204 protein-coding genes, 1 tRNA gene and 1 riboswitch (1 of these 206 only partly in view) are annotated in these 230192 nt (G+C 61.1%); of the genes, 93 read left to right on the top strand and 112 right to left on the bottom strand.

The window, feature by feature from the left end; translation table 11 throughout:
- The first annotated feature begins 11 nt into the window (after positions 1–11).
- A complete protein-coding gene (locus AC193Q_RS18590) occupies positions 12–1067 on the top strand; it encodes an HAD family hydrolase (RefSeq protein ID WP_047297167.1) in 1056 nt (351 codons plus the stop codon).
- A gap of 193 nt (positions 1068–1260) precedes the next feature.
- On the opposite strand, the gene ilvD is transcribed toward AC193Q_RS18590, so the two are convergent.
- From ilvD to AC193Q_RS18560, 6 genes are all read right to left on the bottom strand, one after another.
- Positions 1261–3102, bottom strand: a complete 1842-nt coding sequence (ilvD, locus tag AC193Q_RS18585; protein ID WP_483878673.1) for a dihydroxy-acid dehydratase — start codon at positions 3100–3102, stop codon at positions 1261–1263.
- 257 nt (positions 3103–3359) lie between these two features.
- Positions 3360–4592: an MFS transporter gene (locus AC193Q_RS18580; protein ID WP_483878672.1), complete on the bottom strand. Its 1233-nt coding sequence runs from the start codon at positions 4590–4592 to the stop codon at positions 3360–3362.
- The gene (locus AC193Q_RS18575; protein ID WP_483878671.1) at positions 4585–5562 is read right to left on the bottom strand and encodes a diiron oxygenase; all 978 of its coding nucleotides are present in this window, start codon (positions 5560–5562) and stop codon (positions 4585–4587) included. Before AC193Q_RS18575 ends, AC193Q_RS18580 begins: the two co-directional genes overlap by 8 nt.
- The gene (locus AC193Q_RS18570) at positions 5559–6632 is read right to left on the bottom strand and encodes a SagB family peptide dehydrogenase (protein ID WP_047297162.1); all 1074 of its coding nucleotides are present in this window, start codon (positions 6630–6632) and stop codon (positions 5559–5561) included. The genes AC193Q_RS18575 and AC193Q_RS18570 overlap by 4 nt, the downstream gene beginning before the upstream one ends.
- Positions 6633–7069: 437 nt before the next feature.
- A complete protein-coding gene (locus AC193Q_RS18565; protein ID WP_041063621.1) occupies positions 7070–8266 on the bottom strand; it encodes a class I SAM-dependent rRNA methyltransferase in 1197 nt (398 codons plus the stop codon).
- A 268-nt stretch (positions 8267–8534) separates the two neighbouring features.
- Positions 8535–9074 carry a type 1 glutamine amidotransferase domain-containing protein gene (locus AC193Q_RS18560; protein WP_182402882.1) on the bottom strand — a complete coding sequence of 180 codons (540 nt, stop codon included), beginning with the start codon at positions 9072–9074 and terminating at the stop codon, positions 8535–8537.
- 228 nt (positions 9075–9302) lie between these two features.
- Here AC193Q_RS18560 and AC193Q_RS18555 point away from each other — a divergent pair, with 228 nt between their 5' ends.
- The 3 genes from AC193Q_RS18555 to AC193Q_RS18545 all read left to right on the top strand — a co-directional run bounded on the left by AC193Q_RS18555 (position 9303) and on the right by AC193Q_RS18545 (position 11346).
- The gene (locus AC193Q_RS18555; RefSeq protein ID WP_179295008.1) at positions 9303–10115 is read left to right on the top strand and encodes an HDOD domain-containing protein; all 813 of its coding nucleotides are present in this window, start codon (positions 9303–9305) and stop codon (positions 10113–10115) included.
- A 25-nt stretch (positions 10116–10140) separates the two neighbouring features.
- A complete protein-coding gene (gene mutM, locus AC193Q_RS18550) occupies positions 10141–10953 on the top strand; it encodes a bifunctional DNA-formamidopyrimidine glycosylase/DNA-(apurinic or apyrimidinic site) lyase (protein WP_047297159.1) in 813 nt (270 codons plus the stop codon).
- Between the two features lie 69 nt (positions 10954–11022).
- On the top strand, positions 11023–11346 hold the full coding sequence (locus AC193Q_RS18545; RefSeq protein WP_483878670.1) for a multidrug transporter: 324 nt from the start codon (positions 11023–11025) through the stop codon (positions 11344–11346).
- Between the two features lie 150 nt (positions 11347–11496).
- Here the strand turns inward: AC193Q_RS18545 and AC193Q_RS18540 are convergent, their stop codons facing one another.
- From AC193Q_RS18540 to AC193Q_RS18520, 5 genes are all read right to left on the bottom strand, one after another.
- Positions 11497–11748 carry a YfhL family 4Fe-4S dicluster ferredoxin gene (locus tag AC193Q_RS18540; RefSeq protein ID WP_003195146.1) on the bottom strand — a complete coding sequence of 84 codons (252 nt, stop codon included), beginning with the start codon at positions 11746–11748 and terminating at the stop codon, positions 11497–11499.
- Positions 11749–11894: 146 nt separating this feature from the next.
- Complete coding sequence (gene coaD, locus AC193Q_RS18535; protein ID WP_003229157.1) at positions 11895–12374, bottom strand: pantetheine-phosphate adenylyltransferase; 480 nt, start codon at positions 12372–12374, stop codon at positions 11895–11897.
- Between the two features lie 115 nt (positions 12375–12489).
- Positions 12490–14085: a GMC family oxidoreductase gene (locus tag AC193Q_RS18530; protein WP_483878669.1), complete on the bottom strand. Its 1596-nt coding sequence runs from the start codon at positions 14083–14085 to the stop codon at positions 12490–12492.
- 120 nt (positions 14086–14205) lie between these two features.
- On the bottom strand, positions 14206–14751 hold the full coding sequence (locus AC193Q_RS18525) for a twin-arginine translocation pathway signal protein (RefSeq protein ID WP_483878668.1): 546 nt from the start codon (positions 14749–14751) through the stop codon (positions 14206–14208).
- A 28-nt stretch (positions 14752–14779) separates the two neighbouring features.
- A complete protein-coding gene (locus AC193Q_RS18520; protein WP_483878667.1) occupies positions 14780–16210 on the bottom strand; it encodes a coniferyl aldehyde dehydrogenase in 1431 nt (476 codons plus the stop codon).
- A gap of 145 nt (positions 16211–16355) precedes the next feature.
- Here AC193Q_RS18520 and AC193Q_RS18515 point away from each other — a divergent pair, with 145 nt between their 5' ends.
- Positions 16356–17027 (top strand): TetR/AcrR family transcriptional regulator, encoded by a 672-nt coding sequence (locus AC193Q_RS18515; protein WP_007964152.1) that lies wholly within the window; start codon positions 16356–16358, stop codon positions 17025–17027.
- A gap of 31 nt (positions 17028–17058) precedes the next feature.
- Positions 17059–17913: a sulfurtransferase gene (locus AC193Q_RS18510; RefSeq protein ID WP_483878666.1), complete on the top strand. Its 855-nt coding sequence runs from the start codon at positions 17059–17061 to the stop codon at positions 17911–17913.
- Between the two features lie 63 nt (positions 17914–17976).
- On the opposite strand, the gene AC193Q_RS18505 is transcribed toward AC193Q_RS18510, so the two are convergent.
- The 5 genes from AC193Q_RS18505 to AC193Q_RS18485 form a co-directional block, all read right to left on the bottom strand.
- On the bottom strand, positions 17977–18828 hold the full coding sequence (locus AC193Q_RS18505; protein ID WP_183082814.1) for an AraC family ligand binding domain-containing protein: 852 nt from the start codon (positions 18826–18828) through the stop codon (positions 17977–17979).
- Positions 18804–19802: a hydrolase gene (locus tag AC193Q_RS18500; protein ID WP_483878665.1), complete on the bottom strand. Its 999-nt coding sequence runs from the start codon at positions 19800–19802 to the stop codon at positions 18804–18806. The genes AC193Q_RS18505 and AC193Q_RS18500 overlap by 25 nt, the downstream gene beginning before the upstream one ends.
- Before the next feature lie 113 nt (positions 19803–19915).
- Positions 19916–20521, bottom strand: coding sequence for a 16S rRNA (guanine(966)-N(2))-methyltransferase RsmD (gene rsmD, locus AC193Q_RS18495; RefSeq protein ID WP_041063575.1), 606 nt, complete (start codon positions 20519–20521; stop codon positions 19916–19918).
- Positions 20521–22008, bottom strand: a complete 1488-nt coding sequence (locus AC193Q_RS18490) for a M16 family metallopeptidase (protein WP_483878664.1) — start codon at positions 22006–22008, stop codon at positions 20521–20523. Before AC193Q_RS18490 ends, rsmD begins: the two co-directional genes overlap by 1 nt.
- On the bottom strand, positions 22001–23356 hold the full coding sequence (locus tag AC193Q_RS18485; protein ID WP_047297152.1) for a M16 family metallopeptidase: 1356 nt from the start codon (positions 23354–23356) through the stop codon (positions 22001–22003). The genes AC193Q_RS18490 and AC193Q_RS18485 overlap by 8 nt, the downstream gene beginning before the upstream one ends.
- A gap of 344 nt (positions 23357–23700) precedes the next feature.
- Here AC193Q_RS18485 and ftsY point away from each other — a divergent pair, with 344 nt between their 5' ends.
- The 4 genes from ftsY to rpoH all read left to right on the top strand — a co-directional run bounded on the left by ftsY (position 23701) and on the right by rpoH (position 27863).
- Positions 23701–25203 (top strand): signal recognition particle-docking protein FtsY, encoded by a 1503-nt coding sequence (gene ftsY, locus AC193Q_RS18480; RefSeq protein ID WP_095668097.1) that lies wholly within the window; start codon positions 23701–23703, stop codon positions 25201–25203.
- The gene (gene ftsE / locus AC193Q_RS18475) at positions 25200–25871 is read left to right on the top strand and encodes a cell division ATP-binding protein FtsE (protein ID WP_003229148.1); all 672 of its coding nucleotides are present in this window, start codon (positions 25200–25202) and stop codon (positions 25869–25871) included. Before ftsY ends, ftsE begins: the two co-directional genes overlap by 4 nt.
- A complete protein-coding gene (ftsX, locus tag AC193Q_RS18470; RefSeq protein ID WP_007964135.1) occupies positions 25868–26893 on the top strand; it encodes a permease-like cell division protein FtsX in 1026 nt (341 codons plus the stop codon). Before ftsE ends, ftsX begins: the two co-directional genes overlap by 4 nt.
- A 115-nt stretch (positions 26894–27008) precedes the next feature.
- Positions 27009–27863 carry an RNA polymerase sigma factor RpoH gene (rpoH, locus tag AC193Q_RS18465; protein WP_003229146.1) on the top strand — a complete coding sequence of 285 codons (855 nt, stop codon included), beginning with the start codon at positions 27009–27011 and terminating at the stop codon, positions 27861–27863.
- Between the two features lie 206 nt (positions 27864–28069).
- Here the strand turns inward: rpoH and mtgA are convergent, their stop codons facing one another.
- Positions 28070–28792: a monofunctional biosynthetic peptidoglycan transglycosylase gene (gene mtgA / locus AC193Q_RS18460; RefSeq protein ID WP_047297150.1), complete on the bottom strand. Its 723-nt coding sequence runs from the start codon at positions 28790–28792 to the stop codon at positions 28070–28072.
- Positions 28793–28866: 74 nt separating this feature from the next.
- Here mtgA and AC193Q_RS18455 point away from each other — a divergent pair, with 74 nt between their 5' ends.
- The 4 genes from AC193Q_RS18455 (at position 28867) to trmB (ending at position 31109) form a co-directional block, all read left to right on the top strand.
- Entirely contained in the window at positions 28867–29238 is a 372-nt protein-coding gene (locus tag AC193Q_RS18455) for a DUF423 domain-containing protein (RefSeq protein WP_047297149.1), read from the top strand.
- Between the two features lie 80 nt (positions 29239–29318).
- Positions 29319–29519: a sulfur carrier protein ThiS gene (gene thiS / locus AC193Q_RS18450; RefSeq protein WP_161794890.1), complete on the top strand. Its 201-nt coding sequence runs from the start codon at positions 29319–29321 to the stop codon at positions 29517–29519.
- Between the two features lie 60 nt (positions 29520–29579).
- Positions 29580–30374, top strand: coding sequence for a thiazole synthase (locus AC193Q_RS18445; RefSeq protein ID WP_047297148.1), 795 nt, complete (start codon positions 29580–29582; stop codon positions 30372–30374).
- A 9-nt stretch (positions 30375–30383) separates the two neighbouring features.
- A complete protein-coding gene (gene trmB / locus AC193Q_RS18440) occupies positions 30384–31109 on the top strand; it encodes a tRNA (guanosine(46)-N7)-methyltransferase TrmB (RefSeq protein ID WP_098966076.1) in 726 nt (241 codons plus the stop codon).
- Between the two features lie 236 nt (positions 31110–31345).
- Here the strand turns inward: trmB and AC193Q_RS18435 are convergent, their stop codons facing one another.
- The 10 genes from AC193Q_RS18435 to AC193Q_RS18390 form a co-directional block, all read right to left on the bottom strand.
- A complete protein-coding gene (locus AC193Q_RS18435; protein WP_003229134.1) occupies positions 31346–31669 on the bottom strand; it encodes a DUF3392 domain-containing protein in 324 nt (107 codons plus the stop codon).
- 22 nt (positions 31670–31691) lie between these two features.
- Positions 31692–32897: a radical SAM family heme chaperone HemW gene (hemW, locus tag AC193Q_RS18430; RefSeq protein ID WP_483878663.1), complete on the bottom strand. Its 1206-nt coding sequence runs from the start codon at positions 32895–32897 to the stop codon at positions 31692–31694.
- On the bottom strand, positions 32894–33490 hold the full coding sequence (gene rdgB / locus AC193Q_RS18425; protein ID WP_041063545.1) for an RdgB/HAM1 family non-canonical purine NTP pyrophosphatase: 597 nt from the start codon (positions 33488–33490) through the stop codon (positions 32894–32896). The genes hemW and rdgB overlap by 4 nt, the downstream gene beginning before the upstream one ends.
- A complete protein-coding gene (locus AC193Q_RS18420) occupies positions 33487–33921 on the bottom strand; it encodes a DUF4426 domain-containing protein (protein ID WP_483878662.1) in 435 nt (144 codons plus the stop codon). Before AC193Q_RS18420 ends, rdgB begins: the two co-directional genes overlap by 4 nt.
- Before the next feature lie 26 nt (positions 33922–33947).
- Positions 33948–34568, bottom strand: coding sequence for a methionine biosynthesis protein MetW (gene metW / locus AC193Q_RS18415; RefSeq protein ID WP_003229126.1), 621 nt, complete (start codon positions 34566–34568; stop codon positions 33948–33950).
- Between the two features lie 7 nt (positions 34569–34575).
- Positions 34576–35715 (bottom strand): homoserine O-succinyltransferase MetX, encoded by a 1140-nt coding sequence (gene metX, locus AC193Q_RS18410; protein WP_239778342.1) that lies wholly within the window; start codon positions 35713–35715, stop codon positions 34576–34578.
- A 229-nt stretch (positions 35716–35944) separates the two neighbouring features.
- Positions 35945–36238 (bottom strand): DUF167 domain-containing protein, encoded by a 294-nt coding sequence (locus tag AC193Q_RS18405; RefSeq protein ID WP_483878661.1) that lies wholly within the window; start codon positions 36236–36238, stop codon positions 35945–35947.
- Positions 36235–36825, bottom strand: a complete 591-nt coding sequence (locus AC193Q_RS18400; RefSeq protein ID WP_047297137.1) for a YggT family protein — start codon at positions 36823–36825, stop codon at positions 36235–36237. The genes AC193Q_RS18405 and AC193Q_RS18400 overlap by 4 nt, the downstream gene beginning before the upstream one ends.
- 10 nt (positions 36826–36835) lie before the next feature.
- Entirely contained in the window at positions 36836–37654 is an 819-nt protein-coding gene (proC, locus tag AC193Q_RS18395) for a pyrroline-5-carboxylate reductase (RefSeq protein WP_047297136.1), read from the bottom strand.
- 28 nt (positions 37655–37682) lie between these two features.
- On the bottom strand, positions 37683–38369 hold the full coding sequence (locus AC193Q_RS18390) for a YggS family pyridoxal phosphate-dependent enzyme (protein WP_095668099.1): 687 nt from the start codon (positions 38367–38369) through the stop codon (positions 37683–37685).
- Positions 38370–38425: 56 nt separating this feature from the next.
- Here AC193Q_RS18390 and AC193Q_RS18385 point away from each other — a divergent pair, with 56 nt between their 5' ends.
- Positions 38426–39460: a type IV pilus twitching motility protein PilT gene (locus AC193Q_RS18385; protein WP_121187656.1), complete on the top strand. Its 1035-nt coding sequence runs from the start codon at positions 38426–38428 to the stop codon at positions 39458–39460.
- A gap of 121 nt (positions 39461–39581) precedes the next feature.
- On the opposite strand, the gene AC193Q_RS18380 is transcribed toward AC193Q_RS18385, so the two are convergent.
- Positions 39582–40208: a C40 family peptidase gene (locus AC193Q_RS18380; protein ID WP_108184091.1), complete on the bottom strand. Its 627-nt coding sequence runs from the start codon at positions 40206–40208 to the stop codon at positions 39582–39584.
- Positions 40209–40456: 248 nt separating this feature from the next.
- Here AC193Q_RS18380 and AC193Q_RS18375 point away from each other — a divergent pair, with 248 nt between their 5' ends.
- Entirely contained in the window at positions 40457–40888 is a 432-nt protein-coding gene (locus AC193Q_RS18375; RefSeq protein WP_007964113.1) for an NINE protein, read from the top strand.
- 153 nt (positions 40889–41041) lie between these two features.
- Here AC193Q_RS18375 and AC193Q_RS18370 read toward each other — a convergent pair whose 3' ends face one another.
- The 7 genes from AC193Q_RS18370 to gshB all read right to left on the bottom strand — a co-directional run bounded on the left by AC193Q_RS18370 (position 41042) and on the right by gshB (position 47153).
- Positions 41042–42313, bottom strand: a complete 1272-nt coding sequence (locus AC193Q_RS18370) for a dihydroorotase (protein WP_047297133.1) — start codon at positions 42311–42313, stop codon at positions 41042–41044.
- Entirely contained in the window at positions 42310–43314 is a 1005-nt protein-coding gene (locus AC193Q_RS18365; protein ID WP_041063517.1) for an aspartate carbamoyltransferase catalytic subunit, read from the bottom strand. Before AC193Q_RS18365 ends, AC193Q_RS18370 begins: the two co-directional genes overlap by 4 nt.
- Positions 43315–43342: 28 nt before the next feature.
- On the bottom strand, positions 43343–43849 hold the full coding sequence (gene pyrR / locus AC193Q_RS18360) for a bifunctional pyr operon transcriptional regulator/uracil phosphoribosyltransferase PyrR (RefSeq protein ID WP_121187653.1): 507 nt from the start codon (positions 43847–43849) through the stop codon (positions 43343–43345).
- A gap of 80 nt (positions 43850–43929) precedes the next feature.
- Complete coding sequence (ruvX, locus tag AC193Q_RS18355; protein ID WP_003229101.1) at positions 43930–44367, bottom strand: Holliday junction resolvase RuvX; 438 nt, start codon at positions 44365–44367, stop codon at positions 43930–43932.
- A complete protein-coding gene (locus AC193Q_RS18350; protein WP_011336368.1) occupies positions 44367–44939 on the bottom strand; it encodes a YqgE/AlgH family protein in 573 nt (190 codons plus the stop codon). Before AC193Q_RS18350 ends, ruvX begins: the two co-directional genes overlap by 1 nt.
- Before the next feature lie 235 nt (positions 44940–45174).
- A complete protein-coding gene (locus tag AC193Q_RS18345) occupies positions 45175–46074 on the bottom strand; it encodes an energy transducer TonB (protein WP_007964106.1) in 900 nt (299 codons plus the stop codon).
- A 107-nt stretch (positions 46075–46181) separates the two neighbouring features.
- The gene (gshB, locus tag AC193Q_RS18340; protein WP_121187651.1) at positions 46182–47153 is read right to left on the bottom strand and encodes a glutathione synthase; all 972 of its coding nucleotides are present in this window, start codon (positions 47151–47153) and stop codon (positions 46182–46184) included.
- A gap of 225 nt (positions 47154–47378) precedes the next feature.
- Here gshB and pilG point away from each other — a divergent pair, with 225 nt between their 5' ends.
- From pilG to madM, 16 genes are all read left to right on the top strand, one after another.
- Positions 47379–47783 carry a twitching motility response regulator PilG gene (gene pilG / locus AC193Q_RS18335; protein ID WP_041063509.1) on the top strand — a complete coding sequence of 135 codons (405 nt, stop codon included), beginning with the start codon at positions 47379–47381 and terminating at the stop codon, positions 47781–47783.
- A 60-nt stretch (positions 47784–47843) separates the two neighbouring features.
- Positions 47844–48209, top strand: coding sequence for a twitching motility response regulator PilH (gene pilH / locus AC193Q_RS18330; protein WP_047297146.1), 366 nt, complete (start codon positions 47844–47846; stop codon positions 48207–48209).
- Positions 48210–48219: 10 nt separating this feature from the next.
- Positions 48220–48759, top strand: coding sequence for a chemotaxis protein CheW (locus AC193Q_RS18325; RefSeq protein WP_047297131.1), 540 nt, complete (start codon positions 48220–48222; stop codon positions 48757–48759).
- 200 nt (positions 48760–48959) lie between these two features.
- Positions 48960–51014 (top strand): methyl-accepting chemotaxis protein, encoded by a 2055-nt coding sequence (locus tag AC193Q_RS18320; RefSeq protein WP_047297130.1) that lies wholly within the window; start codon positions 48960–48962, stop codon positions 51012–51014.
- An 11-nt stretch (positions 51015–51025) separates the two neighbouring features.
- The gene (locus tag AC193Q_RS18315) at positions 51026–56938 is read left to right on the top strand and encodes an Hpt domain-containing protein (protein ID WP_121187649.1); all 5913 of its coding nucleotides are present in this window, start codon (positions 51026–51028) and stop codon (positions 56936–56938) included.
- Complete coding sequence (locus tag AC193Q_RS18310; protein ID WP_121187647.1) at positions 56931–57401, top strand: chemotaxis protein CheW; 471 nt, start codon at positions 56931–56933, stop codon at positions 57399–57401. Before AC193Q_RS18315 ends, AC193Q_RS18310 begins: the two co-directional genes overlap by 8 nt.
- Before the next feature lie 529 nt (positions 57402–57930).
- Entirely contained in the window at positions 57931–58296 is a 366-nt protein-coding gene (locus tag AC193Q_RS18305) for a DUF6124 family protein (RefSeq protein ID WP_121187645.1), read from the top strand.
- Between the two features lie 230 nt (positions 58297–58526).
- A complete protein-coding gene (gene mdcA / locus AC193Q_RS18300) occupies positions 58527–60197 on the top strand; it encodes a malonate decarboxylase subunit alpha (RefSeq protein ID WP_483878660.1) in 1671 nt (556 codons plus the stop codon).
- Positions 60197–61069, top strand: a complete 873-nt coding sequence (locus AC193Q_RS18295) for a triphosphoribosyl-dephospho-CoA synthase (RefSeq protein ID WP_095668107.1) — start codon at positions 60197–60199, stop codon at positions 61067–61069. The genes mdcA and AC193Q_RS18295 overlap by 1 nt, the downstream gene beginning before the upstream one ends.
- On the top strand, positions 61069–61368 hold the full coding sequence (locus AC193Q_RS18290; RefSeq protein ID WP_098966054.1) for a malonate decarboxylase subunit delta: 300 nt from the start codon (positions 61069–61071) through the stop codon (positions 61366–61368). The genes AC193Q_RS18295 and AC193Q_RS18290 overlap by 1 nt, the downstream gene beginning before the upstream one ends.
- Positions 61361–62212 (top strand): biotin-independent malonate decarboxylase subunit beta, encoded by an 852-nt coding sequence (locus tag AC193Q_RS18285; RefSeq protein ID WP_121187641.1) that lies wholly within the window; start codon positions 61361–61363, stop codon positions 62210–62212. Before AC193Q_RS18290 ends, AC193Q_RS18285 begins: the two co-directional genes overlap by 8 nt.
- Positions 62209–62994 carry a biotin-independent malonate decarboxylase subunit gamma gene (mdcE, locus tag AC193Q_RS18280; RefSeq protein ID WP_121187638.1) on the top strand — a complete coding sequence of 262 codons (786 nt, stop codon included), beginning with the start codon at positions 62209–62211 and terminating at the stop codon, positions 62992–62994. Before AC193Q_RS18285 ends, mdcE begins: the two co-directional genes overlap by 4 nt.
- Positions 62988–63608 carry a malonate decarboxylase holo-ACP synthase gene (locus AC193Q_RS18275; protein WP_121187636.1) on the top strand — a complete coding sequence of 207 codons (621 nt, stop codon included), beginning with the start codon at positions 62988–62990 and terminating at the stop codon, positions 63606–63608. The genes mdcE and AC193Q_RS18275 overlap by 7 nt, the downstream gene beginning before the upstream one ends.
- Positions 63605–64525: a malonate decarboxylase subunit epsilon gene (gene mdcH / locus AC193Q_RS18270; protein WP_121187634.1), complete on the top strand. Its 921-nt coding sequence runs from the start codon at positions 63605–63607 to the stop codon at positions 64523–64525. Before AC193Q_RS18275 ends, mdcH begins: the two co-directional genes overlap by 4 nt.
- Positions 64526–64591: 66 nt before the next feature.
- Complete coding sequence (madL, locus tag AC193Q_RS18265; protein WP_121187632.1) at positions 64592–64984, top strand: malonate transporter subunit MadL; 393 nt, start codon at positions 64592–64594, stop codon at positions 64982–64984.
- Between the two features lie 5 nt (positions 64985–64989).
- Entirely contained in the window at positions 64990–65754 is a 765-nt protein-coding gene (madM, locus tag AC193Q_RS18260; protein WP_121187630.1) for a malonate transporter subunit MadM, read from the top strand.
- Positions 65755–65858: 104 nt separating this feature from the next.
- Here the strand turns inward: madM and AC193Q_RS18255 are convergent, their stop codons facing one another.
- Positions 65859–66773, bottom strand: a complete 915-nt coding sequence (locus tag AC193Q_RS18255) for a LysR family transcriptional regulator (protein ID WP_047297119.1) — start codon at positions 66771–66773, stop codon at positions 65859–65861.
- A gap of 167 nt (positions 66774–66940) precedes the next feature.
- Here AC193Q_RS18255 and trhA point away from each other — a divergent pair, with 167 nt between their 5' ends.
- Positions 66941–67558, top strand: a complete 618-nt coding sequence (gene trhA, locus AC193Q_RS18250; protein ID WP_007964065.1) for a PAQR family membrane homeostasis protein TrhA — start codon at positions 66941–66943, stop codon at positions 67556–67558.
- A 51-nt stretch (positions 67559–67609) separates the two neighbouring features.
- On the opposite strand, the gene AC193Q_RS18245 is transcribed toward trhA, so the two are convergent.
- Positions 67610–68566 (bottom strand): LysR family transcriptional regulator, encoded by a 957-nt coding sequence (locus AC193Q_RS18245; RefSeq protein ID WP_121187628.1) that lies wholly within the window; start codon positions 68564–68566, stop codon positions 67610–67612.
- 108 nt (positions 68567–68674) lie between these two features.
- Here AC193Q_RS18245 and AC193Q_RS18240 point away from each other — a divergent pair, with 108 nt between their 5' ends.
- Positions 68675–69916 (top strand): D-amino acid dehydrogenase, encoded by a 1242-nt coding sequence (locus AC193Q_RS18240; RefSeq protein ID WP_483878659.1) that lies wholly within the window; start codon positions 68675–68677, stop codon positions 69914–69916.
- A 41-nt stretch (positions 69917–69957) separates the two neighbouring features.
- Entirely contained in the window at positions 69958–70860 is a 903-nt protein-coding gene (locus AC193Q_RS18235) for a transporter substrate-binding domain-containing protein (protein ID WP_047297116.1), read from the top strand.
- 4 nt (positions 70861–70864) lie between these two features.
- Here AC193Q_RS18235 and AC193Q_RS18230 read toward each other — a convergent pair whose 3' ends face one another.
- Together AC193Q_RS18230 and AC193Q_RS18225 are read right to left on the bottom strand one after the other, a co-directional pair.
- On the bottom strand, positions 70865–71584 hold the full coding sequence (locus AC193Q_RS18230; RefSeq protein ID WP_121187623.1) for a 16S rRNA (uracil(1498)-N(3))-methyltransferase: 720 nt from the start codon (positions 71582–71584) through the stop codon (positions 70865–70867).
- Positions 71585–71728: 144 nt separating this feature from the next.
- Positions 71729–73135, bottom strand: a complete 1407-nt coding sequence (locus tag AC193Q_RS18225) for an adenosylmethionine--8-amino-7-oxononanoate transaminase (protein ID WP_095668115.1) — start codon at positions 73133–73135, stop codon at positions 71729–71731.
- Between the two features lie 224 nt (positions 73136–73359).
- Between AC193Q_RS18225 and AC193Q_RS18220 the strand changes: the two genes are divergently transcribed.
- The 3 genes from AC193Q_RS18220 to AC193Q_RS18210 all read left to right on the top strand — a co-directional run bounded on the left by AC193Q_RS18220 (position 73360) and on the right by AC193Q_RS18210 (position 76676).
- Complete coding sequence (locus tag AC193Q_RS18220; protein WP_483878658.1) at positions 73360–75153, top strand: flavin monoamine oxidase family protein; 1794 nt, start codon at positions 73360–73362, stop codon at positions 75151–75153.
- A 346-nt stretch (positions 75154–75499) separates the two neighbouring features.
- A complete protein-coding gene (locus tag AC193Q_RS18215; protein WP_095668117.1) occupies positions 75500–76051 on the top strand; it encodes a cytochrome b in 552 nt (183 codons plus the stop codon).
- Between the two features lie 31 nt (positions 76052–76082).
- A complete protein-coding gene (locus AC193Q_RS18210) occupies positions 76083–76676 on the top strand; it encodes a YceI family protein (protein ID WP_041063462.1) in 594 nt (197 codons plus the stop codon).
- 334 nt (positions 76677–77010) lie between these two features.
- Here AC193Q_RS18210 and rhlE2 read toward each other — a convergent pair whose 3' ends face one another.
- The 4 genes from rhlE2 to ahcY all read right to left on the bottom strand — a co-directional run bounded on the left by rhlE2 (position 77011) and on the right by ahcY (position 82489).
- Positions 77011–78876, bottom strand: coding sequence for an RNA helicase RhlE2 (gene rhlE2 / locus AC193Q_RS18205; RefSeq protein WP_483878657.1), 1866 nt, complete (start codon positions 78874–78876; stop codon positions 77011–77013).
- Between the two features lie 222 nt (positions 78877–79098).
- Positions 79099–79911 (bottom strand): substrate-binding periplasmic protein, encoded by an 813-nt coding sequence (locus AC193Q_RS18200; RefSeq protein ID WP_131670608.1) that lies wholly within the window; start codon positions 79909–79911, stop codon positions 79099–79101.
- Between the two features lie 148 nt (positions 79912–80059).
- Complete coding sequence (metF, locus tag AC193Q_RS18195; RefSeq protein WP_047297145.1) at positions 80060–80905, bottom strand: methylenetetrahydrofolate reductase [NAD(P)H]; 846 nt, start codon at positions 80903–80905, stop codon at positions 80060–80062.
- A 174-nt stretch (positions 80906–81079) separates the two neighbouring features.
- Positions 81080–82489, bottom strand: coding sequence for an adenosylhomocysteinase (ahcY, locus tag AC193Q_RS18190; protein WP_047297109.1), 1410 nt, complete (start codon positions 82487–82489; stop codon positions 81080–81082).
- A gap of 23 nt (positions 82490–82512) precedes the next feature.
- Positions 82513–82611: riboswitch (S-adenosyl-L-homocysteine riboswitch) on the bottom strand.
- A 196-nt stretch (positions 82612–82807) separates the two neighbouring features.
- Here ahcY and AC193Q_RS18185 point away from each other — a divergent pair.
- Positions 82808–83215: an acyl-CoA thioesterase gene (locus tag AC193Q_RS18185; RefSeq protein ID WP_003229043.1), complete on the top strand. Its 408-nt coding sequence runs from the start codon at positions 82808–82810 to the stop codon at positions 83213–83215.
- 237 nt (positions 83216–83452) lie between these two features.
- On the top strand, positions 83453–84358 hold the full coding sequence (locus tag AC193Q_RS18180; RefSeq protein WP_121187613.1) for a formate/nitrite transporter family protein: 906 nt from the start codon (positions 83453–83455) through the stop codon (positions 84356–84358).
- Here the strand turns inward: AC193Q_RS18180 and AC193Q_RS18175 are convergent, their stop codons facing one another.
- Positions 84359–85624, bottom strand: coding sequence for a cation:proton antiporter (locus AC193Q_RS18175; protein WP_047297106.1), 1266 nt, complete (start codon positions 85622–85624; stop codon positions 84359–84361).
- Between the two features lie 152 nt (positions 85625–85776).
- On the opposite strand from AC193Q_RS18175, the gene AC193Q_RS18170 reads away from it, so the two are divergent.
- Together AC193Q_RS18170 and AC193Q_RS18165 are read left to right on the top strand one after the other, a co-directional pair.
- Complete coding sequence (locus tag AC193Q_RS18170; RefSeq protein ID WP_095668121.1) at positions 85777–86610, top strand: EamA family transporter; 834 nt, start codon at positions 85777–85779, stop codon at positions 86608–86610.
- Positions 86611–86649: 39 nt separating this feature from the next.
- The gene (locus AC193Q_RS18165; protein WP_027610617.1) at positions 86650–87033 is read left to right on the top strand and encodes an MAPEG family protein; all 384 of its coding nucleotides are present in this window, start codon (positions 86650–86652) and stop codon (positions 87031–87033) included.
- A gap of 96 nt (positions 87034–87129) precedes the next feature.
- Here the strand turns inward: AC193Q_RS18165 and mltA are convergent, their stop codons facing one another.
- Complete coding sequence (gene mltA, locus AC193Q_RS18160) at positions 87130–88302, bottom strand: murein transglycosylase A (protein ID WP_483878656.1); 1173 nt, start codon at positions 88300–88302, stop codon at positions 87130–87132.
- A 128-nt stretch (positions 88303–88430) separates the two neighbouring features.
- On the opposite strand from mltA, the gene AC193Q_RS18155 reads away from it, so the two are divergent.
- The gene (locus AC193Q_RS18155) at positions 88431–88880 is read left to right on the top strand and encodes a c-type cytochrome (protein WP_121187609.1); all 450 of its coding nucleotides are present in this window, start codon (positions 88431–88433) and stop codon (positions 88878–88880) included.
- Positions 88881–89058: 178 nt separating this feature from the next.
- On the opposite strand, the gene AC193Q_RS18150 is transcribed toward AC193Q_RS18155, so the two are convergent.
- From AC193Q_RS18150 to AC193Q_RS18135, 4 genes are all read right to left on the bottom strand, one after another.
- Positions 89059–89454, bottom strand: coding sequence for a DUF1090 domain-containing protein (locus tag AC193Q_RS18150; protein WP_121187605.1), 396 nt, complete (start codon positions 89452–89454; stop codon positions 89059–89061).
- 93 nt (positions 89455–89547) lie between these two features.
- On the bottom strand, positions 89548–91224 hold the full coding sequence (gene ligB / locus AC193Q_RS18145) for an NAD-dependent DNA ligase LigB (protein WP_121187603.1): 1677 nt from the start codon (positions 91222–91224) through the stop codon (positions 89548–89550).
- Between the two features lie 243 nt (positions 91225–91467).
- Positions 91468–92658: a methionine adenosyltransferase gene (gene metK, locus AC193Q_RS18140; protein ID WP_027610621.1), complete on the bottom strand. Its 1191-nt coding sequence runs from the start codon at positions 92656–92658 to the stop codon at positions 91468–91470.
- Between the two features lie 18 nt (positions 92659–92676).
- On the bottom strand, positions 92677–93672 hold the full coding sequence (locus AC193Q_RS18135) for an ArsR/SmtB family transcription factor (RefSeq protein WP_047297101.1): 996 nt from the start codon (positions 93670–93672) through the stop codon (positions 92677–92679).
- Between the two features lie 258 nt (positions 93673–93930).
- Between AC193Q_RS18135 and tkt the strand changes: the two genes are divergently transcribed.
- From tkt to fba, 6 genes are all read left to right on the top strand, one after another.
- Positions 93931–95928 (top strand): transketolase, encoded by a 1998-nt coding sequence (tkt, locus tag AC193Q_RS18130; protein WP_121187600.1) that lies wholly within the window; start codon positions 93931–93933, stop codon positions 95926–95928.
- A 156-nt stretch (positions 95929–96084) separates the two neighbouring features.
- Positions 96085–97143 (top strand): erythrose-4-phosphate dehydrogenase, encoded by a 1059-nt coding sequence (epd, locus tag AC193Q_RS18125; protein ID WP_121187598.1) that lies wholly within the window; start codon positions 96085–96087, stop codon positions 97141–97143.
- Between the two features lie 26 nt (positions 97144–97169).
- Positions 97170–98333 carry a phosphoglycerate kinase gene (locus AC193Q_RS18120; protein ID WP_095668127.1) on the top strand — a complete coding sequence of 388 codons (1164 nt, stop codon included), beginning with the start codon at positions 97170–97172 and terminating at the stop codon, positions 98331–98333.
- A 34-nt stretch (positions 98334–98367) separates the two neighbouring features.
- Positions 98368–98589: a hypothetical protein gene (locus AC193Q_RS18115; RefSeq protein ID WP_007961876.1), complete on the top strand. Its 222-nt coding sequence runs from the start codon at positions 98368–98370 to the stop codon at positions 98587–98589.
- 57 nt (positions 98590–98646) lie between these two features.
- Positions 98647–98979: an MliC family protein gene (locus tag AC193Q_RS18110; protein WP_121187596.1), complete on the top strand. Its 333-nt coding sequence runs from the start codon at positions 98647–98649 to the stop codon at positions 98977–98979.
- A gap of 252 nt (positions 98980–99231) precedes the next feature.
- Positions 99232–100296: a class II fructose-bisphosphate aldolase gene (gene fba / locus AC193Q_RS18105; RefSeq protein WP_041063423.1), complete on the top strand. Its 1065-nt coding sequence runs from the start codon at positions 99232–99234 to the stop codon at positions 100294–100296.
- 81 nt (positions 100297–100377) lie between these two features.
- Here fba and AC193Q_RS18100 read toward each other — a convergent pair whose 3' ends face one another.
- From AC193Q_RS18100 to AC193Q_RS18085, 4 genes are all read right to left on the bottom strand, one after another.
- A complete protein-coding gene (locus tag AC193Q_RS18100; RefSeq protein ID WP_121187594.1) occupies positions 100378–101577 on the bottom strand; it encodes a type II toxin-antitoxin system HipA family toxin in 1200 nt (399 codons plus the stop codon).
- Positions 101574–101825 (bottom strand): helix-turn-helix domain-containing protein, encoded by a 252-nt coding sequence (locus AC193Q_RS18095; protein ID WP_108588991.1) that lies wholly within the window; start codon positions 101823–101825, stop codon positions 101574–101576. The genes AC193Q_RS18100 and AC193Q_RS18095 overlap by 4 nt, the downstream gene beginning before the upstream one ends.
- 100 nt (positions 101826–101925) lie before the next feature.
- Entirely contained in the window at positions 101926–102288 is a 363-nt protein-coding gene (locus AC193Q_RS18090; protein WP_121187592.1) for a DUF6124 family protein, read from the bottom strand.
- Positions 102289–102775: 487 nt separating this feature from the next.
- Positions 102776–103444 (bottom strand): polysaccharide lyase family 7 protein, encoded by a 669-nt coding sequence (locus AC193Q_RS18085; RefSeq protein WP_047297095.1) that lies wholly within the window; start codon positions 103442–103444, stop codon positions 102776–102778.
- 334 nt (positions 103445–103778) lie between these two features.
- Here AC193Q_RS18085 and AC193Q_RS18080 point away from each other — a divergent pair, with 334 nt between their 5' ends.
- From AC193Q_RS18080 to AC193Q_RS18070, 3 genes are read left to right on the top strand one after another with little or no spacing between them, the layout of a single operon-like run.
- Positions 103779–105902 carry a putative bifunctional diguanylate cyclase/phosphodiesterase gene (locus tag AC193Q_RS18080; protein WP_095668130.1) on the top strand — a complete coding sequence of 708 codons (2124 nt, stop codon included), beginning with the start codon at positions 103779–103781 and terminating at the stop codon, positions 105900–105902.
- Positions 105903–105945: 43 nt separating this feature from the next.
- On the top strand, positions 105946–106437 hold the full coding sequence (locus AC193Q_RS18075) for a M48 metallopeptidase family protein (protein ID WP_003229006.1): 492 nt from the start codon (positions 105946–105948) through the stop codon (positions 106435–106437).
- 20 nt (positions 106438–106457) lie between these two features.
- Positions 106458–106754 carry a winged helix-turn-helix domain-containing protein gene (locus tag AC193Q_RS18070; RefSeq protein WP_003229005.1) on the top strand — a complete coding sequence of 99 codons (297 nt, stop codon included), beginning with the start codon at positions 106458–106460 and terminating at the stop codon, positions 106752–106754.
- Positions 106755–106877: 123 nt separating this feature from the next.
- Here the strand turns inward: AC193Q_RS18070 and AC193Q_RS18065 are convergent, their stop codons facing one another.
- Positions 106878–107330 (bottom strand): GNAT family N-acetyltransferase, encoded by a 453-nt coding sequence (locus AC193Q_RS18065; RefSeq protein WP_121187590.1) that lies wholly within the window; start codon positions 107328–107330, stop codon positions 106878–106880.
- 257 nt (positions 107331–107587) lie between these two features.
- Between AC193Q_RS18065 and AC193Q_RS18060 the strand changes: the two genes are divergently transcribed.
- Entirely contained in the window at positions 107588–108325 is a 738-nt protein-coding gene (locus AC193Q_RS18060; protein ID WP_047297090.1) for a substrate-binding periplasmic protein, read from the top strand.
- A 127-nt stretch (positions 108326–108452) separates the two neighbouring features.
- On the opposite strand, the gene yccS is transcribed toward AC193Q_RS18060, so the two are convergent.
- The 9 genes from yccS to betI all read right to left on the bottom strand — a co-directional run bounded on the left by yccS (position 108453) and on the right by betI (position 122524).
- A complete protein-coding gene (yccS, locus tag AC193Q_RS18055) occupies positions 108453–110636 on the bottom strand; it encodes a YccS family putative transporter (protein ID WP_121187588.1) in 2184 nt (727 codons plus the stop codon).
- Positions 110637–110845: 209 nt separating this feature from the next.
- Positions 110846–112024: a BaiN/RdsA family NAD(P)/FAD-dependent oxidoreductase gene (locus AC193Q_RS18050; protein ID WP_483878655.1), complete on the bottom strand. Its 1179-nt coding sequence runs from the start codon at positions 112022–112024 to the stop codon at positions 110846–110848.
- Between the two features lie 146 nt (positions 112025–112170).
- The gene (gene dbpA / locus AC193Q_RS18045) at positions 112171–113508 is read right to left on the bottom strand and encodes an ATP-dependent RNA helicase DbpA (protein WP_230679399.1); all 1338 of its coding nucleotides are present in this window, start codon (positions 113506–113508) and stop codon (positions 112171–112173) included.
- Between the two features lie 333 nt (positions 113509–113841).
- Positions 113842–115281 (bottom strand): multidrug transporter subunit MdtD, encoded by a 1440-nt coding sequence (gene mdtD, locus AC193Q_RS18040; protein ID WP_047297086.1) that lies wholly within the window; start codon positions 115279–115281, stop codon positions 113842–113844.
- Between the two features lie 140 nt (positions 115282–115421).
- A complete protein-coding gene (locus tag AC193Q_RS18035; protein WP_483878654.1) occupies positions 115422–116759 on the bottom strand; it encodes a TldD/PmbA family protein in 1338 nt (445 codons plus the stop codon).
- Positions 116759–118201 (bottom strand): TldD/PmbA family protein, encoded by a 1443-nt coding sequence (locus tag AC193Q_RS18030; RefSeq protein WP_483878653.1) that lies wholly within the window; start codon positions 118199–118201, stop codon positions 116759–116761. Before AC193Q_RS18030 ends, AC193Q_RS18035 begins: the two co-directional genes overlap by 1 nt.
- 283 nt (positions 118202–118484) lie before the next feature.
- Entirely contained in the window at positions 118485–120188 is a 1704-nt protein-coding gene (gene betA, locus AC193Q_RS18025; protein ID WP_483878652.1) for a choline dehydrogenase, read from the bottom strand.
- A gap of 180 nt (positions 120189–120368) precedes the next feature.
- Positions 120369–121841, bottom strand: coding sequence for a betaine-aldehyde dehydrogenase (betB, locus tag AC193Q_RS18020; RefSeq protein ID WP_123469433.1), 1473 nt, complete (start codon positions 121839–121841; stop codon positions 120369–120371).
- A 62-nt stretch (positions 121842–121903) separates the two neighbouring features.
- The gene (gene betI, locus AC193Q_RS18015) at positions 121904–122524 is read right to left on the bottom strand and encodes a transcriptional regulator BetI (protein ID WP_041063389.1); all 621 of its coding nucleotides are present in this window, start codon (positions 122522–122524) and stop codon (positions 121904–121906) included.
- Between the two features lie 485 nt (positions 122525–123009).
- On the opposite strand from betI, the gene AC193Q_RS18010 reads away from it, so the two are divergent.
- Entirely contained in the window at positions 123010–124950 is a 1941-nt protein-coding gene (locus AC193Q_RS18010; protein WP_239779129.1) for a BCCT family transporter, read from the top strand.
- Positions 124951–125147: 197 nt separating this feature from the next.
- Here the strand turns inward: AC193Q_RS18010 and choV are convergent, their stop codons facing one another.
- From choV to AC193Q_RS17995, 3 genes are all read right to left on the bottom strand, one after another.
- A complete protein-coding gene (gene choV, locus AC193Q_RS18005; protein ID WP_041063385.1) occupies positions 125148–126326 on the bottom strand; it encodes a choline ABC transporter ATP-binding protein in 1179 nt (392 codons plus the stop codon).
- Complete coding sequence (gene choW / locus AC193Q_RS18000; protein ID WP_041063383.1) at positions 126323–127168, bottom strand: choline ABC transporter permease subunit; 846 nt, start codon at positions 127166–127168, stop codon at positions 126323–126325. Before choW ends, choV begins: the two co-directional genes overlap by 4 nt.
- Positions 127169–127234: 66 nt before the next feature.
- A complete protein-coding gene (locus tag AC193Q_RS17995; RefSeq protein ID WP_041063381.1) occupies positions 127235–128182 on the bottom strand; it encodes a choline ABC transporter substrate-binding protein in 948 nt (315 codons plus the stop codon).
- Between the two features lie 436 nt (positions 128183–128618).
- On the opposite strand from AC193Q_RS17995, the gene AC193Q_RS17990 reads away from it, so the two are divergent.
- Both AC193Q_RS17990 and gbdR read left to right on the top strand, forming a co-directional pair.
- Positions 128619–129995, top strand: coding sequence for an L-serine ammonia-lyase (locus AC193Q_RS17990; protein ID WP_041063379.1), 1377 nt, complete (start codon positions 128619–128621; stop codon positions 129993–129995).
- 541 nt (positions 129996–130536) lie between these two features.
- Positions 130537–131640, top strand: coding sequence for a choline metabolism transcriptional regulator GbdR (gbdR, locus tag AC193Q_RS17985; protein WP_007949927.1), 1104 nt, complete (start codon positions 130537–130539; stop codon positions 131638–131640).
- Positions 131641–131754: 114 nt separating this feature from the next.
- On the opposite strand, the gene AC193Q_RS17980 is transcribed toward gbdR, so the two are convergent.
- The 6 genes from AC193Q_RS17980 to AC193Q_RS17955 form a co-directional block, all read right to left on the bottom strand.
- Positions 131755–132018, bottom strand: coding sequence for a hypothetical protein (locus tag AC193Q_RS17980; protein ID WP_007962640.1), 264 nt, complete (start codon positions 132016–132018; stop codon positions 131755–131757).
- A gap of 352 nt (positions 132019–132370) precedes the next feature.
- Positions 132371–133534 (bottom strand): gamma-butyrobetaine dioxygenase, encoded by a 1164-nt coding sequence (locus AC193Q_RS17975; protein WP_095668136.1) that lies wholly within the window; start codon positions 133532–133534, stop codon positions 132371–132373.
- A 23-nt stretch (positions 133535–133557) separates the two neighbouring features.
- Positions 133558–134034, bottom strand: a complete 477-nt coding sequence (locus AC193Q_RS17970; RefSeq protein WP_121187573.1) for a thioesterase family protein — start codon at positions 134032–134034, stop codon at positions 133558–133560.
- Positions 134035–134213: 179 nt separating this feature from the next.
- On the bottom strand, positions 134214–135179 hold the full coding sequence (locus tag AC193Q_RS17965) for an L-carnitine dehydrogenase (protein ID WP_483878651.1): 966 nt from the start codon (positions 135177–135179) through the stop codon (positions 134214–134216).
- 156 nt (positions 135180–135335) lie between these two features.
- Positions 135336–136223 (bottom strand): 3-dehydrocarnitine:acetyl-CoA trimethylamine transferase CdhC, encoded by an 888-nt coding sequence (cdhC, locus tag AC193Q_RS17960; RefSeq protein WP_007962632.1) that lies wholly within the window; start codon positions 136221–136223, stop codon positions 135336–135338.
- 74 nt (positions 136224–136297) lie between these two features.
- Complete coding sequence (locus AC193Q_RS17955) at positions 136298–137242, bottom strand: choline ABC transporter substrate-binding protein (RefSeq protein WP_483878650.1); 945 nt, start codon at positions 137240–137242, stop codon at positions 136298–136300.
- 192 nt (positions 137243–137434) lie between these two features.
- Between AC193Q_RS17955 and AC193Q_RS17950 the strand changes: the two genes are divergently transcribed.
- Positions 137435–138379 carry a GlxA family transcriptional regulator gene (locus AC193Q_RS17950; protein ID WP_095121415.1) on the top strand — a complete coding sequence of 315 codons (945 nt, stop codon included), beginning with the start codon at positions 137435–137437 and terminating at the stop codon, positions 138377–138379.
- Between the two features lie 143 nt (positions 138380–138522).
- On the opposite strand, the gene AC193Q_RS17945 is transcribed toward AC193Q_RS17950, so the two are convergent.
- The 4 genes from AC193Q_RS17945 to AC193Q_RS17930 form a co-directional block, all read right to left on the bottom strand.
- Positions 138523–138939, bottom strand: coding sequence for a DUF3010 family protein (locus tag AC193Q_RS17945; RefSeq protein WP_027610648.1), 417 nt, complete (start codon positions 138937–138939; stop codon positions 138523–138525).
- A 27-nt stretch (positions 138940–138966) separates the two neighbouring features.
- Positions 138967–139290, bottom strand: a complete 324-nt coding sequence (locus AC193Q_RS17940; protein WP_041063348.1) for a helix-turn-helix domain-containing protein — start codon at positions 139288–139290, stop codon at positions 138967–138969.
- Entirely contained in the window at positions 139274–139528 is a 255-nt protein-coding gene (locus AC193Q_RS17935) for a type II toxin-antitoxin system RelE family toxin (protein ID WP_121187567.1), read from the bottom strand. Before AC193Q_RS17935 ends, AC193Q_RS17940 begins: the two co-directional genes overlap by 17 nt.
- A gap of 213 nt (positions 139529–139741) precedes the next feature.
- Positions 139742–140143 carry a lysozyme inhibitor LprI family protein gene (locus AC193Q_RS17930; RefSeq protein ID WP_097089169.1) on the bottom strand — a complete coding sequence of 134 codons (402 nt, stop codon included), beginning with the start codon at positions 140141–140143 and terminating at the stop codon, positions 139742–139744.
- Positions 140144–140377: 234 nt separating this feature from the next.
- Between AC193Q_RS17930 and AC193Q_RS17925 the strand changes: the two genes are divergently transcribed.
- The 9 genes from AC193Q_RS17925 (at position 140378) to AC193Q_RS17885 (ending at position 156025) form a co-directional block, all read left to right on the top strand.
- The gene (locus AC193Q_RS17925; RefSeq protein ID WP_007962626.1) at positions 140378–141355 is read left to right on the top strand and encodes a dipeptidase; all 978 of its coding nucleotides are present in this window, start codon (positions 140378–140380) and stop codon (positions 141353–141355) included.
- Positions 141356–141433: 78 nt separating this feature from the next.
- On the top strand, positions 141434–141964 hold the full coding sequence (locus AC193Q_RS17920) for a DUF5943 domain-containing protein (RefSeq protein WP_007926354.1): 531 nt from the start codon (positions 141434–141436) through the stop codon (positions 141962–141964).
- Positions 141965–141979: 15 nt separating this feature from the next.
- Complete coding sequence (gene dgcA / locus AC193Q_RS17915) at positions 141980–144040, top strand: dimethylglycine demethylation protein DgcA (RefSeq protein WP_095668140.1); 2061 nt, start codon at positions 141980–141982, stop codon at positions 144038–144040.
- Between the two features lie 154 nt (positions 144041–144194).
- Positions 144195–146144: a dimethylglycine demethylation protein DgcB gene (dgcB, locus tag AC193Q_RS17910; protein ID WP_121187565.1), complete on the top strand. Its 1950-nt coding sequence runs from the start codon at positions 144195–144197 to the stop codon at positions 146142–146144.
- Positions 146144–147364 carry an electron transfer flavoprotein subunit alpha gene (gene etfA, locus AC193Q_RS17905; protein WP_121187563.1) on the top strand — a complete coding sequence of 407 codons (1221 nt, stop codon included), beginning with the start codon at positions 146144–146146 and terminating at the stop codon, positions 147362–147364. The genes dgcB and etfA overlap by 1 nt, the downstream gene beginning before the upstream one ends.
- Before the next feature lie 15 nt (positions 147365–147379).
- Positions 147380–148150 carry an electron transfer flavoprotein subunit beta gene (gene etfB / locus AC193Q_RS17900; RefSeq protein WP_483878649.1) on the top strand — a complete coding sequence of 257 codons (771 nt, stop codon included), beginning with the start codon at positions 147380–147382 and terminating at the stop codon, positions 148148–148150.
- 1075 nt (positions 148151–149225) lie between these two features.
- Positions 149226–152678: a GMC oxidoreductase gene (locus AC193Q_RS17895; protein ID WP_121187559.1), complete on the top strand. Its 3453-nt coding sequence runs from the start codon at positions 149226–149228 to the stop codon at positions 152676–152678.
- 208 nt (positions 152679–152886) lie between these two features.
- Entirely contained in the window at positions 152887–154755 is a 1869-nt protein-coding gene (locus AC193Q_RS17890; protein ID WP_095668144.1) for a c-type cytochrome, read from the top strand.
- Between the two features lie 25 nt (positions 154756–154780).
- The gene (locus AC193Q_RS17885) at positions 154781–156025 is read left to right on the top strand and encodes a metallophosphoesterase family protein (RefSeq protein ID WP_095668145.1); all 1245 of its coding nucleotides are present in this window, start codon (positions 154781–154783) and stop codon (positions 156023–156025) included.
- Positions 156026–156140: 115 nt separating this feature from the next.
- Here AC193Q_RS17885 and gbcA read toward each other — a convergent pair whose 3' ends face one another.
- Complete coding sequence (gene gbcA, locus AC193Q_RS17880) at positions 156141–157433, bottom strand: glycine-betaine demethylase subunit GbcA (protein WP_047297065.1); 1293 nt, start codon at positions 157431–157433, stop codon at positions 156141–156143.
- 282 nt (positions 157434–157715) lie between these two features.
- Between gbcA and gbcB the strand changes: the two genes are divergently transcribed.
- Positions 157716–158816: a glycine-betaine demethylase subunit GbcB gene (gbcB, locus tag AC193Q_RS17875; protein WP_041069889.1), complete on the top strand. Its 1101-nt coding sequence runs from the start codon at positions 157716–157718 to the stop codon at positions 158814–158816.
- Between the two features lie 101 nt (positions 158817–158917).
- Here gbcB and AC193Q_RS17870 read toward each other — a convergent pair whose 3' ends face one another.
- Together AC193Q_RS17870 and AC193Q_RS17865 are read right to left on the bottom strand one after the other, a co-directional pair.
- Positions 158918–159742 carry an SDR family oxidoreductase gene (locus AC193Q_RS17870; protein ID WP_047297064.1) on the bottom strand — a complete coding sequence of 275 codons (825 nt, stop codon included), beginning with the start codon at positions 159740–159742 and terminating at the stop codon, positions 158918–158920.
- 167 nt (positions 159743–159909) lie between these two features.
- Complete coding sequence (locus AC193Q_RS17865) at positions 159910–160950, bottom strand: threonine aldolase family protein (protein WP_047297063.1); 1041 nt, start codon at positions 160948–160950, stop codon at positions 159910–159912.
- 126 nt (positions 160951–161076) lie between these two features.
- Here AC193Q_RS17865 and AC193Q_RS17860 point away from each other — a divergent pair, with 126 nt between their 5' ends.
- The 8 genes from AC193Q_RS17860 to fdhA all read left to right on the top strand — a co-directional run bounded on the left by AC193Q_RS17860 (position 161077) and on the right by fdhA (position 171237).
- Positions 161077–161787: a TraX family protein gene (locus AC193Q_RS17860; protein WP_483878648.1), complete on the top strand. Its 711-nt coding sequence runs from the start codon at positions 161077–161079 to the stop codon at positions 161785–161787.
- 284 nt (positions 161788–162071) lie between these two features.
- The gene (gene glyA, locus AC193Q_RS17855; RefSeq protein ID WP_041069902.1) at positions 162072–163325 is read left to right on the top strand and encodes a serine hydroxymethyltransferase; all 1254 of its coding nucleotides are present in this window, start codon (positions 162072–162074) and stop codon (positions 163323–163325) included.
- Between the two features lie 20 nt (positions 163326–163345).
- Complete coding sequence (locus AC193Q_RS17850; RefSeq protein WP_003206307.1) at positions 163346–164596, top strand: sarcosine oxidase subunit beta; 1251 nt, start codon at positions 163346–163348, stop codon at positions 164594–164596.
- A 14-nt stretch (positions 164597–164610) separates the two neighbouring features.
- Positions 164611–164940 (top strand): sarcosine oxidase subunit delta, encoded by a 330-nt coding sequence (locus AC193Q_RS17845; protein ID WP_003228964.1) that lies wholly within the window; start codon positions 164611–164613, stop codon positions 164938–164940.
- Positions 164937–167954, top strand: coding sequence for a sarcosine oxidase subunit alpha (locus AC193Q_RS17840; RefSeq protein ID WP_047297060.1), 3018 nt, complete (start codon positions 164937–164939; stop codon positions 167952–167954). The genes AC193Q_RS17845 and AC193Q_RS17840 overlap by 4 nt, the downstream gene beginning before the upstream one ends.
- 180 nt (positions 167955–168134) lie before the next feature.
- Positions 168135–168767: a sarcosine oxidase subunit gamma gene (locus AC193Q_RS17835; protein WP_034155013.1), complete on the top strand. Its 633-nt coding sequence runs from the start codon at positions 168135–168137 to the stop codon at positions 168765–168767.
- A 212-nt stretch (positions 168768–168979) separates the two neighbouring features.
- Complete coding sequence (purU, locus tag AC193Q_RS17830; RefSeq protein ID WP_064589552.1) at positions 168980–169837, top strand: formyltetrahydrofolate deformylase; 858 nt, start codon at positions 168980–168982, stop codon at positions 169835–169837.
- Between the two features lie 200 nt (positions 169838–170037).
- The gene (fdhA, locus tag AC193Q_RS17825) at positions 170038–171237 is read left to right on the top strand and encodes a formaldehyde dehydrogenase, glutathione-independent (RefSeq protein ID WP_027610665.1); all 1200 of its coding nucleotides are present in this window, start codon (positions 170038–170040) and stop codon (positions 171235–171237) included.
- Positions 171238–171352: 115 nt separating this feature from the next.
- On the opposite strand, the gene AC193Q_RS17820 is transcribed toward fdhA, so the two are convergent.
- Together AC193Q_RS17820 and AC193Q_RS17815 are read right to left on the bottom strand one after the other, a co-directional pair.
- A complete protein-coding gene (locus tag AC193Q_RS17820) occupies positions 171353–172027 on the bottom strand; it encodes an anti-sigma factor domain-containing protein (RefSeq protein ID WP_121187551.1) in 675 nt (224 codons plus the stop codon).
- Positions 172024–172659, bottom strand: a complete 636-nt coding sequence (locus AC193Q_RS17815; protein ID WP_121187549.1) for a sigma-70 family RNA polymerase sigma factor — start codon at positions 172657–172659, stop codon at positions 172024–172026. Before AC193Q_RS17815 ends, AC193Q_RS17820 begins: the two co-directional genes overlap by 4 nt.
- Positions 172660–172807: 148 nt before the next feature.
- Between AC193Q_RS17815 and AC193Q_RS17810 the strand changes: the two genes are divergently transcribed.
- Complete coding sequence (locus AC193Q_RS17810) at positions 172808–173365, top strand: DUF2780 domain-containing protein (RefSeq protein ID WP_041069921.1); 558 nt, start codon at positions 172808–172810, stop codon at positions 173363–173365.
- Position 173366: 1 nt separating this feature from the next.
- Here the strand turns inward: AC193Q_RS17810 and AC193Q_RS17805 are convergent, their stop codons facing one another.
- A complete protein-coding gene (locus AC193Q_RS17805) occupies positions 173367–174254 on the bottom strand; it encodes an acyltransferase (RefSeq protein WP_047297055.1) in 888 nt (295 codons plus the stop codon).
- 305 nt (positions 174255–174559) lie between these two features.
- Here AC193Q_RS17805 and rloA2 point away from each other — a divergent pair, with 305 nt between their 5' ends.
- The 3 genes from rloA2 (at position 174560) to creC (ending at position 177230) form a co-directional block, all read left to right on the top strand.
- On the top strand, positions 174560–175063 hold the full coding sequence (gene rloA2, locus AC193Q_RS17800; RefSeq protein ID WP_041069928.1) for a retropepsin-like aspartic peptidase RloA2: 504 nt from the start codon (positions 174560–174562) through the stop codon (positions 175061–175063).
- A gap of 68 nt (positions 175064–175131) precedes the next feature.
- Positions 175132–175812 (top strand): two-component system response regulator CreB, encoded by a 681-nt coding sequence (gene creB / locus AC193Q_RS17795; RefSeq protein WP_041070160.1) that lies wholly within the window; start codon positions 175132–175134, stop codon positions 175810–175812.
- Positions 175812–177230: a two-component system sensor histidine kinase CreC gene (creC, locus tag AC193Q_RS17790; protein ID WP_095668150.1), complete on the top strand. Its 1419-nt coding sequence runs from the start codon at positions 175812–175814 to the stop codon at positions 177228–177230. The genes creB and creC overlap by 1 nt, the downstream gene beginning before the upstream one ends.
- A 22-nt stretch (positions 177231–177252) precedes the next feature.
- Here creC and AC193Q_RS17785 read toward each other — a convergent pair whose 3' ends face one another.
- Positions 177253–178263, bottom strand: a complete 1011-nt coding sequence (locus AC193Q_RS17785; RefSeq protein ID WP_095669275.1) for an acyltransferase family protein — start codon at positions 178261–178263, stop codon at positions 177253–177255.
- A 143-nt stretch (positions 178264–178406) separates the two neighbouring features.
- Between AC193Q_RS17785 and creD the strand changes: the two genes are divergently transcribed.
- A complete protein-coding gene (creD, locus tag AC193Q_RS17780; RefSeq protein WP_095668151.1) occupies positions 178407–179777 on the top strand; it encodes a cell envelope integrity protein CreD in 1371 nt (456 codons plus the stop codon).
- A 205-nt stretch (positions 179778–179982) separates the two neighbouring features.
- Here the strand turns inward: creD and AC193Q_RS17775 are convergent, their stop codons facing one another.
- From AC193Q_RS17775 to AC193Q_RS17740, 8 genes are all read right to left on the bottom strand, one after another.
- Positions 179983–180612: a glutathione S-transferase gene (locus AC193Q_RS17775; RefSeq protein WP_483878647.1), complete on the bottom strand. Its 630-nt coding sequence runs from the start codon at positions 180610–180612 to the stop codon at positions 179983–179985.
- A 207-nt stretch (positions 180613–180819) separates the two neighbouring features.
- Entirely contained in the window at positions 180820–180999 is a 180-nt protein-coding gene (locus AC193Q_RS17770) for a hypothetical protein (RefSeq protein WP_047297051.1), read from the bottom strand.
- Entirely contained in the window at positions 180996–182120 is a 1125-nt protein-coding gene (locus AC193Q_RS17765; protein WP_131670552.1) for a PepSY-associated TM helix domain-containing protein, read from the bottom strand. The genes AC193Q_RS17770 and AC193Q_RS17765 overlap by 4 nt, the downstream gene beginning before the upstream one ends.
- Before the next feature lie 74 nt (positions 182121–182194).
- Positions 182195–184621 (bottom strand): TonB-dependent siderophore receptor, encoded by a 2427-nt coding sequence (locus AC193Q_RS17760; protein ID WP_121187539.1) that lies wholly within the window; start codon positions 184619–184621, stop codon positions 182195–182197.
- 269 nt (positions 184622–184890) lie between these two features.
- Positions 184891–185862 carry a FecR family protein gene (locus AC193Q_RS17755; RefSeq protein ID WP_121187537.1) on the bottom strand — a complete coding sequence of 324 codons (972 nt, stop codon included), beginning with the start codon at positions 185860–185862 and terminating at the stop codon, positions 184891–184893.
- On the bottom strand, positions 185859–186377 hold the full coding sequence (locus AC193Q_RS17750; protein WP_121187844.1) for an RNA polymerase sigma factor: 519 nt from the start codon (positions 186375–186377) through the stop codon (positions 185859–185861). The genes AC193Q_RS17755 and AC193Q_RS17750 overlap by 4 nt, the downstream gene beginning before the upstream one ends.
- A 216-nt stretch (positions 186378–186593) precedes the next feature.
- Complete coding sequence (locus AC193Q_RS17745; RefSeq protein WP_047297043.1) at positions 186594–187301, bottom strand: 3'-5' exonuclease; 708 nt, start codon at positions 187299–187301, stop codon at positions 186594–186596.
- A complete protein-coding gene (locus AC193Q_RS17740; protein ID WP_302183183.1) occupies positions 187298–189232 on the bottom strand; it encodes a putative nucleotidyltransferase substrate binding domain-containing protein in 1935 nt (644 codons plus the stop codon). The genes AC193Q_RS17745 and AC193Q_RS17740 overlap by 4 nt, the downstream gene beginning before the upstream one ends.
- Before the next feature lie 259 nt (positions 189233–189491).
- On the opposite strand from AC193Q_RS17740, the gene AC193Q_RS17735 reads away from it, so the two are divergent.
- A complete protein-coding gene (locus AC193Q_RS17735) occupies positions 189492–189938 on the top strand; it encodes a response regulator (protein ID WP_047297039.1) in 447 nt (148 codons plus the stop codon).
- A 147-nt stretch (positions 189939–190085) separates the two neighbouring features.
- Here the strand turns inward: AC193Q_RS17735 and AC193Q_RS17730 are convergent, their stop codons facing one another.
- Complete coding sequence (locus AC193Q_RS17730; protein WP_483878646.1) at positions 190086–192263, bottom strand: malate synthase G; 2178 nt, start codon at positions 192261–192263, stop codon at positions 190086–190088.
- 638 nt (positions 192264–192901) lie between these two features.
- On the opposite strand from AC193Q_RS17730, the gene AC193Q_RS17725 reads away from it, so the two are divergent.
- Positions 192902–193420 carry a glycine cleavage system transcriptional repressor gene (locus AC193Q_RS17725; protein WP_007966538.1) on the top strand — a complete coding sequence of 173 codons (519 nt, stop codon included), beginning with the start codon at positions 192902–192904 and terminating at the stop codon, positions 193418–193420.
- Positions 193421–193643: 223 nt separating this feature from the next.
- Here AC193Q_RS17725 and rarD read toward each other — a convergent pair whose 3' ends face one another.
- From rarD to AC193Q_RS17700, 5 genes are all read right to left on the bottom strand, one after another.
- Positions 193644–194531 carry an EamA family transporter RarD gene (gene rarD / locus AC193Q_RS17720; RefSeq protein WP_483878645.1) on the bottom strand — a complete coding sequence of 296 codons (888 nt, stop codon included), beginning with the start codon at positions 194529–194531 and terminating at the stop codon, positions 193644–193646.
- Between the two features lie 160 nt (positions 194532–194691).
- Positions 194692–195666, bottom strand: a complete 975-nt coding sequence (locus AC193Q_RS17715; RefSeq protein ID WP_047297034.1) for a serine/threonine protein kinase — start codon at positions 195664–195666, stop codon at positions 194692–194694.
- Positions 195667–195849: 183 nt separating this feature from the next.
- A complete protein-coding gene (locus AC193Q_RS17710) occupies positions 195850–197751 on the bottom strand; it encodes a PhoX family protein (protein ID WP_483878644.1) in 1902 nt (633 codons plus the stop codon).
- A 70-nt stretch (positions 197752–197821) separates the two neighbouring features.
- Positions 197822–198586, bottom strand: coding sequence for a TOBE domain-containing protein (locus tag AC193Q_RS17705; RefSeq protein WP_483878643.1), 765 nt, complete (start codon positions 198584–198586; stop codon positions 197822–197824).
- 103 nt (positions 198587–198689) lie between these two features.
- Positions 198690–199424: a phosphoribosyltransferase family protein gene (locus AC193Q_RS17700; RefSeq protein WP_483878642.1), complete on the bottom strand. Its 735-nt coding sequence runs from the start codon at positions 199422–199424 to the stop codon at positions 198690–198692.
- A 91-nt stretch (positions 199425–199515) separates the two neighbouring features.
- On the opposite strand from AC193Q_RS17700, the gene bioB reads away from it, so the two are divergent.
- The 9 genes from bioB to AC193Q_RS17655 all read left to right on the top strand — a co-directional run bounded on the left by bioB (position 199516) and on the right by AC193Q_RS17655 (position 210028).
- Complete coding sequence (gene bioB / locus AC193Q_RS17695) at positions 199516–200571, top strand: biotin synthase BioB (RefSeq protein ID WP_027610689.1); 1056 nt, start codon at positions 199516–199518, stop codon at positions 200569–200571.
- A 136-nt stretch (positions 200572–200707) separates the two neighbouring features.
- Positions 200708–201886: an 8-amino-7-oxononanoate synthase gene (bioF, locus tag AC193Q_RS17690; protein WP_483878641.1), complete on the top strand. Its 1179-nt coding sequence runs from the start codon at positions 200708–200710 to the stop codon at positions 201884–201886.
- The gene (locus tag AC193Q_RS17685) at positions 201879–202610 is read left to right on the top strand and encodes an alpha/beta fold hydrolase (protein WP_483878640.1); all 732 of its coding nucleotides are present in this window, start codon (positions 201879–201881) and stop codon (positions 202608–202610) included. Before bioF ends, AC193Q_RS17685 begins: the two co-directional genes overlap by 8 nt.
- Positions 202603–203415, top strand: a complete 813-nt coding sequence (gene bioC / locus AC193Q_RS17680) for a malonyl-ACP O-methyltransferase BioC (protein ID WP_483878639.1) — start codon at positions 202603–202605, stop codon at positions 203413–203415. The genes AC193Q_RS17685 and bioC overlap by 8 nt, the downstream gene beginning before the upstream one ends.
- Entirely contained in the window at positions 203412–204092 is a 681-nt protein-coding gene (gene bioD, locus AC193Q_RS17675; protein ID WP_414904114.1) for a dethiobiotin synthase, read from the top strand. Before bioC ends, bioD begins: the two co-directional genes overlap by 4 nt.
- A 108-nt stretch (positions 204093–204200) precedes the next feature.
- Positions 204201–204497: a hypothetical protein gene (locus AC193Q_RS17670; protein WP_047297018.1), complete on the top strand. Its 297-nt coding sequence runs from the start codon at positions 204201–204203 to the stop codon at positions 204495–204497.
- Positions 204498–204773: 276 nt separating this feature from the next.
- Positions 204774–206579 carry a phenylacyl-CoA dehydrogenase gene (locus AC193Q_RS17665; RefSeq protein ID WP_041069986.1) on the top strand — a complete coding sequence of 602 codons (1806 nt, stop codon included), beginning with the start codon at positions 204774–204776 and terminating at the stop codon, positions 206577–206579.
- A 191-nt stretch (positions 206580–206770) separates the two neighbouring features.
- Positions 206771–208060, top strand: coding sequence for a GGDEF domain-containing protein (locus tag AC193Q_RS17660; RefSeq protein WP_041069989.1), 1290 nt, complete (start codon positions 206771–206773; stop codon positions 208058–208060).
- A gap of 189 nt (positions 208061–208249) precedes the next feature.
- Positions 208250–210028, top strand: coding sequence for an acyl-CoA dehydrogenase C-terminal domain-containing protein (locus AC193Q_RS17655; RefSeq protein ID WP_047297015.1), 1779 nt, complete (start codon positions 208250–208252; stop codon positions 210026–210028).
- Positions 210029–210255: 227 nt separating this feature from the next.
- Here AC193Q_RS17655 and AC193Q_RS17650 read toward each other — a convergent pair whose 3' ends face one another.
- Positions 210256–211185 (bottom strand): LysR family transcriptional regulator, encoded by a 930-nt coding sequence (locus tag AC193Q_RS17650; RefSeq protein ID WP_483878638.1) that lies wholly within the window; start codon positions 211183–211185, stop codon positions 210256–210258.
- A gap of 169 nt (positions 211186–211354) precedes the next feature.
- On the opposite strand from AC193Q_RS17650, the gene AC193Q_RS17645 reads away from it, so the two are divergent.
- Together AC193Q_RS17645 and AC193Q_RS17640 are read left to right on the top strand one after the other, a co-directional pair.
- The gene (locus tag AC193Q_RS17645; protein ID WP_483878637.1) at positions 211355–212638 is read left to right on the top strand and encodes an aspartate aminotransferase family protein; all 1284 of its coding nucleotides are present in this window, start codon (positions 211355–211357) and stop codon (positions 212636–212638) included.
- A gap of 196 nt (positions 212639–212834) precedes the next feature.
- Entirely contained in the window at positions 212835–212993 is a 159-nt protein-coding gene (locus AC193Q_RS17640) for a YqaE/Pmp3 family membrane protein (RefSeq protein ID WP_003228885.1), read from the top strand.
- 148 nt (positions 212994–213141) lie between these two features.
- Here AC193Q_RS17640 and AC193Q_RS17635 read toward each other — a convergent pair whose 3' ends face one another.
- The 14 genes from AC193Q_RS17635 to rpoD all read right to left on the bottom strand — a co-directional run.
- On the bottom strand, positions 213142–214953 hold the full coding sequence (locus AC193Q_RS17635; RefSeq protein ID WP_483878636.1) for a S9 family peptidase: 1812 nt from the start codon (positions 214951–214953) through the stop codon (positions 213142–213144).
- Entirely contained in the window at positions 214919–216079 is a 1161-nt protein-coding gene (gene pqqE / locus AC193Q_RS17630; RefSeq protein WP_095668162.1) for a pyrroloquinoline quinone biosynthesis protein PqqE, read from the bottom strand. The genes AC193Q_RS17635 and pqqE overlap by 35 nt, the downstream gene beginning before the upstream one ends.
- The gene (pqqD, locus tag AC193Q_RS17625) at positions 216051–216326 is read right to left on the bottom strand and encodes a pyrroloquinoline quinone biosynthesis peptide chaperone PqqD (RefSeq protein ID WP_095668163.1); all 276 of its coding nucleotides are present in this window, start codon (positions 216324–216326) and stop codon (positions 216051–216053) included. Before pqqD ends, pqqE begins: the two co-directional genes overlap by 29 nt.
- Complete coding sequence (pqqC, locus tag AC193Q_RS17620) at positions 216323–217075, bottom strand: pyrroloquinoline-quinone synthase PqqC (protein WP_003228879.1); 753 nt, start codon at positions 217073–217075, stop codon at positions 216323–216325. Before pqqC ends, pqqD begins: the two co-directional genes overlap by 4 nt.
- 135 nt (positions 217076–217210) lie before the next feature.
- Positions 217211–218122, bottom strand: a complete 912-nt coding sequence (gene pqqB / locus AC193Q_RS17615) for a pyrroloquinoline quinone biosynthesis protein PqqB (protein WP_041070011.1) — start codon at positions 218120–218122, stop codon at positions 217211–217213.
- Between the two features lie 81 nt (positions 218123–218203).
- Positions 218204–218278, bottom strand: coding sequence for a pyrroloquinoline quinone precursor peptide PqqA (gene pqqA, locus AC193Q_RS17610; RefSeq protein ID WP_003422658.1), 75 nt, complete (start codon positions 218276–218278; stop codon positions 218204–218206).
- Positions 218279–218434: 156 nt separating this feature from the next.
- Positions 218435–220852: a pyrroloquinoline quinone biosynthesis protein PqqF gene (pqqF, locus tag AC193Q_RS17605; RefSeq protein WP_483878635.1), complete on the bottom strand. Its 2418-nt coding sequence runs from the start codon at positions 220850–220852 to the stop codon at positions 218435–218437.
- A 48-nt stretch (positions 220853–220900) separates the two neighbouring features.
- Positions 220901–221695 carry a carbon-nitrogen hydrolase family protein gene (locus tag AC193Q_RS17600; protein WP_483878634.1) on the bottom strand — a complete coding sequence of 265 codons (795 nt, stop codon included), beginning with the start codon at positions 221693–221695 and terminating at the stop codon, positions 220901–220903.
- A gap of 12 nt (positions 221696–221707) precedes the next feature.
- Entirely contained in the window at positions 221708–223390 is a 1683-nt protein-coding gene (locus AC193Q_RS17595) for a flavin monoamine oxidase family protein (RefSeq protein ID WP_047297002.1), read from the bottom strand.
- 206 nt (positions 223391–223596) lie between these two features.
- Positions 223597–224058 (bottom strand): Lrp/AsnC family transcriptional regulator, encoded by a 462-nt coding sequence (locus AC193Q_RS17590; RefSeq protein WP_121187497.1) that lies wholly within the window; start codon positions 224056–224058, stop codon positions 223597–223599.
- A gap of 296 nt (positions 224059–224354) precedes the next feature.
- A complete protein-coding gene (locus AC193Q_RS17585) occupies positions 224355–224921 on the bottom strand; it encodes a PBECR2 nuclease fold domain-containing protein (protein WP_121187494.1) in 567 nt (188 codons plus the stop codon).
- Between the two features lie 204 nt (positions 224922–225125).
- A tRNA-Ile gene (locus AC193Q_RS17580) sits at positions 225126–225202 on the bottom strand.
- Between the two features lie 15 nt (positions 225203–225217).
- A complete protein-coding gene (locus AC193Q_RS17575) occupies positions 225218–228964 on the bottom strand; it encodes a bifunctional diguanylate cyclase/phosphodiesterase (protein ID WP_483878633.1) in 3747 nt (1248 codons plus the stop codon).
- Positions 228965–229090: 126 nt separating this feature from the next.
- Positions 229091–230192, bottom strand: partial view of an RNA polymerase sigma factor RpoD gene (gene rpoD, locus AC193Q_RS17570; RefSeq protein ID WP_041070030.1) — the 3' portion only. The gene runs 746 nt beyond the window's last position; 1102 of the gene's 1848 nt are visible here — the last part of the coding sequence; its start codon lies beyond the right edge, outside the window; its stop codon occupies positions 229091–229093.

Genomic DNA, 230192 nt, shown 5'->3' with positions numbered 1-230192 from the left:
AGAAAACGCCGATGAAGTTCGCACCGAAAATGCTCGCTGTGGTTCTTGGACTGGGTCTAGCCGCTCACGCATTCGCCACCGATCTCAAGCACTGGCCGGCGGATCAGGCCAAGGCACTGGACGCGATGATCGCGGCCAACGCCAACAAAGGTAACTACGCGGTGTTCGACATGGACAACACCAGTTACCGCTATGACCTCGAAGAGTCGTTGCTGCCGTTCATGGAAAACAAGGGCCTGATCACCCGCGACAAACTCGATCCCTCCCTGAAGCTGATGCCGTTCAAGGACACCGCCGACCATAAGGAAAGCCTGTTCAGTTACTACTATCGCCTGTGCGAAGTCGACGACATGGTCTGCTACCCGTGGGTGGCGCAGGTATTCTCCGGCTTCACCCTCAAGGAACTCAAGGGCTACGTCGATGAGCTGATGGCGTCGGGCAAACCGGTGCCGACCACTTATTACGACGGCGACGTGGTGAAGAACCTCGATGTGCAGCCGCCGAAAGTCTTCACCGGCCAGGCCGAGCTGTACAACAAGCTGATGGAGAATGGCATTGAGGTCTACGTGATGACCGCTGCCTCGGAAGAACTGGTACGCATGGTCGCGGCCGATCCGAAGTACGGCTACAACGTCAAACCGCAAAACGTGATCGGCGTGACCACGCTGCTGAAGAACCGCGAAACCGGCGAACTGACCACAGCGCGCAAACAGATCACCGCCGGCAAGTATGACGAGAAGGCCAACCTCGGCCTCGAACTGACGCCGTACCTGTGGACCCCGGCGACCTGGATGGCCGGCAAGCATGCGGCGATCCTGACCTACATCGATGAGTGGAAAAAACCGGTACTGGTGGGCGGCGACACCCCGAGCAGCGATGGCTACATGCTGTTCCACGATGTGGATGTGGCCAAGGGCGGCATTCACTTGTGGGTCAACCGCAAGGACAAATACATGACTCAATTGAACGGCATGATGGCCAAGCACGCAGCGGCGCAGGCCAAGGAAGGGTTGCCGGTGACGGCGGACAAGAACTGGGTGATCGTCAAGCCTGAAGAGATTCAGTAAGACCGGGTCGCTCCCATCGCTGGCAAGCCAGCTCCCACAGTGTCCAAGGTGAAACACAAATGGAGAGAACGCCATAAATCCCTGTGGGAGCTGGCTTGCCAGCGATGGGGACCTCGTGTTCATCCATTGATTCGATCAGGCGAAAAAATGCCCCGCACGTTGGCGGGGCATTTTCGTTACTGCGATTCGACGCTTACAGCCCGTCGAGCATCGCCTTGTTACGCACCGCACCCTTGTCGGCGCTGGTCGCCAGCAAAGCGTAGGCTTTCAGAGCGGTGGTCACTTTGCGTGGACGCTGTTCGACCGGCTTCCAGCCTTTCTTGTCCTGCTCGACCCGGCGTGCAGTCAGTTCTTCATCGCTGACCAACAGGTTGATCGAGCGATTCGGAATGTCGATCAGCACTTTGTCGCCGTCCTGCACCAGACCGATCGCGCCGCCGGCCGCAGCTTCTGGCGAAGCGTGGCCGATCGACAAGCCGGAAGTACCGCCGGAGAAGCGCCCGTCGGTGAGCAACGCACAGGCTTTGCCCAGGCCTTTGGACTTCAGGTATGACGTCGGGTAGAGCATTTCCTGCATGCCCGGGCCGCCTTTCGGACCTTCGTAGCGAATGATGACGATGTCGCCTTCCTTCACTTCGTCGGCAAGGATGCCGCGCACCGCGCTGTCCTGGCTTTCGAAGATTTTTGCGTTGCCTTCGAAGACGTGGATCGACTCGTCAACGCCGGCGGTCTTCACCACGCAGCCGTCCAGCGCGATATTGCCGTACAGCACGGCCAGGCCGCCTTCTTTCGAATAGGCGTGTTCGAAGCTGCGGATGCAGCCGTTTTCACGGTCGTCATCCAGGGTTTCCCAACGGGTCGACTGGCTGAACGCAGTCTGGGTCGGGATGCCCGCCGGGCCGGCCTTGAAGAAGTGATGCACGGCTTCGTCGGTGGTCTGGGTGATGTCCCACTTGGCGATGGCTTCTTCCATGCTGCGGCTATGTACGGTCGGCAGGTCGGTGTGCAGCAGGCCGCCACGGGCCAGCGAACCGAGAATGCTGAAGATGCCGCCAGCGCGGTGCACGTCTTCCATGTGGTACTTCTGGATGTTCGGCGCCACTTTGCACAGTTGCGGCACGCTGCGCGAGAGACGGTCGATGTCGCGCAGATCGAAATCGATCTCGGCTTCCTGGGCGGCCGCCAGCAGGTGCAGGATGGTGTTGGTCGAACCACCCATGGCGATGTCGAGCATCATCGCGTTCTCAAACGCCTTGAAGTTGGCGATGTTGCGCGGCAGCACGGATTCGTCGTTTTCGCCGTAGTAACGCTTGCACAGCTCGACGATGGTGCGGCCGGCCTGCAGGAACAGCTGTTCGCGGTCGCTGTGGGTGGCCAGGGTCGAACCGTTGCCCGGCAACGCCAGGCCAAGGGCTTCGGTCAGGCAGTTCATCGAGTTGGCGGTGAACATGCCGGAGCACGAACCGCAGGTCGGGCAGGCGCTGCGCTCGTACTCGGCAACCTTCTCGTCAGAAGCGTTGGAGTCGGCGGCGATCACCATGGCGTCGACGAGGTCGAGGCCGTGGGAAGCGAGTTTGGTCTTGCCGGCTTCCATCGGACCGCCGGACACGAAGATCACCGGAATGTTCAGGCGCAAGGCGGCCATCAGCATGCCCGGGGTGATCTTGTCGCAGTTGGAGATGCAGACGATGGCGTCGGCGCAGTGGGCGTTGACCATGTACTCGACGGAGTCGGCGATGATCTCGCGGCTCGGCAGCGAATACAGCATGCCGTCGTGACCCATGGCGATGCCATCATCCACGGCGATGGTATTGAATTCTTTCGCGACGCCACCGGCGCGTTCGATCTCACGAGCGACCAGTTGACCGAGGTCTTTGAGGTGCACGTGGCCAGGAACGAACTGGGTAAAGGAGTTGGCAATGGCGATGATCGGCTTCTTGAAGTCGTCATCTTTCATCCCGGTGGCGCGCCACAGTGCGCGGGCGCCGGCCATGTTGCGGCCGTGGGTGGATGTTTTCGAGCGGTAATCTGGCATGGAGCACTCCGGGCGGCTAATCAGGTATCAAAAGGGAGTGAGCTTCTATTGACGTCTGGAACACTCAGAAATGGCCGTGTGTCCTGGATGTTGCCGATGACTTTGCGGGATCGCCGCTTGCCTCAGCCTGAGCTCATAAACCCGCCGGGGGATGAATGGCGATGAATCAGTCGATTCTACACCGCTGGCGTCTGGAGGGAATGGCGCAAAGCGTTGTTCCAGTGCCGACGGTGCGTGTGGCAGGACGACCGGCAGGTTCAATCGCCGCCCGTGCTGGTGATGGGATTGGTGTCGAGCGCTCTGGCGTGGCGGCTGATCCGCCTATTCAACGCCAGTGCGATGCAACTGAGCAGGACAAAACTGTAGCCGAGGGTCGCTTGCAGATTGCTCGGGCTGAGGCTGATCAGTGCGCTGATCAACCCACCACAAATAAAAATGATTGTGCTGCCGGCCGAGGCTGACGTACCGGCGTTCTCCGGGAACAGGTCCATGGCTCGTGAGGTGGCGGCCGGGCGTGAGATGGTGGTGCCGGCGGTGCAGATCAGCATCGGGATCAATACCGTAGCGGGCGAGAGTGCAGAGTGCTGCGACAGGAATAGCATCACCAGCCCTGCCAGCAGGATCAGGCTCAACCCGGCCACGATCTGTTGCGCAGAACTGATGCGCCGGCTCAATAGCGCGGCGGCAATTCCGCCTGTTACATAAGCCGCGCCGTAGATCAGCAGGATCAGCGAGAAGTCGTAGGCTGACAGCTGCAACTGATCCATGAAGATCAACGGCGAAATGACGATGAACGAGAAGTGACAGGCGAATGCGAAAGCCGAAATCAGCCAGTAGCCGACGAACTCGAAATCCCCGAGCACCCGTCGATAGGCGCTGAGGAAATTGAGCGGTGTAGCGTTGACGTCTGGTCGACCACCGTCGAGAAACAGCCAGGCCTTGAGCAACACCGCAGCCGCCAGGGCGATGAACAGCCAGAAGCTGCCGCGCCAGCCCAAGGCCGCTTGCAAGAAGCTGCCAGCCAACGGTGACAGAGAGATGAAGATCCCGGTGGCGGTCACCATCAGGATCCGCAGGCGATCGCGTTCCTTGCCATCGAACAGGTCCTGTACCAGCGCCTGCGACAGGACAAAACAGCCGCAACCGATGGCCTGCACGATGCGAAAAGCCATGAACAGTATGTAGTCACTGGTCATCACGCAACCGATGGCGCCGAGGATCGAAACCGCCATGCCGGCAAGTAACAATCCCTTGCGCCCGATGACGTCGGACAACGGTCCGATCACCAGCTGGGCGAAGGCAATGCCCACGGCAAACAGGCTGATCGACAGGGCGATGTCGGCCGGAGTGCGGGCGAAGTGTTCAGCCAGCGCCGGGAACGACGGCAGCAGAACATCCAGCGGAAACACCCCCAGCAGCACCATGGCCAACAGCAGACTGACCGCCCCGCGGCGTTGTCGGGTTGTTACTGCCTTTCGTCCTTCACGCATCGATCAGTCCTGCCTTGGCGAAAAGTTTACGGTTGTTGGGTAGTGCGAAAAATCCGGCCCTTTCGAGTGCGGCAAGTGTGGCCACGGCTCCGGATCTGGCACGCTGGCGGCTGGCGTGCTCGTTGGTCAGGCTGTCGAGGATTTCCTTGATCGCAGCTTCGCCGATACCGGCGCGGTGCAGACTTTGGTGCAGCCATTGCTCGTCCACTTCGAAGAAGGTCGCCAGGGTCTCCAGCAAGGTTCTGGCAACGAAGGCGCGCTGGCGGCTGTTCAGGGTCAACCAGAGATAGTGGAAGACTTCGGAAAAAAACCGGCTGTGGCGCGCTTCGTCAGCGAGGTGATCGCGCAACATGTCATTCACGCTGCTGACCAGTGTTTCCCGACACACATCCAGCAGCTCCCGGGCAATGATGGTTTCCGAGACGAAACCCAGCAGAAACCATGCCAGCGGGCGTTTACTCTCCGGCGTTCGGGCAATCTGACCGGTCAGGCGGGTGATGCGCAGCGGCATCTGCGGACGACCGGTAAAACCATGCAGTTCGGCGATCTGTTCGGCCAGTTGATGGGAGAACAGCGCGTGATAACCCTCGTCGGTATACAGCTGCAGCGCGGCGGTTTTCATCCGTGGAGGAATGTACGCGGGCAACTCGCCGTGGACGATGGTTTCCACGGCGCGGTTGACGATGCGGTGTTCAAGCAGCGTGGTGTAGTCCAGGAAGTGCACCAGGTGGCTGGCTGCCAGCCGATGCATGACCTTGCTGCCTGCGGCTTCGATGGCCGGATGGGACAGATACGGCAGGAAGGCCGGCGGGAACCAGAAGCGGGTCTGCAGTTGCAATTGCAGGTCCTCCGGCAAACGGTAGTCGTGCCGGCTGGTGCGTACCGAAGCGTGGTTGTTCCAGTCGCCGAGGGTAAATCGAAGCGCCCAGGACGTTGGTGCTTCGGGAAGATCCGTGGATGGCACGTTCATGTCCGTGTCTCCAGCAACAGGTCGCGCATTTCCTGACACATCGCCTGACCGTCGCTGGCACCGCAGCCGACAAAGAACAACGGTTGTTCAGCGCTGCCTTCGAGCTTGAGCAGGGCTTCGACCTGCCGATCAGCGAATGCCCCGGTCAGCCACGTTCCCAGGCCCAGCGCCGTGGCCACCAGTTGAAAGGTCTGCGACAGATGACCCGCCTCGACGAACGCCATGCGATAGGCGCGCGAGTGTTCATACTTCCACCAGAGCTTGTCGAAACGAGCGGTGATGAACAGGCCCAGAGGCAGGTTATTGATGAAATGCTGGCCCGCCAGCAAATGACCGAGCGCAGGTTCGGGCAATGGGTTGACCCGGCTGAGCGCGTGTTCTGCCGGGTGATAGGCGTAGAGGCCCGGCTCAAGCCCCTCGATATTGCGTGCCAGAAGAAAGCCTTCACACGCGTTCAGTCCACCCCCGGAGGGACTGCTGCGACGGGCGCCGAGGCCTTCGGCGATGCTTTCGTCGCGGTCATGGTCGCGATGGTGAAGAAAACCCAGTGTGAGATACATGAGTGTGCCGACGTCGCCGAGCGTGATCGCTTCGCCAGTAAAGGAGCGGCAGGTTTTTCTCAAGCGCAGGACATTACCCAGGCTGGCGACGGTCAGGGCCGCAGAGGCGGGGAGGGCGATTCGAGGTGCGTCTTCAAGTATCGGGCGATCTTGAGCGGGTGCCGGTGTGGTCAGCACTGCGCTGCAATGGTTCAGGTATTGCCTGGACCACTCATGAATATTCCGGGGTGTCTGTTCGCAGGGAATGTTCTGGGTACCAATATGATAAATCTTCGACAGCTCGTCCCAGCCCCATGGCGGACTGTCTATTTTTGCAACGGTTAATATGCCTGCGTTTAGAAGTTGTGAGTCTATTATGTTGCGTCTGTCGAACTGTTCCGGATTGTTGATTAGTTGTGCAAGTCGACAAGAGTAAGTCAGGTCCAGTTCATGTTGAGTGTGGTTTTTGTAGTTCCAGACTATTTGTCCGGGTGTGCGCGGCAATATGAATAAATAAGGATTGATGTACATGTTGTATTCATCACTCTGGATATAGTCGAAAGAACGCTGGGGTGCCGGCACTCCCCAGCGTTCCGGTTTACTTAGCGGGTTTTAGGCGCAACCAGAAAAGCCAGGTTTGCGATTTTGTTGGTTTCCAGAGTAATTGCTTTCATAAGTATGAACTCCTTGTTCATTGAGAGTGAATGTCACCGTCGTGGTGACAACTTAATAATAGGTTGTAATGAATTATTGGCAAGCGATACTTGGGTAGGAAATTTCTATTAATTTTGTCGGAGTGGATGTGCTGCAAGGTCAAGTTTGTAAGTTTTAGTTCTTGAAATTCAACGCGCAGGGAAATGTCCTGCGTACATGTAGGAAGTTAGTTGTAGGAAAAGGAAAGAAATTCGACGATATTGCATCGCCGTAAAGCCAACGGGAAGCCCGCAGGCTCCCCGTTTCATGGGCAATCAGCTGTTCGGCAGCAGACGGCAGGTAATGCTCTTGATGTAGCGAGTCTCGGCGATAGCCGGGTGTACCGGATGATCCGGACCTTGACCGCCGCGTTCAAGCAACTGGATGTTGCGGTCCAGGTGGCGGGCGCTGGTCAGCAGGATGTTCTGCAGATCGTCCTCCGGCAGGTGCATCGAGCATGAAGCGCTGACCAGAATGCCGTCCTTGGTCAGCAGGCGCATGGCTTGCTCGTTCAGGCGACGGTAGGCGCCTTCGCCGTTCTTCATGTCTTTCTTGCGCTTGATGAACGCAGGCGGGTCGGCAACGATCACATCGAAACGTTCTTCGCTGGCCTTGAGTTCCTTCAGCGCTTCGAACACATCACCTTCGATGCAGGTCATCTTGTCGGCGAAGCCGTTCAGCGCGGCGTTACGCTCGACGCCGTCGAGGGCAAAGCCCGATGCGTCGACGCAGAACACTTCGCTGGCGCCGAACGCGGCAGCCTGCACGCCCCAGCCACCGATGTAGCTATAGAGGTCGAGAACGCGTTTGCCTTTGGCGTAAGGGGCCAGACGGGCGCGGTTCATGCGGTGGTCGTAGAACCAGCCGGTTTTCTGGCCGCCAATGACCGGCGCTTCGAATTTCACGCCGTTCTCTTCCAGGGCCACCCACTCCGGCACCAGGCCGAACACGGTTTCGACGTAGCGGTTGAGGCCTTCGGCATCACGGGCGGCGGAATCGTTCTTGAACAGGATGCCGCTCGGCTTGAGCACTTGGGTCAGTGCAGCGATCACGGCATCTTTATGCGCTTCCATGGTCGCCGAGGCGATCTGCACGACGAGGATGTCGCCGAAACGGTCGACTACCAGACCTGGCAGCAGGTCGGAGTCGCCATAGACCAGGCGGTAGAACGGCTTGTCGAACAGACGCTCGCGCAGTGACAGGGCCACGTTCAGGCGGTGCACCAGCAGCGACTTGTCCAGCGGCAACTTGATGTCGCGCGACAGCAGACGCGCGCAGATCAGGTTGTTCGGGCTCATGGCAACGATGCCCAGCGGCTTGCCGCCGGCAGCTTCGAGGATCGCCTGATCGCCGGCCTTGAAGCCGTGCAGTGGCGTGGCGGCCACATCGATTTCGTTGCTGTAGACCCACAAGTGGCCGTTGCGCAGGCGACGGTCGGCGTTGGCTTTGAGGCGCAGGCTAGGCAGGGACATGACGTCGCTCCGGAAAAAAGAGCGGGAGTATAGCGTGTTGCTCGGCCTGATTGGCTGGTGAGTGGATATGTGGCAAGGGCAATCAGTGAAGAAGGAGTTTACTGTGGCGAGGGGATTTATCCCCGATCGGCTGCGTAGCAGCCGCAAACCCCGAACGCAGTTGTCTGACTGACCGCGTGAATCGATTTGGGACAGCTGCGCTGTCCATCGGGGATAAATCCCCTCGCCACATAAATCCCCTCACCACATGAATTCACTAGCCCACAGATCAGGCTGACAGCGCGTCGATCAGCTCCTTGTTGAACGCCGGAATATCATCCGGCTGCCGGCTGCTGATCAGATGACCGTCCTTGACCACTTCTTTATCGACCCAGTTGGCCCCGGCATTCACCAGGTCATCCTTGAGGGTCTTGTAACTGGTCATGGTTTTGCCGTTGACCAGACCGGCGGAAATCAGCAACCAGCCGCCATGGCAGATCACCGCAATCGGTTTGCCGGCGGAGGCCCCGGTTTTCACCAGATGCTGGGCATCCTGGTCGATGCGGATGGTGTCGGAGTTCTGCACGCCGCCCGGCAGGACGAGCGCGTCGTACTGCTCGCTGCTGGCGCCTTGAAAGGTCTGGTCGACCTTGAAGTCATCCGCCGGTTTGTCGTGGTTCCAGCCTTTGACCTTGCCGGCCTCGGCGGAGAGGATGTCGACCTGGGCGCCGGCCTGCTCGAGAGCCTGCTTGGGGCCGGTCAACTCGACCTGTTCGAAACCGTCTGTTACCAAAATGGCGACGCGTTTGCCGGTGAGGGAGGTAGTCATCAATAAGCTCCTGAGTCTGCGGGAAATTACCGCCGAGCCGGTGCTTGTTTGTCCGGTCGGCCTTACACAGTCCGAAGCCTGAGCGTGAATGAAAGTTCCTGACAATTGCCCACTGGTGTGTCGTCGTGCGGTTTTTAGAGGTTAGAATCGCCGCCTGTCCCAGAGTGTGTACTTATGTCCCAAGAGCTGACCACCGAACAGATTCAACAATCCCTGCAAGGCATCAGTGTGCCGGCGCAGCCGCAGATCATGGTGGATCTGCAAATGGAGCAGTACATGCCCGACCCGGACCTGGAGGTGATCGCCAAGCTGATCTCCCAGGATCCCGGCCTGTCCGGTTCGCTGCTGAAAATCGTCAACTCGCCGTATTACGGCCTGAGCAACAAGATCACTTCGATCAAGCGCGCGGTGAACCTGCTGGGCAGCCGTTCGATCGTCAATCTGATCAACGCCATGTCGATCAAGGGCGAGATGAATGACGACACCATCGTCACCCTCAACCGTTTCTGGGATACCGCCCAGGATGTGGCCATGACCTGCCTGACCCTTGCCAAGCGCGTCGGCACCGAGGCCAGCGACGAGGCTTACGCCTTGGGGCTTTTCCACGACTGCGGCGTGCCGCTGATGCTTCAGCGTTTCCCGGATTACATGACGACACTCGAAAAGGCCTACGCCAACGCGAGTGCCGAGCGCCGGGTCGTGGACACCGAGAATGATGTCTACAACACCAATCACTCGGTGGTCGGTTATTACACCGCCAAGTCCTGGCGCCTGCCGGAACACGTCAGTGCAGCCATCGCCAACCACCACAATGCCCTGGCGATTTTCAGCGACGAAACCTCGCGCAACAGTCAGATGAAAAACCTGCTGGCGATCCTGAAGATGGCCGAGCACATCTGCGCGTCGTACCGGGTGCTGGGCAACCAGACCGAAGACTTCGAATGGCAGGCCGTCGGGCCGCTGGTGCTGGAGTACATCGGCCTCTCGGATTACGACTTCGAAACGTTGAAGCAGACGATCCGCGAACTTGGCGCACACTGATTTAGCAAACTGATTCGAGACCCCCATGCCTGAATTGCCGGAAGTCGAAACCACCCGCCGCGGGATCGCTCCGCACCTGGAAGGTCAGCGTGTCAGCCGGGTCATCGTGCGTGATCGCCGGTTGCGCTGGCCGATCCCCGAGGACCTCGATGTGCGCCTGTCCGGGCAGCGCATTGTGCTGGTCGAGCGGCGGGCCAAGTATTTGCTGATCAACGCCGAAGTCGGCACGCTGATCAGCCACTTGGGCATGTCCGGTAACTTGCGGCTGGTTGAGGTCGGGATGCCAGCGGCCAAGCATGAGCATGTCGATATCGAGCTGGAATCCGGGCTGGCCCTGCGCTACACCGATCCGCGCCGGTTCGGCGCGATGCTCTGGAGTAGCGACCCGCTCAATCACGAACTGCTGATTCGCCTCGGACCGGAGCCATTGACCGATCTGTTCGACGGCGAGCGGCTGTTCCAGTTGTCACGCGGGCGTTCGATGGCGGTCAAGCCGTTCATCATGGACAACGCGGTGGTGGTGGGCGTCGGCAATATTTACGCGACCGAAGCGCTGTTCGCCGCCGGGATTGATCCGCGGCGCGAAGCCAAGAGCATTTCCCGGGCGCGTTATCTGAAGCTGGCAATCGAGATCAAACGCATCCTCGCCGCAGCCATCGAGCGCGGCGGCACCACGTTGCGTGATTTCATTGGCGGCGACGGGCAACCGGGGTACTTCCAGCAGGAGCTCTTCGTTTATGGTCGTGGCGGTGAGCACTGCAAGGTTTGCGGCACCGGTCTGCGGGAAGTGAAGCTGGGGCAACGGGCCAGTGTGTTCTGTCCGCGCTGTCAGACCTGAGGTAAAAAACTGAAAAAGTCCTACGGTCTATAGTGAGTGGTCTCACTGTTCAGCCCGAAGGATCGTGCCATGAAGTCCTTGCAAGCCCTGTTTGTCACACTGCTGCTGTGTTCCAGCCTGGCCGTTCAGGCCACGGAAAGCGGCAGCGGTGATCCGCGCTACGCGATCCAGAACCCTCCCGCCTACGCCATGATTGGCGATCTGCTGATTGCCCGACCTTTGTTGGTGGCGGCAACGGTGCTGGGTGCGGGGGTGTTTGTGGTGTCATTGCCGTTTACCGCGCTGGGTGGCGGGATTGGCGATGCTGGGCAGGCGCTGGTGGTGGATCCGGCGAAAGCTGCTTTTGTGCGGTGTCTGGGGTGTACGGGGGAGGGGTTTGAGCAGCGTGAGTGAGCTGATCCGAGATCAGCGGTGTTATTGATGGCCTCATCGCGGGCAAGCCCGCTCCCACAAGGATTTCGGTGTTCACACGATTTGTGTATCACCACACAACCCTGTGGGAGCGGGCTTGCCCGCGATGGCGTTGGAACGGCGCTGAAGAACTCAGGCCTTGCCGGTGATCTTGCGGTACTTCTCCATCAACTGTTCTTCAGTCTCCGGATGCGCCTCGTCCAGCGGAATGCAATCCACCGGGCAGACCTGTTGGCACTGCGGTTCGTCGTAGTGGCCGACGCACTGGGTGCACAGGTTCGGGTCGATCACGTAGATCTCTTCGCCTTGGGAAATGGCAGCGTTCGGGCACTCGGGTTCGCAGACGTCGCAGTTGATGCAATCGTCGGTGATGATCAGGGACATGCTAACTCCAGCCGGGGCGGCAGGCCCGGGCGCAATAAATCAATGCGCGCAATTGTGCCGCATTGGCGAGCGCAGTGCACGCGGCTGCGATCAAGGGCACAAGACTGCAATCTTTAAAAGCAAAAGATCGCAGCCTTCGGCAGCTCCTACTTTTTGAAGCGCAGGGTCAGGGCATCGGCCACGGCCGGGTGCACGAACTTGCTGATATCGCCGCCCAGCGCGGCGATTTCCCGCACCAGCGTCGAGGAAATGAATGAATAACGCTCGGACGGGGTGAGAAACAGGCTCTCGACGTCCGGGGCCAACTGGCGGTTCATGTTGGCCAGCTGGAATTCGTATTCGAAGTCCGACACTGCGCGCAGACCGCGCAGGAACACATTGGCGTTCTGCTCTTTGGCGAAATGCGCCAGCAGCGTCGAGAAGCCGACCACTTCGACGTTGGGCAGGTGTTTGGTGACCTCGCGAGCCAGCTCAACCCGTTGTTCCAGCGGGAACAGCGGATTTTTCTTCGGGCTGGCGGCGACCGCAATGATCACGTGATCGAACAGGCGCGAGGCGCGTTCGACCAGATCGCCATGCCCTTTGGTAATAGGGTCGAAGGTACCTGGGTACAACACTCGGTTCATCGCGTCGTCCTGGCGGGAGTCCGTTGGGGAGTCGGATGGTATCGCAGCCGTCCCGGTCGGCCAAGTCGCCTGTTGGGTAAGAAAGCACTATAGACGACGCGATAAACCGTTTTTTTCACGGATTTCTCAGCCGATCGGCGAGGGATGTCGCCAGTTGTGCAGTCAGTCCATACACCGACAATTGCGGGTTGGCGCCAATGCTGGTGGGGAACAGCGAGCCGTCGTGAATCGAGAGATTGCTCAGTTGATGATGCCGGCCAAGGCTGTCGGTGACTGCGTTTTTCGGATCTTCACCCATTGCGCAACCGCCCATCACGTGGGCACTGCCCAGCCGCGTGCGATAGAGCTCAAGGCGCAGACCGTCGATCAATTTGCGCACCTCGGCCAGGGTGTTCACGTAGCGCGCATCGGCGTGCATCGGCATTACCGCTTTCGCGCCGCCGGCGAACTGGATCTCGGCCATGCTGTGAAACGCGCGACGCAAGCCTTCCCAGGCGTAAGGCGAGACTTGATAGTCGAGCACTGGTGAGCCGTCGCCGCGCAATTCGACACTGCCGCCGGGGCTGTCCGGATGGAAGCCGTCGCGCAGCAGCGCCAGCATCGCGTGCGTGCGTGGCAGATCAGCCATGTGTTCGGCGTTCTGCTGGCCGAAGCCGCCGAGCAGCGTTGCCGCCAGTGCCGGTTGCAGCGGTGGCACTTCGAGTTTGTAGCCCATTGGCCCGCTGGTGCCGTCCTGCCACTGGAAATGATCCGAGTAGATCGACTGCGGCGCGCCGTAGAACGGGTTGATCACCTCGTCGAAGCGCCCTGCAGACATGTTAACCAGATGCAAAAAGGTGCGTTTGCCGAGGCGCTGATGCGGGTCCGGCGCGTCTGAACGCAAGAGCAGGGCCGGGCTGTTGATGCCGCCGCCCGCCAGCACGTAATGCCGGGCCTTGACCGTGATTTTGCGTCCGGTCGGCGCGACGCAGCGCTCATCCATCGCCACACATTGCAGGCCGGTGATTTTGTCGCCGCTGATCAACAATTTTTCCGCGCGGGCCAGGTACAGCAGCTCGCCGCCCTTTTCCAGGGTCGCCGGAATGGTGGTGACCATCATCGATTGCTTGGCATTGGTCGGGCAGCCCATGCCGCAATAGCCAAGGTTCCAGCAGCCACGGACGTTGCGCGGGATCACGTGCCAGCTGTAGCCGAGTTGTTCACAGCCCTTGCGGATCACGTCGTTGTTGGCATTGGGCGGGACCCTCCATGGCGCGACGCCGAGGCGCTGTTCCATTTTCTCGAACCACGGCGCCATCTCGGCCGGGCTGTGGCCTTTGACGTTGTGCTCTTTCGCCCAGTGTTCGAGGGTTGGCTCGGGTGTGCGGAAGCTCGATGTCCAGTTGATCAGCGTGGTGCCGCCCACCGCACGGCCCTGGAGGATAGTGATCGCGCCGTCCTTGCTCATGCGGCCGATGCCTTCCTGATAGAGGCTGCTGTAGGCCTGGTCTTCAAGCATTTTGAAGTCGGAACTGGTCTTGAGCGGGCCTTCTTCGATCAGCAGCACTTTGTAACCGGCGGCGCTGAGGATCTCCGCCGTGGTGCCGCCTCCGGCGCCGCTGCCGATGATGGCCACGTCGGTTTGCAGCGTCAGGTCGTCGGTCAGTTGTGCGCCGTTGTAGGTTTTCCAGCCACGGGCAAGGCCTTCGCGGAACGGGTCGGGTACGGGCATTGATCAGGTTCTCTTGTTCTTGTTGTTCTGGCGGGCCCCTTCGCGAGCAAGCTCGCTCCCACAGGAGGAATGCGGTGCATGTGTGGGAGCGAGCCTGCTCGCGAAGGACGCGACTCGGTTTCAAACAGTCGGCGGGCCGGGGTAGCCGCAATGCGCCCATGACTCGGCGCGGGTGTACCAGGCCATCATCACCATTTGCTGCAATGAGCTATGGCCCATGCGCAGCAGGCTCAATGAACTGTTCTGCCAACGTTCGAGGAAGTGACGCATTGCCTCGGGGCTGGCGTTTTCCCAACTGCCCCAGATGCCGGTGAGCGGCCCGCGGGTAACGGCCATGCCGAGCACGTCGAACAGTTGTCGGGTGAGTTTGAGCATCTCCGGCGACAGGTGATCGAGGCTGAAGTCCAGCGACTTCAGAGTGCCATCCACCGCACCGGGCATTTTCTCGGTGGTCACGGCGCCTTCGAGCATCACCTGAATCAGTGCACGCAGGAACAGCAGGTCGCCATCACGCAAAGTGACGAAGCCATTGGCCGCGATACTCGATGAGCAACCACTGAGGCTGGCGCCAAGGCCGGCGGTGGCGAGGAACGCAGTGGCACCGAGGCTGAATTTCAGCAGGCCACGGCGCGACAGGGCAGGTGTTTCGGTCAGGCTTGGGTGCATTGTTGTTATTACCCGGCGGTGACGACGATTAGCGGATGAACAGCTTCTGGATCAGTTTCTGGATCGATTTGCCGTACGGCGGATAGATCAACTTCGCGGCGTTGAAGCGCTGTTTGATCAGTACGCCCTTGGCCTTGCTGAAAGTCAGGAAGCCTTCGTGGCCGTGATAGTGGCCCATGCCCGACGGGCCGATGCCGCCGAATGGCATGTCGTCCTGGGCCACGTGCAACAAGGTGTCGTTCAGGCATACGCCGCCGGAGTGGGTTTCGTGCAGCACGCGGTTCTGTTCGCGCTTGTCGTAGCCGAAGTAGTAAAGCGCCAGAGGACGCGGGCGCTGATTGATGTAGGCAAACGCCTGATCGAGATCCTGATACGGCACGATCGGCAGCAGCGGGCCGAAGATTTCATCCTGCATCACGGTCATTTCATCGGTGACGTTCAGCAGCAGGCTGTGCGGCATGCGCCGGCCCTGGCCTTGTTCGAACAGCGGAATCAGCAGCGCGCCCTTGCTCGTGGCGTCGCTGACATAACTGTTGAGCCGGGCCAGTTGGCGCTCGTTAATGATCGCGGTGTAGTCCGGGTTGTCGGCGAGGGTCGGATAGAAATTGTTCACTACCTGGCGATAGGCTTCGACGAACGCTCCGACACGGTCTTGCGGTACCAGCACGTAATCGGGCGCGACGCAGGTCTGGCCGGCGTTGAGGGTTTTACCGAAGGCGATGCGTTCGGCGGCGTCCTTGAGCGGTACGTCGCCGGAGACAATGGCCGGGGACTTGCCGCCCAGTTCGAGGGTCACCGGGGTCAGGTTTTCCGCCGCCGCGCGCATCACGTGCTTGCCGATGCTGGTGGCGCCGGTGAACAGCAGGTGATCAAAGCGCAAACGGGAGAACGCCACGCCGATGTCGGCCTCGCCGAGCACCACGCAGACCAGGTCTTCGGGGAAAATTCGTCCCAGCAGGGTTTTGAGCAACTGGCCGGTGGCCGGAGTCGATTCGCTGAGTTTGAGCATCACCCGGTTGCCCGCCGCGAGCGCACCGACCAATGGGCCGATGGCCAGATACAACGGGTAGTTCCACGGGACGATGATACCGACCACGCCGAGCGGCTGGTACACGACTTTCGCTGACGCCGGCTGAAAGGCCATGCCGACTTTGCGCCGCGACGACTTCATCCAGCCCTTGAGATGGCGGCTGGCGTAATGGATACCGTGCAGGCTGGGCATCAGCTCGGCAAGCAGGGTTTCATCGGCGCTGCGATGACTGAAATCTGCGCTGATGGCGTCGATCAAGGCCTGGCGCTCATTGCTGAGCATGTCGCGCAACGCTTTGAGCCATTGCTGACGCTGGGCCGCCGGCGGCATCGGGTTGGCTGTGTAGGCGGCGCGCTGTGCCGCGAACAGCTGATCCAGCTCTTCCAGGGGCTGTTGCAGCGTTTGCAGATAAGCAATGTCGGCAGTCATCGTCGGCTCCGGATTTATTGTAGTGAGGACTTTTTAGAGTCTAAGCTCTAGAAAGTCAAATGACTTCCCGACACAGCTTTGTTTTATCCAATTCCGGTTAGGTCGTAAGATGCCCCTCACCGCACTCTGAATTAAAGCTCAAGCCATGGCCCCACGAATAAAAACCAGCGAGCGCATCGTGCAGAACAGCCTCGAACTGTTCAATCAGCAGGGCGAGCGCAGCATCAGCACCAATCACATTGCCGCGCACATGGAGATTTCTCCGGGCAATCTGTACTACCACTTCCCCAACAAGCAGGCGATCATCGCTGTGTTGTTCAGTGAGTACGAAAGCCTGGTCGACAGCTTTTTGCGCCCGCCGCAGGGGCGTGCCGCCACCGTCGAAGACAAGCGCTATTACCTCAAGGAGCTGCTGTCGGCGATGTGGGGCTACCGCTTTCTGCATCGGGATCTGGAACACCTGCTCGACAGTGACCCGGACCTGGCCGCGCGCTACCGGCGTTTTTCCCAGCGCTGTGTGATCCAGGGCATGGCGATCTACGAGGGCTTTGTCGCCGCCGGCATTCTCAAGATGGATCGGGTACAGATCGAGTCCCTGACGATCAATGCCTGGATCATCCTCACCTCGTGGGTGCGTTTTCTGTGCACCACCCGGGAAAACTCCAACCACCTCAGCGAGCAGGCCATCAAACGTGGCGTCTATCAGGTGCTGGTGCTGGAAGCCGGGTTCGTCACCGATCAGGCCCGCGAAGAGGTGAATGCCTTGTTCGACGAGTTCTACGTACCGCTGGCCCAGGCCCTCGAGGAAGGGCGGTAACCCATTTCGAAGTCGCTCACAGGAGTCCGTCATGCCGATTGCGCAACTGCTCAGCCCGACCGCACTGGATGCCCGCAAGGAGCAGCCGGGGCTGGTGATTCTCGATTGTCGTTTTGCCCTCGAAGACCCGGACTACGGGCAGCGCAGCTATGCCGAAGGGCACATCGCCGGCGCCCGCTTCGCTGACCTTGAGCGTGACCTGAGTGGCAAAGTGGTCAAAGGCGTGACCGGGCGTCACCCGTTGCCCGAGCCGGCGGCATTGATCGAGCGTCTGCAGGCGTGGGGCATCAATGTCGACAGCGACGTGGTTTTGTACGACGACGGCCCTGGTGCCTATGCGGCCCGCGCCTGGTGGTTGCTGGCGTGGCTGGGCAAGCGCGACGGCGTGTACATTCTCGACGGCGGCCTCAAGGCCTGGCACGCGGCGGGTCAACCGCTGAGCCTGGATGCGCCGTCGGTCAGCCGGGGCAACTTCAGTGGTCAGCCGGACATGAAACTGCTGCTGAGCGCCGAGCAATTGTACCAGCGCCTTGCTCAGCCGTCGCTGACATTGCTCGATGCCCGGGCCTTGCCGCGCTTCAAGGGTGAGGTGGAACCGATCGATCCGATTGCCGGGCACATTCCCGGGGCGCAATGCGCGGCGTTTACCGAGAACCTCGGCAGCGACGGGCGCTTCCTGCCAGCGGAGCAGCTCAAGCAGCGTTTCGCGGCGAAACTCGGCGAGCGTTCGCCAACGGACCTGGTCGCTTATTGCGGTTCCGGGGTGACGGCGTGTCATAACCTGTTTGCGTTGTGCCTGGCGGGGTATCCGCTGGGTTCGCTGTATGCCGGGTCGTGGAGTGAGTGGATCAACGAGCCTTCCAGAGGTATAGCCACGGGCGAATAACAGCAAAAGATCGCAGCCTGCGGCAGCTCCTACAGGGGCTGGCGTGCCGCAGGCCGCGATCTTTTAGCGTTCCACGCGGGCACTGCGATACGCCGCCGGCCCAACCCCGTAAACCTGCTTGAACTGTCGGCTGAGATGACTCTGATCGGCAAAGCCCAGTTGCATGGCGACTTCCACCGGCAGGCAACCACTCTGCAATAAACCCCGGGCAGTGGCGATGCGTTGCTGCATCAGCCAGGTGTGCGGCGGCATGCCGGTGGCGCGGCGGAAGACACGGGCGAAGTGGAAGGGCGACAGATTCACAGCGGCCGCCAGTTCTTCCAGCGATGGCGGCGCCGCCAGTTGCGCGTGCAGCAGCTCCTTGGCCATCACCACCGCGCGATGCTCCTTGCCCGGTTTGCCGTTGATCTGCACCGCTGCATGCCGCTGCAACAGCAGCATCATCATTTCGCGCCACACCGTCTGCTGTTGCAGCGCGGTGGCCGGGCTTTCCAGCAAGCGATGCAACTGACAGAAACCGTTGACCAGATCCGGGTCGCGGTACAGCGTCGCGCCAAACGCCGGCATCGGCGCGCAGGGCAATTCCAGTTCCTCGAGCAAGGACACGATCTGTCCGGTATCGGGATAAAAGGCCCGGTACAGCCAGCCGTCCTCGGTGCCCTTGTGCCCGGTGTGCAATTCGTCCGGATTGATCAGCACCAGCGTGCCGCTGCCGGCCAGGTGTTCGGCGCCGCGATAGCGATAACGCTGGGCGCCGGCCATGATCATGCCGATCACATAACCGTCGTGGACGTGCGGGGCGAAGCGATGCTCGATGTAGCGCGCCGACAGCAACTCGACCCCGGCCAGCGGCGCGGTTTGCCAGAAGCGGATCGACTCGCCCTGATCGCTCACGACGTCACACGGGCCAGCCATTGCGGGATGCGCCGTTCCAGGTAGTAGCCGGGCTGGCGGAACGTGCCATCGACAAAGCCGACGTGCCCGCCCTTGGCCTGCAATTCGAACTGGGTGCTGGCGGACAGTTCTTCGGCCGTCGGCAGGCTGTGGGGGAATACGAACGGATCGTCAGCGGCCTGAATGATCAGGGTCGGGGTGCGGATTTCACCGAGAAAGTAGCGACTCGATGCTCGCCGATAGTAATCCTCGGCATCGTTGAAACCGTGCAGCGGCGCGGTGACTCGGCCATCGAAGTCCCAGAAGGTGCGCATGTTCTCCAGCGAACCGAGCGCCGCCAGGGCTGCCAGGCCATCCTCACGCCCGTCATGCTGGAACTGGCGCTGCTTGTTCTTGATGTAGGCGACCATCTCGCGCATGAAGTGTGCTTGATAGACCTTGGAGAAACCCTGGCCAATGCGGTCGGCACACTGATCAAGACGAAACGGCACCGACACCGCCACCGCACCGAGCACGCCGCTGTCGCTGCCGGTCTCGCCCAGATGCTTGAGCAACACGTTGCCGCCCAATGAATAGCCGACCGCATACAGCGGCGCCAGCGGGCGCTTGGCCCGCAAGTGTTTGATGGCCTCGGCGAGGTCTTCGCTGGCACCGGAGTGGTAACTGCGCGGCAGCAGGTTGGGTTCGCCAGAGCAACCGCGCCAGTTCAGCGCGACGCTGGCCCAGCCTCGGGCGGCGAGCGCGGCCTGGATCCCGGCGACGTAAGGCGAATTGGATGAACCGGTCAGCCCATGCAGCACCAGCACCAGCGGCGCCTCGGCGCTGTGCGGGCCATGCCAGTCGAGATCGAGAAAATCCCCGTCGTCCAGCCACAGGCGTTCCCGCTCGCGATCAAGGTGGACGGTTTTGCGCCACAGCGGCCCCCACAAGGTTTGCAGGTGCGGATTGCCGAGGCCGAAGGCGGGGGTGAAGCGTTCAGTTTCCAGAGGACACACACCTTTTGTGGCGAGGGAGCTTGCTCCCGTTGGGGCGCGAAGCGGCCCTTTTTGGGGACTGCTGCGCAGTCCAGCGGGAGCAAGCTCCCTCGCCACAGGGTTGTTCAATATGTTCAGTTAACGGCCATACGTTGCCACAACGCGTAGTACACCCGCCCGGATTTCTGCTCGCGGTGCAGGCGCCAGTTGCCCGGCAGGCCCAACGTCGATGGCGCGGTCTCGCTTTCAGTGTAGATCCACGAATCCGGCGCCAGCCATTGGCGCTCTTCGAGCAAAGTGCAGACCGCTGGCAGCAGGTTCTGGTTGAACGGCGGATCGAGAAATACCAGATCGAACGGCGTGGCCACCTGGGTTTCCAGATAACGCAGCGCGTCGGCGGTCTGCACCTGGCCGTTGGTACAGCGCAGGGTGCCGAGGTGTTCCTTCAGGCTCGACACGGCAACGTGGCTGGCATCCAGCGCTTGACCCATGGCCGCGCCACGCGACAGGGCTTCAAGAAACAGCGCGCCGCTGCCGGCGAACGGATCCAGCACCTTGGCTCCGGCCACATACGGCGCGAGCCAGTTGAACAGGGTTTCGCGCACGCGGTCCGGCGTCGGGCGCAGACCCGGCGCATCGGGGAAGCTCAGTTTGCGGCTGCGCCATTCGCCGCCGATGATGCGCAGCTGGTTCACACCGTTGTGAACGTTCTGCGCAGGTTTTTTAGGGCGAGTAGCCATTAATGCTCCGGAACCCCGAGCGGTTGCTCGGCAGGTTTATCAGATGGGGCCGGTAACGGCTTTTGCGGCACGGTCGGGCCAGCGCTGACGATGACCAGTTTGTCCGTGCTCAGGTGTTTGTTCATCGCGTCTTTGACCTGCTCGACAGTCAGGCTCTGGGACTGACGCATGAAGTCATCCAGATAGCTCAGCGGCAGATTATAGAAGCCCATGGCGCCCAGTTGGCCGACGATATCGGCGTTGCTTGCGGTGGACAGCGGGAAGCTGCCGGCCAGCTCGCGTTTGGCGTCGTCGAGTTCTTTCTGGGTCGGGCCGCTCTTCAGGTAATCGGCGAGCACGTCCTGCACCAGTTTCAGCGTGCCTTCGCTCATTTCCGCGCGGGTCTGCAGGTTGATCATGAACGGGCCGCGAGCCTGCATCGGGCTGAACCCGGAATACACGCCGTAGGTCAGGCCGCGCTTCTCGCGCACTTCGCTCATCAGCCGGGTGCCGAAACCGCCACCACCGAGGATCTGGTTGCCCATCGACAGCGCCGCGTAATCCGGGTCGTCACGGTCGATGCCCAGCTGTGCGAGCAGCAGGTTGGTTTGCTTGGACGGGAACTCGATGTGATTGACGCTGGCTTTCGGTTCCTGCGGCTGGGCGATTTTCGCCAACGCCGGGCCTTTCGGCAGGGCGCCGGAGACCTGATTGGCAATCGCCTCCGCCTCGGCGCGCGACAGGTCACCGACCAGCGCGATCACCACGTTGCCCGCCGCGTAGGCCTTGGCGTGGAACTCACGCAGTTGCGCCAGAGTGATCTTCGGCACGCTCTGCGGGTTGCCGTCGCTGGAATGCGCGTAAGGGTGGTCGCCGTACAAGCGCTTCATCAGCTCAAGGCTGGCGAGTTTGCCGGGGTTCTGTTTCTGGTATTCGAAACCGGCGAGCATCTGATTCTTGATGCGCGCGAAGGAGTCGGTCGGGAACGTGGGTTTGCCCACTACTTCGGAGAACAGCTTGAGCGCTGGCTCGCGCTTGTCGGCGGCACTCAGACTGCGCAGCGACGCCAGCGCCATGTCCTTGTAGGCACCGTTGCCGAAATCCGCGCCAAGGCTTTCGAAGCCTTGGGCGATGGCGCCGACGTCCTTGCCCGCCACACCTTCGTTGAGCATGGCATTGGTCAGGACTGCCAGGCCCGGCGCATTGCCGTCCTGGCTGCTGCCAGCGGCGAAGATCAGGCGCATGTCGAACATCGGCAGCTCATGGGCTTCGACGAACAGCACCTTGGCGCCTTCGGTGGTGTTCCAGGTTTGCACGTCGAGCTTGCGGCTGGCCGGGGCCTTGCCGTCGAGTTCGGCCAGCGATTGCAGCTTCTGGCTGGTCTTGGCGTTATCCAGCGCTTCGCTGGCGTCGGTTTTAACTCCGGGCATCAGATAGAACGCGGCAGAGCCGATCACGGCAATAGCGATCAAACCGAGCAGCAGGCGTGGGGATTTGCGCTCACTCATGAGTCGTCTCCAGTGGCAGGACATGGGCGACGCTGAGACGTTCGCGGGTGAAATACAGCTTGGCGGCGTTCTGGATGTCTTGCGGGGTCACGCTTTCCAGATCGGCGAGTTCGGTGTCCATCAACTTCCACGACAGACCGACCGTTTCCAGTTGACCGATCGCGGTGGCCTGGCTGGTGATCGAATCACGTTCGAACACCAGGCCGGCGATGACCTGTGCCCGCACGCGCTCGAGTTCTTCGGCGGACGGTGCGGTGGTTTTCAGTTGTTCCAGCAGTTTCCACAGACCGGCTTCAGCTTGCGCCATGGTCTTGTTCTTCTGGGTGTTCGGCGTTGCCGACAGGGTGAACAGGCTGTCGCCACGGGTGTAGGCGTCGTAGCTCGACGAACCGCCGGAAACCAGCTCTTCGCCGCGCTCCAGTTGCGTCGGGATGCGCCCGCTGTAGCCGCCGTCGAGCAGCGCCGAGATCAGGCGCAGGGCGTTGACCGAGCGCTTGTCTTCAGCGGTGGCGATGCTGGGCACGTTGAAGCCGAGCATCAGGCTGGGCAGTTGGGTCTGCACATGCAGGGTGATCTGGCGCTCACCCGGCTCGGCCAGTTCCAGCGGTTTCTTTGCTGGCGGCACGTCGCGCCTGGCAATCGGTCCGAAATAACGCTGGGCGAGGGTTTTCACTTCATCGGGGGTGACGTCGCCGACCACCACCAGCGTGGCATTGTTCGGCACATACCAGGATTGATACCAGTGACGCAGCTCCTCAACCTTCATCCGGTCAAGGTCCGCCATCCAGCCAATGGTCGGCGTGTGGTAGCCGCTGGCCGGGTAGGCCATCGCCTTGTAGCGCTCGTAGGCCTTGGACATCGGCTTGTCGTCGGTGCGCAGGCGGCGCTCTTCCTTGATGACTTCGATTTCCTTGGCGAACTCGTCGGCCGGCAGGCGCAGATTGGCCATGCGGTCGGCTTCCAGTTCAAACGCTACGCCCAGACGGTCGCGGGCCAGCACCTGGTAATAGGCGGTGAAGTCGTCACTGGTGAAGGCGTTTTCTTCGGCGCCCAGGTCGCGCAGGATCAGCGATGCTTCGCCGGGGCCGACTTTCTCGCTGCCCTTGAACATCATGTGCTCGAGCGCGTGGGACAGACCGGTCTGGCCCGGGGTTTCGTAGCTGGAGCCGACCTTGTACCAGACCTGCGACACCACGACTGGCGCGCGATGGTCTTCGCGCACGACGACCTTCAGGCCGTTGTCGAGGGTGAATTCGTGGGTCGGTTGCGGGTCGGCCGCCAGGGCCGAAAGGGGCAGGCAGACTGTGCTGAGCAGCAGGCCTGCAGCGCGGCGGGCTAGAGCATTCATTCGTTTTTTAACCTGTTGGGCTGCCCGCTTGGTCTTAGCGTCGGCGGGCGAGAGGGTGCTAGGATACTGATCCGTTTTACCGGCGACCACGCCTATCAGGTTTTCACGCCTGATGCGGTTGTATAGGTTGGCGGCAGAAAGCTGCGGTTTATCGACTAGACTTCGCTTTTTCGCCGATTTTGCCGGTTGAGTCCTTCGTTAATACGAATCTTTGGGGTGCCGCTGGCGCCTCGACAAAATGTTGCGCGTGAACAAGCTGGATGAAACACAGTCTGTTCTGCATCGAATATTTATTTGCCGGGGCGCCCTTATGGCGCGTCGCTACCGTGAGATAGCCGTCCTCCATGTTTGGTTCCAACGACGACAAGAAGACCCCAGCTGCGGCTGGCGAGAAGAAAAGCCTGTTCGGATGGCTGCGTAAGAAACCGCAGGAACCCGTCGTCGAACAGCCGCCCGTGATTCCTGAACCGGCTTCGACGCCAGCGCCTGCCATAGAAGAAGAGTCGGCGCCGATCGTGCTGCCGATTGCCGAGCCGGTGCTGCAACCGGTTGAGCCAGAGCCGCAACCTGAAACCCCGGCGGCGGCCGAGTTGCCCCTGACCCCGGCGGCCGAGCCGTGGCTGACCTTGCCGGTGGCGGAAGAGCCGGTGGCGTTGGTCGAAGAGGCCGCGCCGCATGTGACGCCGCCGATTCCGGCGCCCGCCGCGTTCGTCCCTGAAGTCGCTCCGGCGCCAGTGGTTGAGCCGGTTGTCGAGCCGGCACCGGTTGTTCCCGAACCCGTGGCCCCGGTGGTCGTCGCCCCTGTTGCGCCGGTCGTTCAGCAGCCTGCACCTGCACCGGTCGTCGCTGCTCCGGTGGTGCCGGTAGACGTGGTTGCTGAAACGCCAGTGGAAGCCCCGCGCAGCGAAGAAACCAAAGTCGGCTTTTTCGCCCGCCTCAAGCAAGGCCTGTCGAAAACCAGCGCCAGCATCGGCGAGGGCATGGCCAGCCTGTTTCTCGGCCGTAAAACCATTGATGACGATTTGCTCGATGAGCTGGAAACCCGTCTGCTGACCGCCGACGTCGGTGTCGAAGCCACCACGCAGATCATCCAGCGCTTGACCCAGAAGGTCGCCCGCAAAGAACTGGCCGACGCCGACGCGCTGTACAAGTCGCTGCAGGCCGAGCTGGCGGCGATGCTGAAACCGGTCGAACAGCCGCTGAAAATCGCGTCGCAGACCAAGCCGTTCGTGATTCTGGTGGTGGGCGTCAACGGCGCCGGCAAGACCACCACCATCGGCAAGCTGGCGAAGAAGCTGCAGCTGGAAGGCAAGAAAGTCATGCTCGCCGCCGGTGATACCTTCCGCGCCGCTGCCGTTGAGCAGTTGCAGGTCTGGGGCGAGCGCAACAAGATCCCGGTGATCGCCCAGCACACCGGTGCTGACTCCGCGTCGGTGATCTTCGACGCCGTGCAGGCCGCCAAGGCCCGTGGCATTGACGTGCTGATCGCCGACACCGCCGGTCGTCTGCACACCAAAGACAACCTGATGGAAGAGTTGAAGAAAGTTCGCCGGGTGATCGGCAAGCTCGACGCCGACGCGCCGCACGAAGTGTTGCTGGTGCTCGACGCTGGCACCGGTCAGAACGCCATCAACCAGGCCAAGCAATTCAACCAGACCGTCGAACTGACCGGCCTGGCGCTGACCAAGCTCGACGGCACCGCCAAGGGCGGGGTGATTTTCGCCCTGGCCAAGCAGTTTGGCCTGCCAATCCGCTACATCGGTGTCGGTGAAGGCATTGACGATCTGCGTACCTTTGAAGCCGAACCCTTTGTCCAGGCGCTGTTTGCCGAGCGGGAGCGTTCATGATTCGTTTCGAACAGGTCGGTAAACGCTACCCGAACGGTCACGTCGGCTTGCATGAGCTGAGCTTTCGAGTCCGTCGTGGCGAGTTTCTGTTTGTCACCGGTCACTCCGGTGCCGGTAAATCCACACTGTTGCGCCTGCTGCTGGCGATGGAGCGTCCGACCAGCGGCAAACTGCTGCTGGCCGGGCAAGACCTGAGCACCATCAGCAATGCGCAGATTCCGTTCCTGCGCCGGCAGATCGGCGTGGTGTTCCAGAATCACCAGTTGCTGTTCGATCGCACGGTGTTCAACAACGTCGCGCTGCCGCTGCAGATTCTCGGGCTGTCCAAGGCCGAGATCGCCAAGCGCGTCGATTCGGCGCTGGAGCGCGTGGCGCTGTCGGATAAAACCGATCTGTACCCCGGCGACCTGTCCACTGGTCAGCAACAGCGCGTCGGCATTGCCCGCGCCATCGTTCACCGTCCGGCGCTGCTGCTGGCGGACGAACCGACCGGTAACCTCGACCCGCGTCTGGCGGCCGAGATCATGGGCGTGTTCGAAGATATCAACCGACTGGGCACCAGCGTGCTGATCGCCAGTCACGACCTGGCCCTGATTGCGCGCATGCGGCACCGCATGCTGACCCTGCAGCGCGGCCGCTTGATTGGCGACGGGGAGGCCGGCGTATGAGTGCGACACGCAGTCCGAAGGTTTCCGAGCGCGTGGCCCCGAAGGCCGCCGACCCGCAACCGCCGAAGAAGAAAAAACACGACGATGACGACGGCCCGGACTTTTCCACGCTGTTGCGCTCGTGGATCGAAAGTCACCGTGCCAGCCTGCTCGACAGCCTGCGTCGCCTTGGCAAGCAGCCGATCGGCAGCTTCTTCACCTGCATGGTGATGGCCGTGGCGCTGAGCTTGCCGATGGGGCTGTCGCTGCTGATCAATAACGTCGAGCGTCTCGGCGGTTCGTGGCAGCGGGCGGCGCAGATTTCGCTGTATCTGCAACTGGATGCCACGCCCGCGCAGGGCGAATCGTTGCGCGAGCAGATCAAAGGCATGCCCGGCGTTGCTGATGCCGAATATGTCGGCCGTGACCAGGCGCTGGAAGAGTTTCAACAGCAGTCCGGTCTGGGCGAAGCCCTGCGCGAGTTGCCGGAGAACCCGCTGCCGGGCGTGGTGCTGGTGACCCCGAACGAGGTCGACAAGCCGACCCTGGAAGCATTAAGACAAAAACTTTCCGAGCTGCCCAAGGTACAACAGGCGCAACTTGATCTAGTCTGGGTCGAGCGTCTGGCTGCGATCCTCAAGCTCGGTGATCGTTTTGTCTTCGGTCTGACGGTGCTTCTGGTTTCTGCATTACTTTTGGTGATAGGCAATACCATTCGTCTTCATATTGAAAACCGCCGCACAGAGATAGAAGTGATTAAACTCGTCGGCGGCACTGACAGCTATGTGCGTCGTCCCTTCCTCTATATGGGCGCGTTGTATGGCTTCGGTGCAGGTGTTCTGTCCTGGGGTGTGCTGGCGTTCGGCCTGAACTGGCTGAACGACGCGGTGGTTGGACTGGCCGGCTTGTACGGCAGTGATTTCGCGCTGGCCGGAGTGCCAGTTGCCGACGGTCTGTCGCTCTTGCTTGGCGCGGTGCTGTTGGGTTATATCGGTGCATGGATTGCAGTCGCACGTCATCTCAGGGAGCTGGCGCCGAAGTAGAATCTTTTTTGCGCGTGATTGACCTTGCGGTTTTTTTGGGAACTTGTACTTGAATTCCCGGTCAATTTTTCGCAGTGCCGAGAGGCACGAGTATGTAAGTGGGAGGTTTTTTCGCATGACCAATTCTTTGCAACCTGCGTACGCGTTGGTTCCGGGTGCGAACCTGGAAGCCTATGTGCACACCGTCAACAGCATTCCATTGCTGACGCCGGAGCAGGAGCGTGAACTGGCCGAGAGTCTCTACTATGAGCAGGATCTTGGGGCGGCTCGGCAGATGGTGCTCGCCCACCTGCGATTTGTCGTACACATCGCCCGCAGCTATTCCGGCTACGGTCTGGCTCAGGCTGACCTGATCCAGGAAGGCAACGTCGGCCTGATGAAGGCTGTTAAACGCTTCAACCCGGAAATGGGTGTGCGTCTGGTGTCGTTCGCCGTGCACTGGATCAAGGCGGAAATTCACGAGTTCATCCTGCGCAATTGGCGCATTGTGAAAGTCGCGACCACCAAGGCCCAGCGCAAGTTGTTCTTCAACCTGCGCAGCCAGAAGAAACGTCTGGCGTGGCTGAACAACGAGGAAGTCCACCGTGTGGCGGAAAGCCTCGGCGTCGAACCGCGTGAAGTGCGCGAGATGGAAAGTCGCCTGACCGGCCATGACATGGCCTTCGACCCGGCTGCAGAAGCTGACGACGACAGTGCTTTCCAGTCGCCGGCCAACTACCTGGAAGACCACCGGTACGACCCGGCGCGTCAACTGGAAGATGCCGACTGGAGCGACAACTCCAACCACAACCTGCACGAAGCGCTGGAAGTGCTGGACGAACGTAGCCGCGACATTCTCTACCAGCGCTGGCTGGCAGAGGAGAAAGCCACGCTGCACGACCTGGCGCAGAAGTACAACGTATCGGCCGAGCGGATCCGTCAGCTCGAGAAGAGCGCGATGAACAAGCTCAAGTTGTCGATCGCCGCGTAACCGGCGCTCAGGCAAACAAAAACGCCCCGATCAGCGATGATCGGGGCGTTTTTTTATGCGCATATGTCAGGGCGGCATTAATCCCTGTGGGAGCTGGCTTGCCAGCGATGGCGTCGGGTCAGTCATGTAGATGGTGGCTGAACTACCGCTATCGCGGGCAAGCCCGCTCCCACAGGGATTTTCAGTGTCTATAAGAACAGTGAGGGCTATCGCGCCCAAGGCGCCCGGCGCGAATCATCCAGCCCCAGCAAATAACTGGTCCCGCCCAACTGGCTCATCTGCTGCCGAATCCACCCGGCCCGGCGCGATACATAAGCCGTCGGATGGCTCGCACTCCACACTCGCGGGTTGGGCAGTACTGCTGCCAGATAACTTGCCTGCTGACGCGACAGTGACTTGGCGCTCACGCCGAAGTGATGGCGTGCCGCCGCTTCGGCACCAAACACTCCGTCATCCCACTCGACGCTGTTGAGATAAACCTCAAGAATCCGCTGTTTGGGCCAGAACACTTCGATCAATGCGGTAAACCAGGCCTCCAGGCCTTTGCGCAGATAGCTGCGCCCCGACCACAGGAACAGGTTCTTCGACACTTGCTGGCTCAGGGTGCTGGCGCCGCGAATCGAACCGCCCAATTCGTTGTGGGCCAATGCGGCCTGGATCGCGCCGAAGTCAAAGCCCCAGTGCTCGGGAAACTTCTGGTCTTCGCCGGCCATGACCGCGACCTTGAGATCGTCGGAGATCTCGTCCCACGGTTTCCAGGTGCGCTGCAGGTCAATCGGCTCGCCGTCGACCCAGGATTCAACCTTGCGCTCGACCATCAGCGCTGTGCCTGGCGGCGGCACGAAGCGAAACAGCAACACCAGCAATACACTGCCGCCCGCGAACCAGAGCAGGGCCTTCGTGAGACGACGCAAAAGTGAACGCAGCATAGAGATGGCTTGGCCGAACCGATGGAGCGGGCCATTATACAGACCCTGCCGAACGAGTCTGACTGGAGTTCCACATGCTGCGTGGCTTTCTGATGCTGGCCGCTTTCTTTGGTTTCACCGGTGTGGGCCTTGGCGCCTTCGCCGCCCATGGCCTGAAAAACCGCCTGACCCCCGAGTATCTGGCGATTTTCCACACTGGTGTGACCTATCAGCTGGTGCACGCTTTGGCGTTGTTTGGTGTTGCACTGTTGGCCTCGCAGATTCAGGGGCGTCTCGTCGCTTGGGCGGGGGCATCGTTCGCCGTCGGCATCCTGCTGTTCTCCGGCAGCCTGTATGTGCTGACCACCACAGGTATCAGCAAGCTCGGCATCATCACCCCGTTCGGCGGGCTGGCGTTTCTGGTCGGCTGGCTGTGCCTTGGGCTTGCCGCCTGGCGCCTGCAGTAAACCGCTTGACGCTTGGTGCTGACCTTTAGGTCATGATCGGGCTAGAATGCCACCCCCTAAAAATGATGGCGGCCTGGCGCATGCGCATTCAGTTGAACGGCGAATCCCTTGAACTGCCCGACGGTGAAACCGTTGCGGCCCTGATTGCCCGTATGGACCTGACCGGTCGCCGGGTGGCAGTCGAACTCAATCTGGATATCGTCCCGCGCAGTCAGCATGCCGACACCGTTCTCAATGACGGCGACCATGTTGAAGTGGTGCACGCCATCGGCGGCGGCTAGTCGCCCGGCCCGCAAGGGCACAGAATTCTGCAAGACCCTCACCCCTAAAGAGGATTCCCCATGAGCATCGTTCGTAGCGACAAGCCTTTCGTCCTGGCCGGTCGTACTTACCAGTCGCGTTTGCTGGTCGGTACCGGCAAGTACCGTGACATGGAAGAAACCCGCCAGGCCATCGAAGCCTCGGGTGCCGAGATCGTCACCTTCGCTGTGCGCCGTACCAACCTGGGCCAGATCGAAGGCGAGCCGAACCTGCTCGACGTGCTGTCGCCGGATCGCTACACCTTCCTGCCGAACACCGCCGGTTGCTACGACGCTATCGAAGCCGTGCGCACCTGCCGCCTGGCCCGTGAGCTGCTCGACGGCCACAACCTGGTGAAGCTGGAAGTGCTGGCCGATCAGAAAACCCTGTTCCCCAACGTGATCGAAACCCTCAAGGCCGCGGAAACGCTGGTCAAGGAGGGCTTCGACGTGATGGTGTACACCAGTGATGACCCGATCATCGCCCGGCAACTGGCGGAAATCGGCTGCATCGCGGTCATGCCGCTGGCCGGTCTGATCGGTTCCGGTCTGGGGATCTGCAACCCGTACAACCTGCAGATCATCCTCGAAGAAGCGAAAATTCCGGTACTGGTGGATGCCGGTGTCGGTACCGCTTCCGACGCCACCATCGCCATGGAACTGGGCTGTGACGCGGTGCTGATGAACTCGGCCATCGCCCATGCCCAGCAACCGGTGATGATGGCCCAAGCCATGCAACACGCGATCGTCGCGGGCCGTCTGGCCTACCTCGCCGGCCGCATGCCGAAAAAACTCTATGCCAGCGCCTCTTCGCCGCTGGATGGTCTGATCAAGTAAGAGCCATTGATGACTGAATCGAACGACACGCCTCTCCAGACGGAAGAGGGCGACGAGCGCCAACACCGCCGCATCAAGAGCTTCGTGATGCGCGCGGGGCGCATGACCGAAGGCCAGCAACGTGGTCTGGACCAGGGCGCGCCGCTGTACGTGCTGCCGCTGGCCGACGCGCCGGTGGATTACGATCAGGTGTTCGGCCGTTCGGCGCCGCGCTCGCTGGAGATCGGTTTCGGCATGGGCCATTCGTTGCTGGAAATGGCCGCAGCGGCACCGGATCAGGACTTCATCGGTGTGGAAGTGCACCGTCCGGGTGTTGGCGCGCTGCTCAATGGCGTGCTGACTCAGGGCCTGACCAACCTGCGGGTCTACGATTGCGACGCGATCGAAGTGCTCAACCGCTGCATTGCCGACAACAGCCTCGATCGACTGATGCTGTTCTTCCCGGATCCATGGCACAAGAGCCGTCACCATAAGCGTCGCATCGTTCAGGCGTCCTTCGCCGAACTGGTGCGCAGTAAGCTGAAGGTTGGCGGCATCCTGCACATGGCCACCGACTGGGAGCCGTACGCCGAGTACATGCTGGAAGTGATGAACGTCGCCCCGGGCTACCGCAACCTCGCCGAAGACGGCAAATGCGTACCGCGCCCGGCCGAGCGCCCGATCACCAAGTTCGAACGCCGCGGCGAACGTCTGGGGCATGGCGTGTGGGATCTGAAGTTCGAGAAAATCGCTTAAGCAACACGCAATAAAAACTGTGGGAGCGAGCCTGCTCGCGAAAGCGGTCTGATATTCAACGATGAGGTTGAATGTTAAGACGTCTTCGCGAGCAGGCTCGCTCCCACATTTGTTTTAGGTTCACGGTGCAAGCGGTGTAGGAGCTGCGGCACGCTGCGATCTTTTGATCTTGATTTGAAGATCAAAAGATCGCAGCGTGCCGCAGCTCCTACAGTTGTTTTGGGGGTACTGAAAGATCAGCGGCGGTCGGCGACTACGCCTATCAACACCAGCACCACCAACAACACCGGCGCCAGGCTGTAGTTGTTGAACTGGCTCAGACCCTTGACCACCCACGGTGTGGCGTAGATCAGTGCGGCGCCGCTGCCGATCACGCACAGCAGGGCCATCAGTGGTACGCGCAGGGCGCCGGCGATGCTGCCCAGGCGTTGTTCGACCCAGCCTTTGAAGTCGGCGCCGAACAGCACCAGCAGGCAGCCCACCAGCGCCAGGGCGATTTCCGAGAGGTTGCTGCGGCTCCAGCGGGATACGGTGGCGAGCAGGTCGAGTATCAAATCCATGCGTTTTCCCTTTGGACTGAAGTCAGTTCAGAAATTGTTGCAGCAAGTCGTTGAGGAACAACTGTCCGCGCTCGGTGGCCGCCAGACGTGACGGTTCGACCTGCAACAGGCCACTTTGTTCTGCCGCGGCCCGGCCTTCTGCGAGGCTTTCCAGCGGCAGGCCGGTACGCTCCGGATACAGGCGCGATTCGACGCCCGAGGTCAGGCGCAAAGCGTTCATCAGAAATTCGAACGGCATCTCGTCGTTGGTCAGCGCTTTTTCGCCAGCCTGGAAGCTCTTGGCCGGGTTGAGATAGTCCTTCGGCAAACGCGTCTTCCAGGTGCGCACAATGCGCCCGTCCGGATGGCTGAGCTTGCCGTGGGCGCCGGCGCCGATGCCGATGAAGTCGCCGAAACTCCAGTAATTGAGGTTATGCCGCGCCGGACGCCCGGGCTGGGCATAGGCCGAGACCTCGTACTGCGCGTAACCGTGTGCGGCCAGCAGCGCTTGCCCGGCCTCCTGAATGTCCCACAGCGTGTCGTCTTCCGGCAGCACCGGCGGCTGGTTCCAGAACACCGTGTTCGGCTCCAGTGTCAGCTGATACCAGGAGATGTGCGTCGGTTTCAGTTCGATGGCCTGGCGCAGGTCGCTCAAGGCATCGTCCAGCGACTGATCGGGCAGGCCGTGCATCAGGTCGAGGTTGAAGTTGTCGAACCCGGCCTGGCGTGCCATGCCCGCCGCGCGCACCGCTTCGTCGCCGTTGTGGATACGGCCGAGGGCCTCTAGTTTCTGCTGCTGGAAGCTCTGGATGCCGATCGACAGGCGATTGATCCCCAGCTTGCGATACGCGACGAACTTCTCTTGCTCGAAGGTGCCGGGGTTGGCTTCCAGGGTGATCTCGATGTCGGGCGCAAACGGGATGCGCTGCTCGACGCCTTTGAGCAACCGTCCGAGGGCTTCGGCGCTGAACAGGCTCGGCGTGCCACCCCCGAAGAAGATCGAACTGATTTCACGGCCATACACCGCGTGCAGGTCCTGATCGAGGTCAGCCAGCAACGCGTCGACGTATTCCTCTTCCGGCAGCACCGGGCTGGCGGTGTGCGAGTTGAAGTCGCAATACGGGCATTTGCGCACACACCACGGAATGTGGATGTACAGCGCCAGAGGCGGCAGCGTCGGCAGCGGCGCCCGAGGCGAGGAGGCGGCGCCGCCGATGATCAGCGACGACGCGGGGTGGCTGTCGGTCATTTCAGGCCCAGACGCTGGCGCAGCAGATCCATTGCACGGGCGCGGTGGCTGATCTGGTTCTTGTCGGCCGGGCTCAGTTCGGCGCTGGACACGTCACGTTCCGGCACCCAGAACAGCGGGTCGTAGCCAAAACCGTGCTCGCCGCTGGCGGCGGTCAGGATGCGTCCGTGCCACAGGCCTTCGCAGAGGATCGGCAGCGGATCATCGGCATGCCGCACCAGTGCCAGCACGCAGACGAACTGCGCACCGCGCTCGGCTTGTGGCACGTCTTTAAGCGCGTCGAGCAGTTTGGCGTTGTTCGCTGCATCGCCTTTGCCATCGGCATAACGCGCCGAGTAGATGCCTGGCGCGCCGCCGAGGAAATCCACCGCCAGACCCGAGTCATCTGCCAGTGCCGGCAGCCCGGAGATGCGCGCGGCATTGCGCGCCTTGAGGATCGCGTTCTCGACGAACGACAGGCCGGTTTCTTCCGGTTCGACCTTGCTCCATTCGCCGATCGAGCGCAGTTGCACCGAGTCGCCGAGCATGGCCTGGAGTTCCTTGAGTTTGCCGGCGTTATGGCTGGCCAGTACGAGTTGCGTGAGGTTCATCATTCGCCGGGAAAGAGTTCTTGGTTGAAGTTGATGGTGTTGATCTTGTCGCCGTTCTGCACCTTGATTTCAAAGGTGCGGGTTTCCTGCTGCTCCACCGGGTACTGCGCGATGTAGTAGATCGCGCCCTGTTCGGTGACCTGGCGGAAGTTCAGGGTCACGGTCTGGCTGGTCAGGTCTTTGATCGTGCCAGTGACGTTGGCGATCAGCGGTTTGCCGTCCTTGATCACCGAGACGTTGATCACGCCCTGGTTCTTGCTGCGGATCAGCTCGGATGCCTTGGCGATGTCGGGTGTCAGGAAGGTCGAGTTGAAGGTGTTGTAGTGCACGGTAATGTCACCGAACACTTCCTTGCGTTCGCCCTTGATGGCATCGGCGGCCACCGCCGAAAGGCTCAGGCAGGCGGCCAATAGCACAGTAATCAAGCGACCCATGATCGTTCTCCTCGAAATGTCGTGGTTCAGACCGCGACCCGATGATCTGCAAGCACCGGGCTGCTGACGCGGTAGATACCAATCTCACCTAACAGATTAGGCCATAGCTTACTGGCCCACCCGTGGCGGTGCTGTTGATCCACGGCAAGCCGATCAATGACCTTCGCATCACGTTCGCGGCAAAGTTCTTCAAAGTCTTCGAAGGTGCAGAAGTGAATGTTCGGCGTGTTGTACCAGGTGTACGGCAGAAATTCCGATACCGGCATGCGGCCCTTGCTCGCCAGGTACCAGCGGCAGCGCCAGTGACCGAAGTTGGGGAAGGTGATGATGCACTGACGACCGACCCGCAGCATTTCGTCGAGGATCTTGTCCGGGTAATGCACGGCTTGCAGGGCCTGGGTCATGACGACGATGTCGAAACTGTTGCTGGCGAAGTTGCCCAGCCCTTTGTCCAGATCCTGCTCGATGACGTTGATGCCCTTGGCCACGCATTCGGCGATGTTATCGGCGTCGTTTTCCAGGCCATAACCGGTGACGTTCTTGTTGTCGCGCAGCCAGGTCAGCAGTTCGCCGTCGCCGCAGCCGAGGTCGAGCACGCGGCTGCCGGCGGGGATCCATTCCTGGATGATTTCCAGATCAGCTCTCATGGCTTGTTCACACCGTAATTCGGTTCATGTAATTGCCGAACGCCTGCAAATAGCGCGGGATCGGAATCAGGAAGGCGTCGTGGCCCTGTGGCGCATCGATTTCCAGATAGCTCACGTCTTTGCGTGCCGCCATCAGCGCGTCCACCAGTTCCCGCGAGCGGGCCGGGGAGAAGCGCCAGTCGGTGGTGAATGACATCACGCAGAACTTGGCGGTGGCGTTTTCGAAAGTTTTCGCCAGGTTATCGTCGAAGTTCGCCGCCGGATCGAAGTAGTCCAGCGCCTTGGTCATCAACAAATAGGTGTTGGCATCGAAACGCCCGGAGAATTCTTCGCCCTGATAGCGCAGATAGCTTTCGACCTGGAACTCGACGCTGTGGAAGTCGTAGTTGAGCTTTTCGCTCTTCAGGCCGCGACCGAATTTTTCGCCCATCGAGTCGTCGGACAGGTAGGTGATGTGCCCGACCATGCGCGCCAGCATCAGCCCGCGCTTGGGGATCACGCCGTGTTCCTGGAACGAACCACCGTGGAATTCCGGGTCGGTGAGGATCGCCTGACGCGCGACTTCGTTGAAGGCGATGTTCTGTGCCGACAGCTTGGGCGCTGAGGCGATAGCCAGGCAGTGACGCACGCGATCCGGGTAGGTGATCGTCCACTGCAAGGCCTGCATGCCGCCGAGGCTGCCACCGATCACGGCGGCGAACTGACGAATGCCGAGCCGGTCGGCCAGACGCGCCTGGCTGTGCACCCAGTCTTCCACGGTGAGCACCGGGAAGTCGGCGCCGAATGGCTTGCCGGTTTCCGGATTGATACTGCTCGGGCCGGTGGAGCCGTTGCAGCCGCCCAGATTGTTCAGGCTGACCACGAAGAACTTATTGGTGTCGATCGGTTTGCCCGGGCCGATGCAGCTGTCCCACCAACCGGGCTTGCGGTCGTCGGCGCTGTGATAGCCGGCGGCATGATGATGCCCGGACAAGGCGTGGCAGATCAGCACGGCGTTGCTCGCCTGTGCGTTCAGCGTGCCGTAGGTTTCGTAGATCAGGTCGTAGGCGGGCAGCGAACGGCCGCAGGCCAAAGCCAGAGGTTCACTGAAGTGCGCCGTTTGCGGCGTCACCAGACCAACAGAATCGGGGGGAAAGGCAGCTGGCATCGACCCTGCTCTCGTTGAAATGAGGCGTAAGTCTAAAGACCGGGGGGGTTAGCGGCAAGCAACGATGGGGCCTGATCGTTGATTGAGCGAAGTCCTTGTGGTGAGGGGATTTATCCCCGATGGCTGCGTAGCAGCCCAGTCATCTTTGGCCGTGCCGGAAGAATGGGGTTGGCAACAACAAGGGGCCGCTTCGCGACCCATCGGGGATAAATCCCCTCACCACAGAGGATCAGGCCGGACGTACCAACCCCGGCAACTCCGGCAGCTTCTTCGGCGCACGGATCTTCACCCGTTTCTGCCGGTTCAGCTCGCCACTGAGCAAACTGACCTGGCTTTTGGACACCCCAAACGCCTTGGCCAGAAAGCCCATCAGATACGCATTGGCCTTGCCCTCGACCGGCGGCGCGGTGAGGCGGATCTTCAGGCGGTCACCGTGCAGCCCGGCGAAATCATCGCTGCGGGCTCCCGGTTGCAGATGACATTCGAGGATCAAATCGTCCCCATCCCAGCGAAACCAGCTCACATCAGCAGGCGCAGGATTTCCGGCATCATCGTCATCGCCGCCAGATTGTTGATCACCAGCATGTCGATCAGCTTCAGCGCCAGAAAGGCGAAGATCGGCGACAGGTCGAGACCGCCGAGGTTCGGCAGGATACGGCGGAACGGTGCCAGCGCCGGCTCGCAGATCTGGTTGACCAGTTCAGCGCCCGGGTTGTGGCTGCCTGGGGCGACCCACGACAGGATCACGCTGATGATCAGGGCGAAGAAGAAGATCTTCAGGAACAGCGCGGTCACGCCGATGATCGACCAGATGAACAGCTGCAGCGGGTTGCCGGTGGTGCCGTAGGTCAGCAGCAGGGTCAGGGCCATCAGGGCCAGTTGCACCAGAATTGCCAGCACCAGCGATGACATATCCAGGCCGAACAGGCTCGGGATGATCCGGCGCAGTGGCTTGAGCAGCGGCTGGGTGGCCTTGACCACGAACTGGCACAGCGGGTTGTAGAAATTCGCCCGCACCAGTTGCAGGACGAAGCGCAGCAGCACAATCAGCAGGTACAGGCTGCCTAGGGTTTGCAGCACGTAAACCGCTGCGGTGTTCAATCCAATCATGTAAGGCTCCTTATTTGCCCAGTTGTTCGGCCATTTCGGCCGAGCGGTGCGCGGCGGCGCCGAGTGCTTTTTCCACCAGGGCTTCGAAGCCATCAGCCTGGAATGATTTGATTGCAGCCTCTGTGGTGCCATTTGGCGAGGTCACGCGGCGGCGCAGTTCGGCGGCGTCGACATCGCTGGATACCGCCATGTGCGCGGCGCCCAGCGCCGTTTGCAGGGTCAGTTGCTCGGCGATTTCCTTGGGCAGGCCGAGTTTGACGCCGGCGGCGGTCATCGCTTCGATCAGCAGGAAGAAGTACGCCGGGCCGGAACCGGAGACGGCGGTCACGGCATCGAGTTGCTGCTCTTCGTCCAGCCACAGCGCAATGCCCACGGCGGACAGCAGCTCTTCAGCCTGCTGACGCTGTTCGGCAGTCACTTCGCTGGTGGCGTACAAACCACTGACGCCCTGACGCAGCAGCGCCGGGGTGTTCGGCATGCAACGCACGATCGGCTGCTCGCCGAGCCACGCAGTCATGCTCGCGCAGGTGATGCCGGCGGCGATCGATACCACCAGTTGATGCGGTTTCAGGCTTGGACGGATGGCTTCGCACACGGCTTTCATCGCCTGTGGCTTGACCGCCAGCACGATCACATCGACACCGTCGATGGCTTGCGCGTTGTCGGCGAAGGTTTCGATGCCGTGTTCGGCGCTGACGCGTTGGCGGGTTTCTTCACCCGGATCGCTGGCGCGGATGTGGCTGGCTTGCAGACCCTTGGCGCGCAGGCCGCCAATCAGACTGGCGGCCATGTTGCCGGCACCGATAAAGGCAATACGTGTGTTGCTCATGTCAGGTCCTTTTTCAGATGGCTGTCGGTCATTGCTGACCGTAATCTCTGGCCCCAAACAGGGCGGTACCGATCCGCACCCAGGTGGCGCCTTGGGCGATGGCCGACTCGAGGTCGTGGCTCATGCCCATGGAAAGTGTGTCGAGCGGCAGATTCAGGCTGGCCTGCAAACGTTGTACGGCAGCAAAAGCGGCGTCTTGTTCGGCGCGATCTTCGGTCGGCTCGGGAATCGCCATCAGCCCGCGCAATTTCAGCCGGGGCAGGGTGCTGATGGCCTCGGCCAGCGCCGGCAGGTCGGCCGGGGTGCAGCCGGACTTGCTGGCTTCACCGCTGACGTTGACCTGAATGCAGATGTTCAGCGGCGGCAGCTCGGCCGGGCGCTGTTCGGACAGGCGTTGGGCAATTTTCAGGCGATCCACGGAGTGCACCCAGTCGAAATGCTCGGCGATAGCGCGAGTCTTGTTCGATTGAATGGGGCCGATGAAGTGCCAGATCAAGGGCAGGTCGGCCAGTTCGAGCTGTTTGCCCAAGGCTTCCTGCAGATAGTTCTCGCCAAAGTCACGCAGGCCGGCGGCGTAAGCTTCACGCAGGTCCTGCGCGGGTTTGGTTTTGCTGACCGCCAGCAACTGCACGCTGTTTTCACTGCGCCCGGCCGCTGCGGTGGCAGCCTGGATGCGCGAACTAACCAGTTGGATGTTGTCTGCTATCGTGGACATCAAGAGGCGCCGGCGGTCTGAAGGTTCGCGGCATTCTACTGGAATTGAGGGACGCTATGGATATCACTGAACTGCTGGCGTTTAGCGCCAAACAGGGCGCTTCCGACCTGCACCTGTCGGCCGGCCTGCCGCCGATGATCCGCGTTGATGGCGATGTGCGGCGGATCAATCTGCCGGCGCTGGATCACAAGCAAGTGCACGAATTGATCTACGACATCATGAACGACACCCAGCGCGTCGACTTCGAGAAACACCTGGAAACGGATTTCTCGTTCGAAGTCCCTGGCGTCGCGCGTTTTCGGGTCAATGCGTTCAACCAGAACCGTGGCGCCGGTGCGGTGTTTCGCACCATCCCGTCGAAAGTGCTGAGCATGGAAGACCTCGCCATGGGCGATGTGTTTCGCAAGATCACCGATGCGCCACGCGGGCTGGTGCTGGTGACCGGGCCGACCGGTTCCGGCAAATCCACCACGCTGGCGGCGATGATCGACTACCTCAACACCCATCGCCATCATCACATTCTCACCATCGAAGACCCCATCGAGTTCGTCCACGAATCGCGCAAATGCCTGATCAATCAGCGCGAAGTCCACCGCGATACCCGCAGCTTTGCCACGGCGTTGCGTTCGGCGCTGCGCGAAGACCCGGACGTGATTCTGGTGGGCGAGATGCGCGACCTGGAAACCATCCGCCTCGCACTGACTGCCGCCGAGACCGGGCATCTGGTGTTCGGCACGCTGCACACCACTTCAGCCGCCAAGACCATCGACCGGGTTGTCGATGTGTTCCCGGGCGACGAGAAGTCCATGGTGCGTTCGATGTTGTCCGAGTCGCTGCTGGCCGTGGTGTCGCAGACGCTGATCAAGAAGATTGGTGGCGGGCGGGTAGCGGCGCACGAAATCATGCTGGGAACGTCGGCGATCCGGAACCTGATCCGCGAGGACAAAGTGGCGCAGATGTATTCGGCGATTCAGACCGGTGGGTCGCTGGGGATGCAGACACTCGACATGTGCCTGAAGGAGCTGGTGACCAAGGGCTTGATCAGCCGCGAGAATGCGCGGGAAAAGGCGCGTACGCCGGATAATTTCTAAAGGCTGGATTACGCCTGTGGCGAGGGAGCTTGCTCCCGCTTGAGCGCGTAGCGCTCACAAGATTTTGGGGCTGCTGCGCAGCCCGGCTGGAGCAAGCTCCCTCGCCACAGTTGATCGTGTTTCAGCGCTGAACCACGCGCATCTGCTTGCCGCCCGGTTCTTTCGGCAGCACACGCTTGGCAACCACGTAATGCTGTTCCCAGTACGGCTTGTTCAGCGTATCGATGCTGACCGCTTTGCCACGGCGGGGTGCGTGGATGAAGCGGTCGTTGCCCAGGTAGATGGCAACGTGGTTGACCCGACGGCTCTTGATGTTGAAGAAAATCAGGTCGCCCGGCTTCAGATCCTTGCGTTCGACTTTCTCGCCATGCCCGCTGGCCATGGCGTTAGAGGTGCGTGGCAGGTCGAACGTGGCGTCGTTGAACGCATATTTGACAAGACCGCTGCAGTCGAAGCCTTTACTTGGGCTGCTGCCGCCCCAACGGTAGGGAGTACCGAGGACGTTCACCGCACGGCTCAGGACGTTGCTGCTTTCCTTGTTTGCCATCGGTGGCACCAGCTTGCCGTGACTCTTGCTGGCAAGCGTGGTGTGTTTCGTTTGTTTGCTGCTCTTGCTCGAAGGAGCCGAAGCATGGGATTTAGGGGTGAAACCGTTAACGTTGGGAAGACGTTGCTCACGATTGGTGGCGTGGGCGGCCAGTGGCATTAATAGGCAAATAGTTAGCCATGTCTTGAAAAATGGTCGCATTAGGCGTGGCTCTTAGGTGGTAGCGCGCAACTTTATAACAGCTTTTTTGTCCCTTCCGAGGCCGTTGGTCGATTCAATCGGGAGGCAACGGAACCAAACAAGCGGCAAATGGACGCGATTGTCCGACAGAAGTCCGGTGGTATAAGGCTTTGACGGACGACACAGTAACATTTGCCGTACGTCGGCTCCCTGTAAAAAAGTCACAAAGAATTAAAGAAAATTTATCTATCGAGTGAATCGAGGTCTTCATGAACCGCTATCAGCAGGTCGCTGCACCGCAGGATACGCACAGCAAAATCATCGGTTATCTGCTGTGGATTTTTGGTTTCACCGGCGCTCACCGCTTCTATTACGGCAAGCCGGTGACCGGGACGATCTGGTTCTTCACCTTCGGTCTGCTGGGCATTGGCTGGCTGATCGACGTGTTCCTGATCCCGGCGATGGATCGCGAGGCGGATCTGCGTTTCACCGCAGGGCCGATCGAATACAACGTGGCGTGGATTCTGCTGACGTTCCTGGGCGTGTTCGGCGTGCACCGGATGTACCAGGGCAAGTGGATCAGCGGATTGCTGTATCTGCTGACCGGCGGGTTGTTCTTTATTGGTGTGCTGTATGACTTCTGGACCCTGAATGATCAGGTGTCGGTGCGCAACGCGCAGAATCGCGGCGCCTTTCAGTAACCTGTGGCGAGGGGATTTATCCCCAATGGGGCGCGTAGCGGCCCTAAAACATTCAACCGCGGAGGAACTGAAATCACCGCGGTTGTAGATCGAGGGCTGCTGCGCAGCCCATCGGGGATAAATCCCCTCGCCACAATGTCCCTCAGCAGCCGGTTACGCCTGGTGGCTGATCCGCCCGTCCACCAGCGTATAGCGCACCACACCCGGCAGGCTGTGCCCGAGGAACGGGCAGTTCTCGCCCTTCGACAGCCAGCCTTCGCCGGCCACGGTGGAGGCTTTCGGGTCGAACAGCACGATATCGGCCGCACCACCGACTTCCAGTTTGCCCGCCGGCAAACGCAGCGCGTCCGCAGGCCCAGTGCTCAGGCGCGCCAGCAGGGTCGGCAGATCCAGCAAGCCATCCTCGACCAGCGTCATCGCCAGCGGCAGCAGCAATTCAACGCTGCTGATGCCCGGCTCGGTCGCGCCGAACGGCGCCAGTTTGGCGTCGCGTTCGTGCGGCTGGTGATGGCTGGAGATCGCCGACACCACGCCGGATTTCACTGCCTCGCGCAGGCCGTCGCGGTCGGCACGGGTGCGCAGCGGCGGTTGCACGTGATACAGGCTGCTGAAGTCGATCAGCGCTTCATCGGTAAGGATCAGCTGATACAGGGCGACATCCGCCGTAACCTTCAAACCACGGGCCTGCGCCTGAGCGATCAGGGCCACGCCGCGCGCGCTGGTCAGTTGGCTGAAGTGCGCGCGCACGCCGGTCTGCTCGACCAGCAGCAGATCGCGAGCGAGGGCCACGGTTTCCGCAGTTTCCGGAATGCCCGGCAAGCCAAGGAAACTGGCGACCGCGCCTTCATGGGCCAGACCGCCATCGGCCAGATCGTGATCCTGCGAATTGAAGATCACCGTCAGGTCGAAAGTGGCCGCGTAGTCCAGCGCCCGGCACAGGGTGCGGGTGTTACGGAAACTCTCCAGACCGTTGCCGAACGCCACACACCCGGCGTCGCGTAGCGCCACCAGCTCTGCCAGCTGTTCGCCGTCCAGGCCTTTGCTCAGCGCGCCAATCGGAAACACCTTGGTGTTGCCGGCTTCGCGGGCGCGGTCGAGGATCAGTTCGGCCACGGCCGAGGTGTCGAGTACCGGTTTGGTTTTCGGCGGGCAGCACAGGCTGGTCACGCCGCCAGCCGCCGCGGCGCGGGTCTCGCTGGCGATGCTGCCTTTGCGGCTGTAGCCCGGTTCGCGCAGGGCGACGTTCAGATCGACCAGCCCGGGCGCGGCAACGAGGCCTTGAGCGTCGATGGTTTCAACGGCAGTGAAACCGGCGGGTGCGGCGCCGAAGGCGACGATCTTGCAGGCTTCAACGTGGATATCGGTGATTTGATCCAGGCCGCTGCTTGGATCGATGACACGGGCGCCGAGAATGCTGAGCTTCACTGGGCGTTCTCCTGCTCGAATTGACGTTGCGCTGTTTGCCCGCTCATGGCCATGGACAGCACGGCCATGCGGATCGCGATGCCGTAGGTGACTTGATTGAGGATCACTGAATGCGGGCCGTCGGCCACCGCAGACTCGATTTCCACGCCACGGTTGATCGGCCCCGGGTGCATGACGATGCAATCGGGCTTGGCCCCGGCCAGACGCGCGGTGGTCAGGCCGAACAGGCGGTAGAACTCGCCTTCACTCGGCAGCAGGCCGCCGCTCATGCGCTCGCGCTGCAGGCGCAGCATGATCACCACGTCGACGTCCTTCAGGCCTTCGTTCATGTCGGTGTAGACCTTGACCCCGTACTGCTCGATGCCGATCGGCAGCAGGGTCTTCGGCGCGATCACGCGGATGTCCGGGCAGCCGAGGGTCTTCAGGGCGAGCATGTTCGAGCGCGCGACCCGCGAGTGCAGGATGTCGCCGACAATCGCCACCGAGAGGTTTTCGAAACCGCCCTTGTGCCGACGGATGGTGAGCATGTCGAGCATGCCCTGGGTCGGGTGCGCATGACGGCCGTCGCCGCCGTTGATGATCGCCACCTGCGGGCAGACATGCTCGGCGATGAAATGCGCGGCGCCGGAATCACCGTGGCGCACGACGAACATGTCGGCGGCCATCGCTTCGAGGTTGCGCAGGGTGTCGAGCAGGGTTTCACCTTTGCTGGCCGACGAAGTCGACACGTTCAGGGTGATCACGTCCGCCGACAGCCGCTGGGCCGCCAGTTCGAAGGTGGTGCGGGTGCGGGTGGAGTTTTCGAAGAACACGTTGCACACGGTCTTGCCGCGCAGCAACGGGACCTTCTTCACCGCCCGGGCACCGACTTCGAGGAACGAGTCGGCAGTGTCGAGGATTTCCGTCAGCAACTCGCGGCGCAGGCCATCGAGCGAGAGGAAGTGGCGCAGCTGGCCCTGATCATTGAGCTGCAGCGGGCGCTTGGTATCTAGAGGCGTCATCGCGAGGGGGACTCTCAATAAGGGCGGGTTAGGAATTCAGGTCTTGCAGTTCGAGCGTCAGCGGTTCCGGGCCGGACAGCTTCACGCGCTCGTTGGCGGCCAGCGACAGCGTCGCGCCGACCACGTTCGGGCGGATCGGCAGCTCGCCGGCATCCAGGTCGAGCAGGCAGACCAGGGTCACGCTGGCCGGGCGGCCGTAGTCGAACAGTTCGTTCATGGCGGCGCGGATGGTCCGGCCACTCATCAATACGTCGTCGATCAGCACCAGATGCTGGCCTTCGATCTCGAAGGGCAGGGCCGACGGACGCACTTGCGGGTGCAGGCCGTTCTGGCTGAAGTCGTCGCGGTAGAAGGAAACATCCAGCGTGCCCAGCGGCGCGTCACTGCCCAGTTCCTTGAGCAGGGCCTGCGCGACCCAGATACCACCGGTGCGGATGCCGATGTAACGCGGCTCGCGGATATCACGCTGGGCCAGGTGCGCCTTGAGGCGGGTCGCCATCTGGCTGATCAGATCGGCGGGATTGGGCAGGCTCATGGTTGCTCCTTCTTGGGGCCGAGCCGGGTCCTTGGACGCGGCTCGGGTCGTAGCTCAAAAGAAAAGCGCCGAAGCGCTTGTCAGGATTCAAACAATGCAGTGTTTTCATCGAGCCAGCCCTGCAGCAGCAGAGCGGCGGCGATGGCGTCCACCGGGTTGTCGCGGTAACTGCCTTTCTGCCCGCCACGCACCAGTCGCTCACCCTTGGCTTCAAAGGTGGTCAGGCGTTCGTCGTGGGTATAGAAGGGCACATTGAAGCGGCCATTGAGACGGCGGGCGAATTTCTCCGCGCGCAGGCACATCTCGCTGGGCGTGCCGTCCATGTTCAGCGGCAGGCCGACCACCACGGCGTCGGGTTTCCATTCCTTGAACAGCGCTTCGACCTGATTCCAGTCGGGCACGCCGTTCTGCGCTTTCAGGGTGCACAGCTCGCGGGCCTGGCCGGTAATCACCTGGCCGACCGCAACGCCGATCTGTTTGGTGCCGTAGTCGAAGCCGAGAATCAGGCGCAGGGCCATCAGGCGTGCCCCGCCTGGCTGGTCAGCAGGCTGAGGTTGATCCCCAGGTGCCGTGCCGCCGCTTCCAGACGCAGCTCGCTGCTGGTGTTGAACAGGATGTCGGCGTCGTACGGGCAGGTCAGCCAGGCGTTGTCGGCCAGTTCAGCCTCCAGTTGCCCGGCTTCCCAACCGGCGTAGCCGAGGGTGATCACGCTTTTCGCCGGGCCCACGCCGTCGGCGATGGCGAACAGCACGTCCTGAGAAGTGGACAGCGCCAGATCACCTTCGAGCTCAACGGTGGCCTGAAAGGTCTTGCCGGCCGGGTGCAGGACGAAACCGCGATCAGTCTGCACCGGGCCGCCGATGAAAATCGGCACGTGCTGGCACAGCGCTGGCGGATCGATGTCCGGGCGCAATTGCTCGAGGATGTCAGCCAGATTCAGCTCTTGCGGTCGATTGACCACCAGCCCCATGGCGCCATTGGCCGTGTGCTCGACGATGTAGGTCAAGGTGTGGGCAAAGTTCGGGTCGGCCATGTGCGGCATGGCGATCAGGAAGTGATGCTTGAGGTAGCTGGGGCTGACGTTTTTCATGAGCGATAGTGTGGCGTTCAAGGGGCGAACTGACAAGCTGAGGATCAGAGAACAACGCAGATCCATTGTTGAAGTTGAACCTTTGTGGTGAGGGGATTTATCCCCGATGGGGTGCGAAGCGGCCCTCAATCCATTGACGTGATATGCCTGACATACCGAGTGTGCTGGTTTTGCGACTGCTTCGCAGCCGATCGGGGATAAATCCCCTCACCACAAAAAACCTGTATGCCGGCGGTCAGTTACTGGAGAGTTTGTCGCCCCGGGCGAATTTCCAGGTGCGGATGATTTCCAGTCGGTCGATATCCGACAGATCGCCGGTAAACGGCGCGAACGGTGCCGCCAGCCGGACGATGCGCTGCGCCGCCTGATCCAGCAGCGGCTGGCCGGAGGACTCCAGCACCAGCACTTCATACAGCGAGCCATCGCGGTTGATCGAAACCATCAGGCGCAGGTTGCCGTAAATCTGCTTGCGCCGGGCTTCTTCCGGGTAATTGAGGTTGCCGATGCGCTCGACCTTCTTGCGCCAGTCGTCCTTGTACCAGGCGCCCTTGTCGCGCATGGTCGAGGCCGCGCTCAAGCGGTGAATGCGCGGGCGCTTGGCGTATAGCTGTTGTTCGTTGGCCAGTTCGGCTTCGAGGCTGGCGATGTCGCTGGACAGCTGCGAGCTGTCGAACGTCGGCGCGTTGACCGCAGGCTTGGTTTCGGTTTTGGTTTCTTCTTTCTTGGTCGGCGCCTTTTGCTGTTTCGGCGCCACGGTGGTCACCGCAGCCTTGGGCGCTGCTTCGCGCACTTCCGGCTTGGCGGCCGGTGGCGGGGTGACCTTCTTGACCTGGTTATCCTGGAACGGCGCGACCTCGGTGGTTTTGGGAATCGCCTTCTTGTCGAGGGTGCCGCTGCCTTCCTGGTTTTCCTGAGCGAGAAAATCCGCCTTTTTCGGCTTGGTTTCGCTCTTGAAGGTAGCGAGGGTGATTTCCAGGGTTTTACTGATCTGCTTGGGCTCGACCATGGTGAAGCCCACGCCGAGCAGCAGCGCCAAATGAATCAGCGCCGCCAGAAACAGGGTAAAGCCGAGGCGATCGGCCGGGCGCACGCCACGATGGGCGAGTTCTGCGGGCAGATCGGACGGGAGGGTCATGACAAGAAAACCAACATCGCGTTTTTCAGAGGCTGCGCATGATAACGCAATGTTGGTTTCACGCCTTGGGCTTCACGCTTCAAGCGACAGACTGCATGTGACGTGCATCAAGCTTGTGGCTTTTTGCCGGCGGCTTGCAGTTTCTTGTCGATCGCGTCCATCAGCATGCCGCCGATGTCGGTGCCGAACGCGTTGTCGATTTCGCGGATGCAGGTCGGGCTGGTGACGTTGATTTCCGTCAGGTGTTCACCGATCACATCCAGACCGACGAACAGCAGGCCTTTCTCACGCAGGGTCGGGCCGACTTGCGCGGCGATCCAGCGATCCTTGTCGGTCAGCGGCCGCGCTTCGCCACGACCACCGGCCGCGAGGTTGCCACGGGTTTCGCCTTGAGCCGGAATTCGCGCCAGGCAGTAATCCACCGGCTCGCCGTCGATCATCAGGATGCGTTTGTCGCCGTCGACGATGGCCGGCAGGTAGCCCTGAATCATGATCTGCTGCTTGCCGTGCAGCGTCAGGGTTTCAAGGATCACCGACAGGTTCGGGTGACCGGCGGTATGACGGAAGATCGACGAACCGCCCATGCCGTCCAGCGGCTTGAGGATGACATCGCCATGGTGGTCGGCGAATTCACGCAGCACGTCCGGACGACGGCTGACGATGGTCGGCGGCGTGCACTGCGGGAACAGCGTGGCGAACAGCTTCTCGTTGCAGTCGCGCAGGCTCTGCGGTTTGTTGACCACCAGCACGCCGGCGGTTTCGGCCTGTTCCAGCAGGTAGGTGGAGTAGACGAACTCCATGTCGAACGGCGGATCCTTGCGCATCAGGATCACGTCCAGGTCGCTCAGCAGGTTGTCCTGCTCGGCGTCCAGTTCGAACCATTTTTCCGGGTTAGCGAAGACTTTCAGCGGCTTCATGCGCGCCCGGGCCTGACCTTCGGCCTGATACAGGTCGCGCTGTTCCATGTAGAACAGTTCCCAGCCACGTTTCTGCGCGGCCAGCAGCATGGCCAGCGAGCTGTCCTTTTTATAGGAAATGCTGGCGATAGGGTCCATGACAATCCCGACGCGAACGTTCATTGGGTTTTCCTCGAAAATTGGCTACCGGATCGGTATTGAAAAAGTGCCGCCAGAGTGGCTCCGGGCGGGTTTTCGGTCAAGGAAAAACCCGTCGATAGATTGCATCTGGAGACTGTGCTAAAAAGGCTGGCATAGCGTGCTGGCCCTTGAGCATCAAGGGTTTCCAGCCATTACTCATCGCAAAACGGACAATTTGATTCGCAAAGGCGACGGTAGAGCCCCCTTATGGAACAGCAGTCCAGCGCCTTGAAGGTCATGGTGATCGACGACTCGAAAACGATTCGTCGCACCGCCGAAACGCTGTTGAAGAATGTGGGCTGCGAGGTCATCACGGCCATCGACGGCTTCGACGCGTTGGCCAAGATCGCCGACAACCACCCCGGGATCATTTTTGTCGACATCATGATGCCGCGTCTGGATGGTTATCAGACCTGCGCTTTAATCAAGAACAACAGTGCGTTCAAGGCCACGCCAGTGATCATGCTGTCGTCGCGTGACGGGCTGTTCGACAAGGCCAAGGGGCGGATTGTCGGTTCTGATCAATTTTTGACCAAGCCTTTCAGCAAGGAAGAACTGCTCGACGCGATTCAGGCCCACGTTCCGGGCTTTGCCGCCGTTTTGCCGCAGTAAGACACGTACAGTGACGTTCGGCCAACGGGCCGGGAGTCGACAAGAAAAATGGGGAAGACCATGGCACGTATCCTGATCGTCGATGATTCGCCGACTGAAATGTACAAACTCACCGGCATGCTGGAAAAGCACGGCCATGAAGTGCTCAAGGCCGAAAACGGCGCCGACGGCGTGGCCCTGGCCCGTCAGGAAAAACCCGACGCGGTGTTGATGGATATCGTCATGCCCGGCCTCAACGGTTTTCAGGCCACCCGCCAGTTGACCAAGGATGCCGAGACCAGCCATATCCCGGTGATCATCATCACCACCAAGGATCAGGAAACCGACAAGGTCTGGGGCACCCGCCAGGGCGCCAGGGATTACCTGACCAAACCGGTCGAAGAAGACATGCTGATCAAGACCCTGAACAACGTGCTGGCCGGTTGATCGCGCGACCATGAGCGAATCGCTGACCGCGTTCGAACTGCTGTGGCAGATCGACCAGCGCTGCCGCCTGCTGGCGGCGGACCTGCCGTCGCAACCCGGCCGCCAGGATCGCTGGAGCGGTATTGGTTTTCGCCTCGGCGAGCACTGGTATGTCACGCCGATGGGTGAAGTCAGCGAAGTGCTGCACGAACCACGCTGCACTCAATTGCCCGGGGTCAAGCCATGGGTCAAAGGGGTGGCTAACCTGCGTGGGCGCTTGCTGCCGATCATGGACCTGTGCGGCTTCTTCGGCCACGAGCTGTCACCGCTGCGCAAACAGCGGCGGGTGTTGGTGGTGGAGCACAACGACGTGTTCGCCGGGCTGCTGGTGGATGAGGTGTTCGGTTTGCAGCATTTCGAGCAGGACAGCTTCGAACCGATCTCGATCAGCAAACGCCAGGGTTCCAAGGCCGAGTTCGTCAAAGGCTATTTCCGGCGCGAGCAGAACTGGCGGGTGTTCAGCCTGTTTGCGCTGGCCAGGTCGCCGGTGTTCATGAGCGTCGCGATATAGTCGAAGCACCATAAATATATGGGGTGGGAGTCTGTGGCGAGGGGATTTATCCCCGATGGTTGGCGAAGCCAACCCAAAACCTGCATTCGCGATGTTCCAGATACCACTCAGTTTTGGGGCCGCTGCGCGACCCATCGGGGATAAATCCCCTCACCACAAATCCCACAGTGGACCGTGGCAGGTTTCATAGGCGAGGACCGATGACAAAAGCAAAAACAGGCAAGTCGGCAGAAGGGTCGCGCAGTCGTTCGCAGATCATCGTGCTGTTCATCGCACTGATCGTGTTCATCATGCTGCTGTTCGCCAACTTCGCCTACCTCAACACCCAGGCCAACTACGACAAGCAGTACATCGGCCACGCCGGTGAGCTGCGGGTGCTGTCGCAACGCATCGCCAAGAACGCCACCGAGGCCGCCGCCGGCAAGGCTGCCGCGTTCAAGCTGCTGAGCGATGCGCGCAACGATTTCGCCCAGCGTTGGGGTTATCTGAAGAAGGGCGACCCGGCCACCGGTCTGCCGCCTGCGCCGGCCACCGTGCGCCCGGAAATGCGCGCGGTGCAGCTGGATTGGGAACGCCTGCTGAAAAACACCGACGCGATTCTCTCCAGCGAACAGACCGTGCTCTCGCTGCATCAGGTCGCCGCGACCCTGGCCGAAACCGTGCCGCAGTTGCAGATCGAATACGAAAAAGTCGTCGAAATCCTCCTGCAACGCGGCGCCCCGGCGGCGCAAGTGGCGATGGCCCAGCGCCAATCGCTGCTGGCCGAACGCATCCTCGGCGCGGTCAACACCGTGCTCGCTGGCGACGAAAACTCGCAGCAGGCCGCCGACGCGTTTGGCCGCGACGCCACCCGTTTCGGCCAGGTGCTCAACGGCATGCTGCAGGGCAACCCGACCCTGAAAATCAGCCAGGTCGAAGACCGCGATGCCCGCGCACGCCTGAGTGAAATTTCCGAGCTGTTCCAGTTCGTCTCCGGCTCCGTGGACGAAATCCTCGAAACCTCGCCGGAGCTGTTCAAGGTCCGTGAATCGGCGAGCAACATCTTCAGCCTGTCGCAGACCCTGCTCGACGAGGCTTCACACCTCGCCAGCGGTTTCGAAAACCTTGCCGGCGGACGCAGCACCGACACCATTGGCGGCTACGTCCTGGGCTTGCTGGCACTGGCCTCGATCATCCTGATCGGCATGGTCATGGTCCGCGAAACCAACCGCCAGTTGCGCGAGACCGCCGAGAAGAACGAGCGTAACCAGAACGCGATCATGCGCCTGCTCGACGAGATCGAAGACCTCGCCGACGGTGACCTGACGGTGACCGCCTCGGTGACCGAAGACTTCACCGGGACCATCGCCGATTCGATCAACTACTCGGTCGACCAACTGCGCGATCTGGTCGCCACCATCAACCTCACCGCCGGCCAAGTGGCTGCCGCCGTGCAGGAAACCCAGGCCACTGCCATGCACCTGGCCCAGGCCTCGGAGCATCAGGCGCAGCAGATTTCCGAAGCCTCGACGGCGATCAGCGACATGGCCCAGTCGATCGATCAGGTGTCGGCCAACGCCGCTGAGTCCTCGGCGGTGGCCGAGCGTTCCGTGGAAATCGCCAACAAGGGCAACGAGGTGGTGCACAACACCATCCACGGCATGGACAACATCCGCGAACAGATTCAGGACACCGCCAAACGCATCAAGCGCCTCGGCGAGTCGTCGCAGGAAATCGGTGACATCGTCAGCCTGATCGACGACATCGCCGACCAGACCAACATCCTCGCGCTCAACGCGGCGATTCAGGCGTCGATGGCGGGGGATGCCGGACGCGGGTTTGCCGTGGTTGCCGATGAAGTGCAGCGACTGGCCGAGCGCTCGTCCGCCGCCACCCGGCAGATCGAAACCCTGGTGCGGGCGATTCAGACCGACACCAACGAAGCGGTGATTTCCATGGAGCAGACCACCACCGAAGTGGTGCGCGGCGCGCGACTGGCGCAGGATGCCGGAGTGGCGCTGGAAGAAATCGAAGGGGTATCGAAGACCCTTGCCGCGCTGATCCAGAGCATCTCCAACGCGGCGCAACAGCAGACCTCGTCGGCCGGGCAAATCTCGCTGACGATGAACGTGATCCAGCAGATCACCTCGCAGACTTCGTCTGGCTCGACCGCCACCGCCGAGAGCATCGGCAACCTGGCGAAGATGGCCAGTCAGCTGCGCCGTTCGGTATCCGGTTTCACCTTGCCGTCGGCGTCCGCGACGGACAAGGCGTGAGTGGAGTGGTTATGGGTGACCGGCACGACTATGTGGCCCTCGAATGGGTCAAGGGTGAAATTGCCGAAACGCTGAAACAGGCATATCAGGCGATTGAATCCGTGCTCGATGACCCGCAGGCCGCGCCGGGCCTGGACGAGTGCCTGGCGTTTATTCATCAAGTGCATGGCAGTTTGCAGATGGTCGAGTTCTACGGCGCGGCATTGCTGGCCGAAGAGATGGAGCATCTGGTCGACGCCCTGCAGCAAGGGCGCGTCAGCCACCGCGACGAAGCCCTGCACTTGTTGCTGCAAGCCCTCGGGCAATTGCCGATTTACCTCGATCGGGTGCAGAGCGCCCGCCGCGACTTGCCGTTGGTGGTGCTGCCGCTGATCAACGATCTGCGCAGTGCGCGCGGTGAAAGCCTGCTCTCGGAAACCAGCCTGTTCAGCCCGCCACTGCCGGACTTGCCGCCGTTGAGCGAGGAAGCCTTGGCCGCGCTGGAGCCGGCCGAGTGGCCCAACGTACTGCGCAAGTTGCGCCAGATGTTGCAAATGGCGCTGGTCGGGTTGCTGCGCGAGCAGGATGACCAGACGCACCTCGACTACCTGGCGAAAGTCTTCCAGCGCCTCGAAGCGCTGAGCGCCAATGCGCCGTTGAGCCCGCTGTGGCAGGTCGCTTCAGCGCTGGTCGAAGGCATGCGCGAAGGCGCCATCGCCAACAGCCCGGCCTTGCGCAGCCTGTTCAAGGACGCCGACAAGGAACTCAAGCGCCTGCTCGAACAAGGCCCGCGCGGCCTCAATCAGCCGCCTCCGCCGGAGCTGCTGAAAAGCCTGCTGTTCTATATTGCCAAAGCCGAACATCCCACCGGGCAGATGCTGACCATGAAAGATCGCTACTCCCTGGACGACGCGTTGCCCGACAGCGCGATGGTCGACGAAGAACGCGCGCGCCTGGCCGGCCCCGACCGCGATGCGATGCGCTCGGTGCTGGCGGCGCTGTGCGAAGAGCTGGTGCGGGTCAAGGAGCGCCTCGACCTGTTCGTGCGCAGCGACCGTCAGCACACCGCTGATCTGGAGAGCCTGCTGGCGCCGCTGCGGCAGATCGCCGACACCCTCGCGGTGCTCGGTTTTGGCCAGCCGCGCAAAGTCATCATCGATCAACTGGCGGTGGTCCTCAGCCTGGCTCAGGGCCAGCGCGAACCGAATGACGCGACCTTGATGGACGTGGCCGGCGCGCTGCTCTACGTTGAAGCCAACCTTGCCGGAATGGTCGGCACCGTAGAGCCGGAAAGTCCCGAAGACGCGCGCCTGCCGACCACCGACCTGACACAGATCCATCAGATCGTGATCAAGGAAGCGCGCATCTGCCTGCAACAGGCCAAGGACATGATCGTCGATTACATCGACGCCGACTGGGATCGCCAGCAACTGCAACCGCTGCCGGAGTTGCTGACCCAGGTGCGCGGCGCGCTGGCGATGATTCCGCTGAGCCGCGCGGCGAGTCTGGTCGAGGCCTGCAACAGCTTCATTCGCGAACACCTGCTGCTCGATCCGCATGAGCCGGGCTGGCAGCAACTGGATCACCTCGCCGACGTCATCACCAGCCTCGAGTATTACCTCGAACGCCTGAGCGACGACCCGCAAGCGCCGAATGAACAACTTTTGGATGTTGCACAAAAGAGCCTCGCCAGCCTCGGTTTCTTTCCTGACGAGCCTCCCGGCGAACCTCACGTGCCGTTGCTCGACGATGTACTCAGCCCCAGCGAAGCGCTGGTGATGCAGGACCTGCAGGCGCTGGACGATCCGCAGACCGTGCAGTCGCTGGCCGAGGTGCTGGCCAGTCCGGTATCGGCAGTCAACCCGCCGGCCTTGATCACCCCCGGCAGCCTGATGCCGCCGCCGCTCGATGAAGCACCGGTGGACGATGAACTGCGCGAAGTGTTCCTCGAAGAGACCGACGAGGTGCTCGAAGTCCTGCACGAATACCTGCCGCGCTGGACGGCTGACACCCGCGACCGCGCCGCCCTGACCGAGCTGCGCCGCGCTTTTCACACCTTGAAGGGCAGCGGGCGCATGGTTCGTGCGCTGATCCTTGGCGAGCTGGCCTGGGCCGTGGAAAACCTGCTCAACCGCGTGCTGGAACACAGCGTCGAGCCCGGCGCGCAGGTGCAGCAGTTGCTCACGGACACGGTGTTGTTGCTGCCGGAACTGATCAGCGAATTCGCCACTCAGCGCCAGCGGCAGCGCCGCGATGTCGATCAACTGGCGGCCCGCGCGCATGCGCTGGCCAAAGGTGTCGAGCCGCTGGCGGCCGAAGACGTCGACGATGTGGCGGCCCTCGATCCGCTGTTGCTGGAGATCTTTCGCAACGAGGCTGAAACCCACCTCGCCAGCCTCAACCGCTTCCTCGATCAGGCCGCCGAGCATGTGCCGCTGCCGGCCAGCGACGAATTGCAGCGCGCCTTGCACACGCTCAAGGGCAGTGCGTCGATGGCCGGCGTATTGCCGATTGCCGAACTGGCCGCGCCGCTGGATAAGCTGGCGCGGGAGTTCAAGGCGCATCAGTTGCCTCTGGATCTGGATGAAGTGGAATTGCTCCTCGAAGCCGAAGGCCTGTTCCGCGTTGGTTTGCGCCAGCTCAAGCACGATCCGCTGGCGCCGATTGTCGGTGCGCAGTCGCTGATCAAGCGCACCGAAACGCTGCTCGCCGAACGTCTGGAAGCGATCCTCAACGCGCCGAACACCGGCCTGCGGATCAAGCGCGATCCGCAACTGATCAACAACTTCCTCGCCCAGGGCATGGACATCCTGCTCGACGCCGAAAGCCTGTTGCAACGCTGGCAACAACACCCCGGCGAGCGCCAGGAACTCAGTGCGCTGCTGGATGAGCTGACCACTTTGGGCGAAGGCGCGCACCTCGCCGATCTGCTGCCGGTGGATGTGTTGTGCGAAGCCTTGCTCGACCTTTATGGCGCCGTCGAAGAAAGCAGCCTGGCGGTCAGCGACAGGTTTTTCCACGAAGCGCAGAACGCCCATGAAGCGCTGATCAACATGCTCGACGAACTGGCTGCCGGCCAGGAAATTACCCCGCAGCCGCAGCGCATTCGTGCCCTGCACGAGCTGCTCGATGAAAGCCTCGACCCGTCAGCGATGGGGCTGATCCGCAGCGACGGCAGCCGCACCTTGAACATCAGCGAACTGGGTGCCGCCACCGCCGAACTGTCCCGCGCCAATGCCGAGACGGCGCCGGACGACGAGATCGTCGAGATCTTCCTCGAAGAGGCGGTAGACATTCTCGACAGCGCCGGGCAAGCCCTGCAGCGCTGGTTGAGTGACCCGGACAACACTGCGCCGCTGTCGTCGTTGCAGCGCGATCTGCACACCCTCAAGGGTGGCGCGCGGATGGCCGAGGTCGATGCCATCGGCGATCTGGCCCATGAGCTGGAAAGTCTCTACGAAGGTCTGGTAGATCGTCGCCACAGCTACAGTGAGCTGCTCGGACGCTTGCTGCACAAGAGCCACGACCGCTTGGCGCAGTTGCTTGAACAGTTGCACAACCATCAGCCACTGAACCCGGCGCAAGACTTGATCGAAGCGATCCGCCATTTCCGTCAGGGCCAGTCCGGCAGTGCCGAAGCGGCACAGCCGACGGCTGTACCCGACAGCGCAGCGCATGATCCGGAGCTGCTGGACATCTTCCTCGAAGAAGGTTTCGACATCATCGAAAGCTCCGGCGCGGCGCTGCTGCGCTGGCAGGCCGAGCCGGGCAATCGGCAGGAAGTGGAAACCCTGCTGCGCGATCTGCACACACTCAAGGGCGGCGCGCGGATGGTCGAGATCGGCCCGATCGGCGACCTCGCCCATGAGCTCGAATTCCTTTACGAAAGCCTCGCCACCGGCGTGCTGCAACCGTCCGCCGAACTGTTTGCGCTGGTGCAGCGCGGGCATGACCGCCTGGCGCAGATGCTCGACGGCGTACGCGCCGGGCAGCCATGTCCGCCGGCGGATCGGCTGATCAACGCGATCCAGAATTTCAGCCATCCGGCGACCCCCGACACGCTGCCGTTGCTGCCGATTCCGGCCAAGACCGAACCTGCCGCACCCGCCGCCGATGCTGGCGCGGACATGGTCAAGGTCTCCGCCGAACTGCTTGATGAACTGGTCAATCTGGCCGGCGAAACTTCGATTTTTCGTGGGCGTATCGAGCAGCAAGTCAGCGATGCGCAAACCGCGCTGAACGAGATGGAAACCACCATCGAGCGCATGCGCGATCAATTGCGCCGGCTCGATACCGAAACCCAGGGACGGATTCTCAGCCGCCAGCAAGTCGATGCCGAGCGTCTCGGTTACGAAGAATTCGACCCGCTGGAAATGGATCGTCACTCGCAGTTGCAGCAACTGTCGCGGGCGCTGTTCGAATCCGCTTCCGACCTGCTTGACCTCAAGGAAACCCTTGAGCGCCGTAATCACGATGCCGAGAACCTGTTGCAGCAGCAGGGGCGAATCAATACCGAATTGCAGGAAGGCCTGATGCGCACGCGCATGGTGCCGTTCGAACGGATGCTGCCGCGCCTGAAACGTATCGTGCGGCAGGTCGCCGAAGAGCTGAACAAGGACGTCGCCTTCATCATCGACAACGCCGAAGGCGAGATGGACCGCAACGTGCTGGAGCGCATGGCGGCGCCGCTGGAACACATGCTGCGCAACGCCGTCGACCATGGCCTGGAGTCTGCCGAAGTGCGGCTGGCGGCGGGCAAACCGGCGCAGGGCACAATCAGCCTGGACCTGTCCCGCGAGGGCGGCGACATCGTTTTCGATATCCGTGACGACGGCGCCGGGGTGCCGCTGGACGCGGTGCGGAGCAAGGCGATCAAGCGCGGCCTGCTCGCACCGGACGCCGAGATCAGCGACCGCGACGTGCTGCAGTTCATCCTGCAGCCGGGCTTTTCCACCGCGGAAAAGATCACCCAGATTTCCGGGCGCGGCGTCGGCATGGACGTGGTTCATGAGGAAGTCCGTCAGCTCGGCGGCACCATGAGCATCGACTCGGTGCCGGGGCAGGGCGTGCATTTCCGCATTCGTCTGCCGTTCACCGTGTCGGTCAACCGCGCGCTGATGGTGCAGTGTGGTGAGGATCAATATGCGATTCCGCTGAACACCATCGAAGGCATCGTTCGGGTGTTGCCGAATGATCTGGAAGCGCATTACCGCAACGATCCGCCGAGCTACCACTACGCCGGTCAGCGCTACGAACTGTGCTATCTGGGCGAGCTGCTGAAAACCGCGCCACGCCCCAAACTGCTCGGCCAGAGCCTGCCATTGCCGGTGCTGCTGGTGCAGTGCAATGACCGGCACATCGCGGTGCAGGTCGACGCGATGGCCGGCACTCGCGAGATCGTGGTCAAGAGCCTCGGCCCGCAGTTCGCGGCGGTGCAAGGAGTGTCCGGGGCGACGATTCTCGGCGATGGCCGGGTGGTGCTGATTCTTGATCTGCTCGCACCGATTCGCGCGATGCAGGCGCGGATCGCCCAGCATCCGGCGCAGGCGGACATCGACAGTGAGCCGCAGAAACCCCTGCTGGTGCTGGTGGTTGACGACTCGGTCACCGTGCGCAAGGTCACCAGTCGTTTGCTCGAACGCCACGGCATGAACGTGCTGACCGCCAAGGACGGCGTCGATGCCATGCTGCTGCTGGAAGAACACATGCCCGATCTGATGCTGCTCGACATTGAAATGCCGCGCATGGACGGCTTCGAAGTCGCCACCCAGGTGCGCCACGACGAACGCCTGCAACACCTGCCGATCATCATGATCACCTCGCGCACCGGGCAGAAACACCGCGACCGTGCGATGGCCATCGGCGTCAACGACTACCTCGGCAAGCCGTATCAGGAATCGGTGCTGCTCGAAAGCATTGCCCACTGGAGCAAGAAACATGCATGAGCGCCGCCACAACGCGCGCAGCAGCCAACTCACCGGCCTGCTGCTGCCACTGGCCGACCGCAACCTGATCCTGCCCAACGTCGCCGTGGCCGAGCTCATCGACTATCAGGCCAGCGCCTTCGACCTGGACACGCCGCCGTGGTACCTGGGGCGGGTGAGCTGGCGTGAACGGCAGATTCCGCTGCTGAGTTTCGAGTCGGCGTGCGGGCAGAAAATCGTCATCGGCGAACGCGCGCGGATCGTCATCCTCAATGCCATTGGCGGCTTGCCGCAGCTGAAATTCATTGCGCTGCTGGTGCAGGGGATCCCGCGTTCATACAAGCTCGACAGCCAGTTGAGTTATGTCGATGTGCCGTTGTGTGCGCTGGAGCAGGCGGCGGTGCAGGTCGGGGAACAGGTGGCCAAGGTGCCGGATTTGTTGGGGTTGGAGCAGTTGTTGGTGGAGGCTGGGCTGGTTCACTGATCCAGCCTTTGTGCTGCCCTGACTGGCCTCATCGCTGGCAAGCCAGCTCCCACAGTGTCCGCGTCGTATTCGGATTTTGTGAATCACACAAAACCCTGTGGGAGCTGGCTTGCCAGCGATGGGGCCAGTTGAATCAGCAAATTCTTACAGGCAAATCTTCAATTTCTGCAGTGCAATAAACACCTTCTGGCACAGCTGTTTAAAGACACTCAGTGTTACGCCTCACCAGCCTACAAATCCTTGCGCCACTGCCTACGCATGCACCAGAATCCGCCGGCTTGTGCGCCCTCGGCAGCCTGCGTAACTTGATTGCGTCACTGATTCCCAGTGATCGGGTTTAGCAGCCCGTGGTTAATCTAAGGGTGCACATACATCATCGTCAGGCTCAGTGCCTGCATTCGATGGCGGCTGTGCGCAGGGCGCTTCGGCGCGCCGGCTTCCTTAGGTTCCCCGGTCTGCTAACCTGCGTTCAGCTGCCACCCCTTCTTTTAGCAGAGAAGCGGTTCCAGCTTTATTTCGGAACCTGAGAATGATTAAACCAACACCAAATCCGCCGCCAACAGATGCGGCATCCCCTTACGAAGCCCCCGAATCAAAGAAATTCCACGAAGCCGCCGAACGCGCCCTCGACCATTACCTCGGCCCGCCAAAAACCGACCTCATGGCCACACCCTACACCCCCAACACGCTGTACATGGCCAACCCCGACGCCGACAGCGAATCCCTGCTGGCCGACGCCAGTGAATCCCTCGGCTCGGCCACGGTCATGCTCAACAACCATGCGGCGCTGGTGCAAGGCACGCACCGCAAGACCCTGCAAGGCATCGCTCAGGTGGTGATGGTGGCGGAGATGGCGGTGAATCGGGTGTTGGACAAGTGGGTGCCCGCAGACTGATCCAGTCGTTGCGGTGTGTTGACCGGCCCTATCGCTGGCAAGCCAGCTCCCACAGTGTCCGAGTTGTTTTCGGATTCTGATAATTACCCAAAAACCTGTGGGAGCTGGCTTGCCAGCGATGAGGCCAGTGAACGTTACGCTCAGCGTAATGATTCACCACCGCGCTTGATTGATGCCCCCACCCCACACGCCTAACGTAGCTCCACGACAGCGAACCCCGTGGAGTGAGCATGACAACAACAATTTCCCCCGACTCGCGCTGGACGCGGCGGCGTGACGAGAAGCAGCGGCGTCTCGACAAGGTGCGCGGGCTGGCCGACGGCGTGGTGTTGCCCAGCGACAAGATCGTCGCCGCGCTTGAAGCGTTGATCCATCCCGGCGACCGTGTGGTGCTGGAGGGCAACAACCAGAAGCAGGCGGATTTCCTTTCCCGTTCGCTGGCCAAAGCCGATCCGGCCAAGCTGCATGATCTGCACATGATCATGCCCAGCGTCGGTCGCTCCGAGCACCTTGATCTGTTCGAACGCGGCATCGCCCGCAAGCTCGATTTCTCCTTCGCCGGCACCCAGAGCCTGCGCATCAGCCAGTTGCTCGAAGACGGCCTGCTGGAAGTCGGCGCGATTCACACCTACATCGAACTCTACGCGCGGCTGGTGGTGGACCTGATCCCCAACGTCGTGCTTTCGGCCGGGTTCATGGCCGACCGCAACGGCAACATCTACACCGGCCCCAGCACCGAAGACACCCCGGCACTGATCGAACCGGCGGCGTTCAGCGACGGCATCGTCATCGTTCAGGTCAACCAGTTGGTGGATGACGTCAGCGAACTGCCGCGCGTGGATATCCCCGCCTCATGGGTTGATTTCGTGGTGGTGGCCGACAAGCCGTTCTACATCGAACCGCTGTTCACCCGCGACCCACGGCACATCAAACCGGTGCACGTGTTGATGGCGATGATGGCGATTCGCGGGATCTACGAAAAACACAACGTGCAGTCGCTCAACCACGGCATCGGTTTCAACACCGCCGCCATCGAGCTGATCCTGCCGACCTACGGCGAATCCCTCGGCCTCAAAGGCAAGATCTGCCGCAACTGGACGCTCAACCCGCACCCGACGCTGATCCCGGCGATTGAGAGCGGCTGGGTCGAAAGCGTGCATTGCTTTGGCACCGAGCTGGGCATGGAAAACTACATCGCCGCGCGCCCGGACGTGTTCTTCACCGGCCGCGACGGCTCGCTGCGTTCCAACCGGATGTTCTGCCAACTCGCCGGACAGTACGCGGTGGATCTGTTTATCGGCGCGACGCTGCAGGTCGATGGCGACGGCCATTCCTCGACCGTGACCCGTGGCCGCCTCGCCGGTTTCGGCGGTGCGCCGAACATGGGCCACGACCCGCGCGGTCGCCGTCACGGCACCCCGGCGTGGCTCGACATGCGCCACGACGACGCGCCGCAACCGATGCTCGAACGCGGCAAGAAACTCGTGGTGCAAATGGTCGAGACCTTCCAGGAGGGCGGCAAACCGACCTTCGTCGAAACCCTCGACGCGGTGGACGTGGCGAAGAAAAGCGGCATGCCGCTGGCGCCGATCATGATCTACGGCGACGACGTCACCCACCTGCTCACCGAAGAAGGCATCGCCTACCTGTACAAAGCGCGCTCGCTGGAAGAACGCCAGGCGATGATCGCTGCGGTGGCCGGCGTCACCGCCATCGGTCTGCGCCACAACCCGAAAGACACTGAACGTATGCGCCGCGAAGGCCTGATCGCCTTGCCCGAAGACCTCGGCATCCGCCGCACCGACGCCACCCGCGAACTGCTGGCAGCGAAGAGTGTGGCCGATCTGGTCGAGTGGTCCGGCGGCCTGTACAACCCGCCCGCCAAGTTCAGGAGCTGGTAATGCACGCACTCAACCTGCAAGCGAAACCCCTGAGCCTGAGCGAGCGCCTGGCGGATCTGGCGGTGGATGCGCTGATCGACGAAGCCGATCTGTCACCGAAACCGGCGCTGGTCGACCGACGTGGCAATGGCGCGCACACCGATCTGCACTTGGGCCTGATGCACGCTTCGGCATTGTCATTGTGGCCGGCGTTCAAGGAAATGGCCGAGGCCGCAGTTGATATCGGCGCAGTCGATACAGCGTTGCGCGAAGCGATTGGTCGCATCGGTCGCGAAGGCGAGCAAGCCATGCTTGCGACCACCAACGGGGTGAATACCCATCGCGGCGCCATTTGGGCACTGGGGTTATTGGTGACCGCCGCTGCGCTGGAACCGAAATCCTCAAGCGCCAACGCAGTCTCTGTTCGCGCCGCACGTCTGGCCTTGCTGGATGATCGCTACGCACCAAAACCGCTGAGCCACGGCGCTCAGGTCGCCCTGCGTTACGGCGCACGCGGTGCCCGTGAGGAAGCGCAACTCGGCTTCCCGTCCATGCTGCAACGTGGCCTGCCGCAACTCAAACGCAGCCGCGCCAACGGTCACGGCGAACAGAACGCCCGGCTCGATGCGCTGCTGGCGATCATGACCGATCTGGCTGACACCTGCGTGCTCTACCGCGCCGGTGAACAAGGCCTGCAGGCCATGCAACACGGCGCGCAAGCGGTGCTCGACGCCGGCGGCAGCGCCAGCCTCAGCGGCCGTCGGCGCCTGCACGCACTGGATCAACAACTCATCGCATTGAATGCCTCGCCCGGTGGCGCCGCCGACTTGCTCGCCGCTACGCTGCTGCTCGACCGAATCGAGCGCGACGGCATCCTTCAGGGAGCGTTTTGATGGAAACCTTATCCTTTGAATTTCCCGCCGGGCAGCCGCCACGCGGGCGCGCGCTGGTCGGTTGTGTCGGCTCGGGCGATCTGGAAGTGCTGATCGAACCGGGGCTGGCCGGCAAGCTGACGATCAATGTGCAGACCTCGGTCAACGGTGCGCAGCAGCGCTGGCAGCATCTGTTTGCGCGGATGTTCGACGGCACCACGCCACCGGCGATGGCCATCGATATCCACGACTTCGGTGCCACGCCGGGTGTGGTGCGGCTGCGTCTGGAACAAGGTTTCGAGGAGATCGACCATGACTGACAGCGCAGCGCTGTTGCACAAGCACAGCTTCGTCGAACTCGGTGCGCGGCAACGGGCGAAAGCCTTGCTCGATGCCGGGACCTTCCGCGAATTGCTCGACCCGTTTCAACGGGTCATGTCGCCGTGGCTCGAGCGCCAGGGCGTGGTACCGCAAGCCGATGACGGCGTGGTGATTGCCAAAGGCAGCCTCGATGGCCTGCCGCTGGTGATCGCCGCGATTGAAGGCGCGTTCCAGGGTGGCAGCCTCGGCGAAGTCGGCGGAGCGAAGATTGCCGGCGCGCTGGAACTGGCCGCCGAAGACAACCGCAAAGGCATCCCGACGCGCGCCGTGTTGCTGCTGGAAACCGGTGGCGTGCGCTTGCAGGAAGCCAATCTCGGGTTGGCGGCGATTGCCGATATTCATGCGGCGATTGTCGACTTGCAGCGGTACCAACCGGTGGTCGGCGTGGTCGCGGGCAGTGTCGGTTGTTTCGGCGGCATGTCGATTGCCGCTGCGTTGTGCAGCTATTTGCTGGTGACTCAGGAAGCGCGCCTCGGTCTCAACGGCCCGCAAGTGATCGAACAGGAAGCCGGGATCGAAGAGTACGACTCCCGCGACCGGCCCTTCATCTGGAGCCTGACCGGTGGCGAGCAGCGTTTCGCCAGCGGCTTGGTGGATCGTTACGTCGCCGATGATGTGGCACAGATTCGCCAGCAGGTCGGTGCGTTGCTGCAACAGGGTTTGCCAACCCGGCCGCGCAGTCAGCGCTCCGATTGGTTTCTGCAACGTCTGGCGAGCCTGGACACCGATAAGCAAATCGAGCCTGCGGTGGTTCGCGATCTGTATCAAGGAGAGCGCTCATGAGTGGTTATTCGATGCGCGGTTTGAACTGGTTCAACGCCCTGAGCGCGGGTGCGAAAGCGGTGGCAGGTTTGCCGCCGTCGTTGAAGGTGGCCGATGGCGAACTCGGACGATTGATCGCGGTGGTTGCTGACCCCGACAACCGTTTTCCACGGGCTCGCAACGGCGAAGTCGGATTGCTCGAAGGCTGGGGCCTGGCCAAGGCGGTGGATGACGCAATCACGGCAGATCGCGACAACACACAGAAACGCCCGATCATCGCCATCGTCGATGTACCGAGCCAGGCTTACGGTCGTCGCGAAGAAGCCCTCGGCATTCATCAGGCCCTGGCCGGTGCGGCGGACAGTTATGCCCGCGCCCGTCTGGCCGGGCATCCGGTGATTGCGCTGCTGGTGGGCAAGGCGATGTCCGGGGCGTTTCTGGCCCACGGTTATCAGGCCAACCGCTTGATTGCCCTGCGCGATCCCGGGGTGATGGTGCATGCGATGGGCAAGGCTTCGGCGGCGCGGGTGACCTTGCGCAGTGTCGAGGAACTGGAAGCGCTGGCCGCCAGCGTGCCGCCGATGGCCTACGACATCGACAGCTACGCCAGCCTCGGATTGCTCTGGGAAACCCTCTCGGTGCAGCAGATCGAGCAGCCGACGACGGAGGATCTGACGCGGGTCACCGAGTGCCTGAAACAGGCCATCGACGATATCTCCGGCACTGACTTGCGCAAGCGCCTCGGCGCGAAAAATCGTGAAGCATCCAGCCGCGTGCGTGAACTGCTGAGGGCGCAGTGGTGAACCTGCCATTGGCCCACGACCTGCTGTGGGGCATGACTCCTGCGCAGTTGGCAGCGGATGCGCCGCAGTGGGCAGTCGAATCGCTGGCTGCCGGGCAACCGGTGGTGGTGCGGCGGGCGGTGAGCGCTGAAGGTTGGGTCGCGGTGGGTATTCGCGGTGTGTTGCGTGAGCAGCGCCTGGCGGCGTTCATGGGTCTTGATGCAGTCGTGCGTCGGATCAGTCCGGAGGCGCTTTGTCATGTCGATTGCGAGCGCGATCTGTCAGTGATGCAGGCACTCAAACAACTGCGGCCGATGCTCGATGATTGTGGTTGGGTCTGGGGTGTCAGCGGCAGTGTCGGATTTGAGTTGGCCAGTGGTTTTACCGCGATGCACGCGGCCAGTGACCTCGATCTGATTCTGCGTACCCCGCAGCTGATCACCCGTAATCAGGCACGCAAACTGGTCGCGGGTTTCGATCAGGCTGTATGCCGGGTGGATATGCAATTGCAGACGCCGTTTGGTGCTGTGGCGCTGCGCGAATGGGCCAGCGGTTCGGCCCGGGTGCTGCTGAAAACTCAGCATCAGGCCTGTCTGGTCACTGACCCGTGGAACCCGCAGGAGCAGGCAGCGTGAGCAGCCTGTTGGTGTTCCCCGGCCAGGGCGCGCAGCAACCGGGCATGCTCCAGCGTTTGCCTCGGGCAACCTTGATCGAGGCCAGCGACGTGCTCGGTGAGGATGTCTCGCTGCTCGATTCGGCCGATGCGTTGCGCAGCACCCGGGCGGTTCAGCTGTGCCTGTTGATCGCCGGGGTCGCCGCCTCGCGGCAGTTGCTGCAGGACGGACTCACGGCGGATTACGTCGCCGGCCTGTCCATCGGTGCGTACCCGGCAGCGGTGGTCGCCGGGTCGCTGAGCTTCAGCGATGCGTTGCATCTGGTCAGCCTGCGTGGCGAGTTGATGCAGCAGGCTTATCCACAGGGCTATGGCATGACCGCGATCATCGGTCTGCAATTATCCACCGTCGAAACGCTGCTGGCGCAGGTGCACAGCGCGGAGTCGCCGGTGTACCTGGCCAACATCAACGCCGATAACCAGGTGGTGATTGCCGGCAGTGACGCGGCGATGCAAGGGGTGGCGGAACTGGCGCGCAGTCGTGGCGCCGGTCTGGCGAAACGCCTGACGGTGAGCGTGCCGTCGCACTGTCCGCTGTTGGAAAAACCTGCGCAAATCCTCGCCGAAGCCTTCGCCAAGGTTGAACTGAAGCGCCCGACAATCGCGTACCTGAGTGGCAGCCGCGCGCGTCCGCTGATCAAGCCTGACGCCCTGCGCGACGACCTCGCTTTCAACATGTGCCGCGTGGTGGACTGGCGCGGCACCGTACAAAGCGCCTACGAGCGCGGCGTGCGTTTACAGATCGAACTGCCGCCCGGTGCGGTGCTGACCGGGCTGGCGCGCCGGGTGTTCGAATCGGGCACGGTCACTGCCTTCGACAGTGCGCGTCTGGACACCTTGCAGGCGCTGTTGCGAGAGGAGGGAGACCGCCGACCCTAAACCGCCGCGACTCAGGCTTCGAACAACAAAAACAACATTCGACGATGCACTTTGAGGACTACAACAATGATTATTTACGGTGTGGCGTTTCTCGCCTTTTGTACGCTGGTGGGTATCTGGATCGGTGAGCTGCTCGGCAAGTTGATCGGCGTGCCGGCCAACGTCGGCGGTGTCGGTATTGCGATGCTGTTGTTGATCGGTTTGGGCAGTTACTTGAATAAAAGCGGCTGGCTCAAGGGCAAGACCGAACAGGGCGTTGAGTTCTGGAGTGCTATTTACATTCCGATCGTGGTCGCAATGGCTGCGCAGCAGAATGTTTACGGCGCGCTGAAGGGCGGGCCGATGGCGATTCTGGCGGGAACGCTCGCCGTGGTCATCGCCTTTGCCTTGGTGCCGGTGCTGGTGCGCCTCGGTAACAAGGAACCGGCGCCGATTACACCTGCCAAGACTGCGGGGTAAGCGCCATGTACGAATCGATGATGAAAGTGATCACTGGCTACGGTCTGATCAGCGGTTTCCTGATTGTCGGCCTGACTATGTGGGTGGCCTACTGGATGTCCAACACCTTCACCAAGGGCCGCTTGCACGGTTCGGCCATCGCCATTCTGCTGGGGCTTGTGCTGTCGTATGTCGGCGGTGCGCTGACCGGTGGGCAGAAAGGCGTGGTGGATATTCCGTTGTTGTCGGGCATCGGTTTGCTCGGTGGCGCGATGCTGCGAGATTTCGCGATTGTGGCGACGGCGTTCGGCGTGAGTGTGGATGAGTTGAAGCGGGCAGGGTTTGTCGGGGTGCTGGCGCTGTTTGTCGGCGTCGGCACGTCGTTCGTGGCGGGTGTTGGTGTGGCGATGGCCTTCGGTTACACCGATGCCGTGAGCCTGACAACCATTGGTGCGGGCGCGGTGACTTACATCGTCGGCCCGGTGACCGGTGCGGCGATTGGTGCCAGCTCCGAGGTCATGGCGCTGTCGATTGCGGCGGGGCTGATCAAGGCGATTCTGGTGATGGTCATGACGCCGTTTGTGGCGCCGATGATTGGCCTGAACAATCCGCGCAGTGCGGTGATTTTCGGCGGGTTGATGGGCACGTCCAGTGGTGTCGCCGGCGGGTTGGCGGCAACCGATCCGAAACTGGTGCCTTATGGCTGCCTGACGGCAGCGTTCTATACCGCACTGGGATGTCTATTGGGGCCTTCGTTGTTGTTTCTGCTGATGCGCGGCTTGATGGGCTAAGACATCAGTTGTCTGGACAGACGCCTTCGCGAGCAGGCTCGCTCCCACAGGGAAATGCATTCCAAGGTGGGAGCGAGCCTGCTCGCGAAGGAGGCGACTCGGTTTCAGATCTGGCGATTGGCATACATCCGACACTCCGCCAGCAACGCCAGCAGATTCGGATCGCGCTCCTTGGCCTTCAAGAAGACCACGCCAATGTGCTGCTGCAAGCGGTACTTCTCCTGCAACGGGATCAGCTTCACCCGATTCTCGTACACCGCCGCAATCCTTCCTGGCAGCAACGCATAGCCGACCCCGGAGCTGACCATGCTCAGCAGGGTGAAGATGTCGTTGACCTGCATCGCCACCTTCGGCTCGAACCCCGCCTGCTTGAACACCCGGATACCGTCCTGATGCGTAGCGAAGCCCTGGGTCAGGGTGATAAAGGTTTCGTCACGCACCTCGGCCAGATCGACTTCACTGCGTTGGGCGAACCTTGAATCTGCCGGTGTGGCGAGGAAAATGTCGTCGGAGAACAGCGGGATCTGCTCGCAGTCCGGGTCGCTGACCGTGTCGTCCAGCGACACCAGAATCGCGTCGACTTCCATGTTCTTCAGCTTGTACAGCAGGTCGATGTTGGAGCCGAGGATCAGGTCGATGTTGAGTTCGCTGCGGCGGATCTTCAGGCCCATGATCAGTTGCGGTACGGTTTTCACCGTCAGCGAGTACAGCGAGCCGAGTTTGAAGCGTTCAGCGGAGAAACCGGCGGCCTCGCGAGTCAGGCGCACACTCTCGACCACGTCCTGGATCAGCTTCTGCGCGCGTTCTTCGAGCACGTAGGCGCTTTCCAGGGGCGTCAGGTTGCGCCCTTCATGCTTGAACAGCGGGCAGCGCAGGGCGCTTTCCAGCGAATGGATCGCCCGGTGCACGCTGACATTGCTGGTCTGCAACTCGGCTGCGGCACGCGCCAGATTGCCGGTGCGCATGAAGGCGAGGAACACCTCGAGTTTTTTCAGGGTCAATTCTTCGTCGATCAGCATGGCGCGGACTCTTTTTAGAATGCGTCGATTGTGCCCGGTATGCGCCGCTCTTTGTAGGAGCTGCCGAAGGCTGCGATCTTTTGATCTTTTAAACGGAAACATTGCGCTTTTACGCTCAAGGCCCGAGCCTTGCGCGTTGCGGTAACGAATCTTGAGGTGAGCGACACATGTATCACGGGGAAAAACTCAACGCCTGGACGCATCTGGTCGGGGCCGTGGCTGCGTTTATCGGCGGCGTGTGGATGCTGGTGATTGCCAGCCTCGACGGCAGTCCGTGGAAGATCGTCAGCGTGGCGATCTACGCCTTTACCTTGTTGGTGCTCTACAGCGCTTCAACCGTGTACCACAGCGTGCGCGGGCGCAAGAAAGCGATCATGAAGAAGGTCGATCACTTTTCCATCTATCTGCTGATCGCCGGCAGCTACACGCCGTTCTGCCTGGTGACGTTGCGCGGGCCGTGGGGCTGGACGTTGTTCGGGATTGTCTGGGGGCTGGCGCTGATCGGTATCCTGCAGGAGATCAAGCCACGCTCGGAAGCGCGGATCCTGTCGATCGTGATCTACGCGGTGATGGGCTGGATCGTGCTGGTGGCGGTCAAGCCGTTGATCGCGGCGCTGGGCACAGCAGGCTTTGCCTGGCTGGCATCGGGCGGGGTGTTGTACACCGTGGGGATCATCTTTTTTGCCCTGGATCACCGGTTGCGGCATGCGCACGGGATCTGGCATTTGTTTGTGATCGCCGGGAGTCTGCTGCACTTTGTGGCGATTCTGTTTTATGTCCTTTAGAACATCACAAATCCTGTGGGAGCGGGCTTGCCCGCGATGACGGACTGTCAGTCACTCATGTGTTGATGGGGCAACCGCAATCGCTGGCAAGCCAGCTCCCACAGGGACCAGGGTTTGCAGTTGTATCTGCGCGCGTCTGCTGAATATCTGCAACAAGTCGCCGAGGGTATGCGGTGGCGGTTCGGTGGCGCGGGTCACTGCGTACAACGTGATCGGCAAGGGCGGCGCCAACGGGCGGATTACGGTGCTGGTCGGCGAAGCACCGAGTGCCGTGAAAGGGTCGATCACCGCCACCCCGGCGCCAGACTCCACCATCGCCCGCGCCAGCGAATACGTCTGCACGGCGATCCGCACGCGAGGCGGTGGCTCGACCGCTTCCAGGTAGCTGTCGAGTCGGGCAGCCAGCGGGTCGGCGCTGGACAGCCCGATCAGCGGTGCTCCCGCCAACGCCATCAGCGGCAACGGCTGACCGGCTTCTTCCTCCGGCCAGTAACCTTTCGGCGCCAGCGCCACCAACACGCCCGAGGCCAATGCCTGCGCCTTCAATCCCGGATGATCCGGCAACTGCAACGTCAGGGCCACGTCCACTTCGCGCATCAGCAGATTCTGCATCAGCTCGCGGCTGTGGGCGCTGGAGAGTTCGCAGGTGATGTCCGGGAACTGTGCCGTCCATTGCCGGATCGCCGGCGGCAGCAACGACAGCGCCAGCGCCGGGGTCGCGCCGATCCGCAGGCTGTGGCCGGGCTCGCGGCGCAGGCTCTGGGCCAGGCGTCGCACGCCTTGCAGACTTTCCGTGACCTTGTCGACTTCGCGCTCCAGCTCCAGCGCTTCCGGAGTCGCCTGCAATTTACCGCGCACCCGCAGAAACAGCGGAAAGCCCAACTGCTGCTCGGCGTGCTGCAGCACTTTGGTCACCGCCGGCTGAGAGACGTGCAGCAATTGCGCAGCGGCGCTGACCGAGCCGGTCTGGCGAATGGCCTGGAAAATCTCGATGTGGCGAAGGCGCATGGCGAGTCCATAACCTTTGTTTATAAGTCTGGCATCTTTATTCATTGTTCGGCGCCTGTCACCTCACCCTAACCTCAGCCTCGTCTTCACATAGAAATAAGGACGGACATGGCTCAGCGCGTGTGCATCATCGGCGGCGGTGTGATCGGGTTGGCAACGGCCTATGCGCTGGTGCGCGACGGTTTCGAAGTGACTGTGGTCGAGGCGCGGCAGTCGCTGGGCAGCGAAACCAGTTTCGCCAACGGCGGCCAGTTGTCCTACCGCTATGTGGCGCCGCTGGCTGATGCCGGCGTGCCGTTGCAGGCGCTCGGCTGGATGCTGCGCGGCGACTCGCCGCTCAAGCTGCGCCCGCGTCTGGACCCGGCGCAGTGGCGCTGGATGGCGTCGTTTCTCGCCGCCTGCCGCACCTCGGTCAACCGGGAAAACGCCGCGCATCTGTTGCGCCTGGCGCTGTTCAGCCAGAGCACGCTGAAACGCTGGCGCGAGGATGACGCAATCAGCGGTTTCAACTGGCGGCGCAACGGCAAACTGGTGACCTTCCGCAATGCGGCCAGCTTCGACCATGCGCGCAAGGGCCTGGCTGATCCGCAGCAACAACAGGTGTTGTCTGCCGCCGAATGTGCGCAGCTGGAACCGGCACTGACCGATGCGCCGTTTGTAGGCGCGATCTATACGCCGGATGAAGAAGTCGGCGACTGTCACGCCTTCTGCCAGCAGTTGGCGGCGCGATTGACGGCGTCGGGTCGCTGCGAGTTTCGCCTCGGTCAGGCAGTCACCGGCATTCGCCACAGCCACGGCGTCGTTACGGCGATTGAGCTTGGCAACGAAACCCTGCCAGTTGAACAACTGGTGATCGCCGCCGGGCACCGAAGCCCCTTGCTGGCGCTGCCCGGCCTGCGCCTGCCGCTGTATCCGCTGAAGGGTTACAGCCTGACCTTGTCGATCGGCGATGAGTATCGGGCGCCGGACGTGAGCATCACCGACTACGACCGCAAGATCGTCTACGCGCGCATCGGCGAACAGTTACGGGTGGCGGCGATGGTCGACATCGTCGGTTTCGACCCGGCGGTAGATCCCGAGCGGTTGGCACTGATCAAGCGCCAGGCCCGCGACACCTTTCCCGATGCCGGCAATTACGACGCGGCTGTGGAATGGGCGGGCATGCGCCCGGCCACCCCCACCGGCGTACCGCTGCTGGGCGCCACGGCGTATCGCAATCTGTGGCTCAACCTCGGCCACGGCGCGCTCGGTTTCACCCTGGCCTGCGGCAGCGGGCAGTTGCTCAGTGAACTGATCGGTCAGCAGCGTACATCCATTGACCTGCACGGGCTCAATCCCCGTGCGGCGTGACAGTTTCTGCTAAAACACCCCAACCACAACGGAGAATAACAATGCAAAAAATCACGTTGCTCGGCTGCACACTGGCGCTGTTCATCGGCGCCCAGGCACAGGCCAATGAAGTGCCGCTGACCGGCGCGCTTGGCAAGATCGCCAGCGCCAACAGCATCACCCTGGGCTATCGCGATGCCTCGGTGCCGTTCTCGTATGTGGGCGATCACACCGGGCAGCCGATGGGGTATTCGGTGGAGCTGGCGGGCAAGATTGTCGAGCGGATCAAGCAGCAACTGGCGTTGCCTGAGCTGAAGGTGAAGTACAACCTGGTGACGTCGCAGACGCGGATTCCGCTGGTGCAGAACGGCACGGTTGATCTTGAGTGCGGCTCCACCGGGGTGACGGCCGAGCGGCAGAAACAGGTGGCGTTCTCCTACGGTTTCATCTACGTCAAAGGGCAGTTGCTGACCGCAAAGGACAGCGGCATTCACAGCTTCGATGACCTGCGCGGCAAGAATGTGGTGACCACCGCCGGCACCACCAACGAGCGCTATCTGAAGAGCTACAACCTCGACCACAAACTGAACATGTTCGTGATCAGCGCCAAGGATCACGGCGAGGCGTTCCAGATGCTGCAGTCGGGACGGGCAGCGGCCTTCTACATGGACGACGCATTGCTCTACGGCGAGCGGGCCAAGGCGCGGGACCCGCACAACTGGGTCGTGGTGGGGGAGGAACAATCGCGGGAAATCTACAGCTGCATGGTGCGCAAGGATGATCCGCCATTCCTCGCGCTGGTGAACGGGGCGCTGGCCGATTTGTACAGCTCGGGGGAGATCAACGGGATCTACCGTAAGTGGTTCGAACAGCCGATCCCGCCGAAAGGCTTGAACCTTGAGTTCCCGATGACCAGCGAACTCAAGGCAATCATCGCCAAACCGATCAGTGATCCGGTGCAGTGACGGGTTAGAAATCACCCCAAAGCTGCTGCGCCACTGCCAGTGCAACCACTGGCGCCGTTTCGGTGCGCAGCACGCGTGGGCCGAGGCGGGCGGCGTGGAAACCGTTGGCCTTGGCTTGCTCGACTTCGGCGTCGGACAAGCCGCCTTCGGGGCCGATCATGAACGCCAGGGTCGCAGGCTTGGCGTGGCTGACCAACGGCTCGGCCACCGGGTGCAGAACCAGTTTCAGCTCGGCTTCGGTCTGTTTCAGCCAGTCCGCCAGCAGTACCGGTGGATGAATCACCGGAACCCGCGAACGACCGCATTGCTCGCAGGCGCTGATCGCCACCTGACGCCAGTGCAGCAGGCGTTTGTCGGCGCGCTCGTCCTTCAGGCGCACTTCGCAGCGCTCGCTGAAGATCGGGGTGATTTCGCTCACGCCCAGTTCGGTGGCTTTCTGGATCGCCCAGTCCATGCGCTCGCCCCGGGACAGGCCCTGGCCTAGATGGATGTGCAGCGGCGATTCGACTTGGCCGGCGAGCTGCTCGTCGATCTGCACCACCACGCGCTTCTTGCCGACTTCCACCAGCGAGCCGCGAAACTCATGGCCGGAACCGTCGAACAACTGCACCGCATCGCCCTCGGCCATGCGCAACACGCGGCTGATGTAATGCGCCTGGGCTTCCGGCAGTTCGTGTTCGCCGGTGCTCAGGGGGGCGTCGATAAAGAAGCGGGACAGTCTCATGCGGGGTCTCTGTAAAATTTGTAAAAGTCTGGCGGCCCCATCGCTGGCAAGCCAGCTCCCACAGGGTTTTGCGCAGGACCTGTGGGAGCTGGCTTGCCAGCGATGACGGTAGTCCGGTCACCGCTGAAGCTTAAGTGAAATAGATCAGCCCGGATCACGGAAGCCCGGGTGGAAATCCTTCGGCACCGCCACGCTGACGCTGTCGCGAGTGGCGATGTCGATGCCTTCGCTGGCGACTTCGGCGAGGAAATCGATCTGCTCCGGGGTGATCACGTACGGCGGCAGGAAATACACCACGCTGCCCAGCGGCCGCAGCAGCGCGCCACGCTCCAGCGCATGCTGGAACACCTTCAGGCCGCGACGTTCCTGCCAAGGGTAGGCCTCTTTGCTGGCTTTATCCTTGACCATCTCGATGGCCAGGACCATGCCGGTCTGCCGCACTTCGGAGACGTTCGGGTGATCAACCAGATGCGCCGTGGCCGAGGCCATGCGCCGGGCCAGCGCCTGGTTGTTCTCGATGACGTTGTCCTGCTCGAAGATATCCAGCGTCGCCAACGCCGCCGCACAGGCCAGCGGGTTGCCGGTGTAGCTGTGCGAGTGGAGAAAGGCGCGCAGGGTCGGGTAGTCGTCGTAGAACGCGCTGTAGACCTCGTCGGTGGTCAGGCACGCCGCCAGTGGCAGGTAGCCGCCGGTCAGGGCCTTGGACAGGCAGAGGAAGTCCGGACGGATGCCGGCCTGTTCACAGGCGAACATGGTGCCGGTGCGGCCGAAGCCGACGGCGATTTCGTCGTGAATCAGGTGCACGCCGTAGCGGTCGCAGGCCTCGCGCAGCAGCTTGAGGTACACCGGGTGATACATGCGCATGCCGCCGGCGCCTTGAATCAACGGTTCGACGATGACTGCCGCCACGCTGTCATGATGCTCTGCCAACGTCTGTTCCATGGCGGCGAACAGATTGCGCGAATGTTCTTCCCAGCTCATGCCTTCGGGGCGCAGGTAGCAATCCGGGCTTGGCACCTTGAGGGTGTCCATCAGCAGCGCTTTGTAGGTTTCGGTGAACAGCGGCACATCGCCGACCGCCATCGCCGCCATGGTTTCGCCGTGGTAGCTGTTGGTCAGGGTGACGAAGCGCTTCTTGTTCGGCTGGCCGCGGTTGAGCCAGTAGTGAAAGCTCATTTTCAGCGCGACTTCGATGCAGGACGAACCGTTATCGGCGTAGAACGCGCGGTTCAGGCCTTCCGGGGTCATCTTCACCAGACGCTCGGACAACTCGATCACCGGTTGATGGCTGAAACCGGCGAGGATCACATGCTCCAGCTGATCGACCTGATCCTTGATGCGCTGGTTGATGCGTGGGTTGGCGTGGCCGAACACGTTGACCCACCAGGAGCTGACGGCGTCGAGGTAGCGCTTGCCTTCGAAGTCTTCGAGCCAGACGCCTTCACCGCGCTTGATCGGGATCAGCGGCAGCTGTTCGTGGTCTTTCATCTGGGTACAGGGATGCCACAACACCGCGAGGTCGCGTTGCATCCACTGGTTATTCAGGCCCATTTACAGTCTCCTCGAGGCGGCTCGCGTCAGGCGCGGGCAAACAATCGCGCAAGCCTATGCAATGCATCGCGTCGGAACAACCCATTGTGTCGATTGAGCTACTTTGTATGGGCCGATAGACGTCGCTGGCGGCGTTTTGATGGCTGACGTATTCTTCGCGGTTCTTTGGGTCGTCTGACCCGCAAAAACTGCTTTTTCCTACGTGTATTTCCGGAGTTCGCTGAATGTCTGTCGGTTGGCTGCGCGCCTGTGCGCTGGTGATGTTGGGGCTGTTCAGCGTTACGGCGCTGGCCAAGGATAAAACCGCAATCGTGATCGGCGGCGGCCTGTCGGGCCTGACCGCGGCTTACGAGCTGCAAAACAAGGGCTGGCAGGTCACGCTGCTCGAAGCAAAGCCGAGCCTGGGCGGTCGCTCGGGCATGGCCACCAGCGAGTGGATCGGCAACGACAAGACCCAGCCGGTGCTGAACAAGTACGTCTCGACCTTCAAGCTGAGCACCACGCCAGCCCCGGAGTTCGTGCGTACCCCGGGTTATCTGATCGACGGCGAGTATTTCTCCGCTGCCGATCTGGCAACCAAGCAACCGGCCACCGCCGATGCCTTGAAGCGCTACCAGAAAACCCTCGACGACCTGGCGCGCTCGATCGACGACCCGCAGAACCCGGCCGCGACCAGCACCCTGCATGCGCTGGATCAGATCAACGTGTCGAACTGGCTCGACAAGCAGAACCTGCCGGCCACCGCGCGTCAGTTGATCAACCAGGACATCCGCACCCATTACGACGAGCCTTCGCGTCTGTCGCTGCTGTATTTCGCCCAGCAGAACCGCGTGTATCGCGGCGTCTCTGACCGCGACCTGCGTGCCTCGCGTCTGGTCGGCGGCAGCCAGGTGCTGGCCCAGGCCTTCGTCAAACAGATCAAGACCATCAAGACCAACTCGCCGGTGTCGGCGATCACTCAGGACAAGGACGGCGTGACCGTCAAGGTCGGCAGTGTCGGCTACCAGGCTGATTACGTGGTGCTGGCCGTGCCGCTGCGCGCACTCAACAAGATCGCGCTGACCCCGGCGCTGGACGCTCAGCACCTGGCCGCGATCAAGGGCACCAACTACGGCTGGCGCGACCAGATCATGTTGAAGTTCAAGACGCCGGTGTGGGAAAGCAAGGCGCGCATGTCCGGCGAGATCTACAGCAACGCAGGTTTGGGCATGCTCTGGATCGAACCGGCGCTGAAGGGCGGCGCCAACGTGGTGATCAACCTGTCCGGCGACAACGCCCGCGTGATGCAGGCGTTCGGCGACAAGCAGATGGTCGATCAAGTGCTGATCCGCCTGCACGCGTTTTATCCACAGGCCCGTGGCTCGTTCACCGGTTATGAAATCCGTCGTTACAGCACCGATCCGTCGATGGGCGGCGCTTACCTGGCTTACGGTCCGGGCCAGATCAGCAAGTTCTGGCGCCTGTGGGAGCGTCCGCTGCAACGTGTAGCGTTTGCCGGTGAACACACCGACACCCTGTACCCGGGCACCCTGGAAGGCGCGCTGCGCACTGGTCAGCGTGCGGCCAGTCAGGTTGAAGACCTGGCCGCCGGCAAGTCGTTTGAACCGGCCAAAGTGGTTCCGGCTGCAGCAGCGGCGGGCGCGGCGGGTGCCGTGGCGGCGAAGAAGGGCAACTTCTTCAGCAACCTGTTTGGCGGTTCGGATGACGAGAAGAAGCCAGAGCCTGCGAAGGCGCCTGAGCCGGCTCCGGCTCCAGCTCCAGCGGCGCCAGCGCCTGCACCGACTCCGGCACCTGCGCCAGCTCCGGTGGAAGCGCCGAAACCAGCGACTCCGGTGAAAGCCGAGCCGGCGAAGAAAGCGCCAGCCAAGCCTGCGGCGAAGAAACCTGCAGCGAAAACCGAGGCGAAAAAGGCCCCGGCCAAGCCTGCGGCGAAAAAGGCTGAGCCGGCGAAGAAGCCAGCGGCCAAGCCTGCTGCAGTGCCGGCTCCGGCGGCAGGCACGGACAGCAAAGCGCAGTAAGGCTTTGCGGTGAATGAAAAGCGCGGCTCCGGCCGCGCTTTTTTATTGCCTGTGAGAACCTCATCGCGGGCAAGCCCGCTCCCACAGATTTTGCGGTGAGCGCAGAGTTTGTGTGCGCTATTGTCCACTGTGGGAGCGGGCTTGCCCGCGATGAGGCCTGTTCATACAGCACATCATCAGGATCTTCCACCTGACATCCCGCCACACTTTTCCCGGTTAATCTTTCCTTAACAAGCCACTTACAGACTCTTTATCGTATTTCTCGATATTTCAAAGCAAAATTTTCCGCTTTAATTCGATAGATAACTCGCTAGTCTTGGTTCGCAGTTCTCACAGGATTTGGGCAATGCAGCTACGTAACTCTGCTTCACGCTATGGTTGGGTCAGCATCTTCATGCACTGGGGCGTGGCGCTGGCGGTCTTTGGACTGTTCGCGCTGGGTCTGTGGATGGTGGGGCTGGATTACTACAGCAGCTGGCGCAAAGACGCGCCGGATCTGCACAAGAGCATCGGTCTGGTGCTGCTGGGTGTGATGGTGTTGCGGGTGTTGTGGCGCTTTATCAGCCCACCGCCACCGACGCTGCAAAGCTACAGCCGCATGACCCGCCTCGGCGCCAAATTCGGCCACGGGTTTCTGTACGTCGGGCTGTTCGCTGTGATGCTTGCCGGTTACCTGATTTCCACCGCAGACGGTGTCGGGATTCCGGTGTTTGGTCTGTTTGAAGTGCCTGCGCTGATTTCCGGGCTACCGGATCAGGCAGATACCGCTGGGGTGATTCATCTCTGGCTGGCATGGGCGCTGGTAATTTTTTCCGGCCTCCATGCGTTGGCAGCATTGAAGCACCACTTTATCGATCGTGATGCGACCCTGACGCGAATGCTCGGTCGCAAATCCTGAAATTCAACCTCGACTCAAAGGAAAAGAAAGCATGTTGAAAAAGACTCTGGCCGCTCTGGCAATCGGTTCGGCCGTACTGTCCGCGAACGTGATGGCTGCTGATTACACCGTCGACAAGGAAGGCCAGCACGCTTTCGTCGACTTCAAGATCAGCCACCTGGGCTACAGCTACATCACCGGTACGTTCAAGGACATCGACGGCAAGTTCAGCTTTGACGCTGCCAAGCCTGAAGACAGCAAAATCGAATTCAACGTGAAGACCGCCAGCGTGTTCACCAACCACGCCGAGCGCGACAAGCACATCGCCAGCAAAGACTTCCTGGACGTGGGCAAATACGCTGACGCCAAGTTCGTCTCCACCAGCGTCAAATCCACCGGCAAGAACGCCGCTGGCAAAGACACGGCTGACGTGACCGGCGACCTGACCCTGCACGGCGTGACCAAGCCAATCGTGGTCAAGGCCGTGTTCCTGGGCGAAGGCAAGGATCCATGGGGCGGCTACCGTGCCGGCTTCGAAGGTACTACCAGCATCAAGCGTTCTGATTTCGGCAAGATGATGGACCTGGGTCCACAGTCCGACAACGTCGACCTGTACATCTCGTTCGAAGGTGTGAAAGCGAAGTAACTTCGCCGCCTTACAAAAACGCCCCCGGTCGCAAGGCCGGGGGCGTTTTTTTTGCCTGCTACACGCACACATCCACCCCGTGGTACGGGCTTTTGTGGCGAGGGGATTTATCCCCGATGGGTCGCGCAGCGGCCCCATGACCGCCAACCGAGGGGTATCAGGCATACCGCATTGAATGGTTTTGCGACTGCTTCGCAGCCGATCGGGGATAAATCCCCTCTCCACAGTGTTGGGTCTACACAGGGGGATATGCGGTGATTCAGGGATATTCGTGACGGCATAAAAAAATGCCCCGGCTCTTTCGAACCGGGGCATTTTTCATTGCAGCGATAACTCAGCGATTGCGGGTCAGCAAGGCTGGTTTTTCGCCGCGCGGACGGGTCGGCAATTGATCAAGTTGCTCAGGCGTCGGGAAGCGGTCGGCTTTCGATTCCTTGTGCATGATCTTCGGCCCGGTGCTGCGCGGGTTCTGCACGGCCGGTTCGGCGCGTTGCTGATCGTCGCGAGCCGGACGGCGGTTGCGCGAGGACTCGTCACGACGGCCCTGGCCGTCACGTGGGGCGCCGTTGCGCGGACCGTTGCGTTTGCCCGGTGGAGTGCCGGTGCTCGAACCGTTGCTGTTGCGCGGGCCGTTCTGGCGACCTTGCGATTGACCGCCGCGAGGTGCGCCGGCACCTGCGCCCTGGCCTGGCGCGCCCGGACGGCGACCACGACCACCGGCCGGAGCGGCTTTGGGCACGTAGTCAACGCGGTTACCGAAGTTATCGATATCGTCGTCGAGGAACTCGTCCGGTGCACGATCAGCCGCCGCGCGTGGTGGCTGGCTCGGACGCTGTTCGCGGCTTGGCGCGCCTTCACGGGGCTTCTGCTGACGGGCAGGGCGCTCGCCGCGTTCGCCGGCCGGTTTTTCCTTGCCCTTGTCTTTGCCTTTGTCTTTACGACCGCCGCCACCGCCGCCGCCATTCGGACCGTCGCCGCGCGGACCGCGGGAGTTGCGCGGGTTGCGCATGTCCGGACGCTCGCGCACTTCAGGCTTCTCGGCCTCGATGGTGCTGGCATCGAAGCCCATCAGGTCGCCGTCGGCGATTTTCTGCTTGGTCATGCGTTCGATGCTTTTCAGCAGTTTTTCTTCGTCCGGCGCGACCAGCGAGATCGCCTCGCCCGAACGACCGGCGCGGCCAGTACGGCCGATACGGTGCACGTAGTCTTCATCGACGTTCGGCAGCTCGAAGTTGACCACGTGTGGCAACTGGTCGATGTCCAGACCGCGAGCAGCGATGTCGGTCGCTACCAGAATGCGCACTTCACCGGCCTTGAAATCGGCCAGGGCTTTGGTGCGGGCGTTCTGGCTTTTGTTGCCGTGGATCGCCACAGCCGGCAGGCCGTGTTTGTCCAGGTATTCGGCCAGACGGTTGGCGCCGTGCTTGGTGCGGGTGAACACCAGCACCTGTTCCCAGGCGCCGGCGGTGATCAGGTGCGCCAGCAGCGCACGCTTGTGGCTGGCCGGCAGACGGAACACGCGTTGCTCGATGCGCTCGACCGTGGTGTTCGGCGGCGTGACTTCGATGCGCTCCGGGTTGTGCAGCAGTTTGCCGGCCAGATCGGTGATGTCTTTGGAGAAGGTCGCCGAGAACAGCAGGTTCTGACGCTTGGCCGGCAGACGCGCGAGGACTTTCTTCACATCGTGCACGAAACCCATGTCGAGCATGCGGTCGGCTTCGTCGAGGACGAGGATTTCGACGTGGGACAGGTCAACGCTGCCTTGGCCGGCGAGGTCAAGCAGGCGACCCGGGCAGGCGACGAGGACGTCAACGCCACGGGACATGGCCTGGACTTGCGGGTTCATGCCGACGCCGCCGAAGATGCAGGCGCTGACGAATTTCAGGTCACGGGCGTAGATCTTGAAGCTCTCGTGAACCTGGGCCGCGAGTTCGCGGGTCGGGGTCAGGACCAGTACGCGCGGTTGGCGCGGGCCATGACGCTGGGATTTGTCCGGGTGACCGTTGGGGAACAACCGCTCCAGGATCGGAAGGGCGAAACCGCCGGTTTTACCGGTACCTGTCTGTGCCGCAACCATCAGGTCGCGACCTTGCAACACGGCGGGAATGGCCCGCTGTTGCACCGGAGTAGGCTCGGTATAGCCCGCATCTTCGATGGCACGGACTAAAGCCTCGGAGAGACCGAGGGAAGCAAAGGACATGAGTAATCCTGTTTTAGTTAGGGCTTGGCCCAATGGGAGTCTTGCCTGGCGCGAATCGCGTTTAAGAGGACGCGATCCCGTCCGGTCCTGCTGCGGTCTCGAAGGCATGTCAGGAGCGCTCGCGCGGGCTGAAAAGCTGCGCTGTAGCGGGACTGGAGGCCTGTTACGGTTCCGGGCGTCCGGGCGTGAGCCTGGCGGGAACGCCGGAGTATAACAGAGCAATCACTGCGCGCTGCTTTCCTGCTGCTCAACGGTTTTGCGGCTGGCCGAGACGTTGCTCATGGGCGCGGCGTCGACCGGGGCTGCGCCGTAGCGTGCGCTGAGCTCGGCGTAGGCCGGTTCGCGCTTGAAGCGCTTGAGCTCGGCGCCAAAACGCGCCACCAGCAGATCCATCCCGGCATTGCGACGAACGGCCAAATATTGGCTCTGGCGGCTAATGACAGTGGGGTTTTCAGTGATCTGGTCGCGGATATTCAACTGATCGAGCAAATGCTGACCCACGCGGCGATCGGTGATCAGCAAGTCGATGCGCCCGCGCAGCAGTTTGCCGAAGTTGGCTTCGTGGGTTGGCGCCGGTTCGCGGGTGAACAGTGTCGATTCGCGGAAGTCAGGGCTGTACAGATAACCCGGCGAGGTGCCAATGGTCAGGCCTTTGAGTTCTTCGAGTTTGCTGAACGGGTGCGGCCGGTCGTTGGCGTAGAACATCACGAACTCGACGTCCGACAGCGGTTCGATGGGATAGAGCAGCATGGCGTCGCGCTCGTCGCTGTGAAAGATGTCCAGTGCGCCGTCAGCCTGACCGGTTTCGAGCATCGACAGGCAACGTTTCCACGGCAAAAATTGCCATTCGACCTCGATGCCCAGACGCTTGAACACGATGGCCGTGGTTTCGTAATCCAGCCCGAGGTTCTTGCCGTCCTCTTCGTACACGTACGGCGCCCATGGCTCGGTGACAATGCGCAACTTCTCGCCCCGAGCGGCAAAGCTCAGGCAAGCAAAAACCAGCACCGTGAATAATTGCGCGATCAAAGGCATGGCTTGAGATTACGACGAGAAACGCGAAAGAGCCAGAAAGTGCCGGCACAAGCTCTAATTCGGGGATTCAAAAGCAAAAGATCGCAGCCACGACACCCCTGTAGGAGCTGCCGAAGGCTGCGATCTTTTGATTGTGCTTTGATGCTTTTTAGCGCGGCAACTTCAGGTTATTCCAGATCGCCAGACTAGGCTCGGCCTGGTTCATGGAATAGAAGTGCAGCCCTGGTGCGCCACCTTGCAGCAGGCGCTCGCACATTTCGCTGACAACCTGCTCGCCGAAGCGCTGAATGCTTTGGCTGTCATCGCCGTAGGCTTCCAGTTGCTTGCGGATCCAGCGCGGGATTTCCGCACCGCAGGCATCGGAGAACCGCGCCAGCTTGCTGTAGTTGGTGATCGGCATGATCCCCGGTACCACCGGAATGTCCACGCCCAGCGCCTGCAAGCGGTCGACAAAGTAGAAGTAGCTGTCGGCGTTGAAGAAGTACTGGGTGATCGCGCTGTCGGCGCCGGCGCGGGCCTTGCGCACGAAGTTGGCGAGATCGTCTTCGTAGTTGCGCGCTTGCGGATGCATCTCCGGATAAGCGGCAACTTCGATGTGAAAATGATCAGCGGTTTCTTCACGAATGAATTCAACCAGTTCATTGGCGTGACGCAGCTCGCCGCTGGTCATGCCCATGCCGGACGGCAGGTCACCGCGCAGGGCAACGATGCGCTTGATGCCGGCAGCCTTGTACTCGTTCAGCAGTCCGCGCAGGTCGTCCTTGCTGTCGCCGACGCACGACAGGTGCGGTGCGGCCGGTACTTTGACTTCGCTTTCCAGCTGCAGAACGGTGTTGAGGGTGCGATCACGGGTCGAACCGCCAGCGCCGTAGGTGCAGGAAAAGAAATCGGGGTTGTACGTTGCCAACTGACGGGCAACGTTGAGCAGTTTTTCATGCCCAGCATCGGTCTTGGTCGGGAAGAACTCGAAGCTGTAGCGACGGTCTTGGGACATGGTCATACCCTTGGAAACACGTAAGCCGGACGCTGTACTCCTGTAGGAGCTGCCGCAGGCTGCGATCTTTGAAGATCAAAAGATCGCAGCCTGCGGCAGCTCCTGCACAGAGCGGTCAGCAGCGCCAGTCAGGCAACGCGGTGCGCAAGGCACACCGCGTCGACGCTCAGCCAATCAGTAGCGGTAAGCGTGCGGCTTGAACGGGCCTTCGACGGTGACGCCGATGTAGTCAGCCTGTTGCTTGGTCAGTTGAGTGACCACGCCGCCGAAGCCGCGCACCATTTCCAGGGCCACTTCTTCGTCGAGTTTCTTCGGCAGTACTTCAACGGTCAGACGCTCGGCTTTCTGGGCTGGCGACAGGTCGGCGTACTTCTGGCCGAACAGGAAGATCTGCGCCAGTACCTGGTTGGCGAACGAACCGTCCATGATGCGGCTCGGGTGACCGGTGGCGTTACCCAGGTTCACCAGACGGCCTTCGGCCAGCAGGATCAGGTAGTCGTCGTTCTGCGCGTCGAAAGCGCCCGGGCCGGTACGATGGATCTTGTGGACCTGTGGCTTCACTTCTTCCCATGCCCAGTTCTTGCGCATGAAAGCGGTGTCGATTTCGTTGTCGAAGTGGCCGATGTTGCAGACAACAGCGCGCTTCTTCAGGGCTTTGAGCATGTTCGCGTCGCAAACGTTGACGTTACCGGTGGTGGTCACGATCAGGTCGATCTTGCCCAGCAGCGCTTTGTCGATGCTCGCTTCGGTGCCATTGTTGATGCCGTCGATGAACGGCGAAACCAGTTCGAAACCGTCCATGCAGGCCTGCATGGCGCAGATCGGGTCAACTTCGGAAACCTTGACGATCATGCCTTCCTGACGCAGGGACTGGGCCGAACCCTTGCCCACGTCACCGTAACCGATAACCAGCGCCTGCTTGCCGGACAGCAGGTGGTCGGTACCGCGCTTGATCGCATCGTTCAGGCTGTGACGGCAGCCGTACTTGTTGTCGTTCTTGGACTTGGTCACCGAGTCGTTGACGTTGATCGCAGGGATCTTCAGCTCGCCCTTGGCCAGCATGTCCAGCAGACGGTGAACGCCGGTGGTGGTTTCTTCGGTCACGCCGTGAACGCGGTCCAGCACCTGTGGGTATTTCTTGTGCAGCAGCTCGGTCAGGTCGCCGCCGTCGTCGAGGATCATGTTGGCGTCCCATGGCTGGCCATCCTTCAGGATGGTCTGCTCCAGGCACCACTCGTACTCTTCTTCAGTCTCGCCTTTCCAGGCGAAAACCGGGATGCCGGCAGCGGCGATGGACGCGGCAGCCTGATCCTGAGTCGAGAAGATGTTGCAGGACGACCAGCGTACTTCGGCACCCAGGGCAACCAGGGTTTCGATCAGCACGGCAGTCTGAATGGTCATGTGGATGCAGCCGAGGATTTTCGCGCCCTTGAGCGGCTGCTCGGAGGCGTATTTGCGGCGCAGACCCATCAGGGCCGGCATTTCCGACTCGGCGATGATGGTTTCGCGACGGCCCCAGGCAGCCAGGGACATGTCGGCAACTTTGTAATCGTTAAAATCGGCAGGCGTGATAACAGCGCTCATGAAGAGCCTCCATTCGTAATGTATGCGAATGGGCGCCGTTGTGCGTTTAGTGTCCGGCCGTGGCCAGTCAACGCCCCATCCGAGCCTGACAGGTTGATCCTGCTGCAGCGCCCCTCGGACAGGTGGCGGGAAAACGGTAGCAAGTGAAGGTTACCGTTTTGAAACGGGGGCGATTATAGCCGTCTAGACTGATCTTCCAAAGGGTTTCTGTCGGCCAGATGAAGATCGTTAATAGCGACCATAGTAGAAGGCTCATGGAGCCTGACCGCCCGGTCTGCCAAGATGGCGCCATCTTTCGGCAAACGCTCAGGAGTGAACATGAATTTCCACACCCGCAAATGGGTAAAACCCGAAGACCTGAACCCCAACGGCACCCTGTTCGGCGGCAGCCTGCTGCGCTGGATCGACGAAGAGGCGGCGATTTACGCGATCGTCCAGTTGGGCAATCAGCGCGTGGTGACCAAGTACATTTCCGAAATCAACTTCGTCAGCGCCTCGCGTCAGGGCGACATCATCGAACTGGGCATCACCGCTACCGAGTTCGGCCGCACCTCGATCACCCTCACCTGCGAAGTACGGAACAAGATCACCCGCAAGAGCATCCTCACCGTCGAAAAGATGGTCTTCGTCAACCTCGGCGAAGACGGCCTGCCAGCGCCGCACGGGCGGACCGAGATCAAGTACGTCAAAGACCAGTTCAAGGAAGATGAGCTCGTTACCAAGTGACATTGACGGTGCGCCCTTCGCGAGCAAGCCCGCTCTCGCAGGGTTCACGCTGAACCTGTAGGAGCTGCCGAAGGCTGCGATCTTTTGACGTTGTTTTTGCAGAGCAAGATCAAAAGATCGCAGCCTGCGGCAGCTCCTACACTGTCATGCGTAAAACCGGGGATTTGCGTGGCGCATACAGAACGTATTCCAGGCAAGAACGGTCGTAGCTAAAAGCCCCCACCCGGTTCCCACGCCATGACCACCCCGACAGACGGCAAGACCCCCAACCTCTCGACCGATGAACAACATGAAGTCGAGAAAAACCAGCCGCCGCGCGCAGCGGTTCTGCATGAAATCATCCGCACGCAGGGCGATCAGGAACTGGAGCGCAGCATCGCCGCGTTGTGGTGGTCGGCGCTCGCGGCCGGATTGACCATGGGCCTGTCGCTGATGGGCATGGGCCTGCTCAATTCGCGCCTGCCCGAGGGTGACGAATTCAAGGTCATCGCCAGTTTCGGCTACTGTGCCGGTTTCCTCGCGGTGATTCTCGCCCGCCAGCAGCTGTTCACCGAAAACACCCTGACCGCCGTCCTCCCGGTGATGACCAAACCGACCCTGGCCAATTTTGGCCGGTTGATCCGCTTGTGGGGCGTCGTCCTGTTCGGCAATTTGTGCGGGACGATTCTCGTGGCCTACGTGATGCTCGAGCTGCCGATCTTTGACACCAGGACCGATCACGCCTTCCTTGAAATCGGCCGCAAGGTCATGGAGAACCACGCCAGCCAGATGTTCGCCAAGGGCATCGTCTCCGGCTGGATGATCGCCACCATGGTCTGGATGATCCCGTCCATGGAGAGCGCGAAGATGTGGATCATCATCCTCATCACTTATCTGATGGCGTTGGGCGACTTCACCCACATCGTGGTCGGTTCGGCGGAAGTCTCGTACCTGGTGTTTGCCGGCGAGTTGCCGTGGAGTGATTTCTGGATGGTGTTTGCCGGTCCGACGCTGGCGGGGAACATCATCGGCGGCAGTTGCATCTTTGCCCTGATCAGCCATGCGCAGATCCGCAGCGAAAGCGGTGCGCCAAAGGAAACAGGCAAGGCCAAAGGGTCTGCGGATCAGGCCGAAAAGCCTGACCCGCAGCAGATCAGAAAATGATCAGTGGTGTGCGGGTTCGGCCGTGGTGGCCGGCTCGTCGCGGGTGGCATGCTTGACCAGCTTGCCGATGGTCAGGCCCTGCAACAGGATCGACGACAGCACCACGATATAGGTGATGCTCAGCAGCAGATCGCGCTCCGGGCCCAGCGGCAGGGCCAGCGCCAGTGCCACCGAAACACCGCCGCGCAAACCGCCCCAGGTCAGGATGCGGATGGTGCCACGCGGCACTGTGCGCCAACGCCTTAACAGAACGATGGCCGGAGCCACGGTGAGCAGGCGCGACAGCAGGATCGCCAGCGCCAGCAAACTGGCCGCCGCCACGTGCGCCCAGTTGAACGGCAGCAGCAACAACTCCATGCCGATCAGCGCGAACAGCAGGGCGTTGAGCATGTCATCGAGCAGCTCCCAGAAGCCGTCGAGGTACTTGCGGGTCATGTCGTTCATCGCCAGGTTGCGCCCCAGGTTGCCGATGATCAGGCCGGCCACCACCATCGCAATCGGCGCCGAGACGTGCAGCTCGGTGGCCATCGCCGAACCGCCAATCACCAGCGCCAGGGTCAGCATCACCGTGATCTGATGCTGCTGGACGCTTTTGATCATCCGGTACACCCCATAACCGATCAGCCCGCCGAACAGCACGCCGCCAAGGGCTTCATGAACGAACAGCATGGCGGTGGCGCCGAGGGTCGGCGTTTCACCCAATTGGGCGATGCCCAGCAGCACGGTGAACACCACGACCGCGGTGCCGTCGTTGAACAACGACTCGCCGACGATGGTGGTTTTCAGCGGCTTCGAAGCGTTGGCGGTGCGCAGTACGCCGAGCACCGCGATCGGGTCGGTCGGCGAAATCAGCGCGCCGAACAGCAGGCAGTAGAGGAAGCTCACGTGCCAGCCGAACAGGGCAAAAATGTAATAGGCGAGGCTGCCGATCACGGCGGTGGCAATCAGCACGCCGAACGTCGCCAGCAGGCCGATGGGCCAGCGATAGCTGCGCAAATCGTTGAGGTTGACGTGCAGGGCGCCGGCGAACAGCAGGAACGACAGCATCCAGTTCATCAGCAGATCGCCGAAGTCGATCTGGCCGATCAATTGCTGCACGCGTTCTTCGAGGCCGGGGTAGCCGAGCACGCTCAGGCCCTGCAGCAACAGGGAGAACATCAGCGCGGTGACCATCACGCCGATGGTCGGCGGCAGGCCGATGAAGCGGTAATTGACGAAGGTGAGAAGGGTGGTGAGGCAGATAAAAGCGGCTACAAGTTCTAGCATCCGGGCTCCATTGGATGGGGGGGAAGTCAGCGCCCCGATTCTTCGGCGCACAGGTTGGATGGGCTGATTCGGGGTGGGGACACAATCACCTCCCCTCGGTTGGTCAGCCGTACGCATTGGTGTAGGGTCAACAAAAAATCAAGGAGTGGGACGTGGCGGCGACAGTTCTGGTGTTGATGGCGGCGCTGTTGCATGCGACGTGGAATACCCTGATCAAGTTCAGTGCCGAACGGCTGTTGGTGGTGGCGTGCATGGACACGGTGGCGCTGTTGTTCGTGGCGCTGGCATTTCCGTTCATCAGCCTGCCACCGGCGCAAATCTGGCCGTGGATTCTGGCGTCGGCAGCATTCGAGCTGCTGTATCGCTATCTGCTGATCCAGGCTTATCGGGTCGGCGACCTCGGATTGGTCTATCCCTTGATGCGCGGCTTGTCGCCGCTGGTGGTACTGGCGCTGACCCTGATCTTCGCCGGCGAAGTGCTCACCACGCAGCAGATCCTCGGGATCATGCTGATTCCGCTGGGCATGGTCTGCCTGCTCTGGCAGGGCGGTGGTGGTAAACATTTGCCGTGGTCGATGCTGCCGGTGGTGGCGCTGATCGGGCTGTGCATCGGTTGCTACACCTACATCGATGGCCAGGCCTTGCGGCGCTGGTCGCATCCGCTGGATTACCTGGTCTGGGTCACGCTGCTCAGCGCCTGGCCGTTTCCGTTGCTGGCGTGGGTCGCCAAGCGCCCGGCGTTTCTGGTGTTCTGGCGCGAGCAATGGAAGCTGGGGCTGGCGGTCGGGTTCTGCGTGTTGTTCAGCTACGCTCTGGTGCTATGGGCGATGCAGTTGGGCTCGATTGCCGAGGCGGCGGCCTTGCGGGAGATCAGCGTGATACTGGTGGTGCTGTTCGGCATGCGGTATCTGAAAGAACCTTTCGGCAGGCCGCGGCTCTTAGCCTGTGGGCTGGTGCTGATCGGCATGCTGGTGATGAAGTTCTGACGGCCCGCCATTTCCAACACTCGAAAAAAGGACGGCGTTATGACGGTGGCTCTGTGGTGTGTATTGATCGCGATTTTCCTGCCGTATGTGTGCACGATTGTGGCCAAGGTCTCGGGCGGCTTCCGGCTCAGTGACAATCATGATCCTCGGGACTTTCTCGATAGCGTGGGCGGCGTCGCCCGACGGGCGCATGCGGCGCAGCTGAACAGCTTCGAAGTGATGCCGGCATTTGCTGCCGCAGTGATTGTTGCGCATCTGGTGGGCACGGCGCAGCTAGTGACCGTGAATGTGCTGGCGGTGCTGTTTATCACCAGTCGCCTGCTGTACATCATTTGTTATCTGGCGGACTGGGCGATCTTGCGGTCGCTGGTGTGGTTTGTCGGGATGGGGCTGATTGCTGCGTTCTTCTTTGTGTCGGTATAGATAAAGCAAGATCAAAAGATCGCAGCCTGCGGCATCTCCTACAAGGTTGATACATGTCCCCTGTAGGAGCTGCCGCAGGCTGCGATCTTTTGCTTTTCAAGGTTTGTCGGCGACCTGAGGCACTTGCGGCAACGCCGCACCTTTAGGCCAGAGCATCCAGATCTGCCCCTGCTGTTTCATGTCCCCGGCCAGTTGCCCGTCTGCGTCGCCGGTGCCCCAGAACAAGTCCGCGCGCACCTCGCCGGCAATCGCGCCGCCAGTGTCCTGCGCCGCGACCGGGCGAACCAGAGCGGTGCCATCCGGACGGGTGGTCGACAACCACAGCAGACTGCCCAACGGAATCACCTTGCGATCCACCGCCGCGCTATAGCCGGCCGTCAGCGGTACGTTCAACGAGCCGCGCGGGCCTTCATTGCTGTCCGGGTTGCGAGTGAAAAACACGTAGCTCGGGTTGCTGCCCAGCAGCTCCGGAATGCGCGACGGGTTGGCCTTGGCCCAATTGCTGATCGCGCTCATGGTCACGTCTTCTTTCTTCAACTCGCCCTGTTCCACCAGCCAGCGGCCGATCGGCCGGTACGGGTGGCCATTCTGGTCGGCGTAGGCGATGCGCAGTTGTTTGCCGTCCGTTGTCTGAATCCGCCCGGAGCCCTGAATCTGCAGGAATTGCAGGTTCATCGGATCGGTCAGGTACGCCACCACCGGGGCTTTGACGCCTTTGGATTCGATGGTTGCGGCGTCGTCATACGGCTTGAGCACCCGACCTTCGAGGCGACCGCGCAGGCGCTTGCCCTTGAGTTCGGGGTAAATGCTGTCCAGCGCGACGATGATCATGTCTTCGGGCACACCATAGACCGGCACGTTGGCTGTTTCGGTGGGGGTCAGGCTGCCGGGGTAGACCGGCTCGTAGTAACCGGTGATCAGGCCGTTGGGGTTGTCGTGTTCGGCGCGCAACCCGAACACGTCGAGGTTCTGCTTGAGGAACGCGCGAATCTCGTTGGCGCTTTGCGGCACGCTGGCGGCTGCCGCGCAGGTGCCACCCCAGATCGGATCAGCCTTGAGTCGGATGCAGGCGCTGCGCCACGAGCCGAAGCCGGCGACCAGGTCGCTGTCGGACACCGCCGGCAGGGCTTCCCAGGTGGCGCTGGAATAAGTCGCCAAGGCGTGGGTTTTCGGTTTGGCATTGTCGCCGCCCGTACAGCCAGCAAGGATAGCCAGCAGCGGCAGGGTTGCGATCAGCGGGTGACGCCAGGCCTTGAAACGGCGGTTCATGGAGTGATTCCTGTGCCGGTTGCCCGAGTGCTCCATGCGCTCGGGCAACCCGTATTTTTAATAGGGCTATTGGTGTTTGACGGCGACGCGAGGATACTGGCCGCCGAATTCCGTGACCTGAAGCCACCATGACTCTTAAAAGAATTGCTGTTGTATTGCTGGCCTGTCTGACCTTGTCCGCCTGTGGCGGCGTCGATCCGAATTCGCCGCTGGGTCAACGCAAGGCGATCTTCAAGCAGATGCTCAAGACCGGTGAAGACCTGGGCGGCATGTTGCGCGGGCGCATTCCGTTCGACGGGCCGAAATTCGCCGAGGGTGCGGTGAAACTTGATGCGTTGTCCCATGAACCGTGGAAGCATTTCCCGCAGGTGCGCGAAGAAGATCACACCAGCGCCAGGGACGATGTCTGGCTGCGTCAGGCCCGCTTTCAGGAACTGGCCCGCAACCTTGAGGCGGCCACCGGTGAACTGGTGATCGCCAGCAAGGTTCAGCCGTACAAGGCCAGTAACCTGGGGCCAGCGGTGCAGAAAGTCGAAGATGCCTGCAGCGCTTGCCATAAAGAGTTTCGGGATCATTGATTGTCGGAGACTGCCGGACGACTGTGGCGAGGGAGCTTGCTCCCGCTCGGCGGCGCAGCCGTCGTAAACCCATTCAACCAAGTTGAGTCTGGTATAGCGCGATTGAATGGAGTTTGGGCCGCTTCGCGGCCCAGCGGGAGCAAGCTCCCTCGCCACAGGAAATCGCCCTCAATACGGGTTACTTGTCAATCTGGTCCAGCGCATCCTGCAGTTCTTTGCGCGACTCGGCGAGTTTGTTTTTGCGCTTGTCGATCTTCTCCGGATCACCTTTCTTCATCGCCTTGTCGAGATCAGCCTGACGTTTGCTGACTTCGTGCTTGGCTTCCAGCACCTTGTTCTCGCGTTCTTTCTTCAGGCCCGCATCGGTGCAGTTTTTCGTCACTTCGTCCAGAGCGGTTTGCAGACCGGCCTGCTGGTCGGTGTTGCCTCGGGATTTGGCTTGTTCGATCTGATTGATGATGCCCTGCTTCTTCGCGGCGCAACCGGTCAGGCCCGGTGCATCTTCGTCGGCCATCGCAGGTGCGGCCAAAACGCCACAGAGGGTCAGCAAGGCGAGCGGTGCAAAAAATTTCATAAAAGCTCCATGTGCGAAGGCAATCGGGTCGGTGGCACTGCGCTGTTTGAGCGTCTGACGTTCCTTCGGTTCCCGGCTGCCGGGATTGCGTGATCAGAAGCCGTCGATTCCGGCGGCGCGTAATGTGTCACTCAAGGCCAGCACCTGCGGGTCGCGGAAGAATGCGCTCAATTGCGCCGCGCGGCCCGGGCCGATTCCGGCTTCTGCTTGCCATTGTTCGGTGTTGCGTTGTGCCAGCGCCTGCCACGAGTCGGCCAGTTGTGCCTGACCGGTGGGCGGTAAACCCAATGCTTTGAGCCACTGCGTGAACGGTCGTTGGCGGGCGCTGTGAAAACTGTTGATCAGACGTGCGCTGCTGCGCTCGCCGAAGCCGGCAATGTTAGCAAGCTCTGGCTCGTCGAGGGTCAACCAATCCAGCAGGTTGTTCAGGCGGCCTGTTTCCAGAAGTTTCTCCCAGGTGCCGCGCCCGACATTCTGCAGCGCGAGGCCTTGTTTGCCACTGAGCCAGGTCAGGCGCGCGAGAAACTGGCTTTCACAACCGGGTGTCGGTTGCCAGCAACTCAAGGCGTGGAAGTCGCGCGTGTCGGGAATGTCGAGGGCGGCTCGTTCGGTAGTGCGCAGCACCACACTGTCGAGTCGCGGGATGGTCAACCCGGCCAGGCTGATTGCTACTTGATCGCCGGGGCGGATATCCAGCGCCTGCCAGCGCTTGAGTGAACCGGCGCTGACGCGTTTGATCTCGCGGTCATCGAGCATCACCGGCGACAACTCCAATACCGGCGTGATGCGTCCACTGCGGCCGACCTTGAAATTCACTTTGCGTACCTCGGCCAGCGCTCGGGTAAACGGGTATTTCCAGGCGACGGCCCAGTAGGGCGCGCTTGCCTGCCAGCGCTCGGCCGGTGGGCGCTGGCTCTGGCGCAGGACAATGCCGTCAGTAGCGAACGGTAGGGGCGATCGATACCAGTACTCCCGCCATTTTTGCGCGTCGGCAAGGTTGGTGATCGCCTGACTGAATGGCGCTGTCGTGGCAAAGCCCAATGTCGCTAGCGTCGATATTCTTTCCGGCAGACTCGCCGGCCCTTGCGGCCAGTCCCAGACGAACAGGCCGATTCCGGCCGCCTGTTCGGCATTCAAGGTTTTGCGGCTCATCAGCCCGGCAACCGTGGCGCGGGCTTTGACGCTGCCGGCGCTGGCTTGCACATGTTGATTCAGGCGCCAGTAGAGTTCGCCCTGCACCAGCAAGTCCAGCGGTTGAGTCAGTCGTTGCGGAATGGCGCCGATCTTTTGCGCCGACGCTGTCCAGTCCTGACCGCTGATGCCGTCACCGCGACTGATCGCTTGCTGCAACAAGCCGCGACGGTAAATCAGCGTGACGGCCACACCGTCGACCTTGGGTTGTACCCAGACATCCTGCCGATTCTTCAACCACGCTTGAACGGCGGCGGCTTCGTGAAGCTTGTCCAGACCGGTGTGGGCGACCGGATGCGCGACGGAGCCAGACACGCTGCGCAACGGTTCGGGCGCTGCGGGCTGCTGGAAGCACTGGCGCCATTGGTTGAGCCGCAGGCGCGATTGATCGTAGAGCTCGTCGGCAATCAGCGAGCGACCTTGGCGGTGGTAGGCGTTGTCCCATTGATCGATCTGCAGTTGCAGGGCCGAGATTTCAGTTTTTGCTCTGCTGGTAGACCAGTCGGGGCAGGCTGAGTAAGCGATCAGAGGGATGAAGCTCAGCAGAACAGCGGAAAACAGGCGCAGCGTGGCAAGCATTTTGAGCGTCCTTGCTCAGGGGGAATGTTTGAAGGCTAGGCGAGGATTGCGGGTCGGGTAGCCTGGGTGTTTTGCGGGGTGTTGCGCAGCGTTAAAGTCAAAAGATCGCAGCCTTCGGCAGCTCCTACAGGGGGATGCGTTGTGTAGGAGCTGCCGAAGGCTGCGATCTTTTAATCCTGGCAAGCATGAAAAAGCCCCGCACGGCGCGAACCGTGCGGGGCTTTTTTTGCAGCCGGGAAGGGCTTACAGACCTGCGGCGGAACGCAGAGCGTCGGCGCGGTCGGTTTTTTCCCAGGTGAAGGTGGAGAAGGTGTCTTCGCCAACCGTCTTGGTCTGCGGAGCACGACCGAAGTGGCCGTAGGCTGCAGTTTCCTGGTACATCGGGTGCAGCAGGTCGAGCATGGTGGTGATTGCGTATGGACGCAGGTCGAACACTTCACGCACCAGTTTGATGATCTTGTCATCGCTGATCTTGCCGGTACCGAAGGTGTTCAGCGAGATCGAAGTCGGCTGAGCGACACCGATGGCGTAGGACACCTGAATCTCGCAACGCTCGGCCAGGCCGGCAGCGACGATGTTCTTGGCAACATAACGGCCAGCGTAGGCCGCCGAACGGTCAACCTTCGATGGATCTTTGCCGGAGAACGCGCCGCCGCCGTGACGGGCCATGCCGCCGTAGCTGTCGACGATGATCTTGCGACCGGTCAGACCGCAGTCACCTACCGGGCCGCCAATGATGAACTGGCCGGTCGGGTTGATGTGGAACTGGGTGTCTTTGCTCAGCAGTTCGGCAGGCAGCACGTGCTTGACGATCAGCTCCATCACGCCTTCGCGCAGGTCTTTGTACGACACTTCAGGGTTGTGCTGGGTCGACAGTACAACGGCGTCGATACCGACCACCTTGCCGCCTTCGTAACGGCACGTCACTTGCGACTTGGCGTCCGGACGCAGCCACGGCAGCAGGCCCGATTTGCGGGCTTCGGCCTGACGCTGCACCAGCTGGTGCGAGAAGGTGATCGGCGCTGGCATCAGCACGTCGGTTTCGTTGCTGGCGTAGCCGAACATCAGGCCCTGGTCGCCGGCGCCCTGATCTTCAGGCTTGGCACGGTCAACACCCTGATTGATGTCAGGGGACTGCTTGCCGATGATGTTCATCACGCCGCAGGTCGCGCCGTCGAAGCCGACTTCGGAGCTGGTGTAGCCGATGTCGCAGATCACATCACGAACGATCTGCTCCAGGTCGACCCAGGCGCTGGTGGTCACTTCACCGGCCACGATGGCAACGCCGGTCTTGACCAGGGTTTCCACGGCAACGCGTGCGTGTTTGTCCTGGGCAATAATGGCGTCCAGCACCGCATCGGAAATCTGGTCGGCGATTTTGTCCGGATGTCCTTCAGACACGGACTCGGAGGTGAAGAGGGAGTATTCGCTCATCTCGATGTTTTCCTGAATTTACCGATGGTGAGTGTCGCCAGCCGGTCGCTGAAAGTGGCGAACCTGGATCTGGAAACCATTACGTAAGCCTACATAGAGGCTGTCCCCGGGAACGAGTCCCGCAGCGGTGGCCCAACGGGCCAGATCGTCCTGTTCAAACCCCAACCACAGATCACCGCAGGCCTCCCTGGCCCAACTCTGGTTGTGGCTACATAACTCTGTCACGAGCAGGCTACCGCCCGGTTGCAGCAGGCCGGCCATGTGCTTGAGCGCTTCGGCCGGCGCGGCGAAATGGTGCAACACCATGTTCAGTACCACGCAATCGGCCTGAAGGCTGGAGCCATTCAATGCATCGGCCAATTGCAGGCTGACGTTAGCCAGCCGTTCACGTTCACATACCTGACGCGCCAGTTCGAGCATCGCCGGGCTGTTGTCCAGCGCGGTTACGGTGCCGAAGCGGCGGGCCAGTTCCGGCAGAAAAGCACCATCGCCGGGGCCGACTTCAATGGCCGTGGCAGCACCATTGAAGTTCAGTTTGTCGAGCAGGGCCAGCACGCTGTCGCGGTACTGCGGCAGACCTGCGATCAAGTCTTGCTGGGCGCGGAATTTTTCCGCAACCCGGGCGAAAAAATCCTGGCTGGCGGCTTCACGCTGTCCGTGGACCTGAGTGATGCGAGCCTGCACGTCCTCCGGCAGCGCCAGATTGTCGACTTCTTCTAACAGTGCTGCATGCAACTTGCCGCCCAGCAATTCGGTGTGGGGCAGGGCGCGGCGATAGAAAATCGCGTTGCCCTCGCGGCGCGTCGCCACCAGATCGGCCTGGGCCAGCACCTTGAGGTGGTGGCTCATGCCTGACTGACCAATGCCGAAAATCTGCGCCAGCTCCAGTACGCCGAACGAATCGTTGGCCAGCGCGCGCAATACATTCAGGCGCAGCGGGTCGCCACCGGCCTTGCACAGGGCCGCCAGCTCGTCGCAATCGTCATGGCGAATGGAAGGCACGCGTAAGTTCATGGGGCAGCAGTCTAGTGACGGTGGGAAATCGCCGCAAGGGCAATATCAAAAAGTTTTGATATTGCTCGATAGATGGCACTTCTCACTGGCTGGTTAACTCTACAAACGAACAGCGGAAAGGTTTCACCAGACGAAACCGCCGTCCAGCACGGGAAAAACGCCCTCGGATGACTATCTGTCATTGCCCCGAGGCGCTCCGGTGAGGGAAAATGCCCTCCTTTTTTCCGTTTCAATCTATTCACACCCAGGAGATCAGCGATGCCTAGCCGTCGTGAGCGTGCCAACGCCATTCGTGCCCTCAGCATGGATGCCGTGCAAAAAGCCAACAGCGGCCATCCCGGTGCCCCCATGGGTATGGCAGATATCGCCGAAGTACTTTGGCGCGACTACCTCAAGCACAACCCGAGCAACCCGTCGTTCGCCGACCGTGACCGCTTCGTGCTGTCCAACGGCCACGGCTCGATGTTGATCTACTCGCTGCTGCACCTGACCGGTTACGACCTGTCGATCGACGACCTCAAGCAGTTCCGTCAACTGCACAGCCGCACCCCGGGCCACCCGGAATTCGGCTACACCCCGGGCGTCGAAACCACCACCGGCCCGCTGGGTCAGGGTCTGGCCAACGCCGTCGGTTTCGCGCTGGCGGAGAAAGTTCTCGGCGCGCAGTTCAACCGTCCTGGCCACAACATCGTTGATCACCACACCTACGTGTTCCTCGGTGATGGCTGCATGATGGAAGGCATTTCCCACGAAGTCGCTTCTCTGGCCGGTACCCTGGGCCTGGGCAAGCTGATCGCCTTCTACGATGACAACGGCATTTCCATCGATGGCGAAGTCGAAGGCTGGTTCACCGATGACACGCCAAAGCGTTTCGAGTCCTACAACTGGCAGGTGATCCGCAACGTCGACGGTCACGATCCGGAAGAGATCAAGACCGCCATCGAAACCGCGCGCAAGAGCCCGCTGCCGACCCTGATCTGCTGCAAGACCACCATCGGTTTCGGTTCGCCGAACAAGCAGGGCAAGGAAGATTGCCACGGCGCCCCGCTGGGTGACGCGGAAATCGCTCTGACCCGTCAGGCGCTGAACTGGAACTACGGCCCGTTCGAAATCCCGGCCGACATCTATGCCGAGTGGGATGCCAAGGAAAAAGGTCGCGCCGCCGAAGCCGAATGGGATCAGCGTTTCGCTGCCTACTCTGCGGCGTTCCCGACCGAAGCCAACGAGCTGATCCGTCGTCTGAGCGGCGAACTGCCGGCGGACTTCGCGGAAAAAGCCTCGGCTTACATCGCTGAAGTCGCGGCCAAAGGCGAAACCATCGCCAGCCGTAAAGCCAGCCAGAACACCCTGAACGCGTTCGGCCCGCTGCTGCCGGAACTGCTCGGCGGTTCGGCTGACCTGGCCGGTTCCAACCTGACCCTGTGGAAAGGTTGCAAGGGCGTCAGCGCTGAAGATGCCAGCGGCAACTACATGTACTACGGCGTGCGCGAATTCGGCATGACCGCGATCATGAACGGCGTGTCCCTGCACGGCGGTCTGGTGCCTTACGGCGCGACCTTCCTGATGTTCATGGAATATGCGCGCAACGCGGTGCGCATGTCGGCACTGATGAAGAAACGCGTGATCCACGTCTACACCCACGACTCCATCGGTCTGGGCGAAGACGGCCCGACGCACCAGCCGATCGAGCAACTGACCAGCCTGCGTTCCACGCCGAACCTCGACACCTGGCGTCCAGCCGATGCCGTTGAATCGGCGGTGGCCTGGAAAAACGCGCTGGAGCGCAAGGACGGCCCGTCGGCGCTGATCTTCTCGCGTCAGAACCTGCAGCATCAGGAACGCGACGCCGCCCAGATCGCTGACATCAGCCGTGGTGGCTATGTGTTGAAGGACTGCGCAGGCGAGCCTGAGCTGATCCTGATCGCCACCGGTTCGGAAGTCGGTCTGGCCGTTCAGGCCTACGACAAGCTGACCGGCCAAGGCCGCAAGGTGCGTGTGGTTTCCATGCCTTGCACCAGCGTGTTCGATGCGCAGGACGCCGGCTACAAGCAATCGGTTCTGCCGCTGCAGGTCAGCGCACGTATCGCGATCGAAGCGGCTCATGCCGACTTCTGGTTCAAGTACGTGGGTCTGGAAGGTCGCGTGATCGGCATGACCACCTACGGCGAATCGGCGCCGGCTTCGGCACTGTTCGAAGAATTCGGTTTCACCCTGGACAACATCCTGGGTCAGGCTGAAGAGCTGCTGGAAGACTAAAACATAGCGCGGCGACCCAAGTCGCCGCGTTCCCTGTAGGAGCTGCCGAAGGCTGCGATCTTTTGATCTTGATCTTGAACAACAGGATCAAAAGATCGCAGCCTTCGGCAGCTCCTACATGGGGTTGTGTTGTTAGCGAATACTATCGAGAACCCCATGCCTCAACCGCGTCCCTACAAAGTTGCACTCAACGGCTACGGCCGGATTGGTCGTTGCGTCTTGCGTGCGTTGTTCGAGCGTGGCGAGAAAGCCGGGTTTGAGATTGTCGCGATCAACGATCTGGCGGACATGGCCAGCATCGAATACCTGACACGCTTTGATTCCACTCACGGCCGGTTTCCCGGCGAAGTGCGTGTAGAAGGCGATTGTCTGCATATTAATGGCGACTGCGTGAAGGTCCTGCGCAGTGCCACCCCCGAAGGCATCGACTGGGCGGCGCTGGGCGTCGACCTGGTGCTCGAATGCTCCGGCGCTTACCACACCCGCGAAGATGGCCAGCGTTTCCTCGACGCCGGCGCGCCCCGCGTGCTGTTCTCGCAACCGATGGCCAGCGAGGCGGATGTCGACGCCACCATCGTCTACGGTGTCAATCAGGATTGCCTGACCGGCGCCGAACTGCTGGTGTCCAACGCCTCCTGCACCACCAACTGCGGCGTGCCGCTGTTGCGTCTGCTGGACAAGGCGATTGGCCTGGATTACGTGTCGATCACCACCATTCACTCGGCGATGAACGATCAGCCGGTGATCGACGCCTATCACCATGAAGACCTGCGCCGCACCCGTTCGGCGTTCCAGTCGGTGATCCCGGTGTCCACTGGTCTGGCGCGTGGCATCGAGCGCCTGCTGCCGGAACTTGCCGGGCGAATTCAGGCCAAAGCCGTACGCGTGCCGACGGTCAACGTGTCCTGCCTCGACATCACGATGCAGACCGCCACCGCGACCGATGCGGGCGAGGTCAACGGGATCCTGCGCGAAGCCGCCACCAGCGGCCCGCTCAAGGGACTGCTGGCCTACACCGAGTTGCCGCACGCCAGCTGTGATTTCAACCATGACCCACATTCGGCCATCGTCGATGCCAGTCAGACCCGTGTTTCCGGCCCCAAACTGGTGAACATCCTGGCCTGGTTCGACAACGAATGGGGTTTTGCCAACCGAATGCTGGACGTTGCAGACCACTATCTGCAAACAGCGATTTCAAAAAAACCTGCTCTCTAAGAACAGTTACTCAGGAAGTGCGACCCATGACCGTGTTGAAGATGTCCGACCTCGATCTGCAAGGTAAGCGCGTATTGATCCGCGAAGACCTCAACGTCCCAGTCAAGGACGGTGTTGTCACCAGCGATGCGCGTATCCTGGCTTCGCTGCCGACCATCAAGCTGGCCCTGGAAAAAGGTGCGGCGGTGATGGTGTGTTCGCACCTGGGCCGTCCGACCGAAGGTGAGTTCTCCGCCGAGAACAGCCTCAAGCCAGTCGCTGACTACCTGAGCAAGGCTCTGGGCCGCGAAGTGCCGCTGGTGGCCGATTACCTGGATGGCGTTGACGTCAAGGCCGGCGACATCGTGCTGTTCGAAAACGTGCGCTTCAACAAGGGCGAGAAAAAGAACGCCGACGAACTGGCCCAGCAATACGCCGCCCTGTGCGACGTGTTCGTGATGGACGCCTTTGGCACTGCTCACCGCGCTGAAGGTTCGACGCACGGCGTGGCCAAGTTCGCCAAGGTCGCCGCGGCAGGCCCGCTGCTGGCCGCTGAGCTGGAGGCACTGGGCAAGGCGCTGGGCGCGCCGGCCAAGCCAATGGCTGCGATCGTTGCCGGTTCCAAGGTGTCGACCAAACTCGACGTCCTCAACAGCCTGAGCCAGATCTGCGATCAACTGATCGTTGGCGGCGGCATCGCCAACACCTTCCTGGCGGCCGCCGGTCACCCGGTCGGCAAGTCGTTGTACGAGCCGGACCTGCTGGACACCGCGCGCGCCATCGCCGCCAAGGTCAGCGTGCCGCTGCCGGTGGACGTGGTGGTTGCCAAGGAATTCGCCGAAAGCGCCGAAGCCACCGTCAAGTTGATCGCTGACGTTGCCGCTGACGACATGATTCTGGACATCGGCCCGCAAACCGCGGCCAACTTCGCCGAACTGCTGAAATCGTCGAAAACCATTCTGTGGAACGGTCCGGTCGGCGTGTTCGAATTCGATCAGTTCGGCAACGGCACCAAAGTGCTGGCCCAGGCCATCGCTGACAGCGCCGCGTTCTCCATTGCCGGCGGTGGCGACACCCTGGCGGCCATCGATAAATATGGCGTGGCCGAGCAAATCTCCTACATTTCCACCGGTGGCGGCGCGTTCCTCGAGTTCGTCGAAGGCAAGGTGCTGCCAGCCGTAGAAGTCCTGGAAAGCCGGGCCAAGGCCTGAGGCCGCCCGGTTGGCCAGGCAAAGGAGTGTTCAGATGGTCAAGTCGTTAGCGCTGTTGTTGCTGACCGGTACGCTGGCGGCCTGCGGGAGTAACCCGAAGGCCGAGGCCACGCCCGCGCCGGATGCCGCGCAGAAAGGCTGCTACCAGGCCGACTGGCAGGCCGAAACCAATCCGGTGCTGAACAAACGCTCGGGGCCGGACGGCCTGGACAAATACGAGACGCAAACCCCGGCCAAGGAACATGGTTGTCCTTGACCGGTCTGACTCTTTAACGCAGGGCTGGCGGCGTGCGCTGTCAGTCGAGGAACACGGATGAAAGGCTTGATCGCCATTGCGGCGTTGGCATTGTTGGGCGGTTGCGCGCAGATGAACCTATTTCAGTCGTCCGCGCCGGCGGGTAGCTGGACCACCTGGACCTGCGACAGTCAGGCCAAAGTGCTGTGGCGTTACGCCGATGCCGGCCAGAAGGAAGTCGATGTCCGGCTCGGTGGCGGTGATCAGGTCTATCGCCTGAAAGAAGAGCCGGGCGCCTCGGGCGTGCTGTACAGCGATGGCATGCTGGCGTTTCACGTCAAGGGTGACGAAGGCCTGGTGTACTGGGTCGCCACCAATGACCTGATTGGCCGCGGCTGCAAGGCCGAGTAATTGAAGCACTGCGATTCTCATGTGGGAGCGAGCCTGCTCGCGAAAGCGGTTTGACAGGCACTGCATCAGCGACTGCGAGATTGCTTTCGCGAGCAGGCTCGCTCCCACAGGGGATCTGTGCAGTTCTCAGGATTTTGCTTTATCGAATCACCAGACCGGGCCTCAACCCCCGATCTGCAATCACTTGAATAGCCGCCGCCGCTCCGGCAGGCTGGCACGATTAACGACCCTCAACCGGGAGAGACACACACAATGGCACTTATCAGCATGCGCCAGATGCTGGACCACGCAGCCGAGTTCGGCTACGGCGTTCCAGCCTTCAACGTCAACAACCTTGAGCAGATGCGCGCCATCATGGAAGCCGCTGACAAGACTGACTCCCCGGTGATCGTCCAGGCTTCGGCCGGCGCTCGCAAATACGCCGGCGCGCCATTCCTGCGTCACCTGATCCTGGCCGCGATCGAAGAGTTCCCGCACATCCCGGTGTGCATGCACCAGGACCACGGCACCAGCCCTGACGTCTGCCAGCGCTCGATTCAACTGGGCTTCAGCTCGGTGATGATGGACGGCTCCCTCGGCGAAGACGGCAAGACGCCGACCGACTACGACTACAACGTCCGCGTGACCCAACAAACCGTCGCCATGGCTCACGCCTGCGGCGTTTCGGTTGAAGGCGAGCTGGGCTGCCTGGGTTCGCTGGAAACCGGCATGGCCGGTGAAGAAGACGGCATCGGCGCTGAAGGTGTTCTGGATCACAGCCAGATGCTGACCGACCCGGAAGAAGCCGCTGACTTCGTCAAGAAGACTCAGGTCGACGCCCTGGCCATCGCCATCGGCACCAGCCACGGCGCCTACAAGTTCACCAAGCCACCTACCGGTGACGTACTGGCGATCGACCGCATCAAGGAAATCCACAAGCGCATCCCGAACACCCACCTGGTGATGCACGGTTCCTCGTCGGTTCCGCAGGAGTGGCTGGCGATCATCAACCAGTACGGCGGCGACATCAAAGAAACCTACGGCGTACCGGTTGAAGAAATCGTCGAAGGCATCAAGTACGGCGTGCGCAAGGTCAACATCGACACCGACCTGCGTCTGGCGTCCACCGGCGCCATGCGTCGTCTGATGGCCACCAACCCGAGCGAATTCGACCCGCGTAAATTCTTCGGCGCGACCGTGACGGCAATGCGTGATGTGTGCATCGCTCGTTATGAAGCGTTTGGCACTGCCGGTAATGCTTCGAAGATCAAGCCGATTTCGCTGGAAGCGATGTTCCAGCGGTATTTGAAGGGTGAGTTGAACGCGAAGGTTAACTAAGCCTTAGCTTTGAACCGCTGATACAAAAAACCCGCCGTAAGGCGGGTTTTTTGTGGGCTGCAATATCTGCGTGCAGTGTAACTATCCAAAAGTCAGAGCAAATGGCGCTGCTGATTGCTTGATGGCAGTGAACACGTGAGGCGCCTGTTCCCGATACTGAGAATGGCGCTTGAGCACCTTCTCAACAGAGATGAGCAACTTCTGAATGCGCTCTCTGGGCTTCTCGATTTCACAGGTATGAGCAAACTCCAGCAATCCTTGTCGTGAAGCGAACATTGACTTGTTACCCGCCAGATCCAGCGCCAAAACATCTTCCGGGATATAGGCCGTGGTATTGACGATGTCATAAGCCGGAGCCAAGCGTGCATCCCGTTGCGTCGGTTCGGAATAGAGCAAGCCGAAATTCTTCAAATGAGCGTCGCCATTTCCGACGATGCAACTCAGGGCAACGCTATCGAAGAGTTGATCGAGGGACGTGCGCAAATGTATCGCCGGACAAAATACTCGAACTGCCTTCGCGATGGCTGCATAACTTTTGCTGTACTTCTGAGTGGCCGACAGCCCCATCAACACGGCCATGTCTTCAAAACCGATCGGGTTGAGCTGATCGTCGCGATCAAAGCGGCGCATTACAAATAGCTTGGCGTTGTCGGAAAGGTAAAACGGCGGAACGGGAATGCCCGCGTCTTTTGCCATGGACATGCACAGGAATTCGTTGATCGCCAGGCCCGGGAATTCGTCTCTGCCACTTTTGATGATCAGGTCCGAGGTTTTGGATGTCACTCGCGGCAACTCTACCTCTTGTCGTTCCGGCACCAGCAACTTGGGTTGAACACCTGAAATGCCTGCCCGCAGGATGTAGCGATCAAGCATGTCGGCGAAGATATCTTCCGTGCCGTCCCACGTGAGAATCTCTTCGAGTTTCTCTCCCGGAAATTCTTGCTCCTGCAACAAGGCATCCACGGTTTCAGAGCGTACGTGAACCCTGCCAATGGGCGATGTGCTGCCGGAAAGCGCCAGTAGCAACATTGGGTCGACGTTGACTGTCTTGGCCAAGCGATTGCGTAACTGTTCCAGCACATAGCCTTCTGGCAGGTTCATTTGAAAAACAGGATGCAGTTCGCGCCGACGAAATTCGTCATGCCGTACAGGCATCGAGAGGCTAATGGCCATTTTTGGCGATGCATCTTCGTGATAACGAAAAGTGAAATCTTCGGCATTGCTGAAAAGTCTGCCGCTATTACCTTGTGGGGTGCTGACTTGAAGAGAGGCCATTTTCATTCGAATAAATCTCCAAGCTCTTCAAGGGTTGGCATCGTTGCTGGAACCACCGAGAGTTCGCAGTCCAGTGCAGCCAAAACGCGCGCATAAGCGATCATGCCGACAGAAAGGGTACCTTTCTCCACCGCGATGACTTTGTATCTTGTCAGTCCCGCCAGATCGGCAAGCTGCGCCTGTGTCAGGCCACGATTTATGCGTTTCTCTCGTAATTGGATACCGAGACGGCCGATCAATAGAGTGTGATCCATGTTGTGATACCGTAACAATTTGAAGCCAATGTAGCGTATGCGCAACATTTAATCTATTTGCCTCAAGAAACCCGCCGTAAGGCGGGTTTCTTGTGGGCGATTATTTCTTCAACCCCACATGATCCAGTGCCTGATTCACCGCCAGTTCACCGAGCATGACGATTTGCGCGATGCCCAGTGCGGTCTTGCGGTGGGAGGGGTCGAGGATGGCGGCGAAGTTGTTGAGCATGTCGCTTGCCGAGCCCAGGCTTTCGCTGGCGTTGGCGAGCAGGGATTCGCTGTCGTACTTAGGGTTGGCGAGGTACATGGGCTCGGGTTTGTTGCTGCTCGCCATGATGAGGGCGGCGGGATTGAGGTAATGGTCGAGGGCGCGTTCGGCGGCGTCGTGGAGTTTTCTGGAGTCGAGGGATTCGTAGGGGGAGGCTGGATCTGTGTCTGGCGGGTGTGGTGTTGATTTGGTCATGTTTCGTCCCCGGTAAATGGAGCCGGCACCGGATCGCTACTAAACGAAGGGGTGGCAGCTGAACGCAGGTTAGTAGACCGGGGAGACGCGACCGGCGCACCCGAAGGCGCCCTGCGTACAGCTACCATCAAGCGCGGATGAATGTCCGACTGAATGGTGCCAATGCGCATCGCGTAACCTCGGGCTACTAAACCCGATCACTGGAAATCAGTGACGCGAATCAAGTTACCGATGGCCCTCCAGGCGCACAAGCCGGCGGATTCTGGCGTAGCTGTAGGTATCCACGCAAGTTGTTGTAGGCATCGGGAAGTAACCGCCGAGCGATTTAAACAACACCGTTTAAAGGATGTCCGACTGGCAATAAATAACACTGTGGCGAGGGAGCTTGCTCCCGCTGGACTGCGCAGCAGGCCTCGCTTTTTTAGGGCCGCTGCGCGCCCCAGCGGGAGCAAGCTCCCTCGCCACAGGGATTTGTGCCAATGAAGCCTTATTTGTCGTGGTCGATGTCGAGTTTGCTGAAGGTGACCTGGCCGCCTTCGCTGGTATAGCCGGTGTTGTCCTGCACATACACCCCGGCCTTGAAGTACAGCGGCTTGTTGCGCCAGGTCGCGCTGATTTGTGAATCCCACTGGTAACCCGCCGCGCTTACGCCAAGCGCACCGCCGGGGCTCAAGTGGATCAGGTAGTTGAATTCGCGATCCAGCTTGATGCCGGTGGCGAGGGTGATGACGCGGCTTTCCTGGTCGTCGGGGTGCATTCGCACTTTGATCACCAGGTTGCCGTTCTGGGTTTTTTCCTTGTACTGGTATTCGAGCTTGACCATCGGGCGCTGGCTTTCATAAGCGTGGATCTGGCCGATGACGATCTTGCCGGAGCTGGGCACCTTGTTGACCGAAAGGGTCGCGCGCAGCAGGTTGTCAGCGTCTGGGTAGTACCAGTTGCGCAGGGTGCCATTGCTGTAGGTTTCGCGCAGTTCGGTGCGCGGATAAATGGCGTTTTCGGTTTTTGACCCGGTCACCGGCGACCAGAAGAACAAGGTGCCGGTGTCGGAATGGAAGTACTGATCCTTGAAGCCATTCACCAGTTTGGAGGTTTCGACGGTGTACGGCGGACTGCCGACGGGAACGCTGAGGTTCCAGGTTGCGAGATCGATCATGTCGGTTCTTCCACTCAATTTTCCTGTACGCGAGTGCCAGAAGCTCTAGCCCGCGCTTTTTCGGGCGGCAGTTATAAGCGTAGAGGTGTTTTTTGTTAACGCCCGTTTGGCAGATGATTGGCGTCAACATCCTGTCGAAATGCCATCTGTGCCGGTTTTCGGGGGCTGCAGGGGTGACCGTTAGTCGGTAAATTACAGCTTTGGCTAAATGATGGCGGCGTGGCAGCTTCTGCTTTCACAGATCCGGGACTAGAGTGATGGCTCAGTAACTGTACGGTTTTCACAAAAAACCGGCCGATAGTCCGACAAGAGATGTCCCGACAAGAGAAGCAGCATGGAATGCGCGCAACCCCAGCCAGGTGAAGGCAGCTCTGTCCTTTTGATCGTTGATGACTACCCTGAAAACCTGATCAGCATGCGCGCGTTGCTGCAGCGTCAGGATTGGCACGTCATGACCGCCGCCTCCGGTTTCGAGGCGCTCAATCTGCTGCTCGAACACGACGTCGATCTGGTGCTGCTGGACGTGCAGATGCCGGGCATGGACGGCTTCGAAGTTGCGCGGCTGATGCGCGGCAGCCAGCGCACACGTCTCACACCGATTATTTTTCTCACCGCCAACGAGCAATCACAGGACGCCGTGATCAAGGGTTACGCCAGTGGCGCGGTGGATTACCTGTTCAAACCGTTCGATCCGCAGATCCTCAAGCCGAAAGTCCAGGCGTTGCTCGAACACCAGCGCAACCGCCGCGCCTTGCAGCGTCTGAGTCATGATCTGGAGGTCGCCCGGGCCTTCAATGCCTCGGTGCTGGACAACGCGGCGGAAGGCATTCTGGTGCTCGGCGAGGACGGCCTGATCCGCTTCGCCAATCCGGCGATTTCGCGCTTGCTGAATGCGCCGGTGAAAGAGTTGGAGGGCAAGGAGTTTCTCGATTTTCTGCAGAAACCGCATATCCCGCTGTGGGCCGGTTCCGAGTTGCTGGCCGGCTATAAACGCGGTGAGACCTTGCGTCTGCACGATGCGTTGTTGCGTACGGCGCCGGGGCAGCAGGTGCCGGTGGCGTTGTCCTGTGCGCCGTTGCCCGCCGAGCAGCGGGCGATGGTGGTGACGGTGCTGGACATGTCGGTGGTGCGTCACCTGCATCAGCAGCTGGAATTTCAAGCGGTCACCGATCCGCTGACCGGTCTGCTCAATCGCCGGGGCTTTTATCAGACGGTGGAAAACCTGCTGCTGCGCGGTGAACGCAGCGACAGCAGTTGGGTGCTGCTGTATCTGGATCTGGATGGCTTCAAACGGGTTAACGATTCCCTTGGTCACGATGCCGGCGACCGGGTGCTGCGCTGGGTCTCCGAGCAGTTGAAAGCCTGTCTGCGACCGTTCGATATTCTCGCGCGCATGGGCGGTGACGAGTTCACCGCGTTGCTCGATCTGGAGTTTCCCGAGCAGGCCGCAAAAATTGCCGAGAAGCTCATCGAACGGGTGTCGATCTGTCAGCAGATCGAAGGACTGGACATCGCTCTCGGCGCGAGTATCGGCATCGCCACTTACCCGGACTGCGGCGCGAACCTGGACGGTTTGCTGCGCGCCTCCGACATTGCCATGTATGAAGCCAAGCGCGCCGGGCGTCAGCAATATCGTTTTTATGATCACGAAATGAACGGTCGCGCCCGTTCGCGGCTGATGCTCGAAGAGAGCGTGCGCAATGCCATCGAGAACCGGGATTTCAATCTGGTGTATCAGCCGCAGGTGGCGATCGACAGCGGGCAGATTCGCGGTTTCGAGGCGTTGCTGCGCTGGCAGCACCCGAGCGTCGGCGATGTGCCGCCGGGGTTGTTCCTGCCATTGCTGGAGGAAGCACGGCTGATCAGTCGGCTCGGTAGCTGGATCTATCACCGTGGCGCCGGCCAGCGCAAAGCCTGGGAAACCCTGTTCGCCGAGGATCTGGTGCTCGGCGTGAGTTTGAGCAACACCCAGTTCGGCCTGCCGAACCTGGTCACCGAATTGCGTCAGGTGCTGGAGCGGCATTCGCTGCAGCCGCAGCAACTGGAGGTGGAAGTCACCGAAGACGCGCTGATGCACAACCCCGACGAGACCCGCAAACAGTTGCGCCTGCTGCGTAATCTCGGGGTGCGGGTGGCGCTGGATGACTTTGGTTCAGGGCCGTGTTCGCTGGCGTATCTGCGTGATCTGGAACTGGATACGCTCAAGCTGGATCGACACCTGATTGCGCGGCTGCCGGACTCGACGCGCGACGCGGCGCTGGTCAGCAACGTGATCAATCTGTGCAAACAGTACGGTTTGCTGGTGATCGCCGAAGGCGTGGAAACCGTTGAACAGTATCAATGGCTGCAGGCGCATGGCTGCGAATACGTACAGGGTTTCCTGGTGGCGCGTCCTCTGACCTCCGAGGACGCCGTCAGCTTTGCCAAACCCTTTGACTGGAGCGCGCTGCCGGTTTGAATTCGCTACACTGGCGCTCTTTTCGAACCGTGCTGCCGTGTCCATGACTGCGTTGAAATACCTCCAGGCCTATCCCGCGCAATTGCAGGATCAGGTGCGCCAACTGATCGCCGAACAGCGTCTGGGTGACTACCTGAGCCAACGCTATCCGGGACGTCACGATGTGCAGAGCGACAAGGCGCTGTATAGCTACGCGCTGGACCTGAAGCAGGAATACCTGCGCAACGCGCCGGCCATCGACAAAGTGCTGTTCGACAACCGCCTCGACCTGACGCATCGCGCGCTGGGCCTGCACACCACGGTCTCAAGGGTGCAGGGCGGCAAGCTCAAAGCCAAGAAAGAGATTCGCATCGCCTCGTTGTTCAAGGAGGCGGCGCCCGAGTTCCTGAAGATGATCGTCGTGCATGAACTGGCGCACTTCAAGGAATCGGATCACAACAAGGCCTTCTATAAGTTGTGTGAACACATGCTGCCGGGGTATCACCAGGTCGAGTTCGATCTGCGGGTGTACCTGACGTGGCGGGATCTGCAATAGCCGCAACAAGGAGCGGGTAGATGGACGTCAGCAAGACCAAAAGCAGCTTTTACCGGCGCCTGTACGTGGCCTACCTGATCGACAGCGGCCTGGCCCCCAGCGTCCCGGCGCTGACCGAAGTGACCGGCATGCCCCGGCGCACGGCGCAGGACACGATCGCCGCGCTGGCGGATCTGGATATCGTCTGTGAGTTCGAGCAGGAAGAGGGCGCGCGCAACCATGCCGGGCGCTATCGGATTCGCGAGTGGGGGGCAATTGATCGCGGATGGATCGAGCGCAATCTGCGGCAGATCAAGGCTGTGCTGGAATATCCCTGAGTTTTGCAGTGTTTGAGCTGACGCAATCGCTGGCAAGCCAGCTCCCACAAGGGTCTCCAGTCAACACGGTTGTTGTGAGCAACGGATGAACCTGTGGGAGCTGGCTTGCCAGCGATGAGGGCCTCAAGGACGACGCATGCCTATGTGCGGAATGTCATCCTCCAGATATTCCTCTCCCGCCACTACAAACCCGTACCTGCCGTAATATCCCTGCAAATGCGCCTGCGCCGACAGATAGATCGGCACCTGCGGCCAATGCTCCTCGGCCTGAATCAGGGCGTGTTCCATCAACACATGTCCCAGCCCTTTGCCGCGGCCCTGCGGCGCAATGATCACTCGGCCGATCACCACGTCACCGCCTTGGGATTCGGGGTCCAGCAGGCGCAGATAGGCCATCAGTTGATCGCCTTCCCAGCCCATCAAATGATGGGTATCGCCGTCCAGATCCTGCCCGTCGAGGTCTGGGTAGGCGCATTGCTGTTCGACCACAAATACGTCCGAGCGCAGTTTCAGCAGTGCGTATAACTGCTCTTTGCCCAGATCGCTGTGATGCTTGCAGATCCACTCGATTGTCATCTTCCGACTCCTTGAACACCGTCGCCCGATACTAAGTGCACAGGCGTTGAATGTCTGTATGGCGGAAGAGTCTGTGACAAAGGTCAAAATGCCATCATTCCTTTCTCGCGGTGGCGGCCGCTTTGTGTAATCTGCTGGAAAGCGCTGTGCACGGGCTTCAATGAGCTACTGTTAGGGCCTGGGTTTCGCCGGTACGGGGCCTTGGGGTTTTGACTGGAAAACACGCCGGGCCAACCGCCCGCTAAGGATTTTCAAGCATGCCGCGACTGCATCGAGCCTTTGCCTTGATCGGACTGCTCTTGCTGGCCCAACCCGCCGCTGCGGACAAGCTGCGACTGGTATTTGATATCTGGCCACCCTTTACCGACGACACGCTGGTCAACGGTGGCCTGGCCACCGACATCGTCAGCACCGCGCTGGCGCGGGCCGGTTACGCCAGCGACTATGAGCAGGTGCCGTGGGCGCGGGCGTTGTTGGGGGTGGGCGAGGGCCGGTACGACGTGCTGGTCAATGCCTGGTACAACGACGAACGCACCCGGATCGGCCAGTTCTCTGGCGAATACCTGCTCAACCGCATCCGCTTTCTCAAGCGCAAGGACACTCCGCTCGAATACAACAGCCTGGAGCAACTGCACACCTACCCGGTGGCGGTGGTGCGCGGTTATGCCTACTCGCAGGCGTTCGATGCCGACACGGCGTTGCAGAAAGTCCCGGTACACAACTTTGCAATGGCGGTGCGCATGCTGGCGGCGGATCGGGTCAAGCTGACCCTGGAAGATGAGTATGTCGCGCGCTATTACCTGGCGCGCGAATCACCCAAGGTGCGCAACGCCGTGGAGTTTCTGCCCAAACCGTTGAGCGAGAACAGCCTGCATATTCTGGTGAGCCTGAAGAACCCCGAGCATGAGCAGATTGTGGCCGGGTTCGACAAGGCGATTGCGGCGATGAAGGCGGATGGCAGTTATGACAAATTGCTGAGGCAGCATGGGATGTGAGCATCTGATCCCGGAGTTGCGTTGTTGCTGATGCCCTCATCGCTGGCAAGCCAGCTCCCACAGGTATTGCGGTGTACACAAATCATGTGGGAGCTGGCTTGCCAGCGATGGGGCCAGTCCGGTCACCTTAAGCCTCACTGGTGTCTTTGATCAAATGCGCCGCCAACGTGCGCAACGGCCCCAGCTGCCGGCAGATCAATGCCAGTTGCGTCTGCACCAGCCGCTGCCCTTCATCGATCTCGTCCGGCATCTGCTCCAGCTCATTGGCCAGCGCTTCCTCGTCGTCGCTCTGGATCGCCACTGGCTGCTTGTTGGCCAGGCCCTGGGCAATTTCATCGATGCTCGCGGCCAGTTTCACCCCGGCGCCGTCAATCAGGTGTTCGCGGATTTCCGCCGGTAGCTGCGTTTCGCGATGCGCGCCCAATCCGGAGAGGTAGCTGAGCAGCGTGTGCGACAGCACCAGGAAGCGGAAACCGACATCCGCTTCCTTACGGAAATGCCCTGGCTCCATCAGCATGTTCGCCAGCGTGGTCGACAGTGCCGCGTCGGCATTGTGCGCGTTGCGTCGGGCCAGGCGATAGGCGAGGTCATCGCTCTTGCCGGCGGCGTATTGCTGCATGATCTGGCGCAGGTAGATGCTGTTGCACGTCAGGGTGTTGGCCAACACTTTGTTCAGGCGTCGACCCTGCCAGTCCGGCAGGAACAGGAACACCGTCAGGCCGGCGATCAGGCTGCCGAGCAGGGTATCGAACAGGCGCGGCAGGAACAGCCCGTAGCCATCGCCGATCTGGTTAAAGCAGAACAGCACCATGATCGTGATCGCCGCCGTCGCCACGGTGTAGCGCGTGGTGCGGTTGGTAAAGAACACCACCCCGGCGGCAATGGCGAAGCACGACTGCACCAGCGGGCTGGGGAACAGATCGAACAGCGCCCAGGCCACGGTCAGACCGATGGCGGTGCCGAGAATCCGCTGCCCGAGTTTGCGCCGCGTTGCGCCGTAGTTCGGCTGGCAGACGAACAGTGTGGTGAGGATGATCCAATAGCCCTGCGACGGGTGAATCAGGTGCACCATGCCGTAGCCGATACTCAATGCCAGCGGCAGACGCAGGGCGTGGCGGAACAGCAAGGAGGTCGGTGTCAGCTGCGTGCGCAGACGAATCCACACGTCCTTGAGGTTGCGTGGTGAGCGGTCGAGCAGGCTGCTATCGGTGGCGTCCGCCAGCGCGTCAGGGTTGCTCGCATCGCTGAGCAAGCGGTCGAGGGTGCCGAGGTTGGCTGCCAGAGCACGCAGCGAACGCAGAAGGCCGCGCCACGCCGGATTGCTCTGGATGCGCAGGTGTTCAAGGGACGCGTCGAGGTCTGTCAGCGCTTCGGCAAAACTGGCGTCGTAGACGAACGGCTGGCGCATCTGGATCGACTCGGCCAGCGCACGACAGGCTTTGCCCTGCTGGCGCAGCAGACGCTGGCAGCGGAACAGCACGTCGCTGTGGAAGAATGCCTCGGCCAGCGCGTTGTACGGATAGTGCGAAGAGCTGGCGCGTTCGTGAATGTCCTGGGCGAGGAAATACAGCTTCAGATAACGGCTGACTTTCGAACCCGGACGGCCGTTGCCGACCCGGTGCAGGATGATTTCCTTGGCACTGTTCAGCGCCGCCACCACCCGACCGTTCTGCTGCGCCAGTTCCAGCCGTCGTCCTTCGACGTCCAGTTGGCGGATCGGCTCGAACAGCGAGGCTTTGAGCTTCAGGTAGAAACCCAGTTCACGGAACAGCCGCGCCAGACTCTGCTGCACCGGCTGGTTGGAAAACAGCGCCTGCCACAACACCGAGAGCAAGCCGTACCACGCGGCGCCGGCCACCAGCAGCATCGGCTCGTGCCAGAAATCGGTGACCGCGCCGCCGCGCTGATCCACGCCGATCATGGTGTAGACCGACAGAATCAACGTTGCCGAAGCAATCGCGCCATAACGCTCGCCGAGCGCACCGAGCATGGTCAGGGCGAAGCTGGCCAGGGCCAGGGCGATGGCAAAGACGATGGGGTAGGGGAAGAGCAGTTCCACTGACAGCGCGGCGATACTGAAACACACCAGGGTGACCGCCAGCGCGTTGAGGCGACCCTGCCAGCTGTCGTCGGTCTCGGCCAGGGCGCTGGCGATAATCCCGAGGAACAACGGGATCAGCAGGCCCATTTCATCCTGATACCAGCACAGCGCCATGCTGCCGGTCAGGGCGATGAACACCCGCACGCTGTAGCTGAATTTATCCAGCGCCCACAGGCGCCGCAAAGACTGACGAAACGAGGTCGAGGACATGAAGTGCGAAGGCCTTCCGAGGCGATGCCGCTAAATTGAGCCAGTAATGACGCCGACGCAATGGCGCCGATCACATCTGACAGCAAAAAGTGTTCCTTGATTGCCCGCTCCCCCTGTAGGAGCTGCCGAAGGCTGCGATCTTTTGATCCTGTTTTTAAGATCAAAAGATCGCAGCCTTCGGCAGCTCCTACAGGGGAGTGTTGTTTCAGTCAGACGTACTGCGCAGCCGCGTACCCCGAGGCCCATGCCCACTGGAAGTTGAAACCGCCCAGATGCCCGGTGACGTCGAGAACCTCGCCAACGAAATACAGCCCCGGGCTTTTCAGCGATTCCATGGTCTTGGACGACACTTCGCGGGTATCGACGCCACCCAGCGTGACCTCGGCGGTGCGGTAGCCTTCGGTGCCGGCCGGGACAACTTTCCAGCTGCAGAGCTTGTCGGCGATCTGCGCCAGTTCGGCGTGGGTGTACTGCTTCATCGGTTTGGAGACGAACCAGTTGTCCGCCAACAGGTTGGCCATCTTCTTGGTGAAGATTTCCCCGAGCAGGGTTTTCAGTTCGCTGTTCGGGCGTTCGGCCACTTGCTGTTGCAGCCATGCGGCGGTGTCGTGATCCGGCAGCAGGTTGATCTCCACGGTGTCGCCCGGCTCCCAGAACGACGAGATCTGCAGGATCGCCGGGCCGCTGAGGCCACGGTGAGTGAACAGGATGTTCTCGCGAAAGCTCTGGTCATTGCAGCTGACCAGGCAATCCACCGAAGTACCGGACAGCTCGGTGCACAATTCCTTGAGCTGATCAGTGATGGTGAACGGCACCAGTCCGGCGCGGGTCGGCAGCAGTTCATGGCCAAACTGCCTGGCGACCTGATAACCGAAGCCGGTGGCGCCCAGTGTCGGGATCGACAGCCCGCCGGTGGCGATCACCAGCGATTGGCACTGAACCTGGCCGAGGGTGGTGTCGAGCAGGTAACCGCTTTCGACCTTCTCGATGGTCTGGATCGAGGTGTCCAGGTGCAGCTCGACGCCAACCTGATCGCACTCGTCGAGCAGCATGCCGAGGATGTCGCTGGATTTGTTATCGCAGAACAGCTGACCGAGTTTCTTCTCGTGATACGGCACGCCGTGCTTGGCGACCATGCCGATGAAATCCCACTGGGTGTAGCGCGCCAGTGCCGATTTGCAGAAATGCGGGTTACCCGAAAGGAAATTGCCCGGCTCGGTGTACATGTTGGTGAAATTGCAGCGGCCACCACCGGACATCAGGATTTTCTTGCCGGCCTTGTTCGCATGGTCAAGCAGCAGTACCTGACGCCCACGCCCGGCGGCGGTCAGTGCACACATCAACCCTGCGGCGCCAGCGCCAATGATCACGACTTCGGTAGAGCGCAAAACGGTGTCCTCTGAAATATCACCACAAAACCAACTGTTGTAGGAGCTGTCGAGTGAAACGAGGCTGCGATCTTTTGATCTTGCTCTTTAAAAACAAAGTCAAAAGATCGCAGCCTGCGGCAGCTCCTACAGGGCAGGCGTTGTTCTTACAAGACCCGTACGCGCAGCGAACGGCCCTTGATCTTGCCATTGTTCAAGCGCTGCAGCGCCTGCATGACCACGGTGCGTTCAACCGCCACATATGACTGGAAGTCAAAGATCGCGATCTTGCCGACCTGGGCACCCGGGATGCCGGCGTCACCGGTCAGGGCGCCGAGGATGTCGCCCGGACGTACCTTGTCCTTGCGCCCGCCGGCGATGCACAGCGTGCTCATCGGTGGCTGCAGCGGGGCGCCGCCCTGGGACTTGAGGTTATCGACCTGATCCCAGTTCAGCGGGGCTTTCTGCAGTTGTTCGATGGCTTGCGCGCGATGCGCTTCGGACGGCGCAACGAGGCTGACCGCAATGCCTTTCTCGCCAGCGCGACCGGTACGGCCAACGCGGTGAATGTGGATTTCCGAGTCGCGGGCCAGCTCGACGTTAATCACCATGTCCAGCGCATCGATGTCCAGACCACGGGCGGCCACGTCGGTGGCGACCAGGACCGACGTGCTGCGGTTGGCGAACATTGCCAGCACCTGATCGCGATCACGCTGTTCCAGGTCGCCGTGCAGGCCAACGGCGGAAATGCCTTTGGCGGTCAGGTGGTCAACGGTCTCCTGCACTTGCTGCTTGGTAAAGCAGAACGCCACGCAGGAGGCCGGGCGGAAGTGGTGCAGGACTTTGGTCACTGCGCTCATGCGCTCTTCCGGGGAAATCTCGTAGAAGCGCTGCTCGATCTGCGTGTCGTCGTGGAACGCTTCGGCTTTCACCGTTTGCGGATCACGCATGAATTTCGACGCCAGTTGCTTGATGCCCACCGGGTACGTGGCGGAGAACAGCAGGGTCTGACGACGCGACGGGGTCTGCTCGATGATGTCTTCGATCGCGTCGTAGAAACCCATGTCGAGCATGCGGTCGGCTTCGTCGAGGATCAGCGTGTTCAGGCCGTCGAGGACCAGCGAACCCTTGCGCAGATGCTGCTGGATACGTCCCGGGGTGCCGACGATGATGTGTGCGCCATGCTCCAGCGAAGCGATCTGCGGGCCAAACGACACGCCGCCGCACAGGGTCAGGACTTTGATGTTGTCTTCGGCACGGGCCAGACGCCGGACTTCCTTGGCGACCTGGTCGGCCAGCTCACGGGTCGGGCAGATCACCAGCGCCTGGCAACCGAAGTAACGCGGGTTGATCGGGTTGAGCAGGCCGATGCCGAACGCGGCGGTCTTGCCGCTGCCGGTCTTGGCCTGGGCGATCAGGTCCATCCCCTTGAGGATCACCGGCAAGCTCTGCGCCTGAATCGGCGTCATCTGGGCATAACCGAGGGATTCGAGGTTAGCCAGCATGGCGGCGGACAGCGGCAGAGTATTAAAAGCGGTGGCGATGGTGGTCACGGGACTGGCCTGCAAAACAAAATGTCGCGCAGTGTAGCAGCCCCGTGCCACTTTCCTCGAAAGTTCTGGACGAACAGTGTCTAAACCCGAGGCGAGGTGGTTAAACTGTGGTGAGTGGATTCATCTGTGGTGAGGGGATTTATCCCCGATGGGGTGCGAAGCAGCCCCGGAATCTGTCACCTCAGTACATCAGGCTGATCGCATTCAACCTTTCTAGGGGGCGCTTCGCACCCCATCGGGGATAAATCCCCTCACCACAAAAGCCTCCACCAGACATGACGCTGTTCAGTGTTCGATGTGCTCATCGGGATGTTCATCCGGGCGTTTGACCCGGCGACCGTCTTCTTTCGACAGTTGCGAGAAGATCGTCGCCGCCAGCATTGCCATCACTCCGACGGTAACAAACGTCAGCTGGAACGCCCCCAGCACGGTCTCGACGCCGTCGTTGCCGATTTCCGCCGTGAAGCCGCCCAGCAAGGCGCCGGCACAGGCCACGCCCAGGCTCAGCGACAACTGCGCCACCACCGACAGCAAGCTGTTGCCGCTGCTGGCGCTGGCGTCGTCGAGGTCGATCAGCGTCACGGTGTTCATCGCGGTGAATTGCAGCGAGTTGATCGCGCCGAGAACCGCCAGCAGGCACAGCAGCAGCCAGTACGGCGTCTGCTCGCTGACCAGGCCCATGCTCGCCAGCATGATCCCCAGCGCGAGGGTGTTGCCGGTGAGCACGATGCGATAGCCGAGGCGTTCGATCAGTGGTCGCGCCATCCACTTGGCAAACATCGCCGCAGCGGCCAGCGGCAGCATGCTCATCCCCGCTTGCGACGGCGAATAACCCAGCGCCACTTGCAGCAGCAACGGCACCAGAAACGGCAGGGCGCCGCTGCCCAGGCGGGCGAACAGGTTGCCGATAATGCCGACGGCAAAGGTCCGGGTCTTGAACAACGAAGGGGCGAACAGCGGATTTTCCACACGCCCGGCGCGCAGCCAGTACGCCGCCAGGCAGGCCAGACCGCCGAACAGCAGCAACATCACCCGCAGGTGCGGCAAGTGCAGTTCGCCCAGACCTTCCATGGCGATGGTGATCAGGATCATTGCGGCGCCGAACAGCAGGAAACCGAGGCTGTCGAAGCGCGTGCGTTCGCTGCCGCGCAGGTCGGGAATGAACTTCCACACCGCGTAGCAGCCGATGGCGCCGACCGGCAGGTTGATCAGGAAGATCCAGTGCCACGTCAGGTATTGCACCATCCAGCCGCCCATGGTCGGACCGATCAACGGGCCGAGCAGGCCGGGAATGGTGATGAAGCCCATGATCCGCACCAGTTCCGAACGCGGATAGGCACGCAGCACCACTAGCCGTCCGACCGGCAACATCAATGCGCCGCCCAGGCCCTGGATTACCCGTGCGCCAACCAGCATGCTCAGGCTGCTCGATAACGCACAGAGCAGCGAGCCGATGCTGAACAGCAGGATCGCGCCGAAGAAGATTTTCTTGGTGCCGAAGCGGTCGGCGATCCAGCCCGAGGCCGGAATCAGCAAGGCCACGGTGAGCATGTAGGCGATGACCACGCCTTGCATGCGCAACGGGTCTTCGGCCAGATCCCGGGCCATGGCCGGCAGGGCGGTGTTGAGGATGGTCCCGTCGAGGGACTGCATGAAGAACGCAATGGCGACGACCCACGGCAACCAGCGGGCGGTGATGGCGTCGAGAGGCGGGCGTGTGGGCATGGAACCTCTGAGAGTGTGGGGCAGGCGGAACATTACCCTGTGGGAGCTGGCTTGCCAGCGATGGCGGACTTTCAGACAAAGTGATGTTGAATCTGATGTCCTCATCGCTGGCAAGCCAGCTCCCACAGGTTTTTGCGGTGTTACAGGGTCAAGGTCAATCGGCTCACCAGCGCCCCCGGCAGCAGTGCCGACGAGGTATTGCGCTGGCTATACGTGCTCGCCGACAGCAGCAACTCACGCTCGGCGGTCAACGCTTCCAGCTGCGAACCCAGCAGGCTGTAGGCGCTGTCGTCGAAACGCATGGTGCTGACCGGCGCCTGAATCTCGCCGTTCTCGACCCAGAAGGTCGCGAAGCGAGTCATGCCGGTCAGGCGCGCCGCCGGTTGATCCGAGTAGTTCAGGTACCACAGGTTGCTGATGTACAGCCCGGTGCCCAACTGCTTGAGAATTTCTGCCTGTGACAGATCACCGGCCGCCATGTTCAGTGCACTCGGCATTTCACCGCCGCTGGCGCCGTTGGCGGTCAGGCCGTATTCGGCAGCACTGCGCGAGCCGACCAGTTGATCGCCGGCCTTGCCTTCGATGACCAGCCGCAGATCGCTGCGCGGATAGCCTTCGCCGGAGAACGCCGGGCTCAACGAGCCGCTGACTTTTTCATCCAGCGACACCAGCGAGCTGAACGCCTGATCACCGACATACAGCTTCTGCAGCGGACTGCTCTTGCTGGCGATCGACTGTGCGGAGAACCCGCCCCAACTGAGCATGCCCATGATTTCTTCCAGCGCGGCTGGCGCCAGATACGCCCGATATTGCCCCGGTGCGAGGGTGCGCAACGGTCGACCGAGAAACGCCAGTTGCTCGCGCGCCTGCTGGAAGCGCCGGGTGAAGCCTTCGCTGCTCCATTCGTGCCCGGCGTAGCTGGCCTTGACCGCTTCGCCGTTGTCGTGAAACAGGCTGAAGTCGAAGTTGAAGCTGTTGGCCTGATGCCAGCCAAACGCTCCCGAGGAGCTGGCGAAACCACGGCTGATCGGGCCGGCAGCATAGAAGCCGACCAGATCCAGACCTTCAGCCGCGGTGCATATTTCCTCGACCACTAGCTCGGTGTCCGGCAGCGGATGTTGCTGTACGTTGTTGCTCTGCCAGCCGTTGTGGTTGAGCAGCAGGTACGGATCCTGCGGCAGCAGCGGCAGGGTTTCGCGCAGTTGTTGCAGGCCTTCGGCGAGGCGCTGCAGATCGGCTTCCTGATCACCGGACAGGGTGATGTGCAGGTCGGCATGACGGCCGTCGTTGATCAGTTTTAACCCGACGTCGGCTTGCTGCACCTGACCGGCCTGACGCACCTTGGCGTGATTGAAACGCACGAACGCCGAGGATTCCGCGGCATAGCTGAGGGTGAATTGTTCCGGCTCGCGCACACTGTCGCGCAGCCAATTGACCATGATCTTGAAGGCGTCGGACTGACTCTTCGAAATGCTCATCAGGCGTCTCCCCCAAACACATCAACGTTGCTGAATACGCAGGCCGGCGAAGCGTGGCCGACGCGGATCACCTGGTTCGGCTCGCCCTTGCCGCAGTTTGGCGTGCCCAGCACCATTCGGGTGCCGGCATCGCCGACCGCGCGCAGACTCTTCCAGAACTGCGCGGAAATACCTCGGTAATTCGGATTTTTCACCACACCCTTGAGTTCACCGTTCTCGATCAACTGCCCCCACTCGCATCCGAACTGGAATTTGTTGCGCGCATCGTCAATCGACCACGAACGGTTGGTGCTCATCAGAATGCCGTGCTCTATGCCGCTGATCAGTTGCGTCAGCGACTGATCGCCCGGCTCGATGTTGAGGTTGGCCATGCGGTCGATCGGTGGCCGGTTCCAGCCGCAGGCGCGGCTGTTGGCAACGCCGTCGAGGCCGGCGCGGAACTGCGACAGTGCGCCGCCCAATGGCCGCAACAGCAAGCCTTGGCGAATCAGGAATTGTTTGCTGGCCTTGCTGCCGTCGTCATCGTGGCCGTAGCTGGCCAGCTCTTCGGGAATGTCCGGATCGAAGGTCACGTTGAGCAGCTCCGAACCGTATTGCAGGCTTCCGAAGTCGCTGGTTTTGACGAAGCTGGTGCCGGCGTAATTGCGCTCGTCACCGAGGATCCGGTCAAGCTCCAGCGGGTGACCGATGGACTCGTGGATCTGCAGCATCATCTGGTCGGGCATCAGCAACAGATCGCGCGGGCCTTGCGGGGTATTTGGCGCGAGCAGCAACTGCAGGGCCTGATCGGCCACTTGCGGGCCGGCGCCGACCAGACCGCAACGGCTGATCACGTCGGCGCCACCCTGCTGACCGAAGTTCTCGCGGCCCAGGGAGCGGGTCTGGCTGTCGTTGCCGTCGTAGGCGGTGACATCGAAACTTGGATAAACGAAGCGCTGGGCCTGGCGCAATTCGGCGCCGGCACTGCTCAGGTAAATCTGTTCGACGTGGGTGATGCCGATGCTCGCTTGCCAATGCACCAGGCGCTCATCCTTTGGCACCGAGGCGGATTCCGCGCCGAGCAGTTCGAAACATTCGCTCAGGGACGGGAAGGGTTGATCGAGATTGGGCGAAAAGTAATCAGCGCGGTCACTCGATACCGGCTGATCGCGCAGGTCGAGCAAGGCGTGGGGCTTCAGTCGCCGGGCCTGCTGTTCGGCGCGCTCCAGGGCGGCTTGCAGGCCTTGCTGCGACAGGTCGTTGGTCGCTGCATAAGCCTCGACGCCGTTGACCCGCACCGTGAGCATCGCACCCTCGTCACGGCTCAGGCTGGGCGGTTCGGCAACGTTCTTGCGCACCGACAGGTATTGGCCGGACTCGCGCACATACCGCAGGGAAAAAAACTCGGCGCCCGTGCGCAAGGCAGCGAAGCGCTGCTTGAGCTGGGGGTGAAAATCGAACATTCGGGAACCTCCTTGTCATGGAGTTGCGGGGCGAAGCGATTCGGCGGGGAGGGGTGAAACGATTGCGCGAGGTCTAGAGTAGGCCTGCGTGGGGGTAGGATCAAGTGAAGAGGGGGTGTAGGAGGATTTACGGTGCAGCAGGGAGATGGATGCTGATTTGCAGGGCCTCATCGCTGGCAAGCCAGACTCCCACAGGTTTCTCGGTGACCACAATATCTGTGAACGACGCAAAACCCTGTGGGAGCTGGCTTGCCAGCGATTAGCCGTGACGCGGTATCAAGTCTTACTGGGCAACAGGCGTGATATCACGCATCGGCTTGCCCTTCACCGGCGCACCGCCAGCAACATAGTAGGCAGCAGTGCTGCGCGGCAGCGGTTTGCGGCCACGGATCTTGTCGGCGATTTTCTCGGCCATCATGATCGTCGGCGCGTTCAGGTTGCCGGTGGTGATGATCGGCATGATCGAAGCATCGACCACACGCAGGCTCTGCATGCCGTGCACGCGGCCTTCGCCATCCACTACGGCCATCTCGTCGGTGCCCATCTTGCACGAGCAGGACGGGTGGAACGCGGTTTCGGCGTGCTCGCGGATGAACTTGTCCAGCTGCTCATCGGTTTGCACGTCGATGCCCGGGCTGATTTCGCGGCCACGGAAGGCGTCCAGCGCCGGCTGTTGCATGATTTCGCGGGTCAGGCGGATGCCGTCACGGAATTCCTGCCAGTCCTGCTCGGTGGCCATGTAGTTGAACAGGATGCTCGGGTGCTGACGCGGGTCCTTGGATTTGACCTGGATGCGGCCACGGCTTGGCGAACGCATGGAGCCCATGTGCGCCTGGAAGCCGTGCTCTTTCACACCGTTGCTGCCGTTGTAGTTAATCGCCACCGGCAGGAAGTGGTACTGGATGTTCGGCCATTCGAACTCTTCGCGCGTACGGATGAAACCGCCGGCTTCGAACTGGTTGCTGGCGCCGATGCCGGTGCCGTTGAACAGCCACTCGGCACCGATGGCTGGCTGGTTGTACCAGAGCAGCGACGGGTACAGCGAGACCGGTTGAGTGCAAGCGTATTGCAGGTACAGCTCAAGGTGATCCTGCAGGTTTTCACCGACGCCCGGCAGGTCATGGACGACCGGGATGTCGAGGCTTTCCAGCAGTTTTGCCGGGCCGACACCGGAGCGCTGCAGAATCTGCGGCGAAGCGATGGCGCCGGAGCACAGCAGAACTTCTTTGCGTGCCTTGACTTCAACGCGCTCTTCCGCCGAACCGACCAGGTAACGCACACCGACCGCACGCTTGCCTTCGAACAAAATCTTGTCGGTCAGGGCGTGGGTAACGATGGTCAGGGTCGAGCGTTTTTTGGCGACGTCGAGGTAGCCTCGGGCAGTGGAAGCACGACGGCCGTTCGGCGTCACGGTGCGGTCCATCGGGCCGAAGCCTTCCTGCTGGTAGCCGTTCAAGTCTTCGGTGCGCGGGTAACCGGCTTGCACGCCGGCTTCAACCATGGCGTGGAACAGCGGGTTGTTGCCGGCTTTCGGCGTGGTCACGCTGACCGGGCCGTCGCCACCGTGGTAATCGTTCGGGCCGATGTCACGGGTTTCCGCTTTACGGAAGTACGGCAGGCAGTCGAGGTAGGTCCAGTCTTCCAGGCCTGGCAGTTTCGCCCAGCCGTCGTAGTCCATCGCGTTGCCACGGATGTAGCACATGCCGTTGATCAGCGAGGAACCGCCGAGGCCCTTGCCGCGACCGCATTCCATCCGGCGACCGTCCATGTGTGGCTCCGGATCGGTTTCGTACGCCCAGTTATAGCGACGACCCTGCAGCGGGAATGCCAGCGCGGCCGGCATTTGCGTGCGGAAGTCGAAACGATAGTCCGGGCCGCCTGCTTCGAGCAGCAGCACGGTGACGCCTTCGTCTTCAGTCAGACGGGTCGCCAGGGTGTTACCGGCCGAGCCGGCACCGATGATGATGTAATCGAATTCTTGGGACATTGAATGCACCCTCTTTAGATGTGGTCAGGCAGGACCTCAGCGAGTGCTGCGCACTCGAATCGCTGGCAAGCCAGCTCCCACAAGGATTGGGAGCTGCCACAGATTTGAGGGACGACTCCAAACCTGTGGGAGCGGGCTTGCCCGCGAAGAGGCCCTCGCAGGCAATACAAGACTCGGGGCTTAGAACACCGAGACGTAATCGCCCAGCTCGACCTGTACCGATTTGATGCGTGTGTAGTTGGTCAGCGAGCTGATGCCGTTTTCACGGCCTACGCCCGACTGCTTGTAACCGCCCACCGGCATTTTGGCGTCGGACTCGCCCCAGGCGTTGATCCAGCAGATACCGGCTTCCAGTTGATGAATCACGCGGTGCGCGCGGTTCAGGTCTTTGGTGACGATACCGGCGGCCAGGCCGAAGTCGGTGTCGTTGGCGCGGCGGATCACTTCTTCTTCGGTCTCGTAGGAGAGGATCGCCATCACCGGGCCAAAGATTTCTTCACGGACGATGGTCATCTCGTCGGTGCAATCGGTGAACACGGTCGGTGCAACGAAGGCGCCTTTGGCAAATTCGCCGTCGGTCAGACGCTCGCCGCCGCACAGCACGCGGGCACCTTCTTCTTTACCCTTGGCGATGTAACCCAGCACGCTTTCCATGTGGGCGAAGCTGACCAGCGGGCCGAAGTTGGTGTTTTCGTCTTCCGGGTTGCCGATGCGGATGCGCGCTACGCGCTCGACGATCTTGGCTTCGAAAGCGGCTTTCAGGTGGCTCGGTACGAACACGCGAGTACCGTTGGTGCAGACCTGACCGGAGCTGTAGAAGTTGGCCATCATCGCGGTGTCGGCGGCGCGATCCAGGTCGGCGTCGTCGCAGATGATCAGCGGCGACTTGCCGCCCAGTTCCATGGTCACGTCTTTGAGCGACGAAGCCGAAGCGCTGGCCATGACTTTCTTGCCGGTGTCGGTGCCGCCGGTGAAGGAAACTTTCTCGATGCGCGGGTGCTCGGTCAGCCAGGTGCCGACTTCACGGCCGCTGCCGGTCAGGACGTTGAACACGCCGTTTGGCAGGCCGGCTTCGGTGTAGATCTCGGCCAGTTTCAAGGTCGTCAGCGAGGTGACTTCGCTTGGCTTGAAGATCATCGCGTTACCAGCGGCCAGGGCGGGTGCGGATTTCCACAGCGCGATCTGGATCGGGTAGTTCCACGCGCCGATACCGGCGACCACGCCCAGCGGTTCGCGACGGGTGTAGACAAAGGACGTGTCGCGCAGCGGGATCTGCTCGCCTTCGATCGCCGGCACCAGGCCTGCGTAGTATTCCAGCACGTCAGCACCAGTGACGATGTCGACGTACTTGGTTTCGGAGAAGGCTTTGCCGGTGTCCAGGGTTTCCAGAGCGGCCAGTTCATCGTTGCGCTCGCGCAGGATATCGACGGCGCGACGCAGGATGCGCGAACGCTCCATGGCGGTCATCGCGGCCCAGATTTTCTGGCCCTTTTCAGCGCTGACCACAGCACGCTCGACGTCTTCCTTGGTCGCGCGTTGCACGTTGGCGAGGACTTCACCGTTCGCCGGGTTGATGGCTTCGAAAGTGGCATCGCTGCCAGCGTCGGAGTACGCGCCATCGATGTAGAGTTTTTGCAGTTCGAAACGGGCCATAGTGTCCTCGCAAGTGCATTAGTGGTTGGCGTCGACCACCGCGCTGAAACTGCGGTGGCGGTTCAGGTACCGAGCGTTTTCTGTGTGCTCTGGCTCACCTGCTTGGCCAATTGGAAATCCATGTATTCGTAAGCGATCTGTTGCGCCTGCGCGGTGTCGAAAGCGTCTCCCGACAGCGCGCCGCGCAACCACAAACCGTCGATCAACGCTGCCAGTCCACGCGCTGCGCTGCGCGCATCTTCGAGCGGCAACACACGGCGGAACTCGCAGCACAGGTTGGAATACAGACGGTGATCGTTGATCCGCTGCAACCTGTGCAAAGACGGCTGGTGCATGCTGGTGGCCCAGAACGCCAGCCAGGTTTTCATTGCCGGGCCATTGACCTGGCTGGCGTCGAAGTTTCCTTCGATGATCACCTGCAGATGCGCCCGTGGGCTGCTGTCTGCCAGCGCCTGCCGGCGCGCGGTGACGTTCTCGCTGAGGACATTCATCAGATACCGCATCGTGGCGGCAATCAGGCCGTTCTTGTCCTGAAAATAGTGACTGATGATGCCATTCGAGACACCGGCCAAACGGGCGATCAGCGCAATGCTGGCGTCCCCCATACCGACCTGATCGACTGCCTGCAACGTGGCTTCGATCAGTTGTTGGCGGCGGATGGGTTGCATACCGACCTTGGGCATCTTGCACATCTCCTTAGGCCTTCCGACGGGCGATAAACGCCGATCGGATTGAGGGCCAGTCTATTTTGTTTTGATTGAACGTTCAATCAACAAAGAATAAGATCTGCGACAAATCGTCGCTGCCTACAGATTTTTTCTGCTTGTAAATGGCGATAAAACGACCTCCGGAAATTCTTGAAACCTGCGTGGGGCATGGCGCGGTTCGCTATTCGATGGACGTGTTGAATGGGCAAGACGCTCGGGGCCAGGTTTCGGATGAACGTCCGCACAGCTTTGGCCACGAAAGCGATTCGCAACGCCATTTCGGCAGGTTCGGGCTTTTTTCGGGGTGTCTTTATATCACCCGCCGGTCGGCTGCCAACTAACCGATTGGTCGGGTTCCGTGTTGCCTTGTGTTCTTCTCTCGCACTGCCTGGAGCATTTGTGCCATGAGTTCTGCCTCGCTAATAAAGACCCCGCCCGAGAAGGTGACGGTCAACGGTTGGGTGTTTTACACCTCGACCGCGTTGATTCTGTTGTTGACCGCCATTCTGATCATCGCCCCGCAAGAGGCCGGCAGAATGTTGGGTATGGCTCAGGCCTGGTTGTCGCGCAGCTTCGGCTGGTACTACATGGTGGTGATCGCCGCCTATCTGGTGTTTGTGGTGGGCCTGGCGTTTTCCTCCTACGGCAAACTCAAACTGGGCAGCAAGGACGATACCCCGGATTTCAGTTACGGCGCTTGGGCGGGGATGCTGTTCTCGTCGGGTATCGGTATTTCGCTGCTGTACTTCGGCGCGTCCGAGCCGCTGGACCATTACTTCAATCCGCCGGAAGGCGCAGCGGCCAGCAACCTGGCTGCGCGTCAGGCGGTGCAACTGACGTTCCTGCACTGGGGCCTGCACGGCTGGGCGATCTACGCACTGGTCGGTCTGGCCGTGGCGTACTTCGCTTACCGTCATAACCAGCCGCTGGCCCTGCGTTCGGCGCTGTATCCGCTGGTGGGCGAGCGTTGGGTCAAGGGCGCCGCCGGTCATGCGGTGGACGGTTTCGGCATGTTCGTGACCTTGCTGGGTCTGGTGACCAACCTGGGGATCGGCTCGCTGCAAGTGTCCTCCGGCCTGGAAAACCTGTTCGGCATGGAGCACAGCAACACCAACCTGCTGATCGTGATCATCGTGATGAGCACCGTGGCGACCATCGCTGCCGTGTCCGGTGTGGAAAACGGCATCCGTCGTCTGTCCAACCTGAACATCGTGCTGTTCAGCGGTCTGCTGATTTTCGTCCTGTTGTTCGGCCCGACCCTGCACCTGCTCAACGGCTTCGTGCAGAACATCGGCGATTACCTCAACGGCGTGGTGCTGAAGACTTTCGACCTGTACGTCTATGAAGGCGACAGCGCCAAGTCCGACCGCTGGCTGGGCCTGTGGACCCTGTTCTACTGGGCCTGGTGGATTTCCTGGGCGCCATTCGTCGGCATGTTCATCGCGCGTATTTCCCGTGGTCGTACCGTGCGTGAGCTGGTGGCCGGCGTGCTGTTGATTCCGTTGGGTTTCACCCTGGCGTGGCTGTCGATCTTCGGCAACTCGGCACTGGATCTGGTGATGAACCAGGGCGCGGTGGAACTCGGCAAGACGGCGCTGGAACAGCCGTCGATGGCGATCTATCAGTTGCTGGAACACTACCCGGCGTCGAAAGTCGTCATCGGTGTGTCGATCTTTGTTGGCTTCGTGCTGTTCCTGACCCCGGCCGACTCCGGCGCGGTGATGATGGCGAATCTGTCGTGCAAGGGCGGCAACGTCGATGAAGATGCGCCGCACTGGCTGCGGATCTTCTGGTCGGTGGTGATCACGCTGGTGACTATCGGTCTGCTGTTCGCCGGTAACTTCGAAGCCATGCAAACCATGGTGGTGCTGGCCGGGCTGCCGTTCTCGGTGGTGCTGGTGTTCTTCATGTTCGGCCTGCACAAGGCGATGCGTCAGGACGTGCAGATCGAACAGGAGCAGGCGCAATTGGCTGAACGCGGTCGTCGTGGTTTCAGCGAGCGCCTGACCCAGCTGGATCTGCAGCCGAGCCAATCGGTGGTGCAGCGCTTCATGGACAAGCAGGTCAGCCCTGCGCTGGAAGACGCTGCCGCGCAAATGCGTGCACAGGGTCTGCAAGTGCAGACGCTGCTGGGCAAGTCCAAACGCTGCATGGGCGTGCGCGTCGAGATGGAAGAGGGCAACCCTTTCGTCTACGAAGTGAGCCTGGACGGTTATCTGGCGACCCCGACCGAATCGGCCCAGTCCGATGAGGCGCGCCAGCGTTATTACCGTGCCGAGGTGTACCTGCACAACGGCAGCCAGGACTACGACCTGATGGGCTTCACGCAGGATCAGATCACACGCGATGTGCTCGATCAGTTTGAAAGCCATCGGCAGCTCCTTGGCCGGGTGTATAGCTAAACCTTAAGTTAATGGCGAAGCTGTTTGTGGCGAGGGAGCTTGCTCCCGCTGGGTTGCGAAGCGACCCCAAGAATTTGTGAGTGCTGCGCACTCAATCGGGAGCAAGCTCCCTCGCCACAGTTGTCCATGTATCAAGTCAATTTCTGTACCAACAAAAACGCCGCGATCCTCTCGCGGCGTTTTTGTGTGCGGGGTTCTTACCCCAGGTTCTTGCCCAGCAACGCGTGATACAGCTCACTGTCGCCCAGAATCCCCACCACATGGTTGTTGTCGTGCAGCACCAGTTTGTTGCCGGTCTGATAGCGAATCTGCAGCGCGTCACGCATGCCGATGTTCGAGTCCACCAGCGTCGGTTTGCGCTCCAGACCTTCCACGGCCTGGCCCGGAGCCCAGTTCTGCAGGTTCAGTACCGAACCGTTCTGCCGCGCGCCTTTGATGGTGTTGCCTTCGGCCAGGTCCAGCCACGAGTCGCCGCCCGGGTCGAGGCACACCGAACCGTTGATGCGTTTGCAGTTGTCCAGTGTGCGCATCAGGCTGCGACCGCAGAGCACGTTGAGCGGATTGGTGTGGGCCACGAAGGTGCGCACATAGTCGTCTGCCGGGTTCAGCACGATCTCTTCCGGCACGCTGTACTGGATGATCCGGCCGTCCTTCATGATCGCGATGCGGCTACCCAGTTTCAGTGCTTCGTCGAGATCGTGACTCACAAAAACGATGGTCTTGCTCAGCTTGCGTTGCAGCTCCAGCAGTTCGTCCTGCAGACCCTGGCGGATCAGCGGGTCGAGTGCCGAGAACGGTTCGTCCATCAACAGAATGTCGGCGTCCATCGCCAGCGCCCGGGCCAGACCGACCCGCTGTTGCATGCCGCCGGAGAGTTCATCGGGCTTCTTGTTGCGCCATTGGGTCAGGCCCACCAGTTCTAGCTTGTCGTCCACCAGCTTGCGCCGTTCCTTTTCCGGTCGGCCCTGCATTTCCAGACCGAAACTGATGTTCTCGCGCACTGTCAGCCACGGCATCAGGGCGAACTTCTGGAACACCATGGCGATGCGTTTGGTGCGCATCATTTTCAGCTCGGCCGGGGTGCAGGAAGCAATGTCGATCTGCTTGCCTTCGTGCTCGACGAACAGCTTGCCGCGACTGACGGTGTTGAGGCCGTTGATGCAGCGCAGCAGGCTCGACTTGCCGGAGCCGGACAGGCCCATCAGCACGCAGATCTCGCCTTTGTTGATGTCCAGGCTGGCCTTTTCCACGCCGACGATCTGCCCGGTCTTTTTCAGGATCTCGCTGCGGGTCAAGCCTTGATCGAGAAGTTTCAGAGCTTCGCGCGGATCCTTGGTGAAGATCACGTCAACGTTATCAAAGCGAATTATGCTCATGCGTCACCCCCTGCTTTGGCGTCGGGTTGTTTGCAGATACGGTCGAGCATGATCGCCAGCAGTACGATCGCCAGGCCCGCTTCGAAGCCCAGGGCGATATCAGCAGTGTTCAGTGCGTTGACCACCGGTTTGCCGAGTCCATCGGCGCCCACCAGTGCCGCGATCACCACCATCGACAGCGACAGCATGATGCACTGGGTGATGCCGGCCGCGATGCTCGGCATGGCGTGAGGCAGTTCGATCCGTGAAAGCAATTGGCGACGCGAGCAGCCGAAGGCCTTGCCGGCGTCCATCAGTTCTTGCGGGACATCGCGGATGCCCAGGTAGGTCAGGCGGATCGGCGCAGCGATGGCGAACACCACCGTGGAGATCAGGCCCGGCACCACACCCAGCCCGAAGAGGGTCAGGGTAGGAATGAGGTAAACGAAGGTCGGTACGGTCTGCATCAGATCGAGTACCGGACGCATTAAAGTGTAGAACATCGGCTTGTGCGCGGCGACGATGCCCAGCGGCACGCCGATGACCACACAGACCAGGGTCGCGAACATGACCTGGGCGAGGGTTTCCATGGTTTCCTGCCAGTACCCCAGATTGAGGATCAGCAGGAACGAGGCGATGACGAACACCGTCAGCCCCCATTTGCGCTGGATGAAGTGGGCCAGCAGGGCGATGAGGCCGATCAGCACCAGCGGGTTGAACCAGGTCAGCGCAAACGTCACGCCGTGGATCATCGTTTCCAGAGTCACGGCGATTGCGTCGAAGGTGCTGGCGCCGTGTTGCGTCAACCATTCAACGAAGCCCGCGATGTACTGGCCTAAAGGGATTTTCTGATCAATCAGCATGGTAGTGAACGTCCGCATGCAAGGAATAAACAGCCCGGGCGAGCGAACTCGCCCGGCGTAAGGCAATTACTGTGCGAGCTTGGCTTTCACGGCTTCCAGGCCAGGTTTACCGTCAATGGTGGTCACGCCAGCGAGCCAGGTATCGAGCACCTGTGGGTTCTTTTTCAGCCAGGCCTTGGCGGCCGCTTCAGGCTTCATCTTGTCGTCGAGGATGTTGCCCATCAGGGTACTTTCCATGTCGACGGTGAACTCCAGGTTCTTCAGCAACTGACCGACGTTGCTGCATTCAGTGGTGTAACCCTTGCGGGTGTTGGTCGCCACGGTCGCAGCACCGAAATCGGGGCCGAAGAAGTCATCGCCGCCGGTCAGGTATTGAATCTTGAAGCGCTTGTTCATCGGGTGCGGCGCCCAGCCGAGGAAGACCACGGCGGTGTCGCGTTTCTGTGCGCGGTCAACCTGCGAGAGCATGCCCGCTTCGGAGGATTCGACGACTTTGAAACCGGCGTCCTTCAGGCCGAAAGCGTTCTTGTCGATCATGCTCTGGATCAAGCGATTACCGTCATTGCCGGGCTCGATGCCGTAGATCTTGCCGTCGAGCTCTTTCTTGAATTTGGCGATATCGGCGAAGTCATGCAGGCCCTTGTCGTACAGGGCTTGCGGTACGGCGAGGGTGTACTTGGCACCCTTGAGGTTGGTGCGCACCACTTCGACGGTGCCGGCATCACGGTAGGCCTTGATGTCGTTTTCCATGGTCGGCATCCAGTTACCGAGGAACACGTCCATGTTCTTGCCGTCGGCCAGCGACTTGTAGGTCACGGGCACGGAGATCATGGTGGTCTTGGTCTTGTAGCCGAGGGCGTCGAGTACCACCGAAGTGGTGGCGGTGGTGGCGGTGATGTCGGTCCAGCCGACATCGGAGAAGTTCACGGTACTGCACTGAGCGGGTTCTGCAGCGTGAGCCAGTAACGGCAGACTCAGCATGGCGGCCAACAACAACGACGGGGAACCTTTCATGGATGGACTCCTTGGTGTTTTTTTTGGCAGTGTTCCGACTGTGGACCACCGCACTTATAGGTTGCGGTTGGATGGCGTTCTGGAGACAGCTCTACCACGGCGCCTTGCAATCGAGTCATAACGATCATGTACCAGTGAAAATCTGACGCCTACAGGGTGGGTCGTATCCAGTACAGGGATGGTCGCATCCAGTGTCAGTGACGTCGTTTACAGCTTTTTTCTACCCCGTTTGGCCATCTGAACCGCATAAAAACGGCGAAAACAGGGGAGCAAACCGGCACGGCGTTGGTGGGCATGAGTGCGTCGGTGTCAGACGCCGGACGACCTGACAAAAGCCTGATGATGCGGGCATTCCGGCGGATCGCAGCTTGAGCGTAGCAGCTCCGCCAGCGGGCGCTTAACGCCCGGGAACGGCATCCTCAGGAGCTCTGCAGCAATGGCTATCAGCGTTTTCGACCTGTTCAAAATCGGCATCGGCCCGTCCAGTTCTCACACCGTCGGCCCGATGCGCGCCGCGGCCCTGTTTGTCGAATCGCTGCGCGACCGGCACCTGCTCGAACAGGTGCGGCGTATAGAAGTGCAACTGTTCGGTTCGCTGTCGGCCACCGGCATTGGTCACGGCAGCGACAACGCGGTGATCATGGGCCTGATGGGCGAGTGGCCGGACGCAATCGACCCGTCGCAGATCGGCCCGCGAATCCAGGCCCTGCGTGAAACCCACACGCTTCTTCTGGACGGCCGTTTGTCGGTGCCGTTTGTCTGGGCGCGCGACATGCGCCTGATCGACGAAAACCTGCCGTTCCACCCCAACGCCATGACCCTGATTGCCGAAGGCGATCACGGCGAGATTCATCGCGACACCTACTATTCGGTCGGCGGCGGATTCGTGGTGGATCAGGCGCAGGCATCCAGCGGCGTGGTCGATCTGGATCGCACTGAATTGCCCTATGACTTTTCCAGCGCGGTGGAACTGCTGCAGCTGTGCCAAAAGAACAATCTGCGCGTCGCCGAATTGATGATGGCCAACGAAAAGGTCTGGCGCAGCGAAGAAGAAATCCGCGCCGGCCTGATGAAGCTGTGGCGGGCGATGCAGGATTGCGTCGAGCAGGGCCTCAAGCACGAAGGCATCCTCCCCGGTGGTTTGAATGTGCGTCGGCGTGCGGCGAAGTTGCATCGCAACCTGCAGGAATTGAACAAGCCAAACGTGATCGGTTCGACGTTGAGCGCGATGGAATGGGTCAACCTGTTCGCCTTGGCGGTCAACGAAGAAAACGCCGCGGGCGGTCGTATGGTCACGGCGCCGACTAATGGCGCGGCGGGGATCATTCCGGCGGTGTTGCACTACTTTATGAAGTTCAGCGAAGCGGTCACCGACGCCAACGTCGTCGACTACTTTCTGGGTGCGGCGGCGGTGGGGATTCTGTGCAAGAAGAACGCCTCGATCTCCGGTGCCGAAGTCGGCTGCCAGGGTGAAGTGGGTTCGGCCTGCGCGATGGCGGCAGCGGGTCTGGCAGAGATTTTGGGCGCGACGCCGGAGCAACTGTGCAACGCGGCGGAAATCGGTCTGGAACATAACCTCGGCCTGACCTGCGATCCGGTCGGTGGACTGGTGCAGGTGCCGTGCATCGAACGCAATGCGATTGCGGCGGTGAAAGCGATCAACGCGGCGCAGATGGCCTTGCGCGGCGATGGTCAGCACTTCATCTCGCTGGACCGGGTGATCCGCACCATGCGCGATACCGGCGCGGATATGCATGACAAATATAAAGAGACTTCGCGCGGTGGTTTGGCCGTTAGCGCGGTTGAGTGCTGAGACCGTATCGCTCCCATCGCTGGCAAGCCAGCTCCCACAGGTATTTTCAGTGTGATCACGATTTCTGTATCACCACAGAATCTGTGGGAGCTGGCTTGCCAGCGATGAGGCCAGACCAGTCAAAACTGCTCGCTAACGGAACACACATAACCGCAGGCGCCACCTTTTAGCGCGTCGCAATCAGATAAGAGCTTTTCCCACTCGCAGTGCGCCATTCGCACTCCCTACCGTCCGTCACCCGTGCCTGCGGTGACACTCCCCACAAACTGCGCGCAGGCCAGTTCCCACAAGTGCTACCGATCTGCTCACAGGCAGCGGGGCAGGGCGCTCACCGCCGCTGATGGCACTTCGAAACAGCTGTTGGCCGACGTCTTGAATAGACACGTCGCGACGTCGTTTTCAGGAGTTATTGAACGGCCATTCAATTTTAGGCATGGCATTTGCTCTGTCATAACAAAGCCCGTCTCCCACGTGAGAACGCCGGCAATAACAAGAGCCTCCGCCTGAGGCCATCACCCGCTTTGTGTGAGGAGATACCGCGATGACGTCGTTCAACTCCGGGGCCCAACCCCAGAACCGTGCGCCTCAATCCATCGGCTTTCTGCTGCTGGACAATTTCACGCTGATTTCTCTGGCCTCCGCAGTCGAACCCCTGCGCATGGCCAACCAATTGTCCGGTCGTGAGCTGTATCGCTGGAGCACCCTGACCGTCGATGGCGGACAGGTGTGGGCCAGTGACGGTCTGCAAATCACCCCCGATGCCTCCATGCACAAAGCCCCGCCCCTGGACACCGTGATCGTCTGCGGCGGCATTGGTATCCAACGCACCGTGACCCGTGAACATGTGTCATGGCTGCAGAGCCAGGCGCGTCAGTCCAAGCGTCTGGGCGCGGTGTGCACCGGCAGCTGGGCCTTGGCTTGCGCCGGTCTGCTCGACGGTTTTGATTGCAGCGTGCACTGGGAATGTCTGGCGGCGATGCAGGAAGCTTTCCCGCGTGTGGCGATGAGCACTCGTCTGTTCACCCTCGACCGTAACCGTTTCACCAGTTCCGGTGGTACCGCGCCACTGGACATGATGCTGCACCTGATCAGCCGCGATCATGGTCGCGAACTATCTGCTGCGATCTCGGAGATGTTCGTCTACGAGCGCATCCGCAACGAGCAGGATCACCAGCGCGTGCCGCTCAAGCACATGCTCGGCACCAACCAGCCGAAGCTGCAGGAAATTGTCGCGCTGATGGAGGCCAACCTCGAAGAGCCGATCGACCTCGACGAACTGGCGGTGTATGTCGCCGTGTCGCGTCGACAGCTGGAGCGGCTGTTCCAGAAATACCTGCACTGTTCGCCGTCGCGTTACTACCTCAAGCTGCGCCTGATCCGCGCCCGGCAACTGCTCAAGCAGACGCCGATGTCGATCATCGAAGTGGCCTCGGTGTGTGGTTTCGTGTCGACGCCGCACTTCTCCAAATGCTACCGCGAATACTTCGGTATCCCGCCGCGTGACGAACGCGTAGGCTCCAACACCACGCAGCAAGTGGCGATGCTGCCGCTGCCGCAGGCCATCGTGATGTCGCCGCTGTCGGGGCCGATGTCTGCGTTGAGTCAGGCGCGCAATGAGTCGACGTTTGCCAGCGTAAGGCTGTAGACCGCGTCGATCTTATCGCTGGCAAGCCAGCTCCCACAGGTTCTGCGGTGATACAGATATCTTGATCACACCGAAAATCCCTGTGGGAGCTGGCTTGCCAGCGATGACGGTCTGTCAGGCGCTGTGGCTTTGCTGATAATCCGCCAACGCGGGCAACAACTGCTTGTCGATCGCCTGACGCACCGCAGGCTGAATACTGGCGCCGCTGGTGTACATGTCCTTGACCATTTTGCGCAGTTCAAACGCGCGAACATTGTCCAGACCACGCACCGCACACTCACAGGCCTGCTCGGCGGTCGAACCGCTCGGCACCTGAAAACCCAACGCCTTGAGCTGGCCCAACAGGTCTTCCTGATCGATCAAATCGGCATACATCATGGCGCGCTTCCTTCTTCGGCAATGGAGGTCGTGGCTCGATTCTGGTGGGCATGCGCAGGCACGGCAAGGGTGATTTGTCGCAGTGGCCGCGACGGCTATGAACAGGTCGTTTTCGGCTAACTCAGTGCCAAGGGGAGTGGGCACACTGGCCTCAGCTCGCTACAGACGGTTTGGTCACCCTCGACTGGCAGCTCCTCAACAGTACCCTCTGCCCCGATCCTGTCACGGCTTGCATCGGGGCTTTTTTTAATTTTATGAAAGTCAAAAGATCGCAGCCTCCGGCAGCTCCTACAGTTGAAATGCGATCCCCTGTAGGAGCTGCCGGAGGCTGCGATCTTTTGCTTTTAGCGGTCTAGCGTTGCAACACCAGAATCCGCGACAACAACTCATCCCGATCGACGTAGCAGCCCTGGAAATGCCGCGCCCCGGTGGCCGGGTCAAACGCATTGCGCGCATGCAGCGTGCGGCGATTATCAAAGCACCACAGTTCACCCGGATTGAGTCGCTGCATCAGGCGAAAACGTGGCTCACGGGTCATGGCGATCAAGCGCCGATAGGCCCGATACAGCAGCGGCATTTGCTCCACCGACGTATCGAATGCGCCACGCAGAAAGTTTGCCATGCGAATCTCCGCCACCCGGCCCAACGCGTCCAGTGCAATGATCGGCGCCAGGCAGCGGTAGTCGCTGTGGCGGTCCTTGTTGCGAAACTCCACGGGGATTTCGCACAGTGCCTGAAACAGCTCCGGTGCTTCCTGACGCAACGCGTCGGCAATCGCGAAACCGTCGACAAAAATACTCTCGCCACCTTCGGCATCATTCACCAGGCAATGCAGAAATTGCAGCCCTGGTTGCAGCTCGCGAGTCGGCAAGTCGGTGTGCAACGGCAGGTTGAAAGCGGTGTAGGCGTTGCTGTCGGCATCGGCCTTGGACTGCACGTTGAACAGTACGCCGAAATTGCTCTCGCGGATGAATGAAATGCGCTGGGCGATCAGCTTCAGCGAACCTGGTTCGGTGGGCACGCCGCGCACCTGAGTCAGGCCGATGTCGCGCACCGCGATCAACCATTGCAGCAGCGCACCGTTGTCGTTCATCAGCGCTGAATAGTCGAATGCCGGTAGCTGCAAATTGCTGCGCCACAGATAGGGCTGGGGTTTGGTCGCCAGACGTTCGGCGCGGGACTCGTCGTCATAGGCGTGGGCGCGCAGCCAGCCCGGATCAAAGCGACTGTGGTGGCCGTCCTGCCAGTCGATCTGCAGACAGCCGTCGCTGTCGATGTGCGCGTTAACGGGAGCCAGATCCGGCGCGGCATCGACGATCTCGAATACCTGCTCGCGGGTTACGGTGTAGACGCACTGTTCACACGGGCAGTTGTCCCGCAACCAGACATGGTGAAACGGGCTGACACGGCCATCAGCCCAGGCCAGCGAAACGCGATCCGTCAGGTTCTGCACGCCGCTCAGCGCGCTGATCAACGGATAACTGCGGAAATCGGCAACAGCGGCAGCGGTGTGCATAGTGGCTCCTTGCGTGGGAGGAATTAGCGGGCGGGTGGCAGGGCGATGACGCGGCCGATGTAAGCCGGGGCGGGCAGATCGACTTGCTCGGCGACGATGGCTTGCAGACGGTTCAATGTATCCGGGGTGAATGGCGCCGAACGCGGGCCGGCGAGGTCGACGTGCAGCAGCATTTGCTCGTTACCGGCCAGTTCCTTGTCGTCGCCGGCCAGGTGCAGGCTGTGATAGAGGTGCAGGCGTTTGCTGTCGTGACCGATGATCTGCGTGCGCACTTCGACCTCGGCGTCGAGCTTCACTTCGTGCAGATAATTCAGGTGCAGTTCGAGGGTAAACAGCGAGTGGCCGCTGGCCTCGCGGTTGTTACTGTCCATGCCGAGACGATCCATCAGGGCGTCCGTGGCGTAGCTGAAGATCAGCAAGTAGAAGGCGTCGCGCAGGTGGCCGTTGTAGTCGACCCAGTCGGGGATGATGGTGGTTTGGTAGGTGGTGAGGGTGGGCATGGTTGAACTCCATAGATCGCTGGCGCAATACACATTGTGGCGAGGGAGCTTGCTCCCGCTGGGCTGCGCAGCAGCCCCAAAACCTCTGATCGCGGTGCGTCGGTCAGACAGCATTCGCTGGTTTTACGACCGCTTCGCGGCCGAGCGGGAGCAAGCTCCTTCGCCACAGGGGAAGGCGATTACTCGCTGAAACTCATCCCGTGCTTTTCCTTGGTGGTTTTCACCGCCTCCAGTACTGCCAGCAGGCAGTCATCACGATAGCGCTCCAGCGCTGAAATGCTGTGGCGGCCAAGCTGATCGCTGGTGCCATCGACCACATCGTCAATCAGCTTGTCAGTCAGCTCCGGTGCCGGCAGATACGTCCACGGCAACTGCAGCGCCGGGCCGAACTGCGACATGAAGTGACGCATCCCCGCGTCACCACCGGCCAGCGTATAAGTCAGGAACGTGCCCATGAACGACCAGCGCAGTCCGGCGCCAAAACGGATCGCGTCGTCGATCTCGCCAGTCGTCGCCACGCCGTCGTTGACCAGGTGCAGCGCCTCGCGCCACAGCGCTTCGAGCAAACGGTCGGCGATGAACCCTGGCACTTCCTTGCGCACATGCAACGGGCGCATGCCGAGGAACTCGTAAACCTTCATAGCCGCTTGCACAGCTTCCGGCGCGGTGTGCTTGCCGCCGACCACCTCCACCAGCGGCAGCAGGTAAACCGGATTGAACGGGTGGCCGACCACGCAGCGTTCAGGGTGGGTCGAACTCTCGTAGAACTCGCTCGGCAACAGGCCGGAAGTGCTGGAGCCGATCAGCGCATCGGGTTTGGCCGCCGCGCTGATTTTGCTGTGCAGATCGAGTTTCAGCTCGAGGCGTTCCGGGGCGCTTTCCTGAATGAAATCGGCATCGCGCACGCATTCTTCGATGGTCGCAACACAGCGCAGACGATCCTGCGAGGCGCCAGGCGCCAGACCGTTTTTCTCCAACGCGCCCCAGGCGTTGGCCACGCGTTTGCGCAGCGCGGCTTCGGCACCCGGTGCCGGGTCCCAGGCCACCACGTCGAGGCCATGGGCGAGAGCACGCGCGACCCAGCCGCTGCCGATGACACCGCTGCCGAGGGCGGCGAAGGTTTTGATGTCGGTGATAAAGCTCATAGGAACTCCCTGAAAAAGGTGTTTCCTGTAGGAGCTGCCGCAGGCTGCGATCTTTTGATTTTGATTGTTTGAAGCAAGATCAAAAGATCGCAGCCTGCGGCAGCTCCTACAGGTGAAATTGGGGTGCAGTCAGGGCCCCATTTTTGGGGCTGAGATTTAGCCGCGCTGGGTCAGGCCCATTTTTTTGCGCCCTTCGGCCGGGGTCAGCACCCGGGCGCCGAGGCGGCTGAGGATCTCAGTGGCGCGTTCGACCAGTTGGCCGTTGGTTGCCAGCACGCCTTTGTCCAGCCACAGGTTGTCTTCCAGGCCGACCCGCACGTTGCCGCCAAGCAGCACCGCTTGTGCGGCCATCGGCATTTGCATGCGGCCGATGCCGAACCCGGCCCACACCGCGTCCGCCGGCAGGTTGTCGACCATGGCTTTCATGGTGGTGGTGTCCGCCGGAGCGCCCCACGGGATGCCCAGGCACAGCTGGAACAACGGGTTGTCGAGCAGGCCTTCCTTGATCATCTGTTTGGCGAACCACAGGTGGCCGGTGTCGAAAATTTCCAGTTCGGCCTTCACCCCCAGCTCGGTGATGCGCTTGGCGCCGGCGCGCAGTTGCGCCGGCGTCGAGACGTAAATGGTGTCGCCGTCGCCGAAGTTCAGCGTGCCGCAATCGAGGGTGCAGATTTCCGGCAGCAGTTCTTCAACGTGGGCCAGACGGGTCAGCGGGCCGACCAGATCGGTGTTCGGGCCGAACTCCATCGGGTGCTCGCCAGCACCGATTTCGAGGTCACCGCCCATGCCGGCGGTGAGGTTGACGATGATGTCGACGTCAGCCTCGCGGATGCGCTCCATCACTTCGCGGTACAGCGCCACGTCACGGCTGAACTTGCCGGTCTGTGGGTCGCGCACATGGCAGTGCACCACCGTGGCGCCGGCCTTGGCGGCTTCCACGGCAGCCGCGGCGATCTGTTTCGGGGTGACCGGCACGTGCGGGCTCTTGGCGGTCGTGTCGCCAGCACCGGTGAGTGCGCAGGTGATGATGACGTCGTGGTTCATGGTGCGGTTTCCTTCAGGCGTGATGGGTCTGTTCGCAGCCCGGGCGGGGCTGCGAAGCGTTGATTTCCGGTGTTTTATTTGCTGGTCAATTGCAGGTTTTCAGCGGCCGGTTTGCCATCGAAGGTGGTTACACCTTCCAGCCAGCGCTGCTTGTCTTCGGGGTGATCCTTGAGCCATTGCCTGGCCGATTCGAACGCGTCCTTGTGATCGAGCAGCGGTTGCATCATGCGGCTCTCGTCTTCGCCGGTGAACGTCAGGTTGCTCAGCAGGCGACCGATGTTCGGGCACTGTTCGGCGTATTTTGGCGCGGTGACCGTCCACACCGTGGCCATGCCTTCGTTCGGGCCGAGGGCGTCCTCGCTGCCAGTGAGGTAAGTCATCTTGACGTTCACGTTCATCGGGTGCGGTGCCCAGCCGAAGAACACCACGGCTTCCTTGCGGCGCACGGCGCGGTCGACAGCGGCGAGCATCCCGGCTTCGCTGGATTCGACCAGCTGGAATTTGCCGAGGCCGAACTGGTTCTTGGCGATCATCGCCTTGATCTGCGTATTGGCGCCCGAGCCCGGCTCGATGCCGTAGATCTTGCCGCCCAGTTCTTTCTCGAATTTGGCGATGTCGGCGAAGGTCTTCAGGCCCTTGTCCGCCAGATAAGTCGGCACGGCGAGGGTCGCGCGGGCGTCTTTCAGGCTTGGCGCCGGCAGGACCTTGACCTGGTTGGCGTCGACGAACGGGGTGATGGTCTGGGTCATCAGCGGGTTCCAGTAGCCGAGGAACAGATCCAGCCGCTGATCGCGAATCCCGGCGAAGATGATCTGCTGGGACGCGCTGGTTTGTTTGGTGCTGTAGCCGAGGCCATCGAGCAGCACTTGAGTCATGGCACTGGTGGCGATCACATCAGTCCAGTTCACGACGCCCATGCGCACGTTCTGGCACGACGCAGGTTCGGCCGCCATGACGCTGGCGCTCAAGAAAGCGGTACCGCTGAGTGCAAGAACACAGCTGCTGATCAGTCGTTTCATGTCGGGTTCCTCGGCAGGTCGTTTATTGTGATTCCCGGCGTCTGATGCGCCGGTGATGCCAAGTTACGCAGCAATGCCCCCGTAAAAACGCACTGCGGCGACTGGCTCTTGCACTGTAGCGACCTGTGCTCTTGAACGCTGACGACAATCGGCGTATCAACGATCCACGCTACCCGCTAACCGAGTGCGCACATGTCCCAGGATTTCTACTTTCTGCTGATGCCGGGTTTTTCCGCCATCGGTTTCATCTCGGCGATCGAACCGCTACGGGTGGCCAACCGCTTTCGCGGCGAGTTGTACCGCTGGCACGTGCTCAGCGCCGATGGCGGGGCGGTGCTGGCGAGCAATGGCATGTCGGTCAACGCCGACGCGGCGCTGGAGCCGCTGAAGAAAGGTGCGACGCTGTTGGTGGTGGCCGGATTCGAACCGCTGAAGTTCGCCACGCCAACCCTTGAGCACTGGCTGCGCCGGCTGGACAACGAAGGCGTGACCCTGGGCGCCATCGATACCGGCAGTTTCGTCCTCGCCGAAGCCGGCCTGCTCGACGGCCATCGCTTGACCCTGCACTGGGAGGCCATCGATGCGTTCAAGGAATCTTATCCACAGCTCAGCGTGACCCAGGAATTGTTCGAAATCGATCGGCGACGCATCACCTCGGCGGGCGGCACGGCGTCTATCGACCTGATGCTCGATCTGATCGCCCAGGCCCACGGCCCGCAACTGGCGATCCAGGTCAGCGAGCAGTTCGTGCTGGGACGGATTCGTCCGCGCAAGGACCACCAGCGCATGGAAGTCGCCACGCGCTACGGCATCAGCAACAAGAAGCTGGTGCAGGTGATTGGCGAGATGGAGCAGCACAGCGAACCACCGCTGACCACGCTGCAACTGGCGGAATCGATCAAGGTCACGCGGCGGCAGCTGGAGCGCTTGTTTCGGCTGCATCTGAATGACACACCGAGCAATTTCTATCTGCGCTTGAGGTTGGAAAAGGCCCGGCAGCTGTTGCGCCAGACCGATATGAGCGTGCTGGAGGTCAGCATCGCTTGCGGGTTTGAATCGCCGTCGTATTTCACCCGCAGTTATCGAGCGAGGTTCGCTCGCTGTCCCCGCGAGGACCGGCGTACCGCTCAGGCCTGAAGGGTTTTAGCAACGTCATAGAACCCTGTGGGAGCGGGCTTGCCCGCGATGAGTCCAGCACATCCAACATTGTTATTGCCTGACACACCGCCATCGCGGGCAAGCCCGCTCCCACAGGTTTCAATGTGATGTCGGGAATCGCGTTACTTCTTCACCAACGCCGAACACGCCGCTTTATAAGCCTCATGCTGATACTTGTTCAGCGTCCCCGGCAGCTCGAAATTGTGCTTCTTGGCCTGCGCATTGATCGTCTGCGGCGACAGCAGCGTCACCTCACACCCCTCCAGCAACTGAAACACCCCCTCGATCTTGAACGTGGTCGGCCCACCGGCAAACTCACCCTTCTTGCTGCGCTTCTTGATCGCAATCCGGTCAATCGAGTGTTCGCGCACAAACGACGCCACCTGCGCCGCGAAGCGTTTGACGTTGGCCGCCTCGTCATCATCGTCGAGGGCGATTTTCTTGGTGTTGAGCGCCACATGGCTCAGCGTTGCCCCGTCAAGGGAGGCCACGGCGATGATCGCTTCGCTGCCTTTGATTTCGATGCCGCAGATGTTCATGGGAATTCCTTTGAATGAAGAGGCAGCCTACAACTCAAGCTGATTGGCGGTGATGCCGAACGCCGCTGCGATTTTCTCGCGGGTTGCCTTGCGTGGCTTCGCTACTGTTTCCTGTTGAGCGAACGCCGGCTGGGAAATTCCCAGACGTTTCGCCACTTCTTCCTGTGTCAGGTTCAGGTGTTCGCGCCAGGCACGGATCGGTGTCGCCCCGTCGACCATTCGACTGACCACCTCATGCGGGATCAGATCGGGCTGCATTTTCTGCGCGACGTATTGAGCGTAGGGAATGACTACGAAGGCCGGGTTGCCCTCGGCATCGTTGATGATTTGGATGTCAGTAGGTGCGTTCATCGCGTTTTTTGACCTCTTGAATACTGACCACTTTGATTGCGCCATCCCAGTCGAACATGACCCGATAATTGCCGACGCGCAGGCGGTAGGCGTAGTCATGGCCAATTAGTGCTTTGACATTGCCAACGTCAGGCATTTCGGAAAGTGCCGTAACGGCATCGCGAACCTGCCCCTGATGTGCGGTGTGCAATTTCAAGAGTTGCTTAACGGCCTTTCGTGTCCAGTAGATGCTGTTCATGGAAGAATATAAGTCTTTTATAAGATTCGCGAATCTTTGCTTATATTTTTCCGATGGCCAATCAACAACCGTTGACCGCATGTTGCGTAAAAGGCCCTTGGTTGCAGGCATTCAAGCAATTTGTGTAGGCGATGTCGAAGCGCCTTGTAGGAAGAGAGGAGGTGTGGGGTTGAAAGCCGGAGGCAGTTCCAGCTTTCAGCGGAACATTCAGGATCACTCCTGCCCAATCGACTCCAAAAACTCCGACCGTTCGTCACTCATCCGCGCCACACAGTCATTCTGCGCAATCTTGAAAGCCTTGCTGCCTTCGGTGGCGGGGAAGGCTTCCACGGCGCAATCGGCGTCGCGGGTTTTCAGCCATTGTTGCTGGGCGGTTTTCAGTTTGGCGGTGATGTCGGCCAGTTGCGCGGCGTTTTTGCCGTAGGTGGTCTGCATGCGCTCGTTGAGGCTGGCGTAGTTGTCCTTGAGCAGGTCTTCGGCGGTGCTGCGGCTGTAGGTCGAGCATTCCAGGGTCTGGACGTCGTTTTCCACCGCGTCGCACGGGTTGTTGTCGGTCTCTTCGGCGGCGTGTACGCCGGTCGCCATCAGTGCCAAAGCCAGGAAGATCGATTTCATGGTTGTCGCCGCTCTAATCCAGTGGTGTATCCAAGATGCGCCAGATTCTGGCTCAAGCTGGCGGGCTTGAACAGGTAGCTGATCGCAGCGCCTGGCGACCCTTTGTCGCGGATTGACGCTTTCGGCAATTCCCCTGTCGTTTTTGCACCCGGTCGCCCCGGCACCGAGGCATATGCTGGCCCCAAAGCGCCGGCAGACGATTCGGCGCATGAATCGCCAATAAGGGGACGCCTGATGAGCCCAGCCGAATTACACGCCGACAGCATCGTTATCGACGGTCTGATCATTGCCAAATGGAACCGCGAGCTGTTCGAAGACATGCGCAAGGGCGGTCTGACGGCGGCCAACTGCACCGTGTCGGTGTGGGAAGGCTTTCAAGCGACCGTGAACAATATCGCCGCCAGCCAGAAGCTGATCCGCGAAAACAGCGATCTGGTAATGCCGGTGCGCACCACCGCCGACATTCGTCGCGCCAAGGAGCAGGGCAAGACCGGCATCCTCTTCGGCTTCCAGAATGCTCACGCGTTCGAAGACCAGATTGGCTATGTCGAGGTGTTCAAGCAGCTCGGCGTCGGTATCGTGCAGATGTGCTACAACACGCAGAATCTGGTCGGCACCGGCTGCTACGAGCGCGACGGCGGTCTGTCGGGCTTCGGTCGTGAGATCGTCGCCGAAATGAACCGCGTCGGCGTCATGTGCGACCTGTCCCACGTCGGCTCCAAGACTTCAGAAGAAGTCATCCTCGAATCGAAAAAGCCGGTTTGCTATTCCCACTGCCTGCCGTCGGGTCTCAAAGAGCACCCGCGCAACAAGTCCGATGCCGAACTGAAGTTCATCGCTGACCACGGCGGTTTTGTCGGCGTGACCATGTTCGCGCCGTTCCTCGCCAAGGGCATCGATTCGACCATCGACGATTACGCCGAAGCCATCGAATACACCATGAACATCGTTGGCGAAGACGCCATCGGCATCGGCACCGACTTCACCCAGGGGCACGGCCAGGACTTCTTCGAATACCTGACCCATGACAAGGGCTACGCCCGTCGTCTGACCAGCTTCGGCAAGATCATCAACCCGCTGGGCATCCGCACCGTCGGCGAGTTCCCGAACCTGACCGAAACCCTGCTCAAGCGCGGCCACTCCGAGCGTGTCGTACGCAAGATCATGGGCGAAAACTGGGTGAACGTCTTGAAGGACGTTTGGGGCGAATAAGCCGCCGCACTTCTGAATCCTTTCCCCCGGCCGTCCGTGCCGGGGGCAACAAACCGAATTTTCTGGAGTTAAGTTTCCATGGCCAAGATCGCCCCGCAATTGCCAATCGAAGTCGACAGCGAAACCGGTGTCTGGACCTCCGACGCCCTGCCGATGCTCTACGTGCCACGGCACTTTTTCGTCAATAACCACATGGGCATCGAGGAAGTGCTGGGCGCCGACGCCTATGCCGAAATCCTCTACAAGGCCGGCTACAAGTCCGCCTGGCACTGGTGCGAAAAAGAAGCTGAATGCCACGGCCTGGAAGGCGTCGCGGTGTTCGAGCACTACATGAAGCGTCTGTCGCAACGCGGCTGGGGCCTGTTCAAGATTCAGGACATCGACCTCGACAAAGGCACCGCCAGCGTCAAGCTCGAACACTCGGCGTTCGTCTACGTGTACGGCAAGGTCGGGCGCAAGGTCGACTACATGTTCACCGGCTGGTTTGCCGGCGCCATGGATCAGATTCTCGCCGCTCGCGGCAGCAAGATTCGTACGGTTGCCGAGCAAGTCTACGGTGGCTCCGAAGAAGGCCATGACGACGGCCTGTTCACCGTCAAGCCGTTGTAAGTCGAGGAACCCGCCATGGCTTTCGAAGCAATGTTCCAGCCGATCCAGATCGGCAAACTGACCATCCGCAACCGCGTGCTCAGCACCGCGCACGCCGAGGTCTACGCGACTGACGGCGGCATGACCACCGAGCGCTACGTCAAATATTACGAAGAGAAAGCCAAGGGCGGCATTGGCCTGGCGATCTGCGGCGGTTCGTCGGTGGTCGCCATCGACAGCCCGCAGCAATGGTGGAGTTCGGTGAACCTGTCCACCGACCGGATCATTCCGCACTTCCAGAATCTGGCCGACGCCATGCACAAGCACGGCGCCAAGATCATGATCCAGATTACCCACATGGGCCGACGCTCACGTTGGGACGGCTTCCACTGGCCGACCTTGATGTCGCCGTCGGGCATCCGTGAACCGGTGCACCGGGCCACCTGCAAGACCATCGAGCCGGAAGAAATCTGGCGGGTGATCGGCAACTACGCGCAAGCCGCGCGCCGTGCCAAGGCTGGTGGCCTGGATGGTGTCGAACTGTCGGCCGTGCACCAGCACATGATCGACCAGTTCTGGAGCCCGCGCGTCAACAAGCGTACCGATGAATGGGGTGGCAGCTTCGAAGGCCGGATGAAGTTCGGTCTGGAAGTGTTGAAGGCAGTGCGCGCCGAGGTCGGTGACGATTTCTGCGTCGGCATGCGCATCTGCGGCGACGAGTTCCACCCGGACGGTCTGTCCCACGAAGATATGAAGCAGATCGCCAAGTATTACGACGATACCGGCATGCTCGATTTCATCGGCGTCGTCGGCTCGGGTTGCGACACCCACAACACCCTGGCCAACGTGATTCCGAACATGAGCTATCCGCCGGAGCCGTTCCTGCACCTGGCGGCCGGAATCAAGGAAGTGGTCAAGGTGCCGGTGCTGCACGCGCAGAACATCAAGGACCCGAACCAGGCCACGCGCATCCTTGAAGGCGGTTACGTCGACATGGTTGGCATGACCCGCGCGCACATCGCCGACCCGCACCTGATCGCCAAGATCAAGATGGGCCAGGTCGACCAGATCAAACAGTGCGTCGGCGCCAACTACTGCATCGACCGTCAGTACCAAGGTCTGGACGTGCTGTGCATCCAGAACGCCGCGACCTCCCGTGAATACATGGGTGTGCCGCACATCATCGAGAAGTCCACCGGGCCGAAACGCAAGGTGGTGATCGTCGGTGCCGGCCCTGCCGGGATGGAAGCGGCGCGTGTAGCGGCCGAACGTGGCCACGACGTGACCCTGTTCGAGAAGAAAGAATTCATCGGCGGGCAGATCACCACGGCGTCGAAAGCGCCGCAGCGTGACCAGATCGCCGGGATCACCCGCTGGTTCCAGCTGGAGCTGGCGCGATTGAAAGTCGACCTGCGTCTGGGCACGGCGGCGGATGCCGACACCCTCATGGATCTGCGTCCGGACATCGTGGTACTGGCCGTCGGTGGTCATCCATACCTTGAGCAGAACGAACACTGGGGGGCCGCCGAAGGCTTGGTGGTCAGCAGCTGGGACGTGCTCGACGGCAAGGTCGCGCCGGGCAAGAACGTGCTGGTCTACGACACCATCTGCGAGTTCACCGGGATGTCGGTCGCTGACTTCCTCGCCGACAAGGGCAGCCAGGTCGAGATCGTTACCGACGACATCAAACCGGGCGTGGCCATCGGCGGTACGTCGTTCCCGACCTACTACCGCAGTATGTACCCGAAAGAAGTGATCATGACCGGCGACATGATGCTGGAGAAGGTCTACCGCGAAGGCGACAAGCTGGTGGCGGTGCTGGAGAACGAGTACACCGGCGCCAAAGAGGAGCGGGTGGTCGATCAGGTGGTGGTGGAAAACGGCGTGCGGCCGGATGAGGAAATCTACTACGCGCTCAAAGAGGGTTCGCGCAACAAGGGCCAGATCGACGTCGAAGCGCTGTTCGCGATCCAGCCACAACCTTCGCTGAGCAGCACCGGTGACGGCTACTTGCTGTTCCGCATCGGCGACTGCGTGGCGCAGCGTAATACCCATGCTGCGATCTATGACGCCCTGCGGTTGTGCAAAGACTTCTAAGGACTTGCACATGACCCCTGTGGGAGCGAGCCTGCTCGCGAATGCAATCTGTCAGTGAAAGATGAGCTGACTGATTCTCCGCTTGCGCGAGCAGGCTCGCTCCCACAGTAAAGCGGACCGTGTTTCTCCAGGCTGTACTGGTGGGAGCTTCACCATGTTGAACACCCTTCTTCCAATCCTGTTGTTCGCAGCCCTGGCCCTTGCGGTGCTGGGCGCGTTGCGGCGGGTGGCCATGTGGCGTCGGGGCCGGGCCTCCAAGGTCGATCTGATCGGCGGCCTGTTCGCCATGCCCAAGCGTTACATGGTCGACCTGCACCACGTGGTGGCGCGGGACAAATACATCGCCAACACCCACGTGGCTACGGCCGGTGGTGCGGTGGCGTCGATTGTGCTGGCGATTCTGGTGCACGGTTTCGGCCTGCATAACCGCATCCTCGGCTACGCGCTGCTGTTGATGACGGCGGTGATGTTCGTCGGGGCAATCTTCGTTTATCGGCGTCGGCTCAACCCGCCGGCACGGCTGTCGAAAGGCCCGTGGATGCGTCTGCCGAAAAGCCTGCTGGCGTTCTCGGCGTCGTTCTTTCTGGTGACCTTGCCGGTGGTCGGGATCCTTCCAGAGAACTTCGGCGGCTGGCTGCTGGCAGCGATTCTCGGGCTCGGCGTTTTGTGGGGCGTGTCGGAACTGTTCTTCGGCATGACCTGGGGCGGGCCGATGAAGCACGCCTTCGCTGGTGCCCTGCACCTGGCCTGGCACCGTCGCGCCGAGCGCTTTGGCGGCGGTCGTTCCACCGGTTTGAAACCGCTGGATCTGAATGATCCAAGCGCGCCGCTCGGTGTGGAAAAACCCAAGGATTTCACCTGGAACCAGTTGCTCGGTTTTGACGCCTGCGTGCAGTGCGGCAAGTGCGAAGCCGCGTGCCCGGCGTTCGCTGCCGGCCAGCCGCTGAACCCGAAAAAGCTGATTCAGGACATGGTCGTCGGCCTGGCTGGCGGCACTGACGCGAAGTTTGCTGGCAGTCCGTATCCGGGCAAGCCCATTGGTGAACACAGCGGCAATCCGCATCAACCGATCGTCAACGGTCTGGTCGATGCCGAAACCCTGTGGTCGTGCACCACCTGCCGGGCCTGCGTCGAGGAATGCCCGATGATGATCGAGCACGTCGACGCGATCGTCGACATGCGCCGCCACCTGACGCTGGAAAAAGGCGCGACCCCGAACAAGGGCGCCGAAGTCCTGGAAAACCTGATCGCCACCGACAACCCCGGCGGTTTTGCCCCGGGTGGGCGGATGAACTGGGCGGCGGACCTGAACCTCAATCTGCTGAGCGAGAAGAACTCCACTGACGTGCTGTTCTGGGTCGGCGACGGCGCCTTCGACATGCGTAACCAGCGCACCTTGCGTGCGTTCGTCAAAGTGCTGAAGGCCGCGAAAATCGACTTCGCCGTACTCGGCCTCGAAGAACGCGACAGCGGCGACGTGGCCCGGCGTCTGGGCGACGAAGCGACGTTCCAGTTGCTCGCCAAACGCAATATCCAGACCCTGGCCAAATACCGCTTCAACCGCATCGTCACCTGCGATCCGCACAGTTTCCATGTGCTGAAAAACGAGTACGGCGCGTTCGACGGCAACTACCTGGTGCAGCACCACAGCACCTACATGGCGGAAATCATTCAGGCCGGTGCGCTGAACCTCGGTCAGCACAAAGGCAACAGCGTGACCTATCACGACCCGTGCTACCTCGGTCGCTACAACGGCGAGTACGAGGCGCCGCGTGAAGTGCTGCGCGCCCTCGGCATCGAGGTCAAAGAGATGCAACGTTCCGGCTTCCGCTCGCGCTGCTGCGGCGGTGGTGGCGGTGCGCCGATCACTGACATTCCGGGCAAGCAGCGGATTCCCGACATGCGCATGGAAGACATCCGCGAGACCGGCGCCGAGCTGGTGGCGGTGGGTTGTCCACAATGCACGGCGATGCTCGAAGGCGTGGTCGAACCGCGTCCGCTGATCAAGGACATCGCCGAACTGGTGGCCGACGCGCTGCTTGAAGATGCCGCGCCAGACAAGCCTGCCACGCCGGCCAAACGTGAACCTGCGGAGGCCCACTGATGAGCGACATTATCCGCCGCGACCCACGCGCCGAATGGATTGCGCGTAACCGTCTGCACCCGCTGCACGCGGCCATGCAACCGGCGCAACACAGCTGGATGGGCCCCAACGGGATCATCCGCAAGAACCTGCACGGCATCGGTTTCATCGGCCCCAACGGCATCAAGCGTATCGACCGCAGCGGCGCGCAACAGGGTGGGGCAGTCAAACGCTCGGCCACGGTTGAAGTGCAACTGCCGCTGCATCAGGTACCGGCCCCGGCGTTCTACATCAGCGTGGTGCCGGACATGGTCGGTGGGCGTTTGAGCAGCCACGACCGCGACCTGCTGGGCCTGGCTCACCAACTGGCCGGCAAGGACGGTGCGGTGCTGGCGGTGGTGTTTGGCGAACACAAAGAGAGCGCCTTCGCCACGGCCGGCGTCGATCGTTTGCTGGTACTGGAGGGCGACCAATTCAGCGGTTATGCACCGGAACAACGGGTGCAGGGCTTGCGGGCTGTGGATAACCAGTTCAACCCGCGCCATTGGCTACTGCCGGACAGCCGCAGCGGTGGCGGTGAACTCGGTCGGCGACTGGCCGCAGCACTGGGCGAACGCCCGGCCACACGGGTCTGGCAGGTCAAGGATCAGCAATGCATCGGGCGCGCTGGCGCGGGCTTGCAAGACCTGGCGCGGCCGGTCGCCCGCTTGATTCTGGCTGCCGCCGAATGCGCCGAACCGGTCAGCGAAACCCGTCACGAAGCCCTGCCGGTGGAGTTATCCACAACGGTGGCGCGCAGCCTGTCGCGGATCGAGGATCTGGGTGCGGTGGCGGTGGATCCGGCGGCCATTCCGATGGCCGAAGCCGAGTTCATTTTCTCCGGCGGCAACGGGGTCAAGGACTGGGCGCTGTTTCACCAGACGGCGGCGGCGCTCGGCGCCACCGAAGGCGCCTCGCGGGTGGCGGTGGACGACGGCTTCATGGCCCGTGACCGGCAGGTCGGCGCGTCCGGTACCTGGGTCACCGCACGGGTTTATGTGGCTGTGGGTATCTCCGGGGCGATCCAGCACCTGCAGGGCATCGGTGCCTGCGACAAGGTGGTGGCGATCAACCTCGACCCGGGATGCGACATGATCAAACGCGCCGACCTGTCGGTGATCGGCGAGAGCGCGGAGATTCTTCAAGCCTTGATCGCGGCGGTAGCGGCTTACCGCAACGACGCCAAGCGCGATGCGGCTTAAGGGAAGGACACAGTTATGAACACCAATGTCATCAGCCTGGTCTCCATCGGCGCCCACCCGACCTCGGGCCGGCCACGCCGTGCCGAACAGGACGCGCGCGCCGTGGAACTGGGCCTGCAGCTGGCGGGGGATAACCTGCAAGTGCTGCATGCCGGGGACGTTGCCGAACCGGCGCTGCGCGCCTATCTGGGCATGGGACTCGCGCAGATGCACGTGCTGGAGCAACCCGCTGGCGCCGACGCCTTGCCGGCGCTGACCGCGTATCTGCGCGATGCCGGCGCCCAGGTGGTGCTGACCGGCACGCAGGCGGAAACCGGCGAAGGCTCGGGCATGTTGCCATTTCTGCTCGCCGAAGGACTGGGCTGGCCGCTGGTGGTGGGACTGGCGCAGGTCGAATCGATCAGCGACGGCTCGGCGCTGGTGCTGCAAGCCTTGCCCCGTGGGCAGCGGCGGCGTCTCAAAGTGAAGCTGCCGTTTCTGGCGACTGTGGATAACGCTGCACCCAAGCCACGGCAGAGCGCCTACGGCCCGGCGCGGCGGGGTGTGCTCAATGCCGAAGATGTGGCAGTGCTGAACGATGAACTGCTGACCGTCGCCACCTTGCAACCGGCCAAACCACGGCCGAAACGTCTGAAGGTGATTAAGGCCAAGAGCGGTGCGGACCGGATGAAAGCGGCGACGGCCAAGGCCAGTGGCGGCGGGGGACAGGTGCTCAAGGGCGTCACCGCGCAGGCCGGCGCTGAAGCGATCCTCAAACTGCTGATTGAAGAAGGCGTCGTCCGCTAGCGACACCTTCTTCCAGACTCTGCCTCCCCCCTGTGGGAGCGAGCCTGCTCGCGAAAGCGGATTGTCAGTTGATACATGTGTCGACTGATCCGACGCTTTCGCGAGCAGGCTCGCTCCCACATTGGAATCCATGTGTACCTGACTGAATATGTTTACCCACAATCCCTGTTGGCGGATCTGTGGATAACGTGTTCGCCCATCCCTGTACCCCACGCCGTTCAAGCCCTCCAGGCCCAAGATCAAAAAACAACCAGCCTAAGTCACGGTTTTTCCAGACGTTTTCTCCTGAATAAGTTCAAGAGTTGCCCCCAATCTCTGTTGGCGCTTCTGTGGATAAGATGTTCGCTATACGCTGTGAGCCTTATGAAACATGGCTTGTAGAGAATTGCTCAATAAATGATCGATTAGGCTTTTAAAGCTGATAATTCCCGCGCAATCCCACGAATTGCGCAGCACTCAGCGCTTTTCCACAGCTGCAACAAAGTTACCCCCGAACTCTGTTGGCGCTTCTGTGGATAACGTGTTCGCCATCCTCTGCAGGCCTTATGAAACGTGGCATGTAGAGACTTGATCAAAAAACACTCAATCACTCGTGCAAACCATCCTTCTGGATAAGTCACGATTTTTCTTCACAAATCAGCCCGTTATTTTTCGGTTCATCCACAGTTACCCCCATTTGCTGTGCATGGCTATGTGGATAACTTGTTCGCCAAACCCTGCAGGCCTTGCCGGGCATAGTCCAAACGGCAATTGATCAGATTTCATACAGTTCTAAGGCGCGGCCTTGACTTCGATTCCTGCGCTGTCTTCACTGCAATGGCACAAGGACAGCCGTCACTTATCCACATCAGGTTCTGGGAGAACGCATGATGGATAGCCGCCCACACCGCCATCCCCCCACGCCCCGCAAGCGCACGTTACGACGTGCGGCCAATCAACACGCTCGTCTGTAGCGACCTGCTGCTCCGACCGTTGTGCTGTCGCCGGGCTCGCCCGGAGGCCAGGTGCCCGTTCGCCCATTGATTGCAGGCAACCGCAGAGTTGCCCCCTATCTGCCTGAGAGAGGAACACCCTCATGACACGCATCGCAACGCCCATCAGTGAGATCAAGGAACACTATGACGTGATCGTTATCGGCTCCGGCTATGGCGGCGGCATTGCTGCGTCGCGGCTGTCCCGGGCCGGCAAGCAGGTGTGCCTGCTTGAACGCGGGCGGGAAATTCAGCCCGGTGAATACCCCAACACCATGATTGCCGCGACTGAAGAGTTGCAGATCCACGACCCGGACGGCCACATTGGCTCGCGCACCGGCCTGTTCGATCTGCACGTGAATGCCCAGCAGAATGTGGTGGTGGGTTGTGGCCTCGGCGGTACGTCGTTGATCAACGCCAACGTGGCACTGGAGCCAGAGCCCGGGGTGTTCGATGACCCGCGCTGGCCGCAAGCGGTACGCGAACACCGCGATACGTTACTCAAGGACGGTTACGCCCGCGCCCGGGAAATGCTCAAGCCCAATCCGTACCCGAACAGCGCGCCGAATCTGCCCAAGCTCGACGCCAATAAAAAGTCTGCTGACTACCTCAAGCAAGGCGCGCACTTCTACAAGCCACCGATCAACGTGACCTTCGACAAACTGCCGAACAATCTCAACCACGTCGGCGTTGAACAGTTGCCGTGCAACCAGTGCGGCGACTGCGTCTCGGGCTGTAACAACAAGGCCAAAAACACCACGCTGATGAACTATCTGCCGGATGCCTGGAACCACGGCGCGGAGATTTTCTGCCAGGCCGAAGTGCGTCATCTGGAGCGCGCCGGCGATGGCTGGATCGTGCATTTCCAGTACCTCGACAGCGGTCGCGAGAAATTCGACGCACCGACGCTGTTCGTGAAAGCCGACATCGTGGTGGTGTCTGCCGGCACCCTGGGTTCCACCGAGATTCTGTTGCGTTCGCGGGACAAAGGCCTGGTGATGTCCGGCCAGCTCGGTCAGAACATGAGCGGTAACGGTGACATTCTCGGCTTCGGCCACAACTGCGAGCAGACCATCAACGGCATCGGCTTCGGCGCGCATTCGGCCAAGGAACTGCACCCCGTTGGCCCGTGCATCACCTCGGTCATCGACATGCGCACCGAAGGTGACTGGCGCAGCCGCATGGTCATCGAGGAAGGTTCGATCCCCGGCGCGCTCGGCCGGCCAATGGTGCCGGCGATGGCCGGGTTTGCCGAGATGATCGGCAAGGCCACCGACGACAGTTTCAGCGGCAAGCTTGGCTACAAGGAGCGCGAGGCCGAAAGCTTCCTGCGCGGCCCGTATTACGGCGCGCTGCACAACATGCAGACCTACCTGATCATGAGCCACGACAGTGGCCAGGGCCGGATGCTGCTCGACAGCAAGGATCAGTTGCGCATCGACTGGCCGGGTGTCGGCGAGCAGGAAAACTTCAAGCTCGGCAACGAGCGGCTGTACCAGAGCACCAAGGCACTCGGCGGGGTCTGGGTCGAGAACCCGATCTGGACCCAGCTGCTCAAGCACAGCATCGTTTCGGTGCATCCGCTGGGCGGTTGCGTGATGGGTGAAGACGCCGGGCAGGGCGTGGTCAATCACAAGGGTCAGGTGTTCAGCGGCGCCAGTGGCACCGATGTTTACGCCAATCTGTACGTGACGGACGGCGCGGTGATTCCGACATCATTGGCGGTCAATCCGCTGCTGACCATCTCTGCCGTGAGCGAGCGCAACATGGGCCTGCTCGCCGCTGACCGCGGTTGGCACATCGACTACACACTGCCGTCGGCACCGCGCAAACAGGTGGCACCGCCGACCCTCGGCGTGCAGTTCACCGAAACCATGAAGGGCTATTTCTCCCGCGCTTTCACCGCCGCACAAAGCACCGATCTGAAAGTCTACGAAGCGGCGGCCAAACGCGGTGAGGCGGACAACTCGCCGATCGACTTCACCCTGACCATCACCGCCAACGACCTCAACCGGATGATCAAGGAGCCGGAGCACGCCGCGACCATTGTCGGTACGGTCAATGCCCCGACGCTGTCGCCGCAACCGCTGACCGCCAGCAACGGCGTGTTCAACCTGTTCGAACAGTTCGAGCAGCAGGTCGATACGCGGCACATGAAATACGACATGAAGCTGACCGCCGAGGACGGCACCGACTATTTCTTCAGCGCCTTCAAAACCGTGCCGGAAGACAACGGCGTGCTGAATATCTGGCACGACACCAGCACCCTGTACGTGACGCTGTACCGCGGGCCGGACAAGTCGGGCGAGGTGATCGGCTCCGGGGTGATGCACATTCATCCGACCGATTTCGCCAAGCAGATGACTACCATGAAAGTGCTCAACGCGCGCAACGAGCGTGAGCGCATCGAAGGCCTGGCGCGCTTCGGCAAGTTCTTCGCCGGGATTCTCTGGGAGAGTTACGGCGGGGTGTTTGCAGGGGACAAATACTTCAATCCCGACGCGCCGCCACGGCTGAAACGGCCGCTGGATGCGCCAACCCCGGCGGTGCATTTCTTCCCCACCGAGGACGGCGTCGAACTGCGCCTGACTCGTTATCAGGCCGGCAGCAAAGGCCCGGTGATGCTGGTGCATGGCTTGGGTGTCGGTTCGAATATCTTCTCCACCGACACCATCCAGACCAACCTGCTGGAGTATTTGTGCAAGCACGATTACGACGTGTGGCTGCTGGATTTCCGGGTGAGCATTCTGCTGCCGGCGAGCAAGAAGGAATGGAACGGCGACCAGATCGCCCAGTACGACTTCAAGGCTGCCATCGCGCAGATTCAGCAAGAAACCCAGGCCAAAGACGTGCAATGCGTGGTGCATTGCTACGGCGCGACGACGTTCTTCATGTCGCTGTTGGCGGGGTTGCAAGGCGTGCGTTCGGTGGTCTGCTCGCAGATTGCCGCTGACACCGTGGTCGCCACGGCCACGGGACTGAAGGCGGGTCTGCACTTGCCGGGAATGCTCGACGCCATCGGTATCAAATCGATGACCGCTTACGCCGACAGCAAGGAAAACTGGTTCAACCGGCTCTATGACAAGGCCCTCAACGGCTACGCGCGGATCGAAGCGCAGGGCTACTGCACCAACCCGGTGTGCCACCGCATCACCTTCATGTACGCCTCGCTGTATCGCCACGACACCCTTAACGAAACCCTGCACGACAACCTGCACGAACTGTTCGGCGAGTCGAACATCGAGACTTTCGAGCATTTGGCGCTGATCGTGCGCAAAGGGCATCTGGTGGATTTCAAGGGCAACGATGTGTACATGCCGCACTTTGAGCGGCTGACCATGCCGATCTGCTTTATCAGCGGCGCGGAGAACCAGTGTTACCTGCCGGAAAGCACGCTCAAGACCTACCAGCGCGTCTGCGCAGTCCACGGGCCGGAGCGTTACAGCCGGCATGTGGTGCCGGGTTACGGCCACATCGATTGCATGTTCGGCAAGAACGCGGTGGTGGATGTGTATCCGATCATCCTTGAGCACCTGGAGAAAACGGCCCTCGGTTGAGATCGATTACTGATTTCTGTGTTGAGGAGATTCTCTGTGGCGAGGGGATTCATCCCCGATCGGCTGCGCAGCAGTCGTAAAACCTGAGCGCGCGGTGATCCTGACAGACCGCGTTGGCAGGGTTTGGGGCCGCTTCGCGACCCGTCGGGGATAAATCCCCTCACCACAAGGGACATTGCAGGTTGGTGGTCAGAAGGAAATGGATGACATGGACAGCTACATCCGCTGGTTTCAACGCTTCATCTGGATCGGCATTGCGATGAACATGGTGTTCGCGATCCCGGCGCTGTTTGCGCCGGGGTTGCTGACATCGGTGGTCGGTCTGCCGCCGCAACTCTCCGACCCGTGGCTGGAAAACGCCGGGATGCTGCTGGTGGGCATCAGCGTGTTTTACATGCCGTCGGGCTTCAACGCGCCGCGCTATGTGGTGCATTCCTGGCTGTGCGTGCTGACGCGGCTGATCGCCGTGGTGTTCTGGATTTACCTGATCAACACCAGCATTCAAGGCTCGGTGTTCGTGCCGATGCTGCTTGGCGATCTGAGCTTTTTCCTGATCCTCGGCATTCTGCTGTACCTCGGCACCACGCCCGCGAACCGGCCATGGGCGCTGCTGTGCGATGGCTGTCGCGAGTGGCGCGCGGCCTGGGCGCGGCAATGGCAGCGTCACGCCTTCAAGGTCGGCACGCTGGTGGTTGTCGCGGTGTTGGGGTTTATCGGTTACGAGACCTGGTACCAGATGCTGCGGGTGGTACCGGAGCAGGAATACGCCTCCGACGAAGATCACTATAAATACGCCGCCATCGGCCTGGGCATCGAAGCGCGGATCCCGTATTACCTGTTCGCCGTGCTGCCACAGATGTGCCCGGAAAAACTGCCCAAGCCCGGCGGCTGGGAGGTCTTCGGCTTTCTCTATGAGAACGGCAAGGACCTGCCGATCGGCATGGCCAAGCGGCAGATCGGTTACCCGACCGTGGAACCGAACTGCGCGCTGTGTCACACAGGATCCTATCGGGCCAATGCCAGCGACGTCGCGGTCAACGTGCCCAGCGCGCCGGCCAACACCCTGCAACTGCAGGCCTTCCAGTGGTTCGCCTACGATTGCGCCAGCGATCCGACATTCACCACCGACGCGGTGATGGCGGCGATCAACGGCAAATTCCAGCTGGGCTTTTTCGAGAAACTCTACAACCGCTACCTGATCATCCCGATGGCGAAAAGCGCTTTGCTCAAACAGAAGCAGGCCTACGCCTGGCAAAAGCTGCGTCCGCAACAGGGCCCGGGTCGCACCGACACCTTCAACCCGACGAAAATGGTGGTGTTCGGCTTCCCGGATGACTCGACCATCGGCACCGTCGACCTGCCGCAAGTGTGGAACCAGAAACCGCGGGAGTCGATGTACCTGCACTGGGACGGCAATAACAACAAGATCCACGAACGCAACTACGCCGCGGCAATGGCCGTGGGCGCAACGCCGGAATCGGTGCTGCCGCCAAGCTTCAACCGGGTGACCAACTGGCTGCTCGGGCACAAGGCGCCGGCGTGGCCGTGGGCACTGGATCAGGCCAGGGTCGCCCAGGGCAAACCACTCTGGGACGCCAATTGCGCCGCGTGCCACGACTTCGGTCGCGCCGACACCGGGCAAGTGACCACCAACATCGATCAGCTCGGCACCGATCCACATCGGCTGGACTCATTCACCACCGGTCTGGTGACGGCGTTCCACACCTTCAAGAAACCGCCGTTCGACTTCGGCGCGTATCGCAAGACCCAGAGCTACAGCAACACGCCGACCGACGGCATCTGGCTGCGCGCGCCGTACCTGCACAACGGTTCGGTGCCAACCCTGTGGGACTTGCTGCAACCGCCGGAAAAACGCCCGGTGGTGTTCATCACCGGCTCCGACGTCTACGACCCGGTCAACGTCGGTTTCGTTACCACGGGTGCCCAGGCCAAAGCCTCGGCGGACTTCAAATACGACACCCGCCTGGAGGGCAACCACAACAGCGGTCACCTGTATGGCACCACGCTGTCGGACGACGACAAGCGTGCGTTGATCGAATTCATGAAAACCCTGTGAACCCTTACGGATAGAGGATTACGCCATGTCAGCGGTCGGTCATCTGAAGCATGAATACGACAAGGTCAAGGTGCGCATTCACGGCTTGTTCACGCGCATGGAAATGGCCTGGATGAAGCTCATCAGCGAATTGGAGCCGCAGGAGTTTCAGGCAATCATCAAGCTGCTGCAGCGCGGCCACGATCAGGCGCAATACGTGCTGAAAAACGGCGAGCTGCCGGACGACGAACCAGCGGTGCCGTGGGAGTTGTCCCATGGTCTGTCGATCCTGCGCATCGGCAATGCCACGCCGTTGCCGCAATCGCCCGATCAATTGCAGACCAAGGTGCTCAAGGACGGCACGCTGCTGGGATGTCGCAAATGGGAACTGCTGGATCTGCTATGGAGCGAAGCGCTGCTCAAGTGGATCGAAAACCTGCGCCATCACGCGACCTTCGGCACTGACCCGGCGATGGTGACCATGGATCGCGAAGTGACGCTGGCGATTGCCGGTGACTGGGGCACCGGGCCGTTCAACAGCCACGCGCCGGCGGTGTTGGTGGCCAATCAGATGCAACTGGCGAACGCTGATTTCACCATTCATTTGGGGGATGTTTATTACGCCGGCAGCCACTCCCAGGAAGACACCGACATGGCCGGCTGGCCGATGGGCACCCACGGCTCGTTCACCCTCAACTCCAATCACGAGATGTACAGCGGCGCCCACGGTTACTTCAAGGAACTGGCCGCGCGTTTTCCGCGGCAGCAAGGCACCAGCTACTTTGCCCTGATCAACGACGACTGGCTGATTGTCGGGCTGGACACCGCGTACGCTTCGGATGTCATGAACCTGTACATGGACGGCACCCTCAACAAACCGCAGATCGAGTGGATGAAGGGCCTGCCGAAACGCAAGAAACTCATGGTGCTCAGCCACCATCAGGGCTTCGACATCACCGGGCACCACAAGACCGCGCTGTATCAACCGGTGTGCGATGCGCTGGGGCGCGAGCCTGATTACTGGTATTGGGGGCATCTGCACAACGGCATCGTCTATGCGCCACAAGGTGGACTGCATGCGCGCTGCGCTGGCCACGGAGCGATTCCCTACGGCACCACCAGCGAGCTGAACGGCCATTCGCGGGTGCTGTTTTCGGAGACGCAGGATGCGAACGATCCGGACTATCCGCTGCGGGTGTTGAACGGCTACGCGAAAATCAGGTTGGTGGGGGAGGAGATTTTTGAGGAGTTTATTGGGGAGGATGGCAGTTTGAGGTGGTCATCGACGTGAGGCGGTGAATGTTCTGACGCCATCGCTGGCAAGCCAGCTCCCACAGGTTTTGCGGTGTACACGGTATCTGTGAACACCATCGACCACTGTGGGAGCTGGCTTGCCAGCAATGTTTTTAGCCTTGGACAGGCACGCCCTTGAGGTACGGCGCTGGCTCCGCCCCGAGGTTGTTCAGCATCCGCTCGCTGTACCAGTCCACGAAGTTGACCACGCCAAACTCATAGGTCTTGGAGTACGGCCCCGGCTGATAAGCCGTGGAGTTGATCCCGCGCTGGTTTTCTTCGGCCAGACGCCGGTCCTGGTCGTTGGTTGCGTCCCACACCTGGCGCATGCGTTCGACGTCGTAATCCACGCCTTCGACGGCGTCCTTGTGCACCAGCCATTTGGTGGTGACCATGGTTTCCTGGGCGCTGATCGGCCACACGGTGAACACGATGATGTGGTCGCCCATGCAGTGGTTCCACGAGTGCGGCAGGTGCAGGATGCGCATCGAACCCAGGTCCGGATTCTTGATCCGGCCCATCAGCTTGGCGCAGCCCTGTTTGCCGTCCAGGGTCATCGACACGGTGCCCTTGAGCAGCGGCATGCGCACGATGCGGTTGCGCAGGCCGAAACTGGCGTGGGCGTAAGGGATTTTCTCGGCTTCCCAGGCAGCAGCAGACGCGGCAACGTGATCCTTGAACGCCTGATCGGCGCGCGGGTCGGTCACGTCGTCCCATTCCAGCAGGGTTTTCAGCAATTCAGGGTGCGAGCCGCCGCAGTGGTAGCACTCGCGGTTGTTTTCCAGCACAAGTTTCCAGTTGGCCTTTTCCATCAAGGTGGTTTGCACCGCCACCTTGGTGTTCTCCATGTCGTACGGTTCCATGTAGTGGTTCAGCGTCGACAGGAAGTCATCGATGGCCGGCGGGTTTTCCGCCAGGCTGATGAAGATGTAGCCGCCGGCCGTCTTCACGTTCACCGGTTTGAGGCCGTACTGCTTCATGTCGAAGTCGGCGCCCATCTCGGTACCGGCGAACAGCAGGCGACCGTCCAGCTCGTAGGTCCACTGGTGGTAGTGGCAGACCAGTTTGGCAACCTTGCCCTTGTCGCTGGTGCACAGGCGCGAGCCTCGGTGGCGACAGACGTTGTGGAACGCATGCACCACACCCTCGGCGCCACGAATGACGATGATCGGGTTCTTGCCGATCTGCAGGGTGATGTAGTTGCCCTTGGCCGGGATCTCGCAGGTCATGCCGGCGATCAACCATTCCTTCTGGAAGATCTCCTGCATATCGATATCGAACAAGCGCTCATCGTTATAGAACGGCTGCGGCAGCGAAAAGGTACGTTCGCGCTCCTGCAGCATCTGTGCGGTGGCCTTGCGTGCGGGTTCCAGCGGGTCGCCCAGGCTGATTTTTGCGGTGTCCATCAATGTGATCCTCAAGGCCATCTGCGTGGCCGGCGAAAGTGGCTGATCAGGGTTGCTACGCAAGGTGTAAAGAAGTTGTCTTGGTGTGAGACGAGTGTGGGGCCGGCGCTGCCCGGAACCTTATCCATGGGCGACATGGTGCAATCTGTTCCCGACGCGCAACCCCCGGTGGTTGGGGGCTGGTCGCGATAAGTATGCCGATGTCGCGGATAGGTAAACGGGCGGTTCACGCTATACGCAGAATCGCCACATGAAGGCCGACAGTCGGCCGTGGAGAACAGCATGTCCAACAGCTTCCTGAATCCGGTCACCACCCAGACCTGGGCCAATGGCCGACACATCGTCCGTTGCGTCAAAGTCATCCAGGAAACCTGGGACGTACGCACCTTCTGCTTCATGGCCGACCAGCCGATCCTGTTCTTCTTCAAGCCCGGGCAGTTTGTAACCCTGGAGCTGGAAATCGACGGTCAGCCGATCATGCGTTCGTACACCATTTCCAGTTCGCCGTCGGTGCCGTACAGCTTCTCGGTGACCATCAAGCGCGTGCCGGGCGGCAAGGTTTCCAACTGGTTGCACGACACCCTGCATGAAGGCCAGGAGCTGGCGGTGCACGGGCCGGTCGGGCTGTTCAATGCCATCGACTTCCCGAGCCCGAAAGTGCTGTATCTCAGCGGTGGTGTGGGGATCACCCCGTGCATGTCGATGGCGCGCTGGTTCTACGACACCAACGCCAATGTCGACATGACCTTTATCCACAGCGCCCGCTCGCCGAAAGACATCATTTACCACCGCGAGCTGGAGCACATGGCGTCGCGGATCGACAACTTCAGCCTGCACCTGATCTGCGAGAAACACGGGCTGGGCGAGCCGTGGGCCGGCTATCGCGGCTACCTCAATCACAAGATGCTGGAGCTGATGGTTCCCGACTTCCTTGAGCGCGAAGTGTTCTGCTGCGGCCCGACGCCGTACATGACCGCCGTCAAGCGCCTGCTCGAAGCCGCCGGCTACGACATGTCGCGTTATCACGAGGAATCCTTCGGCGCCACGCCACCGGAAGCTCGCGCCGATGCAGTGGAGCAAGCCGAACAAGCGGCCGAAGCACCGGAAATCGATGCGGCGGATCTGCATCAGGTCGAGTTCACCGCTTCCGGCAAGAGCATTCGCGTGGCCCCGGGCGAAACCGTGCATGCGGCGGCGGCCAAGCTGGGCCTGATGATCCCGAAAGCTTGCGGCATGGGGATCTGCGGCACGTGTAAGGTGATGAAACTGGGCGGCGAAGTAGAGATGGAGCACAACGGCGGGATTACCGAGGACGACGAGGCCGAGGGGTACATTCTGTCGTGCTGCAGCGTGCCGAAAGGCGACGTCAGAATCGAATTCTGAGCCGGATCCCTGTAGGAGCTGCCGAAGGCTGCGATCTTTAGATCCTAAAAACAAGATCAAAAGATCGCAGCCTTCGGCAGCTCCTACAGGGGTAGGTATTTTCAGTCGACGAACAAGTCAGGCATAAGGGGGGCGGTGCTGTCCGGATCAAATCGGTAGTGATCGAATTCGGTCACGCCGCTCTCGCGCAAAATCTCCTCATCTATCAATAACCGCCCGCTGATCTGTCGCCCGCTGCTGCTCAGAATCACATGCGCCGCATCCGCCATGATCGAAGGCAGGCGCGCCTGCTTGAACGACTCGCGATTGCCCAACTGAAACTCGATCGCCGCCGTGGCAATCATCGTCTGCGGCCACAGCGAATTGACGCTGATGCCGTAACTGGCGAATTCCTCGCTCATGCCTACCGTCAGCATGCTCATGCCGTATTTGGTCACGGTGTAGGGGCTGTATTGGGCGAACCATTTGCTCGCCATATTCAGCGGCGGCGACAGGTTGAGGATGTGTCCGGCGGATTTCTTCAGATAGGGCAGGGCGGCCTGGCTGCACAGCAGCACCGCACGGGTGTTGATCTGGTGCATCAGGTCGAACCGCTTGAGTTCGATGTGTTGCACACCGGTCAACTTGATCGCCCCGGCATTGTTCACCAGCGCATCGATGCCGCCGAAATGTTCGTTGGCCTGGGCCAGCGCACGGCGCACCGCGTCTTCATCACGTACATCCAGTTGCAGCGCCAGGGCGTTGCCGCCGGCCGCTTCGACTTCTGCGGCGACGCTGTGGATGGTGCCCGGCAATTTCGGATGGGCTTCGGCGCTCTTGGCCGCAATCACGATATTGGCCCCGTCCTTCGCGGCCCGCAGCGCAATCTCACGCCCGATGCCACGGCTGGCGCCGGTGATGAACAGGGTTTTGCCTTGTAGCGACATGCCGATGCTCCTGCTTGTTGTTATGTGAGCGGAGGGCTCGACAGACAATGTAGACCAAGGAACATCGCAATCCCTGTAGGAGCTGCCGCAGGCTGCGATCTTTTGATTTTGTTTTTAAGATCAAGATCAAAAGATCGCAGCCTGCGGCAGCTCCTACAGAGGAAGAATCAGGCGGACATCACTTCGCGGATATCGCGCGCCAGTTCGCGCACACGTTCTTCTTCGGTGTCCCACGAGCACATGAAACGCGCGCCGCCCTTGCCGATGAAGGTGTAGAAGCGCCAGTGCTTTGCGGTCAGTGCGGCGATGGCCGGTTCCGAGAGTTGCAGGAACACGCCGTTGGCCTGCACCGGGAACATCAGTTCCACGCCCGGGATGTCGCTGACCAGCTCGGCCAGCAATTGCGCGCAGTGGTTGGCGTGGCGGGCGTATTTGAGCCAGGCGTCGTTTTCGAGGATGCCGACCCACGGTGCCGACAGGAAACGCATTTTCGACGCCAGTTGCCCGGCCTGTTTGCAGCGGTAATCGAAGTCTTCGGCCAGTTTGTGGTTGAAGAACAGGATTGCCTCACCCACCGCCATGCCGTTTTTGGTGCCGCCGAAGCACAGCACATCGACACCTGCTTTCCAGGTCAGGTCGGCTGGCGAGCAGCCGAGGAACGCGCAGGCGTTGGAGAAGCGCGCGCCGTCCATGTGCAGGTGCAGGCCCAGTTCCTTGCAGGTGGCGCTGATGGCACGGACTTCTTCCGGGGTGTAGACGCTGCCGACTTCGGTGGCCTGGGTCAGGGTCACGACCCGTGGTTTCGGGTAGTGGATGTCCTGGCGCTTGAGCGCGACTTCGCGGATCGACTGCGGGGTGATCTTGCCGTTTTCGGTACCGGCGATCAGCAGTTTCGAGCCGTTGGAGAAGAATTCCGGGGCGCCGCATTCGTCGGTTTCGACGTGAGCGGTTTCCGAGCAGATCACGCTGTGGTAACTCTGGCACAGCGACGACAGCGCGAGCGAGTTGGCGGCGGTGCCGTTGAAGGCGAAGAACACTTCGCAGTCGGTTTCGAACAGCTTGCGGAAATGGTCGGCCGCACGTGCGGTCCATTCATCGTCGCCATAAGCGCGCTGGTGGCCGTGGTTGGCCTGTTCCATGGCAGCCCAGGCTTCAGGGCAGATACCGGAGTAGTTGTCGCTGGCGAATTGTTGGCTCTTGTCGGTCATGGCCGGCTTCCGTGGTCGAGACTCTTGTGAAGGCTCGTGGTCAATGAGGGTGCGCACTTTACCGAAGATCTTCCGGGGAGCACACGGGATGTCGCTGTCAGAACTTTACAAGGATGCGAGCCGATTATGCACCTGAGCCAGCGCGACGGCGCACTCGATCTGCTCAAGTGGCTGGCGCTGCTGAGCATGCTGCTCGATCACCTGCGATATGTCGGGATCAGCGCCGATTGGCTGTATGTGCCGGGACGCATGGCATTCCCGTGGTTCTGTCTGGCGATGGCGGCGAACCTGGCCCGCGCCGGTGCGCAGAAGACCGAGTGGCGCTATCTGGGCTGGTTGCTACTGTTCAGCGCGGTCAGTGAAATTCCTTATCGTTTGTACATTCTTGATCCCGACACCTTGAACGTGATGCCCACCCTGGCGCTCGGGTTACTGGTGGCGCGGGGCTGGCAGGATCGTACGTTGTTGTCGCGGCTTTTGGGCGCGGGCGCCTTGCTGCTGGCGGCGTTGTTTTCGCAGTGGCTGATGTTCGGCATGTTTGGCGTGCTGTTGCCGCTGGCGCTGCTGTGGGTGATCCGTCGTCCCTGGTATTTCGGCCTCCTGCCGGGGCTAGTGTGTCTGGCGGGCAATCAGTGGCGGGTGCTGTATGAGGCGGCGGAGTTCGGTAACTACGTGGCGGTGTTTGGTATCGCGGCGTGTCTGTTTGCGCCATTGCTCGGGGTGTTCCTGTTGCGACACGCGCGACATCTCCAGCCGCCACCGATGCGGCGCTGGGGCTACGCCCTCTATCCTGCACATTTCCTCTTGCTGCTACTTATCCGCCAAGTCGCCGCGTAACCCTGTGGGAGCTGGCTTGCCAGCGATAGCGGTGGGTCAGTCGTCATCAATACCAGATGTGCTATCGCCATCGCTGGCAAGCCAGCTCCCACAGGGTTCTTCAGTGCTTTCGAGATCGAGTCTGGCAAGACCATTTCCCGCCATGTCGTAAACGCACCTTTGTGTGGCGTCCGTAGGCATCTGGGCTGTCTGCGCCGGCCATACCATCGCATCAAAGGGCACCTCCGCAAGCCGCGTGCCTGACCAAGACGAAATGGCGCACCGACGCCGCTGGGAGAGACGCGATGTTCAGCAAGCAAGACCAGATCCAGGGTTACGACGATGCACTGCTGGCGGCGATGAATGCCGAGGAGCAACGTCAGGAAGATCACATCGAGCTGATCGCGTCGGAGAACTACACCAGCAAACGCGTGATGCAAGCGCAGGGCAGCGGCCTGACCAACAAATACGCCGAAGGTTATCCGGGCAAGCGCTACTACGGCGGCTGCGAGCACGTGGATAAAGTCGAAGCGCTGGCCATCGAACGCGCCAAGCAACTGTTCGGTGCCGATTACGCCAACGTCCAGCCGCACTCCGGTTCCTCGGCCAACAGCGCCGTGTATCTGGCACTGATCCAGCCGGGCGACACCATTCTCGGTATGAGCCTCGCTCATGGCGGTCACCTGACCCACGGCGCGAAAGTCTCGTCCTCGGGCAAGCTGTACAACGCGGTGCAGTACGGGATCAACACCGACACCGGTCTGATCGATTACGACGAAGTCGAGCGTCTGGCCGTCGAGTGCAAGCCGAAGATGATCGTTGCCGGTTTCTCTGCTTATTCGAAGACGCTGGACTTCCCGCGCTTCCGCCAGATCGCCGACAAGGTGGGTGCGCTGCTGTTCGTCGACATGGCCCACGTCGCCGGTCTGGTCGCTGCTGGCCTGTACCCGAACCCGCTGCCTTACGCCGACGTGGTCACCACCACCACCCACAAGACCCTGCGCGGTCCACGTGGCGGGCTGATCCTGGCCAAGTCCAACGAAGAGATCGAGAAAAAGCTCAACGCCGCGGTATTCCCCGGCGCCCAGGGCGGCCCGCTGATGCACGTCATCGCCGGTAAAGCGGTGTGCTTCAAGGAAGCGCTGGAGCCCGGCTTCAAGGCCTATCAGCAACAAGTGATCGACAACGCCAAGGCCATGGCCAGCGTGTTTATCAAACGTGGCTACGATGTAGTGTCCGGCGGTACCGACAACCACCTGTTCCTGGTCAGCCTGATCCGTCAGGGCCTGACCGGCAAAGATGCTGACGCCGCCCTTGGCCGCGCGCACATCACCGTCAACAAGAACGCCGTGCCGAACGACCCGCAGTCGCCGTTCGTGACCTCGGGCCTGCGCATCGGCACCCCGGCCGTCACCACGCGTGGCTTCAAGGTTGCCCAGTGCGAAGCGCTGGCCGGCTGGATCTGCGACATCCTCGACAACCTCGGTGACGCCGACGTTGAAGCGAATGTGGCCAAGAACGTCGCGGCACTGTGCGCCGACTACCCGGTTTATCGCTGAGCGGTTTGGAGTAAATGACTATGCAACGCTATTCGGGCTTCGGCCTCTTCAAACACTCCCTCAGCCACCACGAGAACTGGCAGCGCATGTGGCGCACGCCAACGCCGAAGAAGGTCTACGACGTGGTCATCGTCGGCGGTGGCGGGCACGGTCTGGCGACCGCCTACTACCTGGCCAAGGAACACGGCATCACCAACGTGGCCGTGGTCGAGAAGGGCTGGCTGGGCGGTGGCAACACCGCGCGCAACACCACCATCGTTCGCTCCAACTACCTGTGGGACGAGTCGGCGCACCTGTACGAACACGCGATGAAACTGTGGGAAGGTCTGTCGCAGGATCTGAACTACAACGTGATGTTCTCCCAGCGCGGCGTCTACAACCTGTGCCACACCCTGCAGGACATCCGTGATTCCGAGCGTCGGGTCAGCGCCAACCGCCTCAATGGCGTCGACGGCGAACTGCTCAACGCCAAGCAAGTGGCGGACGAGATCCCGTACCTCGACTGCTCGAAAAACACCCGCTACCCAGTGATGGGCGCGACCGTTCAACGTCGTGGCGGCGTTGCCCGTCACGATGCCGTGGCCTGGGGCTTTGCCCGTGCCGCCGACGCCTTGGGCGTGGACTTGATCCAGCAGACCGAAGTCATCGGTTTCCGCAAGGAAAACGGCGTGTGCATCGGCGTTGAAACCAACAAGGGTTTCATCGGTGCCAAGCGTGTCGGTGTGGTCACCGCCGGTAACTCCGGACACATGGCCAAGCTGGCCGGTTTCCGTCTGCCGATCGAGTCCCACCCGCTGCAGGCACTGGTGTCCGAGCCGATCAAACCGATCATCGACAGCGTGATCATGTCCAACGCCGTGCACGGTTACATCAGCCAGTCGGACAAGGGCGACCTGGTGATCGGCGCCGGTATCGACGGCTACAACGGCTACGGCCAGCGCGGTTCGTACCCGGTGATCGAGCACACCATCCAGGCCATCGTCGAGATGTTCCCGGTGCTGTCGCGGGTGCGCATGAACCGTCAGTGGGGCGGCATCGTCGACACCACGCCGGACGCTTGCCCGATCATTTCGAAAACCCCGGTACCGAACATGTTCTTCAACTGCGGTTGGGGCACCGGCGGCTTCAAAGCCACACCTGGCTCGGGCAACGTGTTTGCCGCGAGTCTGGCCAAGGGTGAAATGCACCCATTGGCAGCACCGTTCTCCATCGACCGTTTCCACAACGGCGCACTCATCGACGAACACGGCGCTGCTGCCGTCGCCCACTAACAGGAGAAATTCCCATGTTGCATATCTTCTGTCCTCACTGCGGCGAACTGCGCTCCGAAGAGGAATTCCACGCATCCGGTCAGGCGCATATTCCGCGTCCGCTGGATCCGAACGCCTGCACCGATGAAGAGTGGGGCGACTACATGTTTTTCCGCGACAACCCGCGCGGTCTGCACCACGAGCTGTGGGATCACGTCGCCGGTTGCCGCCAGTACTTCAACGTCACTCGCGACACCGTGACCTACGAGATTCTCGAAACCTACAAGATCGGCACCAAGCCGCAATTCACCGACAAGGCTGATACGGCAAAAACAGCCACGACGGCGCTGGGAGAGAAGGTATGAGCCAGACCAATCGCCTGTCCAACGGTGGACGGATCGACCGCAACAAAGTGCTGAGCTTCACCTTCAACGGTCAGAGCTACAAAGGCTTCGAGGGCGACTCGCTGGCCTCGGCACTGATCGCCAACGGCGTCGATATCATCGGCCGCAGCTTCAAGTATTCGCGCCCCCGCGGGATCTTCGCCGCCGGTGCCGAAGAGCCGAATGCCGTGCTGCAGATCGGTGCCACCGAAGCCACGCAGATCCCCAACGTGCGCGCCACGCAACAGGCGCTGTACCAAGGCCTGGTCGCCACCAGCACCAACGGCTGGCCGAGCGTCAACAACGACATGATGGGGATTCTCGGCAAGGTCGGCGGCAAGCTGATGCCGCCGGGTTTCTACTACAAAACCTTCATGTACCCGCAATCGTTCTGGATGACGTACGAGAAGTACATTCGCAAGGCAGCCGGTCTGGGCCGTTCGCCGACCGAAGTCGATCCGGACACCTACGACTACATGAACCAGCACTGCGACGTGCTGATCGTCGGCGCCGGCCCTGCCGGTCTGGCGGCTGCCCTGGCGGCTGCACGCAGTGGTGCGCGGGTGATTCTCGCCGATGAGCAGGAAGAGTTCGGCGGCAGCCTGCTTGATTCCCGCGAAAGCCTCGACGGCAAACCGGCGATGGAGTGGGTGGCCAGCGTTATCGCTGAGTTGAAGAACACTCCTGACGTGCTGCTGTTGCCGCGCGCCACCGTTAACGGCTATCACGACCACAACTTCCTGACCATTCACGAACGCCTCACCGATCACCTCGGTGACCGTGCGCCGATCGGTCAGGTGCGTCAGCGCATTCACCGTGTCCGCGCCAAGCGTGTGGTGCTGGCGACCGGTGCCCACGAGCGTCCGCTGGTCTACGGCAACAACGACGTGCCGGGCAACATGCTTGCCGGTGCGGTCTCGACTTACGTGCGCCGTTACGGCGTGGCACCGGGCAAGAAGCTGGTGCTGACCACCAACAACGATCACGCCTACCGCGTGGCGCTGGACTGGCTCGACGCTAGCCTGCAAGTGGTCGCCATCGCCGACGCCCGCAGCAATCCGCGTGGTGCGCTGGTGGAAGAGGCCCGCGCCAAAGGCATTCGCATCCTCACCGGCAGCGCCGTGATCGAGGCCCGTGGCAGCAAGCGCGTCACCGCAGCCCGCGTTGCCGCGATTGACGTCAAAGCGCACACCGTGACCAGCCCGGGCGAATGGCTCGACTGCGACGTGATCGCCAGTTCCGGCGGTTACAGCCCGGTGGTGCACCTGGCTTCGCACCTCGGTGGCAAGCCGGTCTGGCGCGAGGACATCCTCGGTTTCGTTCCGGGCGAAGCACCGCAGAAGCGTGTGTGCGTCGGCGGCATCAACGGCGTTTACGGCCTCGGTGATTCGCTGGCCGATGGTTTCGAAGGTGGCGCACGCGCGGCCAGTGAAGCCGGTTTCGGTGTGGTCGAAGGCACGCTGCCAAAAGCCCTGAGCCGTCTCGAAGAAGCGACCCTGGCGCTGTTCCAGGTGCCGCACGAGAAGGGCACCTCGCGTGCGCCGAAGCAATTCGTCGACCTGCAGAACGACGTCACCGCTGCCGCCATCGAACTGGCGACCCGCGAAGGTTTCGAGTCGGTCGAACACGTCAAGCGCTACACCGCGCTGGGCTTCGGCACCGATCAGGGCAAGCTCGGCAACGTCAACGGTCTGGCCATCGCCGCCCGTTCGCTGAACGTGACCATTCCGCAAATGGGCACCACGATGTTCCGCCCGAACTACACGCCGGTAACCTTCGGCGCCGTGGCCGGTCGTCACTGTGGGCACATCTTCGAGCCGGTGCGCTACACCGCGCTGCATCAATGGCACCTGAAAAACGGCGCCGAGTTCGAAGACGTCGGTCAGTGGAAGCGTCCATGGTATTTCCCGAAGAACGGCGAAGACATGCACGCGGCGGTGAAGCGCGAATGCAAAGCCGTGCGCGACAGCGTCGGCCTGCTCGACGCCTCGACCCTGGGCAAGATCGACATCCAAGGCCCGGATGCCCGCGAGTTCCTCAACCGCGTGTACACCAACGCCTGGACCAAGCTCGACGTGGGCAAGGCGCGTTACGGCCTGATGTGCAAAGAAGACGGCATGGTCTTCGACGACGGTGTGACGGCCTGCCTGGCCGACAACCATTTCGTCATGACCACCACCACTGGCGGCGCGGCTCGCGTGCTGCAATGGCTGGAGCTGTACCACCAGACCGAATGGCCGGAGATGAAGGTGTACTTCACCTCGGTCACCGATCACTGGGCGACCATGACCTTGTCCGGGCCGAACAGCCGCAAGCTGCTCAGCGCCGTGACCGACATCGACCTGGCCAACGAAGCATTCCCGTTCATGACCTGGAAAGAAGGTCTGGTCGGCGGTGTGCCGGCGCGGGTGTTCCGTATCTCGTTTACCGGTGAACTGTCGTACGAAGTCAACGTCCAGGCCGACTACGCGATGGGCGTGCTGGAAAAAATCGTCGAGGCCGGCAAACAGTACAACCTGACCCCGTACGGCACTGAAACCATGCACGTCCTGCGCGCCGAGAAGGGTTTCATCATCGTCGGTCAGGACACCGACGGCTCGATGACCCCGGACGACCTGAACATGGGCTGGTGCGTCGGTCGCACCAAACCGTTCTCGTGGATCGGCCAGCGCGGCATGAACCGTGAAGACTGCGTGAAGGATCAGCGTAAGCAACTGGTGGGCCTGAAGCCGATCGACCCGAACGTCTGGCTGCCGGAAGGCGCGCAACTGGTGTTCAACACCAAGCAGGCGATCCCGATGACCATGGTCGGCCACGTGACCTCCAGCTACGCGCACAACTCCCTCGGTTATTCGTTTGCCATGGGTGTGGTCAAGGGCGGTCTGAAGCGCATGGGCGAGCGGGTGTTTGCACCGCTGGCCGATGGCAGCGTGATCGAGGCAGAAATCGTTTCTTCGGTGTTCTTCGATCCGAAGGGGGATCGGCAGAACATCTGACAGCTTCGAACCCTGTGGTGTGGCGGATATCGCCTTCGCGAGCAAGCTCGCTCCCACAGGTTTCGGGTTGTTAATGGAATTTGTGTCAGGCATCAGTCCCCTGTGGGAGCGAGCTTGCTCGCGAAGGCGGCAGTGCAGCCACCACAAGGACCGGACCAACAGAATTGAGATAGGTGCTTTATGACCACAGCCAACGTGTACCAACAACGCCCGACCACCGGTGCCCGTGCCGAGTCGTCGCTGCACCATGCCGACCTCGCCAGCCTGGTCGGCAAGGGGCGCAAGAACGCCGGCGTCATCGTGCGTGAAAAGAAACTCCTCGGTCACCTGACGATTCGTGGCGATGGTCACGATGCCGCGTTCGCCGCCGGCGTGCACAAGGCCCTCGGCATTGAGTTGCCCGGCGCCCTGAGCGTGATCGTCAAAGGCGAAACCAGCCTGCAATGGATGGGCCCGGACGAGTGGCTGCTGATCGTGCCAAGCGGTGAAGAATTCGCCGCCGAACAGAAACTGCGCGAAGCGCTGGGCGACCTGCACATCGCGATCGTCAACGTCAGCGGCGGCCAGCAAGTGCTCGAACTGAGCGGGCCGAACGTGCGTCAGGTGCTGATGAAATCCACGAGTTACGACGTGCACCCGAACAACTTCCCGGTCGGCAAAGCAGTGGGCACGGTGTTCGCCAAGTCGCAACTGATGATTCGCCACACCGCTGAAGACACCTGGGAACTGCTGATCCGCCGCAGCTTCTCGGATTACTGGTGGTTGTGGTTGCAGGATGCTTCGGCCGAGTACGGCCTCAGCGTGCAGGCCTGACCTGCTGTGACTGCTTTGTGGTGAGGGGATTCATCCCCGATGGGCGGCGAAGCCGCCCCAGACCAGTCGCTGCGGTTTATCTGTCAGTTCCCGTACACAGGTTTTGCGACTGCTTCGCAGCCGATCGGGGATAAATCCCCTCGCCACAAGCACTTCAGCATAGCCACAGAGTTCACTCTGCTCACCGATGTTGAAACAGGAGTCACCGCACCATGAGCCGCGCCCCAGACACATGGATTCTGACCGCCGACTGCCCCAGCGTGCTCGGCACGGTGGACGCGGTGACGCGTTTTCTGTTCGAGCAGGGTTGCTACGTCACCGAGCACCATTCGTTCGATGACCGGCTCTCGGGTCGTTTCTTCATTCGCGTGGAATTCCGTCAGCCCGACGGCTTCGACGAACAGTCCTTCCGCGCCGGCCTCGCCGAGCGTGGTCAGGCGTTTGGCATGGTCTTCGAGCTGACTGCGCCGAACTACCGGCCGAAAGTGGTGATCATGGTCTCCAAGGCCGATCACTGCCTCAACGATTTGCTCTACCGCCAGCGCATCGGCCAGTTGTCGATGGACGTGGCGGCGGTGGTGTCCAACCATCCGGACCTCAAGCCGCTGGCCGACTGGCACCAGATTCCCTACTACCATTTCCCCCTCGACCCCAACGACAAGCCGTCGCAGGAGCGTCAGGTGTGGCAGGTGATCGAAGAGTCCGGCGCCGAACTGGTGATCCTCGCCCGTTACATGCAGGTGCTGTCACCGGAGTTGTGCCGCAAGCTCGATGGCAAGGCGATCAACATCCATCACTCGTTGCTGCCGGGGTTCAAGGGTGCCAAGCCGTATCACCAGGCCTACAACAAGGGCGTGAAACTGGTCGGCGCCACGGCGCATTACATCAACAACGACCTCGACGAAGGGCCGATCATCGCCCAGGGTGTCGAGGCCGTGGATCACAGTCATTACCCGGAAGATCTGATTGCCAAGGGGCGCGATATCGAAGGCCTGACCCTGGCCCGGGCCGTGGGTTATCACATCGAAAGACGGGTGTTTTTGAACGCCAACAGAACCGTTGTTCTTTAGATCGCCATCGCTGGCAAGCCAGCTCCCACAGGGATTTGTGTCGTACACAATTTTTGAGTTCCACCCGAAACCCGTGGGAGCTGGCTTGCCAGCGATGAGGCCATAACAGGCAACACAACAATCAGCATCTGTACCCGAGCACTTAACGCGCTGCCTGCCTGGGCAACGCGGTTCCATAAAAACAACAGCGAGGTGAAAGCATGTCTGGCAATCGTGGTGTGGTGTATCTCGGCGCTGGCAAGGTCGAAGTACAGAAAATCGACTATCCGAAAATGCAGGACCCGCGCGGCAGGAAGATCGAACACGGGGTGATCCTGCGTGTGGTGTCCACCAACATTTGTGGCTCCGACCAGCACATGGTGCGCGGCCGGACCACGGCGCAGACCGGTCTGGTGCTGGGCCATGAAATCACTGGCGAAGTGATCGAGAAGGGTTCCGACGTCGAGAACCTGAAAATCGGCGACCTGGTCTCCGTACCGTTCAACGTGGCTTGCGGGCGCTGCCGTTCCTGCAAGGAGCAACACACTGGCGTCTGCCTGACCGTCAACCCGGCCCGCGCCGGCGGTGCTTACGGTTATGTCGACATGGGCGACTGGACCGGCGGCCAGGCTGAATACGTGCTGGTGCCCTACGCCGACTTCAACCTGCTGAAACTGCCGGATCGCGACAAGGCCATGGAGAAAATCCGCGACCTGACCTGCCTCTCCGACATCCTCCCGACCGGTTATCACGGTGCGGTAACGGCGGGCGTTGGCCCGGGCAGCACCGTGTACATCGCGGGCGCCGGCCCGGTCGGTCTGGCCGCTGCGGCCTCGGCGCGCTTGCTGGGCGCGGCGGTGGTGATCATCGGCGACGTCAACACCATCCGCCTGGCGCACGCCAAGGCTCAGGGTTTTGAAGTGGTCGACCTGTCCAAGGACACGCCGCTGCACGAGCAGATCGCCGCACTTTTGGGCGAGCCGGAAGTTGATTGCGCCGTGGACTGCGTGGGCTTCGAAGCGCGCGGCCACGGGCATGACGGGGTGAAAGCCGAAGCCCCGGCCACCGTGCTCAACTCGTTGATGGGCGTGGTGCGCGTCGCCGGCAAGATCGGTATTCCGGGCCTGTACGTGACCGAGGATCCGGGCGCTGTAGATGCCGCCGCGAAAATGGGCAGCCTGAGCATCCGCTTCGGCCTGGGCTGGGCCAAATCCCACAGCTTCCACACCGGCCAGACCCCGGTGATGAAATACAACCGCCAGCTGATGCAGGCGATCATGTGGGACCGCATCAACATCGCCGAAGTGGTGGGTGTGCAAGTCATCAGCCTCGACCAGGCGCCGGAAGGTTACGGCGAGTTCGATGCCGGTGTGCCGAAGAAGTTTGTGATCGATCCGCATCGGTTGTTCAGTGCGGCGTAAGTAAAAAGGGCGACCCACGGGTCGCCTTTTTTAGATCAAAAGATCGCAGCCTTCGGCAGCTCCTACAGGGATCGATGGAGGAGCTGTCGAAGGCTGCGATCTTTGATTTTTGCAATCAGAGGGCTGCCAAAGCGCCCTGATACAGCACTGGCCCGGTCGGCTGCCCGGTCGGCGACCCACCTTGCGGCTCCAGACTCACCGCCAGCGCAATCGGCTGGCCGATCAAGGCTTTCTGCGCCGCGCTCAGTTCAACCTTGCCTTTGCCGCCTGCAGGAATCACCCCCAGCGAAATCGGCTTGCCATCGGCGGGTATCGCCCACAGTTCCAGGCTGCGATCTGGCCCGACTGCCGCCAATGTCAGCGGTTCGACCTGCAGATAGTCCGCATGCGCCTCGACCTTCAGCGCCGGTTGCGCGTCGGCGCTCAGCAGGGTGGCGCGATAGCGGGCGTCGTCGCGGTTGTACAGGGACCCGAGGAACACCAGCACCACGATCGAACACAGCGCGGCGGTGACCCGCAGCCAGTTCCAGAACGGACGTTTTTCCGGGACGTGCAGCACTTGCGGTTCGATGCGCGCAGTGATGCCTTGCCACACCCGATCCGGCACCGGTTGCTCTGGAACCGCGTCGGTCAGGCTGGCAAGGCTTTCCTGCCAGTGAGCGAGTTCTGTGCGCAGTGCTGCATCGTCCAGCAGCAATTGTTCAAAGCGCCGCCGCGCCGCCGACGACATCAGGCCGATGGCGTAATCGGCAGCGAGGGCGCGGCGCAGGGCAGGGGTCTGGTAGTTCATGATTCAAGGCACCTGCGCAGACGTTCCATGCCACGGCGAATCCACGACTTCACCGAACCCAGCGGCGCGGCCAGGTGTTCGGCCAGTTCCGCGCAGGACAGGCCTTGAAAGTAAGCGACGCTGATCGACTGGCGCTGCATGCCGTCGAGGGTGTCGAGGCAACGGTGCAATGCACCGGCTTCGCGGCTGCTGTTCAACAGGTCGTGGGCCGAAGGGCCTTCGTCCGGCAGGGTGTCCTGTTCGAAGTCGGTCAGCGGCCGGTCACGCTGTTTGCGTAACTGGTCGATGGCCTGGTGGCGAGTGATGTTGATCATCCAGGTCAGCGGCGCCGACAAATGGGCTTCGTAGCGCGAGGCGTTGTTCCAGATGCGCACGAAGCTTTCCTGCAGCACGTCCTCGGCCAGATCTGCCCGGCCCATGAAACGCAAGGCGACACCGTGCAAGCGCGGGCCGACGCTGCGATAGAGGGTTTCGAATGCACGCCGATCGCCCAGTGAACACTGGGCCAACAACTGGCGCAACTGATCGGGGTCGGCGGTGGAAATGACGGTTCTCCAGGCAATGGGCGGACGACGAGGGCGCTGCTCGGGCTGTTCACAGGCTAGTTCAGCGACAGCGCTTGTGCCATTCATCTCGGGTTATCCACGGTTTCACGTTTTATATACGTGGCTATCCTGAAAATGGATGCGCCGGCGAGGAACATGCCAGCGCAAACCCGGTCAAATCGGCAGTTTTGCCGCCCATAAGCGGGCGGTTACCACAGCGCAAGAGGATGTCTGAATGAAGATTTCACGCGGTATGGCCTTGGCTTCACTGATGACCCTCGCAGCGAGCCCGGTGTTTGCCGGTTTCAGCTTGAACGATGTCGCCGGTGCAGTCTCGGGGATGCAAGGGGGTGACAAGGCTGCCGCCGCTGCACCGACTTCGGAAACCGCTGGATTGCTGAGTGCCTTGAGTGCGCTGAACGTCACGCCCCAGCAAGCTGTAGGGGGAACCAGTGCGATGTTGGGCCTGGCCAAGAATCAATTGAGCAGCACCGATTATTCGCAGTTGGCCAAAGAAGTGCCGGGCATCGACAAACTGTCGGGCGGTAGCGGCAACCTGGCGGCATTGAGCGGCTTGCTGGGCTCGTCGGGCAAGTCAGCCGGGCTGGAAAATGCGCTGGGCAACGTCAAGACCACCAGCGACCTGAACAACGCTTTCAGTGCGCTGGGCATGGACAGCGGCATGGTGGGCCAGTTTGCCCCGGTGATCCTGCAATACCTGGGTCAACAGGGTGTTGGCGGTTCGCTGTTGAGCAGTCTGGGCAACATCTGGGGCGCCGGCAGCGGCAGCTGATTCAGCTGCGCTCACCGCGCAGTTCGCTGATGCGCTGATCCTTCTCGGTCCAGAGCTGGTTGACCCAGTTCTGGACCTGCTGGCGAAACTGCGGATCGTTCTCGTAATCGCCCTGCGACAGCGCCGGGTCGAGTTCGCGGGTCTGGATGTCGACGATCACCCGCGGCACGCTGCCGCTGATCAGATCCCAGAACCCCGGAATGTTCTCCTGTGGATAAACCACGGTCACGTCGAGCAACGCATCCAGCTGCTCCCCCATCGCCGCCAGCACAAACGCCACGCCGCCCGCCTTGGGTTTGAGCAGGTGCTTGAACGGTGACTGCTGCTGCGCGCTTTTCGCCGCGGTGTAGCGAGTACCTTCCAGATAGTTCACGACCGTTACCGGCTGGCGCTTGAACAGCTCACAGGCCTGTTTGGTGATTTCCAGATCTTTGCCCGCCAGCTCCGGATGCTTCGCCAGAAACGCCTTGCTGTAGCGCTTCATGAACGGGTAATCCAGCGCCCACCACGCCAGACCGAGGAACGGCACCCAGATCAGCTCTTTCTTGAGGAAAAACTTGAAGAACGGCGTGCGCCGGTTGAGGGTCTGGATCAGCGCCGGAATGTCGACCCACGACTGGTGGTTGCTGACCACCAGATACGAGGTGTCACCGCGCAGGTCTGCGCCGCCGCGGATGTCCCACTGAGTGGGGATGCACAGACGAAAGATCAGCTTGTCGATTTCCGCCCAGGTCTCGGCAATCCACATCACCGCCCACGAGGCGTAATCGCGCCAGCGCCCGGGCGCAATCAGTTTGAGCAGGGCAAAGACCATCAACGGCCCGATCAGGATCAGGGTGTTGAGCAATAGCAACAGGGTGACGAAACAGCCGGTGAGCAGGCGGCGCATAAGCAACTCTATGAAGGCGGATGGGCGCGCCATGATAAGTGGCTTCGGGCGACAGGCCAAATCGGCGGTGACGAATGTTTCACTTTTGGGCGGCTATGCTGGAGCCAATTAGTGAGGCTTGTGCTGGCCCCATCGCTGGCAAGCCAGCTCCCACAAGGATCTCCAGTGCATGTGATTTCCGTGAATGGCAGAGAAACCTGTGGGAGCTGGCTTGCCAGCGATGCGATATCAAGGGCGAACGAATTCCTTGATGGCTGTCTAAAATCTCGCGTCTGACGCCCTCATTTTCCAAGGAAGCCCTCTACGTGAAATCCCTCCTTGCACTGTTTGCCCTCGTTGCCCTGCCGGTCATGGCCGCCGAACCGACCCTGTACGGGCGTTATGAATACATCGCGCTGCCGGAAATCGGTGGCGAGGTGCTCAAAGCCAAGATGGACACTGGCGCGCTGACCGCCTCGCTGTCGGCCAAGGACATTGAGACCTTCACCCGCGACGGTGAAAACTGGGTGCGCTTCCGCCTCGGCACCAAGGACGCCAGCAACAAGGTCTACGAGCACAAGATCGCGCGGATCAGCAAGATCAAGAGCCGTTCGGACGAAGAGGACGAGGGCGACAGCACCGAAGTTGCCAAACGCCCGGTGGTCGATCTGGAACTGTGCCTGGGCAACGTCAAGCGCACCGTTGAGGTCAACCTGACCGACCGCAGTAACTTCAACTACCCGCTGCTGATCGGTGCCAAGGCCTTGCGCGAGTTTGGCGCCGCAGTGAACCCGGCGCGGCGTTTCACCGCCGACAAGCCAGACTGCTAAGTGGTCTCATTGACGTAAGGTCAGGCTTGGGGCACCGTTCGCGCACTTAACCCATGGGCTCGGACGCCATGCCTCATATCCTGATTGTCGAAGACGAAGCGGCGATTGCCGATACGCTGATTTTTGCCCTGCAGGGCGAGGGGTTCACGACCACGTGGCTGAGCCTTGGCGCCGCGGCGCTGGAGCATCAACGGCAGACCCCGGCCGACTTGATCATTCTCGATATCGGCCTGCCGGACATCAGCGGTTTCGAAACCTGCAAACAGCTGCGGCGCTTCAGTGAAGTGCCGGTGCTGTTCCTCAGCGCCCGGGACGCCGAGATCGACCGGGTGGTGGGGCTGGAGATCGGCGCCGACGATTACGTGGTCAAGCCGTTCAGCCCGCGTGAGGTGGCGGCGCGGGTCCGGGCGATTCTCAAGCGCATGGCGCCGCGTCCTGCGGTTGAAGCGTCCTCGACGCTGTTTCGCATCGATGCCGAACGTGTGCAGATCGTCTATCGGGGACAGCCGTTGAGCCTGACCCGCCATGAATTTCGCCTGTTGCAATGCCTGCTCGAACAACCGCAGCGGGTGTTCAGCCGCGAGCAACTGCTCGACGCGCTAGGCGTTGCCGCCGACGCTGGCTACGAGCGCAGCATCGACAGCCACATCAAAAGCGTGCGCGCCAAATTGCGTCTGGTGCGGGCCGACGCCGAGCCGATCCAGACCCATCGCGGCCTCGGCTACAGCTACAGCCCGGGGCACAGCTGATGTCGCTGGGGCTGCGGATCTTTCTGGTGTATGTGCTGTTTATCGGCCTGACCGGTTACTTCGTGCTCAACACGGTGATGGAAGAAATCCGCCCCGGTGTGCGTCAGTCCACCGAAGAAACCCTGGTCGACACCGCCAACCTGATGGCGGAGATTTTGCGTGATGATTTCAAGGCCGGCACGCTCAGCGAGAACCGCTGGCCCGAATTGTTGCGTGCCTACGGTGAACGCCAGCCGCAGGCGACCATCTGGGGATTGCCGAAAAATCAGGTCAACCATCGCATCTACGTCACCGACGCTAAAGGCATCGTGGTCCTGGATTCCAGCGGCGTGGCGGTCGGTCAGGATTACTCGCGCTGGAACGACGTCTACCTGACTTTGCGTGGTGAGTACGGCGCTCGTTCGAGCCGCAGCGATCCGAATGATGCGAACTCCTCGGTGATGCACGTCGGTGCGCCGATCCGCGACAACGGCCGGATCATCGGCGTGGTTACCGTGGCCAAACCCAACAGCTCATTGCAGCCTTATGTTGATCGTACCGAGCGGCGCTTGCTGTTTTACGGTGCCGGGCTGATCGGCCTCGGTCTGCTGTTCGGCGCTTTGCTGTCGTGGTGGCTGAGCCGCGCGCTGCACCGTTTGACCGGGTATGCGCAGGCGGTGAGCGAAGGCCGGCGAGTGGAAGTGCCGCATTACCGTGGCGGCGAACTGGAGCAACTGGCGACGGCGGTGGAACAGATGCGCACCCAGCTCGAAGGCAAGGCTTACGTCGAGCGCTACGTGCACACCCTGACCCATGAATTGAAGAGTCCGCTGGCGGCCATTCGCGGTGCCGCAGAGTTGCTGCAGGATGAAATGCCAGCGATTCAGCGCCTGCGCTTTGTCGGCAATATCGACAGCGAAAGCGCGCGGATGCAGCAGTTGATCGAGCGCCTGTTGAATCTGGCTCAGGTGGAACAGCGCCAGGGTCTCGAGGAGCGCGTGGCGGTGCCGCTGGCGGCGCTGATCGATGAATTATTACGCGCGCAGGCAGCGCGGATCGAAGGCCGGCGGCTCACGGTCGAGCAGACGATTGCGCCGGATCTGCTGCTGATCGGCGAGCCGTTTCTGCTGCGTCAGGCGCTGGGCAATCTGCTGGACAATGCACTGGATTTCACCCCGATCGCCGGGTTGCTGCGTTTCAGTGCCGAACGTGTCGGGGAGCAGGTCGAGTTGCGCTTGTTCAACGAAGCCGCCCCGATTCCCGATTACGCCTTGCCGCGCTTGAGTGAGCGATTTTATTCGTTGCCGCGTCCGGACAGTGGGCGCAAGAGCACCGGGTTGGGGCTGAACTTTGTTGAAGAGGTGGCCAAGTTGCATGGCGGCCAACTGTCGATCAGCAACGTGTCGGGCGGTGTGCAAGCCGTTCTGAGCCTGCCCTGAAACCTCACGGGCAGGCGCAAGCTCAGGGTGGGGACGAGGCCGCTGCGGTGTGCTGAAGCTTTTTCCGATGGGCAAAGTTCAACGCTGGCTGCTCCACCAGACGCCATGAAGCGATTGCCAGCGCGATCACGATCAGCGCCGAGACAACCATGGACGGCAGAAAGCTCAGGTGGGATTTGTTGATGATCAGTTGCTGGACCGGGAACGCATACAGGTAGATTCCGTAAGAAATATCGAATCGGCCCCGGATACTTTTGTCGACGTAGAGCAGGCCCAGACTCAGGGTGACCAACGCACAGCCCAGTGTCGCCAGCACTGTGGCCAATGGGGTGCCGACGCTGAGGTAGATCAATCCGGCCCCCACCGTCAGAGCGATCGCCAGCACACGGGGATCGCTGAGGTACTGTTTGTGAAAGGCAATCACCGAACCGGCAAAGAAGGCGATACCAGCACCGCAGTAGGTCGCCAGTTTTTGCGCCATGGCGCCGGCGACGACATTGCTCAGAACATAGGTTGCCAAGGCGAACCCAGTCAGCAGGATCCATGGCAACAGGGCTTTTCGGTACAGACCCAGAACCGCCGCCAGCAGCAAGTAAAAGCCGAATTCGATTTTCAGCGTCCAGAGACTGCCGTTGAAGGACTCGTCGAAGATAAATCCATTGGTGATCTGTTCGATAGTGGCTCGACCGAAAACCGAGATGCGCAGGAAATCGATCAGCGCACTTGAGCCTGTGACATAACCTTCGGTAAACAGAGCTCCGGCGATATAGGTCATCGCAAAGGCGCAGAGAATCAGCGCTGGAAAAATGCGGGCAATGCGTTTGATCAGATAGTCGGTGAAGTTCGTGGCGTTGACGAAGCTGCGAGTGATCAGCAGGCCGGAGATCGCAAAGAATGCGATCACGGCAATACCGCCCAGCGAGTTGAAGCCGGCAATGCCTGGCTCCGGCAGACCCCACAGCGCAAAGTGATGGCTGATCAGCACCATGAGTGCCGCTATGTGCCGAATCAAATCGAAAGAGTTGTTGCGCAACGTGTCGGTCCTTTCTTTGAACATTGCCAGGGTGATGAGGAAAAAGCCTTTTACAGGTATTTCCACGCAAAGCCCACACAACCTCCATAACAAAACCACAAAGCACTCCCAGACTGGCCGCATTCCAACCAGGGAGCGTCGTTATGAATCGAAATCTGACTATCAAACTCGGGGCTGTCGCCCTGTTGATCCTGCTGTTGCTGATCCCGCTGTTGATGATCGACGGCATCATCGATGATCGCCAGCAACTGCGCGATGGTGTGCTCGAAGACATCGCCCGCAGTTCCAGCTACAGCCAGCAACTGAGCGGGCCCGTGATGGTGGTGCCGTATCGCAAAGTGGTGCGTACCTGGAAGACCAACGAGAAAACCAGTCAGCGCTATGAAGAACTCGGTGAGGAACGCGGTCGTTTGTACTTTCTGCCGGAACGCTTCGAGCTCGACGGACAGGTGCAGACCGAGCTGCGCGCCCGGGGCATTTACCAAGCGCGATTGTTCCATGCTGACAATCGCATCAACGGGCATTTCTCGTTGCCGGCGCAGTTAGGCATCAAAGAAGACTTTGCCGATTACCAGTTCGACGCGCCGTTTCTGGCGGTGGGCATCAGTGATATTCGCGGTATTGAAAACGCGCTGAAACTGGAACTCGACGGCCAGCGTCTGGACTTTGTACCTGGCACCCAGGTGGGCTGGCTCGGCGAAGGTGTGCGGGTCACGTTGCCGACACTGGACACCCGCAACGCCACGGAGCTGACCTTCGGTTTCGACCTGCGCCTGCAAGGCACCGGTTCGTTGCAAGTGCTGCCAGTAGGCAAGGCCAGCCACGTCAGCCTGGCGGCGAACTGGCCGCACCCCAGCTTCATCGGCAACTTCCTGCCCGCCAAACGCGAAATCAATGATCAAGGTTTCAGCGCCGATTGGCAGACTTCGTTTTTCTCCACCAACCTGCAAGAAGCGATGAACCGCTGTGTGATGGGCAATGATTGCGAGGCGTTCAACGGGCGCAGTTTTGGCGTGAGCTTCATCGACCCGGTGGATCAGTACTTGAAGAGTGACCGGGCGATCAAATATGCGCTGTTGTTTATCGTCCTGACCTTCGCCGGTTTCTTCTTGTTCGAAGTGCTCAAGAGTCTTGCGGTGCACCCGGTGCAATACGCATTGGTCGGGGTGGCGCTGGCGTTCTTCTACCTGTTGTTGCTGTCGCTGTCGGAGCACATCGACTTTGCTTTGGCCTATCTGCTGTCGGCCAGTGGCTGTGTGTTGTTGATCGGATTTTATGTCTGTCACGTGCTGCACAACGTGCGCCACGGCCTGAGTTTTTCCGCGGGATTGGCAGCGTTGTATGGCCTGCTGTATGGGCTGCTGAGCGCCGAGGACTATGCGTTGCTGATGGGTTCGCTGTTGCTGTTCGGCCTGCTCGGGGTGTTCATGGTGCTGACACGCAAACTCGACTGGTACGGGATCGGGCAGAAACCGGCCAAGCCGCTGGCGTTTGATGTGGGGGCGATGCAATGAGCGGGTTGGGATTGCGTGAAGATCAGCGAGAGGTGGAGGTTTTGGTGACGCTGATTGTTGCAGCACTGCCGCCGCAACCCAGGTGGTGCCATCGCTGGCAAGCCAGCTCCCACAGGATTTGTGCTGAAACAGAGGGTTCTGTCATACCCAAATACATTGTGGGAGCTGGCTTGCCAGCGATGAGGCCAGAACAGGTTCCGCCGATTTAAGGCTTGGGCAGGGTGGCGACCATGGACGGTCGCTGACTCACTTCAAAGAACCAGTTGGCCAATTGCCGATTGGCGCTGCGCCAGTCCAGATCCGGATGACGCAGATCAAGGTAACCCAACGCACAGGCGACGCTGATGGCGGCCACGTCGAAATGGCTGGTCAGCTCGGCGATGGCGTCAGCTTCCAGATAGGCCAGGGCGCGGCGGATCTTCTCGCGCTGGGCCTCGAGCCATTCGTCCCAGTGCTTTTCCGGGGCGCGCAATACCAGTTCGTAACGCACCATCACCGAGGCATCCATGATTCCGTCGGCCAGCGAGGCCAGGGTCAGACGCCGCCACCGGGCCGCGCCGTCGCGGGGGATCAGCGGGTTGCCGACATGCTGCTGGTCGAGGTATTCGAGGATTACGCGGCTGTCATGGATCACGCTGCCGTCGGCCAGACGCAGGGCCGGGATCTTGCCCAGCGGATTGTCGGCGTTGAGCGCAGCATCCGGGCTGACCGGGCTGAGCACGCAGTCTTGCAGGGCGACGCGATCCTGCTGGCCGGTCTCATGCAGCAGCACCATCACTTTGCGCACGAACGGGGAGAGCGTGTTGTGGAACAGGGTCATGCTGGGGGCGGACATGGGCAAACCTCGGTGGTCATCGAAGAACAGCAGGTTAGCCTAGCTACAACCACTGTGGCTGGCGAGGAATTGATGGTGTTCGTGAGATCGCCATCGCTGGCAAGCCAGCTCCCACAGTTTTTGCAGCGAACACAAATTTCAGATTCAGCATTAACCCCCGTGGGAGCTGGCTTGCCAGCGATGAGGCCATCACCGACAACACAAAAACTACCTGCGCTGCAACAAACCTCTAATGGCCAGAAACGCCGGTACACCCAGCCCGACCCAGCTCAACGCATCCCAGATCCCATCCCCCAACAACGCCGCAAACAACCCCGCCGCACTCAGCAGCGCAATCACCAGCGGCGTGCTGAAGACCTTCCAGAAATTGCTCTGACGCGGCTTCATGCGGCAGCCTCCACCGTCACCGGTTTCGCCGCTTTACGCCGCACCACCCACAGATACACGCCGCTGCCAAGGACGATGATGGTCAGCACGTCGAGGGTCGCCCAGAGGATTTTCATCGGCATGCCGCCGTAGTCACCGAAGTGCAATGGCTGCGACAGGCCCATGGCGTCCATGTACCACGGGCGCTCGGCCACGGCGGTGACCTGCAGGGTGCCGGCGTCGATCAGCACCGGCGTCAGCAGGTGCGAGGTCAGGTGCGTGCCGCCCTTCATGAACACCGCGTAATGATGCTCGCTGGAGAATCGCGTACCGGGGAAGGCAATGAAGTCGGGGTTCATCCCCGGCGCCACGTCCCGGGCGATGTCGAGCAGGCGGGTGGCCGGGGCCAGTCGGGTCAGCGGTGGGGCATCGCGGTAGGGCGCAACCATGGCAGTCAGCGAGTCATTGCGCCACGCGGCGATGATCAGATCAGCACAGGCGCTGATCACTCCGGTGACACCGACCACCAGCGCCCAGGTCAGCGTAACCACGCCGATCAGGTTGTGCAGGTCGAGCCAGCGCAGCCGGGAGGACTTGTCCTGGCGCACGGTGCCGAACTGCAACCGGCGCATGAACGGCAGGTACAACACAGTTCCCGAAATGATCGCGACCACGAACAGCAAACCCATGAACGCCAGCAGCAACTTGCCCGGCAGGCCGGCGAACATGTCCACATGCAGGCGCAGGATGAACAACATCAGGCCTCCGTTGGCCGACGGGGTTTCCAGTGCTTCACCGGTGCGCGCATCGAGCATGAACGTGTGCGAAGAATTCGGCTCGGTACCGGCGGTTTTCGCCATGATGGTCAGCACGGCGTTGGGCTCGTCGTCCTCGAAACCGAAGTACTGCACCACTTCGCCGGGACGATGTTGTTCTGCCGCCTCGACCAGTTGCGCCAGGTTCAGGCGCGGGGTGTCGGCGGGCATTTCGCGCACTTGCGGGGCATCGCCGAGCAGGTGTTCGATCTCGTGATGGAAGATCAGCGGCAGACCGGTCAGTGCCAACAGCAGCAAAAACACGGTGCAGATCAGGCTGGTCCAGGTGTGGATGAACGACCAGCGGCGAATTGTTTTACTTTTCATTTCATGACCTTCAAAAACACCGAAGCCGTCCACGGGGGACGGCCTGGTGACAGGACCTGTTTCAGCTCACGCGCTTACCACTTGTAGGTGGCGCTGGCGACGACGCTGCGCTGGTCGCCGTAGTAGCAATAGAAGCCGTCGCAGGTGGAGATGTAGTCCTTGTCGAACAGGTTGGTGGCATTGACCGCCACCGATGCACCTTTGAGGCTGTTGTCCAGGCGACCGAGATCGTAATGCACGGAGGCATCGAACACGGTGTAAGCATCGGCCTTGCCCAGCCAAGTGTTGCCCTGATCGCCGTAGGTGTTGCCGGTATAACGCACGCCACCGCCGATACCGAAGCCGTCGAGCACGCCGTTGTGCCAGGTGTAATCGGTCCACAGCGAGGCCTGCTGGTTCGGCATCAGCTGCAGGCGGTTGCCTTTGTAGTCGCCTTTCTGCACTTCGGACTTGGCCAGGGTGTAGGCGGCGATCACTTTCAGGTTATCGGTGACGTCCGAGGTCGCCTCCAGTTCCAGGCCTTTGACTTTCACTTCGCCGGTCTGGCTGGTGATCGGGGTGTTGCCGACGGTGGTGGTGACTGCGACGTTTTTCTGCGTCAGGTCATACACGGCGGCGGTCAGCAGGGTCTTGCTGCCCGGTGGCTGGTACTTGACGCCCATTTCCCACTGCTTGCCTTCGGTCGGCTTCAGCGAACCGGTGGAGGAGGCGTCGGCGCCGGTGGTGGGCTGGAAGGATTCGGCGTAGGAAATGTACGGGACGAAGCCCGAGTCGAACACGTAGCTGAGCGCTGCGTTACCACTGAAGTTCTTGTCGCGCTGGGTGTTGGTCGCGTCGGCCTTGTTGAAGAATTTGGTGCCGGTGTGGATCCAGTCTTCACGACCGCCCAGCGTCAGGCGCCATTGGTCGAGGGCCATCTGGTCCTGCACGTAGAGGCCGGTCTGGTAGGTCTTCTGGTCGTAGTCGTAATACGCCGTCGAGCGATCCGGACGAACGATCGGCTGGCCGTAGATCGGCTTCAGCACGTTGGTTTTCTGACCGTCACCGTAGATCGACAGGTAGTTGGTGTTGCTGCGCTGGTGATCCAGCCCCAACAGCACGGTGTGGCGAATGTCACCGGTGGCGAAGTCGGCCTGGAAGTTGTTGTCCACCGCGAACTGGCTGATGTCTTCGTCAACGCTGGTGCTGGTGCGCCCGACGTTGCCTTGATCGTCCACCAGGGTGTACGGATAAGAACCGACAGTCAGGGCCTGGAACGACAGATCCGACTTGGTGTAGCGCAGGTTCTGCTTGAACTGCCAGACATCGTTCAGCCGGTGTTCAAACGCATAGCCGAGCGCGTAGTAAGTGCGGTCGTAATATTCCCAATCCGGGTCGCCGAGGTTTTTGTGGTGCGAGACGCTACCGAACGGCATGTCGATCTTGGTGCCCTGCACCGGCAGGAACTGGCTGGTAATGCCGGTATCGTCGCGGGTGAACTGGCTCAGCAGGGTGAACCTGGTGTCGTCGTCAATGTTCCAGGTCAGGCTCGGCGCGATGTTGTAGCGCTTGTTTTCGATGTGATCGATCTGCGTGTCGCTGTCGCGCACCACCCCACTGATGCCGTAGAGAAACTGGCCGGCGTCGTCGATCTTGCCGGTGCTGGCGAAGTTGATCTGGCGGTGGTTGTCGCTGCCGTACTGCAGCTGGATTTCGCTGCTGGCGTCGCTGCTCGGGCGCCGGCTGACCATGTCCAGCAGGCCGCCCGGTGGGGTCTGGCCGTAGACGGAGGAGGCCGGGCCGCGCAACAGGGCGAGGCGATCGAGGTTCCAGGTTTCCTGTTTCGGGTTGGCGTACACGCCTTTTGGCAGTGGCAGCCCATCGAGGAACTGCGTCGGCTCGAAGCCACGCACGCGCAGCCAGTCGGCGCGGGTGTCGCTGCCGTAGCTGCTGGCGGTGATGCCCGGCATATAACGCACGGCGTCATCGAGGCTGTGCACGCTGCGGTCGTCCATTTGCTGACGGGTGGCGACCGAGATCGAGCGCGGTGCCTCGACCAGCGCGGTGTCGGTCTTGGTACCGGCGGCGGTGCGGGTGGCGGTGTAGCCCTCGACCGGGCCCCAGGCCGTTTCCAGGTTTTCCACGCCGATCACGGCGGTTTCCGGCAGCGCCAGTGTCCCTTCAGGCACGGCAACCAGGCTGTAGGTGCCAGTGCTGCTTTGTTCCAGTTGCAGACCGGTGCCTTGCAGCGCCGCGCGCAGAGCGCCGGCGGCGTCGTATTGCCCGTTGACCGGCGCCGAGGTCTTGCCCGCCGCCAGCGATGGATTGAGCGACAGCGCAAGGCCACCCTGGCTGGCGATCTGGTTCAGCGTGGTCGACAGCGGCGCCGCTGGCAGGTTGTAGGCACGCACGCTGGAGGCCTGTTCAGCAGCGAGCAACGGGCTGCTGAGCAGCGGCGCGCTGAAGGCAATGGCGATGGCCAGCAGACTGGGGCGCAACAAGGTGTCTAGCGAACGGGACATGCGAAGGCTCCTGAATGGAAATATTTCTCAATTGCCTGTGTGCCGGACGAGAATTGAAAAGTGATAGGGCTGGATGAAAATAATGTCGATTAACTGGGAGTGGGGCAGCCGATTCGCGTGGCAACATTGGTTTTGTGCAGTTGCGGGCGGCCCCATCGCTGGCAAGCCAGCTCCCACAGGTTCAGCGCAGCTCACAGAATTGATATTCACCATCGATCTCTGTGGGAGCTGGCTTGCCAGCGATGGCGGCCGCTCGGGCACCAGATAAATCAGGGCTTTGTATCTGCTTTGGCCACCGTGACCCAATACGGCGTGTGCTGCTCGATCTGCACCGGCAGCGTCGGCAGCAGGGCGCTCAAGGCCTTGTCGGTGTCGTGCAGCGGGAAACTGCCGGTGATGCGCAGGTCAGCGACTTCCGGCGCCACGTCCAGATGCCCGCGCCGGTAGCGTCCAAGCTCACGCACCAGATCTTCCAATCGAGCGTTGTCCACCACCAGCATGCCGCGGGTCCAGGCATCGGCGCCGGGCGTAAGCGCAGCGACCGCGTCGAGGCCGTTATTGCGGATCAGTACTTGCTGGCCTTCGCGCAGGATCTGTTCTTCAGGATGGCTTTGCGGATGCGCCGCCACCGCCGATTGCAGGACGCTCAGACGCGTGCCTTGGTCTTCACGCTTGACCAGAAACCGTGTCCCCAATGCGCGCATGCTGCCTTCGCGGGTTTCGACGATGAACGGCCGCGCATCACCGTGACCGGTCTCGACCAAGATCTCGCCTTCCTGCAATACGATCAGCCGCTGCCTGGCATCGAAGCGCACATCCACCGCGCTGTGGGTGTTGAGATTGAGCACGGTGCCATCGGCCAGGCGTACCGTGCGCTGTTCGCCGGTGGCGGTGCGTTGATCGGCAAGCCAGTAATCCAGCGGCAAATACCGATCACCGGCAAACAGCGCCAGACCGATCACCGCCACCACGCTGGCCAATCCGCTGCCGAGCATGCGCACGCGCCGCCGAATGCCTTCGCGCGATTGCAGTAACGCAGCGCGAGCCGGGCCGTTGGCGACGTTGAAGCGCTGATCGAGCATGCCCAGTTGGCGCCAGGCGCGGGCGTGTTCTTCATGGGCCGCATGCCATTTGGCGAACTCCTCGCGCTCCAGCGGACTGCCGGAATCCAGCGACAATTGCCAGGCAATCGCCGCGTCCAGCACCTGGGCCGAGACCGGTTTGGAGCTGGCCGGATTCATGTCGGCTCACCGTAGAGGGCGATGTAGCACTGGCGAATGCCTTGCGCGAGGTATTGCCGCACGCGGGGCACCGAGACGCCGAGCTTCGCGGCGATTTCGGCGTGGCCGAGGCCGTCGAGGCGGTTATACAGGAAAGCGGCGCGGGCCTTGGTCGAGAGTTTGCCGAGCAGTCGGTCGATGGCCTTGAGGTCTTCCAGGATCAACTGCTGTTCCTCCACCGAAGGTTGTTCGCCTTCGGGGATCAGCATCAATTCGGCGAGATAGGCCTGTTCCAGCGCAGTGCGACGGAAGTAGTCGAACAACAGGCCCTTGGCGATCGCCACCAGAAACGCCCGGGGTTCGCGCGGGGTCAGCAGTTGATCGCGACCGAGCAGGCGCACGAAGGTGTCCTGGCTCAGGTCTTCGGCCCGTTGCGGGCACGCCACATTGCGCCGCAGCCAGCTCAGTAGCCAACCGCGATGGTCGCGATACAACGCACCGACGAGTTCACTGTGAGGGCTTGGGACTGACGACACCAGACGCACCGATTGGGAAATGTTAACCAACGAGAATTGTTCGCGATTCTCGCAGAGGTGGGAATGGTTAGCAATTGGCCACTGGTCAGATGAGGTTAATGGTAAGCCCTGTAGGAGCTGCCGCAGGCTGCGATCTTTTGATCTTGTTTTTAAAAGCAAGATCAAAAGATCGCAGCCTGCGGCAGCTCCTACAGGGGATGTGGTTCGGCCGAAAATCTAGAAGGAGGGCGCCTGCTGACGGCGTTTCCACTGACTCAAACGCTGCTGCAAATTCAACGGACTATGAATCTGCTGCTGCCGCGCCCGGCTGAACAGGATCAACGCCAGCTCCGCCGTGGCCAGCGCATCGGCACTCGCGTTGTGCCGCTCGAACACCTCAAGTTTGAACCAGTCGATCCATTCATCCAGCCCGGCCTCGCGAATACTCGCCTGCGGGCACAACAACGGCGCCATGTCCGCGACATCCAGAAACACGTTCTGCAGCTTGTAGCCCAAGTGCTCCTTCAGGGCGCGTCCGAGCATGTGCTGATCGAAGGGCGCATGAAACGCCAGCACCGGGCTGTCGCCGATAAACTCCATGAGCTCCAGCAGCGCTTCGGCCGGGTCGCTGCCGGCGGCAATCGCGTTCGGCCCCAGGCCATGAATCAACACACTGGGGCTGAGCTTCAGCTCCCGGCATTGCAGGGTGCGTTCGAACTGCTGGCTGAAGTCGATTGCGCCGTCCTCGATGACCACTGCACCGATCGACAACACGCGATCCTTGTTCAGGTTCAGCCCGGTGGTTTCCAGATCGAGCACCACCCAGCGCTGCTCGCGCAGGCTGCATTCTTTCAGTTCGCCAATGGTCGGCAGTTTTGCCAGGCGCTGTTGCAGGTCTGCCGACAGCAGTGGGCTGGCCGGCCGCAGCCACGAAAACAGGCTCATAGCTGATACCGCAAGGCCAGGCTGCTTTGCAGGCGCTGCGCCTGGCGCAGCGATTCACGCAGGATGCGCCGGTCCAGATGATTGAGGCTGTCCGGGTCGACGCGGTTGGACCAGGGCAGATTTTCACGGGTCTGGATCTGATGCTGCTGCATGCGCGTCTGTTGGATGAAGTGGTAGGCCTCTTCATACGCCGCGCCGTCGAGCCGTTCGATGACTTGTTTTTCGACCAGCTGACGCAAGCGTTCGAGGGTGTTGTTGGTTTCGATGCCATGGGCCAGCGCCAACAGGCGCGCGCCATCGACGAAGGGCGTCAGGCCCTGGACCTTGAGATCGAGGGTGGCTTTCTCGCCGTTTTTGCGCGCCAGCACAAACTCGCGGAAACGCCCCACGGGCGGGCGATTGCGTAGCGCGTTCTCGGCCATCATGCGCTGGAACAGACGGTTGTCGCCGACTTGCTCGAGAATCCCGCGGCGCAGTTGCGCGCAGCCTTTTTCGTCGCCCCAGACCACCCGCAGGTCGAAATAGATGCTCGAACCGAGCAGGTTCTCCGGCGTCGCCTCGCGAATGAACGCTGCAAAGCGTCGCGCCCATTCTGCCCGGGACAGGCACAGCTCGGGGTTGCCGGCCATGATGTTGCCCTTGCACAGGCTGAAGCCGCACTGCGCCAGGCTCTGGTTGATCTGCTGGGCGATCGGCAGCAGCTTGCCGCGAATCTCCGCCGCCTGCGCCGCGTCCCTCGCTTCGAAGAGAATGCCGTTGTCCTGATCGGTGTGCAGCGTCTGTTCGCGCCGGCCCTCGCTGCCGAAGCACAACCAACTGAACGGCACGCCGGGGTCGCCTTTTTCGGCGAGGGTCAGTTCGATCACCCGGCACACGGTGTGGTCGTTGAGCAGGGTGATGATGTGAGTGATCTGCGTCGAAGACGCACCGTGAGCCAGCATGCGTTCGACCAGTTGGCCGATCTCGCCGCGCAGGCTCACCAGTTGCTCGATGCGCTGGGCGCTGCGGATGGTCCGGGCCAGATGCACCAGATCGACCCGTTGCAGCGAGAACAGATCGCGCTCGGAGACCACGCCACACAAGCGCTGATCCTTGACCAGACAGACGTGGGCGATGTGCCGTTCGGTCATGGCGATCGCCGCGTCGAAGGCGCTGTGATCCGGCGACAGAAAGAACGGCGAGCAGGTCATGTGGCGCTCGATGGCTTCGCTGAAATCACCGCTGCCATTGGCGACCACCTCGCGCAGATCGCGCAGGGTGAAGATCCCCAGCGGCGCCTTGTGTTTATCCACCGCAACGATGCTGCCGACTTGTTGCTCGTGCATCAGCTTCACTGCTTCGCGCAGTGGCGTGTCGGGGCTGCAGGTCACCGGATGGCGCATCGCCAATTCGCCGAGGCGGGTGTTGAGCGAATACTGGGTTCCGAGGGTTTCCACGGCTTTCTGCTGGACTTGCTGGTTGACCTGATCGAGCAGGCTGCTGACCCCGCGCAGGGCGAAATCGCGGAAGCTGCCGGACAGGGCAAACAGTTTGATGAACGCCGGTTTGTTCAGCTGCAGGCAGAAGGTGTCTTCGCCGGCCAGGTGTTCGGTACGGGTTGCCCGTTCGCCAATCAGTGCGGCCAACGGGAAGCATTCTCCGGTGGTGATCTCGAAAGTGGTTTCGGTACCGGGCCGGGTGATGTGCTGACGCTCGCCGATCACGCGGCCCTGTTTGACGATGTAGAAATATTCGACCGGCCCGTCGGCAGGTTTGATGATGCTTTCGCCCTGGCCATAGAAGCGCAGTTGACATTGCTCCACCAGAAAAGCCAGGTGGGCGTGTTCCATCTGATTGAAAGGCGGGAAGCGCTGGAGGAATTGCAGGGTGCCCTGAATGTTCTGCAACACCGCGGTTTTCCCTGCCTGGGTGAAGGCGTCCGCTTTACTCATAACCATTACCGCAGTCTTTTTTGAATTGTTGTTGTCGGATCGATGCAGCCATGGTCGGCCCCTGCGTGCAGGGTGCCCATTGGACGTAAGTCTAGGTTGGGGTTGCCGTTCGGCACATTTGGGAAGAACCCTACAAAAACAGTCGGAAATTCTCGCGTCAGCCTCTTGGAAAAAAATCCGACGAAGTGCACATTGAAGCTGTGCTTAGCGATGTCTGACGACTGTGCCAGGTGACTGAATTGAAAACGTAGAGAGTGCCATGTCCGACCACGATATTTTGAGCGACGCCGAGCGTGAAGCGCTCAGCGCTGTCATGCTCGAACCCGACTTGCCGCCGCAACGTGTACTGATCGTCGATGACGACAAGGACGCCCGGGAGCTGTTGTCGGAGATTCTCGCGTTGGAAGGCATTCGTTGCATGACCGCGGCCAGTGGCGAAACCGCGCTGAAGATGCTCGACGAAAAACCTTCGATCGGGCTGGTGATCACTGATTTGCGCATGGGCAATGTTGGTGGGCTGGATTTGATTCGGCAGGTGCGTGAGTCGGAGCGGGCGGCGTTGCCGATCATCATTGTTTCCGGCGATGCCGATGTGAAAGACGCCATTGCCGCGATGCACCTGAGCGTGGTGGATTTTCTGCTCAAGCCGTTTGATACGGCCCAGTTGCTGGGCCTGGTCAAACACGAATTGGGCATCGAGCCCTGACTTTTTTGCAGATCAAAAGATCGCAGCCTTCGGCAGCTCCTACAGGTGATCTCATGTAGGAGCTGCCGAAGGCTGCGATCTTTTGATTCTGCTTTCCAAAGAAAAAGCCCTGATCTCTCGACCAGGGCTTTTTCACATCAGCGCAAGTTACAGGCCATTGGCCTTCTTGAACTCGCGACGACGACGGTGCAGCACCGGCTCGGTGTAGCCGTTCGGCTGTTTGGTGCCTTCGATCACCAGTTCGACCGCCGCCTGGAAGGCGATATTGCTGTCGAAGTCCGGTGCCAGCGGACGGTACAGCGGGTCGTTGGCGTTCTGCCGGTCAACCACCGGCGCCATGCGCTTGAGGCTTTCCATCACTTGCGCCTCGGTGACGATACCGTGGCGCAGCCAGTTGGCGATGTGCTGGCTGGAGATGCGCAGCGTCGCACGGTCTTCCATCAGGCCCACGTCGTTGATGTCCGGCACTTTCGAGCAACCCACGCCCTGGTCGATCCAGCGCACCACGTAACCGAGAATACCCTGGGCGTTGTTGTCCAGTTCGTTCTTGATCTGTTCCGGCGTCCAGCTCGGGTTGACCGCCAGCGGAATGGTCAGGATGTCGTCCACCGAAGCGCGGGCACGTTTGGCCAGTTCGGCCTGACGAGCGAACACGTCAACCTTGTGATAATGCAGCGCGTGCAGTGCAGCGGCGGTCGGCGACGGTACCCAGGCCGTGTTGGCGCCGGCCAGCGGGTGAGCGATTTTCTGTTCGAGCATTGCCGCCATCAGGTCGGGCATCGCCCACATGCCTTTCCCGATTTGCGCGCGACCTTGCAGGCCGGTGCTCAGACCGATATCGACGTTCCAGTTCTCGTAGGCGCCGATCCACTTCTCGGCCTTCATGTCGGCCTTGCGCACCATCGGGCCGGCTTCCATCGAGGTGTGGATTTCGTCACCGGTGCGGTCGAGGAAGCCGGTGTTGATGAACACCACGCGCTCGCTGGCAGCCTTGATGCAGGCCTTGAGGTTGACCGTGGTACGGCGCTCCTCGTCCATGATCCCGACTTTCAGGGTGTTGCGGGCAAGGCCCAGCACGTCTTCGATGCGACCGAACAGCTCGTTGGTGAACGCCGCTTCTTCCGGGCCGTGCATCTTCGGTTTAACGATGTAGACCGAGCCGGTGCGAGTGTTCTTGCGCGAGGTGTTGCCGTTGAGGTTGTGCATCGCTGCCAGACACGTCACCAGACCGTCGAGAATGCCTTCCGGCACTTCGTTGCCGTGCTTGTCGAGGATCGCGTCGATGGTCATCAGGTGACCGACGTTACGCACGAACAACAGCGAGCGCCCGTGCAGGGTCAGTTCACTGCCATCGACCTTGGTGTAGGTGCGATCCGGGTTCATGGTGCGGGTGAAGGTCTGGCCGCCCTTGGCGACTTCTTCGGACAGGTCGCCCTTCATCAGGCCGAGCCAGTTGCGGTAGATCACCACTTTGTCGTCGGCATCGACGGCAGCCACAGAGTCTTCACAGTCCATGATGGTGGTCAGTGCCGCTTCCATCAGAATGTCTTTGACGCCGGCGGCGTCGGTCTGGCCGACCGGGGTGCTGGCGTCGATCTGGATTTCGAAATGCAGACCGTGGTTTTTCAGCAGGATCGCGATCGGGGCATTGGCATCGCCCTGGAAACCGATCAGCTGAGCATCGTCACGCAGGCCGGTGTTGCTGCCGCCCTTGAGGGAGACCAGCAGTTTGCCGTCAGCGATCTTGTAACCGGTGGAGTCGACGTGGGAGCCGGCAGCCAGTGGCGCCGCTTCGTCGAGGAACGCACGGGCGAAGGCGATGACTTTGTCGCCACGCACCTTGTTGTAGCCTTTGCCCTTTTCCGCGCCACCGTCTTCGCTGATCGCGTCGGTGCCATACAGGGCGTCGTACAGCGAACCCCAGCGGGCGTTCGAGGCATTGAGGGCGAAGCGGGCGTTCATCACCGGCACCACGAGTTGCGGGCCGGCGGTGCGGGCGATTTCATCATCGACGTTTTGCGTCGTTGCCTGGAAATCAGCCGCTTCTGGCAGCAGATAACCGATTTCTTGCAGGAAGGCTTTGTAGGCCACGGCGTCGTGCGCCTGGCCGGCGTGTTCCTGATGCCAGGCATCAAGACGAGCCTGGAAGTCATCGCGTTTGGCGAGTAGGGCTTTGTTCTTCGGCGCCAGGTCATGAATGACCTTGTCGGCACCTTCCCAGAATTTTTCGGCGGTGAGGCCGGTACCGGGAATGGCTTCGTTGTTCACGAAGTCGAACAGGACTTTGGCGACCTGCAGGCCACCGACTTGAACGTGTTCAGTCATTGCTTGCCTCACTCTGCTCAGCTATTTCGCTTTTCAGCTCTTCAATTTAACAATGAAGCCTCTGGCCATTTAAACCACAAACCTTCCGACCAGTACATGCCATTGCTGGCGGCTGGGCTGGGACCAATCAACGGCTTGGGGGCCTTGCTGACGGGGCTTTCAGGATTGCGAACGTGCCTTGGGCAGACATCGATCCAGCGTTATGTAGTGCGCGCTGCGGCATACTACATGATGAGTTGCGCTTGTGAAAATCAGACTAATTACGTCGTTCTGCGACCTCATGACGCATTGCGGTCACGTCGCGGAACGGGATGTTCTCAAAAAACCAGCGGATTGTTCCAGTTAAATATAAAAAGTTGTACACATAAATGCTTTCTGCCTGCTATGGCATCCCCCTGCGGTGCACACTTCTGTAGTGAGGGGATTTATCCCCGATGGGTGGCGAAGCCGCCCCCTGCGCGCTGACAGGTAGACCGAGCTGACAGGGGTTTACGGCTGCTGCGCAACCGATCGGGGATAAATCCCCTCGCCACAGGTCGCATCCAAAACCAGGACACAGGTCTGCTGCCTGGGCTGAATCAAACCCTTGCCTATACTTGCCTTTCTATAACAAAAGTCATGAAAAGAGGGGCTGCGCCATGGACCATCTCGTACTCACTGTGTTTGCTCCGGACAAGCCCGGGCAGGTCGAGCGCATCGCCCAATGCATCGCCGAGCATGGCGGTAACTGGCTGGAAAGCCGCATGTCACGGATGGCCGGGCAGTTCGCCGGGATTCTGCGGGTGGGCGTGCCGGCGGAGGCTTACGACGAATTAGTCGATTCCCTACAAGCACTGTCGGCACAGGGCATTCGCGTGCTGATTGCCGAGAGCGGCATCGAGCAGTCTTGTACCTGGAAACCGATCGCCATGGAGCTGGTGGGCAACGACCGTCCGGGCATCGTGCGCGACATCACCCGTTTGCTCAGCGAGCAGGGGGTGAACCTCGAACGGCTGGTGACCGAAGTGCGCCCGGCACCGATGAGCAGCGAGCCGTTATTCCACGCTGAAGCAATTCTCGCGGTGCCGCTGACCCTGTCGCTGGACGTACTGCAATCGCGCCTGGAAACCCTGGCCGATGATCTGATGGTCGAACTGGTGTTACGCACTGACGTTTAAGCGCCGCTGGGGTTATCCAGTTTTAACGTGCACCTGCCTGTGGATAACCTGTAGAGACCGGGCGCAATGCCACGCCGGCTGTGGCTTGCCGGGAACTGATCAAAAACCCGCCAGCATTCAGTGACTTGCGCACAAACGGCGGGGATCACGCTGTGGATAACCTTGGGAAGGAACGTTGCAGACCACGAGAATCGTGGTCTGCGAAGGTTTGTGCGTTTTTTGATCAGCTGCGCCGGCGCAAACTGATCACCGCATCGACGCTATAAACGGCCAGACCGGCCCAGATAAAGATGAACGCGATCAGCGTGCTCGACGACAAATGTTCGCCGAACAGCAGCACTGCCTGCAGCAGCACCAGGGTTGGTGCCAGGTATTGCAGGAAGCCGATGGTGGTGTAAGGCAAGTGGCGCGTGGCAGCGTTGAAGCACACCAGCGGCACCAGCGTCACCGGGCCGGCGGCTACCAGCCACCAGGCTTGCGAGGTGGTCCAGAACTCCGGTTGCGCGCTAGTCGCGGTCTGGTTGAACAACAGCCAGGCAATGGCGATCGGCACCAGCATCCAGGTTTCCACTACCAGCCCCGGCAAGGCTTTGACCGGCGCCTGTTTGCGGATCAAACCGTAAAAGCCAAAGGTCAGCGCCAGCACCAGCGACACCCACGGCAGACTGCCGACCTGCCACACTTGCTGCGCCACGCCGATGGCCGCCAGCCCCACGGCGATCCACTGCATGCGCCGCAGGCGTTCGCCGAGAATCAGCATCCCCAACAGCACGTTGATCAGCGGGTTGATGTAGTAACCGAGACTCGCTTCGAGCATGCGTCCGTTGTTCACCGACCACACGTAGGTCAGCCAGTTGGCCGCGATCAAGGTACCGCTCAGGGCCAGAATCGCCAGGCGTTTGGGGTTGTCGAGCAATTCGCGCAACCAGCCCGGATGCTTCCACACCATCAGCAACAGGGCGCCGAACAGCGCCGACCACAGCACCCGGTGAATGATGATCTCGACAGCGGGTACTTCGGCGATGGCTTTGAAGTAGATCGGGAACAGGCCCCAGATGATGTAGGCACTCAGGCCCAGAATGTACCCGCGACGCGGGTTGGCGGCTTGCATGCAGAATCCTTGCTTAGGCAGCTAACAAAGGAGGGATTGTAAGGAGGTTGTATAGATGTGTCGTGTCAGAAAGCGAAAAGATCGCAGCCTTCGGCAGCTCCTGCAGGGGAATGCGATCCATGTAGGAGCTGCCGAAGGCTGCGATCTTTTGATCTTGAATTCAGAACAATTTCAAAGGTTCTTCGTTGAGCGCCGACAGTTGCTCCCGCAGCGCCAACACCTGATCGCCCCAATACCGTTCGGTGCCGAACCAAGGAAAGCTGTGCGGAAACGCCGGGTCGTCCCAGCGCCGCGCCAGCCACGCGCTGTAGTGCATCAGCCGCAGGGCGCGCAGCGGTTCGATCAGCGCCAGTTCGCGCGGATCGAAGTCGTGGAATTCGTTGTAGCCATCCATCAGTTCCGAGAGCTGGCCGAGGCATTCCTGACGATCGCCCGCCAGCATCATCCAGATGTCCTGCACGGCCGGGCCCATGCGGCAGTCGTCGAGGTCGACGATGTGGAACATTTCATCGCGGCACATCATGTTGCCGGGGTGGCAGTCGCCGTGCATGCGGATGTTCTGGTGCGGCGTGGCGGCGTAGACGTCTTCGACACGCTTGAGCAAGTCGCGGGCCACGGACTCGTAGGCTGGCAGGAGGCTCTTGGGGATGAAGTTGCCTTCAAGCAATGTTGCCAGCGAGGCGTGGCCGAAGTTCTGCACGGCGAGGGCTTCACGGTGTTCGAACGGCTTGGTGGCGCCGACCGCATGAATGCGCCCGAGCAACTGGCCGAGGCGATACAACTGATCGAGATTGCCCGGCTCCGGCGCACGGCCGCCGCGACGGGGAAACAGGGTGAAACGGAAACCGGCATGCTCGTGCAGGGTTTCACCGTTGTGGATCAGCGGCGCCACCACCGGGATTTCGACGTCGGCCAGTTCGAAGGTGAACTGGTGTTCTTCGAGGATGGCGTCATTGGTCCAGCGCTGCGGGCGATAGAACTTGGCGATCAGCGGTTCGGAGTCTTCGATGCCGACCTGATAGACGCGGTTCTCATAGCTGTTGAGCGCGAGAATGCGCGCATCGCTGAGGAAACCGATGCTTTCGACGGCATCGAGCACGAGATCGGGTGTAAGGGTTTCAAACGGGTGGGCCATGCTGACTCCTGCGCGCAGCAGGCTGCCGCGTCCGGCCCAGCATGGTAGCGCAGATGGCAGGGGGGGAGTGAGTTGGTGTCTGGGAGGACGCTATCGCTGGCAAGCCAGCTCCCACAAAGTCTTGCACTATTCTCAAATCAGCGCAGAACCTGTGGGAGCTGGCTTGCCAGCGATTAGGGCCTGTCAGGCGCCGACGATTCCACCGTCCTCACGGGTAATCGCCATCACCGATGAACGCGGCTTGCCATTCGGCAGATGCTCGGGGAAGGTCGAACCACCGTTCTCGCCCGGGTGCTGAATCCCGACAAACAGGGTCTTCTGATCCGGTGAGAAGCTGATCCCGGTGACTTCGCAACCAATCGGCCCGACCATGAAGCGGCGAATTTCGCCGGTCTTGGGGTCGGCACAGAGCATCTGGTTGTTGCCCATCCCGGCAAAGTCGCCGGCATTGCTTGAGTCGCCGTCCGTCAGAATCCACAAGCGCCCGGCCTTGTCGAAGCCCAGCCCGTCCGGGCTGTTGAACATGTTCTGCGGGGTGATGTTCGACGAACCGCCCTTCGGCGTACCGGCATGGACGCCTGGATTGCCGGCGACCACAAACAGATCCCAGGCGAAGGTCTTCGAGGCGTGATCGTCGCGGTCGGTGCGCCAGCGCAGGATCTGCCCGTAGACGTTTTTCGCGCGTGGGTTCGGCCCGCCCACCGGCTGCCCGTCTTCGCCGCGTTTGGCGTTGTTGGTCAGGGTGCAATAGACCTGGCCGTCCTTCGGGCTGACGACGATCCATTCCGGGCGGTCCATGCGCGTGGCGCCGACCACGCTGGCGGCGAGGCGGGCGTGGATCAGCACTTCGGCCTGATCGGCGAAACCGCTGCTGGCGTCGATGCCGTTCTTGCCATGGGTCAGTTCGATCCACTGGCCCTGGCCTTTCGGGTGATCCGGGTTGCCGTCACCGGCATCGAATTTCGCCACGTACAAAGTGCCGTGGTCGAGGATGTTGCGGTTGGCCTTGGCGTTGCGGTGGTTGATGCGGTCGCGGCTGACGAATTTGTAGATGAACTCGCCGCGTTCGTCGTCGCCCATGTACACCACGGCGCGGCCGTCGTCGGTCTCGGCCAGTGCGGCGTTTTCATGTTTGAAGCGACCCAGCGCGGTGCGCTTGACCGGGGTCGATTGCGGATCGAACGGATCGATCTCGACCACCCAGCCGTGACGGTTGAGCTCGTTGGGGTTCTTGGCCATGTCGAAACGCGGGTCGAACGGATGCCAGTTGATCTCGCGGCTGGCCGCCGACACACCGTAACGCTTCTGCGCCGGGTCGAACTGCTGCTGGGCGTTGCTGCTGCCAAAGCAGTCGGTGAAGTTTTCTTCGCAGGTCAGATAGGTACCCCACGGTGTCTTGCCGTTGGCGCAGTTCTGGAAGGTGCCAAGGACTCTCTTGCCGTGCTTGTCGGCGGCCGTCTTCATCAGCTCGTGACCGGCGGCCGGGCCGCTGATGCGCAGCGGCGAGTTGCCGTGGATGCGCCGGTTGTAACGCGAGCCCTGGACGAACTGCCATTGGCCGTTCTTGCGCAGCACTTCGATCACCGACACACCTTCGCAGGCCAGTGCCTTGCGCACGTCTTCGGCCGATTGCGGCATGCCGCCGTGCGGGTAGAGGTAGCGGTAGTTGGTGTATTCGTTGTTGATCGCCATCAACGCGCGGTTTCGGTCGTCGGGGAATTCGAACAGGCTCATGCCGTCGTTGTTGTCGCCGAATTGCACTTCCTGTGCGGCGGCGGTGCCATTGCCGCTCGGGTCGAACGCCGGGCCGTTCTTGTGCAATGGCTGACCCCAACTGATCAGCACCGAGGACTTGTAGCCCTTCGGCAGGCTGATGACGTCTGTGGTGGCGGCGGGAATGCTCTCGAAACCGAGCAGGCGGCTGTTGCCGGCGCTGATGCCGGTGGCCAGCGCGCTGCGGCTGAGCAGGTTGCCGCCGAGAAACATGGCGGCGCCGCACAGCGCGCCGGCGCTGATGAAACCGCGACGGCTGAGGCCGACCATTTTTTCCAGGTCTGTCGATTGGTTTTCTTCTAATAGGCTCACATCAGGCTCCCTGCTTGGTTTTGGCAGCCACCTTAATGAGCGTCGATTACGCTTTCGTTGCAGCGTCTGATTACAGCGGCGTGCCGATCAGTACATTGGACGGCGAAAACTGCACCTGCACCAGTTGCCCGACACTCAGCCCGCGGGTGCGAAGCTGCAGCGGCTCAGCCAGAGCGCAGAGCGTCTGGCCGTTGGGCAAAGCGATGCGCACTTCGCTGGGGCCGTCCTCGGCATCGAGAATGGCTTCGAGCGTGCCGCTCAGTAGATTGTGTCCAGATGTTGCCGCTTGATCCGCCGCCAGCAGTTCAAGCCAGCCGGCCTTGATCAATGCCACCACTTCAGTGCCCGGTTGCAGCTCCAGGTGCACGGTGCTGTCGTGGGTGATCTGTGCGTTGATCCACAAACCTTCAGCCAGTTCGAGGCGGATCACGTCATTGCGGCCCTGACTTTCGATGCTCACGACTTTGCCGTGCAGTTGATTGCGGGCGCTGGTTCTGAGCATCAATCGCCCGAGCAGATCCAGATCACTGGCGTCTTCAGCCGCTTCCAGCACTTGCGCCTGCAAAGCCTGCAGCTTTTGATAAAGGCGCAACACCCGCTCGCCTTCGCTGGACAATCTGGCGCCACCGCCGCCCTTGCCACCGACCGCACGTTCCACCAGTGGCTTCTGCGCCAGGTTGTTCAACTCATCGATCGCATCCCAAGCGGCCTTGTAACTCAGCCCGGCGCTTTTTGCGGCGCGGGTGATCGAGCCCTGTTCGGCAATGTGTTGCAGCAGGGCGATGCGCTGCGGACGGCGGACGATGTGCTGGGATAACAGAGACGGCATGGACATGGAGGGGGGGCTTTTCACGATGGCGGTGGAAAGTGAAGTTGGCGGCTTGAGCCACAAGAGTCAAGCCACACACTGTCCTCCCACAATGGGATTGTGCTGACTTTCAATTCCCCGGTTTTGGCGTGCGCGCCAGGCAATACACGTCAACCCGCGCTGCGCCTGCATTTTTTAGCAGTCGCGCCAATGCCTGGGCCGTGGCGCCGGTGGTCAGCACGTCATCGATCAATGCGAAGTGCCGACCTTTCACATCGGTGTCAGGGTTCAGCGCGAAGGCATGACGCAAATTGCGCTTGCGCGCCTTGGCGTCGAGATCCTGCTGGGCGCTGGTGTCGTGGATCCGCCGTAGCGCCTGTTCCTCAAAAGGCAGATCCAGCTGTTGGCTTAACCATCGCCCGAGCATCGCGGCTTGATTGAACCCGCGTTGGCGCAGAGGTTTGCTCGCCAGTGGCACCGGCAACAACACATCGGGTCGCGGCAAACCTTCATCGAAGCGATGTTGCAGGTATTGTCCGGCAACGTCGGCAAGCAGGTGACCAAACGGCCATTTCGCCTTGTGTTTAAAGCGTGTAATCAGACTGTCCACCGGGAAGTCATAGCGCCACGGCACGACCACCTGTTCGAACGCCGGCGGCTCTAGCAGGCACTCGCTGCAGGTCAGACCGACAGCCGGCATCGGCAAAGCGCACGTCTGGCACTGGTCGCCGAGCCAGGGCAGCTCGGCTTCGCAGGCGACGCACATTGGCAATTCTGCTTCTGCGGGTTCATCGCACAGCAAGCAGGTCTGTACGTTTTTTAAACAGATGTAAACCTGCTGTTCGTATCGTGGTTGACAGCGCATGACTCTTCCTTAAATATGCCGAACATCCGTGTCGCGCCTGTGGGTATTACGTTCCCGCAGCCGCCAGCCAAGCATAACCAAGGAACTGCCCATGAGCGCCAGCACCTCTGCCACCCTGCGCCACGACTGGTCTTTAGCCGAAGTCAAAGCGCTCTTCGTACAGCCATTCAACGACTTGCTGTTCCAGGCGCAGACAGTGCACCGCGCACATTTCAACGCCAACCGGGTGCAGGTTTCGACCCTGCTGTCGATCAAGACCGGTGCCTGCCCGGAAGACTGCAAGTACTGCCCGCAGTCCGGTCACTACAACACCGGCCTGGAAAAAGAAAAGCTGATGGAGGTGCAGAAAGTCCTCGAGGAGGCTGCCCGCGCCAAAGCCATCGGCTCCACGCGTTTCTGCATGGGCGCGGCGTGGAAGCACCCGTCCGCCAAAGACATGCCGTACGTGCTGAAGATGGTTGAAGGCGTAAAAGCCATGGGGCTGGAAACCTGCATGACCCTCGGGCGTCTCGATCAGGAGCAGACCGAGGCGCTGGCCAAGGCTGGCCTGGATTACTACAACCACAACCTCGACACCTCGCCGGAGTTCTACGGCAGTATCATCACCACCCGCACTTACAGCGAGCGCCTGCAGACCCTGGCCTACGTGCGTGAGTCGGGGATGAAGATCTGCTCCGGCGGCATCCTCGGCATGGGCGAGTCGCTGGACGACCGCGCCAACCTGCTGATCCAGTTGGCTAACCTGCCGGAGCATCCGGAGTCGGTGCCGATCAACATGCTGGTGAAAGTGGCCGGTACGCCGCTGGAAAACGCCGACGACGTCGATCCGTTCGATTTCATCCGCATGCTCGCCGTGGCGCGCATCCTCATGCCGCAATCCCACGTGCGCCTGTCCGCCGGCCGCGAAGCGATGAACGAGCAGATGCAGGCGTTGGCATTCTTTGCCGGTGCCAACTCGATTTTTTACGGCGACAAACTGCTGACCACTGCCAACCCGCAGGCCGACAAGGACATGCAGCTGTTCGCGCGTCTGGGTATTCAGCCAGAAGCCCGTGAAGAGCATGCCGATGAGGTGCATCAGGCCGCGATCGAGCAGGCGTTGGTGGAGCAGAAGAGCAGCGAGCAGTTCTATAACGCTGCGGTCTGATCTTCGCTTGAAATGCAAAACCCTGTAGGAGCTGCCGCAGGCTGCGATCTTTTGATGTTGTTTTTTAAAAGACAAGCTCAAAAGATCGCAGCCTTCGGCAGCTCCTACACAGTCATTTTTCAAATGTGAGGCCTGCATGTCTTTCGATCTCGCCGCACGCCTTGCTGCCCGCCGTGCTGAAAATCTCTATCGCCAGCGTCCGTTGCTCGAGTCCCCGCAGGGGCCTGAAGTGGTGGTCGACGGTCAGCCGTTGCTGGCGTTCTGCAATAACGACTACCTCGGCCTGGCCAATCACCCGCAGGTGATCGAAGCCTGGCGCGCGGGTGCCGAGCGCTGGGGCGTGGGTGGCGGAGCGTCACATCTGGTGATCGGCCACAGCGGCCCGCATCATGCACTGGAGGAAGCGCTGGCGGACCTCACCGGCCGGCCGCGTGCTTTGTTGTTCACCACTGGCTACATGGCCAACCTCGGTGCGGTCACGGCACTGGTCGGGCAGGGCGATACGGTGTTGGAAGACCGCCTCAATCATGCCTCGTTGCTGGATGCCGGTCTGTTGTCCGGCGCGCGTTTCAATCGTTATCTGCACAACGACGCCGGTAGTCTGGCCACGCGTCTGGAGAAAGCCACGGGCAACACGCTGGTGGTCACCGATGGCGTGTTCAGCATGGACGGCGACATCGCCGATCTGCCCGCGCTGGCCCGGGAAGCCAAGGCCAAGGGCGCGTGGCTGATGGTCGATGATGCCCATGGCTTCGGCCCGCTCGGCGCCAATGGCGGCGGGATCGTCGAGCATTTCGGCCTGAGTCAGGACGATGTGCCGGTGCTGGTCGGCACCCTCGGCAAGGCGTTCGGCACGGCGGGTGCTTTTGTCGCCGGCAGCGAAGAGCTGATCGAAAGCCTGATCCAGTTCGCCCGGCCCTACATCTACACCACCAGCCAGCCACCGGCGCTGGCCTGCGCAACGCTGAAAAGTCTGGAACTGCTGCGCACGGAACACTGGCGTCGTGAACATCTGCAGACGCTGATCCGCCAGTTCCGCCACGGCGCCGAGCAGATCGGTCTGCAATTGATGGACAGCTTCACCCCGATCCAGCCGATCCTGATCGGCGATGCCGGTCGCGCCGTGCGCCTGTCGCAGATGCTGCGCGAGCGCGGCTTGATGGTCACGGCAATCCGTCCGCCGACTGTCCCGGCGGGTAGCGCACGCCTGCGCGTGACCCTGACCGCTGCCCACAGCGAGGCGCAGGTGCAGCTATTGTTGGAAGGACTGGCCGATTGCTTTGCCCAACTGCCGCCGGAGCCAAGCCATGCGTGATCGTCTGATTCTGCTGCCGGGCTGGGGCCTTGGTATTTCGCCGCTGGAGCCTTTGACCGCAGCGTTACAGGGACTCGACGAGCATCTGTATGTCGAGATCGAGCCGTTGCCCGAGCTTGATTCAAGCGACGTGCAGGAGTGGCTCGACGATCTCGATGAACGTATTCCTCAGGATGTGTGGCTGGGCGGCTGGTCGCTGGGCGGCATGCTTGCCTCCGAATTGGCGGCACGGCGCGGCGAGCGTTGCTGCGGTCTGCTGACGCTGGCGAGCAATCCTTCTTTCGTGGCCCACGAGCATTGGCCGAGTGCGATGCCGGACGAGACGTTCGATGCATTTCTCGGCGGCTTCCAGGCCGATCCGCGGCTGACCCTCAAACGGTTCTCGTTGCTGTGTGCTCAGGGCGCGCAAGAGCCGCGCGGCTTGTCGCGGTTGATGCTGGGCGGCGCGCCGAATACGGCCCCCGAAACCTTGTTGGCCGGGCTGGAACTGCTCGCCCAACTGGATACCCGGGAAGCGTTGCAGGCGTTTCGCGGCCCGCAGTTGCACCTGTTCGCCGGGCAGGACGGCCTGGTGCCGGCGGAAGCGGCGGGCGCGTTGTTCGCGCTGTTGCCGGATATCGAAATTGGTCTGATCGAACAGGCCAGTCATGCGTTTCTTCTGGAAGACCCCCATGGCGTGGCGGGTGCGATCCAGGCTTTTCTACACGAGTGCGGTGATGACTGATTTGTCTCTAGTTGCGCTGCCCGGCGGCTTGCCCGACAAGCGCCAGGTCGCGGCCTCTTTCTCCCGTGCGGCGGCCAGCTACGACAGTGTTGCCGAATTGCAGCGCGACGTCGGTTCACAGTTGCTGCAGCGGTTGCCGGAAGATTTTCTGCCGTCGCGCTGGCTGGATCTTGGCTGTGGCACCGGCTATTTCACTCGCGCATTGGCCGAGCGATATGTTGAGGGGCAGGGGCTGGCACTGGATATCGCCGAGGGCATGCTCGATCACGCACGGCCACTGGGCGGCGCGCAGCATTTCATCGCGGGTGATGCGGAGCGTCTGCCATTGCAGGATTCGACCTGCGAGCTGATCTTCTCCAGCCTCGCGGTGCAGTGGTGTGCGGACTTCGAATCGGTGCTCAGCGAAGCTTTTCGTGTGCTCAAGCCGGGCGGGATTTTCGCGTTTGCTAGTCTTTGTGTCGGGACGTTGTACGAATTGCGCGACAGTTGGCGGCAGGTCGATGGGCTGGTGCACGTCAACCGCTTCCGCGAATTCGCCCGGTATGAGCAGTTGTGCGCCGCCAGTGGCTTGCGTTCGGTGAGTCTGCAGAATCAGGCGCATGTGCTGCACTACCCGGATGTGCGCAGCCTGACCCACGAACTCAAGGCGCTCGGTGCACACAATCTGAACCCCGGGCGGCCGGGTGGTTTGACCGGGCGGGCGCGGATCCTCGGCCTGATCGAGGCGTATGAACAGTTCCGTCAGCCGCAGGGATTGCCGGCGACTTACCAGGTGGTTTACGCCGTGTTGGAGAAACCCTTATGAGCGCAGCCTATTTCATCACCGGGACTGACACCGATGTCGGCAAGACCACCGTGGCAGCCGGATTGCTGCATGCTGCGCGCTCGGCCGGGCTGAGTACAGCGGCGGGCAAACCGGTGGCTTCGGGGTGCGAGGTAACCGCCAAGGGGTTGCGCAATGCTGACGCGCTGGCGTTGTTGGCTGAATGTTCGGTGCCGCTGACTTATCAACAGGTCAATCCGGTGGCGTTCGAGCCGGCCATCGCGCCGCATCTGGCGGCGCGCGAGGCGGGTGTCGCGCTGACCGTGCAATCGCTGTTGGCGCCGATGCGCGAAATTCTGGCACTGAATGCCGATTTCACCTTGATTGAAGGGGCCGGTGGCTGGCGGGTACCGTTGGCGGATCAGGACAATCTGTCGGATCTGGCCATCGCGCTGAAGCTGCCGGTGATTCTGGTGGTGGGCGTGCGCCTGGGCTGTATCAGTCATGCCTTGCTGACGGCCGAGGCAATTGCCCGCGATGGTCTGCAACTGGCCGGTTGGGTGGCGAATATCATCGATCCGAAGACGTCGCGGCTGGAAGAGAATCTGGCGACGCTGGCCGAGCGGCTTCCAGCGCCGTGTCTGGGGCGCGTGCCGAAACTCAAGGCGCTCAGTGCCGAAGCGGTGGCTGCCCACTTGCAGCTCGATCTGCTGGACTAATGCTTTTGCTATGACAGGGCACTGTGCCATCAGTATTTTTGACGGGTGTTTTTCTGACGCCTCTGCTTCAATGGCAACCATTGATCCTTCCCAAGGATGAGAACTCCCATGGAAATCACCGGTAACACAGCTTTTTATGCGGGTTTGAGCACCATTCAAACCGGGCAGAATCGTGTCGATCAGGCCGCCAGCCAGATCGCCAATAATACGATCGAGCGTTCGGTTACCAGCCAGTCTTCCGAGGCGCAGATTGATCGCCTGCGCGGTATCGACCGCAGCCAGCAAATGGATCCGGGCAGCGCCATGGCCGAAATGGCCCAGGGCAAGTTTCAGGTGGAGCTGGGCACCAAGGTCGCCAAGGCTTCCGATGAAATGCTCGGGACGATCATTGATACGTTTGCCTGATTTATCACATTCATCGTTTGCCGAACGCCGCGCTTTGTCGCGGCGTTTTTCGTTGTAAGTCCTTCTCCCTCAACTAATCTTTTTTCATTACCCGTGGCGCTTTGCAGCACATGGCCGTTTGCTGTGTCCGGCGTTTGAAAAAAGTCATGACGAACGGCAAAAGATCGACGCTTGACAAGATTTCGGCGTAAACGTATGTTTCAAACAACTGTTTGACCGTCACAACAAATCAACGCGGTCGTTCATTCCCGGTTACATCAGCAGAGGTTTATCGCTATGCCTGACTACAAGGCCCCCTTGCGTGATATTCGCTTCGTTCGTGACGAACTGCTCGGCTACGAAGCGCACTATCAGAGCCTTCCAGCTTGCTCCGAAGCAACGCCGGACATGGTTGACGCCATCCTCGAAGAAGGCGCCAAGTTTTGTGAGCAGGTATTGGCACCGCTGAACCGCGTGGGCGACCTCGAAGGCTGCACCTGGAGCGAGTCCGGTGTGAAAACCCCGACTGGCTTCAAAGAGGCTTACAAGCAATTCGTAGAAGGCGGCTGGCCAAGCCTGGCGCACGACGTCGAGCACGGCGGTCAAGGCCTGCCGGAGTCGCTGGGTCTGGCTGTGAGCGAAATGGTCGGTGAAGCCAACTGGTCGTGGGGCATGTACCCAGGCCTGTCGCACGGCGCGATGAACACCATCTCCGAGCACGGCACCCCTGAGCAGCAAGAAGCCTATTTGACCAAACTGGTTTCCGGCGAGTGGACCGGCACCATGTGCCTGACCGAACCGCACTGCGGCACCGACCTGGGCATGCTGCGCACCAAGGCCGAGCCTCAGGCCGATGGCTCCTACAAGGTTTCCGGGACCAAGATCTTCATCTCGGCCGGTGAACACGACATGGCCGACAACATCGTCCACATCGTACTGGCCCGCCTGCCGGACGCACCGGCTGGCACCAAAGGCATTTCCCTCTTCATCGTTCCAAAATTCCTGCCGAACGCCGATGGCACCATCGGTGCGCGCAACGCAGTGAGCTGCGGTTCGCTGGAACACAAGATGGGTATCCACGGTAACGCGACCTGCGTGATGAACTTCGACGGCGCCACCGGTTTCCTGATCGGCCCGGCGAACAAAGGCCTGAACTGCATGTTCACCTTCATGAACACCGCACGCCTGGGTACCGCGCTGCAAGGTCTGGCCCACGCCGAAATCGGCTTCCAGGGCGGCCTGAAATATGCTCGTGATCGTCTGCAAATGCGCTCTCTGACTGGCCCGAAAGCGCCGGACAAGGCCGCTGACCCGATCATCGTGCACCCTGACGTACGTCGCATGCTGCTGACCATGAAGGCCTTCGCCGAAGGCAACCGCGCGATGGTGTACTTCACCGCCAAACAGGTCGACATCGTCAAGTACGGCGTCGACGAAGAAGAGAAGAAGAAGGCCGACGCACTGCTGGCGTTCATGACGCCGATCGCCAAGGCGTTCATGACCGAAGTCGGTTTCGAAGCCGCCAACCACGGCGTGCAGATCTACGGTGGTCACGGTTTCATCGCCGAGTGGGGCATGGAGCAGAACGTTCGCGACAGCCGCATTTCGATGCTGTACGAAGGCACCACCGGTATCCAGGCACTCGACCTGCTGGGCCGTAAAGTGCTGATGACTCAAGGCGAGGCTTTGAAAGGCTTCACCAAGATCGTTCACAAGTTCTGCCAGAACAACGAAGGCAACGAAGCCGTCAAAGAATTCGTTGCACCGCTGGCTGCACTGAACAAAGAGTGGGGCGAGCTGACCATGAAGGTCGGTATGGCAGCCATGAAAGACCGTGAAGAAGTCGGCGCGGCCTCCGTGGACTACCTGATGTACTCCGGTTACGCCTGCCTGGCCTACTTCTGGGCTGACATGGCGCGCCTGGCTGCTGAAAAACTGGCTGCCGGCACCACCGACGAGGCGTTCTACACCGCCAAGCTGCAAACCGCGCGCTTCTACTTCCAGCGCATCCTGCCACGTACCCGTACCCACGTGGCCACCATGCTGTCGGGCGCCAATAACCTGATGGACATGAAAGAAGAAGACTTCGCACTGGGCTACTAAGCCTCAACGCGGTCTGACCAAACCGCTGCCCTTCCGGGGGCAGCGGTTTTTTTGTTGCTGGATCGCTCAGCAACCCGGCTTTTCTGCCGTTAAAGAGACTGCCTGTGATCTGGATCACATTGTGTGTGCTTAACTGGCCACATTGCAGGCACAATGCCATCTCTTTGATATGACGGGTCGGAGCTTTACCCTTGCCGCGTTCTTCCGCTGTACGTTTCAGTCATTTCCTGCCTTCACTGCTGTTATTGCTTGCGGGGTTGGCGGCTGCGTACGTCAAAGACCTCAATGTGTTCTTCACTTCGCTGTTCAACGTGCTGCCGACCCTGGTGCTGCTGTTGGGCGGCGCTTATTGTGCGGTTTACCGACGTCAGCGCGAACTGTTTCTGATGCTCACGGTGTACATCGCCTACTTTCTGCTCGACACCCAGACTGACTATTACCGCGATAACGGCAAAGTGCGCGAAGACGCCGCCGTGGTGTTCCACCTTGTCTGTCTGCTGTTGCCGCTGTTGTTCGGCCTGTTCGCCGCGTGGCAAGAGCGTACCCATCTGTTTCAGGACATGGTCGCGCGGTTCGCCGTGCTGTTGGCTTTTGGCAGCGTCGCCCTCGGTCTTGAGCAAAGTTATCCCCAGGCGCTGCTGATGTGGCTCTCGGAAATCCGCTGGCCAGCGCTGCACGGCGCCTGGATGAGCCTGATCCAGATGTCCTATCCGGTGTTTCTCTCGGCGTTCCTGCTGCTGGCCTGGCAATACTGGCGCAACCCGCGCCCGTTGCATGCGGCACAACTGGTCGGCTTGCTCGGGTTGTTCTGGATGCTGCCGAAAACCTTCATCCTGCCGTTCACCCTGAACATCATGTGCAGTCAGGTGATGCTGATGATTGCCGCCGCCGTGGCGCATGAGGCCTACCAAATGGCCTTTCGCGATGAGCTCACTGGTTTGCCGGGGCGGCGCGCGCTTAATGAGCGCATGCAGCGCCTGGGCCGCAATTATGTGTTGGCGATGAGCGACGTCGATCACTTCAAGAAATTCAACGACACTCACGGTCATGACGTTGGTGATCAGGTGCTGCGCCTGGTCGCGAGCAAACTGTCGAAAATCAGCGGTGGCGGCAGGGCATATCGCTATGGTGGTGAGGAATTCGCCTTGGTGTTTGCGGGCAAAACCCTCGAGGAATGCATGCCGCACCTGGAAGTGATCCGCGAGTCGATTGCTTCCTACAACATTCAGCTGCGTAATCAGGAAAACCGTCCGCAAGATGACCAGCAAGGTCGTCAGCGGCGTGGCGGCAGCGGTGCTTCCAGTGTCTCGGTGACGGTCAGTATCGGTGTTGCCGAACGCGTCGAGCAGCGCACCCCGGAAGAAGTCCTCAAGTCTGCCGACCAGGCGTTGTACAGCGCCAAGGGCGCCGGGCGTAACTGCGTCATGGCGTTCGGTCAGAACCGTCGCGGCGCGGTGCGCATGGACAGCGCCGCGGGCTGAGTCAAGCCACACGCCATCGCTCAAAAGCCCGCTGATTGCGGGCTTTGTTTTATCGCTGAATGTTGATGACCAAAAATAACAAATCAGTCACCGGTTGACCCTATGTGTCGCAAAAGTTGTTGAGGTACACTCGGCCTCAACGAAAACACTCTTCCACGAATCACCTGTTTAGATCTTGCGAGGTTTGCCATGGCTGACTACAAAGCGCCGCTGCGCGATATGCGCTTCGTCCTCAATGAAGTATTCGAAGTCGCCAAACTCTGGGCCGAACTGCCGGCCTTGGCCGAGACTGTCGATGCAGAAACCGTAGAAGCCATTCTCGAAGAAGCCGGCAAGGTCACCAGCAAAAGCATCGCGCCTCTGAGCCGTGCTGCCGATGAAGAAGGCTGCCACTGGAAGGACGGCGCCGTTACCACGCCCGCCGGCTTCCCGCAGGCCTATCAGACTTACGCTGAGGGCGGCTGGGTTGGAGTCGGTGGCGATCCGGCCTACGGCGGCATGGGCATGCCCAAAGCCGTTTCGGCGCAGGTCGAAGAAATGGTCAACTCCGCCAGCCTGTCGTTCGGTCTGTACCCGATGCTGACCGCCGGTGCCTGCCTGTCGATCAACGCCCACGCCAGCGAAGAGCTGAAAGCCGCCTACCTGCCGAACATGTATGCCGGGATCTGGGCCGGTTCCATGTGCCTGACCGAGCCGCATGCCGGCACCGACCTGGGCATCATCCGCACCAAGGCCGAACCGCAGGCTGACGGTACCTACAAGGTCAGCGGCACCAAGATTTTCATCACCGGCGGTGAGCACGATCTCACCGAGAACATCATCCACCTGGTGCTGGCGAAACTGCCGGACGCCCCGGCCGGTCCGAAAGGCATTTCGCTGTTCCTGGTGCCGAAGTTCATGGTTAACGCCGATGGCAGCCTGGGCGCACGCAATCCGGCGAACTGTGGCTCGATCGAACACAAGATGGGGATCCAGGCATCCGCGACCTGCGTGATGAACTTCGATGAAGCCGTGGGTTATCTGGTCGGCGAGCCGAACAAGGGCCTGGCGGCGATGTTCACCATGATGAACTACGAACGTCTGGGCGTCGGCATTCAAGGCCTGGCCAGCGGCGAGCGCTCCTATCAGAACGCCGTCGAATACGCGCGCGATCGTCTGCAGAGCCGTTCGCCGACCGGTGCGCAGAACAAGGACAAGGTTGCCGACCCGATCATCGTCCACCCTGACGTACGTCGCATGCTGCTGACCATGAAAGCCTCGAACGAGGGCGGTCGCGCCTTCTCGACCTACGTGGCAATGCAGCTCGACACCGCCAAGTTCAGCGAAGACGCCACCACCCGCAAGCGCGCAGAAGATCTGGTCGCGTTGCTGACCCCGGTGGCCAAGGCATTCCTCACCGACCTGGGCCTGGAAACCACCGTCCACGGCCAGCAGATTTTCGGCGGCCACGGTTACATCCGCGAGTGGGGTCAGGAGCAACTGGTGCGTGACGTGCGTATCACCCAGATCTACGAAGGCACCAACGGCATTCAGGCCCTGGACCTGGTCGGGCGCAAGATCGTCGGCAGCGGCGGCGCGTTCTACAAGCTGTTCGCTGACGAGATCCGCCACTTCACCGCAACAGCCAGCGCTGACCTCAGCGAATTCACCAAGCCGCTGAACGATGCCGTCAGCACCCTCGACGAGCTGACAGCGTGGCTGCTGGATCGGGCGAAAACCAATCCGAACGAAATCGGCGCGGCTTCGGTCGAATATTTGCAAGCGTTCGGCTACACCGCTTATGCCTACATGTGGGCACTGATGGCGAAAGCCGCGCTGGGCAAAGAAGCGCAGGACGATTTTTACGCCAGCAAACTGGGCACCGCGCGCTTCTATTTCGCCCGTCTGCTGCCGCGTATCCACTCGCTGAGCGCATCGGTGAAGGCCGGCAGCGAGTCGCTGTTCCTGCTGAGTGCTGAGCAGTTCTGATGATGTAACGTCATGTAAGCATTCTCTTACATGACGTGCTGCTGTTCTCCCATAGGCGTAGATTGGATCCACAGCTAATCTACAACTCATGGACGTCGCGCAGGAAGCGCAAAGCAACAACACGGACACGTAGGATTCTGCCAGGGTGGCGGAGTGAAATGGATGTCAGGGAAACAGTCTGCAAAGCCCCGCTTCGGCGGGGTTTTCTTTTGCCTGAAGAAAAGTTCTCAGGGCAGCGGATCCAGTGGCAGCGCGGCTTTCAGCGGTTTGTCTTCACGCTGGATCACCTCTTCCAGCAACGTGCGCAGCAACGCCAGAGACGCCTGCTGGCGCTGCACATCGCGACACACCAGGCCAACCTGCAGGGGCACCCGTGGCTCGCTCAGCGGCTTCCACAGCAGATCCTGATCGTCGTATTCCCTCTGTGAGCGCCCGGGCAGCACGGTCGCCAGTTTGGTATGCGGCAAACTGTCGAGAATCCCCAGCATATTGTTCAGCTCAGCCTGCACCTGCGGGCGTCGCCCTAGGCTGGTCAGTTGTGCCTGCCAGATCTGCCGGATCTGAAACTCTTCGCCCAGCAGCAACATCGGCAATTCCGCTGCCTGTCGCATCGAGACCTTCTTGAATTCACGCAGCGGATGATCCGCCGGGATCACCAACGTCAGCTCATCTTCATACAGCATCACGCCATGCAGCCCGGGTTGTCGCGGTGGCAGGTAGCTGATGCCGATATCCAGCGAGCCGTTGAGCAGGCGGCGCTCGATCTCCAGACCGGTCAGCTCGTAAATCTGCACCACCAGATGCGGCTGCGCCTTTCGCACCCGCTCGAGCATTTGCGGGACGAGGCTGGTGTGTACGGTTTGCAGTACGCCGATCGCCAAGGTGCGCAAAGCCTGGCCCTTGAAATTGCCCAATGCCTCGCGCGCGCGCTGCAATCCATCGAGCAGTGGCAGGGCGTGGTTGTACAGGGTGTGCGCGGCGAGGGTCGGTAGCAGGCGTTTGCTGCTGCGTTCGAACAGGGTGACGTCGAGGTTCTGCTCGAGCTGGCGGATCTGTTGCGAGAGTGCCGGTTGCGAGATCGACAGGCGCTCAGCGGCCCGGCCCACATGGCCTTCTTCGTAGACCGCGACGAAATAACGCAGTTGTTTGAAATCCATAAGTAATGCTTATCGAAAATGCTGGTAAATCGAAATGGCCCGAAGCCCGCTGTGAGCCTAGTCTAACCGCAATCACAAGGCTTACAGGGCCAAAGAGCGCGATGAATAGCGTTTGCTTCGACAGTGTTTGCATAGGCAGTTCAAAAAACCTCAAACGAGGTTTTTTTCAATGAATCTGTTCAGTTTGCGGCGCCAGGCGCCGAGTCTTGATGACCTTGCGTTCGAGATCCATCCCGCCGGGGCAGGCGACAGTCTGAATGCCGAGCGCTTGATGCCCAGCGTCGAGCGCCCGCTGCAGGTGTTCGTTCGTGGTCAGGGTTCCTGGCTGTGGGACGGTCATGATCGCGCCTACCTCGACTTCTCCCAGGCCGGCGGTGCCAACAGTCTGGGGCACAGCCCCTCGGCGCTGGTCAAAGCGATTGCCAGTCAGGCGCAGGCACTGATCAATCCCGGTTTCAATCTGCACAATCGCGGCATGCTCAACCTTGCCGAACGTTTGTGTGCCAGCACTTCCAGCGACCAGGCTTACTTGCTCAACAGTGGCAGCGAGGCCTGTGAAGCGGCAATCAAACTGGCGCGCAAATGGGGCCAGCTGCATCGTGGTGGGGCGTCGCGAATCATCGTGGCGAAGCAAGGTTGTCACGGCCGTAGTCTGGCGACGATTTCCGCATCAGACAGTTGCAACCTGCACAACCGTTTCGCTCCGCTGCTGCCAGGTTTCGATCTGGTGCCATTCAACGACCTGCCGGCGCTGCACGCGGCTGTCGATGCGCAAACCGTGGCGATCATGCTTGAGCCGATTCAGAGCGATGCCGGGGTTATTCCGGCCACTGAGCATTACCTCAAAGGCGTTGAACGGCTGTGCCGCGAACTGGGCATTCTGCTGATCCTCGACGAAGTGCAGACCGGTATCGGCCGCTGTGGCACTTTGCTCGCCGAGCAGTCTTACGGTGTGCGCGCCGATATTGTCGTACTCGGCAAGGGCCTGGGTGGTGGTGTGCCGCTGGCAGCGCTGCTGGCCCGAGGCAAGGCCTGCTGCTTTGATGCCGGGGAACTGGGCGGCACTCATCACGGCAACGCACTGATGACCGCGGCCGGTCTGGTGGTGCTCGACAGCGTGCAGGACCGGGCCTTTCTCGAACAGGTCAAAGACCACGGTCAGCACTTGCGCGAGGGACTCGCGCGTCTGGCGCACCGTTACGGCCATGGCGAACTGCGTGGTCAAGGCCTGTTCTGGGGATTGAGCCTGTCAGAGGATTGCGCCGATGCCGTAGTCAGTGCCGCCCTGCATGAAGGCCTGCTGCTCAATGCGCCGCAAGCCGATTGCCTGCGTTTCACCCCGGCACTCACCGTCAGCAAGGCCAACATCGACGAAATGCTCCTGCGCCTGGCCCGCGCCTTCTCGCGGGTGCGCACCGCGCAACTGCAATGCCGCAAAGGGATTGCCGTCTGAACTGAAGTTTCCTGCCCGATTTCAAGAACCGTCTCGCGGTATAACGCACGCCTCACGCCTGATTCTTTTGGCGTGGGGCGTTTTTTTATGCCCGATAGTGGCGATCAAATGGCGTTTGCACTGAACCCTGACGAACGGCGCAGGTCGATTAGCTTGTATGGCTCAAGTGAGCCAACCCCCAATCAGGAGCTGACCCATGGACTTCATTCGTATCATCATCGCCATTCTGTTACCGCCACTGGGTGTGTTTCTGCAGGTCGGGTTCGGCGGGGCGTTCTGGCTGAACATTCTGCTGACGCTGTGTGGTTATATCCCGGGGATCGTGCATGCGGTGTACATCATCGCCAAGCGCTGAGTTCAGCGGCGCGAGATAGATTGCTATCGCGGGCAAGCCCGCTCCCACAGTGTTTTCGGTAGGTCACACATTTTGTGTACACCAAAGAACCTGTGGGAGCGGGCTTGCCCGCGATGGGGGCGGCGCCATTTTGAAAGAAGTGCGGTATTCAGTCCGCCAACCCCATCGCCCGCCGATAAAACGTCCACTCCTGCTCCAGCGCATGTGCCTGATTCACCGCCCGGCGAAAGCCATGGCGCTCCTCGGCGTAGTAATGCGCCTCGACCGGGATGCCATTGCGTTCCAGCGCCGTGACCATGTCGCGGGTCTGTTGCGGCACCACCACGGCATCCAGTTCACCCTGAAAGAAGATCACCGGCACCCGGATGTTGTTCGCGTGTAGCAAAGGTGTGCGTGCGGCGTAGCGCTCGACGTCCTGCTGGGGATCGCCGATCAGCCAGTCGAGATAATCGCCTTCAAATTTGTGCGTCGCCCGGGCCAGTGCCACCGGGTCGCTGACGCCGTAGAGGCTGGCGCCGGCGCGGAACACCTGATGAAACGCCAGCGCACACAACGTGGTGTAACCCCCGGCGCTGCCGCCGCGGATAAACGCGTGCTCGCCGTTGATCAGACCTTGTCTGGCCAGATACGCCACCACCGCGCAGGCGTCCTCGACGTCCACCTCGCCCCAGCTCAGATGCAACGCTTGACGGTATTCGCGGCCATAACCGCTACTGCCGCGGTAGTTGAGGTCGGCGACAGCAAAACCGCGTTGCGTCCAGTACTGGATGCGCGGGTCGAGCATCGGGTAGCAGGCCGAGGTCGGGCCGCCGTGGATGAACACCACCAGTGGTGGCTGCGTTTCGTCGTTCATCGCCGGATAAAAGAAACCGTGGGCCTCCCCGCTGCCGCTCGGGTAGCGCAAGGTCTGCGGCCGGCTGATGCGCTCCGCTGGCAGTGGCGCAATACCACCGGCCAGCACATTCACTTCGCGGCTGGAGCGATCAATGGCTATCACCGCCGAGGGGCTGATTGGCGAGGCGGCGATGCAATAGATGAGTTGCTGATCCAGCGCCAGGTGCCGGAAACGACTGTAGTCGCCGGTGAAGTCGTCGCCGTCGAGCGCCAGGCGACCAAAACCGCCCTCGGTCCAGCTCGCCAGAAACGAATCGCCCACCGGCAACCAGGTGCAGCCACCCAGTTGCCAAGGGGCGGGCGCATGATCGGCCTCGGCGCAGGGCAGCCGCTGCAAACCGTCAGACGTTTCACCCCACGGCTGCCAGAAACCGCCGCGATCGGTCAGGCAGTACAAGCGATTTTCAGTGTCGAATCGCGGTTGCTGGATCGACTCTTCAAGGTCAGCTCCCGCCAGGCAACGCGTTGCGCCAAAGCCACCCTCAGCCAGACGCTCGGCGACCATCAATCGCGTACACGTCCATGGCTGATGTGGTCGGCTCCACTCGATCCACGCCAAACGTCGGCCATCCGGGCTGATGGTGGGTGCAGCATAGAAATCCGCACCTTCAGTCAGCAAATGCCGGGTGCCGTCAGCCAGATCAATGGCGACGAGTCGATGCTGATCTTGCTGCTCCTCAACCGCCAGTACCTGGCCGAAAGCACAATGCAGATCGCCATAACGACACTCGCCAGAAGTCAGCACCTCGGGCGCGCCATCCAGCGTCTGCCGATACAACTGCTGATCCGCCTCATTGACGAAAACCACCCCGTCCGGCGTCAGACAAAACGCGCCACCGCCGTATTCGTACACCCGGCTACGCACGCTGAAGCCATTCGGCGTCAGACATTTCGCCACGCCGTCGCGCCAGTGCCAGATCCGGCACGCGGCGTCTTCGGGGCGATATTCATTCCAGAACAAACCGTGAATGCCAAGTTGCAGTTCGGCGAAATCCATTCCGGCGGCGACGGCCTGGGTGGCGCTGAAAGGCTCAGCCCTTGGCGATGAGGCGTGAGTTTCGTTCATTACGGAAGGCCAGTTGTTCGATGGTCTGGGTGGCGGTCTCGGCTTCTTCGCGGGCCTTGAGAATCACGCCGTGATGTTCGGACTTGCTGCACACCGGATCGGCGTTACTCGCGTCCCCCGTGAGCATGAACGCCTGACAGCGGCAGCCGCCGAAGTCCTGTTCCTTCTCGTCGCAGGAGCGGCACGGCTCGGGCATCCAGTCATAGCCGCGAAAGCGGTTGAAGCCGAACGAGTCGTACCAGATGTGCTGCATGCTGTGGTCGCGCACGTTGGGAAATTGCACCGGCAGCTGTCGGGCGCCATGACAGGGCAGGGCGGTGCCGTCCGGAGTCACCGTCAGAAAGACGCTGCCCCAGCCGTTCATGCAGGCTTTCGGGCGTTCTTCGTAGTAATCCGGGGTGACGAAAATCAACTTGCAGGGATGTCCTTCGGCTTCCAGTTTGGCGCGGTATTCGTTGGTGATGCGTTCGGCACGCACCAGTTGTTCCTTGGTCGGCAGCAGGCCGACACGGTTGAGCTGGGCCCAGCCGTAGAACTGGCAGGTGGCGAGCTCGACGAAGTCCGCTTCGAGCGCGATGCACAGCTCGATAATGCGGTCGATCTTGTCGATGTTGTGCCGATGGGTGACAAAGTTCAGCACCATCGGATAGCCGTGGGCCTTCACCGCGCGAGCCATTTCCAGCTTCTGCGCGAAAGCCTTTTTCGAGCCGGCGAGCAGGTTGTTCACCTGCTCGTCGCTGGCCTGGAAACTGATCTGGATGTGATCGAGACCGGCCTTCTTGAAGTCACTGATCTTCTGCTCGGTCAGGCCGATGCCCGAGGTAATCAGGTTGGTGTAGAAACCCAGCTGCCGCGCTTCACGAATCAGCTCGGCAAGATCCTGGCGCACCAGTGGCTCACCACCGGAAAACCCCAATTGCGCGGCGCCCATCTCCCGCGCTTCGCGGAACACCTTGATCCACTGCTCGGTGCTCAGCTCTTTGCCCTGCTCGGCGAAATCCAGTGGATTGGAACAGTACGGGCATTGCAGCGGGCAGCGGTAGGTCAGCTCGGCGAGCAGCCACAGCGGCAGGCCGACCTCGGGCCTGGACGGCACATCAGTCAAGGGTGATCCAGTGTTGCGCACGGGCAACCTCCATGAATTGCTCGATGTCGTCACCGAGTTCGGGCACGCCGGGGAACTGCTCATCGAGTTTGGCGATGATCGCCGCGACATCACGCTCACCGTCGATCAAACCGCCGATCAGCGCGGCGCTGTCGTTGAGCTTGATCATGCCCTCGGGGTAGAGCAGCACGTGGCCTTTTTGCGCCGGTTCGTACTGGAAGCGGTAGCCGGGACGCCAGGTCGGGATCTTGCTGCGATCGAAACTCATAAGGTGATTCCTTTGTGCCAGACCCGTTGTTCGGTGACGCTGTGGTACGGCGGGCGGTTCAGTTCGTAAGCCATGCTCATGGCATCGAGCATGCTCCAAAGAATGTCCAGTTTGAACTGGAGAATTTCCAGCATGCGCTCCTGACCCTCGCGGGTCTTGTAGTGCTCGAGCGTGATCGCCAGACCATGCTCGACATCGCGCCGCGCCTGACCGAGGCGGGTGCGGAAATATTCGTAACCGGCCGGGTCGATCCACGGGTAATGCTGCGGCCAGCTGTCGAGGCGCGACTGGTGGATCTGCGGCGCGAACAGCTCGGTCAACGAGCTGCTGGCGGCTTCCTGCCAACTGGCGCGGCGGGCGAAGTTGACGTAGGCATCGACAGCGAAACGCACGCCGGGCAGCACCAGCTCCTGGGAGCGCAACTGATCCGGATCGAGGCCGACCGCTTGCCCGAGACGCAGCCAGGCTTCAATCCCGCCGTCTTCACCGGGGGCGCCGTCGTGGTCGAGCAGGCGTTGAATCCACTCGCGACGGATCTCGCGATCCGGGCAATTGGCGAGGATCGCCGCGTCTTTCAGGGGGATGTTCACCTGATAGTAAAAGCGGTTGGCGACCCAGCCCTGAATCTGCTCGCGGGTGGCACGCCCTTCGTACATCGCCACGTGGTACGGGTGGTAGATGTGGTAGTAGGCGCCTTTGGCGCGCAGTGCGGCTTCGAATTCGGTGGGGGACAGCGGGGTGTCGGTCATTGCGGTTCTCCGGGGAACAACCGTTAAAATCTTGGGTGTCTGGTCGGACGTCATCGCTGGCAAGCCAGCTCCCACAGTTTTTGTGTACACCACAGAACACTGTGGGAGCTGGCTTGCCAGCGATGGGGCCATCCGCTACAGCACAATACTCATGCCATCGAACGCCACTTCAACATTACGCCGCGCGAGCTCCGCGCGCTCCGGCGAATCCTCATCGAGAATCGGGTTGGTGTTGTTGATGTGGATAAGCACCTTGCGTTGCTCAGGCAACTGCTCCAGCACTTCGAGCATGCCGCCGGGGCCGTTCTGCGCCAAGTGGCCCATTTCACGACCGGTGCGGGTGCCGACGCCACGGCGCTGCATTTCATCGTCATCCCACAGCGTGCCGTCCACCAGCAGGCAGTCGCTGCCGGCCATGATTTCCAGCAGCGGCGCGTCGACCTTGCCCAGGCCCGGTGCATAGAACAGTTTGCCGCCGGTGTTGAGGTCTTCGACGATCAGGCCGATGTTGTCGCCCGGGTGCGGGTCGAAACGGTGCGGCGAATACGGCGGTGCGGCGCTGCGCAACGGCAGCGGAGTGAAGCGCAGGTTCGGGCAGGCAGCGACGGTGAAGCTCTGGTCGAGTTCGATGCGGTTCCAGTTCAACCCGCCGTTCCAGTGGGTGAGCATCTTGAACAGCGGGAAACCGGTGCTCAAATCCTCGTGAACCATGTCTGTGCACCAGACCTGATGCGGGCAGCCTTCGCGCAGGCTGAGCAGGCCGGTGGTGTGGTCGATCTGGCTGTCCATCAGGATGATCGCGCTGATGCCGGTGTCACGCAGGGCACGGCCCGGTTGCATCGGGGCAAAGCTCTGCAGCTGCGCGCGGATGTCCGGCGAGGCGTTGCACAGCACCCAGTTCACGCCGTCGTCGGAAATCGCGATGGACGACTGGGTGCGGGCCTTGGCATTCAGGCTGCCGTCGCGAAAGCCTGCGCAATTGACGCAGTTGCAGTTCCACTGCGGAAATCCGCCACCGGCGGCCGAACCCAGAATCTGGACGAACATGAACGCTCCCATCTTTCAACGCTGAAAATAAAACGCCCCGGCGAGCCGAGGCGTTGCACTGCAAGTCTGCGTAGGCAGAACTCAGCGGCTGGCGAAGTACATGGTGACTTCGAAGCCGATACGCAGGTCGGTGTAAGCCGGTTTTGTCCAGGACATGGGTGTCTCCTTCAGGGTGGGTGGGATAGCGCTGTCCATAGTTATAGTCCACGGCAGCGCAGGGATGTTCCAAATAGTTAGGCTGCTATGTTACTCAAAATTTCAACGGTATTGCCCGTGAATCTTTGAGAAAGCTCCTTGCAGCCTTGGTAATGATCATTTGGTCGCTTGCCACGGTGCGCCGGGTGACGATTCGCTGGCCAGGCAGCGCCAGCCGCCCTCGGCGTTGAGCAACCGCCGCGCTGCCGCCAGCAATGTCGAGCGTTGCAGTTGACCAATGGCCGTGTGCAGTTGTCCCAGATAATCCGACGAGTGGCCCGCGAGTCTGGCCTGCCACAACAATTCGGCGGCGTCTTTGCCGGACAGCTGACGCTCATCGAACTGATCGGCGAGTGACTGGCGTTGTTGGGTGAAATGCACTTCGTCGAGGTTTTCGATCAGCGCAGGAATGTTTTTGAGGAACTGCTGAATATGACCGAGCAGCTCAACGGGCGCAGTCTCTGGCGACTGCACACCGAACAGCAATCCACTCTGACCATGTACCTGCCGCAAGGCACTGAACACCGCGTAGCCCAATTGCAATTCGACGCGCAGGCGCTGATAGAACGGGGTCTGGCACAGCTGCGCGAGCAGTCGCCAGGCGGCTTCGTCAGCGATTTCGTGGTCTGCGGTCGGGCAGAACAGCAGCAGCGCATGCTCGCTGGAGGCGGTGTCGATGTGGCTCCACACATGTTGCGCATTGATCGTCGGCACTGTCGGCAGTTGATTGTCCGGTGTGCCGGGGATGCGGCTCAGGGCCAGACCCATGGCCGATTGAGTTTTTGCGTTGAGACCAAGCGCCAGTCCGTCCCAGCGCGACGTTGTCCACACCTGTTTGGCGTCGTTCGACTCGACGGCCGATGGCAGGCAATGTTCAGGCAACGCCTTGAGCAACTGACGGATCGGTATCAACGGCGCTTCCGGCCCAGCGTTGGCTGAATCGGCGTCGATTTGCGTCAGACATTTCAGTGCGTGTTCCAGGACACCGGGCATCGGCTCCTGCAGTCCCGTCAGTTTCAGCAGCCACTGAGTGCCGGTGGCACTGAACGCGATTTCGACGCCGGCTTGCCGTGCATCTTCCTGAGTTTCCTGCAGACTGCGTTGCAGCTTGCTTTGCAGATCGACGCCAGCCTGCGCTGCGGTTTGCCAACGCAAGTAGATCGCACCGTGATCAGTGTAGTCCGGCAGCGCCTGACTGAACTGCATCGGTGAACGCTCACGCCGCCCGCGCGAGCGATCCTGAGCGAAAGTGCGCAATCCACGATGGGCGCTGGTCTGGCCGCGGATCAGCCCGGCGTTGGCCAGCGGTTCGCTGGAACCGAGGAAAGGGTTGGCGGCAGGCCGATGCCAATGCGCGCTGAAGTTATCCACAACGCCGATGTCGCGCAGGATGTGTTTGAGGGCGGCCACGCCGTTTTCCGACAAGCCGTGTTCAAGTTGTTCGCTGTCGCGGCGCGCCAGTAGCAGTGCGCCACTGACTTGCTGTTGACGTTCCAGCAATTTGGCGTATTCCTCGCGTAGCGCTGCCCAGTCCTGTTGCGCGGCGAAGAAGCCCAACCAGTCCAGTAGATGTTCACGAATGGCGCTGAGGGAGTCGGCGGGGGCGGTGAATTGCAGGTGCAGCAACGCTTGCCCGGCGAACTGATACAGCGGCACCGCTTTCAAACCGTCCGCGAGGCGTTGTTGCTGCAAATGGGCGAGCAAACCGCCGGGCTTGGCGCTGTTCAGCCAATGGCAGAGAAACGCCAGTGCTTCGGCGGACGAGTCGGGCAGCGCTTCGAAAGCGAACAGCAGATGGCTGCTTCGCTCGCCGACCTGTTGATAACTGTTCACCGCCAATGGCACGGTCGCTGCCTGTTCGAGCTTATCCCCAACCGGCAGCGCGCCGGCAAACTGCTGCGCCAGTACGCGCAATGCTTCAATGCTCTGCGGTCCGACCAGGCTCAGCGTCATTTGCCCGCTGCGATAAAACTGCCGGTGGAAATCCTTCAGCGCCTGTTGAAACGCTGGTAACTCAACTTTCAGGCTGTCGCGATTCCCCGCATGAAACCCGCGCAACGGATGCGTGGCGGGCAACCCTTCGTACAACGCCAATTCCTGCAGGGCCGTGGGATCTTGCGACCACGCGACAAATTCCGCGTCCAGCACTTCCCGTTCGCGCAACTGATCGTCCGGATTCATACGCGGATGGGCGAGCATGTCTGACAGACGCTCAAGCCCGGCACTGAAGGCGGAGGTCGGCAGTTCGAAAAAGAAATCGGTGGTGCGTTCTCGGGTGCTGGCATTCACCTGCCCACCGTGACTTTGCACGTAGGCCATCAGCGCCTGACTCGCAGGAAATCGCTCGGTACCGAGAAACAGCAAATGCTCGAGAAAATGCGCCAGTCCCGGCCACTCCAGCGGCACGTCATGACTACCGGCGGCCACCCGCAATGCAGCGGCACTGCGCTTCAAACCGGGCACCTGACGCAGGGTCACGCGCAAGCCGTTGGCCAGGGTTTCAGTGTGGGGGCGGGTGTGAGTCGGCGCAGGCATGGGCACTTCCAGAACAGTGAAGTGCCCATGCTAGCGGATTGCGTGGGGTCAGCGCTTGTCCAACGCATGGTAAAGCTCGGGGCGACGGTCGTTGAGGTAGCGGTTGGCGGCGCGGGAATCGGCCATCAATTGCCGATCCAGCTCACCGACGATCAACGCTTCATCGAGGCCGGCCTGGGCGATACGGCTGCCGTCCGGCGCAGCGATGCTGCTTTGCCCGCAATAGTGGATCTCGCCTTCCTGTCCGCAGTAATTGGCGTACGCCACGTAGCATTGGTTTTCGAAGGCGCGGGAACGCACGGTGACGTCGGCGACGAAATCGAACGGAATCATGTTCGCCGTCGGTACCAGAATCAGCTCGGCACCGGCCAACGCCAAACGCCGCGCATTCTCCGGAAACTCCAGGTCGTAGCAGATCAGGAAACCGATTTTCCAGCCGTCGAGTTCGACGATGGGAAAATCATCATCCCCCGGGCTGAACATCGACCGATCCAGATCACCGAACAGGTGAGTCTTGCGGTAATTGCACAGGCGCTCGCCGTGCGCGTCGATCAATTGCACGGCGTTGTAGATCTGCCCGTCGGCCGTGCGCTCGGGGTATCCGTAAGCGATCGCCAGCCCGGCGGCTTTGGCGATTCGACCGATCTGTTGCGCCCATTCACCGTTGTAGACCTCGGCCAGCGTACTGACTGCCTCGGCGCCGATGTTGTAGCCGGTCAGAAACATTTCCGGCAGCACCAGCAGGTCGGCACCCTTGGCCTCCATCGCCAGTTGCTGCAGGCGATGCAGGTTGGCGGCGGGGTCCAGGGGCAGCGGTGGACATTGGTAAAGGGCTACACGCATCAGGGATTCCTCTTACTCGGGCAGGGCGATAGGGCCGATGTCTTTGAACACATCACCCGGGCCCGGGTTCTCTTTATGTGTCGAACCGCCGAAGTGTTTCATGATGCCCCACACCGCGTTGAGTGAAGTCTGCACCGCGCCTTCGACCCACGCCGGTGTCCACGACACATCGTCGCCGGCGATGAAAATCCCGCGCTGCTCCGCTGGCATGTCGTCCTGCATGAAGTGCGCGTACATCCGCTGGTTATAGCGATAGTGGCCGGGCAGGGCGCCTTTGAATGCGCCGAGGAAGTACGGATCGGCTTCCCACGACACGGTGATCGGATCGCCGATGATCCGCGCGGCGATATCGACTTTCGGGTAGATCTTCTTCAGCGCGTTCAACGCCAGCTCTACGCGTTTTTCAACAGGATGCGGGAGCATTTTCAGCGCGTCGCTCATCCACGAATACGACAGGCAGATCACGCCCGGCTTGTCGTCACCGTTGTCGAACAAATAGGTGCCGCGAGTCAGGCGATCGGTGAGGGTCATGCTCATCAGATCGCGACCGGTTTCCGGGTCCTTGTCCTTCCAGAACGGGCGGTCGACCATGACGAAGGTCTTCGACGACTGCATGTAGCGCGTGCGATCCAGTGCCATCCACATCTTCTGCGAGAACAGGGTTTCGTCGCATTCGATCTGGGTGGTCAGCAGCCAGCTCTGGCAGGTGGTCAGCACGGCGGCGTATTCGCGGGTGTCGCCGTTGTTGTCGGTGACGGCGAAACGGCCGTCCGGCGCGTGGGCGATTTTCTTCACGCCGGAACGCGGCGCGCCACGGTGCAGGGATTTCAGACTGGTGCCTTGTGGCCAGTGCACGCAGCGCTCCGGTACGTGCCGCCAGATGCCCTGCGGCACTTGCTCCACACCGCCGACCACCAGGTGCTGGTGATCGTCACAGTTGGTCATCACCACGCGGAAAATTTCCAGCATCGAGTTGGGGAAGTCCGAATCCCAGCCGCCGGTACCGAAACCGACTTGACCGAACACTTCGCGGTGATGAAACGACAGTTTGGCGAAGGCCTTGGAGGTGGCCACGAAGTCGTAGAACGTGCGGTCGTCCCACAGCGGCACGAGTTTGTTCCACAGTTCTTTGAGGCGTGGCACATCGCGGTCACGGATGGCTTGCTGGATATCGGCGAACTGCGAGCCCGCCTCCAGCGCATCCGCCCAGGCGTCAGCCACTTCCTGAAACAGGGCAGGAAGATCCTTCAGGCTTTGTGCGTAATGGGTTTTACCTTCCAGGTCGATCACCGTGCTGCCGGAGGCTGGCGTCAGCGGGTTCGGGAACGGTTTGGTCTCAAGGCCAAGCTTGTCGACGTAGTGGTAGAACGCCGTGGAGGACACCGGGAAACGCATGCCGCCCAGTTCCGCAACGATGCCGTCGGTACCGTTGAACGCCTGCGAACGCAGGCGTCCACCGAGCTTCGAAGCTTCGTATACCACCGGTTTCAGGCCGAGCTTCATCAGCTCGTACGCGGCCACCAGACCAGCGATACCGGCGCCGACAATTGCCACTTCAGCGCCATGGTGGTGTTCAGGAATACTGCCGAGACCGGCCGGGTGTTCGATCCAGTCGTCAAACGCGAACGGAAAGTCCGGGCCGAAAATGGTGACGGGTTTCTTGCCGTCTGCAGGATGGCGATTGTTCTTGTTCATGGCTGACCCTGTTGGCGACCCGACGCAGGACGCGCGTCTGAGTATAGGAAAAGATGCCAGCCATTCTAGGGAGCGTGGAACACGTTAATAAGACGCAATGTGTCGTCGTTTTGCCATTTAACTGATCAATATGACGATGGGTGACTGCATATCGACCAGATGTAGAAGCGAACCTGCTCGCGAAGAGTCCCTCTCAGCCAACACATTTAAACCGGCTGCCCCCGATCGATCTTGCTACTCAAAATGATCGACGTTGTCGTCTTATCCACCCCATCCACACTGCCAATCTGATCCAGCAACTGATCCAGCTGCTCCGGCGAGTCGGTGCGCAACCACGCCACATAATCAAATTCGCCACTCACCGCACACAACTGCTGCACCTGCGCCATCGCGCTCAACCGGCGCAACACTTCCTTGCCGGAACGCGGCTGTACCTTGATCCCGACATACGCCTGCAACCCGCCATCGACCACGCGCTGCCCCAGACGCACGCCATAACCGGTGATCACCTTGGCCTTCTCCAGCCGCGCCAACCGCGAAGTCACGGTGGTGCGCGCAATGCCCAGTTGCCGGGCAAGCATCGCCACGCTTTCGCGGGCGTTGATCTGCAGGGCGGCGATCAGCTGGCGGTCGATTTCGTCGAGGGCGGGGGGGCGGGTGTCGGGCAAAGGGGCGGCTCCATGACTGTCGAGTGCGGATGAGTTCGCATGTTACAGGCACTATCTGCGACACGCTGCTGACGATGACTGAGCACGTCACTTATGCGTGGAGGCAATCGTTTCGCCAAAACAAACATCAAATATTTGGTTTGACTTGCCGGGCCTATTTATCAAGAATGCCAACAAGAGCGCGAAATCTGCTGCCTTGCAGGGCTTTAGCGGACGTAGGTACCTCAGCGATGCTGCAACATCGGTGTAAGGTGAGACCTCTTCATCCCATTTCCTGAGGATGCAAATATCAGGATTCAAATATCAAGGGCAGCCAACTGGCTGCCCTTTTCTTTGTCTTCAAGAATGTACCGCTTGTACAAAAGATCGCCTTGGCGGTGCTTGTTCATTGCTCTTGACGGAGCGTGCATGAAATTCCAGAGGACGTGCCCGTTCCGCACATCGACCACGACGAGCATGTCGTTTTTTGCCTCATAGGCGTTGATGAATGCCAATCGGAATCCGCCATTATCGTAGAGGACTTTCCATACTTCGAAAGGTCCCGCCAGCGTGTCGATGGCATGTCGAACATAGCGTTCTCGGGAGTCTGGACGTTTCTCGACGATATGGGCCAGTTTGTCTCGCATGACTGCAACGTTTCCAATAGGCGTGAGGATAGTAACGGCCAGTACGGAATCGTCGACGAACCCAAAGTGATTCAGAAGGATTTTGAGAGCACCTTCGGCGTCGTCAGCCCTTTTTACTTCTTCGATTGCGGCTGACCGAATTTCTCTTGGCAATGTTCTTAGATCTGGCAGAGCAAGGTCGATCCAGGTTGGTTGGTCGGCTGCTTCCTTTATCAGTGGCGCAGCATTCACAAGCATAAAAACAATCCTGGACGGGCAGTGGCGTCCGGAGATTACTTGTCTGGGGAAACAGTCAACAAGGCGCGGGGAGGGGAGAAAAAACAGCTTCGGAACATTCCTACAGCCTTCGGGGAAGTCTTCCGAACATTGCGCTCGCAAAGATTGTCCCCCCCCAACCGATCGCCCAAGAAAAAGCCGCGCAAGTAGCGCGGCTTTCAAATGTGGTGGGCCTACACGGACTCGAACCGTGGACCAAAGGATTATGAGTCCTCTGCTCTAACCAACTGAGCTATAGGCCCTCAGTAGGTCGCGGATTATAACGACGGTTTCTCGGCTGTGCTATCCGAATAATCCGATACGGTTACACGAAGAAACGTTGCGGCGAATTCTTCCGGGGGCAGTGGCAGGCTGACGATGTAGCCCTGAATCTGTTCGCAGCCCTCAGCCGCCAGAAATTGCTGTTGCGCCTGGGTTTCCACGCCCTCGGCAATCACGGTGAATTGCATGCTCCGGCCCAGGGCGATGATCGCGCGGACGATCGCCGCGTCGTGCGGGTCGTCGGGCAGTCCGCGAACAAAAGACTGGTCGATCTTGAGGATGTCCAGCGGCAGGCGTTTGAGGTAACTGAGTGATGAATAACCGGTGCCGAAGTCGTCGATCGCCAGTTGTACACCCAGGTGTTTGAGCTGGTGCAGCACCGCCAAGGCCTCTTCGGCCTGACTCATGATGAAGTTTTCGGTAATTTCCAGTTGCAGTAAATCCGGCTGCAAACGGTTGTCCCTGAGCAGTTGTTCGATACGCCCGAGCAGATTCGGCTGGCGCAGTTGCGCACCGGCGAGGTTGACTGACAGCGGGCCGAGGCTGTCGTAGATCTGATTCCACTCGAACATCTGCCGGCAGGCGGTCTCGAGTACCCAATCACCGATCTGCAAGATCATGCCGTTCTCTTCGGCCAGCGGAATGAAGTGCTCGGGCGGCACTTCGCCGAAGGTCGGGTGGCGCCAGCGGATCAGTGCTTCGGCGCCGACCAGGCGATGGTCGTCGAGGCTGATTTTCGGCTGGTAGTAGAGGAACAACTCTTCGCGTTCGATGGCCCGGCGCAGTTCGTGTTCCAGTGCCACGCGTTCGCTGGCTTGGGCGGTGAGGTCGCGGGTGTAGCTTTCGACGCGGTTGCGGCCCTTGGCCTTGGAGCGGTACATCGCGGCGTCGGCGTTTTTCACCAGAGTTGCAACGTCGCAGCCATCCCGTGGGTAGAGGCTGGTGCCGATGCTGGCACTGATGAAAAACTCGTGCTCACCGGCCTGAAACGGTGCGCCAAAGCAGTTGAGCAGTTTGATTGCGATGTTGTCGGCATCACTGGCTTGTTGCAGGCCCGGCAGCAGGATAATGAATTCATCCCCGCCCAGTCGGGCGACGGTGTCGATATCGCGCAATTGCTCCTTCAGGCGTACCGCAATGCCTTTGAGCAACAGGTCGCCAACCGGGTGCCCAAGGCTGTCGTTGATGTGTTTGAAACGGTCGAGATCGAGAAACAGCACGGCGCCCTGACCGCCATTTTCCTGCTGACTGTTCAGCGCGGTGAGCAGGCGACTTTCGAACAGGGTGCGATTCGGCAGGCCGGTGAGGGGGTCGTGGTGCGCTTGATAGTCGAGTTTGGCTTGCGCGTGTTTGAGGCTGGAGATGTCAGCAAACACCGCGACGAAGTGGGTGATGAATTTGTCGCGGTTGCGCACGGCGCTAATGGTCAGCCAGCTCGGGTACAGCTCGCCGTTCTTGCGCCGGTTGGAAATCTCGCCTTGCCAGTGACCCTCGTCGGTCAACTGGTGCCACATCGCCGCGTAAAACGCGCTGTCATGCAGGCCGGAGGCGAGCAGGCGCGGGGTGTGGCCGAGGGCTTCGCTTTCGCTGTAGCCGGTAATTTCGGTGAACGCACGGTTCACCGCGCTGATGTGCTGCTGGGTGTCGGTGATCAGCACGCCCTCGGCGGTGCTCTCGAAAACGGTGGCGGCCTGTTGCAGCTTTTCCTGCATCAGATGGCGTTCGGTGATGTCCCGGGCGATGGTCAGCATACAGTCTTCTTCGCCGATCGGCAGCGGTCGGCTGGACACTTCGCACAGGCGGATCTGCCCGTCGCTGCGGCGGATATGGCAGGTGAAGTCGCGCACGAAGCCGTCGCGGTGCAGCAGGTCGAGCATCTGCTTGCGTTCGTTGAGGTTGACCCAGATCCCCAGGTCCAGCGCCGAGCGATCCACCGACATCGCGCTATTGAATCCGGTGATGCGGCTGAAGCCCTCGTTGACTTCCAGCAGCAAGCCATCGCTCTGACGCGACAGCAGCAAGCCGTCCGGTGAGGCATGAAAAGCCTTGGCGAACTTCTCTTCGGAGGTTTGCAGTTGTTGTTGGGTTTCCTTGAGCTGAGTGATGTCGCGCACCACCACCACCAGCGCTGGAGTGGTGTCGAGGTCGAAGGGTTCGGCGGAGATCAGGCCGGTGAATACCTGACCGTTGTTGCGGCGAAAGGGCATCTCCAGGTTGCGGATGCTACCGGCCTGCAAGCGCTGGAGCAGTCCCGGACCGACTCCGGGAATGCCCCAGATATTGAGTTCCGTGGCGGTCTGGCCTATGACGTCTTCGGCCTTCAGGCCGATCTGTTCCTCAAAGGCTTCGTTGACCTCCAACAGGCAGCCATCGGACAGCCTCGCGATGACCAGAATGTCCGGGCATTGCTGGAACACCGAAGCGAACTTCTGCTCCGACAGCCGCAATGCTTCTTCTGTACGTTTGGTCTCGCTGATGTCGATCATCAGCCCGCGCATCACCGGCTCATGGCCGTGCTCGATCAGGCTGACAATATCGCGCACCCACAGGCAGCGCCCGTCTGCGGTAATCACCCGATAATCGAGGGTGTGATCGCGCCCTTCGCGCACTGCCTCATCGCAGATGGCCTGGGCACGCGTCAGGTCGGCGGGGTGGATGATGTTGCGCCAGAAACCCGGAATCAGCCAGTGCGTCTGTGGATAACCGAGCAGATCCTCGGCATGCGGCGACACATAGCTGTAGGTGAAGTCGCTCATGCGCGCTTCCCAGGCGATGGCCGACAGGCTCTCCACCAGTCCGCGGTAGTGGTATTCGCTGCTGCGCAATTCCTGTTCGAGGTCGACGCGGCGGGCAATTTCCGAACTCAGGCGGCGATTGATGCGAATGACCACAGCCAGGATGATCATCAGCAATAACAGGCCCGGCAGGCCGTAAATCAGCAAATCCGACCAGAATGTCCGATGATCGAGGACATTGCCGACCCAATGTTCCTGAATGCTGCTGATTTCCTCCGGGCTCATGTCCGCCAGGACCTTGTCCAGAATGCCCACCAGCATTTTGTTGTCACGGGGCACGCCCATGGCCAACTGGTAGCGATACGGGGTTTCGCCGCTTACGTATAAACCGTCGAGCTTGAGCTGGCGCAGGCTCCAGACGCTGGAGGCGAGATCGCCGACGACCGCATCTACTTCGTCGGTAGCCAGGGCCTGCAAGGCCGAGCTGACATTGGGCATGGCCACCAGATTCAGGTCCGGATGGTGGGTGCGCAGCAGTTCGTGGGGGGCGTAGTTTTCCACCACGGCGATCTTCAGTCCGTACAGGTCTTCGATTTTGCGCGGTTGCGCGCCGCCGATATGGGCGAGGATCACGATCGGGAAATCGAGATAAGGGCGAGTAAACGACAGATAGTTCTGGCGCTCGGGCGTGGACATGATCCCAGGCAGCAGATCGATCTTGCCGGTTTTCACCTGCGCCAGCACCTCAGTCCAGCTCGACGGCTCGACCGGGGTGAGTTTGACGGCCAGGCGCTGGCGGATCACGTCGATGTAATCAGCGGCCAGACCTTGATAGCGATTCTGTTCATCACGGAACTCGAACGGCGGCCACGAGGCGTCTACACCCAGGCGCAAGTCCGGGTGAGCCGCGAGCCAGCTACGTTCTTCATCGGTCAGAGTCAGCGCGTTAGCCGTTGCGGTCCAGATCATCAGTGACAGCAAGAAAAGCACGGGCGCCAGTCTGGGCATAACCGTCTCGTTAGGGCACGGGATTGATTGTTTCGAGTGTAGACGGGGTATGCGGGGGATGGGCGGTGCGAGGGATTTAATCTGCCGTATAAACAAAACCCCCGGCCTGGGCCGGGGGTTCTGGTATCACTCGTCGAGGAAGGAGCGCAGATGCTCGCTTCGCGTCGGGTGGCGCAGCTTGCGCAGCGCCTTGGCTTCGATCTGACGGATCCGCTCGCGCGTTACGTCAAACTGTTTGCCCACTTCTTCGAGTGTGTGGTCGGTGTTCATGTCGATACCGAAGCGCATGCGCAGTACTTTGGCTTCACGGGCAGTGAGGCCGGACAGCACTTCGCGGGTTGCTTCTTTCAGGCTTTCAACGGTTGCCACATCGATTGGCGACTGCATGGTCGAGTCTTCGATGAAGTCACCCAGATGAGAGTCTTCGTCATCACCGATCGGGGTTTCCATGGAGATCGGCTCTTTAGCGATCTTCAACACCTTGCGGATCTTGTCCTCAGGCATTTCCATGCGTTCGCCCAGTTCTTCCGGAGTCGGTTCACGACCCATTTCCTGCAACATCTGGCGGGAAATACGGTTGAGCTTGTTGATCGTCTCGATCATGTGCACCGGAATACGAATGGTGCGAGCCTGGTCGGCGATCGAGCGAGTGATCGCCTGACGGATCCACCAGGTGGCATAAGTCGAGAACTTGTAACCACGACGGTATTCGAACTTGTCCACCGCTTTCATCAGACCGATGTTGCCTTCCTGGATCAGATCGAGGAATTGCAGGCCGCGGTTGGTGTACTTCTTGGCGATCGAGATCACCAGACGCAAGTTGGCTTCAACCATCTCTTTCTTCGCGCGGCGGGCCTTGGCCTCACCGATCGACATGCGACGGTTGATGTCCTTGATTTCAGCGATGGTCAGACCGGTTTCGGTTTCCAGCGCAATCAGCTTCTGCTGGCAACGGATGATGTCTGGCTGCACGCGACCAATGGCTTCGGCGTATTTGCTCTTGCCTTTGGCCAGGGCGTCGGACCAGCTTTCGTCGACTTCATTGCCCGGGAACTGACGCAGGAAATCGGCGCGTGGCATACGTGCATCACGGACGCACAGTTGCATGATCGCGCGCTCTTGCTGACGCAGGCGATCCAGGGCACTGCGAACACGCTCGACCAAGGCTTCGAATTGCTTCGGCACCAGTTTGATCGGCATGAACAGCTCGGCCAGGGCCAGCAACTCG

The sequence above is a fragment of the Pseudomonas sp. F2 genome, assembly GCF_057174385.1.
This window is presented reverse-complemented; position numbering and strand designations above follow the sequence as displayed.

Coding starts and splice junctions, on each gene's coding strand:
- AC193Q_RS18590 (WP_047297167.1), top strand. CDS start 12: ATGAAGTTCGCACCGAAAATGCTCGCTGTGGTTCTTGGACTGGGTCTA.
- ligB (WP_121187603.1), bottom strand. CDS start 91,224: ATGCTTGCCACGCTGCGCCTGTTTTCCGCTGTTCTGCTGAGCTTCATC.
- AC193Q_RS17670 (WP_047297018.1), top strand. CDS start 204,201: ATGGAAATCACCGGTAACACAGCTTTTTATGCGGGTTTGAGCACCATT.
- AC193Q_RS17975 (WP_095668136.1), bottom strand. CDS start 133,534: ATGCACACCGCTGCCGCTGTTGCCGATTTCCGCAGTTATCCGTTGATC.
- AC193Q_RS17865 (WP_047297063.1), bottom strand. CDS start 160,950: ATGACCGACAAGAGCCAACAATTCGCCAGCGACAACTACTCCGGTATC.
- AC193Q_RS18305 (WP_121187645.1), top strand. CDS start 57,931: ATGATTAAACCAACACCAAATCCGCCGCCAACAGATGCGGCATCCCCT.
- ftsY (WP_095668097.1), top strand. CDS start 23,701: ATGTTTGGTTCCAACGACGACAAGAAGACCCCAGCTGCGGCTGGCGAG.
- AC193Q_RS17970 (WP_121187573.1), bottom strand. CDS start 134,034: ATGCCCACCCTCACCACCTACCAAACCACCATCATCCCCGACTGGGTC.
- AC193Q_RS18455 (WP_047297149.1), top strand. CDS start 28,867: ATGCTGCGTGGCTTTCTGATGCTGGCCGCTTTCTTTGGTTTCACCGGT.
- mtgA (WP_047297150.1), bottom strand. CDS start 28,792: ATGCTGCGTTCACTTTTGCGTCGTCTCACGAAGGCCCTGCTCTGGTTC.
- AC193Q_RS17665 (WP_041069986.1), top strand. CDS start 204,774: ATGCCTGACTACAAGGCCCCCTTGCGTGATATTCGCTTCGTTCGTGAC.
- trhA (WP_007964065.1), top strand. CDS start 66,941: ATGTATCACGGGGAAAAACTCAACGCCTGGACGCATCTGGTCGGGGCC.
- fdhA (WP_027610665.1), top strand. CDS start 170,038: ATGTCTGGCAATCGTGGTGTGGTGTATCTCGGCGCTGGCAAGGTCGAA.
- dgcB (WP_121187565.1), top strand. CDS start 144,195: ATGTTGAACACCCTTCTTCCAATCCTGTTGTTCGCAGCCCTGGCCCTT.
- AC193Q_RS18175 (WP_047297106.1), bottom strand. CDS start 85,624: ATGCTAGAACTTGTAGCCGCTTTTATCTGCCTCACCACCCTTCTCACC.
- AC193Q_RS18490 (WP_483878664.1), bottom strand. CDS start 22,008: ATGAGTGAGCGCAAATCCCCACGCCTGCTGCTCGGTTTGATCGCTATT.
- AC193Q_RS18445 (WP_047297148.1), top strand. CDS start 29,580: ATGAGCATCGTTCGTAGCGACAAGCCTTTCGTCCTGGCCGGTCGTACT.
- AC193Q_RS17595 (WP_047297002.1), bottom strand. CDS start 223,390: ATGAACAAGAACAATCGCCATCCTGCAGACGGCAAGAAACCCGTCACC.
- AC193Q_RS17705 (WP_483878643.1), bottom strand. CDS start 198,586: ATGTCCATGCCGTCTCTGTTATCCCAGCACATCGTCCGCCGTCCGCAG.
- AC193Q_RS17640 (WP_003228885.1), top strand. CDS start 212,835: ATGGACTTCATTCGTATCATCATCGCCATTCTGTTACCGCCACTGGGT.
- AC193Q_RS18375 (WP_007964113.1), top strand. CDS start 40,457: ATGAACCGCTATCAGCAGGTCGCTGCACCGCAGGATACGCACAGCAAA.
- AC193Q_RS17770 (WP_047297051.1), bottom strand. CDS start 180,999: ATGAAGCCGCGTCAGAGCAATTTCTGGAAGGTCTTCAGCACGCCGCTG.
- gshB (WP_121187651.1), bottom strand. CDS start 47,153: ATGAACGTTCGCGTCGGGATTGTCATGGACCCTATCGCCAGCATTTCC.
- AC193Q_RS17980 (WP_007962640.1), bottom strand. CDS start 132,018: ATGATGTATGCCGATTTGATCGATCAGGAAGACCTGTTGGGCCAGCTC.
- AC193Q_RS18485 (WP_047297152.1), bottom strand. CDS start 23,356: ATGAATGCTCTAGCCCGCCGCGCTGCAGGCCTGCTGCTCAGCACAGTC.
- AC193Q_RS17945 (WP_027610648.1), bottom strand. CDS start 138,939: ATGAACATCTGCGGCATCGAAATCAAAGGCAGCGAAGCGATCATCGCC.
- AC193Q_RS18570 (WP_047297162.1), bottom strand. CDS start 6,632: ATGTACATCAATCCTTATTTATTCATATTGCCGCGCACACCCGGACAA.
- purU (WP_064589552.1), top strand. CDS start 168,980: ATGAGCCGCGCCCCAGACACATGGATTCTGACCGCCGACTGCCCCAGC.
- AC193Q_RS18180 (WP_121187613.1), top strand. CDS start 83,453: ATGACCACCCCGACAGACGGCAAGACCCCCAACCTCTCGACCGATGAA.
- betI (WP_041063389.1), bottom strand. CDS start 122,524: ATGCCCAAGGTCGGTATGCAACCCATCCGCCGCCAACAACTGATCGAA.
- glyA (WP_041069902.1), top strand. CDS start 162,072: ATGTTCAGCAAGCAAGACCAGATCCAGGGTTACGACGATGCACTGCTG.
- pqqF (WP_483878635.1), bottom strand. CDS start 220,852: ATGCCTGCGCCGACTCACACCCGCCCCCACACTGAAACCCTGGCCAAC.
- AC193Q_RS18540 (WP_003195146.1), bottom strand. CDS start 11,748: ATGTCCCTGATCATCACCGACGATTGCATCAACTGCGACGTCTGCGAA.
- AC193Q_RS18525 (WP_483878668.1), bottom strand. CDS start 14,751: ATGCACCCAAGCCTGACCGAAACACCTGCCCTGTCGCGCCGTGGCCTG.
- rsmD (WP_041063575.1), bottom strand. CDS start 20,521: ATGGCTACTCGCCCTAAAAAACCTGCGCAGAACGTTCACAACGGTGTG.
- AC193Q_RS17885 (WP_095668145.1), top strand. CDS start 154,781: ATGTCAGCGGTCGGTCATCTGAAGCATGAATACGACAAGGTCAAGGTG.
- AC193Q_RS18120 (WP_095668127.1), top strand. CDS start 97,170: ATGACCGTGTTGAAGATGTCCGACCTCGATCTGCAAGGTAAGCGCGTA.
- AC193Q_RS18115 (WP_007961876.1), top strand. CDS start 98,368: ATGGTCAAGTCGTTAGCGCTGTTGTTGCTGACCGGTACGCTGGCGGCC.
- proC (WP_047297136.1), bottom strand. CDS start 37,654: ATGAGCAACACACGTATTGCCTTTATCGGTGCCGGCAACATGGCCGCC.
- mltA (WP_483878656.1), bottom strand. CDS start 88,302: ATGAACCGCCGTTTCAAGGCCTGGCGTCACCCGCTGATCGCAACCCTG.
- AC193Q_RS17890 (WP_095668144.1), top strand. CDS start 152,887: ATGGACAGCTACATCCGCTGGTTTCAACGCTTCATCTGGATCGGCATT.
- rhlE2 (WP_483878657.1), bottom strand. CDS start 78,876: ATGTCCTTTGCTTCCCTCGGTCTCTCCGAGGCTTTAGTCCGTGCCATC.
- pqqD (WP_095668163.1), bottom strand. CDS start 216,326: ATGAGTTTCGATCGCAGCAAGATCCCGACCTGGCGTCCCGGCTACCGC.
- AC193Q_RS17965 (WP_483878651.1), bottom strand. CDS start 135,179: ATGAGCTTTATCACCGACATCAAAACCTTCGCCGCCCTCGGCAGCGGT.
- creB (WP_041070160.1), top strand. CDS start 175,132: ATGCCTCATATCCTGATTGTCGAAGACGAAGCGGCGATTGCCGATACG.
- AC193Q_RS18210 (WP_041063462.1), top strand. CDS start 76,083: ATGTTGAAAAAGACTCTGGCCGCTCTGGCAATCGGTTCGGCCGTACTG.
- AC193Q_RS17755 (WP_121187537.1), bottom strand. CDS start 185,862: ATGAATCCGGCCAGCTCCAAACCGGTCTCGGCCCAGGTGCTGGACGCG.
- gbcB (WP_041069889.1), top strand. CDS start 157,716: ATGTCCAACAGCTTCCTGAATCCGGTCACCACCCAGACCTGGGCCAAT.
- AC193Q_RS18135 (WP_047297101.1), bottom strand. CDS start 93,672: ATGAACTTACGCGTGCCTTCCATTCGCCATGACGATTGCGACGAGCTG.
- AC193Q_RS18165 (WP_027610617.1), top strand. CDS start 86,650: ATGACGGTGGCTCTGTGGTGTGTATTGATCGCGATTTTCCTGCCGTAT.
- metK (WP_027610621.1), bottom strand. CDS start 92,658: ATGAGCGAATACTCCCTCTTCACCTCCGAGTCCGTGTCTGAAGGACAT.
- AC193Q_RS18245 (WP_121187628.1), bottom strand. CDS start 68,566: ATGCGCCTTCGCCACATCGAGATTTTCCAGGCCATTCGCCAGACCGGC.
- AC193Q_RS18150 (WP_121187605.1), bottom strand. CDS start 89,454: ATGAAATTTTTTGCACCGCTCGCCTTGCTGACCCTCTGTGGCGTTTTG.
- etfB (WP_483878649.1), top strand. CDS start 147,380: ATGAACACCAATGTCATCAGCCTGGTCTCCATCGGCGCCCACCCGACC.
- choV (WP_041063385.1), bottom strand. CDS start 126,326: ATGAGCATAATTCGCTTTGATAACGTTGACGTGATCTTCACCAAGGAT.
- AC193Q_RS18520 (WP_483878667.1), bottom strand. CDS start 16,210: ATGACTGCCGACATTGCTTATCTGCAAACGCTGCAACAGCCCCTGGAA.
- mdtD (WP_047297086.1), bottom strand. CDS start 115,281: ATGCCCACACGCCCGCCTCTCGACGCCATCACCGCCCGCTGGTTGCCG.
- rpoH (WP_003229146.1), top strand. CDS start 27,009: ATGACCAATTCTTTGCAACCTGCGTACGCGTTGGTTCCGGGTGCGAAC.
- AC193Q_RS17920 (WP_007926354.1), top strand. CDS start 141,434: ATGGCCAAGATCGCCCCGCAATTGCCAATCGAAGTCGACAGCGAAACC.
- betA (WP_483878652.1), bottom strand. CDS start 120,188: ATGTCCCAAGAATTCGATTACATCATCATCGGTGCCGGCTCGGCCGGT.
- AC193Q_RS18565 (WP_041063621.1), bottom strand. CDS start 8,266: ATGTCCCTGCCTAGCCTGCGCCTCAAAGCCAACGCCGACCGTCGCCTG.
- ilvD (WP_483878673.1), bottom strand. CDS start 3,102: ATGCCAGATTACCGCTCGAAAACATCCACCCACGGCCGCAACATGGCC.
- AC193Q_RS17740 (WP_302183183.1), bottom strand. CDS start 189,232: ATGAGTAAAGCGGACGCCTTCACCCAGGCAGGGAAAACCGCGGTGTTG.
- AC193Q_RS18420 (WP_483878662.1), bottom strand. CDS start 33,921: ATGGGTCGCTTGATTACTGTGCTATTGGCCGCCTGCCTGAGCCTTTCG.
- AC193Q_RS18075 (WP_003229006.1), top strand. CDS start 105,946: ATGACTGCGTTGAAATACCTCCAGGCCTATCCCGCGCAATTGCAGGAT.
- AC193Q_RS18315 (WP_121187649.1), top strand. CDS start 51,026: ATGGGTGACCGGCACGACTATGTGGCCCTCGAATGGGTCAAGGGTGAA.
- AC193Q_RS17685 (WP_483878640.1), top strand. CDS start 201,879: ATGCGTGATCGTCTGATTCTGCTGCCGGGCTGGGGCCTTGGTATTTCG.
- rdgB (WP_041063545.1), bottom strand. CDS start 33,490: ATGATGAACCTCACGCAACTCGTACTGGCCAGCCATAACGCCGGCAAA.
- pqqC (WP_003228879.1), bottom strand. CDS start 217,075: ATGACCGACACCCCGCTGTCCCCCACCGAATTCGAAGCCGCACTGCGC.
- betB (WP_123469433.1), bottom strand. CDS start 121,841: ATGGCCCGTTTCGAACTGCAAAAACTCTACATCGATGGCGCGTACTCC.
- bioC (WP_483878639.1), top strand. CDS start 202,603: ATGACTGATTTGTCTCTAGTTGCGCTGCCCGGCGGCTTGCCCGACAAG.
- trmB (WP_098966076.1), top strand. CDS start 30,384: ATGACTGAATCGAACGACACGCCTCTCCAGACGGAAGAGGGCGACGAG.
- etfA (WP_121187563.1), top strand. CDS start 146,144: ATGAGCGACATTATCCGCCGCGACCCACGCGCCGAATGGATTGCGCGT.
- AC193Q_RS18295 (WP_095668107.1), top strand. CDS start 60,197: ATGCACGCACTCAACCTGCAAGCGAAACCCCTGAGCCTGAGCGAGCGC.
- AC193Q_RS18545 (WP_483878670.1), top strand. CDS start 11,023: ATGAAGTCCTTGCAAGCCCTGTTTGTCACACTGCTGCTGTGTTCCAGC.
- AC193Q_RS18095 (WP_108588991.1), bottom strand. CDS start 101,825: ATGGATCACACTCTATTGATCGGCCGTCTCGGTATCCAATTACGAGAG.
- bioD (WP_414904114.1), top strand. CDS start 203,412: ATGAGCGCAGCCTATTTCATCACCGGGACTGACACCGATGTCGGCAAG.
- creD (WP_095668151.1), top strand. CDS start 178,407: ATGAATCGAAATCTGACTATCAAACTCGGGGCTGTCGCCCTGTTGATC.
- AC193Q_RS18225 (WP_095668115.1), bottom strand. CDS start 73,135: ATGGGCCTGAATAACCAGTGGATGCAACGCGACCTCGCGGTGTTGTGG.
- madL (WP_121187632.1), top strand. CDS start 64,592: ATGATTATTTACGGTGTGGCGTTTCTCGCCTTTTGTACGCTGGTGGGT.
- pilH (WP_047297146.1), top strand. CDS start 47,844: ATGGCACGTATCCTGATCGTCGATGATTCGCCGACTGAAATGTACAAA.
- AC193Q_RS18070 (WP_003229005.1), top strand. CDS start 106,458: ATGGACGTCAGCAAGACCAAAAGCAGCTTTTACCGGCGCCTGTACGTG.
- AC193Q_RS18530 (WP_483878669.1), bottom strand. CDS start 14,085: ATGCCCGTACCCGACCCGTTCCGCGAAGGCCTTGCCCGTGGCTGGAAA.
- gbdR (WP_007949927.1), top strand. CDS start 130,537: ATGACGTCGTTCAACTCCGGGGCCCAACCCCAGAACCGTGCGCCTCAA.
- AC193Q_RS18345 (WP_007964106.1), bottom strand. CDS start 46,074: ATGACCCTCCCGTCCGATCTGCCCGCAGAACTCGCCCATCGTGGCGTG.
- mdcE (WP_121187638.1), top strand. CDS start 62,209: ATGAGTGGTTATTCGATGCGCGGTTTGAACTGGTTCAACGCCCTGAGC.
- AC193Q_RS18200 (WP_131670608.1), bottom strand. CDS start 79,911: ATGCCTTTGATCGCGCAATTATTCACGGTGCTGGTTTTTGCTTGCCTG.
- AC193Q_RS18030 (WP_483878653.1), bottom strand. CDS start 118,201: ATGTTCGATTTTCACCCCCAGCTCAAGCAGCGCTTCGCTGCCTTGCGC.
- ftsE (WP_003229148.1), top strand. CDS start 25,200: ATGATTCGTTTCGAACAGGTCGGTAAACGCTACCCGAACGGTCACGTC.
- AC193Q_RS18220 (WP_483878658.1), top strand. CDS start 73,360: ATGTCTGTCGGTTGGCTGCGCGCCTGTGCGCTGGTGATGTTGGGGCTG.
- AC193Q_RS17995 (WP_041063381.1), bottom strand. CDS start 128,182: ATGAAAGGTTCCCCGTCGTTGTTGTTGGCCGCCATGCTGAGTCTGCCG.
- AC193Q_RS17760 (WP_121187539.1), bottom strand. CDS start 184,621: ATGTCCCGTTCGCTAGACACCTTGTTGCGCCCCAGTCTGCTGGCCATC.
- AC193Q_RS17735 (WP_047297039.1), top strand. CDS start 189,492: ATGTCCGACCACGATATTTTGAGCGACGCCGAGCGTGAAGCGCTCAGC.
- mutM (WP_047297159.1), top strand. CDS start 10,141: ATGCCTGAATTGCCGGAAGTCGAAACCACCCGCCGCGGGATCGCTCCG.
- pqqB (WP_041070011.1), bottom strand. CDS start 218,122: ATGTTCGTCCAGATTCTGGGTTCGGCCGCCGGTGGCGGATTTCCGCAG.
- AC193Q_RS17820 (WP_121187551.1), bottom strand. CDS start 172,027: ATGAACTACCAGACCCCTGCCCTGCGCCGCGCCCTCGCTGCCGATTAC.
- AC193Q_RS17895 (WP_121187559.1), top strand. CDS start 149,226: ATGACACGCATCGCAACGCCCATCAGTGAGATCAAGGAACACTATGAC.
- AC193Q_RS17715 (WP_047297034.1), bottom strand. CDS start 195,666: ATGGCCCACCCGTTTGAAACCCTTACACCCGATCTCGTGCTCGATGCC.
- AC193Q_RS18215 (WP_095668117.1), top strand. CDS start 75,500: ATGCAGCTACGTAACTCTGCTTCACGCTATGGTTGGGTCAGCATCTTC.
- AC193Q_RS17745 (WP_047297043.1), bottom strand. CDS start 187,301: ATGAGCCTGTTTTCGTGGCTGCGGCCGGCCAGCCCACTGCTGTCGGCA.
- AC193Q_RS18230 (WP_121187623.1), bottom strand. CDS start 71,584: ATGAGACTGTCCCGCTTCTTTATCGACGCCCCCCTGAGCACCGGCGAA.
- dbpA (WP_230679399.1), bottom strand. CDS start 113,508: ATGCTGGCTAACCTCGAATCCCTCGGTTATGCCCAGATGACGCCGATT.
- AC193Q_RS18035 (WP_483878654.1), bottom strand. CDS start 116,759: ATGAGCATTTCGAAGAGTCAGTCCGACGCCTTCAAGATCATGGTCAAT.
- AC193Q_RS17655 (WP_047297015.1), top strand. CDS start 208,250: ATGGCTGACTACAAAGCGCCGCTGCGCGATATGCGCTTCGTCCTCAAT.
- AC193Q_RS17600 (WP_483878634.1), bottom strand. CDS start 221,695: ATGCGTGTAGCCCTTTACCAATGTCCACCGCTGCCCCTGGACCCCGCC.
- AC193Q_RS18350 (WP_011336368.1), bottom strand. CDS start 44,939: ATGAAAAACGTCAGCCCCAGCTACCTCAAGCATCACTTCCTGATCGCC.
- AC193Q_RS18185 (WP_003229043.1), top strand. CDS start 82,808: ATGAATTTCCACACCCGCAAATGGGTAAAACCCGAAGACCTGAACCCC.
- metW (WP_003229126.1), bottom strand. CDS start 34,568: ATGAGAGCTGATCTGGAAATCATCCAGGAATGGATCCCCGCCGGCAGC.
- bioB (WP_027610689.1), top strand. CDS start 199,516: ATGAGCGCCAGCACCTCTGCCACCCTGCGCCACGACTGGTCTTTAGCC.
- dgcA (WP_095668140.1), top strand. CDS start 141,980: ATGGCTTTCGAAGCAATGTTCCAGCCGATCCAGATCGGCAAACTGACC.
- AC193Q_RS18580 (WP_483878672.1), bottom strand. CDS start 4,592: ATGCGTGAAGGACGAAAGGCAGTAACAACCCGACAACGCCGCGGGGCG.
- tkt (WP_121187600.1), top strand. CDS start 93,931: ATGCCTAGCCGTCGTGAGCGTGCCAACGCCATTCGTGCCCTCAGCATG.
- AC193Q_RS18155 (WP_121187609.1), top strand. CDS start 88,431: ATGACTCTTAAAAGAATTGCTGTTGTATTGCTGGCCTGTCTGACCTTG.
- AC193Q_RS17860 (WP_483878648.1), top strand. CDS start 161,077: ATGCACCTGAGCCAGCGCGACGGCGCACTCGATCTGCTCAAGTGGCTG.
- AC193Q_RS17935 (WP_121187567.1), bottom strand. CDS start 139,528: ATGAACAGCATCTACTGGACACGAAAGGCCGTTAAGCAACTCTTGAAA.
- AC193Q_RS17765 (WP_131670552.1), bottom strand. CDS start 182,120: ATGAAAAGTAAAACAATTCGCCGCTGGTCGTTCATCCACACCTGGACC.
- AC193Q_RS17700 (WP_483878642.1), bottom strand. CDS start 199,424: ATGCGCTGTCAACCACGATACGAACAGCAGGTTTACATCTGTTTAAAA.
- AC193Q_RS17950 (WP_095121415.1), top strand. CDS start 137,435: ATGTCCCAGGATTTCTACTTTCTGCTGATGCCGGGTTTTTCCGCCATC.
- AC193Q_RS17940 (WP_041063348.1), bottom strand. CDS start 139,290: ATGAACGCACCTACTGACATCCAAATCATCAACGATGCCGAGGGCAAC.
- AC193Q_RS18320 (WP_047297130.1), top strand. CDS start 48,960: ATGACAAAAGCAAAAACAGGCAAGTCGGCAGAAGGGTCGCGCAGTCGT.
- AC193Q_RS18290 (WP_098966054.1), top strand. CDS start 61,069: ATGGAAACCTTATCCTTTGAATTTCCCGCCGGGCAGCCGCCACGCGGG.
- AC193Q_RS17845 (WP_003228964.1), top strand. CDS start 164,611: ATGTTGCATATCTTCTGTCCTCACTGCGGCGAACTGCGCTCCGAAGAG.
- metX (WP_239778342.1), bottom strand. CDS start 35,715: ATGCCAGCTGCCTTTCCCCCCGATTCTGTTGGTCTGGTGACGCCGCAA.
- creC (WP_095668150.1), top strand. CDS start 175,812: ATGTCGCTGGGGCTGCGGATCTTTCTGGTGTATGTGCTGTTTATCGGC.
- coaD (WP_003229157.1), bottom strand. CDS start 12,374: ATGAACCGAGTGTTGTACCCAGGTACCTTCGACCCTATTACCAAAGGG.
- madM (WP_121187630.1), top strand. CDS start 64,990: ATGTACGAATCGATGATGAAAGTGATCACTGGCTACGGTCTGATCAGC.
- rarD (WP_483878645.1), bottom strand. CDS start 194,531: ATGCAAGCCGCCAACCCGCGTCGCGGGTACATTCTGGGCCTGAGTGCC.
- AC193Q_RS17955 (WP_483878650.1), bottom strand. CDS start 137,242: ATGAAACGACTGATCAGCAGCTGTGTTCTTGCACTCAGCGGTACCGCT.
- AC193Q_RS18560 (WP_182402882.1), bottom strand. CDS start 9,074: ATGACTACCTCCCTCACCGGCAAACGCGTCGCCATTTTGGTAACAGAC.
- AC193Q_RS18110 (WP_121187596.1), top strand. CDS start 98,647: ATGAAAGGCTTGATCGCCATTGCGGCGTTGGCATTGTTGGGCGGTTGC.
- AC193Q_RS17585 (WP_121187494.1), bottom strand. CDS start 224,921: ATGCTTGTGAATGCTGCGCCACTGATAAAGGAAGCAGCCGACCAACCA.
- AC193Q_RS18435 (WP_003229134.1), bottom strand. CDS start 31,669: ATGGATTTGATACTCGACCTGCTCGCCACCGTATCCCGCTGGAGCCGC.
- gbcA (WP_047297065.1), bottom strand. CDS start 157,433: ATGGACACCGCAAAAATCAGCCTGGGCGACCCGCTGGAACCCGCACGC.
- ruvX (WP_003229101.1), bottom strand. CDS start 44,367: ATGGCCCTGCGCCTGATTCTCGGCTTCGACTACGGCACCAAACAGATC.
- AC193Q_RS18515 (WP_007964152.1), top strand. CDS start 16,356: ATGGCCCCACGAATAAAAACCAGCGAGCGCATCGTGCAGAACAGCCTC.
- AC193Q_RS18100 (WP_121187594.1), bottom strand. CDS start 101,577: ATGAAAATGGCCTCTCTTCAAGTCAGCACCCCACAAGGTAATAGCGGC.
- AC193Q_RS18325 (WP_047297131.1), top strand. CDS start 48,220: ATGAGCGAATCGCTGACCGCGTTCGAACTGCTGTGGCAGATCGACCAG.
- AC193Q_RS17930 (WP_097089169.1), bottom strand. CDS start 140,143: ATGAAATCGATCTTCCTGGCTTTGGCACTGATGGCGACCGGCGTACAC.
- AC193Q_RS17730 (WP_483878646.1), bottom strand. CDS start 192,263: ATGACTGAACACGTTCAAGTCGGTGGCCTGCAGGTCGCCAAAGTCCTG.
- AC193Q_RS18575 (WP_483878671.1), bottom strand. CDS start 5,562: ATGAACGTGCCATCCACGGATCTTCCCGAAGCACCAACGTCCTGGGCG.
- fba (WP_041063423.1), top strand. CDS start 99,232: ATGGCACTTATCAGCATGCGCCAGATGCTGGACCACGCAGCCGAGTTC.
- AC193Q_RS18255 (WP_047297119.1), bottom strand. CDS start 66,773: ATGCTGATCGACGAAGAATTGACCCTGAAAAAACTCGAGGTGTTCCTC.
- metF (WP_047297145.1), bottom strand. CDS start 80,905: ATGTCCCAAGACCGTCGCTACAGCTTCGAGTTCTTCCCGACCAAGACC.
- AC193Q_RS18400 (WP_047297137.1), bottom strand. CDS start 36,825: ATGATTGGATTGAACACCGCAGCGGTTTACGTGCTGCAAACCCTAGGC.
- AC193Q_RS18090 (WP_121187592.1), bottom strand. CDS start 102,288: ATGACCAAATCAACACCACACCCGCCAGACACAGATCCAGCCTCCCCC.
- AC193Q_RS17775 (WP_483878647.1), bottom strand. CDS start 180,612: ATGTCCGCCCCCAGCATGACCCTGTTCCACAACACGCTCTCCCCGTTC.
- AC193Q_RS18310 (WP_121187647.1), top strand. CDS start 56,931: ATGCATGAGCGCCGCCACAACGCGCGCAGCAGCCAACTCACCGGCCTG.
- epd (WP_121187598.1), top strand. CDS start 96,085: ATGCCTCAACCGCGTCCCTACAAAGTTGCACTCAACGGCTACGGCCGG.
- ftsX (WP_007964135.1), top strand. CDS start 25,868: ATGAGTGCGACACGCAGTCCGAAGGTTTCCGAGCGCGTGGCCCCGAAG.
- AC193Q_RS18385 (WP_121187656.1), top strand. CDS start 38,426: ATGGATATCACTGAACTGCTGGCGTTTAGCGCCAAACAGGGCGCTTCC.
- pyrR (WP_121187653.1), bottom strand. CDS start 43,849: ATGAGCCTGCCCAATCCCGCCGATCTGATCAGCCAGATGGCGACCCGC.
- hemW (WP_483878663.1), bottom strand. CDS start 32,897: ATGACCGACAGCCACCCCGCGTCGTCGCTGATCATCGGCGGCGCCGCC.
- AC193Q_RS18285 (WP_121187641.1), top strand. CDS start 61,361: ATGACTGACAGCGCAGCGCTGTTGCACAAGCACAGCTTCGTCGAACTC.
- AC193Q_RS17850 (WP_003206307.1), top strand. CDS start 163,346: ATGCAACGCTATTCGGGCTTCGGCCTCTTCAAACACTCCCTCAGCCAC.
- cdhC (WP_007962632.1), bottom strand. CDS start 136,223: ATGAACCACGACGTCATCATCACCTGCGCACTCACCGGTGCTGGCGAC.
- yccS (WP_121187588.1), bottom strand. CDS start 110,636: ATGTCCTCGACCTCGTTTCGTCAGTCTTTGCGGCGCCTGTGGGCGCTG.
- AC193Q_RS17650 (WP_483878638.1), bottom strand. CDS start 211,185: ATGGATTTCAAACAACTGCGTTATTTCGTCGCGGTCTACGAAGAAGGC.
- ahcY (WP_047297109.1), bottom strand. CDS start 82,489: ATGAGCGCTGTTATCACGCCTGCCGATTTTAACGATTACAAAGTTGCC.
- AC193Q_RS17925 (WP_007962626.1), top strand. CDS start 140,378: ATGAGCCCAGCCGAATTACACGCCGACAGCATCGTTATCGACGGTCTG.
- AC193Q_RS18085 (WP_047297095.1), bottom strand. CDS start 103,444: ATGATCGATCTCGCAACCTGGAACCTCAGCGTTCCCGTCGGCAGTCCG.
- AC193Q_RS18505 (WP_183082814.1), bottom strand. CDS start 18,828: ATGGCTGGCCCGTGTGACGTCGTGAGCGATCAGGGCGAGTCGATCCGC.
- AC193Q_RS18365 (WP_041063517.1), bottom strand. CDS start 43,314: ATGACGCCTCTAGATACCAAGCGCCCGCTGCAGCTCAATGATCAGGGC.
- AC193Q_RS17835 (WP_034155013.1), top strand. CDS start 168,135: ATGACCACAGCCAACGTGTACCAACAACGCCCGACCACCGGTGCCCGT.
- AC193Q_RS17815 (WP_121187549.1), bottom strand. CDS start 172,659: ATGAATGGCACAAGCGCTGTCGCTGAACTAGCCTGTGAACAGCCCGAG.
- AC193Q_RS18080 (WP_095668130.1), top strand. CDS start 103,779: ATGGAATGCGCGCAACCCCAGCCAGGTGAAGGCAGCTCTGTCCTTTTG.
- AC193Q_RS18510 (WP_483878666.1), top strand. CDS start 17,059: ATGCCGATTGCGCAACTGCTCAGCCCGACCGCACTGGATGCCCGCAAG.
- AC193Q_RS17635 (WP_483878636.1), bottom strand. CDS start 214,953: ATGAACGAAACTCACGCCTCATCGCCAAGGGCTGAGCCTTTCAGCGCC.
- AC193Q_RS17870 (WP_047297064.1), bottom strand. CDS start 159,742: ATGTCGCTACAAGGCAAAACCCTGTTCATCACCGGCGCCAGCCGTGGC.
- AC193Q_RS17805 (WP_047297055.1), bottom strand. CDS start 174,254: ATGCGCCGCCTGCTCACCGGCTGTTTCGTCACCCTGTTGCTATTGCTC.
- AC193Q_RS18390 (WP_095668099.1), bottom strand. CDS start 38,369: ATGTCCACGATAGCAGACAACATCCAACTGGTTAGTTCGCGCATCCAG.
- AC193Q_RS18240 (WP_483878659.1), top strand. CDS start 68,675: ATGGCTCAGCGCGTGTGCATCATCGGCGGCGGTGTGATCGGGTTGGCA.
- AC193Q_RS17840 (WP_047297060.1), top strand. CDS start 164,937: ATGAGCCAGACCAATCGCCTGTCCAACGGTGGACGGATCGACCGCAAC.
- AC193Q_RS17645 (WP_483878637.1), top strand. CDS start 211,355: ATGAATCTGTTCAGTTTGCGGCGCCAGGCGCCGAGTCTTGATGACCTT.
- thiS (WP_161794890.1), top strand. CDS start 29,319: ATGCGCATTCAGTTGAACGGCGAATCCCTTGAACTGCCCGACGGTGAA.
- AC193Q_RS17575 (WP_483878633.1), bottom strand. CDS start 228,964: ATGCCCAGACTGGCGCCCGTGCTTTTCTTGCTGTCACTGATGATCTGG.
- AC193Q_RS18060 (WP_047297090.1), top strand. CDS start 107,588: ATGCCGCGACTGCATCGAGCCTTTGCCTTGATCGGACTGCTCTTGCTG.
- choW (WP_041063383.1), bottom strand. CDS start 127,168: ATGCTGATTGATCAGAAAATCCCTTTAGGCCAGTACATCGCGGGCTTC.
- AC193Q_RS18380 (WP_108184091.1), bottom strand. CDS start 40,208: ATGCGACCATTTTTCAAGACATGGCTAACTATTTGCCTATTAATGCCA.
- pilG (WP_041063509.1), top strand. CDS start 47,379: ATGGAACAGCAGTCCAGCGCCTTGAAGGTCATGGTGATCGACGACTCG.
- bioF (WP_483878641.1), top strand. CDS start 200,708: ATGTCTTTCGATCTCGCCGCACGCCTTGCTGCCCGCCGTGCTGAAAAT.
- AC193Q_RS18235 (WP_047297116.1), top strand. CDS start 69,958: ATGCAAAAAATCACGTTGCTCGGCTGCACACTGGCGCTGTTCATCGGC.
- mdcA (WP_483878660.1), top strand. CDS start 58,527: ATGACAACAACAATTTCCCCCGACTCGCGCTGGACGCGGCGGCGTGAC.
- AC193Q_RS17725 (WP_007966538.1), top strand. CDS start 192,902: ATGGACCATCTCGTACTCACTGTGTTTGCTCCGGACAAGCCCGGGCAG.
- AC193Q_RS17990 (WP_041063379.1), top strand. CDS start 128,619: ATGGCTATCAGCGTTTTCGACCTGTTCAAAATCGGCATCGGCCCGTCC.
- AC193Q_RS17810 (WP_041069921.1), top strand. CDS start 172,808: ATGAAGATTTCACGCGGTATGGCCTTGGCTTCACTGATGACCCTCGCA.
- AC193Q_RS18065 (WP_121187590.1), bottom strand. CDS start 107,330: ATGACAATCGAGTGGATCTGCAAGCATCACAGCGATCTGGGCAAAGAG.